This window comes from Burkholderia sp. AU6039 (genome assembly GCF_002223365.1).
Lineage (GTDB): Bacteria > Pseudomonadota > Gammaproteobacteria > Burkholderiales > Burkholderiaceae > Burkholderia.
Genome location: NZ_NKFK01000004.1, coordinates 673,347 through 898,812, shown reverse-complemented (window position 1 = coordinate 898,812; position 225,466 = coordinate 673,347). Strand labels below are relative to the sequence as shown.

The 225,466-nt window shown below is 68.2% G+C and carries 212 protein-coding genes and 1 pseudogene (2 of these 213 only partly in view); 113 read left to right on the top strand and 100 right to left on the bottom strand.

Features of this window, described 5'->3' with window-relative positions; all coding sequences use genetic code 11:
- The 3 genes in view from CFB39_RS16895 to CFB39_RS16885 are tightly spaced (each overlapping or abutting the next) and all read left to right on the top strand, a layout consistent with a single transcriptional unit that may run on beyond the window.
- A protein-coding gene (locus CFB39_RS16895) for an ABC transporter ATP-binding protein (protein WP_089426533.1) crosses the window boundary here: on the top strand, window positions 1-452 show its 3' portion. Its footprint begins 547 nt before the window's first position; 452 of the gene's 999 nt are visible here — the last part of the coding sequence; its start codon lies off the left edge, out of view; it ends in the stop codon at window positions 450-452.
- Window positions 449-1,465, top strand: coding sequence for a peptide ABC transporter ATP-binding protein (locus CFB39_RS16890; RefSeq protein ID WP_039354810.1), 1,017 nt, complete (start codon window positions 449-451; stop codon window positions 1,463-1,465). The genes CFB39_RS16895 and CFB39_RS16890 overlap by 4 nt, the downstream gene beginning before the upstream one ends.
- Window positions 1,458-2,603, top strand: a complete 1,146-nt coding sequence (locus CFB39_RS16885; RefSeq protein WP_089473705.1) for a TraB/GumN family protein — start codon at window positions 1,458-1,460, stop codon at window positions 2,601-2,603. Before CFB39_RS16890 ends, CFB39_RS16885 begins: the two co-directional genes overlap by 8 nt.
- A 560-nt stretch (window positions 2,604-3,163) precedes the next feature.
- Here CFB39_RS16885 and pxpA read toward each other — a convergent pair.
- The 3 genes from pxpA to pxpB all read right to left on the bottom strand — a co-directional run bounded on the left by pxpA (window position 3,164) and on the right by pxpB (window position 5,722).
- Window positions 3,164-3,928, bottom strand: a complete 765-nt coding sequence (gene pxpA / locus CFB39_RS16880) for a 5-oxoprolinase subunit PxpA (protein WP_089473704.1) — start codon at window positions 3,926-3,928, stop codon at window positions 3,164-3,166.
- A gap of 73 nt (window positions 3,929-4,001) precedes the next feature.
- Window positions 4,002-5,069: a biotin-dependent carboxyltransferase family protein gene (locus CFB39_RS16875; RefSeq protein ID WP_089473703.1), complete on the bottom strand. Its 1,068-nt coding sequence runs from the start codon at window positions 5,067-5,069 to the stop codon at window positions 4,002-4,004.
- Window positions 5,066-5,722: a 5-oxoprolinase subunit PxpB gene (gene pxpB, locus CFB39_RS16870; RefSeq protein ID WP_089426529.1), complete on the bottom strand. Its 657-nt coding sequence runs from the start codon at window positions 5,720-5,722 to the stop codon at window positions 5,066-5,068. Before pxpB ends, CFB39_RS16875 begins: the two co-directional genes overlap by 4 nt.
- A 148-nt stretch (window positions 5,723-5,870) precedes the next feature.
- Here pxpB and CFB39_RS16865 point away from each other — a divergent pair, with 148 nt between their 5' ends.
- Window positions 5,871-6,383, top strand: coding sequence for a winged helix DNA-binding protein (locus CFB39_RS16865; protein ID WP_027788908.1), 513 nt, complete (start codon window positions 5,871-5,873; stop codon window positions 6,381-6,383).
- A gap of 74 nt (window positions 6,384-6,457) precedes the next feature.
- Here the strand turns inward: CFB39_RS16865 and CFB39_RS16860 are convergent, their stop codons facing one another.
- Window positions 6,458-7,066 carry a 5-formyltetrahydrofolate cyclo-ligase gene (locus tag CFB39_RS16860; protein WP_089426528.1) on the bottom strand — a complete coding sequence of 203 codons (609 nt, stop codon included), beginning with the start codon at window positions 7,064-7,066 and terminating at the stop codon, window positions 6,458-6,460.
- Window positions 7,067-7,074: 8 nt separating this feature from the next.
- On the opposite strand from CFB39_RS16860, the gene CFB39_RS16855 reads away from it, so the two are divergent.
- From CFB39_RS16855 to CFB39_RS16840, 4 genes are read left to right on the top strand one after another with little or no spacing between them, the layout of a single operon-like run.
- Window positions 7,075-9,027 carry a lytic transglycosylase domain-containing protein gene (locus CFB39_RS16855; RefSeq protein WP_089473702.1) on the top strand — a complete coding sequence of 651 codons (1,953 nt, stop codon included), beginning with the start codon at window positions 7,075-7,077 and terminating at the stop codon, window positions 9,025-9,027.
- 57 nt (window positions 9,028-9,084) lie between these two features.
- Window positions 9,085-10,044: a complex I NDUFA9 subunit family protein gene (locus tag CFB39_RS16850; RefSeq protein WP_089473701.1), complete on the top strand. Its 960-nt coding sequence runs from the start codon at window positions 9,085-9,087 to the stop codon at window positions 10,042-10,044.
- Window positions 10,045-10,091: 47 nt separating this feature from the next.
- Window positions 10,092-10,739 carry a glutathione S-transferase family protein gene (locus tag CFB39_RS16845; RefSeq protein WP_089441217.1) on the top strand — a complete coding sequence of 216 codons (648 nt, stop codon included), beginning with the start codon at window positions 10,092-10,094 and terminating at the stop codon, window positions 10,737-10,739.
- Window positions 10,736-11,977, top strand: a complete 1,242-nt coding sequence (locus CFB39_RS16840) for a multifunctional CCA addition/repair protein (protein WP_089473700.1) — start codon at window positions 10,736-10,738, stop codon at window positions 11,975-11,977. The genes CFB39_RS16845 and CFB39_RS16840 overlap by 4 nt, the downstream gene beginning before the upstream one ends.
- 73 nt (window positions 11,978-12,050) lie before the next feature.
- Here the strand turns inward: CFB39_RS16840 and CFB39_RS16835 are convergent, their stop codons facing one another.
- Entirely contained in the window at window positions 12,051-12,836 is a 786-nt protein-coding gene (locus tag CFB39_RS16835; protein ID WP_089473699.1) for a helix-turn-helix domain-containing protein, read from the bottom strand.
- Between the two features lie 435 nt (window positions 12,837-13,271).
- On the opposite strand from CFB39_RS16835, the gene CFB39_RS16830 reads away from it, so the two are divergent.
- Complete coding sequence (locus CFB39_RS16830; protein ID WP_089473698.1) at window positions 13,272-15,122, top strand: M24 family metallopeptidase; 1,851 nt, start codon at window positions 13,272-13,274, stop codon at window positions 15,120-15,122.
- 19 nt (window positions 15,123-15,141) lie between these two features.
- Here the strand turns inward: CFB39_RS16830 and CFB39_RS16825 are convergent, their stop codons facing one another.
- From CFB39_RS16825 to flgA, 4 genes are all read right to left on the bottom strand, one after another.
- Entirely contained in the window at window positions 15,142-16,497 is a 1,356-nt protein-coding gene (locus tag CFB39_RS16825; protein WP_089473697.1) for an SGNH/GDSL hydrolase family protein, read from the bottom strand.
- 166 nt (window positions 16,498-16,663) lie between these two features.
- Complete coding sequence (locus tag CFB39_RS16820; RefSeq protein ID WP_089431819.1) at window positions 16,664-17,104, bottom strand: flagella synthesis protein FlgN; 441 nt, start codon at window positions 17,102-17,104, stop codon at window positions 16,664-16,666.
- Window positions 17,105-17,173: 69 nt separating this feature from the next.
- Window positions 17,174-17,503 carry a flagellar biosynthesis anti-sigma factor FlgM gene (gene flgM / locus CFB39_RS16815; protein WP_089426519.1) on the bottom strand — a complete coding sequence of 110 codons (330 nt, stop codon included), beginning with the start codon at window positions 17,501-17,503 and terminating at the stop codon, window positions 17,174-17,176.
- A gap of 118 nt (window positions 17,504-17,621) precedes the next feature.
- The gene (gene flgA, locus CFB39_RS16810; RefSeq protein WP_089473696.1) at window positions 17,622-18,908 is read right to left on the bottom strand and encodes a flagellar basal body P-ring formation chaperone FlgA; all 1,287 of its coding nucleotides are present in this window, start codon (window positions 18,906-18,908) and stop codon (window positions 17,622-17,624) included.
- A 204-nt stretch (window positions 18,909-19,112) separates the two neighbouring features.
- Between flgA and CFB39_RS16805 the strand changes: the two genes are divergently transcribed.
- The 12 genes from CFB39_RS16805 to flgL all read left to right on the top strand — a co-directional run bounded on the left by CFB39_RS16805 (window position 19,113) and on the right by flgL (window position 31,051).
- The gene (locus CFB39_RS16805; protein ID WP_089473695.1) at window positions 19,113-19,601 is read left to right on the top strand and encodes a flagellar basal body rod protein FlgB; all 489 of its coding nucleotides are present in this window, start codon (window positions 19,113-19,115) and stop codon (window positions 19,599-19,601) included.
- A gap of 40 nt (window positions 19,602-19,641) precedes the next feature.
- Window positions 19,642-20,067, top strand: a complete 426-nt coding sequence (gene flgC / locus CFB39_RS16800; protein ID WP_011353470.1) for a flagellar basal body rod protein FlgC — start codon at window positions 19,642-19,644, stop codon at window positions 20,065-20,067.
- A gap of 53 nt (window positions 20,068-20,120) precedes the next feature.
- A complete protein-coding gene (locus CFB39_RS16795) occupies window positions 20,121-20,873 on the top strand; it encodes a flagellar hook assembly protein FlgD (RefSeq protein WP_089473694.1) in 753 nt (250 codons plus the stop codon).
- Window positions 20,874-20,906: 33 nt separating this feature from the next.
- Window positions 20,907-22,148 carry a flagellar hook protein FlgE gene (flgE, locus tag CFB39_RS16790; protein WP_089473693.1) on the top strand — a complete coding sequence of 414 codons (1,242 nt, stop codon included), beginning with the start codon at window positions 20,907-20,909 and terminating at the stop codon, window positions 22,146-22,148.
- A 19-nt stretch (window positions 22,149-22,167) separates the two neighbouring features.
- Window positions 22,168-22,926 carry a flagellar basal-body rod protein FlgF gene (gene flgF, locus CFB39_RS16785; protein ID WP_089426515.1) on the top strand — a complete coding sequence of 253 codons (759 nt, stop codon included), beginning with the start codon at window positions 22,168-22,170 and terminating at the stop codon, window positions 22,924-22,926.
- A gap of 34 nt (window positions 22,927-22,960) precedes the next feature.
- Window positions 22,961-23,749 carry a flagellar basal-body rod protein FlgG gene (flgG, locus tag CFB39_RS16780; RefSeq protein WP_069249069.1) on the top strand — a complete coding sequence of 263 codons (789 nt, stop codon included), beginning with the start codon at window positions 22,961-22,963 and terminating at the stop codon, window positions 23,747-23,749.
- Between the two features lie 20 nt (window positions 23,750-23,769).
- Window positions 23,770-24,462: a flagellar basal body L-ring protein FlgH gene (gene flgH / locus CFB39_RS16775; protein ID WP_011353465.1), complete on the top strand. Its 693-nt coding sequence runs from the start codon at window positions 23,770-23,772 to the stop codon at window positions 24,460-24,462.
- 5 nt (window positions 24,463-24,467) lie between these two features.
- The gene (locus CFB39_RS16770; RefSeq protein WP_089441342.1) at window positions 24,468-25,646 is read left to right on the top strand and encodes a flagellar basal body P-ring protein FlgI; all 1,179 of its coding nucleotides are present in this window, start codon (window positions 24,468-24,470) and stop codon (window positions 25,644-25,646) included.
- Window positions 25,647-26,630 (top strand): flagellar assembly peptidoglycan hydrolase FlgJ, encoded by a 984-nt coding sequence (flgJ, locus tag CFB39_RS16765; protein ID WP_089473692.1) that lies wholly within the window; start codon window positions 25,647-25,649, stop codon window positions 26,628-26,630.
- Window positions 26,631-26,851: 221 nt separating this feature from the next.
- Window positions 26,852-27,607 carry a flagellar brake protein gene (locus CFB39_RS16760; protein WP_089431814.1) on the top strand — a complete coding sequence of 252 codons (756 nt, stop codon included), beginning with the start codon at window positions 26,852-26,854 and terminating at the stop codon, window positions 27,605-27,607.
- Window positions 27,608-27,804: 197 nt separating this feature from the next.
- Window positions 27,805-29,787, top strand: a complete 1,983-nt coding sequence (gene flgK, locus CFB39_RS16755; RefSeq protein WP_089473691.1) for a flagellar hook-associated protein FlgK — start codon at window positions 27,805-27,807, stop codon at window positions 29,785-29,787.
- A gap of 22 nt (window positions 29,788-29,809) precedes the next feature.
- Window positions 29,810-31,051, top strand: coding sequence for a flagellar hook-associated protein FlgL (flgL, locus tag CFB39_RS16750; protein WP_089473690.1), 1,242 nt, complete (start codon window positions 29,810-29,812; stop codon window positions 31,049-31,051).
- Between the two features lie 94 nt (window positions 31,052-31,145).
- Here flgL and CFB39_RS16745 read toward each other — a convergent pair whose 3' ends face one another.
- Together CFB39_RS16745 and CFB39_RS16740 are read right to left on the bottom strand one after the other, a co-directional pair.
- Window positions 31,146-32,315 carry an MFS transporter gene (locus CFB39_RS16745; RefSeq protein WP_089473689.1) on the bottom strand — a complete coding sequence of 390 codons (1,170 nt, stop codon included), beginning with the start codon at window positions 32,313-32,315 and terminating at the stop codon, window positions 31,146-31,148.
- The gene (locus tag CFB39_RS16740; protein WP_089473688.1) at window positions 32,312-33,538 is read right to left on the bottom strand and encodes an ATP-grasp domain-containing protein; all 1,227 of its coding nucleotides are present in this window, start codon (window positions 33,536-33,538) and stop codon (window positions 32,312-32,314) included. The genes CFB39_RS16745 and CFB39_RS16740 overlap by 4 nt, the downstream gene beginning before the upstream one ends.
- Before the next feature lie 407 nt (window positions 33,539-33,945).
- Between CFB39_RS16740 and CFB39_RS16730 the strand changes: the two genes are divergently transcribed.
- Window positions 33,946-35,253: a solute carrier family 23 protein gene (locus CFB39_RS16730; protein WP_089457064.1), complete on the top strand. Its 1,308-nt coding sequence runs from the start codon at window positions 33,946-33,948 to the stop codon at window positions 35,251-35,253.
- A 58-nt stretch (window positions 35,254-35,311) separates the two neighbouring features.
- Here CFB39_RS16730 and CFB39_RS16725 read toward each other — a convergent pair whose 3' ends face one another.
- A complete protein-coding gene (locus CFB39_RS16725) occupies window positions 35,312-36,196 on the bottom strand; it encodes a transcriptional regulator GcvA (RefSeq protein WP_069249062.1) in 885 nt (294 codons plus the stop codon).
- A gap of 96 nt (window positions 36,197-36,292) precedes the next feature.
- Between CFB39_RS16725 and CFB39_RS16720 the strand changes: the two genes are divergently transcribed.
- The 6 genes from CFB39_RS16720 to gor all read left to right on the top strand — a co-directional run bounded on the left by CFB39_RS16720 (window position 36,293) and on the right by gor (window position 41,892).
- On the top strand, window positions 36,293-36,931 hold the full coding sequence (locus CFB39_RS16720; protein ID WP_089473686.1) for a chromate transporter: 639 nt from the start codon (window positions 36,293-36,295) through the stop codon (window positions 36,929-36,931).
- Window positions 36,928-37,455: a chromate transporter gene (locus CFB39_RS16715; protein ID WP_089473685.1), complete on the top strand. Its 528-nt coding sequence runs from the start codon at window positions 36,928-36,930 to the stop codon at window positions 37,453-37,455. The genes CFB39_RS16720 and CFB39_RS16715 overlap by 4 nt, the downstream gene beginning before the upstream one ends.
- 57 nt (window positions 37,456-37,512) lie before the next feature.
- Entirely contained in the window at window positions 37,513-38,211 is a 699-nt protein-coding gene (locus CFB39_RS16710; protein WP_089473684.1) for a YoaK family protein, read from the top strand.
- A gap of 356 nt (window positions 38,212-38,567) precedes the next feature.
- Window positions 38,568-39,689, top strand: coding sequence for a porin (locus CFB39_RS16705; protein ID WP_034190325.1), 1,122 nt, complete (start codon window positions 38,568-38,570; stop codon window positions 39,687-39,689).
- A gap of 375 nt (window positions 39,690-40,064) precedes the next feature.
- Window positions 40,065-40,289 carry a hypothetical protein gene (locus CFB39_RS16700; protein ID WP_043185162.1) on the top strand — a complete coding sequence of 75 codons (225 nt, stop codon included), beginning with the start codon at window positions 40,065-40,067 and terminating at the stop codon, window positions 40,287-40,289.
- A 244-nt stretch (window positions 40,290-40,533) separates the two neighbouring features.
- A complete protein-coding gene (gene gor, locus CFB39_RS16695; protein WP_089473683.1) occupies window positions 40,534-41,892 on the top strand; it encodes a glutathione-disulfide reductase in 1,359 nt (452 codons plus the stop codon).
- A 75-nt stretch (window positions 41,893-41,967) separates the two neighbouring features.
- On the opposite strand, the gene CFB39_RS16690 is transcribed toward gor, so the two are convergent.
- The 11 genes from CFB39_RS16690 to CFB39_RS40830 form a co-directional block, all read right to left on the bottom strand.
- Window positions 41,968-43,269: an FAD-binding oxidoreductase gene (locus CFB39_RS16690; protein ID WP_089473682.1), complete on the bottom strand. Its 1,302-nt coding sequence runs from the start codon at window positions 43,267-43,269 to the stop codon at window positions 41,968-41,970.
- Between the two features lie 25 nt (window positions 43,270-43,294).
- Window positions 43,295-44,599, bottom strand: a complete 1,305-nt coding sequence (locus CFB39_RS16685) for an FAD-binding oxidoreductase (protein WP_089473681.1) — start codon at window positions 44,597-44,599, stop codon at window positions 43,295-43,297.
- Between the two features lie 111 nt (window positions 44,600-44,710).
- The gene (locus CFB39_RS16680; RefSeq protein WP_089473680.1) at window positions 44,711-46,306 is read right to left on the bottom strand and encodes a DUF3138 family protein; all 1,596 of its coding nucleotides are present in this window, start codon (window positions 46,304-46,306) and stop codon (window positions 44,711-44,713) included.
- A 117-nt stretch (window positions 46,307-46,423) separates the two neighbouring features.
- A complete protein-coding gene (locus CFB39_RS16675) occupies window positions 46,424-47,263 on the bottom strand; it encodes an ABC transporter permease subunit (protein ID WP_089473679.1) in 840 nt (279 codons plus the stop codon).
- Window positions 47,260-48,246 (bottom strand): ABC transporter permease subunit, encoded by a 987-nt coding sequence (locus CFB39_RS16670; protein ID WP_089473678.1) that lies wholly within the window; start codon window positions 48,244-48,246, stop codon window positions 47,260-47,262. The genes CFB39_RS16675 and CFB39_RS16670 overlap by 4 nt, the downstream gene beginning before the upstream one ends.
- Before the next feature lie 10 nt (window positions 48,247-48,256).
- Window positions 48,257-49,411 carry an ABC transporter ATP-binding protein gene (locus CFB39_RS16665; protein WP_039355329.1) on the bottom strand — a complete coding sequence of 385 codons (1,155 nt, stop codon included), beginning with the start codon at window positions 49,409-49,411 and terminating at the stop codon, window positions 48,257-48,259.
- A 188-nt stretch (window positions 49,412-49,599) separates the two neighbouring features.
- On the bottom strand, window positions 49,600-50,718 hold the full coding sequence (locus CFB39_RS16660; protein WP_089426497.1) for a polyamine ABC transporter substrate-binding protein: 1,119 nt from the start codon (window positions 50,716-50,718) through the stop codon (window positions 49,600-49,602).
- A 62-nt stretch (window positions 50,719-50,780) separates the two neighbouring features.
- Window positions 50,781-52,223 (bottom strand): aspartate aminotransferase family protein, encoded by a 1,443-nt coding sequence (locus CFB39_RS16655; protein WP_089457055.1) that lies wholly within the window; start codon window positions 52,221-52,223, stop codon window positions 50,781-50,783.
- 37 nt (window positions 52,224-52,260) lie between these two features.
- Window positions 52,261-53,598: a glutamine synthetase family protein gene (locus CFB39_RS16650; protein ID WP_089426495.1), complete on the bottom strand. Its 1,338-nt coding sequence runs from the start codon at window positions 53,596-53,598 to the stop codon at window positions 52,261-52,263.
- A 29-nt stretch (window positions 53,599-53,627) separates the two neighbouring features.
- Window positions 53,628-54,416, bottom strand: coding sequence for a gamma-glutamyl-gamma-aminobutyrate hydrolase family protein (locus tag CFB39_RS16645; RefSeq protein ID WP_089473677.1), 789 nt, complete (start codon window positions 54,414-54,416; stop codon window positions 53,628-53,630).
- 283 nt (window positions 54,417-54,699) lie between these two features.
- Window positions 54,700-54,885 (bottom strand): hypothetical protein, encoded by a 186-nt coding sequence (locus CFB39_RS40830; RefSeq protein ID WP_043184603.1) that lies wholly within the window; start codon window positions 54,883-54,885, stop codon window positions 54,700-54,702.
- A gap of 455 nt (window positions 54,886-55,340) precedes the next feature.
- Here CFB39_RS40830 and CFB39_RS16635 point away from each other — a divergent pair, with 455 nt between their 5' ends.
- The gene (locus tag CFB39_RS16635) at window positions 55,341-55,892 is read left to right on the top strand and encodes a cupin domain-containing protein (RefSeq protein WP_089426670.1); all 552 of its coding nucleotides are present in this window, start codon (window positions 55,341-55,343) and stop codon (window positions 55,890-55,892) included.
- A 96-nt stretch (window positions 55,893-55,988) separates the two neighbouring features.
- Window positions 55,989-57,479, top strand: coding sequence for an aldehyde dehydrogenase (locus tag CFB39_RS16630; RefSeq protein ID WP_089473676.1), 1,491 nt, complete (start codon window positions 55,989-55,991; stop codon window positions 57,477-57,479).
- A 64-nt stretch (window positions 57,480-57,543) separates the two neighbouring features.
- Here the strand turns inward: CFB39_RS16630 and CFB39_RS16625 are convergent, their stop codons facing one another.
- Window positions 57,544-57,744: a heavy-metal-associated domain-containing protein gene (locus CFB39_RS16625; protein ID WP_011353438.1), complete on the bottom strand. Its 201-nt coding sequence runs from the start codon at window positions 57,742-57,744 to the stop codon at window positions 57,544-57,546.
- A 349-nt stretch (window positions 57,745-58,093) separates the two neighbouring features.
- Between CFB39_RS16625 and CFB39_RS16620 the strand changes: the two genes are divergently transcribed.
- Both CFB39_RS16620 and CFB39_RS16615 read left to right on the top strand, forming a co-directional pair.
- Window positions 58,094-58,426: a cupredoxin domain-containing protein gene (locus CFB39_RS16620; protein ID WP_011353437.1), complete on the top strand. Its 333-nt coding sequence runs from the start codon at window positions 58,094-58,096 to the stop codon at window positions 58,424-58,426.
- Window positions 58,427-58,438: 12 nt separating this feature from the next.
- A complete protein-coding gene (locus tag CFB39_RS16615) occupies window positions 58,439-59,275 on the top strand; it encodes an FTR1 family protein (protein WP_089426492.1) in 837 nt (278 codons plus the stop codon).
- Window positions 59,276-59,350: 75 nt separating this feature from the next.
- Here CFB39_RS16615 and CFB39_RS16610 read toward each other — a convergent pair whose 3' ends face one another.
- The 9 genes from CFB39_RS16610 to CFB39_RS16570 all read right to left on the bottom strand — a co-directional run bounded on the left by CFB39_RS16610 (window position 59,351) and on the right by CFB39_RS16570 (window position 66,509).
- On the bottom strand, window positions 59,351-59,569 hold the full coding sequence (locus CFB39_RS16610; protein WP_021162109.1) for a hypothetical protein: 219 nt from the start codon (window positions 59,567-59,569) through the stop codon (window positions 59,351-59,353).
- A complete protein-coding gene (locus tag CFB39_RS16605; protein WP_089473675.1) occupies window positions 59,569-60,045 on the bottom strand; it encodes a hypothetical protein in 477 nt (158 codons plus the stop codon). The genes CFB39_RS16610 and CFB39_RS16605 overlap by 1 nt, the downstream gene beginning before the upstream one ends.
- A gap of 67 nt (window positions 60,046-60,112) precedes the next feature.
- On the bottom strand, window positions 60,113-60,433 hold the full coding sequence (locus CFB39_RS16600) for a DNA-binding transcriptional regulator (RefSeq protein ID WP_089473674.1): 321 nt from the start codon (window positions 60,431-60,433) through the stop codon (window positions 60,113-60,115).
- The gene (locus tag CFB39_RS16595; protein WP_089473673.1) at window positions 60,426-60,791 is read right to left on the bottom strand and encodes a type II toxin-antitoxin system RelE/ParE family toxin; all 366 of its coding nucleotides are present in this window, start codon (window positions 60,789-60,791) and stop codon (window positions 60,426-60,428) included. The genes CFB39_RS16600 and CFB39_RS16595 overlap by 8 nt, the downstream gene beginning before the upstream one ends.
- Window positions 60,792-60,920: 129 nt before the next feature.
- Window positions 60,921-62,738 carry a glutamine--fructose-6-phosphate transaminase (isomerizing) gene (gene glmS / locus CFB39_RS16590; protein ID WP_089473672.1) on the bottom strand — a complete coding sequence of 606 codons (1,818 nt, stop codon included), beginning with the start codon at window positions 62,736-62,738 and terminating at the stop codon, window positions 60,921-60,923.
- A gap of 55 nt (window positions 62,739-62,793) precedes the next feature.
- Window positions 62,794-64,155 (bottom strand): bifunctional UDP-N-acetylglucosamine diphosphorylase/glucosamine-1-phosphate N-acetyltransferase GlmU, encoded by a 1,362-nt coding sequence (gene glmU / locus CFB39_RS16585; protein ID WP_089473671.1) that lies wholly within the window; start codon window positions 64,153-64,155, stop codon window positions 62,794-62,796.
- A 134-nt stretch (window positions 64,156-64,289) separates the two neighbouring features.
- Window positions 64,290-65,285, bottom strand: a complete 996-nt coding sequence (ttcA, locus tag CFB39_RS16580) for a tRNA 2-thiocytidine(32) synthetase TtcA (RefSeq protein WP_089473670.1) — start codon at window positions 65,283-65,285, stop codon at window positions 64,290-64,292.
- Entirely contained in the window at window positions 65,282-65,686 is a 405-nt protein-coding gene (locus CFB39_RS16575) for a dihydroneopterin aldolase (RefSeq protein ID WP_039355357.1), read from the bottom strand. Before CFB39_RS16575 ends, ttcA begins: the two co-directional genes overlap by 4 nt.
- A 79-nt stretch (window positions 65,687-65,765) precedes the next feature.
- Window positions 65,766-66,509: an SDR family oxidoreductase gene (locus CFB39_RS16570; protein ID WP_089473669.1), complete on the bottom strand. Its 744-nt coding sequence runs from the start codon at window positions 66,507-66,509 to the stop codon at window positions 65,766-65,768.
- A gap of 13 nt (window positions 66,510-66,522) precedes the next feature.
- Between CFB39_RS16570 and CFB39_RS16565 the strand changes: the two genes are divergently transcribed.
- The gene (locus tag CFB39_RS16565) at window positions 66,523-67,716 is read left to right on the top strand and encodes a class I SAM-dependent methyltransferase (RefSeq protein ID WP_089473668.1); all 1,194 of its coding nucleotides are present in this window, start codon (window positions 66,523-66,525) and stop codon (window positions 67,714-67,716) included.
- Window positions 67,717-67,727: 11 nt separating this feature from the next.
- Entirely contained in the window at window positions 67,728-67,922 is a 195-nt protein-coding gene (locus tag CFB39_RS16560) for a DUF2905 domain-containing protein (protein WP_039355363.1), read from the top strand.
- Between the two features lie 22 nt (window positions 67,923-67,944).
- Here the strand turns inward: CFB39_RS16560 and CFB39_RS16555 are convergent, their stop codons facing one another.
- The 6 genes from CFB39_RS16555 to CFB39_RS16530 form a co-directional block, all read right to left on the bottom strand.
- A complete protein-coding gene (locus CFB39_RS16555) occupies window positions 67,945-68,166 on the bottom strand; it encodes a hypothetical protein (protein WP_069249042.1) in 222 nt (73 codons plus the stop codon).
- Window positions 68,167-68,267: 101 nt separating this feature from the next.
- Window positions 68,268-69,176, bottom strand: coding sequence for a carbohydrate kinase (locus CFB39_RS16550; protein WP_089473667.1), 909 nt, complete (start codon window positions 69,174-69,176; stop codon window positions 68,268-68,270).
- Entirely contained in the window at window positions 69,173-70,453 is a 1,281-nt protein-coding gene (locus CFB39_RS16545) for an AGE family epimerase/isomerase (RefSeq protein ID WP_089473666.1), read from the bottom strand. Before CFB39_RS16545 ends, CFB39_RS16550 begins: the two co-directional genes overlap by 4 nt.
- Window positions 70,450-71,472: a LacI family DNA-binding transcriptional regulator gene (locus CFB39_RS16540; RefSeq protein ID WP_089473665.1), complete on the bottom strand. Its 1,023-nt coding sequence runs from the start codon at window positions 71,470-71,472 to the stop codon at window positions 70,450-70,452. Before CFB39_RS16540 ends, CFB39_RS16545 begins: the two co-directional genes overlap by 4 nt.
- Before the next feature lie 352 nt (window positions 71,473-71,824).
- Window positions 71,825-73,663: a phosphodiesterase gene (locus CFB39_RS16535; protein WP_089473803.1), complete on the bottom strand. Its 1,839-nt coding sequence runs from the start codon at window positions 73,661-73,663 to the stop codon at window positions 71,825-71,827.
- A gap of 221 nt (window positions 73,664-73,884) precedes the next feature.
- Window positions 73,885-74,916 carry a bile acid:sodium symporter family protein gene (locus CFB39_RS16530; protein WP_089473664.1) on the bottom strand — a complete coding sequence of 344 codons (1,032 nt, stop codon included), beginning with the start codon at window positions 74,914-74,916 and terminating at the stop codon, window positions 73,885-73,887.
- Between the two features lie 346 nt (window positions 74,917-75,262).
- Here CFB39_RS16530 and CFB39_RS16525 point away from each other — a divergent pair, with 346 nt between their 5' ends.
- The 3 genes from CFB39_RS16525 (at window position 75,263) to CFB39_RS16515 (ending at window position 78,314) form a co-directional block, all read left to right on the top strand.
- A complete protein-coding gene (locus CFB39_RS16525) occupies window positions 75,263-75,748 on the top strand; it encodes a peptide-binding protein (RefSeq protein ID WP_089473663.1) in 486 nt (161 codons plus the stop codon).
- Between the two features lie 345 nt (window positions 75,749-76,093).
- Complete coding sequence (locus CFB39_RS16520) at window positions 76,094-77,170, top strand: porin (protein WP_089426481.1); 1,077 nt, start codon at window positions 76,094-76,096, stop codon at window positions 77,168-77,170.
- 181 nt (window positions 77,171-77,351) lie between these two features.
- Complete coding sequence (locus CFB39_RS16515) at window positions 77,352-78,314, top strand: LysR family transcriptional regulator (RefSeq protein WP_039346485.1); 963 nt, start codon at window positions 77,352-77,354, stop codon at window positions 78,312-78,314.
- A gap of 118 nt (window positions 78,315-78,432) precedes the next feature.
- Here CFB39_RS16515 and CFB39_RS16510 read toward each other — a convergent pair whose 3' ends face one another.
- Entirely contained in the window at window positions 78,433-79,392 is a 960-nt protein-coding gene (locus tag CFB39_RS16510; RefSeq protein WP_039346483.1) for a nitronate monooxygenase family protein, read from the bottom strand.
- Window positions 79,393-79,658: 266 nt separating this feature from the next.
- Between CFB39_RS16510 and CFB39_RS16505 the strand changes: the two genes are divergently transcribed.
- On the top strand, window positions 79,659-80,555 hold the full coding sequence (locus CFB39_RS16505) for an alpha/beta fold hydrolase (protein WP_089426478.1): 897 nt from the start codon (window positions 79,659-79,661) through the stop codon (window positions 80,553-80,555).
- A 56-nt stretch (window positions 80,556-80,611) separates the two neighbouring features.
- On the opposite strand, the gene CFB39_RS16500 is transcribed toward CFB39_RS16505, so the two are convergent.
- Complete coding sequence (locus CFB39_RS16500; protein ID WP_011353413.1) at window positions 80,612-81,103, bottom strand: Lrp/AsnC family transcriptional regulator; 492 nt, start codon at window positions 81,101-81,103, stop codon at window positions 80,612-80,614.
- A gap of 112 nt (window positions 81,104-81,215) precedes the next feature.
- Between CFB39_RS16500 and CFB39_RS16495 the strand changes: the two genes are divergently transcribed.
- Complete coding sequence (locus tag CFB39_RS16495; protein WP_089426477.1) at window positions 81,216-82,118, top strand: DMT family transporter; 903 nt, start codon at window positions 81,216-81,218, stop codon at window positions 82,116-82,118.
- A gap of 267 nt (window positions 82,119-82,385) precedes the next feature.
- Here the strand turns inward: CFB39_RS16495 and CFB39_RS16490 are convergent, their stop codons facing one another.
- The 4 genes from CFB39_RS16490 to CFB39_RS16475 are packed head-to-tail and all read right to left on the bottom strand — an operon-like array spanning window position 82,386 to window position 85,028.
- Window positions 82,386-82,598 (bottom strand): DUF1289 domain-containing protein, encoded by a 213-nt coding sequence (locus CFB39_RS16490; protein WP_089426476.1) that lies wholly within the window; start codon window positions 82,596-82,598, stop codon window positions 82,386-82,388.
- Entirely contained in the window at window positions 82,595-83,101 is a 507-nt protein-coding gene (locus tag CFB39_RS16485) for a YbaK/EbsC family protein (protein ID WP_089473662.1), read from the bottom strand. Before CFB39_RS16485 ends, CFB39_RS16490 begins: the two co-directional genes overlap by 4 nt.
- Window positions 83,102-83,127: 26 nt before the next feature.
- The gene (locus CFB39_RS16480) at window positions 83,128-84,060 is read right to left on the bottom strand and encodes a hydroxymethylglutaryl-CoA lyase (RefSeq protein ID WP_089473661.1); all 933 of its coding nucleotides are present in this window, start codon (window positions 84,058-84,060) and stop codon (window positions 83,128-83,130) included.
- 26 nt (window positions 84,061-84,086) lie between these two features.
- The gene (locus CFB39_RS16475; RefSeq protein ID WP_089473660.1) at window positions 84,087-85,028 is read right to left on the bottom strand and encodes a glyoxylate/hydroxypyruvate reductase A; all 942 of its coding nucleotides are present in this window, start codon (window positions 85,026-85,028) and stop codon (window positions 84,087-84,089) included.
- 365 nt (window positions 85,029-85,393) lie between these two features.
- On the opposite strand from CFB39_RS16475, the gene CFB39_RS16470 reads away from it, so the two are divergent.
- Window positions 85,394-86,017, top strand: coding sequence for an alpha/beta hydrolase (locus tag CFB39_RS16470; RefSeq protein ID WP_089473659.1), 624 nt, complete (start codon window positions 85,394-85,396; stop codon window positions 86,015-86,017).
- 255 nt (window positions 86,018-86,272) lie between these two features.
- Here CFB39_RS16470 and CFB39_RS16465 read toward each other — a convergent pair whose 3' ends face one another.
- The gene (locus tag CFB39_RS16465) at window positions 86,273-86,560 is read right to left on the bottom strand and encodes a hypothetical protein (RefSeq protein ID WP_089473658.1); all 288 of its coding nucleotides are present in this window, start codon (window positions 86,558-86,560) and stop codon (window positions 86,273-86,275) included.
- A gap of 552 nt (window positions 86,561-87,112) precedes the next feature.
- On the opposite strand from CFB39_RS16465, the gene CFB39_RS16455 reads away from it, so the two are divergent.
- From CFB39_RS16455 to CFB39_RS16445, 3 genes are read left to right on the top strand one after another with little or no spacing between them, the layout of a single operon-like run.
- Window positions 87,113-87,868, top strand: coding sequence for a (2Fe-2S)-binding protein (locus CFB39_RS16455; RefSeq protein WP_089473657.1), 756 nt, complete (start codon window positions 87,113-87,115; stop codon window positions 87,866-87,868).
- 18 nt (window positions 87,869-87,886) lie between these two features.
- Window positions 87,887-88,888 (top strand): xanthine dehydrogenase family protein subunit M, encoded by a 1,002-nt coding sequence (locus tag CFB39_RS16450; protein ID WP_089473656.1) that lies wholly within the window; start codon window positions 87,887-87,889, stop codon window positions 88,886-88,888.
- Window positions 88,885-91,110, top strand: a complete 2,226-nt coding sequence (locus tag CFB39_RS16445; RefSeq protein WP_089473655.1) for a xanthine dehydrogenase family protein molybdopterin-binding subunit — start codon at window positions 88,885-88,887, stop codon at window positions 91,108-91,110. Before CFB39_RS16450 ends, CFB39_RS16445 begins: the two co-directional genes overlap by 4 nt.
- 9 nt (window positions 91,111-91,119) lie before the next feature.
- Here the strand turns inward: CFB39_RS16445 and CFB39_RS16440 are convergent, their stop codons facing one another.
- On the bottom strand, window positions 91,120-92,040 hold the full coding sequence (locus CFB39_RS16440) for a LysR substrate-binding domain-containing protein (RefSeq protein WP_089473654.1): 921 nt from the start codon (window positions 92,038-92,040) through the stop codon (window positions 91,120-91,122).
- A gap of 112 nt (window positions 92,041-92,152) precedes the next feature.
- Between CFB39_RS16440 and CFB39_RS16435 the strand changes: the two genes are divergently transcribed.
- Window positions 92,153-92,791: a glutathione S-transferase family protein gene (locus tag CFB39_RS16435; protein ID WP_089473653.1), complete on the top strand. Its 639-nt coding sequence runs from the start codon at window positions 92,153-92,155 to the stop codon at window positions 92,789-92,791.
- A gap of 61 nt (window positions 92,792-92,852) precedes the next feature.
- Here CFB39_RS16435 and CFB39_RS16430 read toward each other — a convergent pair whose 3' ends face one another.
- Window positions 92,853-94,124 carry an MFS transporter gene (locus CFB39_RS16430; protein ID WP_089473652.1) on the bottom strand — a complete coding sequence of 424 codons (1,272 nt, stop codon included), beginning with the start codon at window positions 94,122-94,124 and terminating at the stop codon, window positions 92,853-92,855.
- 106 nt (window positions 94,125-94,230) lie between these two features.
- Here CFB39_RS16430 and CFB39_RS16425 point away from each other — a divergent pair, with 106 nt between their 5' ends.
- The 3 genes from CFB39_RS16425 to CFB39_RS16415 all read left to right on the top strand — a co-directional run bounded on the left by CFB39_RS16425 (window position 94,231) and on the right by CFB39_RS16415 (window position 95,988).
- The gene (locus CFB39_RS16425; protein ID WP_089473802.1) at window positions 94,231-95,283 is read left to right on the top strand and encodes a LysR substrate-binding domain-containing protein; all 1,053 of its coding nucleotides are present in this window, start codon (window positions 94,231-94,233) and stop codon (window positions 95,281-95,283) included.
- 115 nt (window positions 95,284-95,398) lie between these two features.
- Window positions 95,399-95,608 carry a hypothetical protein gene (locus CFB39_RS16420; RefSeq protein WP_089441160.1) on the top strand — a complete coding sequence of 70 codons (210 nt, stop codon included), beginning with the start codon at window positions 95,399-95,401 and terminating at the stop codon, window positions 95,606-95,608.
- Complete coding sequence (locus tag CFB39_RS16415; protein WP_089441159.1) at window positions 95,608-95,988, top strand: type II toxin-antitoxin system VapC family toxin; 381 nt, start codon at window positions 95,608-95,610, stop codon at window positions 95,986-95,988. Before CFB39_RS16420 ends, CFB39_RS16415 begins: the two co-directional genes overlap by 1 nt.
- Before the next feature lie 56 nt (window positions 95,989-96,044).
- On the opposite strand, the gene dapA is transcribed toward CFB39_RS16415, so the two are convergent.
- On the bottom strand, window positions 96,045-96,938 hold the full coding sequence (dapA, locus tag CFB39_RS16410; RefSeq protein ID WP_089473651.1) for a 4-hydroxy-tetrahydrodipicolinate synthase: 894 nt from the start codon (window positions 96,936-96,938) through the stop codon (window positions 96,045-96,047).
- A 453-nt stretch (window positions 96,939-97,391) separates the two neighbouring features.
- On the opposite strand from dapA, the gene CFB39_RS16400 reads away from it, so the two are divergent.
- Together CFB39_RS16400 and CFB39_RS16395 are read left to right on the top strand one after the other, a co-directional pair.
- Entirely contained in the window at window positions 97,392-98,411 is a 1,020-nt protein-coding gene (locus CFB39_RS16400) for a sulfate ABC transporter substrate-binding protein (protein WP_069249019.1), read from the top strand.
- Between the two features lie 187 nt (window positions 98,412-98,598).
- Window positions 98,599-99,561 (top strand): ion channel, encoded by a 963-nt coding sequence (locus tag CFB39_RS16395; protein WP_039346434.1) that lies wholly within the window; start codon window positions 98,599-98,601, stop codon window positions 99,559-99,561.
- A 52-nt stretch (window positions 99,562-99,613) separates the two neighbouring features.
- Here CFB39_RS16395 and CFB39_RS16390 read toward each other — a convergent pair whose 3' ends face one another.
- Window positions 99,614-100,228, bottom strand: a complete 615-nt coding sequence (locus tag CFB39_RS16390; protein ID WP_089473650.1) for a glutathione S-transferase family protein — start codon at window positions 100,226-100,228, stop codon at window positions 99,614-99,616.
- Window positions 100,229-100,599: 371 nt separating this feature from the next.
- On the opposite strand from CFB39_RS16390, the gene CFB39_RS16385 reads away from it, so the two are divergent.
- Complete coding sequence (locus tag CFB39_RS16385) at window positions 100,600-101,157, top strand: sugar O-acetyltransferase (protein ID WP_089473649.1); 558 nt, start codon at window positions 100,600-100,602, stop codon at window positions 101,155-101,157.
- Between the two features lie 2,101 nt (window positions 101,158-103,258).
- Entirely contained in the window at window positions 103,259-106,831 is a 3,573-nt protein-coding gene (locus tag CFB39_RS16380) for an indolepyruvate ferredoxin oxidoreductase family protein (protein WP_089473648.1), read from the top strand.
- Between the two features lie 92 nt (window positions 106,832-106,923).
- Here CFB39_RS16380 and CFB39_RS16375 read toward each other — a convergent pair whose 3' ends face one another.
- Window positions 106,924-108,591: a Na+/H+ antiporter gene (locus tag CFB39_RS16375; RefSeq protein WP_089473647.1), complete on the bottom strand. Its 1,668-nt coding sequence runs from the start codon at window positions 108,589-108,591 to the stop codon at window positions 106,924-106,926.
- 298 nt (window positions 108,592-108,889) lie between these two features.
- Here CFB39_RS16375 and CFB39_RS16370 point away from each other — a divergent pair, with 298 nt between their 5' ends.
- From CFB39_RS16370 to CFB39_RS16360, 3 genes are all read left to right on the top strand, one after another.
- Entirely contained in the window at window positions 108,890-110,176 is a 1,287-nt protein-coding gene (locus CFB39_RS16370) for an EAL domain-containing protein (protein ID WP_089426455.1), read from the top strand.
- 88 nt (window positions 110,177-110,264) lie between these two features.
- Window positions 110,265-110,990 carry a copper homeostasis protein CutC gene (locus tag CFB39_RS16365; protein ID WP_089426454.1) on the top strand — a complete coding sequence of 242 codons (726 nt, stop codon included), beginning with the start codon at window positions 110,265-110,267 and terminating at the stop codon, window positions 110,988-110,990.
- 86 nt (window positions 110,991-111,076) lie between these two features.
- A complete protein-coding gene (locus CFB39_RS16360) occupies window positions 111,077-111,337 on the top strand; it encodes a hypothetical protein (protein ID WP_089473646.1) in 261 nt (86 codons plus the stop codon).
- Here CFB39_RS16360 and CFB39_RS16355 read toward each other — a convergent pair.
- The 6 genes from CFB39_RS16355 to CFB39_RS16330 form a co-directional block, all read right to left on the bottom strand.
- On the bottom strand, window positions 111,283-112,638 hold the full coding sequence (locus tag CFB39_RS16355; RefSeq protein WP_089473645.1) for a cytosine permease: 1,356 nt from the start codon (window positions 112,636-112,638) through the stop codon (window positions 111,283-111,285). The genes CFB39_RS16360 and CFB39_RS16355 overlap by 55 nt on opposite strands.
- 222 nt (window positions 112,639-112,860) lie before the next feature.
- The gene (locus CFB39_RS16350) at window positions 112,861-113,856 is read right to left on the bottom strand and encodes a biotin-dependent carboxyltransferase family protein (RefSeq protein WP_089473644.1); all 996 of its coding nucleotides are present in this window, start codon (window positions 113,854-113,856) and stop codon (window positions 112,861-112,863) included.
- Window positions 113,846-114,721 carry an allophanate hydrolase subunit 1 gene (locus CFB39_RS16345; RefSeq protein WP_069249007.1) on the bottom strand — a complete coding sequence of 292 codons (876 nt, stop codon included), beginning with the start codon at window positions 114,719-114,721 and terminating at the stop codon, window positions 113,846-113,848. The genes CFB39_RS16350 and CFB39_RS16345 overlap by 11 nt, the downstream gene beginning before the upstream one ends.
- Window positions 114,718-116,181, bottom strand: coding sequence for an acetyl-CoA carboxylase biotin carboxylase subunit (locus CFB39_RS16340; protein WP_089473643.1), 1,464 nt, complete (start codon window positions 116,179-116,181; stop codon window positions 114,718-114,720). Before CFB39_RS16340 ends, CFB39_RS16345 begins: the two co-directional genes overlap by 4 nt.
- A gap of 4 nt (window positions 116,182-116,185) precedes the next feature.
- On the bottom strand, window positions 116,186-116,428 hold the full coding sequence (locus CFB39_RS16335; protein ID WP_089457021.1) for an acetyl-CoA carboxylase: 243 nt from the start codon (window positions 116,426-116,428) through the stop codon (window positions 116,186-116,188).
- Between the two features lie 16 nt (window positions 116,429-116,444).
- Window positions 116,445-117,227, bottom strand: a complete 783-nt coding sequence (locus CFB39_RS16330; RefSeq protein WP_089441145.1) for a 5-oxoprolinase subunit PxpA — start codon at window positions 117,225-117,227, stop codon at window positions 116,445-116,447.
- A gap of 259 nt (window positions 117,228-117,486) precedes the next feature.
- Here CFB39_RS16330 and CFB39_RS16325 point away from each other — a divergent pair, with 259 nt between their 5' ends.
- A complete protein-coding gene (locus CFB39_RS16325) occupies window positions 117,487-118,404 on the top strand; it encodes a LysR family transcriptional regulator (RefSeq protein ID WP_089473642.1) in 918 nt (305 codons plus the stop codon).
- Between the two features lie 78 nt (window positions 118,405-118,482).
- Here CFB39_RS16325 and bioB read toward each other — a convergent pair whose 3' ends face one another.
- From bioB to aceK, 11 genes are all read right to left on the bottom strand, one after another.
- On the bottom strand, window positions 118,483-119,505 hold the full coding sequence (bioB, locus tag CFB39_RS16320) for a biotin synthase BioB (protein WP_089461711.1): 1,023 nt from the start codon (window positions 119,503-119,505) through the stop codon (window positions 118,483-118,485).
- A 55-nt stretch (window positions 119,506-119,560) separates the two neighbouring features.
- The gene (bioD, locus tag CFB39_RS16315) at window positions 119,561-120,280 is read right to left on the bottom strand and encodes a dethiobiotin synthase (RefSeq protein ID WP_089426452.1); all 720 of its coding nucleotides are present in this window, start codon (window positions 120,278-120,280) and stop codon (window positions 119,561-119,563) included.
- On the bottom strand, window positions 120,277-121,647 hold the full coding sequence (gene bioF / locus CFB39_RS16310) for an 8-amino-7-oxononanoate synthase (protein ID WP_256991407.1): 1,371 nt from the start codon (window positions 121,645-121,647) through the stop codon (window positions 120,277-120,279). The genes bioD and bioF overlap by 4 nt, the downstream gene beginning before the upstream one ends.
- Window positions 121,644-122,990: an adenosylmethionine--8-amino-7-oxononanoate transaminase gene (bioA, locus tag CFB39_RS16305; RefSeq protein WP_179257684.1), complete on the bottom strand. Its 1,347-nt coding sequence runs from the start codon at window positions 122,988-122,990 to the stop codon at window positions 121,644-121,646. The genes bioF and bioA overlap by 4 nt, the downstream gene beginning before the upstream one ends.
- Window positions 122,991-123,388: 398 nt before the next feature.
- Window positions 123,389-124,738: a type II toxin-antitoxin system HipA family toxin gene (locus CFB39_RS16295; protein WP_089457019.1), complete on the bottom strand. Its 1,350-nt coding sequence runs from the start codon at window positions 124,736-124,738 to the stop codon at window positions 123,389-123,391.
- Window positions 124,738-125,127 (bottom strand): helix-turn-helix domain-containing protein, encoded by a 390-nt coding sequence (locus CFB39_RS16290; protein ID WP_241026014.1) that lies wholly within the window; start codon window positions 125,125-125,127, stop codon window positions 124,738-124,740. The genes CFB39_RS16295 and CFB39_RS16290 overlap by 1 nt, the downstream gene beginning before the upstream one ends.
- A 153-nt stretch (window positions 125,128-125,280) precedes the next feature.
- On the bottom strand, window positions 125,281-126,555 hold the full coding sequence (locus CFB39_RS16285; RefSeq protein ID WP_089473639.1) for a dienelactone hydrolase family protein: 1,275 nt from the start codon (window positions 126,553-126,555) through the stop codon (window positions 125,281-125,283).
- Window positions 126,556-126,661: 106 nt separating this feature from the next.
- On the bottom strand, window positions 126,662-127,099 hold the full coding sequence (locus tag CFB39_RS16280) for a YchJ family protein (protein ID WP_089473638.1): 438 nt from the start codon (window positions 127,097-127,099) through the stop codon (window positions 126,662-126,664).
- A 45-nt stretch (window positions 127,100-127,144) separates the two neighbouring features.
- A complete protein-coding gene (locus tag CFB39_RS16275; RefSeq protein ID WP_089426447.1) occupies window positions 127,145-127,822 on the bottom strand; it encodes an SDR family oxidoreductase in 678 nt (225 codons plus the stop codon).
- 112 nt (window positions 127,823-127,934) lie between these two features.
- Complete coding sequence (gene can, locus CFB39_RS16270) at window positions 127,935-128,702, bottom strand: carbonate dehydratase (RefSeq protein ID WP_039346539.1); 768 nt, start codon at window positions 128,700-128,702, stop codon at window positions 127,935-127,937.
- 55 nt (window positions 128,703-128,757) lie between these two features.
- Window positions 128,758-130,575, bottom strand: coding sequence for a bifunctional isocitrate dehydrogenase kinase/phosphatase (aceK, locus tag CFB39_RS16265; protein WP_089473637.1), 1,818 nt, complete (start codon window positions 130,573-130,575; stop codon window positions 128,758-128,760).
- 304 nt (window positions 130,576-130,879) lie between these two features.
- Between aceK and CFB39_RS16255 the strand changes: the two genes are divergently transcribed.
- Window positions 130,880-131,959 (top strand): MBL fold metallo-hydrolase, encoded by a 1,080-nt coding sequence (locus CFB39_RS16255; protein WP_089431774.1) that lies wholly within the window; start codon window positions 130,880-130,882, stop codon window positions 131,957-131,959.
- 16 nt (window positions 131,960-131,975) lie between these two features.
- Here the strand turns inward: CFB39_RS16255 and CFB39_RS16250 are convergent, their stop codons facing one another.
- The 6 genes from CFB39_RS16250 to argS all read right to left on the bottom strand — a co-directional run bounded on the left by CFB39_RS16250 (window position 131,976) and on the right by argS (window position 140,196).
- Entirely contained in the window at window positions 131,976-133,622 is a 1,647-nt protein-coding gene (locus CFB39_RS16250) for an ABC-F family ATP-binding cassette domain-containing protein (protein ID WP_089473636.1), read from the bottom strand.
- A 199-nt stretch (window positions 133,623-133,821) separates the two neighbouring features.
- Window positions 133,822-135,417 (bottom strand): ABC transporter substrate-binding protein, encoded by a 1,596-nt coding sequence (locus tag CFB39_RS16245; protein ID WP_089473635.1) that lies wholly within the window; start codon window positions 135,415-135,417, stop codon window positions 133,822-133,824.
- A gap of 498 nt (window positions 135,418-135,915) precedes the next feature.
- On the bottom strand, window positions 135,916-136,689 hold the full coding sequence (locus CFB39_RS16240; RefSeq protein ID WP_089473634.1) for an SDR family oxidoreductase: 774 nt from the start codon (window positions 136,687-136,689) through the stop codon (window positions 135,916-135,918).
- Window positions 136,690-136,708: 19 nt separating this feature from the next.
- Window positions 136,709-137,347: a thiol:disulfide interchange protein DsbA/DsbL gene (locus tag CFB39_RS16235; protein WP_089441130.1), complete on the bottom strand. Its 639-nt coding sequence runs from the start codon at window positions 137,345-137,347 to the stop codon at window positions 136,709-136,711.
- Window positions 137,348-137,416: 69 nt separating this feature from the next.
- The gene (locus tag CFB39_RS16230; RefSeq protein ID WP_089473633.1) at window positions 137,417-138,322 is read right to left on the bottom strand and encodes an SPOR domain-containing protein; all 906 of its coding nucleotides are present in this window, start codon (window positions 138,320-138,322) and stop codon (window positions 137,417-137,419) included.
- A gap of 92 nt (window positions 138,323-138,414) precedes the next feature.
- The gene (gene argS / locus CFB39_RS16225) at window positions 138,415-140,196 is read right to left on the bottom strand and encodes an arginine--tRNA ligase (protein ID WP_089473632.1); all 1,782 of its coding nucleotides are present in this window, start codon (window positions 140,194-140,196) and stop codon (window positions 138,415-138,417) included.
- Window positions 140,197-140,396: 200 nt separating this feature from the next.
- Here argS and CFB39_RS16220 point away from each other — a divergent pair, with 200 nt between their 5' ends.
- Complete coding sequence (locus CFB39_RS16220) at window positions 140,397-140,720, top strand: DUF1840 domain-containing protein (protein WP_089426439.1); 324 nt, start codon at window positions 140,397-140,399, stop codon at window positions 140,718-140,720.
- 301 nt (window positions 140,721-141,021) lie between these two features.
- Here CFB39_RS16220 and CFB39_RS16215 read toward each other — a convergent pair whose 3' ends face one another.
- From CFB39_RS16215 to CFB39_RS16185, 6 genes are all read right to left on the bottom strand, one after another.
- On the bottom strand, window positions 141,022-141,609 hold the full coding sequence (locus tag CFB39_RS16215; protein WP_089473631.1) for a hypothetical protein: 588 nt from the start codon (window positions 141,607-141,609) through the stop codon (window positions 141,022-141,024).
- 188 nt (window positions 141,610-141,797) lie between these two features.
- The gene (gene metH, locus CFB39_RS16210) at window positions 141,798-144,515 is read right to left on the bottom strand and encodes a methionine synthase (RefSeq protein WP_179257683.1); all 2,718 of its coding nucleotides are present in this window, start codon (window positions 144,513-144,515) and stop codon (window positions 141,798-141,800) included.
- Window positions 144,516-144,557: 42 nt separating this feature from the next.
- The gene (locus tag CFB39_RS16205; protein WP_089473798.1) at window positions 144,558-145,625 is read right to left on the bottom strand and encodes a homocysteine S-methyltransferase family protein; all 1,068 of its coding nucleotides are present in this window, start codon (window positions 145,623-145,625) and stop codon (window positions 144,558-144,560) included.
- Between the two features lie 201 nt (window positions 145,626-145,826).
- Window positions 145,827-146,084 carry a DUF3567 domain-containing protein gene (locus CFB39_RS16200; protein WP_006477667.1) on the bottom strand — a complete coding sequence of 86 codons (258 nt, stop codon included), beginning with the start codon at window positions 146,082-146,084 and terminating at the stop codon, window positions 145,827-145,829.
- Window positions 146,085-146,338: 254 nt separating this feature from the next.
- A complete protein-coding gene (locus CFB39_RS16190; protein ID WP_089473630.1) occupies window positions 146,339-147,619 on the bottom strand; it encodes a DUF3108 domain-containing protein in 1,281 nt (426 codons plus the stop codon).
- A gap of 126 nt (window positions 147,620-147,745) precedes the next feature.
- Entirely contained in the window at window positions 147,746-148,612 is an 867-nt protein-coding gene (locus CFB39_RS16185) for an IclR family transcriptional regulator (RefSeq protein WP_011353357.1), read from the bottom strand.
- Window positions 148,613-148,766: 154 nt separating this feature from the next.
- On the opposite strand from CFB39_RS16185, the gene CFB39_RS16180 reads away from it, so the two are divergent.
- From CFB39_RS16180 to rfaE2, 6 genes are all read left to right on the top strand, one after another.
- The gene (locus CFB39_RS16180; RefSeq protein WP_039346348.1) at window positions 148,767-149,759 is read left to right on the top strand and encodes a fumarylacetoacetate hydrolase family protein; all 993 of its coding nucleotides are present in this window, start codon (window positions 148,767-148,769) and stop codon (window positions 149,757-149,759) included.
- Between the two features lie 137 nt (window positions 149,760-149,896).
- Window positions 149,897-150,724, top strand: a complete 828-nt coding sequence (locus tag CFB39_RS16175) for an enoyl-CoA hydratase/isomerase family protein (protein ID WP_039346345.1) — start codon at window positions 149,897-149,899, stop codon at window positions 150,722-150,724.
- 88 nt (window positions 150,725-150,812) lie between these two features.
- Window positions 150,813-151,574 carry a PhaM family polyhydroxyalkanoate granule multifunctional regulatory protein gene (locus CFB39_RS16170; RefSeq protein ID WP_089461700.1) on the top strand — a complete coding sequence of 254 codons (762 nt, stop codon included), beginning with the start codon at window positions 150,813-150,815 and terminating at the stop codon, window positions 151,572-151,574.
- 24 nt (window positions 151,575-151,598) lie between these two features.
- Window positions 151,599-152,825, top strand: a complete 1,227-nt coding sequence (locus CFB39_RS16165; protein WP_089473629.1) for a patatin-like phospholipase family protein — start codon at window positions 151,599-151,601, stop codon at window positions 152,823-152,825.
- A 468-nt stretch (window positions 152,826-153,293) separates the two neighbouring features.
- Entirely contained in the window at window positions 153,294-154,172 is an 879-nt protein-coding gene (locus CFB39_RS16155; protein ID WP_011353352.1) for a diiron oxygenase, read from the top strand.
- Window positions 154,173-154,322: 150 nt separating this feature from the next.
- Window positions 154,323-154,808: a D-glycero-beta-D-manno-heptose 1-phosphate adenylyltransferase gene (rfaE2, locus tag CFB39_RS16150; RefSeq protein ID WP_089426432.1), complete on the top strand. Its 486-nt coding sequence runs from the start codon at window positions 154,323-154,325 to the stop codon at window positions 154,806-154,808.
- A 16-nt stretch (window positions 154,809-154,824) separates the two neighbouring features.
- On the opposite strand, the gene CFB39_RS16145 is transcribed toward rfaE2, so the two are convergent.
- From CFB39_RS16145 to CFB39_RS16120, 6 genes are all read right to left on the bottom strand, one after another.
- Window positions 154,825-155,067, bottom strand: a complete 243-nt coding sequence (locus CFB39_RS16145) for a hypothetical protein (protein ID WP_089426666.1) — start codon at window positions 155,065-155,067, stop codon at window positions 154,825-154,827.
- Between the two features lie 205 nt (window positions 155,068-155,272).
- Entirely contained in the window at window positions 155,273-156,073 is an 801-nt protein-coding gene (locus CFB39_RS16140; RefSeq protein WP_089473628.1) for a type III pantothenate kinase, read from the bottom strand.
- Window positions 156,070-156,990, bottom strand: a complete 921-nt coding sequence (locus CFB39_RS16135) for a biotin--[acetyl-CoA-carboxylase] ligase (protein ID WP_089473627.1) — start codon at window positions 156,988-156,990, stop codon at window positions 156,070-156,072. The genes CFB39_RS16140 and CFB39_RS16135 overlap by 4 nt, the downstream gene beginning before the upstream one ends.
- A 110-nt stretch (window positions 156,991-157,100) precedes the next feature.
- Complete coding sequence (locus tag CFB39_RS16130; protein WP_089473626.1) at window positions 157,101-157,646, bottom strand: hypothetical protein; 546 nt, start codon at window positions 157,644-157,646, stop codon at window positions 157,101-157,103.
- Window positions 157,647-157,859: 213 nt separating this feature from the next.
- Window positions 157,860-158,705 carry a tetratricopeptide repeat protein gene (locus CFB39_RS16125; protein ID WP_089473625.1) on the bottom strand — a complete coding sequence of 282 codons (846 nt, stop codon included), beginning with the start codon at window positions 158,703-158,705 and terminating at the stop codon, window positions 157,860-157,862.
- Window positions 158,706-158,713: 8 nt separating this feature from the next.
- Window positions 158,714-160,783: a bifunctional 2',3'-cyclic-nucleotide 2'-phosphodiesterase/3'-nucleotidase gene (locus tag CFB39_RS16120; RefSeq protein ID WP_089473624.1), complete on the bottom strand. Its 2,070-nt coding sequence runs from the start codon at window positions 160,781-160,783 to the stop codon at window positions 158,714-158,716.
- A gap of 305 nt (window positions 160,784-161,088) precedes the next feature.
- Between CFB39_RS16120 and CFB39_RS16115 the strand changes: the two genes are divergently transcribed.
- The 10 genes from CFB39_RS16115 to CFB39_RS16070 all read left to right on the top strand — a co-directional run bounded on the left by CFB39_RS16115 (window position 161,089) and on the right by CFB39_RS16070 (window position 170,109).
- Window positions 161,089-162,213: an ABC transporter permease gene (locus CFB39_RS16115; protein ID WP_089473623.1), complete on the top strand. Its 1,125-nt coding sequence runs from the start codon at window positions 161,089-161,091 to the stop codon at window positions 162,211-162,213.
- Window positions 162,210-163,124, top strand: a complete 915-nt coding sequence (locus CFB39_RS16110) for an ABC transporter ATP-binding protein (RefSeq protein ID WP_089426422.1) — start codon at window positions 162,210-162,212, stop codon at window positions 163,122-163,124. Before CFB39_RS16115 ends, CFB39_RS16110 begins: the two co-directional genes overlap by 4 nt.
- Window positions 163,125-163,142: 18 nt before the next feature.
- Window positions 163,143-164,072: an MlaD family protein gene (locus tag CFB39_RS16105; protein WP_089426421.1), complete on the top strand. Its 930-nt coding sequence runs from the start codon at window positions 163,143-163,145 to the stop codon at window positions 164,070-164,072.
- Between the two features lie 38 nt (window positions 164,073-164,110).
- Entirely contained in the window at window positions 164,111-164,734 is a 624-nt protein-coding gene (locus CFB39_RS16100; protein ID WP_089473622.1) for an ABC-type transport auxiliary lipoprotein family protein, read from the top strand.
- Between the two features lie 19 nt (window positions 164,735-164,753).
- Window positions 164,754-165,905 carry a VanZ family protein gene (locus tag CFB39_RS16095; RefSeq protein WP_089473621.1) on the top strand — a complete coding sequence of 384 codons (1,152 nt, stop codon included), beginning with the start codon at window positions 164,754-164,756 and terminating at the stop codon, window positions 165,903-165,905.
- A gap of 144 nt (window positions 165,906-166,049) precedes the next feature.
- Window positions 166,050-166,367, top strand: a complete 318-nt coding sequence (locus tag CFB39_RS16090) for a ferredoxin (protein ID WP_011694422.1) — start codon at window positions 166,050-166,052, stop codon at window positions 166,365-166,367.
- Between the two features lie 13 nt (window positions 166,368-166,380).
- Complete coding sequence (locus tag CFB39_RS16085; RefSeq protein WP_034198940.1) at window positions 166,381-167,025, top strand: alpha/beta hydrolase; 645 nt, start codon at window positions 166,381-166,383, stop codon at window positions 167,023-167,025.
- Between the two features lie 487 nt (window positions 167,026-167,512).
- Window positions 167,513-168,826 carry a D-alanyl-D-alanine carboxypeptidase family protein gene (locus tag CFB39_RS16080; protein ID WP_089426418.1) on the top strand — a complete coding sequence of 438 codons (1,314 nt, stop codon included), beginning with the start codon at window positions 167,513-167,515 and terminating at the stop codon, window positions 168,824-168,826.
- A 48-nt stretch (window positions 168,827-168,874) separates the two neighbouring features.
- On the top strand, window positions 168,875-169,801 hold the full coding sequence (locus CFB39_RS16075; protein WP_089473620.1) for a D-amino acid aminotransferase: 927 nt from the start codon (window positions 168,875-168,877) through the stop codon (window positions 169,799-169,801).
- Window positions 169,801-170,109, top strand: coding sequence for a YbeD family protein (locus tag CFB39_RS16070; RefSeq protein ID WP_011353335.1), 309 nt, complete (start codon window positions 169,801-169,803; stop codon window positions 170,107-170,109). The genes CFB39_RS16075 and CFB39_RS16070 overlap by 1 nt, the downstream gene beginning before the upstream one ends.
- On the opposite strand, the gene CFB39_RS16065 is transcribed toward CFB39_RS16070, so the two are convergent.
- On the bottom strand, window positions 170,093-171,079 hold the full coding sequence (locus tag CFB39_RS16065; protein WP_089441104.1) for a transcriptional regulator GcvA: 987 nt from the start codon (window positions 171,077-171,079) through the stop codon (window positions 170,093-170,095). The two genes, CFB39_RS16070 and CFB39_RS16065, sit on opposite strands and share 17 nt — an antisense overlap.
- A gap of 102 nt (window positions 171,080-171,181) precedes the next feature.
- Between CFB39_RS16065 and CFB39_RS16060 the strand changes: the two genes are divergently transcribed.
- The 7 genes from CFB39_RS16060 (at window position 171,182) to CFB39_RS16030 (ending at window position 177,228) form a co-directional block, all read left to right on the top strand.
- Entirely contained in the window at window positions 171,182-171,508 is a 327-nt protein-coding gene (locus tag CFB39_RS16060) for a DUF2917 domain-containing protein (RefSeq protein WP_089473797.1), read from the top strand.
- A gap of 84 nt (window positions 171,509-171,592) precedes the next feature.
- Window positions 171,593-172,351 (top strand): lipoyl(octanoyl) transferase LipB, encoded by a 759-nt coding sequence (gene lipB / locus CFB39_RS16055; RefSeq protein WP_039346281.1) that lies wholly within the window; start codon window positions 171,593-171,595, stop codon window positions 172,349-172,351.
- The gene (gene lipA, locus CFB39_RS16050; protein ID WP_039346279.1) at window positions 172,344-173,336 is read left to right on the top strand and encodes a lipoyl synthase; all 993 of its coding nucleotides are present in this window, start codon (window positions 172,344-172,346) and stop codon (window positions 173,334-173,336) included. The genes lipB and lipA overlap by 8 nt, the downstream gene beginning before the upstream one ends.
- A gap of 251 nt (window positions 173,337-173,587) precedes the next feature.
- Window positions 173,588-174,604 (top strand): taurine ABC transporter substrate-binding protein, encoded by a 1,017-nt coding sequence (gene tauA / locus CFB39_RS16045; RefSeq protein ID WP_089431728.1) that lies wholly within the window; start codon window positions 173,588-173,590, stop codon window positions 174,602-174,604.
- Window positions 174,605-174,630: 26 nt separating this feature from the next.
- Complete coding sequence (locus tag CFB39_RS16040) at window positions 174,631-175,428, top strand: taurine ABC transporter ATP-binding protein (RefSeq protein ID WP_089426414.1); 798 nt, start codon at window positions 174,631-174,633, stop codon at window positions 175,426-175,428.
- On the top strand, window positions 175,428-176,390 hold the full coding sequence (locus CFB39_RS16035; RefSeq protein ID WP_089473619.1) for an ABC transporter permease subunit: 963 nt from the start codon (window positions 175,428-175,430) through the stop codon (window positions 176,388-176,390). Before CFB39_RS16040 ends, CFB39_RS16035 begins: the two co-directional genes overlap by 1 nt.
- A 106-nt stretch (window positions 176,391-176,496) precedes the next feature.
- Window positions 176,497-177,228: a UPF0149 family protein gene (locus tag CFB39_RS16030; RefSeq protein WP_089473618.1), complete on the top strand. Its 732-nt coding sequence runs from the start codon at window positions 176,497-176,499 to the stop codon at window positions 177,226-177,228.
- Window positions 177,229-177,292: 64 nt separating this feature from the next.
- On the opposite strand, the pseudogene CFB39_RS16025 reads toward CFB39_RS16030, so the two are convergent.
- The 4 genes and pseudogenes from CFB39_RS16025 to CFB39_RS16010 form a co-directional block, all read right to left on the bottom strand.
- Window positions 177,293-177,615, bottom strand: a pseudogene (locus CFB39_RS16025) (gamma-glutamyltransferase); the annotation flags it as partial.
- A gap of 200 nt (window positions 177,616-177,815) precedes the next feature.
- The gene (locus tag CFB39_RS16020) at window positions 177,816-179,729 is read right to left on the bottom strand and encodes a YadA family autotransporter adhesin (RefSeq protein WP_256991406.1); all 1,914 of its coding nucleotides are present in this window, start codon (window positions 179,727-179,729) and stop codon (window positions 177,816-177,818) included.
- Window positions 179,730-179,995: 266 nt separating this feature from the next.
- Window positions 179,996-181,873 carry a gamma-glutamyltransferase gene (gene ggt / locus CFB39_RS16015; RefSeq protein WP_089473615.1) on the bottom strand — a complete coding sequence of 626 codons (1,878 nt, stop codon included), beginning with the start codon at window positions 181,871-181,873 and terminating at the stop codon, window positions 179,996-179,998.
- A gap of 71 nt (window positions 181,874-181,944) precedes the next feature.
- Window positions 181,945-182,907, bottom strand: a complete 963-nt coding sequence (locus CFB39_RS16010) for a LysR family transcriptional regulator (RefSeq protein WP_089473614.1) — start codon at window positions 182,905-182,907, stop codon at window positions 181,945-181,947.
- Window positions 182,908-183,123: 216 nt separating this feature from the next.
- On the opposite strand from CFB39_RS16010, the gene CFB39_RS16005 reads away from it, so the two are divergent.
- The 9 genes from CFB39_RS16005 to CFB39_RS15965 all read left to right on the top strand — a co-directional run bounded on the left by CFB39_RS16005 (window position 183,124) and on the right by CFB39_RS15965 (window position 196,188).
- The gene (locus CFB39_RS16005) at window positions 183,124-185,256 is read left to right on the top strand and encodes a 3-hydroxyacyl-CoA dehydrogenase NAD-binding domain-containing protein (protein ID WP_089473613.1); all 2,133 of its coding nucleotides are present in this window, start codon (window positions 183,124-183,126) and stop codon (window positions 185,254-185,256) included.
- 29 nt (window positions 185,257-185,285) lie between these two features.
- Window positions 185,286-186,494 (top strand): acyl-CoA dehydrogenase family protein, encoded by a 1,209-nt coding sequence (locus CFB39_RS16000; RefSeq protein ID WP_089473612.1) that lies wholly within the window; start codon window positions 185,286-185,288, stop codon window positions 186,492-186,494.
- Between the two features lie 14 nt (window positions 186,495-186,508).
- Window positions 186,509-187,645, top strand: a complete 1,137-nt coding sequence (locus CFB39_RS15995) for an acyl-CoA dehydrogenase family protein (protein WP_089473611.1) — start codon at window positions 186,509-186,511, stop codon at window positions 187,643-187,645.
- A gap of 30 nt (window positions 187,646-187,675) precedes the next feature.
- Window positions 187,676-188,881 carry a CaiB/BaiF CoA-transferase family protein gene (locus CFB39_RS15990; RefSeq protein ID WP_089473610.1) on the top strand — a complete coding sequence of 402 codons (1,206 nt, stop codon included), beginning with the start codon at window positions 187,676-187,678 and terminating at the stop codon, window positions 188,879-188,881.
- A 194-nt stretch (window positions 188,882-189,075) separates the two neighbouring features.
- Window positions 189,076-189,381 carry a DUF485 domain-containing protein gene (locus CFB39_RS15985; RefSeq protein ID WP_089431721.1) on the top strand — a complete coding sequence of 102 codons (306 nt, stop codon included), beginning with the start codon at window positions 189,076-189,078 and terminating at the stop codon, window positions 189,379-189,381.
- 11 nt (window positions 189,382-189,392) lie between these two features.
- Window positions 189,393-191,078 (top strand): cation acetate symporter, encoded by a 1,686-nt coding sequence (locus tag CFB39_RS15980; protein ID WP_089473609.1) that lies wholly within the window; start codon window positions 189,393-189,395, stop codon window positions 191,076-191,078.
- 358 nt (window positions 191,079-191,436) lie between these two features.
- Window positions 191,437-192,726: a dicarboxylate/amino acid:cation symporter gene (locus tag CFB39_RS15975; RefSeq protein WP_060321844.1), complete on the top strand. Its 1,290-nt coding sequence runs from the start codon at window positions 191,437-191,439 to the stop codon at window positions 192,724-192,726.
- 4 nt (window positions 192,727-192,730) lie between these two features.
- On the top strand, window positions 192,731-194,740 hold the full coding sequence (locus CFB39_RS15970) for an ATP-binding protein (protein ID WP_089431720.1): 2,010 nt from the start codon (window positions 192,731-192,733) through the stop codon (window positions 194,738-194,740).
- Window positions 194,741-194,832: 92 nt separating this feature from the next.
- Complete coding sequence (locus tag CFB39_RS15965; protein ID WP_089426405.1) at window positions 194,833-196,188, top strand: sigma-54 dependent transcriptional regulator; 1,356 nt, start codon at window positions 194,833-194,835, stop codon at window positions 196,186-196,188.
- Between the two features lie 97 nt (window positions 196,189-196,285).
- Here the strand turns inward: CFB39_RS15965 and CFB39_RS15960 are convergent, their stop codons facing one another.
- Window positions 196,286-196,822, bottom strand: coding sequence for a peroxiredoxin (locus CFB39_RS15960; RefSeq protein WP_089426404.1), 537 nt, complete (start codon window positions 196,820-196,822; stop codon window positions 196,286-196,288).
- Between the two features lie 160 nt (window positions 196,823-196,982).
- Between CFB39_RS15960 and CFB39_RS15955 the strand changes: the two genes are divergently transcribed.
- Window positions 196,983-197,555 carry a hypothetical protein gene (locus CFB39_RS15955; RefSeq protein ID WP_089473608.1) on the top strand — a complete coding sequence of 191 codons (573 nt, stop codon included), beginning with the start codon at window positions 196,983-196,985 and terminating at the stop codon, window positions 197,553-197,555.
- 333 nt (window positions 197,556-197,888) lie between these two features.
- On the opposite strand, the gene CFB39_RS15950 is transcribed toward CFB39_RS15955, so the two are convergent.
- Together CFB39_RS15950 and CFB39_RS15945 are read right to left on the bottom strand one after the other, a co-directional pair.
- Window positions 197,889-199,520 carry a YifB family Mg chelatase-like AAA ATPase gene (locus tag CFB39_RS15950; protein ID WP_089473607.1) on the bottom strand — a complete coding sequence of 544 codons (1,632 nt, stop codon included), beginning with the start codon at window positions 199,518-199,520 and terminating at the stop codon, window positions 197,889-197,891.
- A gap of 294 nt (window positions 199,521-199,814) precedes the next feature.
- Window positions 199,815-200,066, bottom strand: coding sequence for an accessory factor UbiK family protein (locus tag CFB39_RS15945; RefSeq protein ID WP_006489451.1), 252 nt, complete (start codon window positions 200,064-200,066; stop codon window positions 199,815-199,817).
- A gap of 355 nt (window positions 200,067-200,421) precedes the next feature.
- Between CFB39_RS15945 and CFB39_RS15940 the strand changes: the two genes are divergently transcribed.
- From CFB39_RS15940 to ptsP, 7 genes are all read left to right on the top strand, one after another.
- Window positions 200,422-200,760 (top strand): P-II family nitrogen regulator, encoded by a 339-nt coding sequence (locus CFB39_RS15940; protein WP_004198020.1) that lies wholly within the window; start codon window positions 200,422-200,424, stop codon window positions 200,758-200,760.
- A gap of 37 nt (window positions 200,761-200,797) precedes the next feature.
- Window positions 200,798-202,312, top strand: coding sequence for an ammonium transporter (locus tag CFB39_RS15935; protein WP_089473606.1), 1,515 nt, complete (start codon window positions 200,798-200,800; stop codon window positions 202,310-202,312).
- A 243-nt stretch (window positions 202,313-202,555) separates the two neighbouring features.
- Window positions 202,556-203,845, top strand: a complete 1,290-nt coding sequence (gene gshA / locus CFB39_RS15930) for a glutamate--cysteine ligase (protein WP_089473605.1) — start codon at window positions 202,556-202,558, stop codon at window positions 203,843-203,845.
- A 26-nt stretch (window positions 203,846-203,871) separates the two neighbouring features.
- Window positions 203,872-204,828: a glutathione synthase gene (gene gshB, locus CFB39_RS15925; RefSeq protein WP_089456980.1), complete on the top strand. Its 957-nt coding sequence runs from the start codon at window positions 203,872-203,874 to the stop codon at window positions 204,826-204,828.
- A 231-nt stretch (window positions 204,829-205,059) separates the two neighbouring features.
- A complete protein-coding gene (locus CFB39_RS15920; RefSeq protein WP_089426398.1) occupies window positions 205,060-205,530 on the top strand; it encodes a PTS sugar transporter subunit IIA in 471 nt (156 codons plus the stop codon).
- A 73-nt stretch (window positions 205,531-205,603) separates the two neighbouring features.
- Window positions 205,604-205,873 (top strand): HPr family phosphocarrier protein, encoded by a 270-nt coding sequence (locus CFB39_RS15915; protein ID WP_089441083.1) that lies wholly within the window; start codon window positions 205,604-205,606, stop codon window positions 205,871-205,873.
- Between the two features lie 225 nt (window positions 205,874-206,098).
- Complete coding sequence (ptsP, locus tag CFB39_RS15910; protein WP_043187426.1) at window positions 206,099-207,871, top strand: phosphoenolpyruvate--protein phosphotransferase; 1,773 nt, start codon at window positions 206,099-206,101, stop codon at window positions 207,869-207,871.
- A 74-nt stretch (window positions 207,872-207,945) separates the two neighbouring features.
- Here ptsP and CFB39_RS15905 read toward each other — a convergent pair whose 3' ends face one another.
- From CFB39_RS15905 to gpmA, 3 genes are all read right to left on the bottom strand, one after another.
- On the bottom strand, window positions 207,946-208,698 hold the full coding sequence (locus CFB39_RS15905; protein ID WP_089473604.1) for a molybdopterin-synthase adenylyltransferase MoeB: 753 nt from the start codon (window positions 208,696-208,698) through the stop codon (window positions 207,946-207,948).
- Window positions 208,699-208,801: 103 nt separating this feature from the next.
- Window positions 208,802-210,349 carry a S41 family peptidase gene (locus tag CFB39_RS15900; RefSeq protein WP_039346234.1) on the bottom strand — a complete coding sequence of 516 codons (1,548 nt, stop codon included), beginning with the start codon at window positions 210,347-210,349 and terminating at the stop codon, window positions 208,802-208,804.
- A 284-nt stretch (window positions 210,350-210,633) separates the two neighbouring features.
- A complete protein-coding gene (gene gpmA, locus CFB39_RS15895; RefSeq protein ID WP_027789056.1) occupies window positions 210,634-211,380 on the bottom strand; it encodes a 2,3-diphosphoglycerate-dependent phosphoglycerate mutase in 747 nt (248 codons plus the stop codon).
- Window positions 211,381-211,515: 135 nt separating this feature from the next.
- Between gpmA and CFB39_RS15890 the strand changes: the two genes are divergently transcribed.
- From CFB39_RS15890 to CFB39_RS15870, 5 genes are all read left to right on the top strand, one after another.
- Window positions 211,516-211,938: a rhodanese-like domain-containing protein gene (locus tag CFB39_RS15890; RefSeq protein ID WP_089426395.1), complete on the top strand. Its 423-nt coding sequence runs from the start codon at window positions 211,516-211,518 to the stop codon at window positions 211,936-211,938.
- Entirely contained in the window at window positions 211,935-212,195 is a 261-nt protein-coding gene (grxC, locus tag CFB39_RS15885; protein WP_089473603.1) for a glutaredoxin 3, read from the top strand. Before CFB39_RS15890 ends, grxC begins: the two co-directional genes overlap by 4 nt.
- Before the next feature lie 107 nt (window positions 212,196-212,302).
- Complete coding sequence (gene secB / locus CFB39_RS15880) at window positions 212,303-212,785, top strand: protein-export chaperone SecB (RefSeq protein ID WP_089426394.1); 483 nt, start codon at window positions 212,303-212,305, stop codon at window positions 212,783-212,785.
- A gap of 25 nt (window positions 212,786-212,810) precedes the next feature.
- Entirely contained in the window at window positions 212,811-213,809 is a 999-nt protein-coding gene (locus CFB39_RS15875; RefSeq protein ID WP_089473602.1) for an NAD(P)H-dependent glycerol-3-phosphate dehydrogenase, read from the top strand.
- Between the two features lie 95 nt (window positions 213,810-213,904).
- Entirely contained in the window at window positions 213,905-214,429 is a 525-nt protein-coding gene (locus CFB39_RS15870; protein ID WP_089426392.1) for an O-acetyl-ADP-ribose deacetylase, read from the top strand.
- Between the two features lie 34 nt (window positions 214,430-214,463).
- Here CFB39_RS15870 and trmL read toward each other — a convergent pair whose 3' ends face one another.
- Both trmL and CFB39_RS15860 read right to left on the bottom strand, forming a co-directional pair.
- A complete protein-coding gene (gene trmL / locus CFB39_RS15865) occupies window positions 214,464-214,934 on the bottom strand; it encodes a tRNA (uridine(34)/cytosine(34)/5-carboxymethylaminomethyluridine(34)-2'-O)-methyltransferase TrmL (RefSeq protein WP_089473601.1) in 471 nt (156 codons plus the stop codon).
- A gap of 103 nt (window positions 214,935-215,037) precedes the next feature.
- A complete protein-coding gene (locus CFB39_RS15860) occupies window positions 215,038-215,835 on the bottom strand; it encodes a ComF family protein (RefSeq protein ID WP_089473600.1) in 798 nt (265 codons plus the stop codon).
- A gap of 81 nt (window positions 215,836-215,916) precedes the next feature.
- On the opposite strand from CFB39_RS15860, the gene CFB39_RS15855 reads away from it, so the two are divergent.
- The 8 genes from CFB39_RS15855 to CFB39_RS15820 all read left to right on the top strand — a co-directional run bounded on the left by CFB39_RS15855 (window position 215,917) and on the right by CFB39_RS15820 (window position 222,980).
- Entirely contained in the window at window positions 215,917-216,882 is a 966-nt protein-coding gene (locus tag CFB39_RS15855; RefSeq protein WP_089426390.1) for a methyltransferase domain-containing protein, read from the top strand.
- A gap of 195 nt (window positions 216,883-217,077) precedes the next feature.
- Entirely contained in the window at window positions 217,078-217,602 is a 525-nt protein-coding gene (locus tag CFB39_RS15850; RefSeq protein ID WP_089473599.1) for a DUF2244 domain-containing protein, read from the top strand.
- A gap of 55 nt (window positions 217,603-217,657) precedes the next feature.
- Window positions 217,658-219,259 carry a cytochrome c oxidase subunit II gene (coxB, locus tag CFB39_RS15845; RefSeq protein ID WP_089473598.1) on the top strand — a complete coding sequence of 534 codons (1,602 nt, stop codon included), beginning with the start codon at window positions 217,658-217,660 and terminating at the stop codon, window positions 219,257-219,259.
- A gap of 43 nt (window positions 219,260-219,302) precedes the next feature.
- Window positions 219,303-220,910 carry a cytochrome c oxidase subunit I gene (gene ctaD / locus CFB39_RS15840; protein WP_069248929.1) on the top strand — a complete coding sequence of 536 codons (1,608 nt, stop codon included), beginning with the start codon at window positions 219,303-219,305 and terminating at the stop codon, window positions 220,908-220,910.
- A gap of 69 nt (window positions 220,911-220,979) precedes the next feature.
- Complete coding sequence (locus CFB39_RS40230) at window positions 220,980-221,120, top strand: cytochrome oxidase small assembly protein (RefSeq protein WP_017334314.1); 141 nt, start codon at window positions 220,980-220,982, stop codon at window positions 221,118-221,120.
- Window positions 221,121-221,155: 35 nt separating this feature from the next.
- Window positions 221,156-221,764: a cytochrome c oxidase assembly protein gene (locus CFB39_RS15830; protein ID WP_089426388.1), complete on the top strand. Its 609-nt coding sequence runs from the start codon at window positions 221,156-221,158 to the stop codon at window positions 221,762-221,764.
- Window positions 221,765-221,780: 16 nt separating this feature from the next.
- Window positions 221,781-221,981 (top strand): DUF2970 domain-containing protein, encoded by a 201-nt coding sequence (locus CFB39_RS15825; RefSeq protein ID WP_089426387.1) that lies wholly within the window; start codon window positions 221,781-221,783, stop codon window positions 221,979-221,981.
- Window positions 221,982-222,122: 141 nt separating this feature from the next.
- Window positions 222,123-222,980 carry a cytochrome c oxidase subunit 3 gene (locus CFB39_RS15820; protein WP_027789064.1) on the top strand — a complete coding sequence of 286 codons (858 nt, stop codon included), beginning with the start codon at window positions 222,123-222,125 and terminating at the stop codon, window positions 222,978-222,980.
- Between the two features lie 173 nt (window positions 222,981-223,153).
- Here CFB39_RS15820 and CFB39_RS15815 read toward each other — a convergent pair whose 3' ends face one another.
- A complete protein-coding gene (locus CFB39_RS15815; RefSeq protein WP_089426386.1) occupies window positions 223,154-223,363 on the bottom strand; it encodes a twin transmembrane helix small protein in 210 nt (69 codons plus the stop codon).
- Window positions 223,364-223,447: 84 nt separating this feature from the next.
- Between CFB39_RS15815 and CFB39_RS15810 the strand changes: the two genes are divergently transcribed.
- The 3 genes in view from CFB39_RS15810 to CFB39_RS15800 are tightly spaced (at most 60 nt apart) and all read left to right on the top strand, a layout consistent with a single transcriptional unit that may run on beyond the window.
- Entirely contained in the window at window positions 223,448-224,158 is a 711-nt protein-coding gene (locus CFB39_RS15810; protein ID WP_241026164.1) for an SURF1 family protein, read from the top strand.
- Between the two features lie 60 nt (window positions 224,159-224,218).
- Window positions 224,219-224,845, top strand: a complete 627-nt coding sequence (locus CFB39_RS15805) for a cytochrome C oxidase subunit I (RefSeq protein WP_089431714.1) — start codon at window positions 224,219-224,221, stop codon at window positions 224,843-224,845.
- 24 nt (window positions 224,846-224,869) lie between these two features.
- Window positions 224,870-225,466: the 5' portion of a heme A synthase gene (locus CFB39_RS15800; RefSeq protein ID WP_089473596.1), read on the top strand. 516 nt of this gene lie beyond the right edge of the window; the window shows 597 of its 1,113 coding nt (coding positions 1-597); the start codon lies at window positions 224,870-224,872; its stop codon lies off the right edge, out of view.

Below are 225,466 nucleotides of genomic sequence, written 5' to 3'. Positions count from 1 at the left end.
ACGTGACGATCCAGGCGCAGATCATGGACCTGCTCGTGAAGCTGCAGAAGGAGCGCGGGATGGCGCTCGTGCTGATCTCGCACGACCTGGCCGTGGTGTCGGAAGTCGCGCAGCGCGTGGCGGTGATGTACGCGGGCGAGGTGATCGAGACCAACCGCGTGCCCGACATCTTCCGTGCACCGCATCATCCGTACACCGAAGCGCTGCTCGCGGCGATTCCCGAGCACAATCAGGGGGCGCGTCGCCTTGCCGCATTGCCCGGCATGGTGCCGGGCCGCGATGATCGCCCGTCCGGGTGCCTGTTCGCGCCGCGCTGCAAGTACGTCGTCGACGACTGCCGCAAGGCGCGGCCGGCGCTCGACACGCTGGTGCCGGCCAACGATGCGATGCGCGCACGCTGCATCAAGCCGCTCAACGTTTCCAACCTCGACCTGACGGGAGGTGCACGATGAATGCAGTCAATCAAACGCCTCGCGTGTCGCACGACGAGGAAGCCGTGCTGGTGGCCGACGGCCTCGCGAAACACTATTCGGTGAAGCGCGGGATGTTCGGGCAGGGCACGGTGAAGGCACTGAACGGCGTGTCGTTCTCGCTGAAGCGCGGCAAGACGCTCGCCGTCGTCGGCGAATCGGGCTGCGGGAAGTCGACGCTCGCCCGCCAGCTGACGATGATCGAGACGCCCACCTCGGGCAGCCTGACGATCGACGGCAAGAACGTCGCCGGCGCCAGCCGCGAGACGGTGGCCGACCTGCGCCGCCGCGTGCAGATGGTGTTCCAGAACCCGTTCGCGTCGCTGAATCCGCGCAAGACCGTCGAGCAGACGCTTTCCGAGCCGCTCGAGATCAACGCGAACCTGACCGCCGCCGAACGCGCGCAGCGCATCGCGCAGATCATGCGCACGGTCGGCCTGCGGCCCGAGCACGCGAAGCGTTATCCGCACATGTTCTCGGGCGGCCAGCGCCAGCGGGTCGCGATCGCGCGCGCGATGATCCTCGATCCGCGCATCGTCGTGGCCGACGAGCCGGTGTCCGCGCTCGACGTGTCGATCCAGGCGCAGATCCTGAACCTGTTCATGGATCTGCAGGAGCAGTTCAAGACGAGCTACGTGTTCATCTCGCACAACCTGTCGGTGGTCGAGCACGTCGCGGACGACGTGATGGTGATGTACTTCGGCAGCGTCGCGGAGCTGGGCGACAAGGCGACGATCTACGCACGGCCGCGCCATCCGTACACGCGCGCGCTGATGTCGGCGACGCCGGCGATCTTCGAGGAAGACCGCCGCGTGCAGATCAAGCTGCAGGGCGAACTGCCGTCGCCGCTCAATCCGCCGTCGGGCTGCGCGTTCCATCAGCGCTGCCCGTATGCGGTCGAGCGCTGCCGGGTGGAGGAGCCGCAGCTGCGCGAGGTCGACGGCCGGCGCGTGGCCTGCCATCGGGCCGAGGAAGTCGGGGAGGAGAATGCCTGAGGTGTTGGCGGCGCGCGCGTCCGGCGTGCGCCGTGCGGGGGCAAGCAGCGCGCGCGTGATGCGCGCGTACCGCTACGCGCGGCGCTGGAGCGTGCGTACCGTCACGGGCGCGGCGCTGGCCGGCGCGTGCGTGGCGGCCAGCCTCGTGGTTCCCGCCGAATCCGCGCGCGCCGAAGGGCGCGCGCCGGCCACTTCACCGATCCATCCGTCGCAAGTCCCGCCGCCCGGCATGAGCCTGCCGGGCTTTCATGCGCCTGCCGTGTCGAACGGCACGGTTTCGAGCGGCTCCGTGCGCGTGCAGCCCGCCCGCATGCCGTTCTACGTTGCAACCAAGGGCAAGGTCACGCTCTACGTGCTCGGCACGCTGCACACCGGCGACCCGTCCGACTACCCGAGCGTGCAGCCGTTCCGGCCGCGCATCCTCGCGGCGCTCGCCGCGTCGCCCACCCTGGCGCTCGAACTGTCGCCCGACGACCTGCTCGAATCGCAGGACGACGTGTCGAAGTACGGCGTCTGCCGCTACCCGTGCCTGCAGCGCCTGCTGCCCGAGCCGCTGTGGCAGCGGCTCGCGGCGCGCCTGCGCGGCAACCCGGCGGCGCTCGTCGAAATCCGCAAGATGCGGCCGTGGCTCGCGGCGCTCGTCGTCGAGACCTACGATTCGCTGTCGGCCGGCCTGCAGACGGAATACGGCACCGAGGCGCAGCTGCAGAACGTGTTCCTGAAGAAAAAGGGCGGCCGCGTGATCGGGCTCGAGACGCTCGCCGAACAGATGCGCGCGTTCACCGGGCTGACGCTCGCCGAGCAGCGCGAGATGCTCGCGCAGGACATGGTGCAGACGCCCGCGCAGAACGCCGACGACATCAAGGCGCTGCATCGACTGTGGCGAATTGGCGACGCCGATGCGATCTCGGCATGGGCGGTCGCGAAGAGCGAACGGCTCGCGCGGTCGAAGGCGTTGTCGGACGCGATCGACAACAAGATCGTGTACGAGCGCAACCGGCGCTTTGTTGCACGGATGACGGCAATCGCCGCGCCGAACCGGCCGCTGTTCGTCGCGATCGGCGCGCTGCACCTGGGCGGCCCGCGCGGCGTGCTCGAATTGTTGCGTCAACAAGGTTACAGGGTCGACGCGAACTGATCGCCGTCACCGCGCCCGAACCGATCCTCCCCTGTTTGATCGACGTTGTGCGAGCGGCTCAAACGCCTGGTTGGGCACGCGATTCGATAAGGAAAACCCTCGAATCATCAGAAAATAGCGTTTCAAACGATTGACATCCCGATCTGCCAATATCTATTCTTCGATCCACAAGTTGAAAAAATGAAAAGAATAGAAAAAGTTCTACGGGGTAGCAGAAAATAAAGCGCGGGGTTAGCGCGTTGCCGGCACGTGGTGCACGTGCCGGCCGCGGAAGTGTCTGCATGTACGGCGGGGCCAATCATCGTCGGACAACAACAAGGCATGCAGGCCGACTTGCGGGATAAGCGACGTTCCGTCGTCCCACCGGGGAAAGGCAGTAATCGGGCGGCGGCGGACGTTTTTTAATCCGGAATGGTTTTCCGGTCACCGTCGCAAGACGGTTTCGGGGGGCGAATCGACAGACGGCGAAGCCGCAGCGATTGTGCCAACGGAAAAGCGCCACGAGGGCGCTTTTTTCTTTTGTGCGACCGATCGTGCGTCCGCCGGCGCGATCGGCCGGATCAGGCGCGTTCGTCCGCCTGCAGCATCCCGGGCGCGACCACGTCGACGCCCACCGCCTCGAGCGCGGCGCGAATCCGTTTCGCGAATACCAGCGCGTGCGGCCCGTCGCCGTGCAGGCAGACGGTCTGCGCATTGAGCATCACCCACTCGCCGCCGATCGCCCGCACCTGCCGGCTGCGCACCATGTCCAGCGTGCGCGCGATCATCGTGTCCTCGTCGTCGATCAGCGCGCCGGGCTGGTTGCGCGGCACGAGCGATCCGTCCGCGCGGTAGCCGCGATCGGCGAACACTTCCTCGACCGCGGCGAGCCCCGCGTGCCGCGTGGCCGCGACGAACACGCTGTTCGCGAGCCCGAACACCGCGAGCGACGGGTCGAAATCGCGGATCGCGGACACCACCGCATCGGCGATCAGCGGGTCGCGCGCGGCCTGGTTGTACAGCGCGCCGTGCGGTTTCACGTGCGCGATGCGCCCGCCCTCGGCCTGCGCGATCGCCGACAGCGCGCCGAGCTGGTACAGCACGCCCGCGTAGATGTCGCTGGCCGGCAGCTGCATTTCCTTGCGGCCGAAATTCTCCGGATCGTGAAAGCTCGGGTGCGCGCCGATCGCCACGCCTTTCTGCACGGCCCAGCGTACGCAGTCGCGCATCGCGTTCGCACCGCCCGCATGCCACCCGCATGCGATGTTCGCGGACGTCACGAGGTCGAGCAGCGCCTCGTCCGAACCGCATCCTTCGCCGAGATCGGCATTCAGATCGATTTGCATGATGTTCCTCGTCCACTGATTGCGTGGCCCGTTTTCTCTACTGCGACTGCCTTCGGTACCGCTACCGCCATTGTCACGCCGCGCGCGACTCGGCGCGGCGGCGCGCTTCCTCGCGCATGTCGATCGCCACGTCGATCTGCCGCAGATACGCACGTTCCGCGGCCAGCGCGGCGCGCGCGGCGTCGGGTGTCGTGCGCACGAAGCGGATCGGCAGGTTGAGCCGCGCCTGCGCGAGTTTCCACAGGTCCGCACGGATCACCGTGCCGATCTTCGGGTAGCCGCCGGTGGTCTGCGCGTCGTGCATCAGCACGATCGGCTGGCCGTTCGGCGGCACCTGGATCGTGCCGGGCAGCACCGCGTGCGACAGCAGCTCGGCCGGCCGTTCGCGCACGAGTTCGACACCGGCGAGCCGGTAGCCCATGCGGTTGCTGTTCGCCGTGACCAGCCATTCCTCATCCCAGAACGCCTGCTGCGAATCGGCGGCGAACGACGCGTAGTCGGGGCCCGGCAGCACGCGCACCGGCATCGCCCACGGCGCATGCGCGGGGCGGTGACGGCGCGGCGGCTCGTCGACGCGCACGAACCCGCACCACGCCGGCGCCTTGACGCCGAATTCGGGCGCATCGGCCGCGAGGCAACCCATCCCGGCCGGAAGCACGCCGACCGGGAGGCGATCGCCGTCGCGCAGCGCGCGGCCGCCGAGGCCGCCGAAGCGCGATGCGAGATCGGTGCTGCGCGAGCCGAGCATCGGCAGCACGTCGATGCCGCCGGCGATGCACAGGTAGCCGCGCATCCCGCGTTTCGCGGCGGGCAGCACGAGCGTCTGCCCGGCCTCGACCGGCAGGCTCCACCATGAATATACGCGCTGGCCGTCGAGCGTCGCACCGAACTCGGTGCCGGTGATCGCGATGCGGGTCGCGCGCGTGAAGCGGAAGGCGGCCGGGCCGATCGTGATCTCGACGCCCGCCGCATCGGGGCGGTTGCCGACCAGCCGGTTGCCGACTTCGAGCGCGAGGCCGTCGAGTGCACCGCCCTGCGCGACGCCGAGATGGCGCGCGCCGCGGCGCCCGAGATCCTGCACGGTGGACAGCGGGCCGGCCCGCACCACTTCGATGGTGCCCGGTACGGTGCTCTGGGTCATCGTGCGTCGACTCCGGCAATGGTGAAGCGTACGCGGTCGCCGGGCAGCAGCAGCGTCGGCTGCGGCCGCGCCGGATCGAACAGCACGTGCGATGTACGGCCGATCAGTTGCCAGCCGCCGGGCGACGTGGCCGGGTAGATGCCCGTCTGCGCGCCGCCGATGCCGACCGAGCCGGCCGGCACCTCGAGGCGCGGCGCCGCGCGGCGCGGCATGTGCAGCGCGGCGTCGAGCCCGCCGAGATACGCGAAGCCCGGCTGGAAGCCGACGAAGAACACGACGTAGGCGCCGGCCGCGTGGCGCGCGACGACTTCGTCGGCCGACAGGCCGGTATGCGCGGCGACGGCCGGCAGATCGGGGCCGGCGGCGCCGCCGTATTCGACCGGGATCTCGACCTCGCGGCCGTCCGCGTGCTCGACGTCGGCCGTCTCCCACGCGTCGCGCAGCGCGGGCGTGAGCGACTCGGCCGTCGTGGCGAGCGCGTCGAATACGATCGTCAGGTTGTTCATGCCGGGCACGACGTCGATCACGTCGGGCCACGCGCGCGCGGCCTCGGCAACGGCCCAGACGCGGCGCTGGCAATCGAGCGTGGCGGGCGGCGGCACCTCGCAGACGAGGGCGGCATCGCCGAGCGGATAAAAGCGGGGTTGCGTCATCGGACTGGCACGGTTCGGACGGCAATGTTAGCGCACATTGTCAATAAAATATCGACAACTTCCCAATAAGCGTTTTCGCCTAGCCCGTATGTCGGGGCTTCTGGCGTACACTCGGCACACCCTGTCATCCGGCTTGCTCCGCCTTTCCATGAAGCGTCCTGCGACCAAGATCGTGTCATCCGAACACCTCGTTTCCGATTCGAGCGCGGAGCTGTCGGAACTCGAATACGGCCTCATCATGGCAGGCAATGCTTTCAATCGGTGGATGGTGCGCTGCATGTCGGCGGCCGGCGCGAAGGACATGACGGCGGTCGAGGTGTCGCTGCTGCATCACGTCAGCCATCGCGAACGCAAGAAGAAGCTCGCCGACATCTGCTTCGTGCTCAATATCGAGGATACGCACGTCGCGACCTATGCGCTGAAAAAACTGATCGCCCGCGGCTATGTGAAGAGCGAGAAGAACGGCAAGGAAGTGTTCTTCTTCGCGACCGACGCGGGCCGCGACCTGTGCCTGAAGTACCGCGAGGTGCGCGAGCACTGCCTGATCGAGACGCTGAAGGACAGCGGGCTCACCAACGAGCAGATCGGCGACGCGGCGCAGTTGCTGCGCAACGCATCGGGCCTGTACGACACGGCCGCGCGCGCGGCGGCGTCGCTGTAAACGGTTGCGCCGCGGCTGGCGCGCGGCGGTGCGCTGACGGGCGTGCGACGACGGATGCGGCGCCGCACGCCGCGTCATCCGGCGGCCGGGTACAGCGCGCCGTCGGTCACGATCCAGTGCAGCGCGAGATCGTGCGCTTCGGCCGGCAGTGCATCGACGCGGCACGCTTCATACGCGATGCCGACCGTCACGGGCAGCTCGCTGCCCGGCCAGGCGGCAAGCGTGCGGTCGTAGTAGCCGCCGCCGTAGCCGAGCCGGTAGCGCTGCAGATCGAATCCCACACAGGGAATCAGCAACAGGTCGGGCACGACGACGATTCCCGACGCCGGTTCCGGAATCCGGTGATGACCTTCGCGCATCGGCGTGTGCGTGTCCCATGCATGGAACTCGAGCGGCGTGTGCCTCTCGTCGATCACGGGTAGCGCAGCCTGCCTGCCGGCACCGGCCGCGCACCACGCGAGCACGGCCTCGCGCGCGTCGAATTCCCCCGGCAGCGGCCAGTAGAACCCGACCGTGCGCGGCGCGAGCCGGTCGAGCAGCGTGCGCAGCCGCGCATCGAGCGCGGCATTCGCGGCGGGTTGCGACGCGGCGTCGCGACGCGCGCCGGACAGCGTTTTGCGTAGCGCAACCTTCGGGTTCGGCACAGGGTTGCGTGCTATGCTTTCGCTCACTTCGTGCTCCATTCAAAACGATGTCGAACAGCCTTTTCCGAGTATATCGCGCGGTCGCGCTCACACTTTCGGCCGCCGCGCTCGTCGCGGGGACGGCTGCGTGCGCCGCACCGAACGACGATACGGTCGCCGGGGACGACCAGACCTTCGTGCAGCTTCGTGAAGCCGCGCGTCGCAACGACGCCGCGAAAGCCGCGCAGCTCGCGTCGATGATCCCGAACTATCCGGTACCGTCCTACGTCGAGTATTTCCAGATCAAGCCGCAGTTGTTCGATTCGACGGGCCGCGCGCGCGTGGACGCGCCGGACGCGCCCGTGCAGTCGTTCCTGCAGCGCTACGACGGCCAGGCGATCGCCGACCGCCTGCGCAACGACTACCTGCTCGTGCTCGGCGCGCGCCACGACTGGCGCAACTTCGACGAGCAATACAAGCGCTTCGTGCTCGACGACGACACGCAGGTCAAGTGCTATGCGCTCGAATCGCGCGCGGCGCGCGGCGAGAACGTCGCCGAAGCGGCGCGTGCGCTGCTCGTCGAGCCGAAGAACTACGGCGACGCGTGCGTCGACCTGATCACCGCGCTCACGGTCAACCAGCAGTTCACGAGCGACGACGTGTGGCAGCAGGCGCGCCTCGCGTACGAGCAGAACTACACGACGCTCGGCGGCAAGATCGTCGACGCGCTCGGCCCGCGCCCGGTCGGCTTCGACCAGGCGACGAGCGCGCCGCCGCTGTACCTCGCGCGCGGCGTCGGCCCCGACGCGACGTCGCACCAGATCGCACTGATCGCGCTCAGCCGCATGGCGCGCAACGATCCGGACGCCGCCGCCGGGATGCTGACCACGATCGCGCCGTCGCTGACCAAGCAGGAGCAGGCGATCGCGTGGGGCGCGATCGGCTACCAGGGCGCGATCAAGCGCTCGCCGCTCGCGTCGGTCTGGTACGCGAAATCGACGAATGCGCCGCTGTCGAACCCGGGCTACGAATGGCGCACGCGCGCCGCGCTGCTCGCCGGCAACTGGCCGATGGTGCGCTGGTCGATCGAGCAGATGCCGCCGTCGCTGCGCGACGATCCGGCCTGGATCTACTGGCATGCGCGCGCGCTCAAGCAGAGCGGCGACACGCTGCAGGCGAACCAGGAATTCGAGCAGGTCGCGGGCCAGTTCAACTTCTACGGGCAACTCGCCGGCGAAGAGCTCGGCCAGCGCACGACGATCCCGCCGCGCACGAAGGTGAGCGACGCCGAGATCGACGCGATGAGCAAGATTCCGGGCTTCGCGCTTGCCCAGCGTTTCTACGCGCTGAACCTGCGCCTCGAAGGCAACCGCGAATGGAACTGGCCGCTGCGCGGGATGACCGATCGCCAGCTGCTGGCCGCGGCCGAATACGGCAAGCGCGTCGAGCTGCTCGACCGCACGGTCAACACGGCCGACCGCACGAAGGCCGAGCACGACTTCACGCTGCGCTACCCGTCGCCGTACCGCAACATCGTCGAGCGCTATGCGCAATCGACGGGCCTCGACACCGAATGGGCGTACGGGCTGATCCGCCAGGAATCGCGCTTCATCATCAGCGCGCGTTCGTCGGTGGGCGCGGGCGGCCTGATGCAGCTGATGCCGGCCACCGCGCAGATGGTCGCGAAGAAGCTCGGCATGGGCACGATCTCGCGCGCGCAGATGCACGACATCGATACCAACATCCAGCTCGGCACCTGGTATCTGGCGGACATCTACAACAACTTCGACAGCTCGCCGGTGCTCGCCACGGCCGGCTACAACGCGGGCCCGGGCCGGCCGCGCCAGTGGCGCCAGGTGTTGACGCAGCCGGTCGAAGGCGCGATCTTCGCAGAAACGATTCCGTTCAACGAGACGCGCGACTACGTGAAGAACGTGCTGTCGAACACCGTCTACTACGCGGCGCTCTTCGAGGGCAAACCGCAGTCGTTGAAGAAACGTCTAGGCATGATCTCGCCCTGATACGCAATCTTCACACTGCCGCGCGAGACGCGGCAGTGTTCTTTTGAGGCTCACGACATGGATCGCCAGACCGTCGCGCTGCTGGGCGGCACCGGCTTCATCGGCAGCCGGCTCGTCAATGCGCTGACCGAATCCGGCAAGCAGGTACGGATCGGCACGCGCCGGCGCGACCACGCGCGCCACCTGCAGATGCTGCCGGTCGAAATCGTCGAGCTCGACGCGCTCGACACGCGCACGCTCGCGCGCTTCGTCGCCGGTGCGCACGCGGCGATCAACCTGGTCGGCGTGCTGCACGGCGGCCGCGGCACGCCGTACGGGCCCGGCTTCGAGCGCGCGCACGTCACGCTGCCGGCCGCGCTCGCGACCGCCTGCACCGAGGTGGGCGTGCAGCGCGTGCTGCACATGAGCGCGCTCGGCGCCGATTCGCATGGCGCGAGCATGTACCAGCGCTCGAAGGGCGACGGCGAGGCCGCGCTGCATGCGATCGCGGCGACCGATTCGCTCGCGCTGACGATCTTCCGCCCGTCGGTCGTGTTCGGCCCCGGCGATGCGTTCCTCAACACGTTCGCGAACCTGCAGCGCTCGGTGCCCGTGCTACCGCTCGCGATGCCCGACGCGCGCTTCCAGCCGGTGTTCGTCGGCGATGTCGTGCGCGCGTTCGTCAACACGCTCGATCTCGCGGCCGCACACGGCAAGACCTACGAACTCGGCGGCCCGACCGTCTACACGCTCGAGCAGCTGGTGCGCTATTGCGGCACGCTGGTCGGCCGCCAGGCACGCATCGTGCGGCTGCCCGACGCGCTTGCGCGGCTGCAGGCGAACGTGTTCGAATGCCTGCCCGGCGAGCCCGTGCTCACGCGCGACAATCTCGCGACGATGTCGGTGCCGAACGTGCTGTCGGGGCCGCTCGCGCCGGAGCTCGGGATCTCGCCCGCGAGTCTCGAAAGCATCGCGCCCGCGTATCTCGGCCAGGCCGCGCAGCGCTCCCGGTTCGACTGGTTCCGCTCGCGCCGCTAGGCCGGCAACGTCATCCTTTCCACCTTCGCGTTTTCCGGAACACCGTCATGAAACTCGTCATTGGAGACAAGAACTACTCGTCGTGGTCGATGCGCCCGTGGCTGCTGCTCGCGCATTTCGGCATCCCGTTCGACGAGATCGCGATCGAGCTGCGCCACGATGACACGGCCGCGCGCATCCGCGAGTATTCGCCGTCCGGCAAGGTGCCGTGCCTGATCGACGACCACGGCGTCGCGATCTGGGATTCGCTCGCGATCGCCGAGACGCTCGCCGAACGCTATCCGCAGTTTCCGATGTGGCCGGCCGATCCGCTCGAGCGCGCGCATGCGCGCTGCGTCGCGGCCGAGATGCATTCGGGCTTCGCGGCGCTGCGCACGCAGATGGGCATGAACGTGCGCGCGTCGATGCCGGGGCGCGGCGCGACACCCGACGCGCTCGCCGATGTCGCGCGCATCGATGCGCTGTGGAGCGCGTGTCTCGAGGCGTCGGGCGGGCCGTTCCTGTTCGGCGAATTCGGCATTGCCGATGCGATGTACGCGCCCGTCGTGATGCGCTTCAACACGTACGCGCCGGGCCTGTCGCCGGAAGCGGCCGGCTATGCGGCGCGCGTGACGGCGCTGCCGGCCGTGCAGCGCTGGATCGATGCCGCGCGCCGCGAAACGAACGTGATCGCCGAATACGAGCCGCAGCCATGAACATCTACGCAGTAGGCGGCGCCATCCGCGACGAACTGCTCGGCGTGCCCGTGCAGGACCGCGACTACGTGGTGGTGGGCGCGACCCCCGAGCAGATGGCCGCGCAGGGGTTCCGGCCGGTCGGCAAGGATTTCCCGGTATTCCTGCATCCGCGCACGCAGGAGGAGTACGCGCTCGCGCGCACCGAGCGCAAGACGGCGGCCGGCTATCACGGCTTCCAGTTCCATTACGCGCCGGACGTGACGCTCGACGAGGACCTCGCGCGGCGCGACCTGACGATCAACGCGATGGCGCGCGAGGTGAGCCCGGAGGGAGAGCTCGTCGGGCCGGTGATCGATCCGTTCGACGGGCAGGCCGACCTGCGCGCGCGCGTGTTCCGGCATGTGAGCGACGCGTTCGTCGAGGATCCGGTGCGGATCCTGCGGATCGCGCGCTTCGCCGCGCGGTTCGCGGATTTCACGGTCGCGGACGAAACGCTCGCGCTGATGCGGCGGATGGTCGACGCGGGCGAGGTCGACGCGCTCGTGCCCGAGCGCGTGTGGCAGGAAATCGCGCGCGGGCTGATGGAAGCGAAGCCGTCGCGGATGTTCGCGGTGCTGCGCGAGTGCGGCGCGCTCGCGCGCATCCTGCCCGAGGTCGATGCGTTGTGGGGCGTGCCGCAGCGCGCCGACTACCACCCGGAAGTCGACACGGGCGTGCACGTGATGATGGTCGTCGACTATGCGGCGAAGCAGGGTTATTCGCTGCCGGTGCGCTTCGCGGCGCTCACGCACGATCTCGGCAAGGCGACGACACCGGCCGACGTGCTGCCGCGCCACGTCGGCCACGAGGGCCGCAGCGTCGACCTGCTCAAGCCGTTGTGCGAGCGGCTGCGTGTGCCGAACGAATGCCGCGATCTCGCGCTGGTCGTCGCGCGCGAGCACGGCAACCTGCATCGCGTGATGGAGATGGGCGCGGCCGCGCTGGTGCGGCTGTTCGAGCGCAGCGACGCGCTGCGCAAGCCGGCGCGTTTCGCCGAGATGCTGCAGGCATGCGAATCGGATGCGCGCGGGCGGCTCGGGCTCGACGCGCAGCCGTATCCGCAGGCCGAGCGGCTTCGCGTCGCGCTCGCGGCCGCGCGCAGCGTCGATGCCGGCGCAATCGCGCGCGGCATCGGCAACGATACGGAGAAGATCAAGGACGCCGTGCATCGCGCACGGATCGAGGCCGTCGCGCACGCGCTCGAGATCGGCGAATAGGGGCGGCGAATAGGGGCGGCGAATAGGGCCGGCGGGAAGGGCGCGCGCCTTGCGTCTGCCTCCCCGGCAACCGTTACGACTTCTTCTTACGCGCCGGCTTCGCGGCCGCCGGGCGTTTGCCGGCGGATACGCGCGGCTTGGCCGCGGCCTTCTTTTCCTTTCCCGCCGCGCCGGCGTCGCGCTCGCGTTCCGCCCGCCTGGGCGCCGGCCCACGGCGGCTCACGCGCGGCTCGCCCGGCGTCGCACGTGCGGCGCGCGCCGGTTTACCGACGTCCATCGTCGCCGACACGAACCCGGCGCCACGGTCGTCGAACAGCGGCAGCGTGCCGACCGCGATCACCTCGGCCGGCCCGTCGCCCACGTTGGCGACCCGATGCCGCTTGCGCGCGTCGAAGTGCAGCGAGTCGCCGGGCGACAGCGGGTAATCCTTCTTGCCGACCGTGTAGCAGATCCGGCCGGCCAGCACGTACACGAATTCGTCGCCGCCGTGCGCGACCCATTCCGAGCGGTAGCCTTCCATCATCTGCACCTTGAGCGCGTTGATCTGGCTGCCGTCGAACGTGGTGGAGAGGCGTTCGTACCACTGCGACCTGGCGTCGAGCGCGTACGGCTTGCGGCGGCCCTCGTACGAATCGGGCTGGGCCTGGCGCGGCTGGTCGATCAGCGCGCCGAGCGGCACGCCGAGTGCCTTCGCGACGTTGACGAGCGACGACAGCGAGATGCCCGTGAGGTGGCGCTCGACCTGGGACAGGAACCCGACCGACAGCTTCGCCTCGGTCGCGACTTCCAGCAGCGTCTTCTTCGCTTCCCGGCGCAGGCGGCGAATGCGCTGGCCGATACGCATGATGTCTGAATCCATGAATCTCTTTCGTGACAACGAGTCGGGAGGCGAGCGGACGGGCGGTGCAGTCGCCGGACGGTGATTTCCGCGCCTCGCACGAAGCACGGCCGTCGGGGCGGCGATGCCGGCGCATTGTACCGCGCCGTGTCGCCGGGCGAATTCATGTGGCGTTGTGCCGGGATGCGCAGGCGCCGCGCCGATTTTAGCCCTACGAAAATTTTAGCTTGACCTCAATTTCGGCGTGTTCTAGATTCTGTCGCGCGTATCAAAAAAAGTTAAGTGGGACGAAAATTTTTTCAAGGACTGCTGCCGGAACGGCACGGCGGTCCGGCGCCGTGCCGCGCCGGGCCGAACGTCCACCTGCAGCGGCGCCGTGCCGCATCAGGCCTGCCTCGGGCCTGCACCCCGCCGCGTCACCGCCGGCCGCCGACAACAATGCATAACGGGCTTCCGATGATCGATCGACTGAAATACAGCTTCTCCGGCCTTCCCCCGTACGACGCATCCGTCGTCGACACGCAGGCGGCCCTGTCGCGCCTGCTCGATGCGGCGCGGCTCGACGCGGTGCTGGTCACGTCGCAGGACGAATACGTGACCGAGTACCTGCCGCTCGCCAACAATCCGCGCTATGCGGTGTCGGGTTTCGACGGCTCGGCCGGCTGCGGGATCTTCCTGAGCGCGGCGACCGCGCAGGCGCTCGATCTGCCCCCGTTCGTGCTGTTCGTCGACGGCCGCTATCACCTGCAGGCCGAGCAGCAATGCGATCCGGCGCGCGTGCGCATCGAGAAGCTCGGGATGAACGTGACGATCTGGCAGGCGATGGCCGACTGGCTGGTCGCGCACGGCAGCCGGCTCGCGCGGGTCGGCTACGACGCGCGGCGGATCAGCGTCGCGCAGCGCGATCGCCTGTTCGAACGGACGCAGGCCGCGTCGCTCGACTGGACGAGCCTCGTCGACCGCGAGATCGATCGCGCGATCGACTTGCCGGGCTGGGTCGTCGAGCGGCCGATCTTCGAAGTGCCGGAATCGGCGACCGGCCTGAGCGTCGCGCAGAACCTCGACACGCTGAACCGCCGGCTCGCCGCGCATACCGGCGCGCCGGACGGCAAGACCGCGTTCTTCACCTGCGCGTCGGACGATCTCGCCTATCTGCTGAACAGCCGCGGCTATCACATCCCGAATGCGTCGTCGCACCTCGGCTTCCTGTTCGCGGTCGGCGGCCAGGTGGCGTTGTTCCTGCCGGAAGGCTGCGACCGCTGCGAGGTCACGCTCGCGTCGTATCCGGCGCTGCACGTGATCCGGCGCGATGTCGCGGCGCTCGAGCGCTTTCTCGCGCAGTTCGACGTCGAGCACGTGTGCTACGGCTTCGAGTCGGTGAACTGCGCGCTCGTCGACGCAGTGAAGCGGGTGTGGCCGCACGCGCGGCAGGCCGACTTCAACCCGGTCGAGGCGATGCGGGCCAGCAAGACGCCGGCGGTGCTCGACCAGTTCCGCGACGCGTTCGCGCGCAGCTCCGCGGCGATCGCCGAGACGATGCGCTGGGCGAAGGCCGGCGAGCCGGGCACCCGCCATACCGAATACGATCTGGCGCGCACGATCAACGACGCGTACGGCGCACGCTCGGCGGTGGCGCTGACGTTTCCGTCGATCGCGGCGAACGGCGCGAACAGCGCGTTCGCGCATTACACGGCGGCGAGCGCCGACGTCGAGCTGACGGAAGGCGAACTCGTGTTGCTCGACAGCGGCGCGTACTACGAAGCCGGCTTCGCGACGGACTGCACCCGCGTGGTGCTGCGCCGGACCCGGCCGGAAACGGTCGCGCAGCCGTGGCAGCGCGAGATCTACACGGTCGCGCTGAAGGCCTGCATCAAGGGGCTCGTCACGCGCTTTCCGAGCACCGCGAAGGGCGGCGATGTCGATGCGCTCGTGCGGCAGGTGTGCCGCGACCACGGCCACGATTTCGGCCACGGCACCGGGCACGGCGTCGGGATCCACGTGCACGAGGGCGGCGTGCGGTTCGCGCCGGGCGCGCAGTACGGGCTCGTGCCGAATGCGGTGATCTCGGTCGAGCCGGGCATCTATGTGCCGGGCAAGGGCGGCGTGCGGATCGAGAACATCGTGATCATCCACCGGGACGACGCGCAGCCGGACACCGTCACGTTCGAGAACATCGTGACGGTCGGCTACGACTGGGACCTGATCGATCTCGACCTGCTCGACGACGACGAGCGCGCGTACCTGCGCGACTACGAGCGGCTGTGCGTGGAGCGCGGCACGCAGGTCACCGCGTGTCCGCTGCTGTAGGCACGGCCGCCCGCGCCGGTCAGTTCAGCAGGCGTGCCCGCACGAACGGCGCGATCCGCTCGGCGAGCCACGCGTGCGTGCGCGTGGTCGGGTGCAGCGTGTCCCAGAACACGAAGCGCGCCGGGTCGCGGCAGTCCGCACGCGGCGTCTGCGCGCTCAGGTAGGTGAGCGACGACGGTTTCGGGATGTCGAGGCATGAACGCTTAGCATCGTCGAAGCCGTACTGGGCCGGGTGGCTCAGCAGGTCGTCGAACAACGCATACGCATCGAATACCTCGAGCCGCAGCGTCGCGCCGTAGCGGGCGCGCAGCGCGGCGGCCGCGTCCGCGAGGCGCTGGTTGTAGTCCTTCACCTGCGCGGCCACGCTCGCGGTGTCGGTGCGGGTCGCGAACACCGGCGCACGCGACACGTCCGGCAGCGTGACGAGCATGATCCGCGTCGCGCCGGCGGCGGCGAGCCGCTCGAGGCTGTCGCGCACCGCATTCGCCGCCTGCTCGGGCGAGCGCCCGTAGTTCACCAGGTCGTTGCCGCCCGCGAACACCGCGAACAGCGTGTTGGCGGGCCGGTAGTCCGGCGCGCGATCCATGTATTCGCGCCACGAGTCGATCTGCTGCATGAGGCCCGGCACGACGAGGTACTGGTCGGTCGCCGCGCCTCCGATTGCCCAGTTGTAGAACGGCAGCCGCAGCGTGTTGGCGAGATATTCGGCCCACACCGGGCCGTTGCTGAAGCGCCCCGCATTCCAGCTCGTGCCGTTCGGCAGCTTCCACTGGCTCGCGTTGAACATGTTCTGCGTGTCGGACAGGCTGTCGCCGAACACGATCAGCTTGTTGACGCGCGCGTCCTGCTGCGCGGTGTCGATGGTCCACACCGTGTAGTTGAACGACAGCGCGTTGTTCGCCGCGACCGCCTGCACGAGCTCGGTCCTGATGCCTTTCGCGGCCAGCGTCTTGCGGCACACGTCGGCGAGCGTGTCCTGCGGCGTCGTGCTGTAGAACATGTTCTTCCACTGCGTGATGCCGTCCGCCCACCAGTAGCCGGACACGCGATACCAGTCGCCGCCGGCCGGGTTGCGCGCCCATTCGTAGGTCGCGGCCGGCTTCAGCGGGTCCGCGTCGATCCGGTACCAGCAACGCAGGTACGTGTAGGTGTCGGAGCCGCGGCGGGACGCGCGCGGCGTGGCGCCTGGCGGGCTCGATGCGGACGGCGGCACGACGTCGGGGCCGGCAGGCGACAGCGACATGTCGCCCGTCGGCGTGGGCAGCGGCGCGGGGCCGGCGGCCTGCGCGGCGGGGAGCGTCAAGGCGGCGCCCAGCGTGGCGACAGCGGACACGGCGGCGACGCGGGATGAAAACGGAATGCGGAAATATGGCATGCGGCCCTCTTCTGATTGTTGTGACGGGACGGCGCGCGGCTGCGCGACCGTGTATCGGAAGGGACCGTGGGTGCCGGGCTCGGGCCCGGTCTGTCGAAACGTGACGTGCCGCGAACGGCGGGGAGAGTACGGTGGCGGCGCGGCCGCCGATCAGTCAGTCAGTGCTTCAGCGCGTGAGGGCCGACACGCGGCCGTCGGCGCCGTAGATGCCGGCCGGCGCGGGCGCCGAGCGCAGTACCGCGAGCGCGCGCTCGTTGTAGTCCATCCGGATCCGGATCAGCATCCCGTTGTTCGCATTGGCCTGGCGCGCGCGTTCGGCGGACTGCTGCAGCAACTGCCAGCGGCCGGCGAGGCGGGCATCGCGCTCGGCGGCCTGGTCCATCCCCTTCTTGCCGGCCGGAAAGCCGAGTGCGGAAAGCTGGGTGTCGCGCGTGCGTTCGAGCTGCGCGAGCCGGTCGATCAGTTCGCTTTTCTTCTCGACGATCCCGGGCAGCATCTCGAGCGGCTGCGCCATCGTCAGCGCCTTTTCCTCGTACGCAAGCAGGGACGCGAACGCTTCGACCGTCGCGTGTTCGTCGTTGACCGTGGCCAGCAGCTCTTCTCTCATCGCGTCATGCTCGTCACGCCGGCGCGGGGAGCGCCGGCAAACCGGGGGGCGGGCCTCGCGAGGCCCGCTTCAGTTGCCCGGGCGCTGCTGCTGCAGCAACTCTCGGGCGGTATTCAATACGCCGTCGGCGATCTTGTTCGCGTCGATCGTCAGCGTGCCGTTGTTCAGCGCGTCCTTGATCGACTGGACCAGGCCCGTGTCGATATCGCCGTTGCCGGACGCGGATACCGAGCGCAACTGGCCGGACAGACCCGACAGGTTCACGCTCCGGTCGCCGCCGGTCGACCCCGCATCGGCCGCCTGCGCGGACGAAGACGAGGCCGTGCCGGATTGCGCACGGGTCGCGCCGTTGCCGGTCGGCGCCAGGGGGCTCGGGTTCGGAGTGGAATCGATCTTCACGATGGGTTTCCTGTTCGGTTTGACCCAGATAACGGCCGGGTCGGCCCGAACTTTAGCATCGCGAGCCCGAAATGCCCCGAATAAACAATTCTTTACATTCTTGCCGTGAGATCCGTCCCTATAGCGGAATTTCCACGGTGCCGGCGTCCTTGACGATCGCCGTGACGATCTGGCCCGCCGCCATCCGCACCCGGACCGACTGGCCGGGCGCCGCATTCGCCAGCGCGCTGCCCTCGGCCGAAATCGTGAAACCGGGCCCGGCCGCGACGACCCGCACCGTCTGGCCGGCCGACACCGACGCCGCGCTCTTCAGCAGGTCCTGCCGCAACGGCAGCCCGGCCGAGATGCGCGCGAGCGCGGTCGCGCCGATCGCCTGCGCCGGATCGGTGATCACCGCGAGCGGCAGCACCGTCAGGTCGCCGTCGCGGGCGACCAGGTCGGCCGCGGAAAGCGGCTCGCCGGGCGCGATCTGGCGCGCGGCGACGTAGTAGGTGGCCTGCACGGTGACTTTCGCCTGCAGGTAGACGGTCCACGGCCGTTCGCCCGCGCAGCGCACGCCGACCGTCGTGCGGCCCCACAGGCGCGCGCCGGTCGGCATGAACGGCTCGAGCGTCGTGCACGCGGCGAGCCCGCGCGGAAACGCGGTCGTGACCGTCGTGGTGGTCTTGCCGGGCAGGCCCGCGACCTGCTGCTGCAGGAACGCGAGGGCCGTGCGGCGGATCGACTCGGGATCCTGCTGGCCGGGCGGTGTCGCGGGCTGGGCTGCATTGGCCGCGTTGGCGGCATTGACCACCGGGGCCGGGTTCGCGGAAACCGGGACGGCGCGCGGCGCCGGCGCGGCGGACGCGGCGCGAGCCGCCGCCAGGCGCGCGGTCATCGCCGGCTGCGGGGCCGGCCGTACGGGATTCGATGCGGGTTCGGCCGTGCCGGCGACGACCGTCGCGATCGCGTTCGGATCGGCGGCGCGCGGCGCGCCATATCCGGTTCCGGTATTCATGCGGGCGGCTGCGTAGACCGGGCGCGGCGCCGGGGCTGGCATAGGAGCCGGCGGCGGGACGGTCGTCACGACCATCGTGCCAGCCGGTTGCGCGGCGTAGCCGGCGCCGGACGCGACGGCGGCGGCACCTGCACCCGCGCCGCTCGCGGCACGACCCGTGTCCGGCGCCAGGCCCGAACCCGGCGCCGCATTCCCGTCGTTCGCCGCATTCCCGCCGAACTGCCCGCCGCTCGCCGCATTGGCGTGCGCGAGCGCGGTTTCGGCCGTCTCGCCGCGCCCCGGAATCACGATCATCGCGTCGTCCGCGTGCGCGGCCGGGGCGGCGATCCACAGCGCCGCGGCGAGCGCAAACGCACGCCGGCCGTGCGTGAGCCGCCCGTTCCTTCCGCGAAGTGCGCTGCCAGTCATCGCCGTATCCCCGATCCGTTGCTCCGCTTCGCATTCTAGGGAGCGGGGCGGTCGCGCAAACGATGAATAGAGGGGGCCTTTGCCGCGTTATTCGCCCGATTGCCGGTTGCGTCCGACGCCTACCATCGCTGTCATGGAAAAAAGCCTCTCGAGTCGCCATCCGGCGCGAGGGGCGTGCAGCGCTTCATACGGAGAGACGCACACATGCTGGACAAACTCGATGCGGAATTCGCGTTCGGCCGACAGGCGCTGGACGTGCGCGCCTACCGGCAGGAACTGCTGTCGTCGAACATCGCGAACTCCGACACGCCCGGCTACCAGGCCCGCGACGTCGATTTCGCGTCGACGCTCGCGCGCTCGCTGAAGCAGGCGGCCGGCGGCCTCGCGCCGAGCAACGCGGCGCAACTGCCGATGGCGCAGCCGGCCGGCGTGACGAACGGGATGTCGATGGTGTCGACGGCGGCGGGCCACATGGCCGGCACCGCGAAGCTGATCCCGACGGGCGGCCCGTCGGACGACTACGGCCGTGCGCAGTACCGGATGCCGCTGCAGCCGGCGCTCGACGGCAACACGGTCGATCTCGACGTCGAGCGCGTGCAGTTCGCGAACAACGCGCTGCACTACCAGACCGGGATGACCGTGATGACCCAGCAGATCAAGGCGATGATCGCCGCGATCACGTCGAACCAGTGATGGCGCGCACCGCCTCCGAATCCGAGCAAAAGGAGCTTCCATGCCTTCGTTGATGAACATCTTCGGCGTCGCCGGCTCGGCGCTGTCCGCGCAGTCGCAGCGCCTGAACGTCACCGCGTCGAACCTCGCGAACGCCGACAGCGCGACCGGCCCCGACGGCAAGCCGTACAAGGCCAAGCAGGTCGTGTTCGCGACCGACCCGATCGGCGGCGCGCGCACCGCGTCCGGCCAGGGCGTGGGCGGCGTGCGCGTGACGAAGGTGATGGACGACCCGTCGCCGATGAAGTCGACCTACGACCCGTCGAACCCGGCCGCCGATTCGAACGGCTACGTGCAGATGCCGAACGTCGATCCGGTGCAGGAGATGGTGAACATGATCTCGGCATCGCGCTCGTACCAGGCCAACGTCGAGACGCTGAACACCGCGAAGACACTGATGCTCAAGACGCTGACGATCGGCTCGTAAGCCGTGCCGACCGACCTTACCGACCCGACAGTTCCGACAGAAGGCCACCCAGGATGACTTCCTCCAGCACGACGATCGGCAGCAACGGCACCAACGTGTCGAACCTGCCGACCGACACGATGAACACCAACAAAGTGTCGTCGACCAACGGCACGTCGGCGAGCGACCTGCAGGCGACGTTCCTGAAGCTGCTCGTCACGCAGCTGCAGAACCAGGATCCGACCAGCCCGGTCGACAGCTCGCAGATGACGTCGCAGCTCGCGCAGATCAACACGGTGAGCGGCATCGCGCAGCTGAACACGTCGCTCACGTCGCTGTCCTCGCAGCTCACGGCCGGCCAGCAGACGCAGGCCGCGCTGCTGATCGGCACGAACGTGCTCGCGCCGGGCAACGCGGTCGCGGTGAAGAGCGGTGCGGCGTCGCCGTTCGGCGTGTCGCTCGCGAATTCGGTGTCGAACCTGACGATCACCGTGAAGAACGCGGCGGGCACCGTGGTGAACACGATCAACGCGGGCGCGCAGTCGGCCGGCACCGTGCCGTTCAACTGGACGCCGACCGACGCGGCGGGCAACGCCCTGCCGGACGGCAAGTACACCGTCAGCGCGTCGTACACCGACAGCAACGGCACGCCGCAGCCGGCCACGACGCTCGCGGCGTCGACCGTGCAGAGCGTGATCAAGCAGGCGGACGGCACGGCGGGGCTCGTGCTGTCGAACGGCACGACCGTGGGGCTGACCCAGGTTGCGTCGATTTTCCCGAACACCACCGCGTCGCCGCCATCCGGCAGCGGCACCACCTCCAACTGATACTGATCGAGCAATCTCGAAACGGAGACCGAAATGGGTTATCAACAGGGTCTGAGCGGCCTCGCGGGTGCATCGAACGCGCTCGACGTGATCGGCAACAACATCGCGAACGCGAACACGGTCGGCTTCAAGTCGAGCACCGCGCAGTTCGCCGACATGTACGCGAACTCGGTCGCGACGTCGACCAACACGCAGATCGGTATCGGCACGTCGCTGAACGCGGTGCAGCAGAACTTCGGCCAGGGCACGATCAACACGACGAGCTCTTCGCTCGACGTCGCGATCAACGGCAACGGCTTCTTCCAGATGTCGAACAACGGCGTGACGACCTACTCGCGCGACGGCACGTTCCAGCGCGACAAGAACGGCTTCATCGTCGACTCGCAGGGCCGTAACCTGATGGGCTACGCAGCCAACGGGGGCGGCGTGATCAACACCGCGCAGACCGTGCCGCTGCAGGCGCCGACGACCAACATCGCGCCGACCGCGACGACCAAGATCGCCGCGCAGTTCAACCTGAACTCGCAGGACACGGTGCCGGCCAAGACGCCGTTCAGCGCGACTGACAACACGACCTACAACTACTCGACGTCGATCCAGGTGTACGACTCGCTCGGCGGTTCGCAGGCGGTCAACATGTACTTCGTGAAGTCCGCGGCCGGCACGTGGGAAGCGTACGCGGGCGTGCAGGGCGGCGCCACGACGGATCTCGGCACGGTCACGTTCGACGCGTCGGGCGCGATCAAGAGCACGACGACGGGCACGCCGCCCACGCCGACCACGTCGGTCGGCCAGTTCCAGTTCACGGTGCCGAACACCGACGGCTCGGCGACGCCGCAGAGCCTCACGCTCGACCTGACCGGCACGACGCAGTACGGCGGCAAGAACGGCGTGAACAACCTCGCGCAGGACGGCTACGCGAGCGGCACGCTGACGACCTACACGATCGGCGCCGACGGCAAGCTGACCGGCAACTACTCGAACGGCCAGACTGCCGTGCTCGGCCAGATCGCGCTCGCGAACTTCAACAACCCGAACGGGCTGGTGAGCCTCGGCGGCAACCAGTACGCGGAAAGCTCCGCGTCGGGCGTGCCGCAGATCTCGGCGCCGGGCAGCACGAACCACGGCAAGCTGCAGGGCAGCGCGCTGGAAAACTCGAACGTCGACCTCACGTCGCAGCTCGTCAACCTGATCACCGCGCAGCGCAACTACCAGGCGAACGCGCAGACGATCAAGACGCAGCAGGCCGTCGACCAGACGATCATCAACCTGTAAGCGCGGATAACGGGCAGCCATGGACCGACTGATCTACACGGCGATGACGGGTGCGTCGCAGTCGCTCGACCAGCAGGCGGTGGTCGCGAACAACCTCGCGAACGCGTCGACGACGGGCTTTCGCGCGCAGCTCGCGACGTATCGCGCGGTGCCGATGAATTTCGGCGACGGCAGCACGAGCGACCCGACGACGACGCGCACCTACGTGCTCGCGTCGACGCCCGGCGCCGACTACACGCCCGGTCCGATCACGCGCACCGGCAACCCGCTCGACGTCGCCGTGCAGGGCGCGGGCTGGCTGGCGGTGCAGGCGGCCGACGGCAGCGAGGCGTACACGCGCGCCGGCAACCTGCACGTCGACGAGAACGGCCAGCTCGTCAACGCGAGCAACCTGCCGGTGGTCGGCAACGGCGGCCCGATCTCGGTGCCGCCGAACGCGGAAGTGACGATCGGCAAGGACGGCACGATTTCCGCGCTGATGCCGGGCGACCCGCCGACGGCGGTCGCGATCGTCGACCAGATGAAGCTCGTGAACCCCGACCCGGCCACGCTCACGCGCGGCAACGACGGGCTGTTCCGCACCGCCGACGGCAATCCGGCCGACGCCGACCCGAACGTGGTCGTCACGCCGAATTCGCTCGAAGGCAGCAACGTCAACCCGGTGACCGCGATGGTCGCGATGATCGACAACGCGCGCGCGTTCCAGCTTCAGTCGAAGCTGATCCAGACGGCCGACCAGAACGAGCAGACGGCGAACCAGCTGCTCAATTTCAGCTGAGCGCCAGCGCCAGCCTACGCAGGAGACCTGATAAATGAACCGTTCGCTCTACATCGCCGCCACCGGCATGAATGCGCAGCAAGCGCAGATGGACGTGATTTCGAACAACCTCGCGAACACCAGCACGAACGGCTTCAAGGCGTCGCGCGCGGTGTTCGAGGATCTGCTGTACCAGACCATTCGCCAGCCGGGCGCGAACTCGACGCAGCAGACGGAACTGCCGTCGGGCCTGCAGCTCGGCACCGGCGTGCAGCAGGTCGCGACCGAGCGCCGGTACACGCAGGGCGGCCTCACGCAGACCGGCAACGCGAAGGACGTCGCGATCAACGGCGCGGGCTTCTTCCAGGTGCTGATGCCGGACGGCACGAACGCCTACACGCGCGACGGCGCGTTCCAGACCAACGCGCAGGGCCAGCTCGTCACGTCGAGCGGCTACCAGGTCCTGCCGGCGATCACGATCCCGCAGAACGCGACGTCGCTGACGATCGGCAAGGACGGCGTCGTGACGGTCACGCAGGCGGGCTCGACCAATTCGGTGCAGATCGGCTCGCTGCAGGTCGCGACCTTCATCAATCCGGCCGGCCTCGAGGCGCGCGGCGAGAACCTGTTCTCCGAGACGACGTCGTCGGGCGCGCCGAACGTGTCGCAACCGGGCCTGAACGGCGCGGGCACGCTCAACCAGAACTATGTCGAAGCGTCGAACGTGAACGTTGTGCAGGAGCTCGTCAACATGATCCAGACGCAGCGTGCCTACGAGATCAACAGCAAGGCCGTGACGACGTCCGACCAGATGCTGCAGACCGTCACGCAGATGAAGAGCTAACCGGAACACCCGCCGTCGCCATGAAGCAGGTTCGCCTCCTCCCGTCAGCCACCGTCCGCGCCGCATGCGCGGTCGCGGTGGCGGCGTTCGCCGCCGGTTGCGCGCAGATTCCGCGCGATCCGATCATCCAGCAGCCGATGACGGCGCAGCCGCCGACGCCGATGTCGATGCAGGCGCCCGGCTCGATCTACAACCCCGGCTACGCGGGGCGGCCGCTTTTCGAGGATCAGCGTCCGCGCAACGTCGGCGACATCCTGACGATCATGATCGCGGAGAACATCAACGCGACCAAGTCGTCGGGCGCGAACACGAACCGGCAGGGCAACACCGACTTCAACGTGCCGACGGCCGGCTTCCTCGGCGGGCTGTTCGCGAAGGCGAACCTGTCGGCGACCGGCAACAACAAGTTCGCGGCGACCGGCGGCGCCAGCGCGGCGAACACGTTCAACGGCACGATCACGGTGACCGTCACCAACGTGCTGCCGAACGGCAACCTCGTGGTCAGCGGCGAGAAGCAGATGCTGATCAACCAGGGCAACGAATTCGTGCGCTTCTCGGGTGTCGTGAACCCGAACACGATCTCGGGCGCGAACTCCGTCTACTCGACGCAGGTCGCCGACGCGAAGATCGAATACTCGGCGAAGGGCTACATCAACGAAGCCGAGACGATGGGCTGGCTGCAGCGCTTCTTCCTCAACATCGCGCCGTGGTGATGACGATGCAGAAGACGCTTCTCGACCGCCTGTCTGCCCGCGTGCACGCCGCCGCGCGGCTCGCCGTCGCGCTCGTGGCGATGGCCTGCGCATTCGGTGCGGCGCCCGCGCACGCGGAACGCCTGAAGGATCTCGCGCAGATCCAGGGCGTGCGCGACAACCCGCTGATCGGCTATGGCCTCGTCGTCGGCCTCGACGGCACGGGCGACCAGACGATGCAGACGCCGTTCACGACGCAGACGCTTGCGAACATGCTCGCGAACCTCGGCATCTCGATCAACAACGGGTCGGCCAACGGCGGCGCGTCGCAGCTGAGCAACATGCAGCTGAAGAACGTCGCGGCCGTGATGGTGACCGCCACGCTGCCGCCGTTCGCGCGGCCGGGCGAGGCGCTCGACGTCACCGTGTCGTCGCTCGGCAACGCGAAGAGCCTGCGCGGCGGCACGCTGCTGCTGACGCCGCTGAAAGGCGCGGACGGCCAGGTCTACGCGCTCGCGCAGGGCAACATGGCGGTCGGCGGCGCCGGCGCCAGCGCGAACGGCAGCCGTGTGCAGGTGAACCAGCTCGCGGCCGGCCGGATCGTCGGCGGCGCGATCGTCGAGCGTTCGGTGCCGAACGCGATCGCGCAGATGAACGGCGTGCTGCAGCTGCAACTGAACGACATGGACTACGGCACCGCGCAGCGGATCGTGTCCGCGGTCAACTCGAGCTTCGGCCCGGGCACCGCGACGGCGCTCGACGGCCGCACGATCCAGCTCGCCGCGCCGGCCGATTCGGCGCAGCAGGTCGCGTTCATGGCGCGGCTGCAGAACCTCGACGTCAGCCCGGACAAGGCCGCGGCGAAGGTGATCCTGAACGCGCGCACCGGCTCGATCGTGATGAACCAGATGGTCACGCTGCAGAGCTGCGCGGTCGCGCACGGCAACCTGTCGGTCGTGGTCAACACGCAGCCGGTCGTGTCGCAGCCGGGGCCGTTCTCGAACGGGCAGACGGTGGTCGCGCAGCAGTCGCAGATCCAGCTGAAGCAGGACAACGGCGCGCTGAAAATGGTGACGGCCGGCGCGAATCTCGCCGACGTCGTGAAGGCGCTGAACACGCTCGGCGCGACGCCCGCGGACCTGATGTCGATCCTGCAGGCGATGAAGGCCGCCGGCGCGCTGCGCGCCGACCTGGAGATCATCTAAATGGCAGCCAGTCTCCCGAACGCGAACGACCTCACGCAGCGCTTTGCGCTCGACGTGCAGGGTTTCGACGCCCTGCGCGAGCAGGCGAAGCAGTCGCCGCGGGCCGGCGCGAAGGCGGTCGCCGGCCAGTTCGACGCGATGTTCACGCAGATGATGCTCAAGAGCATGCGCGACGCATCGCCCGACGGCGGGCTGTTCGATTCGCATACGTCGAAGATGTATACGTCGATGCTCGACCAGCAGCTCGCGCAGCAGATGTCGACGCGCGGAATCGGCGTGGCCGACGCGCTGATGAAGCAGCTGCTGCGCAATGCGGGGCAGGGCGCGGGCAGCGATTCGGCGGCCGACGTCGGCGCGGCCGGGCTGGGCGCGGCCGGCTTCGGCGCGTCCGGCAACGAAGGTGGCCTCGCCGCGATGAACGCGATGGCGAAGGCCTACGCGAACTCGGCCAACAACGGCGGGCTCGCCGGCACGCGCAGCTATTCGGCCGGCAGCGCGCTGACGCCGCCGCTGAAGGGCGCGAGCGGCGTGCAGGACGCCGACGCGTTCGTCGACCGGCTCGCGGGCCCCGCGCAGGCGGCCAGCGCGTCGACCGGCATCCCGGCGCGCTTCATCGTCGGCCAGGCCGCGCTCGAATCGGGCTGGGGCAAGCGCGAGATCCGCGCGACCGACGGCTCGACGAGCTACAACGTGTTCGGCATCAAGGCGACCAAGGGCTGGACCGGCCGCACGGTGTCGGCGCTGACCACGGAATACGTGAACGGCACGCCGCGCCGCGTGGTCGCGAAATTCCGCGCGTACGATTCGTACGAGCACGCGATGACCGATTACGCGAACCTGCTGAAGAACAACCCGCGCTACTCGGGCGTGCTGAGCGCGAGCCGCAGCGTCGAAGGCTTCGCGCACGGGATGCAGAAGGCCGGCTACGCGACCGACCCGAACTACGCGAAAAAGCTGATCTCGATCATGCAGCAGATCGGCTGACGGCCCCCCGTCGGCTCCCGCCTGTTGCACCCTCTGGACCGCGCCCGGCAGCCCGCCGCGCGCGGTTTCAACGTTTGCGCGAAAAAAATCCCCAATTCGATCTAAACTTTCGGTCAGCACTGCCGCTAAGTGTGAGAGACCTGCGACCGGGCCCCCGTTCTGGCCCGGTTTTATTGCGCACCGGTTGCCCGGGCGCCCATGACAAGAATGACCGGCTAGCCATGAATATCGAAACGTCGACGGACCCCAGCCTGGATGCAGGCCACTCCGGGCCCGACTATGCCCGCCGCAATCCGCTGGAAATCGGCGTGCAGCTGCGCAACCTCGTCAATCGCGGCGATTTCCTGACCGTCCAGTACCCGGGCGGCCAGCTCGTCACGCGCCTGCTCGAGGTGGATGTCGGCGCGCGGACGTTTACGTTCGACTGGGGTGCGCTGGCGGAGCAGAACGCCAGCATCCTCGGCGCGTCGCACTGCACGTTCGCGGCCGCGCCGGAGGGCGTGCGCGTCGAATTCTCCACGGGCACGCCGCGCGAGACGCGCTACGAGGGGCTGCCCGCGTTCGTCGCCGATTTCCCCGACGTGCTGATGTGCATCCAGCGCCGCGAGTATTTCCGCGTCGATGCGCCGATCGTCGATCCGTTCCTGTGCCGCGGCAAGCTGCCGGACGGCGAAAGCTTCCTGTTCGAGGTGCATAACCTGTCGCTCGGCGGCGTGGGGCTGCGCACGGCCGACGAGCGCGTCGAGGCGCTCGAGGTCGGCACGTTGCTGCCCGACGTCGAGCTCGAGCTGACCGGCCACGGCAAGCTGTCGCTCGACCTGCAGCTCGTGTCGCAGCGTTCGACGCAGATGCCGAACGGGTCGCGGCGCTACCAGCTCGGCTTCCGCTACATGTCGCTGCCGGGCAGCGCGGAGAACACGCTGCAGCGGCTGATCACGCAGCTCGAGATGAAGCGCCGCTCGCTCGCGCGGGCCTGACGCGCAAGCGGCGGCCGGCCCCGCCCGGGGCGGCCCGCACGGCGTTTGCGGCACCCTCGGCCGCACGCCCGAACCGGCGACGCGCACGTGCGCGTCGCGCGTGCATTTTTTCCTCAATTTTTTCGATCGGCGGCCGTTATACCGGGAGTCACGCAACCCGGCGGCCGCGACGCGCGGCCGGCTCATCAGGATCGCGCATGTCCAACACACTCATGAACCTCGGCATCAGCGGCCTGAATGCCGCGCTCTGGGGCCTCACGACGACCAGCAACAACATCAGCAACGCGGCGACGCCCGGCTATTCGGTCCAGCGGCCCGTGTATGCGGAAGCGAGCAGCCAATACTCGGGCAGCGGTTACATGCCGCAAGGCGTGAACACCGTCACCGTGCAGCGGCAGTACAGCCAGTACCTGAGCGACCAGCTGAACACCGCGCAGACGCAGGGCGGCGCGCTGTCGACGTGGTACACGCTCGTCGCGCAGCTGAACAACTACATCGGCAGCCCGACGGCGGGGGTCTCGACCGGGATCACGAACTACTTCACCGGGCTGCAGAACGTCGCGAACAACGCGTCCGACCCGTCGGTGCGGCAGACCGCGATCAGCAACGCGCAGACGCTGGCCAACCAGCTCAACGCGGCCGGCCAGCAGTACGACGCGCTGCGCCAGAGCGTGAACACGCAGCTCACCAGCACCGTGTCGCAGATCAACACGTACACCGCGCAGATCGCGCAGCTGAACCAGCAGATCGCGGCGGCGAGCAGCCAGGGGCAGCCGCCGAACCAGCTGCTGGACCAGCGCGACCTCGCGGTGTCGAACCTGTCGGGCCTGGCCGGTATCCAGGTCGTGCGCAACGACAGCGGTTACAGCGTGTTCATGTCGGGGGGCCAACCGCTCGTCGTCGCCGACAAGAGCTACCAGCTCGCGGCCGTCACGTCGCCGTCGGATCCGAGCGAACTGACCGTCGTGTCGCAGGGGATCGCCGGCGCGAAGCCGCAGGGGCCGAACCAGCCGTTGCCCGATTCGTCGCTGTCGGGCGGCACGCTCGGCGGCCTGCTCGCGTTCCGCAGCCAGACGCTCGACCCCGCACAGGCCCAGCTCGGCGCGATCGCGACCAGCTTCGCCGCGCAGGTCAACGCGCAGAACGCGCTCGGCATCGACCTGTCGGGCAACAAGGGCGGCAACCTGTTCACGACGCCGTCGCCGACCGTGTACGCGAACCAGGGCAATACCGGCAACGCGTCGCTGTCCGTGTCGTTCGCGAACGCGTCGCAGCCGACGACGAGCGACTACACGCTGTCCTTCGACGGCGCGAACTACACGCTGACCGACCGCGCGAGCGGCGCGGTGGTCGACCAGAAGGCGGGGCCGATGCCGGTTTCGCTCGGCGGGCTGAATTTCTCGGTCCCGTCGGGCTCGATGAGTGCCGGTGACAAGTTCACCGTGCTGCCGACGCGCGGCGCGCTGAACGGCTTCGGCCTCGCCACGACGAGCGCGTTGGCGATCGCGGCAGCCTCGCCGGCCGTCACGTCGGCGGCGAGCACCAACACCGGCACGGGCAAGATCACGCTGGGCGGCGTCACCGCGGGCTATCAAGTGCCGACGACCAAGCTGACCTATGACGCGACGGCGAAGACGCTGACGGGTTTCCCGGTCGGCACCACGGTGACGATCGGCACCACGCCGCCGACGTCGGTCACGATCAACAACCCGACGGACACCGTCCCGTACGACCCGGCGGCCGGCGCGACGATGACGATGTCGGGAACGGCCGCGGGCGCGCTCAACGGCGTGAGCGTCACGCTGTCCGGCGCACCGGCGACCGGCGACTCGTTCACGATCGGGCCGTATGCGGGCGGCACCAGCGACGGCTCCAACGCGCTCGCGCTGTCGAAGCTGGTCAACTCGAAGGCGTTCGGCAACGGCACGACGACGCTCACGGGCGCATATGCGAGCTACGTGAACGGCATCGGCAACACGACGACCCAGCTGAAATCGTCGAGCGCCGCGCAGACCGGGCTGATCGGCCAGATCACCCAGGCGCAGCAGTCGGTGTCGGGCGTGAGCACGAACGAGGAAGCGGCCAACCTGATGCAGTACCAGCAGTTCTACCAGGCGAACGCGAAGGTGATCCAGACGGCGGCGACGCTGTTCCAGACCGTGCTCGGCCTGTTCAATTGACCGGATTCGAGGGATAGAAGCGATGCGGATTTCCAGCGCCCAGTTCTTCCAGCTGAACGTTTCACAAATGAACGATCAGCAGGCCCAGCTTGCGCAGCTGTATCAGCAGATCTCGAGTGGCGTGAGCCTGCAGACGGCGGCGGACAATCCGGCCGGCGCGGCGCAGGCCGTGCAGCTGTCGATGACGTCGGCGACGCTGTCGCAGTACGCGACCAACCAGAACGCGGCGCTCGCGTCACTGCAGGCCGAGGACCAGACGCTGCAGAACGTGAGCACCGTGCTGACGAACACGCAGTCGCTGCTCGTGCGCGCCGGCGACGGTTCGATGTCCGACAGCGACCGCTCGGCGCTCGCCACGCAACTGCAGGGTTACCGCGACCAGTTGATGACGCTCGCGAACACCAACGACGGCGCGGGCAACTACCTGTTCGCCGGCACGAAGAATTCGGCGGCGCCGTTTTCGACGACGCCGAGCGGCAGCGTTACCTATGTCGGCGACACCGGCACGCGCCAGGTGCAGATCGCCGATTCGAGCACCGTGTCGCAGGGCGACACGGGCGCGGCCGTCTTCATGTCGGTGCCGGCGATCGGCAGCTCGCCGGTGCCGTCGGCCGGCGCGGGCAACACGGGCACCGGCACGATCGGCGCGGTCACGGTGACCAACCCGTCGATCGCGACGAACGGCCATCAGTTCTCGATCAAATTTGGCGGCACGGCCGCCGCGCCGACCTACACCGTGACCGACAACTCGGTCAGCCCGCCCACCACCACGCCGGCGCAGGCTTATTCGTCGGGCGCGGCGATCTCGCTCGGCGGCGGAATGACGGTGGCGGTGTCGGGCACGCCGGCCGCCGGCGACACGTTTGCCGTTGCGCCGGCGCCGCAGGCGAGCGGCGGCTCTGACGTGTTCTCGACGCTCGACGCGATGATCGCGGCGCTGAAGACGCCCGTGACGGGCAACGCGGTGGCGGGCGCGGCGCTGAAGAACGCGCTGATGACCGGCTCGACCAAGCTGGGCAACACGATGCGCAACGTCACGACGATCCAGGCATCGGTCGGTGGCCGCGAGCAGGAAGTCAAGGCGATGCAGGCCGTCAACCAGACCGCGTCGCTGCAGGTCACCAGCAACCTGTCCGACCTGACGAGCACCAACATGGTGACGACGATCAGCCAGTTCCTGCAGATGCAGAACGCGCTGACGGGCTCGCAGAAGGCGTACGCGCAGTTGCAGAACCTGTCGCTGTTCCAGTACATCAACCCCTGATGTCAGTCGCGCCGGCCGCGATGTGAGCGCCCGCTTGCGTCGCGGCCGGCTTCGGTCGCCGCCCGGTCGAGTGTTTGCCCGGGCGGCTGCAGTATCAGGTCGCGCGCTGGGACGTCGACAGCTCGCGACTTTCAGTGGCGTTGATTTCGGCCGCACGGACCTTGACCTTGCGCGTCGTCGTCAGGGTTGCGATCGCCAGCATCGCGGCCGCCACGATGCAGACGGCGCGCGGCTGCGGACACGCCCAAAGCAGCGCTTGCGCGCCGGCCTCCCCGAACGCGCCTGCGACCCAGATGAAGCCAAAGTAGCGGCTGTGCGCATGCGCGGGTGCGTGTTCGGAAACCAGGTGGTAGAGCACCGGGATCGACAGGAGTTCGCCGATGCTCAACACGACTATGCCCGCGCCGACCATCCAGCCGGCGGGTGCTGTTCCCACCAGCGCGACGCCGACGGTGGTCAGCGCGAGTCCGGCCGACACACTGGGCCAGGAGATACCGGTCCTTGCCGGGCGGCGCAGCGTCCACAGGTAAGCGAGCAGGACCGTGGCCGAATTCACGCCCAGCCAGACGTTGCCTTGCGTGCGTAACCCGAGATCGGCTGCAATCAGGGGCGCGCTGGAAAAGATCATCGTGTAGCACGCCCAGATCGCGCTGAACAGGATGAACACCCTCAGGAAGATCGGGTCGTGCAGCGGTGCGAACCAGGACGCGGATCGATGCGGTGCCGGTATCGCGCGCGATCCTGCCGAGGAAGCGAGTACGGTCACCAGTGCGACGCCAGCCGGAAGCAGGAGCCACGGGCATGCGTTGCCGAAGGCCGGCCACAGGAGAAGCGGGCCGGCCAGTGCCCCGACGTTGATCAACAAATAGTGCGTGGAAAAAGCGCGGCTGCCGGCCGGGCCTGATACCTGGCTCAGCATTGAATAAATGACCGGATTCAGGAGCCCGCCACCGATTCCGACCAGTCCGCCCGCGAAGAACAGCGCTTGCGACGAGGTGGCCTGACACAGTGCCGCCAGCCCGAGCGCCTGTAGCAGCGAGCCGAAGGCGAGCGTCGAGCGTTTCGAATACTGGTCCGCGAGGAATCCGCCCAGCAAAGGGAAGAGCCGGTAGCAGAAGATCTGGATCACGAAGAACAGCGCGAGCCCCGAATCATCCAGCCAGCCTGCCTGCCAGGCGGAAATGGGTTTGTTCGGCGCGATCGAGAAGAACAGGAGCTTGTCGAGCGCGTGAAAGGCGAGCAGCGTAAGCAGCGGTCGATTCATCGTGCGATCCTGACGACGACATCGCCCAGCACCGCCTGTACCCGGTCGGCCGCGATGTCGGCCGTGTCACCGGTCACGATAACGAATGCGATCCGGTCAGCGGAGCTTTCGGGTGGACGAATGCGGTCCCCCGGTTGCTTTTCCAGCCCGCAATGGACGACATAGTCGCGCCGAGTGGCGTCGTCCCAACCGTCGAGCGCTTCCAGCACGCCTTCGCACGGGGCAACGACGAACCCCACGGCGGCCGCCGCGTTTCGAGCGGGGGGCATTGTTTCGGAATCTGCCAGCAGCGCTCGCAGGTGGAGCTTGAACAGATCGATGCCGGTTGCGAGCGGGACCAGGTGCGTTGTGATGTGATCGCCACCGGGGCGCGGGTTGGTCTCGATAATGCGCGGGCCAGTCGAAGTCCAGCGCAACTCGATGTGAAATACGCCGGTATCCAGGCCGAGCGCCTGCGTCGCGGAGCGGGCCGCGTCGAGCAGTGCCTGACGTTGCCGCGCGGGGAGGCGCGCGGGGAATACGTGACCGATCTCGACAAACGACGGCGGTGACGTCACCCATTTCTCCGTTACGCCGGAAAACCGAACGGTTCCGTCGACTAGCGCCAGCTCGACGCTGAACTCGCGACCGTCCGCGAACGCCTCGAGCAGGTACTCGGTACGGCGTGCCAGGCCGAACATGCCGAAGTCCGTTTGCTGCAACTGGCGATACGCAGGTTCGAGCGCGGTCTCGTCTTGCAGCAGCGTGACCCCCTTGCTCGACGCGCTGCTGGTCGGCTTGATCACGAGCGGATAGCCGATTCGGGCTGCCGCGGCTCGCGCATCGTCCAGGGTCGCGACCAGTGCGTAGTCGAGCGACGGTGCCCCCGCCTGCCGATACGCGTGCCTTGCGAGATCCTTGTGGACGCCGCATTCGGCCGCGAGCGCGGGGACGCCGCGCAGTCCCAGCAAGGCGACCAGTTTCGCGGCTGTCACGGTGACGAACTGATTGCCGGCGACCACGGCCGCGATGGTCGGCAGCAGGTCCGCTTCGTCCAGCGCGTGCTTGACGGCTTGCGCGTCGTTTACCGGGCACACCAGCACACCACGCACCTGATCGCGATAGTTGTACTGATCAGGATGCGTCGCGTCGCTGGTTACCGCCCAGCATTCCAGGCCTAGCGCACGGGCCGCCTGAATGTAACCGAGGCCGAAGAAGCACGGCTCGATGATGAGAACCTTCATGGGTTTGCTCCTCTCGTGGCGCGCGCGCCCTTTGCCGTTCACGCACGCTCTGGATTACCGGCGGTCAGGCGTTCCTGTCTCTCCAGTTTTTATTGGCATTCGGATGCGTCCGCTCTCCGCTGTTCCGGAATAAGCAGACTGCACGCGCTGATGCAGGCTTTCTCGTGTTGAGCTACTGTTTTGAACTCGATGGATCCGTGCCGCCACGCTCGCAGCGGGGCAGTCCAGCTACTTTAGGGGGGGCGGCCCCGGCCGTGAATTGGACGAGTTCGAATCTGCAGGGCTGCCGTTCGGCTGCCGCGTGCGCGTCCGCCGCTTGCCAGCCCCATTTCCGCTCCGTAAACTCGCGCCAGATTCCAGACCGGCGCATCCTCCGCAGCCGGCGACCGACAGGAGCCCTTTTCCCCATGTCCGATTCCTACTTCCCGCGCTGGCGGGTGCAATCGACCGGCGCGGCCTCGCGCGTGGTCGGCCCCGACGAGCGCCTCGCGTGGCCGCAGATGGTCGCGATGGGCGTGCAGCACGTCGTCGCGATGTTCGGCTCCACCGTGCTCGCGCCGCTGCTGATGGGCTTCGACCCGAACCTGTGCATCTTCATGTCGGGCATCGGCACGCTGCTGTTCTTCGTGCTGGTCGGCGGCCGCGTGCCGAGCTACCTCGGCTCCAGCTTCGCGTTCATCGGCCTCGTGATCGCGGTGACCGGCTACGGCGGCAGCGGCCCGAACCCGAACATCCCGGTCGCGCTCGGCGGGATCGTCGCGTGCGGCGTCGTGTACGTCGCGCTCGGCCTGCTGGTGCAGGCGATCGGCACGCGCTGGATCGAGACGCTGATGCCGCCCGTCGTGACCGGCGCGGTGGTCGCGGTGATCGGGCTGAACCTCGCGCCGATCGCGGTCAAGGGCGTGTCCGGGTCGACCTTCGAATCGGTGATGGCGCTCGTGACCGTGCTGTGCGTCGGCGGCGTCGCGGTGTTCTCGCGCGGCATGGTGCAGCGCCTGCTGATCCTGGTCGGGCTGGTGATCGCCTACGCGATCTACGCGGTCGCGACCAACGGGATGGGACTCGGCAAGCCGATCGATTTCTCGATCGTCGGGCAGGCGGCCTGGTTCGGGGTGCCGAGCTTCCGCGCGCCGGTGTTCGATCCGCACGCGATGCTGATGCTCGCGCCGATCGCGGTGATCCTGGTCGCGGAAAACCTCGGCCACATCAAGGCCGTCAGCGCGATGACGGGTACCAGCCTCGATCGCTACGTGGGCCGCGCATTCATCGGCGACGGGCTCGCGACGATCGTGTCGGGCAGCGTCGGCGGCACGGGCGTGACGACCTACGCGGAGAACATCGGCGTGATGGCCGTCACGCGGATCTACTCGACGCTGGTGTTCGCGCTCGCCGCGGTGATCGCGATCGTGCTCGGCTTCTCGCCGAAGTTCGGCGCGGTGATCCAGACGATTCCGGGCCCGGTGCTCGGCGGCGTGTCGATCGTCGTGTTCGGGCTGATCGCGGTGACGGGCGCGCGGATCTGGGTCGTCAACAAGGTCGACTTCTCCGACAACCGCAACCTGATCGTCGCGGCCGTCACGCTGGTGCTCGGTGCCGGCGATTTCTCGCTGAAGATCGGCGGCTTCGGGCTCGGCGGGATCGGCACCGCGACGTTCGGCGCGATCATCCTGTACGCGATCCTGCGCAAGGAAAAGGAACCGGGCCCGGTGGTCTGAGCGTCCGGCGGGCGGTGCGCTGCCGCCCGCGCCATCTTTTGCGTCGACCGTCGAGGCGCTACGCGCCGACGTTCGACTGCGTCTGCAGCCACGCGCAGAACTGCGCGACGAGCGGATCGTCCGCCGGCGCGCGCGGCGCGATCCACCAGTAGCTGCGCGTCGCGATGCGCGGCCCCTCCAGCGGCATCACCAGCCGGCCGCTCGCGAGCTCGTCGTCGATCAGCGGCAACGGGCCGAGCGCGACGCCCAGGCCGTCGACGGCCGCCTGCAACGCCAGGTAGAAGTGGTCGAACGACTGCCGCTTGCGCCCCTTCATCGCCACGCCGGCCGCCGCGAACCAGTCGCGCCAGCCTTCCGGCCGCGTATCCGAATGCAGCAGCACGTGGCGCGCGAGATCGTCCGCACGCGCGATCGGCGCGCGCTTGAGCAGCGCGGGGCTACAGACGGGAATCACGCTTTCGTCGAGGAAGTGGCCGCTCGTGCAGTTCGGCCAGTGGCCGGGGCCGCGGCGGATCGCGACATCGAAGCCGTCGAGCGTGTCGAGGGGCGCATTCGACGTCGACAGCTTCAGCTCGACGTTCGGCACGTCGCGCTGGAACCGCGACAGGCGCGGCAGCAGCCATTTCATCGCGAAGGTCGGCAGCGCATTGATGCGCAGCACGCGTGCCGCGCCCGTGTTGCGCAGCTGCTCGGTCGCGAGCGCGATGCTGTCGAACGCCGCGCGCACGGTGTCGAGGTAGCGGCGGCCTTCGTCGGTGAGCTTCACGCGCTTGCCGTAGCGGTGGAACACCGGCTTGCCGAGCCAGGCCTCGAACCCGGCGATCTGCCGGCTGATGGCACCGTGAGTCACATGCAGCTCGTCGCCGGCGGCGCTGAAGCTTTCATGTCGTGCCGCTGCTTCAAAGGCCCGAAGCGCGGAAAAGGGCGGGAGATCGCGTGCCATGCTTGTGATTCTAGATCACAAGGGCGCGCCGATAAAATCGTTTTGCCGGCATGCCGAACGGCGGTAACCTCGGTTCACCGTTTGATAAGGAACCCCATGCAATCCGCTTCTCCGCCGGCCGCCCCGCCGCCGGCCGCCTCACCCCGCGGCGTCGGCCTCGCCGAGCTGTTCACCGGTTTCCTGTCGCTTGGCCTCATGTCGTTTGGCGGCGCGCTGCCGTTCGCGCGGCGCACCATCGTCGAAGAGCGCAAGTGGCTCTCCGCCGACGAATTCACCGATCTGCTCGGGCTGTGCCAGTTCCTGCCGGGCGGCAACGTGATCAACCTGTCGGTGGCCGTCGGCATGCGCTTTCGCGGCGTCGCCGGCGCGTTCGCCGGCATTCTCGGGCTGATCGCGGGCCCGACGCTCGTCGTCGTCGCGCTCGGCGTGCTGTACGCGAAGACGCAGAACGATCCGCGCGTGCAGCACCTGTTCGCGGGGCTCGCCGCGGCGGCGGCCGGGCTGCTCGTCGCGATGGCCGTGAAGGTCTTGAAGCCGTTGCGGCATGCGCGGGCGGCAGCCGGCATCGCGGTGCTCGCGTTCGTCGCGATCGCGGTGCTGCGCATTCCGCTGCTGACCACGATGCTCGTGCTGACGCCCGTCAGCGTGTGGTTCGCGTCGCGCCGCCGCGACGCGGGCACGCCGCAGCCGGCGCCGGCCGCGGCGCGCGACGCGCAGCGAGGAGAGCAGCCATGAACGACACGCTGATCGCCATCGCGACGATCTTCAGCCAGTTGTCGCTGCTCGCGTTCGGTGGCGGCAACACGATCCTGCCGGAGATGCAGCGGCAGGTCGTCGACGTCCATCACTGGATGAGCGCGCACGAGTTCACCGCGCTGTTCGCGCTGGCCCAGGCGGCGCCCGGGCCGAACATGATGATCGTGTCGCTGGTGGGCTGGCACGTGGCCGGCTGGAGCGGGCTCTTGGTCGCGTCGCTCGCGAAGTTCGGGCCGTCGTCGATCGTCACCGTGCTCGCGCTGCATGCGTGGGAGCGCTTTCGCGACCGGCCGTGGGGCCGCTACGTGCAGCAGGGGATGATGCCGGTCACCGCCGGGCTCGTCGCGGCCAGCGCGGTGCTGATCTCCGAGGCATCGAACCGCACCGCGATCCAGTGGGGCATCACGGCCGCGTGCGCGGTGCTCGCGTGGCGCACGCGCATCCATCCGTTGTGGCTGCTCGCGGGCGGCGCGCTGATCGGGCTCACGGGCATCGGGCAATGACCGGCGCACTTTGACCGCCCGTGCGCCATACTGGCGCGAATCTTCACGGGAGGCTCGATGGATCTCGACGGCGCCAGCCGCAATCTCACTGTCGCCGCGTTGCTGACGCTGTCCGGCGGCTACCTCGACGCGTACACGTATGTCGGCCACGGCCACGTGTTCGCGAACACGATGACCGGCAACGTCGCGCTGCTCGGCATCAACCTGTCGGCCGGCGAATGGGCCGCCGCGCTGCATCACGTGCCGCCGCTCGTCGGCTTCACGATCGCGGTGTTCGTCGCGCACCTGCTCGGGCTTGCCGCGCAGCGCGGCTGGATGAAGCACACGGCGTTCGCGAGCCTGCTCGTCGAGATCGTTTTTCTCGGCGTCGCCGCGAGCGGCCTCGTCGGCGCGTCGAGCGCCTGGCTGATTCCGGGCATCTCGTTCGTCGCGACGCTGCAGACGCTGTCGTTCACCCATCTCGAGGAGCTGTCGTACACGTCGGTGATGACCACCGGCAACCTGCGGCGCGCCGCGCAGAAGCTGTTCGTCGGGCTGATCCCGCGCTACGACGCGGGGGCGCTGCACGACTCGGCGCTGCTCGCGACGATCAGCTTCTGCTTCCTGGCCGGCGCGGTGGTCGGCGGCCTCGTCACGCGGCTCGTGCCGGAGGTCGCGCTGTGGGGCGCCGTGCTGCTGCTCGTCGGCGCGTTCGTGGAAATCGTGCGGCGCGCGTGGCGCCGGCACACGGCCGACGGCGGGCCGGCGGCGGCGTGACCGCGCCTCCCGCGGGCGCACCCCTGCGTGCGCCCCCTGCGTGCGCCCCCTGCGTGCGCCCCCTGCGTGCGCCCGTTCCGCGGCACCTGCCGCGCGATCCTGACAGACCTGACGCACCGTCAACCGCGCGAGCGGCCGCTGCCGTATGGGCCCCGATGCCCGCCCGATGTGCGTTGCCGCGCGCAGCGTTGTGCGCGGGCGACAGTTCCGCCGTTACCGCGCATTTCAATTTCTTTCAGCGATGGCAGTCGTCATATGATTCAGCCCACATCGCGCGCGCCAAGAACGTGAGCGATCGCCACCCGGCTGCGCACGCGGCCGGCCATGAATGGAGACACCTACAAAAAGGAAAGCTCATGAAGCAGACCACCCGACTCGCAGCCATCGCAGGGGGCGCCGCGCTCGCATTTGCCAGCCAGTACGCGGCCGCGCAAAGCTCGGTCACGCTCTGGGGCGTCGCCGACGCCAGCATCCGTTACCTGACCAACGCCAACGCCAAGAACGACGGCCTGCTGTCGATGACCAACGGCGCGATCACGAACAGCCGCTTCGGCATCTACGGCACGGAAGACCTCGGCGGCGGCCTGAAGGCCGTGTTCAACCTCGAGAGCGGCGTGAACCTGCAGAACGGCGCCTTCGCCGACAGCGGCCGCCTGTTCAACCGCGCAGCGTACGTCGGCCTGCAGAGCCCGTACGGCACGGTGACCCTCGGCCGCCAGAAGACGCCGCTGTTCGACCTGCTGTCGGATACCTACGATCCGCTGACGGTCGGCAACTACCTCGAAAACGCGTGGCTGCCGGTCGCACTCGGCGGCGGCCTGTATGCGGACAACCAGATCAAGTACACCGGCAAGTTCGACGGGCTGACCGCGAAGGCGATGTACTCGACCGGTACCAACTACGAATCGACCGGCGCGGGCGGGTTCTCGGGCCAGATCCCGGGTTCGCTCGGCAAGGGCAATGCGTGGGGCGTGTCGCTGTCGTACGTGATGGGCCCGCTCAGCATCGCGGCCGGCGCGCAGCAGAACAGCGACAACTCGGCGCGCAAGCAGACGATCTACCACGCGAACGTCGTGTATGCGTTCAGCAAGGCGAAGATCTACGCGGGCTACCTGCGCTCGAAGGACGACACGGGCTTCGTCGACAGCCTGCTCGCACAGCAGACGATTCCGGTCGCGAAGGGCACCGGCCGGATCGACGACGGTCCGTTCGCGGGCGTGAGCTGGCAGGTCAGCGCGCCGCTGACGCTGACGGGCGCGTTCTACTACGACCACATGCGCAACGCGATGACCACCAACGGCACGCTCGCGAGCGGCAACCGCTACGCGATCGTCGGCATCGCCGAGTACGCGCTCAGCAAGCGCACGGAAGTCTACGGCACCGTCGACTTCAACAAGACGAACGGCGCGGCGAACGTCGAGCTGCCGGGTCGCAGCAACCAGACCGGCATCGCGATCGGCCTGCGCAATATCTTCTGACGAACGTCGGAACGCATCGGCCGGCAGTCGTCCGGCCTGCATCGAAGGGGCGCCGCGAGGCGCCTCTTTTTTTTCGTCACGCGACCTTCATACGCGCGCACGACTATTCGGCGAATGCTTCATCACGAGACCCCCGCGCCGTAAGGGTTTCGTCGGCAATCCAGAACATACTTTTACAGTGCGCGCGAAGCCTTTCCGCTACGCTGCGTGCATCGCCCGTAGCGTGCCGCCTGGCGCGCGCGTGCGTCGTTCCGGTTGCGCTCGGCGAGTGCGGCCGGCCTGGTGCGTAACTTGTGTATCCGGTGATGACAATCGCGGTCCGCCGGTTTTTTTCGTGGGACGATGCGCTCACGATTTTCTTGAAAGGGGATGACGATGGGTATCCTGAACACCGTGGGTGAAATCGCTGGCGCAGTCGCTGCTGTCGAAGGCGCGGAAAAGCTGGATCCGGATGCGGGCCTGCTGACCAAGGCGGCCGCCGCCGTCGCAGGCTTCAAGGGTGCGGAAGCGATCGAAGGCATGCTCGAGAAGAAGGAAGAGCAGCCGCAGCAGGCAGACGACACGCAGGCGACGGACGGCAGCGACACGTCGCAGGCATGAGCATGGCGGCTGGTCCGGCCGTGGGCGCGCCCTTCGCGCGCCCGGGCGGACCGGTGCCGCGCAGCCGGCAGGTCGGGCATGCGGTCGATCGGTGACGCATGACACACCCGGCAGCTGGTTTGACCGGCGAGAGGCAACGTCTCTCGCCGTTTTTTATTGGGCGCGCGCCGGGCTGCATCGTGCGCCGCAAGATTGCCGGAATCTTGCTATCGTGCCGTCATCCGAACTGCGATGAGGGAATGCGATGGATTTCGACTACGACCTGTTCGTCATCGGCGCCGGCTCGGGCGGGGTGCGGCTCGCACGCATGTCCGCGTCATACGGCGCGCGCGTCGGCATAGCGGAAGAAGAGCAGATCGGCGGCACCTGCGTGCTGCGCGGCTGCATTCCGAAGAAGCTGCTCGTCTACGCATCGCACTACCCGCATGAAGTCGAGGATGCGAAGGGCTTCGGCTGGACCTTCGGCGCCGGCACGCTCGACTGGCCCGCGCTGATCGCCGCGAAGGATCGCGAGATCAACCGGCTCAGCGACATCTACATCAACCTGCTAAGGCAATCGGGCGTCGAGATGCACGCGGGGCGCGCGACGCTCGTCGATGCGCATACGGTCGCGATCGGCGAACGAAAGATCCGTGCGCGCCACATCGCGATCGCGACCGGCTCGCGCCCGTCGATGCCGGCGCGGCCCGGCATCGAGCATGCGATCACGTCGCGCGAGGCGCTGTCGCTTGCCGCGTGCCCCAAGCGCATCGCGGTGGTCGGCGGCGGCTATATCGCGGTCGAGTTCGCGGGCATCTTCAACGGCTTCGGCAGCGACGTCGACCTGTTCTATCGCGGCGAGAAGATCCTGCGCGGCTTCGACGACGACGTGCGCCAGTTCCTGACCGACGAGATGACGAAACAGGGTGTCACGATCCATGCACGCTCGGTGATCGAGTCGATCGAGCGCGCGGACGACGGCACGCTGAGCGTGCGCGTCGGCGCTGAGCGGCACGGGCCGTACGACCAGGTGCTGTATGCGACCGGCCGCGTGCCGAACGTCGACGGCCTCGGGCTCGAGCAGGCGGGCGTGATGCTCGACGCGCGTGGCGCGATTGCCGTCGATGCGTATTCGGCGACGTCGGTGCCGTCGATCCACGCGATCGGCGACGTCACGTCGCGGCCGCAGCTCACGCCGGTCGCGACGCGCGACGGCGGGTTGCTCGCCCGCACGCTGTTCGGCGGGTCGCGCGTCGCGGCCGATCACGAATGGGTGCCGTCGGCGGTGTTCAGCCAGCCCGAGGTCGCGACGGTCGGGCTCACCGAGTCGACCGCGCGCGACCTGTACGACGGCGACGTCGATATCTACCGCACGTCGTTCAAGGCGTTGCGTCACACGCTGTCGGGCCGCGACGAGCGCACGCTGATGAAGCTGGTCGTCGCGCGCGACAGCCAGCGCGTGGTCGGCGCGCACATGGTCGGCCGCGATGCGGGCGAGATCATCCAGGGCATCGCGATCGCGATTCGCGCGGGTGCGACCAAGGCGCAGTTCGACGACACGATCGGCATTCACCCGACCGCGGCCGAGGAATTCGTGACGATGCGGCAGAAGGTGGCGGATTAGCGGGGGCGCGTCGGCGCACGGCGACAACGGAACGGCTGCGCTTCGGCGCGGCCGTTTCTCGTTGATGTGATTCGGTCAATGCACGCCGAACGCGTCGAGCAGCCGGTACCAGCTCATCGCGAGCACCAGCGCCGGCGTGCGCAATGCCTCGCCGCCGGGGAAGTCGCGATGGCGGATCTTGTCGAACAGGTCGAAGCGGCTCGCCTGTCCGTTGATCGCCTCGGCGATCAGCTTGCCCGCGAGCGCGGTCGTGTTCACGCCGTGCCCCGAGAACCCCTGCGCGAAATACATCGTCGGCGCGATGCGGCCGAAGTGCGGCGCGCGGTTCATCGTGATGTCGACGAAGCCGCCCCACGCGTAATCGACCTTCACGTCCGCCAGCTGCGGGAACGTCTTCAGCATGTCCGCGCGCATCGCCGCCGCGAGATCGCGCGGCTCACGCGTCGAATAGCTGACCTTGCCGCCCCACACGAGCCGCGTGTCGGGCGCCGGCCGGAAATAGTCGAGCACGAAGCGGCTGTCGCAGATCGCCGCGCGCGCGGGCATCAGCGCGGCGGCGCGCGCGTCGCCGAGCGGCTCGGTCGCGATCACGTAGGTGCCGACCGGCATGATCTTCCTCGACAGCGCGGGTGCGAGCGTGCCGACGAAGGTATTGCACGCGAGCACGACGAAACGCGCGCGCACGTTGCCGCCGCTCGTCTCGACGACATGGCCGCCCGCGACGTCGCGCACGCGCGTCACGCAGCTGTCCTCGTGGATGCGCACGCCCGCGTCGGTCGCCGCGCGGGCGAGGCCGAGCGTGTAGTTGAGCGGATGCAGGTGGCCGCTGTCCGGGTCGTACAGGCCGCCGCAATAGCGCTCGGACTGCACGTAGTCGCCGAGTTCGTCGGCTTCGACGAAGTGGAAGCGGTCGTAGCCGAAGCGCTTCGCGGCTTCGTCGCGCCAGCGTTTCAGGCCGTCGGCGTCGCGCTCGGTGTTCGCGGCGGTCAGGTAGCCGGGCACCAGCGCGCAGTCGATGTCGTGCTGCGCGATGCGCGACTTCACGAGCGACAGCGTTTCGAGCCCCATGTCCCAGATGCGCTTCACGTCGCCTTCCGGCATGAACTGCCCGAACGTGTCGATGTCGCACGCGAACCCGCCGATCAGCTGGCCGCCGTTGCGGCCGCTCGCCGCCCATCCGACCCGCGACGCTTCGAGCACGGTCACCGAATGGCCGCGCTCGGCGAGGTTGAGCGCGGCGGACAGGCCCGTGAGGCCCGCGCCGATCACGCACACGTCGGCATCGATCGTGCCGGCGAGCGGCGCGTGGCGGGTCATATCGTTGGCGGTCGCCGCGTAGTAGGACGCGACGTGCGGCTGGTTGGCGAATGTCTGCATGGTCAGGATGACGGAGGAGTTTGGCTCAGAATAGCTCGCGCACGCGGTGGTACAGCATCCCGAGTTCGAGCGCGGGTTGCCGCCACGCGTCGCCGCCGGGGAAGCGCCGGTGACGCATGCGCGCGAACAGGTCGAACGCACGCGTGTCGCCCGCGATCGCGCCGGCGACCGCGCGTCCGGCGATGCCGGTGAGCGCGACGCCGTGGCCACTGAAGCCCTGGACGTAGAAGAAGTTCGGATCGAGTGCGCCAAAATCCGGCGCGCGGTTGCGTGTGACGTCGACGAAGCCGCCCCACGCATGGTCGACGCGCACGTCGCTGAGCTGCGGAAACACGCCGACCATGCGCTGCCGGATCGTTTCGGCGAGCGTGGCGGGCGACGCGCCGGCCGAATTCGCGCGACCGCCGAACAGCATCCGGTGGTCGGCCGACAGCCGGAAATAGTCGAGGAAGAAGTTGTTGTCGCATACGGCTTCGCGCTGCGCGATCAGCGCGTCGGCGCGCGCCTGGCCGAGCGGCTCGGTCGCGATGATATACGACGCGATCGGTGCGATGCGGGCGGCCGTCGCGGCCGGCAGCACGCCGCCGGGGCCCGCGTTGCAGCACGACACGACGAAGCGGCAGCGCACGTCGCCCGACGGCGCGCGCACGACGGGCCGCTCGCCGCGCACGACGTCGAGCGCGGGCGTATGCGCATACAGCGCGACGCCTTCGCGGCGCGCGGCATCGGCCAGGCCGAGGCAGTACTTGAGCGGATGCAGATGGCCCGACAGCGGATCGTAGACGCCCGCGAGATAGCGCGTCGATGCGATGCGCGCGCGGATCTCGCCGGTGTCGAGCCATGACAGCGACGGATGGCCCCAGCGCTGCGTTGCGGCGTCCATCCACGCGCGCAGGTCGTCGATGCGGCGCGGTTTCGTCGCGACCGTCAGGTAGCCGCGCGTGAAGTCGCAGTCGATTCCGTAGCGCGCGATCCGCTCGGCGATCAGCGCGACGCCATCGAGCGACAGCGACCACGCGGCGCGCGCGCCGTCGGCGCCGAGCTGCCGCTCGATCTCCTCGTCCTTCGCGAAGCCGGTGATCGCCTGGCCGCCGTTGCGGCCCGACGCGCCCCAGCCGGGCCGGTGCGCGTCGATCACCGCGACGGACAGCCCGCGTGCGCGGCAGTCGAGCGCCGTCGACAGGCCTGCAAAGCCGGCGCCGATCACGCAGACGTCGACGTCGATCGTCCCGTCGAGCGCCGGGTCGTCCACGGCGGGGCGCACGGCCGTCGCTTCGTAGTACGAGTCGCGCGCGAGCGCATCGGCGCGGCGGGTGAAAGACTGCGTCATGAATCCGGCTCCCTCATTGCAGCCGGCGGCGGTGCATCGCGCACCGTCGTCCGGCCGGTAAAAACGGCGCGGGACGCCGTGCGTGCGGCACGGCGTCCCGCGCGGGCTGCGTCAGAACGAATAGATGAACTGCGTCGCGAGCAGGTCGTTGGACTTGCCATACGATCCGTCGTTGCGCAGGAACACCTTGTTGTTCGCCCAGTCGTGGCGGTATTCGACCTTCACGGTGATCTGCTGGGTCGGATAGAACAGCAGGTCGAGCGCGACATCCTGGCGCACGGCCCCCTTGCACTCGAAGCCCAGGCCGCCGCCGGCCTTCGACTGCGCGAGGCAGTCCGCGTCGACGCCGAAGCCGTTGCTCGGGTCCATCCCGTTGCCGTTCAGCGCGATGCCGCCGCCGCCGCCGCCGTTCTTCGAGTTGGCGAGCAGGTCGTAGCGCAGCGTCACGCCCATGCGGCCGACCACCGGCGCGTTGAACTTGCGATGCGCGAGCAGAGACAGGCCGTACCACTGCGCGAGCCCGCCGTTGAATGCCGCATGCTGCTGACGGCCGTAGTCGACTTCCGCGTTGTACTGAATGTCGGCGAGCGTGTAGGTCGCGTCGAGTTCACCGAAGAAGAACGAACCGTACGCGCTCGGTGCTGCACCACCCGGGCCGTAGTTGACGCCGATTTGTTGGCCGGTAACCGGATCTGTCACAGCTGCCGACGACAGTGTCTGGCGACCGATATTGAACGAACCGCCGATGTCGAGCGCACTCGACCACGTGTAGTCCGCGCGTGCGGTGAAGGTCGGCACTTTGTTGCTGGTGGTGATCGGGTCGCCGAGCGCATTCACGCCTTTCTGCGTGACCGAACCATACGTGCGGTACTGCTCGTTGCCGAGGAAGAACTTCCACGCCCAGTTGCCCTTCGTGTAGTTCGCGCCGATCCCGACGTAGCTGCCCGGATCCGAGAAATCGTACAGCAGGTTGTGCGTGAGCGTGAGCATCTGGTTCGACTGCTGCACCTCGTAGCCGCCGAAGCTCGGGATCAAGCCGGCGACCAGCGTCGTTTCGGCGGTGATCGGCACGTTGATGACCGCGGTGTTCAGCAGGTTGTCGGTGATCGAGCCGCGCGAGTTCTGCAGCAGCGTGATGCCGTTGCCGCGGTTCGGCATCAGCGTGATTTCCGCCGACGGCGCCATCGGGCCGACGCCGAACGTCTTCTTGATGTCGAGGTAGAGATCGCCGAACGTGCTGTTGAAGTAGTTGTACGCGTTCTCGTGGTTCGCGAACAGGAACGACGACGTGCCGGCCGCGCGGTTGTAGATGTAGGTCGGATCGATGTAGCCCGTCACCGACAGGCCGGCGAGCGGGCCCGTGTTGGCCGCGTCCGTCAGCGAGTCGACCTTCAGCTGCTGGTTCGCGATCTGCTGCTTCATTTCGCCGACCTCGTCGTTGGTCAGCGTCGCCTGCGCCTTGCCGTAGTCCGGCGAGCCCGGGTCGATGGCCACGGCCGCCGGCGCGGCGCCAGCCCCTGCCTTCGTGCCGGCCTGCGCGGTCGCGGGGCCGCCCTTCGCCGACAGTTGCGCCTGCATCGCCTTCATCTGCTTCTGCAGCGCCGCGACCTGCGCCTGCAGCGCCTTGATCTCGGCGGATGTCGAGTCGGCCAGCGCGATGCCCGGTAACGCGCCGGCCACCAGCAGGCAGATCAGTTTCTTCTTCATTGCGGATTCTCCTTGTCGTGCGCCTGTCAAATCGGAATCGAATCGCGCGCCCCCCCTGGGGGCGGCGCGTGTTGCTTGTCTGCAGTGCTTGTTATCGTTGAAGCCGGAAGCGAGGCGTCACGCCACCGCGAACGCCGCCTTCATGTCGGCGATGCGGCGCCGCTCACGCGCGATCATCATCCGGTTCACGACGATCACGCCGATCGTCACCGCCGTGATGAACAGCGTCGCCAGCGCGTTCATCTCCGGGTTCAGCCCCAGCCGCACGCGCGAGAACACCACCAGCGGCAGCGTCGTCGAGCCCGGCCCGGACAGGAACGCCGACAGCACCAGGTCGTCGATCGACAGCGTGAACGACAGTAGCCACCCCGACAGCAGCGCCTGCGAGATCAACGGCAGCGTCACCACGAAGAACACCTTCAGCGGCGTCGCGCCGAGATCGAGCGCCGCCTCTTCCAGCGACTTGTTCATCTCCTTCACGCGCGACTGCACGATGATCGCCACGTACGACACGCACAGCATCACGTGGCCGATCCAGATCGTCACCATCCCGCGCCCCTTCGGCCAGCCGAACATCTGCTCCAGCGCAACGAACAGCAACAGCAGCGAGATGCCCTGGATCACTTCCGGGATCACCAGCGGCGCGTTGATCATCCCCGTGTACAGCGTGAAGCCCTTGAAGCGGCCGAAGCGCGCAAGCACGAAGCCCGCCCACGTGCCGATCACGACCGACGCGGTCGCCGTCAAGAGACCGATCTTCAGCGACAGCCACGCGGCGCTCAGCAGCTCGTCGTCGTCCAGCAGCGCCGAGTACCACTTCAGCGAGAAGCCCGACCACACCGTCACCAGCTTCGACTCGTTGAACGAGTACACGACCAGGCTGATGATCGGGATGTACAGGAACAGGAAACCGAAGGCGAGAACGCCCGTCGACAGCGGTTTGCTCGGCTTGATCATTTCGCGTCCTCCAGTTCCTTGACCTGGTAGTACTGGAACAGCGCCATCGGCACCAGCAACAGCAGCACCATCGCGACCGTCACCGCGGACGCCATCGGCCAGTCCATGTTGTTGAAGAATTCATCCCACATCACGCGGCCGATCATCAGCGTGTCGGCGCCGCCGAGCAGCTCCGGAATCACGTACTCGCCCACCGCCGGGATGAACACCAGCAGGCTGCCGGCGATGATCCCGTTCTTCGACAGCGGCAGCGTGATCCGCGTGAACGCGACCCACGGCTTGGCGCCGAGGTCGTACGCGGCTTCGAGCAGCGTGAGGTCCATCTTCACGAGGTGCGCGTACAGCGGCATCACCATGAACGGCAGGTACGAATAGACCATCCCGATGTAGACACCTGCATCGCTGTGATAGAGGCGCAGCGGCGTGTGGATGATGCCGAGCGCGATCAGCGTGTGGTTCAGGAGCCCGTCGTCCTTCAGGATGCCGATCCACGCGTACACGCGGATCAGGAACGACGTCCAGAACGGCAGCATCACGGCCATCATCAGCACGTTGCGGCGGTTCGGCTCCGAGCGCGCGATGTAGTACGCCATCGGGTAACCGATCAGCAGGCACAGCACCGTCGAGACAGCGGCCATCTTCAGCGAGCTGAGGTAGGTCGCGATGTACAGGTCGTCCTGCAGCAGGAACGCGTAGTGCGACAGCTGCAGCGCGAAGTGCACGACGCCGTCCTTGATCTCGACGAGCGACGTGTACGGCGGGATGCCCATCACCTGGTCGGCGAAGCTGATCTTCAGCACCAGCACGAACGGCAGCGCGAAGAACACGGCCAGCCACACGAACGGCACGCCGATCGCGACGCTGCGGCCCGACGGCAGGAAGCGCGCCAGCGCGGCAAGGCGGCCGCGGCGCTTGTACGCCTGGGGCGCGGCGGTCGTACCGGTCGACACCGGAGCGGAGGGCGTGGAAGCAGAGGTTCTCATCGTGGCGTCCTCACTGCGTCAGCACGACGCCGCTGGCCGGCGACCACGACACGAACACGTCGTCGTTCCACGCCGGTGCGTTGTCGTTCATCAGGTGCGAGCTCGACAGGTTCGACACGACCGTCTTGCCGCTCGGCAAGCGCACGTGGTACAGCGAGTAGCTGCCCATGTACGCGATGTCGGTCACGACGCCGCGCGCCCAGTTGTGTTTCGAGCCCGGTTTTTCGCGCGACACGTGAATGCGTTCCGGGCGCACCGAGATGCCGACCGGCATCCCGAGCGGGCCTGTGACGCCGTGGCTCACGTACATGCGCGCTTCGAGGTCGTCGCTCTCGACGAAGATGTGGTCGGGTTCGTCTTCGACCACGCGCCCTTCGAACAGGTTGGTCGAGCCGATGAACTCGGCCGAGAAGCGGCTGTTCGGAAACTCGTACACCTCGCCCGGCGCGCCGATCTGCACGATCTTGCCTTCGCTCATCACCGCGAGGCGGCTGGCCATCGTCATCGCCTCTTCCTGGTCGTGCGTGACCATCACGCAGGTCACGTCGACCTTCTCGATGATGTTCACGAGTTCGAGCTGGGTCTTCTGGCGGATCTTCTTGTCGAGCGCGGACATCGGCTCGTCGAGCAAGAGCAGCTTCGGGCGCTTGACCAGCGAGCGCGCGAGCGCGACGCGCTGCTGCTGCCCGCCGGAGAGCTGGTGCGGCTTGCGCTGCGCGTACTTGCTCATCTGCACGAGCGCGAGCGCATCGGCCACGCGTTCCTTGATCTCGTTCTTTGGCGTGCCTTCCTGCTTCAGGCCGAACGCGACGTTCGATTCGACCGTCATGTGCGGGAACAGCGCGTACGACTGGAACATCATGTTCACCGGGCGGCGGTACGGCGGCAGCGAAGCAAGGTCCTCGCCGTCGACGAAGATCTTGCCGGAGGTGGCCGTCTCGAGCCCGGCGAGCATGCGCAGCAACGTCGACTTGCCGCAGCCGGAGCTGCCGAGCAGCGCGAACAGCTCGTTCTTCGCGATCGTCAGGTTCACGTTGTCGACGGCGGTGCTGTCGCCGAATTTCTTCACGACGTTCTCGATGCGTACGAAGGCGTCGTTTTGCGTACGGGCCGCGGGGGCCGGTTGGGTCTGTCGTGCAGCAGCGGAAGAGGGTATCGATTGCATGGGATTCACCATTCGTTCTTCACGGATTGCAGGCGTGAGCGCCCCCACGCGAGGCGCAAAACGCGACTCACGGGCGACGGCTCGTGCCGGATGGAACAGTGCGCGCGGCGCGCGCGGGCGGACGGAGGTCCGCGGATCTCAGGCGGGCAGGCGTGAAGCGCCGCCTGCGCCGCCGGAATTCAGGTCGATCAGTGGCCGGTCTTCAATTGGGCCCACAGACGGTTCTCGAGGCGCAGGATGTCGGCCGGCATCGGCTTCATCAGCACCATCTTCTTCAGCACGTCTTCAGGCGGGTAGACGGTCGGGTCCTGTGCGACGGCCGGCGTGACGAACTGGTGCGCGGCTTTGTTCGCGGTCGGGTAGAACACCGTGTTGGTGATCGCCGCGTTGACCTTCGGATCGGACACGTAGTTGATCCACTTCAGTGCGGCTTCGGCGTGCGGTGCATCCTTCGGGATCACCATCACGTCGAACCACAGCAGGCCGCCTTCCTTCGGATTCGAGAACTTGATGTCGTACGAACGCTTCGCTTCGGCCGAGCGGCGATGCGCGATGCCGACGTCGCCCGACCAGCCGAGCACGACGCACACGTCGTTGTTCGCGAGGTCGTTGATATAGCCGGACGAGTTGAACTGGGTGATGTACGGGCGGACTTTCTTCAGGACTTCGAACGCAGCCTGGTAGTCGCCGGGATTCTTGCTGTTCGGATCCTTGCCCATGTATTGCAGCGTGGCGGCGAACACGTCGACGGCCTGGTCGAGGAACGACACGCCGCAGCTCTTCAGCTTTTCCATGTTGGCCGGGTCGAACACCAGCGCCCAGCTGTCGACCGGCGCCTTGTCGCCGAGGGCCTTCTTCACCGCCTGCGCGTTGTAGCCGATGCCGTCCGTGCCGTAGGCCCAGGGCACGCCGTACTGGTTGCCCGGGTCGGCATCCGAGATCATCTTCATCAAGAGCGGGTCGAGGTTCGCGAGGTTCGGCAGCTTCGACTTGTCGAGCTTCTGGTACACGCCGGCCTGGATCTGCTTGGCCATGTAGTTCGACGTCGGCACGACGATGTCGTAGCCCGAACTGCCGGCCAGCAGCTTCGCCTGAAGCGTGTCGTCGCTGTCGTAGTTGTCGTACTTGACGTGGATGCCCGTCTGCTTCTGGAAGTTCGGGATCGTGTCGGGTGCGATGTAGTCGGACCAGTTGTAGACGTTCAGCTCGTCGGCCGCGTGTGCCGTCGGGCTGGCGACCGACGTGAACGCGGCCGCGGCGGCAAGGGCGGCAACGGAACAGGCTTGGCGAAGAAAGCAGGCACGCATGGTGGAATTCCCCTGGTTATGGCGGCGTGCGGCGCCCGCCGCACGCCTGTAGGCAAAAACCGTTACGAAATACCCAGTTGCTGGGCGGTTGCATCGACTGCTTTTTTCGCCTTCGATACGAGTTCATCGATTTCCGGACGCGAGATCACGAGCGGCGGCGACAGCAGCATCCGGTCCCCGGTCGCGCGCATGATCAGGTTGCCGTTGAAGCAGAAGTCGCGGCAGATCGTGCCGACGTCGCCGCCGTTCGCGAAGCGGCGGCGTTCGGCCGGCGCTTCGGCGAGCTGCAGGCTCGCGACGAGGCCGTGGCCATGCACCTCGCCGACGATCGGGTGACGCGCGAAGGTTTCGCGCATCAGCGCCTGGAAGTACGGGCCCGTGTCGTTCTTCACGCGCTCGACGATCCCTTCGTCGCGCAGCAGCTTCAGGTTCGCGACCGCGACGGCCGCCGCCACCGGATGGCCCGAGTACGTGAGGCCGTGGTTGAATTCGCCGTTGTCGATGATCGGCCGCGCCACGCGTTCGTGAATGCCGACGGCACCCATCGGCACATAGCCCGACGTGAGGCCCTTGGCCATCGTGATGAGATCGGGCTCGAAACCGAAGTGTTGGTGTGCGAACCATTCGCCGGTGCGGCCGAAGCCGCCGATCACTTCGTCGGCCACCAGCAGGATGTCGTACTTGCGGCAGATCCGCTGGATTTCCGGCCAGTACGTCGACGGCGGGAAGATCACGCCGCCCGCGCCCTGGAACGGCTCGCCGATGAACGCGGCGACGTTCTCCGCGCCGAGTTCGAGGATCTTCGCTTCGAGCTGCTGCGCGCGCGCCAGGCCGAACGCTTCCGGCGTTTCGCCGGCCGCCGCTTCACCGAAGAAATACGGCTGGTCGATGTGCACGATGTGCTCGACCTTCGACGGCATCTGCTCGTGCATGTAGCCCATCCCGCCAAGCGTGCCGCCGGCGATCGTCGAGCCGTGATAGCCGTTCTTGCGCGAGATCACGTATTTCTTCTGCGGCTGGCCCTGCACGCGCCAGTACTGGTGCACGAGGCGCAGCACGGTGTCGTTGCCTTCCGAGCCGCTGTTGCAATAGAAGAAGTGGTTGAAGCCGGCCGGCGTGACTTCCGCGAGCATCGCGGAGAGTTCGATCACCGGCGGGTGCGTGGTCTTGAAGAACGTGTTGTAGAACGGCAGCTCCTGGATCTGGCGATACGCGGCGTCGGCGAGTTCCTTGCGGCCGTAGCCGACGTTCACGCACCAGAGGCCGGCCATCCCGTCGATCACCTTGTTGCCGTCCGAGTCCCACAGGTAGACGCCGTCGGCCTTCACGATCACGCGGCTGCCTGCACGGTTCAGCGCGCCCATGTCGGAGAACGGGTGGATGTGGTGCGCGGCGTCGAGCGCGCGGTATTCGGCGGTCGTGCGCGCCTGCGTCGCGCGCGGTGCGGCGGCCGTGGCGCTCGGTGCGGCCGGCTGGACCCAGGCAGATTCGTTGCGGTACGTCATGTTTCCTCCGTGATTCCGTATTCGGTCGAGTGCACGCTCAGACGTGCAGCAGCAGATGGCGGCGTTCCCACGAGCTGATCACGCGGAAGAACGCTTCGTATTCGGTTTCCTTCAGCGCGAAATACGCCTTCAGGAACTTGTGGCCGAGGATCTCGCCGAGCGGCTCGCAGGCGGCCATCAGCGTCAGCCCTTCCTCGAGGTTGCGCGGCAGCTGGTACGGCAGGTCGTAGCCGTCGCTGACGAGTGGCTCGGTCGGCTCCAGGCGCTGCGTCATGCCGAGATAGCCGGCCGCGAGCGTCGCGGCGAGCGCGAGATACGGGTTGCAGTCGACGCCCGGGATGCGGTTCTCGATGCGGCGTGCCGACGGGCCCGAGTGCGGAATGCGGAAGCCGACCGTGCGGTTGTCGTAGCCCCACTGCACGTTGATCGGCGCGGCCATGAAGCGCGACAGGCGGCGATACGAGTTGATGTACGGCGCGAAGATCGGCATCAGCGCCGGCGTGTACTTCTGCAGCCCCGCGAGGAAGTTGTAGAACATCGACGTCGCGCCGCCGGTTTCCGGTGACGTGAACAGGTTCTGGCCCGTTTCCTCGTCGACGATGCTCTGGTGCACGTGCATCGCCGAGCCCGGTTCGTCTTCCATCGGCTTGGCCATGAACGTCGCGTACATGTTGTGACGCAGCGCGGCCTCGCGCACCGTGCGCTTGAACAGGAACACCTGGTCGGCCAGCGACAGCGCGTCGCCGTGCATGAAGTTGATCTCCATCTGCGCGGCGCCGACTTCGTGGATCAGCGTGTCGATGTCGAGGTTCTGCGCTTCGCAGTACTCGTAGATGTCCTCGAACAGCGGGTCGAACTCGTTGACGGCCTCGATCGAATACGACTGGCGGCCCGTTTCGGGGCGGCCCGTACGGCCGACCGGCGGCCGCAGCGGCAGGTCGGGGTCCTTGTTCATGTCGACCAGGTAGAACTCGAGTTCCGGCGCGACGACGGGCTTCCAGCCCTTCGCCTTGTACAGGTCGAGCACGCGGCGCAGCACGTAGCGCGGCGAGATCTCGACCGGCGAGCCGTCGAAGTGCACGCAGTCGTGGATCACCTGCGCGGTCGGGTCGACGGCCCACGGAATCAGGCGGATCGTCGACGTGTCGGGCACGCACACCATGTCGGGGTCGGTCACGCCGGTCAGCGAGCCGTCTTCCGGATATTCGCCGGTGACGGTCTGCACCATCACGGCCTGCGGCAGGCGCATCGATTCGCCGGACGTGAACTTGTTGCGCGGCGTGATCTTGCCGCGCGCGATACCGGCCATGTCGGGAATGATCGCTTCGATCTCGGTGATCCGGTGCTGCTTCAGAAAGTCTTCGATGTCTTGCATGTCTGTTCTCGTTGGTTGGGTCGGCGCGCTCAGGCGAGCGCGGCGGCGGCCATGGCGCGCGTGCGGGCAGCGCGGCGGGCGCGGCAGGCATCGCCGAAGGCGCGGAAGATCGCGCTCGACAGCGGGTCCTGCGCATGGCGCCATTCCGGATGCCACTGCACGGCGAGGGCGAAAGCCGGTGCATCGACGACGCTCACGGCTTCGATCAGGCCGTCCGGCGCGACGGCCTCGACGGCGAGGCCGGAGCCGAGCTGCGCGATGCCCTGCTTGTGCAGCGAGTTCACGTGCACCTCGTCGCGGCCGCCGGCGAGCGCGTGCAGCGTGCCGCCGGGCGTCAGGCGCACGACGTGCGCGGGGCCGTACTGCGTCTCCATCGGCGCGTCGTCGTCCTCGCGGTGATCGGCGAGGCCCGGCACTTCGTGCACGCGCTGGTGCAGCGTGCCGCCGCAGACGACGTTCAGTTCCTGGAAGCCGCGGCAGACGGCCAGCACCGGCACGCCCGCGGCGATCGCCGCGCGCAGCAGCGGCAGCGTGGTCGCGTCGCGGGCCGGGTCGTGCTTCGTGCCCGGTGCGCTCGGTTCGCCGCCATACAGGTGCGGCTCGACGTTCGAGTAGCTGCCGGTAAACAGCAGGCCGTCGACCGTGTCGAGTACGTCGTCGACCGACTGGCGCGCGCCGAGCGCGGGCAGCACCATCGCGAACGCCTGCGCGCCGTCGACGATCGCGGCGACGTATTTGTCGCCGACCGTATGCGACGCATGCGCGCCGATTTGCGTGTGGTCGGCGGTGATGCCGACGAGAGGTTTCCTTCTATCCATGACGTCAATCAGTTATCCGGAGGGTTGTTGCGTCTTGCTTGCCGGATGTGGCGAAACGCCGGCGTGCAACAGCCCCGCAGCCTTGCGCGAGACGCAGGGCCGCTGGTGAATGGGCGCAACGGGATGGCGTGGCGATCCGCGCTGCGCGCGACGATCAGGCCGTCGTTCGTTTCATTGCGACACGCGACGCGGCAATGCATGCGCGAACGCGTTCCGTCACCGCACGGACGATGCGGATGGCGAATCAGCAGATGAAACGAACGACGTAAAGAAAGGAGAGGCGCTACGGCAGCAGCGACGCCACTTCGTCGGTATCGACGGCGACGAATGCGCGTGCGGAAACGGCGTTGTGACGCCGAACGGAACGACGGGACAGGATGGTGTAGATCGACAGGTGAAGCAGGCGAGGACTATGCCAGCCGCAACTGCCGTCGTCGGAAGCGGACGCCGCGCTGCGCAAACTTCGCACATCGCCTCGATCCCACCTCACCAGAGGGCCACGGACTCTCACGATTACACTCGACTGGGTTGTTGAAAGTATTGAACACCTGACCGTTTCGACGCGCGGGGCGTTTAAAATAATCAAGGCGCCGGTTACGCGTTATTTACATTGATGGGCATCAATTTTTGCGTTGCAATAACGTTTTTTGCTGCCGATGAATGCTTGATGACGCTAACCTGAGAGCCAGCATATACGAGCCAAAAACGGCGTCAAATGTTTTTTAACGGTGCTGTATCAGGGCTTTCCCGAGCAGTGCGAACAAAAGATTCGCAAAAGGAATAATCGACGGGGTGTTCATTATTTCGAACGCCTTTCAGGGTTTTCCCCGCTGATGTGCGGCATAAAGTGATTAGAATATTCAACGGCTGTCCACCGCGTCGTTTCACTTTGTCATCGCACTTATCGTGTCCGAAACCGAATCGATGTCCACCGAAGTCGCCGAGCGCCTGCGTTTCGTGCGCAACAAGCATGGCCTGTCGCAGCGCGAACTCGCGAAGCGGGCCGGCGTGACCAACGGCACGATCTCGCTGATCGAACAGGGCCGCGTGAGCCCGTCGGTCGGCTCGTTGAAGAAGCTGCTCGAATGCATCCCGATGAGTCTCGCGGAGTTCTTCACGTTCGAGCTCGTCGAATCGCGCTCGGTCGTGTCGCGTCGCGACGAAATGCCGAACCTCGGCAACGACACGCTCGCGTTTCATCTGGTCGGCGCGAGCATGAAGGATCGCAACATGTGCATCCTGCGCGAGATCTACCAGCCGCAGGCCGATACGGGGCCCGAGATGCTCGTGCACGCGGGGCACGAGGGCGGAGTCGTCGTGTCGGGCCGGCTCGAGCTGACCGTCGACGGCGCGACGTGGCTGCTGGACCCCGGAGACGGCTACTACTTCGAAAGCCGTTTGCCGCACCGTTTTCGCAATCCCAGCGCGGACCTGATCTGCGAGGTTGTCTCGGCCAATTCGCCGGCGACCTTCTGAACTCCCCCCGCGCGTCACTGCATTCGCTGCCGGCCGGCTGCGCGTCATGCGCAGCGGCGTGCCGCATCGCGAATGCCAAAAAACTGAGGCATCCTGATGAACAAGTTGACTTTGGCTGACTGGCAGGACAAGGCGGCGTCGCTCGAGATCGAAGGGGGCGCATTCATCGACGGCGCGTCGCGCGACGCGCACGGCGGCAAGACGTTCGACTGCGTGAGCCCGATCGACGGCCGCGTGCTCGCGAAGGTCGCCGATTGCGGCGAAGCCGACGTGAACGCGGCCGTCGCGGCCGCGCGCCGCGCGTTCGACGCGGGCGTGTGGGCCGGGCTGAACCCGCGTGCGCGCAAGGCCGTGCTGCTGCGCTGGGCCGCGCTGATGCGCGAGCATCTCGACGAGCTGTCACTGCTCGAGACCCTCGACGCCGGCAAGCCGATCGGCGACACGACGACGGTCGACGTGCCGGGCGCCGCGTACTGCGTCGAATGGTTTGCCGAAGCGATCGACAAGGTGGGCGGCGAGGTTGCGCCGGCCGATCATCATCTCGTCGGTCTCGTCACGCGTGAGCCGGTCGGCGTGGTGGCCGCCGTCGTGCCGTGGAACTTCCCGATCCTGATGGCCGCGTGGAAATTCGGTCCCGCGCTCGCGGCCGGCAACAGCGTCGTGCTGAAGCCGTCGGAGAAATCGCCGCTGACCGCGATCCGTGTCGCGCAACTCGCGGTTGAGGCCGGCATTCCCGCCGGCGTGTTCAACGTCGTGCCTGGCGCGGGCGAGCCGGGCAAGCTGCTCGCGCTGCATCGCGACGTCGACTGCATCGCGTTCACGGGCTCGACGGCGGTCGGCAAGCTGATCATGCAGTACGCCGCGCAGTCGAACCTGAAGCGCGCGTGGCTCGAACTCGGCGGCAAGTCGCCGAACATCGTGCTGCCCGATTGTCCCGATCTCGACCGCGCGGCGCAGGCGGCTGCCGGCGCGATCTTCTACAACATGGGCGAGATGTGCACGGCAGGCTCGCGCCTGCTCGTGCATCGCGACATCAAGGACGCGTTCATCGAGAAGCTCGTCGCGGCCGCACGCGCGTACGTGCCCGGCAATCCGCTCGATCCGTCGGTGTCGATGGGCGCGATCGTCGACGGCATCCAGCTCGAGCGCGTGCTCGGCTATATCGAGGCCGGTCGCAGCGAAGGCCGGCTCGTCACGGGTGGTGCGCGCGTGAAAGCGGAAACGGGCGGCTTCTACGTGGAGCCGACGGTGTTCGAGGTGAAGCCCGACGCGAAGATCGCGCGCGAGGAGATCTTCGGGCCCGTGCTGTCGGTGATCGTGTTCGACGATGTCGACGAAGCGGTGCGGATCGCGAACGACACCGAATACGGGCTGGCGGCGGCCGTGTGGACGTCGAACCTGACGACCGCGCACGACGTGTCGCGCCGGCTGCGTGCGGGCACCGTCTGGGTGAACTGCTACGACGAGGGCGGCGACATGAACTTCCCGTTCGGCGGCTACAAGCAGTCGGGCAACGGCCGCGACAAGTCGCTGCATGCGCTCGAGAAATACACCGAGCTGAAATCGACGCTGATCCGGCTGCGCTGACGCGCAATCGGGCGCGGGCGCAGCGCCGGTCGGCGGTGTGCCCGCGGTTCGCAGGGTGCGGACGTTATGCGGCGCGCAGCGCGGGGTGGAAGCCGGCGGCTTCGATGATCGACTGCACGCGCTCGGCGCCTTGCGCCGATTCGACCTTGACGATCTTCGCCGCGACGTCGATGTCGAGCTTCGCGGCGGGATCGGCGGCCGTTACCGCGCGCGTGATGGCGTTGGCGCAGCCGCCGCAGGTCATGTCCTGGACTTCGAATTCCATCGTGTTCTCCTGAGTTGACGATTGACAAGCATCGACAGCATGAAGCTTGCCACGGTGGGAAGGTCAAGCGTACCCGTGTTGCGGGAAATCCGTGTCGCGGCGTCGCTGCAGCGACAGACGGTTGTAAGCGTGAAGTCTGACGAATCGCGGTCGCGCCTTTGACGTCATTCGGAATTTATCCCGATTGACGGCGAAGCGTTCCGGGCGCGGCGGGGCGGATGCCTTGCCGGGCAACGCGCGACGGCGATCCATGAAGCGGGATCACCATGTCGCCAGTAAGGGTACGCGAGTTGAAAATGCGAATCGATCTTAGTATCGGTTCCCTTCGATATTTCAATTCGTTACGCTCATGAACCGTTTTGCTTTCGGCTTCGCGCTGGCCCTGCTGGGCGCATCGGCCACGTCCGCATTCGCGGCCGACGATGTCGTCAATCTGACCCTGAAGGACCACAAGTTTTCGCCCGATGGCGTGACGATCCCGGCCGGCAAGAAGGTGAAGTTCGTCGTGAAGAACCTCGACGCGACGCCTGCCGAATTCGAGAGCGACGACTTCAAGGCGGAGAAGGTCGTGCCAGCCGGCAAGTCGGTGGAGATCCTGGTCGGGCCGCTGAAGGCCGGCACGTACGAATTCCACGACGAGTATCACGAAGCGCAGTCGAAGACGCACCTCACCGTCAAGTAAGCCCATATCGCCATGTTGTCTACTGCCCTGATCGTCTTTCGTGAAGTGCTCGAGGCCGCGCTGGTGGTGTCGATCGTGATGGCCGCCACCAAGGGCGTGCCGCGGCGCGGCTGGTGGGTCGGCGGCGGGCTGGCGGGCGGCGTGATCGGCGCCGGCCTGATCGCCGCGTTCGCCGACGGGATCTCGCAGTGGGCGTCCGGCATGGGGCAGGAAGTCTTCAATGCGGGCGTGATGTTCGTCGCGACGCTGATGCTCGCGTGGCACAGCATCTGGATGAGCCGGCACGGCCGCGAGATGGCGATGCAGATGACCGCGGTCGGGCGCGCCGTCGCGGACGGCAGCAAGCCGCTGACGGGGCTGGCGATCGTGGTCGGCGTCGCGGTATTGCGCGAAGGCTCCGAGGCCGTGCTGTTCCTGTACGGCATCGCGGCGGGCGATCCGGGGCAGACGCCGCAGATGATCGTCGGCGGGCTGCTGGGTGTGCTGGGCGGCGCCGGGCTCGGCTACGGGATGTATGCGGGTCTGCTGCAGATTCCGCTGAAGCGCCTGTTCTCCGTCACCAACTGGCTGATCGTGCTGCTCGCGGCAGGGATGGCCAGCCAGTGCGTCGGCTTCCTGCTCTCGGCGGGCCTCGTGCCGTCGTGGGGCGATACGATCTGGGATACGTCGTGGCTGCTCAAGGATTCGAGCCTCGTCGGCAAGGCGCTGCATGCGCTGATCGGCTATACCGCGCGTCCGGCGGGGATCCAGATCGTCGCGTACCTCGCGACACTGGCCACGATCGTCGGGCTGGCACGGCTCGTCGGCCGGCCGCAGACGGCAATGCGGCCGCCACGGCCTGCAGCCTGAGTTGTTCGGGGTCGACGAGGAAAGGGGCGTCCATGACGCCCCTTTTTTCATGTGCGGAGTGCGGCCGGCGCTGGCTCAGCGGTGGCTGTCGATCCAGGCGCGGGCCCATTCGAGCCCTGCTTCGCGCGCGTCGTCCTCGGTGTCGAACACACCGAGCACGCCCGACGCCTCGACCAGCTTGTTGTTCTGCGTGATCGTGCCGCTCGCCGCGAAGCGCTCGGGTTGCAGGATCTCGTCCTGCTGCAGGATCGCGTGGCCCCAGATCTGGTAGCCGTGGTAGGTTTGCGCTTCCATTATCGAGTCACCTCCGCGGCGCGGCCGTGCGTGCCGACCTGCAGCACGTTGCCGTCCGGCGTGTATTGACGCGGGATGTTGGAGTAATTCAGTGCGTGCGGCGCATCGGGCGCAGCCGGCTGCATCACCGTCAGGCGTCCCGGTGCGGGCTGCGCAACGGGGCGTGGAGCGGCCGGCGTCCCGGCCGCGGGCGGGCGATGCGAATCGGCTTTCACCGCCTGCGCGACGCGGCGCTTGTGCGGTTTCGCCGCGGCTTTCGGGGTGGCGTTCGCGTGCTTCTCCGCGCTCTTGCCGGTGCGCGCGTCGGCGCCCGTGTGCGTGGCCGGCATACGGGCTTCTGGCGTACGGGCTTCCGGCGCATGGGCTGCCGGCTTCCGCGCCTCGGGCGGGTTCCAGACCTCGACGTAATGCTCGGCGGCCCAGCCCGTCGACGCGAACGTCAGCGCCAGCACACCGCATCCAATCAGTCTTACCATTGTCTCTCCGTCATATTCCTTGCGACCCGCGTTCAGCCGGCCGTGCATGCGCATTCGGGGCAGTGGCTCAGGAGAACACCTCGAGCCCGTGCTTCTCGACGATCTGCAGCATCCGGGCGGCGATGCCGCTCGGCCGCTTGTCGCCCTGTTCCCATTGGCGGATCGTCGAAGCCGTCGTGTTCAGGTAGAGCGCGAACACACTCTGGCTGACGTTGACGGATTTGCGGATGCGGGCGATTGCCTCGGGGTCGAACTGCGGCGCGGCTTCGATGCAGAGATCGTCGTATTCGCGCATCGTCTTCTTGTCGATCAGCTTGGCGCAATAGAGGCCCGACGCGGCGCTGTGAATCGCCTCCGTCGCATCGCTCTTGAATCGACTCTTAGCCATTGCAAATCTCCACAGGCTCTTTAAGTGCGATCAGCGTCGCGACCTCGGTGTCGCTGCGGCGCCCGATATCCGCGGCGAGCTTTCTGAAGGCGCGCAGTTCGCGTTCGTCGATGTCGTCCCGATCGCGTTTCGCGAACAGGAACACGAACACCCACGCTCGCCCGACCTTGCTCAGCACGATCCCGCGCTGCCGATTGCCGTCCAGGCGCTTTTTCCAGACGTTGCCGCCGAGCTCGGTGCCCTGGCCGCGTGCCAGTTCCTGCGCGACGCGGCAGAGTTCGGCATCGGCGATACCTGATTTTCTCGCTGCCTTGTGAAACCACTTCGTCTTGAAGACGCGTCGTACGGAAGCAGGCATGTCGGGTCGGTCGAGTTTGCACAGGATTATATACCACCAGGTGGTATATATTTCGACCTGGCCGAATGGCCTGCTTCACGACGGACCGCGCCCGGGACGGCCCGGCGGAGGCTATCCCGGCTTCCCGCCTTATTCCACCGTCACCGACTTCGCGAGGTTCCGCGGCTTGTCGACGTCGGTGCCGCGCGCGCACGCGGTGTGATACGCGAGCAATTGCAGCGGCACGACGTGCAGGATCGGCGACAGTTGCCCGTAGTGCTCCGGCATCCGGATCACGTGCAGGCCGTCGTCGTTGACGATCTGCGTGTCGGCATCGGCGAACACGTACAGCTCGCCGCCGCGCGCACGCACTTCCTGCATGTTCGACTTCAGCTTCTCGAGCAGCGTGTCGTTCGGCGCGACCGTGACGACCGGCATCGCTTCCGTGACGAGCGCGAGCGGCCCGTGCTTCAGTTCGCCGGCCGGATAGGCCTCGGCGTGGATGTACGAGATTTCCTTCAGCTTCAGCGCGCCTTCGAGCGCGATCGGGTAGTGCAGCCCACGGCCGAGGAACAGCGCGTTTTCCTTGCGCGCGAATTCCTCCGACCACGCGATGATCTGCGGCTCCAGCGCGAGCACGCTGTTCAGCGCGGCCGGCAGATGGCGCAGCTGCTTCAGGAATTCGGCTTCCTGCGCGGCATCGACGTGCCCGCGCAGCTTGCCGAGCGTGGCCGCCAGCACGAACAGCGCGACGAGCTGCGTCGTGAACGCCTTCGTCGACGCGACGCCGATCTCGGTGCCCGCGTGCGTCAGGAACTGCATTTCGGTGAGGCGCACCATCGCGCTCGTCGCGACGTTGCAGACCGCGAGCGTATGCGTATGGCCGAGCGACTGCGCGTGCTTGAGCGCGGCGAGCGTGTCGGCGGTCTCGCCCGACTGCGAGATCACCAGCACGAGCTGGCGCGGGTTCGGCACCGATTCGCGGTAGCGGTATTCGCTCGCGATCTCGACCTGGGTCGGGATCTTCGCGATCGATTCGAGCCAGTACTTCGCGGTCAGGCCCGAGTAGTAGCTCGTACCGCACGCGAGGATCAGCAGGCTGTCGATGTCCGCGAACGCGGCGGGCGCGGCGTCACCGAACAGCGTCGCGTCGAATGCGTCCGCCTGGGGCACGGTATCGCTGATCGCGCGCGGCTGCTCGAAGATTTCCTTCTGCATGAAGTGGCGATACGGCCCGAGTTCGACCGCGCCGCCGTAGGCGCTGACCACGCGGATCTCGCGCTGCACGGTGGCGCCGTTGCGGTCGACGATCTTCACGCCGTCGAGCGACAGCTCGCACACGTCGCCTTCCTCGAGGAACGTGAAGCGGTCGGTGCTGCCCGCGAGCGCGAGTGCGTCGGACGCGAGGAAGTTCTCGCCGTCGCCGTGGCCGACCACGAGCGGCGAACCCTGGCGCGCGCCGACGACGGTGTGCGGCTGGTCCTTGTGGATCACGGCGATCGCATACGCGCCGTGCAGCTGGCCGACCGCCTCGCGCACCGCGTCGAACAGGTTGCCGCGATACAGGCTGTGCACGAGGTGGGCGATCACTTCGGTGTCGGTCTGCGACACGAATTCGTAGCCCTTCGCGCGCAGCGCTTCGCGCAGCGATTCGAAGTTCTCGATGATGCCGTTGTGGACGAGTGCGAGCGCGTTCGACGAGAAGATCGGGTGCGCGTTGTGCGTGACGGGCGCGCCGTGCGTCGCCCAGCGCGTGTGCGCGACGCCGGTGGTGCCTTCGAGGTGCGATTCGCGCACCTGCGCGTCGAGATCGGCGACGCGTGCGACGCTGCGCGCGCGCTTCGGTGCGTCCGGCTCGAGCACGGCGACGCCGCACGAGTCGTAGCCACGGTATTCGAGGCGCCGCAATCCTTCGATCAGCACCGGAACGATATTACGCTGCGCAACTGCGCCGACAATGCCGCACATGAATGAGTGAGTCCTGTAAGTCGACGCGGACGCCGTCGGGGCGCCCGCAAAAGGTTCAGCTTTTCTTCTTGACCGGGCGGACGTAGCCGCTCTTCGCGGTCTGGGTCTTCTCGTTCAACGCGAGCAGGCCGTCGGCCACGTCCTTCCAGATCGTCGTGCCGGCGGCGATCGTCACGCCGCGGCCGACGCGCACGGGCGCGACGAGCTGCGTGTCGGAGCCGACGAACACGTCGTCCTCGATCACGGTGCGGAACTTGTTCGCGCCGTCGTAGTTGCAGGTGATCGTGCCCGCGCCGATGTTCACGCGCGCGCCGATGTCGGCGTCGCCGATGTACGTGAGGTGGTTCGCCTTCGAGCCGTGGCCGATCACCGCGTTCTTCACCTCGACGAAGTTGCCGACGTGCGCTTCGTCCGCGAGTTGCGCGCCGGGGCGCAGCCGCGCGTACGGGCCGATCACGGTGTGCGCGCCGAGCTCGGCGCCGTCGATGTGCGTGAACGCGTCGATGCGCGTGCCCGCGCCGACCGACGCGTTGCGGATCACGCAGTTCGCGCCGATCGTCACGTTGTCGGCGAGCGTCACGTTGCCTTCGAACACGCAGTTCACGTCGATCGACACGTCGCGCCCGCAGCGCAGCGTGCCGCGCACGTCGACGCGCGCCGGATCGGCGAGCGTGACGCCCGCGACGAGCAGTGCGTCGGCGATGTTGCGCTGGTGGATGCGTTCGAGCTCGGCGAGCTGCGCCTTGCTGTTCACGCCGAGCGTTTCCCATTCCTCGTCGGGCTGCGCGGTGACGACCTCGAAACCGGCCTCGATCGCCAGTTCGACGACGTCGGTCAGGTAGTACTCGCCCTGCGCGTTCTCGTTCTTCAGCGCGCCGAGCCACATCGACAGCTGGGCTGTGGGCGTGACGATGATGCCGGTGTTGATCTCGGCGATCTTCAGCTGTTCGGGCGATGCGTCCTTCTGTTCGACGATGCGCGTGACGAAGCCGGCCGCGTCGCGCACGATGCGGCCGTAGCCGGTCGGATCGTCGAGCGTGACCGTCAGAATCCCGTAGCGGCCTTCGCGCGCGGCGTCGACGAGGCGCTGCAAGGTCGACGCGCGCGTGAGCGGCACGTCGCCGTACAGCACGAGCGTCGGTTGCGCGGGATCGAGGAGCGGCAGCGCCTGGCGCACCGCGTGGCCGGTGCCGAGCTGCTCGGCCTGCACCGCGAACTGGACGTCGGGCGCGGCGACGGCGGCCTGGACCTGCTCGGCGCCGTGACCGACGACGACGACGAGCCGGGACGGCTGCAGCGTGCGCGCGGTGTCGATGACGTGGGAGAGGAGCGGCCTGCCGGCCAGGGGATGAAGCACTTTCGGCAGCGCGGAACGCATGCGCTTGCCGGTGCCTGCCGCCAAAATCACGATATTCATGGCGCCAGCTGTAAGAGGAGTTCGAAGCCGCCTATTTTAGCATGCGGCCCCCGGCGTCCCGGGCCTGTCGCGGCGGGGCGACAGTGCCGGAAAGAGGACTTGCGGCCCCGTTCCGACAAGGGTTCCGGCCCCGCTTACAGGTCGTCGAACTGGACGATCGAGATCGGTTGGGCGCCGCCCGGCGCCGCGCTGTCGTCGCCCGACGCGCACGGTTCCTCGTCGAACGCGATGTCGCCCTGCGGATCGGCCTCGCCCGTCGCGCGCAGCGACTGGAACGGGTACAGCGTCGTGTCCATCAGGTGCGACGGCACGACCTTCGCGAGCGCGTTGAACATGTTCTCGACGCGGCCCGGGAAGCGCTTGTCCCATTCGCGGATCAGCGCCTTCATTTCCGCGCGCTTCAGGTTCGGCTGGCTGCCGCACAGGTTGCACGGGATGATCGGGAATTCGCGCAGTTCCGCGTATTTCTCCAGATCGGTTTCCTTCACGTACGCGAGCGGGCGGATCACGATGTTCTTGCCGTCGTCCGACTGCAGCTTCGGCGGCATCCCCTTCAGCTTGCCGCCGTAGAACATGTTGAGCAGCAGCGTCTGCACGATGTCGTCGCGGTGGTGGCCGAGCGCGATCTTGGTCGCGCCGAGCTCGCCGGCCACGCGGTACAGGATCCCGCGGCGCAGCCGCGAGCACAGCGAGCAGGTCGTCTTGCCCTCGGGCACGAGCCGCTTGACGATGCTGTAGGTGTCCTGGTTCTCGATGTGGAACGGCACGCCGACCTGCTTCAGGTATTCCGGCAGCACGTGCTCGGGGAAGCCCGGCTGCTTCTGGTCGAGGTTCACCGCGACGATGTCGAAATCGATCGGCGCGCGCTCGCGCAGGCGCAGCAGCACGTCGAGCATCGCATAGCTGTCCTTGCCGCCCGACAGGCACACCATCACCTTGTCGCCTTGCTCGATCATGTTGAAGTCGCCGATCGCCTGGCCGACCTGGCGCACGATCCGCTTGAACAGCTTGTTGTTCTCGTACGCGTCCTTCTGTTCGCGGCGCGTCAGCGCCGGGCGGCCGGCCGGGACGGCGGGCGTGTCGAGTGTGGCGGCATCGGCCGCCGTGTCATTCATGTGGGGGGCGTTCATGTGCGCTCCTCGTCCTTGATGCGAAAGACTTCGACGCCGACGGCGTCGCAGTCCGGATAAGCGTCCGGTTTCTCGGTACAGACGCGTACCGCGCGCACGGCATCGTGCGCCAGCAGGCGCGCGGCGATCGCGTCGCACAGCGTTTCCTGCAGGTGGATGTGGCCGCGCGCCAGGCATTGCGTGACGCTCTGCTTCATCAGATCGTAGTCGACGATTTCATGCAGCCGGTCGTCGACCGGGGTGGACAGCGCGAGCGGCACGAACAGGTCGATATTGATGACGACGCGCTGCTCGCCGCGCTTCTCGTGTTCGAACGCACCGATGTTGATGTGCACTTCGTAGTCGCGCAGGTAGAGCCTGCGGCAGTCCGCGAGGCGGGGGTGCAGGAGAGCGGAAAACATGGTCGTCCCAGTCAAATTGGCGTGCGCGCACGCAAAGCGGCGCGGGCGGCGGCGCTCAGGCCGCGCGTTTCCGCGCAGTTCATTCATTCGGGCCGGCGGCGGGCGGCACGAGGTGCTCGCCGCCGTCGACGGTCAGCGTCGCGCCGGTGACGCCCGGCGCGCTCGCGAGATAGCAGGCGGCCGCCGCGATGTCGTCCGCGTGCGGCGCATGGCCGCGCACGAGCGCCGCGACCCGCACCTTCGGCGCGAGCGCCAGCGCCAGCGCCGACGTCGCGCGGTTCAGCGCGGCCTGCATCAGCGCGTGCGACATCTGCGCCGGCGCAGGGTGAAACAGGGCCTGATCCAGCACGTGGATCGCGCAGGCGCGCAGCGCCTCGTGCTCGCGCGCGGCGTCGGGCGTCGCATCGGCGAGCGCGCGGGCCAGCGCGAGCGGCGCCGTCACGTTGCGCGCGAGGGCGGCGGCGAGCGACGCGCCGTCCACCGTGTGCGCGTCGTCGGCGCCGGCGCTGGCGCTCACGAACACCGCACACGCGGGCCGGCCGAGCGCCGCGCCGCATGCGGCGACGAGTCCGGCGGCGTCGGCTTCCAGGGCCAGATCGGCGTCGAGCACGACCGCGCGGCGGCCGAGCGCCGCGACTTCGGCGACGAGTGCGTCGGCTGCCGCATGCGGCGCGCCGTGGCTGCGCTGCAGCGCGACGTCCCAGCCGCGCCGGGCGAATCCGGTGGCGAGCGCACGACCGATCGACGCGGCGTCGGCCGCGCTGCCCAGGGCACCCGTGACGAGCGCCACGCGCTGGGTCGACATATCGGCTGAAACGGTCATTTACAATGCCGGGATGAACCCGAAAGCTCACGAACCCGCTAGTTTACCTGCTCCCGGCCCTGACGCGCTTGCGCAGTCCGAAACCCTCGCCGCGCAACTGCGCGACGAGATCGCGGCGGCCGGCGGCTGGCTGCCGTTCGACCGCTTCATGGAGCGCGCGCTGTATGCGCCCGGCCTCGGTTATTACAGCGGCGGCGCGCGCAAGTTCGGGCGCCGCGCCGACGACGGCAGTGACTTCGTCACCGCGCCCGAGCTGTCGCCGCTGTTCGCGCAGACGCTCGCGCAGCCGGTCGCGGAAGCGCTTGCGGCGAGCGGCACGCGCAGCGTGATGGAATTCGGCGCCGGCACGGGCAAGCTCGCGGCCGGGCTGCTCGCGGCGCTCGACGCGCTGGGCGTCGAACTCGACGCCTACCTGATCGTCGACCTGTCCGGCGAGCTGCGCGAGCGGCAGCACGACACGATCACGGCCGCCGCGCCGGCGCTCGCCGCGAAGGTGCGCTGGCTCGATGCGCTGCCCGAGCGGTTCGACGGCGTCGTGGTCGGCAACGAGGTGCTCGATGCGATGCCGGTGCGGCTGTTCGCGAAGGCGGGCGGCGCATGGCAGGAGCGCGGCGTCGCGCTCGACGCGCGGCAGGCGTTCGTGTTCGAGGACCGTCCGGCCGCACCGGCCGGCTTGCCGCCGGTACTCGCGGGCCTCGACGATGCGGCGGATGGCTACGTGACCGAGACGCACGAGGCCGCGCTGGCGTTCACGCGCACCGTCTGCACGATGCTCGGGCGCGGCGCGGTGCTGCTGGTCGACTACGGCTTTCCCGCGCACGAGTACTACCACCCGCAGCGCGACCGCGGCACGCTGATGTGCCACTACCGTCACCATGCGCACGACGATCCGTTCCTGTACCCGGGGCTGCAGGACATCACCGCGCACGTCGAATTCACCGGCATCTACGACGCGGCCGTCGCGACCGGCGCCGATTTGCTCGGTTACACGTCGCAGGCGCGCTTCCTGCTGAACGCGGGCATCACCGATGCGCTATCCGCGATCGATCCGTCGGACATCCACGCGTTCCTGCCGGCCGCGAACGCGGTGCAGAAGCTGATTTCCGAAGCCGAGATGGGCGAGCTGTTCAAGGTGATCGCGTTCTCGCGCGGCATCGACGGCACGCTCGACGCGTTCGCGCGCGGCGACCGCTCGCACGCACTCTGACGGGAGCCGACATGCTGCGCTGGCTGATGACGTCGTTCGTCGCGGTGATGATCCTGACGCGCTGCTGGCCGTGGCTCGGCAAGCTCGGCATCGGGCGGATGCCGGGCGACGTCACGCTGACGCTTGGCGGGCGGCGCTACCCGTTCCCGTTCATGTCGACGCTGGTGCTGACGATGCTACTGTCGATGGTGGCGCGGCTGCTCTGAGCCGCGCCCGAATGGCGGCGCGCTACAGCTCGATTTCGCCGAGGATCCGGTGCGCGAGCGCCTTTGCCTCCTCGAACGCTTCCTCCTCGCTGGGGCTCGTCGAGTGGACGTCGTAGCGCGTGTTCTCGGTGTCGTCCCCGTCGTCCCGCGCGAGGATCACGTAACCCTGGAACTGCCCGTTGCCCGCATGCTGGGTATGCGCCTTGGCCGTGTAGATGCCCTTCGTGAACGTGTTGGTGTCCATGGTGCTCTCCCGCAAAAGGACACTTCATCGTAGCACTGCGGCGCAGCATGTACAGCGCGGCTTATCGGTGACCGAACGGAGTCCGGCCGCCATCCTGCCCGTCATCGTTCGATCAGTGCGACGACCTCGTCGAGCGTCGGCGCGTGCGCGCCCGTATGCCGGCAGGCCGCGGCGCCCGCCGCCAGCGCGAACACGAGGTGCTCGCGCCAGGTTCGCTGCGGCGCGGCCATCAGGCTGAACAGCATGCCGCCGATCGACGCGTCGCCCGCACCGACGGTGTCGGCGACCTCCACGCGCGGCGGGCTCGCTTCATGTACGTCGCCGTCCGCGTAGAGCGTCGCCGCCTGCGCGCCGCGCGTGACGAGCACGGCCGCGCGCGGGTTCAGCGCGCGCACCGCGGCAATCGCGTCGGGGCCGTCGCCGCCGAACAGGTGCCGCAGGTCCTCGTCGGACACCTTGATCAGGTCGGCGAGCGCGGCCATCTTCTCGAGCGTCGGCCGGAACGCGGCCGTCATCAGGTTCCGGACGTTCGGGTCGAAGCTGATCTTCACGCCGCGCGCGTGCAGGTCGGCCGCGAGCGCGGCCAGCGTGCTGGCGAGCGGTTCGCGCACGAGGCTGATGCAGCCGAAGTGCGCCCATTTCACGTGGTCGGTCCAGCCGGCCGGCAGTTGCGCCGGATCGAACGCGAGGTCGGCGCTCGCTTCGCCGATGAAGAAGTACGCGGGCGGGCGCGTCTCGTGGACGATCGCGAGCAGCGGCGGCCGTGCGACGCGCTGCAGGAAGCGCAGGTCGAGCCCGGCCGCTTCGCTCGTGCGCCACAGCACGTCGGAGAAGCAGTCTTCGCCGATCGAGCCCGCGAGCGCGCTCGGCACGCCGAGCCGCGCGACCGCGCGCGCGACGTTCCAGCCGGCGCCGCCCGGCACCGAGGCCCATTGCGCGTCACCCGCGCGCACCATGTCGGTCAGGATGTCGCCCGCCGACACGAAAGCCGGAAACGTGCCGCCGCTCATTGCGTCGGCTCGCTGCGTTGCGCGCGCGCGAGGGTCGCGAGCACGTCGTAGCATGCGCCCATCGTGTGATAGTCGGTCTTGCCGGCCGGGCTCTTCTCGTCGCTGTACTTGCGGTTGTCGCAGGTGAGGATGCGGTACCACGCGCCGTAGCGGTGATCGACGAAGTGGGCCCAGCTGTAGCGCCAGATCTCGTCGTACCAGTCCCAGAAGCGCTCGCTGCCGGTGCGCGCGCCGAGCATCGCGGCGGCCGCGAAGGTTTCCGCCTGCACCCAGAAATACTTGTTGTGGTCGCAGATCGTGAAGTCGGGGCCGAAGCCGTAATACAGGCCGCCGTGATCGGCGTCCCACGCGTGCGTGAGCGCCGCGTCGAACAGCTCGGCCGCGCGCGGCACGAGCCAGTCGAGCGGGCGGTGCCGCTCGAGGATCAGCAGCAGCTTCGCCCATTCGGTCTGGTGCCCGGGCTGGAAGCCCCACGGGCGGAAGATGTTCGAGCTGTCTTCCTTGTTGTAATCCCAGTCGACCGACCAGTCCGCATGGTAGTGCTCCCACACGAGCCCGCCCGACAGCGCGGCCTGCCGCTGCGTGATGTGGGACGCGAGCTTTTCCGCGCGATCGAGGTACGTGAGGTGGCCGGTCGCCTCGTACGCGGCGAGCAGCGCCTCCGTCATGTGCATGTTCGCGTTCTGGCCGCGGTACGACGACACGATCCAGTTCGGCGTCGCATCGTCCGCATAGAGGCCCGCGGCCGCATCCCAGAAACGGTGCTCGGCGAGCTCGAAGGTGGCCGCGATCAGCGGGCGGGCCTCGTCGATGCCGGCCATCGTCGCGTGCGCGGCCGCGAGCAGCACGAACGCGAGCCCGTAGCAGTGGCGCGTGCCGTCGAGCGTCGCGCGCTTCGCGCCGTCGCGCCAGTCGAGTTCCCAGTCGTAGCCCTGCAGCTCGTCGTCCCAGTGCGCGTCGCGCAGGAAGCGCAGCCCGTGGCGCGCGTATTCCAGGTGGCGCGGATCGCCGAAATGCCGGTACGCCATCGCGTAGTTGAAGACGAACCGGCAACTGCTGACGAGGTGGCGCGACGTGCGGTTGTAGATGCTGCCGTCGTCGCGGAAGTAGTGGTAGAAGCCGCCCGTCGGGTCGAACGCGTTCGTCGCGTAGAAGCGCAGCGTGTCCTCGATGTGCGACAGCAGGAACGACGGATCGCGGAAACTCGCGACGAACGGCGCAGCTTGCGTGTGGGTGGCCGGCGCGGCCGTGCAGGGTTGGACCGGGGGCATGTTCATGATGATTCGGTGACCGTGGCGGTATCGAGTGCCGGGGAGCCGGCGGGCTGGCTGCTGGCCCGCACGATCAGCTCGACGGGCAGGGAAATCTCGGTGCGCTCGGGCGCTTCAGCGAGCAGCAGCTCGACGCCGCGGCGGCCGAGCGCCTCCTTGTCGACCGCGAGCGTCGTGAGCGGCGGGCTCGCGTGCGCGGCGGCCGGGATGTTGTCGAAGCCGACGATCGCGATGTCGTCGGGAATGCGCAGCCCGCGCGCGATGCAGACGCGCTGCGCGGCGAGCGCGGCCGCGTCGTTGTACGCGAACACGGCTTCCGGGCGCGGGCCCGGCGCGTCGAGCAGCTGCTCCATCGCGCGTGCTGCGCCGGTGTCGGGATCGAGCCCCGCATCGATCGTCACTTCGTACGCGGGATCGAACAGCCGCCCGGCCTCGAAGAACGCGCGCCGGTAGCCGATCGCGCGCTGCGCGATGCTGTAGTGCGCGGGCGAGCCGCCGATGAACGCGATCCGCGTGCGGCCGGTGGCGAGCAGGTGGCGCATCGCGAGCGCCGCGCCCGTCGCGTTGTCGATGTTCACCGAGCGCAGTCCGGGCGCCCACAGGTCGATCAGCACGAGCGGTCGGCCGGTCGCGGCGAGCGCCTCGATCGTCTCGGGCTCGATGAAGCCGGCCACCGCGATCGCGTCGGGCGCGTGCGGGCGCATCTGGCGCAGCACGTCGTCGTTCGGCCCGACCGTGAGCAGCGTCGGCACGATGCCGCGCTCGCGGCACGCGTCCTCGACGCCATGCAGCACGTGCGAGAAGAACGGGCTGGCCGGAAAGCGGTTGTGCTGGCGATGCAGCAGGAAGGTGAGCCGGCGGATGCGCGGCCGCAGTTGCGCGGGATCGTAGCCGAGCCGCTGCGCGATCTCGACGATGCGCGCACGCGTGGCTTCGGAAAGGCCCGGCTGGTTTTTCAGCGCGCGGGAGACGGTGCCGATCGAGACCTCTGCCGCCCGCGCCACATCGCGAATGGTCGTACCCATCGTTCGGGGTCCGGTTTGTTTAGGGTGAAAGCGATTGTATAGTAAAACGTATTGCGGAATTCGGGCCGGATAGCCGGGGAATACCCGCAAATTCCCGGGTTTTAAGCGCTAATCTGCGAAAACACCGTTACTAAAAATACTAAACAAAACGCGAAAAAGGCAAGGTGAACGTGCGGGTGCATGGCGAGCGGCAAGCGGGCTGGCTTCACGCATTCGCGCGAGTCGTGCGAGGTTGCCTCCGCGGGTCGCCGGAGAGGCTCGGCGCAACTAACGGTCTGGTTGCCTGGCGGGTGAACGTGCGCCATCGCCGCATCGGGCGCCGCCGTGTCTGCAGGCGGCGATCGCCCGCCGTTCAGCGGATTGCCACGGCCGGCGGTTCGCCGCGATGGCGCAGCGCGGTGCGGCCCGCATCGAGGTCGACGACCGCGAGCCCATCCGGCTGCTGTTTCGCGCGCCGCTTCGCGAGCGCGGCGACCGACGCGATCTCGTCGCTGCCGTAGCGTTTCGCGCCGTGCGCGCCGGCCGCCACGCCGACCGCGCCGATCGCCATCGTCACGAAGCCGAAGAACGCCGGGTTGCCGTGGCGGTCCTCGCCGTGCAGCCCGCCCGCCTGCCGGTCGGCCTGTGTGTAGAAGAGCTGCGCGCCTTCGTTGAAGCGGGCGATCGCGTCGGCGGCGCGTTCGCGCCAGTCGGCGCGCTGGAACAGCACGAGGAAATCGTCGCCGCCGACGTGCCCGAGAAAGTCGCGCTGCGGGTCGCACACGCCGGCCAGCACCGTCGCCGCGAACTTCAGCACCTCGTCGCCCTGCCAGTAGCCGTACTGGTCGTTGAACGGCTTGAACTGGTTCAGGTCGACGTAGCACGCATGAAAGCCGGCGTCGCGCTGGAGCAGGCGGTCGATGTGCGCGCTGATCGGGATGTTGCCGGGCAGGAACGTCAGCGGATTCGCGTAGCGCGCGGCCTCGATGCGCATCTCGGTCACCGCGCGCACCAGGCTCTCGCCGGTGCCGAGCCCGACGTAGCGGCCGTGTTCGGTGATCACGAAGCCGTCCGCGAGATAGCGCTGGTCGTGGCTCGCGAGCAGCATCGCGAGCTGCTCGAAGGTCGTCGCGTTGTCGATCATCAGCGGCGCGTCGTTTGCGAACTGCAGGCACGGCTTCTTCCCGAACACCTCGCGGTGATACGGCAGCGCGAAGCGGTCGATGAAGCCGCGGCGATTCACGAGCGCGACGGGCCGCCCGCGTTCGACGAGCGCGACCGCATGCAGGTCGGGCATCCGGTTGAACAGGTCGAGCACGTCGTTGCTGGTCGCGTCGCGCGGCAGCGCCGGCGCCGGCACCAGCATCTTCCCGGCGATCGTGCCGGCCGGCCGCACCGAGCGCGTCGCGCCGGGAAACACCGCGATGTGCGGCGCGCGGATCGCATCGCGCGCGGCCGGCGCGACGACCCGCGACGGCTGCGCGTTCGGCCGGCCGAGCAGGAAGCCCTGCACGCAGCAGATGCCCATGTCGCGCACGACGATCAGGTCGCTTTCGTTCTCGATGCCTTCCGCGATCAGTTTCGCGCCGCTCGCCTGCGCGAAGTGCTGCATTGCCTTCACGGCTTCGAACTTGAGCGGGTCGCGGGCGATGTCGTGGATGAAGAAGCGGTCGATCTTCACGACATCCGGATGCAGGCGCAGCCACAGGTTCATGCTCGCGTTCGCGGTGCCGTAGTCGTCGAGCGCGAACTGGATGCCGGCGTCGCGCAGCGAGGCGACCGCCGGGCCGATCTGGGCGACATCGGGAATCGCATTCTGCTCGGTCAGCTCGATCACGATGCGCTCGGCGCCGATCCGCGCGCGGACGAGCAGCTGGCGTGCACGCTCGCGTTCGCTGGCGAGCTTCAGGATCGTCCCGGCGCTGAAGTTGAGGAACAGCTTGCCGTCGCAGCCGAGTGCCGCGAATGCGTCGAGGCAGGTGCGCGCGGCGGCCTGTTCGAGCGCGATCGTCTCGCCTTCGCGCGCGGCCTGCGCGAACAGCGCGGCGGGCGGTTCGAGGTCGGTGCCGCGCGGGCCGCGTATCAGGCCCTCGTAGCCGACGACCGTCCCCGACCCGAGATCGACGATCGGCTGGAAGACGGCGGCGAGCGCGCGATCCGCGATCAGGCGCGTGATGCTGGCGGCAGCGGAATCGGAGTGGGGCGCGGGCATGGGCGAGAGCAGCCGAATCGACGGGACGCCCGACTTAACGGCATCGCCCGCGGAGAATTGAATGAAGATTTCGTGACGCGATGGGCGCTGGTGGTGCATCGCGCTTGGGGCGCACCGGGGTGCATTGGGAAGAGGGGTGCGGCGGTGAGGCGGGAAGGCGGGAGGGCGGGAGGGCGGGAGGGCGAAACCGCCGGGACGGCACCCCCCCGCCGCCCTGCTCGTCAGCGCTTGCCCGCGCTGAGCGCCCCGGGCGCCGATGCCGCGTCGCCCTCGTCGTGCTCGCCGCTCATGTCGCGCGCGCCCCAGCGCTGCGCAAGCGCCGCACACGCCATCAGCTGGATCTGGTGGAACAGCATCAACGGCAGCACGATCGCGCCGACCGCGTTCGCCGAGAAGATCACCTTCGCCATCGGCACGCCGGCCGCGAGGCTCTTCTTCGACCCGCAGAAGATGATCGTGATCTGGTCGGCGCGGTTGAAGCCGAGCCGCTTGCTGACGAACGCGGTCAGCAGCAGCGCGATCGCGAGCAGCACGAGGTTGACGACGAGCAGGCCGCCGAGCGCGCGCGGCGGGATCTGGTGCCACAGGCCTTCGTTGACGGCCTCGCTGAAGGCGACGTAGACGACGAGCAGGATCGAGCCCTGGTCGACGAAGCGCAGCACGCCGCGGTTGCGGTCGATCCAGCCGCCGATCACGGGCCGCAGCAACTGGCCGGCGATGAACGGTACGAGCAGCTGCATCACGATGCTGCCGACGGTGCTCCACGGCGACGCGGCGGCCGCCGACTGCGACGTGATCATCAGCCCGACGAGCGCCGGCGTGACGAAAATCCCGAGCAGGCTCGACGCGGATGCCGCGCACACGGCGGCCGGCACGTTGCCCTTCGCGATCGACGTGAACGCGATCGACGACTGGACCGTCGACGGCAGCGTGCACAGGAACAGCACGCCCGCGTACAGCGTCGGCGTGACGAGCGGCTGCAGCACGGGTTTCAGCGCGAGGCCGAGCAGCGGGAACAGCGCGAACGTGCTGAGCAGCACGACCGCGTGCAGCCGCCAGTGGGTCGCACCCGCGATGACGGCTTCGCGTGACAGCTTCGCGCCGTGCAGGAAGAACAGCAGGCCGACGGCGATGTTGGTCGCCCAGTTGAACGCATGGGCGGCCGGGCCACGGCACGGCAGGAAGCTCGCGAGCACGACGGTGCCGACGAGCGCGAGCGTGAAGTTGTCGGGAAGAAAACGGGGACGGGCCATCGGGAACTCGATTCGGAAACGACAAAGGCGCGCGTCGCGCGCGCGGATGGCGTCATTGTCCCGGTCGGCGATTCACTACACAAATGCATTGTGGGAATCGATTGATGAACCAATCTCATGCAGCAGCGCCCACGGCGCCGGCCCGGCCGGGCGCAAAACGGCAGAAGAATGTTCTGTCGCGGTCGCGCCCGGAAGTGAAAAAACCTAGCAGTAACATGGTGTTACACCGATGCCGGCGACATAACACTTTTTGGCTCGACACGCTTTCGGCCCGCTCATAAATTACTGCTGAAAGCCTTGGGTCGGCCGAAAGGAGCCGGCGGCGGGCGTGGACAGGCACTGAACGATGACGGAACGGGTGAAACGGAAGATCGGACGATGGGTGGCAGGCGTGCTCGGCGCGCTGCTGTTGCCGCTCGCGCTCGCGCAACCGCCCCACGGCGGCGGTCATGCGTTCGGCGGCCACGGCTTCGGTGGCGGCGACATGCGCGCGTACGGTCAGCCGGCTGGTGGTGGGCCCGTCTGGCGCCGCGCGGCGCCTCTCGCCGGTGCACGCGCCGGCGGCGTGAACGGCTACGGCTCCCGCTGGGGGCTGCGGCCGACGCCGTCGTATGGCCATTACGCCGCGCAAAGCCCGTATCGTCCGATCAGCGCCGACGTGCGCCAGGTGCCGCGCCCGCCGGGCGGTGGCAACGTGCCGCTGCGTGCCGGTTCGATCCGCGCCGACGTCGCGCGCTACAACGAGGAGCGCGGCGGACGTCCGATGCCGCCGCCTCGCTCGCAGGAAGAGCCTGCGCACTCGCCGTCTTTCTCCCCGTTCTACCGAAACTGAGCGCCCGCGCGCTCGTCCCTCCGCCGGCTGATGCGAATTCGCCACAGTCGCGCACAGATTTCCGCTGATTTTCCCGTCGCATTGCGCTATCTTTCGCGCCCGGCTCGCGTGTGCCCCGCTGCCGTCCCGCCGCGCGACCGCGTTCGTGCGGGGCCGCCGGCAGGTGCCCGGCCATGTATCCATTCCGCGAAGTTAATGCCGCCGCTATACCCGCAATAAGTGTGCGCAATTTTGACCGGACGAATGATCCGTAAAGATGGCTGCGCCCCATACGACGCAAGCACTCGGCTCCAAAAAACAACGCTCGCGCCACTTATCGACCATTCGACAAAATCTGGAGATCCAATGAAAGCATTCGCTCGCCGTGCGTCGCGCACGTCCGTCAAGCTGATCGCCGCGGCCGCCTGCGTGGCGGCTACCGCTCCCGTCCATGCACAGTCGAGCGTGTCGCTCTACGGGCAGGTCGACGAATGGGTCGGCGCAACCAAGTTCCCGGGCGGCAACCGCGCGTGGAACGTGAGCGGCGGCGGGATGTCGACGTCGTACTGGGGCCTGCACGGCGCCGAGGATCTCGGTAACGGCTACAAGGCGATCTTCACGCTGGAAAGCTTCTTCCGCGCCCAGAACGGCCAGTTCGGCCGCTTCCAGGGCGACACGTTCTTCGCACGCAACGCCTACGTCGGCATCGATTCGCCGTACGGCACGGTGACGGCCGGCCGCCTGACGACGCACCTGTTCCTGTCGACGATCCTGTTCAACCCGTTCTACGACTCGTACACCTTCTCGCCGATGGTGTATCACGTGTTCCTCGGCCTCGGCACGTTCCCGACCTACCCGAGCGACCAGGGTGCCGTCGGCGATTCGGGCTGGAACAACGCGCTGTCGTACACGTCGCCTTCGTTCGGTGGCCTGAATTTCGGCGCGATGTACGCACTCGGCAACCAGGCCGGCGACAACGGCTCGAAGAAGTGGAGCGCGCAGTTCAACTATGCGAACGGCCCGTTCGCGGCGACCGCGGTCTACCAGTACGTGAACTTCAACAACGGCCCGCGTGACCTGAGCGCGCTGGTGGCCGGCATGAAGAGCCAGGGCATCGCGCAAGTCGGCGCGACCTACGACCTCAAGTACGTGAAGCTGTTCGGCCAGTACATGTATACGAAGAATGACCAGGTCGCGGGCAGCTGGCACGTGAACACCGCGCAGGGCGGCGTGTCGGTGCCGCTCGGCGTGGGCAACGCGATGGCGTCGTACGCGTACTCGCGCGATTCGGGCGGCCTCGACCAGACGCGCCAGACCTGGGCCGTCGGCTACGACTATCCGCTGTCCAAGCGCACGGACGTCTACGCCGCGTACATGAACGACCACATCAGCGGCCTGTCGACCGGCAACACGTTCGGCGCCGGCATCCGCGCGAAGTTCTGACGCGCACGCGCGAGCGGTGTGCCGGACGCGGGTGAAAAGCGCGTCCGGACTGCATGTTTTCCCGCCAAAAACGGCGCTGCGACCCCGCGGCGCCGTTTTGCCTTTCTTGACCTTTCTGTTTCCCCGCCTTTGTTACCCTATCTCGTAATTGGACCATTCCCCGTCATTACGAGCTAGTTCGATGGATACCCTCGTCAGCATGAATGTGTTTCGCTACGTCGTCGAAGTGGGCAGCTTCGTCGGCGCGGCCGAGCGCATGCAGATGTCGGCTGCGATGGCGAGCAAGCACGTGATGCATCTCGAGCAGCAGCTCGGTGCGCGGCTGCTGCATCGCACGACACGACGCGTCGCCCCTACCGAGGCGGGACGCGAATACTATGAGCGCCTCGTGCAGGCGCTGTCCGAACTCGACGAAGCCGGGCAGGCCGTCGGCGCCGCGAGCGTGGTGCCGCAAGGCCGGCTGCGCGTCACGTCGCTATCGGCGTTCGGGCTGCGGCACGTGATGCAGGCCGTCACCGACTATGCGGGCCGGTTCCCGGACGTGACCGTCGACATGACGCTGTCCGATCGCGTGGTCGACCTGATCGAGGAAGGCTACGACGTCGCGGTGCGCGCGGCGCCGAACGGATTGAAATCGTCGTCGCTGGTCGCGCGGCAGATCGCGACCGCGCACATCCTGCTGGTCGCGTCGCCCGAGTATCTCGAGAAGCACGGCACGCCCGCGACGATCGGCGATCTCGCGCACCACAACTACCTGCGGCGCGACTCGAATTCGACGATGCTCGACTCGCTGGTGATCGACGCGGCCGCCGCGTCGCGCGTGAACCTCAACGGCAACCTGATCGTGAACCATCTCGAAGGGCTGCGTGCGGCCGTGCTCGCGGGCGCGGGCATCGCGCTGCTCGGCACCGAGGTGGTCGGCGACGACATCGAGTCCGGCCGGCTCGTGCCGGTGCTGCTCGATGCGGTGCCGCCGCACGAGGCGCCGATCTATGCGGTCTACGCGAGCCGTCGTCACGTGTCCGCGAAGGTGCGTTCGTTCGTCGACTTCCTGGCGGCGCGTTTCGAAGGGCAGTCGCTGTGCCCGTCGATCGAATCGCGCCTGCGCGTGCTGCCGATCACGCGGATGAAGCGCGCGGTCTGAGCCGCCGTGTGTCCCGCTACAGCGGGGCAATGAAAAAGCGCGAACCGCTGCGGTTCGCGCTTTTTGTTTTGTCCGACGGCATGCGCGCCGGCGGCGGCCGCGAGGGCCGCCGCATTCGTCAGCGCGGAATGCCGAGTCGCGCCTTCGCGTCGTCGTATTCGCGCTTCAGGCGCTCGACGAGCGCACCCACGCTCGGCAGGTCGTCCATCAGGCCGACGCCCTGGCCGGCGCCCCAGATGTCCTTCCACGCCTTCGTCTTGTCGCTGCCGAAATTCATCTTGGTCTTGTCGGATTCCGGCAGCGCCTCCGGATCGAGGCCGGCCTTCTCGATGCTCTCGCGAATGTAGTTGCCGTGCACGCCGGTGAAGAGGTTCGTGTAGATGATGTCCGACGATTTCGCGTTCACGATCGCGTGCTTGTAGTCGTCGATCGCGTGCGCTTCCTGCGTCGCGATGAAGCGCGTGCCCATGTACGCGAAGTCCGCGCCCATCGCCTGCGCCGCGAGGATCGAGCCGCCGTTCGCGATCGCGCCGGACAGCACGATCGGGCCGTCGAAGATCTTGCGGACTTCGCCGACGAGCGCGAACGGCGACGTCGTGCCCGCATGGCCGCCTGCGCCGGCCGCGACGAGGATCAGCCCGTCGACGCCGGCTTCGAGCGCCTTCTGCGCGTGGCGCAGGTTGATCACGTCGTGCAGCACGATGCCGCCGTAGCTGTGCACCGCGTCGACGATCTCGCGCGCCGGTGCGCGCAGGCTCGTGATGAAGATCGGCACCTTGTGCTCGACGCACACGCGCACGTCGTGCTCGAGCCGCGCATTCGACTGGTGGACGATCTGGTTGACCGCGATCGGGCCGATCACCGCGCCGGGATTCTTTGCCTGGTGATCGGCGAGCTCGGACTGGATTTGCGTGAGCCACTCGTCGAGCAGTTCGGCCGGACGGGCGTTGAGCGCGGGGAACGAACCGACGATGCCCGCCTTGCATTGCGCGAGCACGAGTTCGGGGTAGCTGACGATGAACATCGGCGATGCGATGACGGGCAGCGTCAGGTTCTGCAGGACGGTGGGCAATGCCATGTGATGTCTCCAGTCTCCAGGGGCGCCCGCGCGGTCGCGCCGGCGCCATGCTTTGCGGTCGAACGGTGATTCGAGTGTAGCTGCGAAACGATGTCGTCCTTATTAATACGAACGATCGTGCGATTCTACGCGAGCTTAACAAAATGCGCGGTGTGCCGGCAATCGAGTGAGTGTTCTCTTTCTACGGATTCTGGCTGTTGCCCCGCTGTGCTGAGGCGCAAGCGCTCCTAAAATAGCCGCCATAACAAACCAACGAGAAATAAACCATGTCGTTTGAGGCGTTTGCACCGTTTCGCGTGACGGTGCAGGACACCGACATCTTCGGTGTCAAAGGAGGCGCGGGTCCGCCGCTCCTGTTGCTGCACGGACATCCGCAAACCCACATGATCTGGCATCGCGTTGCGGCGACGCTCGCGAATCATTTCACGGTGATCGCCACCGACCTGCGCGGCTACGGCGCGTCGGGCAAGCCGCCGAGCGACGCGCAGCACGTGCCGTATTCGAAACGGGCGATGGCGGCCGACCAGGTCGCCGTGATGCGGCATTTCGGCTTCGAGCACTTCCATGTATGCGCGCACGATCGCGGCGCGCGGGTCGCGCACCGGCTCGCGCTCGATCATCCGGACGCCGTCGAGCGGATGATGCTGCTCGACATCGCACCGACGCTCGCGATGTACGAGAAAACCGATCGCGCGTTCGCGACCGCGTATTTCCACTGGTTCTTCCTGATCCAGCCGGAGCCGCTGCCCGAGACGCTGGTCGGCGCGCATACCGATGCGTACATCGAGCGCGTGATGGGCAACCGGTCCGCCGGACTGGCGCCGTTCGCGCCCGAGGCGCTCGCCGCGTACCGCGCCGCGCTCGCGCAGCCGGGCGCCGTGCATGCGATGTGCGAGGACTACCGCGCGTCCGCGACGATCGATCTCGAGCACGACCGTGCGGATCTTGAGCGCGGCAACAAGGTCGCGTGCCCGCTGCGCGTGCTGTGGGGGGAGAACGGGATCGTCGGCCGCTGCTTCGATCCGCTCGACGAATGGCGCCGTGTCGCGCGCGACGTCAGCGGCCGCGCGCTCGAGTGCGGGCACTACATTCCGGAAGAGGCGCCGGTCGCGCTGATCGACGAACTGCTGGCGTTCTTCGAGGCGCGCGACGCGGCTGCCTGACGGCATGCATGGGCTCGTGTGAGCACGCGGGCGGTGCGCACCGCGTACCGGCTCGTTCAGCGGTGCGCGCCGTCGTCCTCGACGAGCGGTGGCAGCCGGCGCGGCACTGGTGTCGACTTCACGATCGCGGTGCTCGTCTCGGCGCGCTCCGTCACTTTCGACAGGATGTCGTCGAGATGCGCGATCGTGCGCAGGTAAAGCCGGCAGATGAAGCAGTCGTCGCCGGTCACCTTGTCGCACTCCACGAATTCGGGAATCCGCCGCAGCATCTCTTCGACGAGATGCAGCTGGCCGGGCAGCGGCTTCACGCGGACGATCGCCTGCAGCGTGTAGCCGAGCGCGCGCGGGTCGAGTTCGACGGTGAACGCGGCGATCACGCCTTGCGCCTCGAGCCGCCGCACGCGGTCGGCGGTCGCGGGCGCCGACAGCCCGATCTGCCGGGCGAGTTCGCTGGTGGCGATGCGCGCGTCGTCGGCCAGCGCCGCGAGAATCGCGCGGTCGGTCGCGTCGAGCGACGCGACGGCGGGCGGGGAAAGGCGTTTCGGCATGATCGCTTTGCTTTCGAAGGTAAATCGGACGATTCACTTCAGTTTAGCCGTGGTTGCCGCGAAAGCAAGTTTCTAGAATCGAAGTCATCCACTCTTCTGAACGGAGTTCACGATGGCTTCGAATGAAATTCGCCGCGGCGCCGCCGAGATGGTCGTCGCGATGATGATGTCCGGCACGATCGGCTGGCTCGTGATGTCGTCGCAGCAACCGCTGACCAACGTCGTGTTCTTCCGCTGCCTGTTCGGCGCCGCGACGCTCGCGATCGTCTGCGCGGCGTTCGGGTTCCTGCGCCGTGCACTGTTCTCGCCGCGGATGCTCGCGCTGGCGACCCTCGGCAGCGTCGCGATCGTCGCGAACTGGCTGCTGCTGTTCGCCGCCTATTCGCGCGCGTCGATCTCGATGGCGACCGCCGTCTACAACACGCAGCCGTTCATGCTCGTCGCGCTCGGCGCGATCGTGTTCCGCGAGCGGATCACCGCGTCCACCGTCGCGTGGCTCGCGCTCGCCTTCGTCGGGCTCGTCGCCGTGGTGCGCGTCGAGCCGGCCGTGCTCGCGGTGCCGGGCGAATATCTGGAAGGTGTCGCGCTGTCGCTCGGTGCGGCGTTCCTGTATGCGATCTCGTCGATCGTCACGAAGCACCTGAAGGGCACGCCGCCGCACCTGCTCGCGCTGCTGCAGGCCGGCCTCGGGGTCCTGCTGCTCGCGCCGTTCGCGCACTTCGGCACGTTGCCGGCGACCGCCGGGCAGTGGCTCGACCTCGTCGTGCTGGGCGTCGTGAACACCGGTCTGATGTATGTGCTGCTGTACGGCGCGATCCAGAAGCTGCCGACCGCGATGACCGGCGCGCTGTCGTTCGTCTATCCGGTCGTCGCGATCGTCGTCGATCATGTCGCGTTCGGGCAGACACTCGCGTGGACGCAGGTGGTCGGCGCGCTGCTGATCCTGCTCGCGGCGGCCGGCGTGAATCTCGGCTGGCGCATCGTGCCGGCCCGTCGTGCGGCCGTCGGCCACTGAAACGGTCGTGCGATTCGGCGAGCCGTTGCGGGGCAGCGCAGCCGCTAGTCGAATGCTTGTTTCAGGCGCGCGTATTGCGGGCAGCGGGTGCGTACATGGCGAGCAAAAGTCGTGCGCGCACACGCGTGGAAGACGCTGTAAGAAGTTGTAGGGAAACACCCGATGCGATGCGGTCGCGTCGCTCGTATGATGCGGGCTGTGACGTTGATCACGTTCACAGGATTCCGATCTCGATGCCGTTCGCCTGTCAGGTTGAACGGCTTTTTTTTATGCGCCGCTTCTCGCCAGCAGACGCCGACGCGCATCGAGCCGCGCGAGCAACGCGCGCCGCGCGTCGTCGTCCGACGCACGCCATCCCTTGATCTCGCCGCGCGTGCGCAGGCAGCCCGCGCACCAGTCGGTGCGCGGATCGATCCGGCATACGTCGGTGCACGGCGACGCGACCGTGCCGACCGGCACCGTCACCGGCACGTCGCTCATGCGGGCTCCCGCAACGCGATGTCCGCGACCGGCGCGCCCGTCAGCGACACGAGTTCGTTCGGCGACAGGTTGAACACCGCGTGCGGATGGCCGGCGGCCGCCCACAGGCTGTCGAGCTCGAGCAGGTCGGCGTCGATCAGCGTGACGGGTTCGACGAGATGACCGATCGGGCACACGCCGCCGATCGCATAGCCGGTGTTGTCGCGCACGAACTTCGCGTCCGCGCGGCCGACCGCGCCGACTTGCGCGGCGACCTTCTTCTCGTCGACACGATTCACGCCGCTCGCGACCACGAGCACCGGCGCGCCGTCCGACTGGCGGCGAAACAGGATCGACTTCGCGATCTGCGCGACCGAGCAGCCGAGCCCGGCCGCGGCCTCGGCCGAGGTCTTGCCGGTTTCGGCGAGCATCACGATGCCTTTCGCATGGCCGCGCTCGCGCAGCAGCAGTGCGACGCGTCGCGCGGAGTCGGGGAGGGAATCGAATGAAGCAGGTGTCGTCATGTTGAGGAATCCATCGAATACCGGGGTCATACGCAGCTCGCGGCGTCGGCCGCGCTCTGCGCCTTGGCGAGCAGGGCGCGACCGGCGCGCGACACGTTCGCGCGGCCGATCGCGTTCGAGATGAAGTCGCCGGCGGCGACGACCTGCGCGAGGTCGATGCCGGTGTCGATGCCGAGGCCCTGCATCAGGTACAGCACGTCCTCGGTCGCGACGTTGCCGGTCGCGCCCTTCGCGTACGGGCAGCCGCCGAGGCCCGCGACCGACGCGTGGAAGATCTCGATCCCTTCGAACAGCGCCGCGTAGATGTTCGCGAGCGCCTGGCCGTAGGTGTCGTGGAAGTGGCCCGACAGGCGTTCGCGCGGGAACACGCGCGTGACGGCCGCGAGCACTTCGCGCGTGCGCTTCGGCGTGCCGACGCCGATCGTGTCGGCGATGTCGATCTCGTCGCAGCCGAGCGCAGCGAAGCGCTCGACGACGTCGACGACCGATGCGACCGGCACTTCGCCCTGGTACGGGCAGCCGAGCGTGCACGACACGCTGCCGCGCAGCCGCAGGCCCGCATCCTTCGCCGCCTTCGCGACCGGCTCGAAGCGCGCGATGCTCTCGGCGATGCTGCAGTTGATGTTCCGCTGCGAGAACGCCTCGCTCGCCGCGCCGAAGATCACGACTTCGTCCGCGCGCGCCGCGACCGCATTCTCGAAGCCCTTCAGGTTCGGCGTGAGCACCGAGTACACGGTGCCCGCGCGGCGCTCGATGCCGGCCATCACGTCGGCGCCGTCGGCCATCTGCGGCACCCATTTCGGCGACACGAACGACGCGGCCTCGACGTTGCGGAAGCCGGCGTGTGACAGCCGGTCGACGAGCGCGATCTTCACGTCGGTCGGCACGAAGGTCTTCTCGTTCTGCAGCCCGTCGCGCGGGCCGACTTCGACGATCTTGACGGCGGTGGGGAACGTCATGGTTGTCTCCTGGTGTGCTTGTAGGTTCAGTAGCCGCGTGCGTAGTCGACGATGCCGCCGACGCGCTCGCCGCGCTCCAGTGCACGGATCTTGCCGGCGATCTGGGCGATGGCTTCGTCGCGCAGCGTCTCGGCCGAGCTGTGCGGCGTGATCGTGATGCGCGGCGCGTGCCAGAACGGATGGTCTTCCGGCAGCGGCTCGCGGTGGAACACGTCGAGCGTCGCGGCGGCGATCTGGCCGCTCGCGAGCGCGTCGAGCAGGTCGGCTTCGACGAGATGCGCGCCGCGCGCGACGTTGACGACATACGCGCCGGGCGCGAGCCGTGCGAACGTGCGTGACGCCAGGATGCCGTCGGTGTCGGGCGTGCTCGGCAGCAGGTTGACGAGCACCTTCGCGCCGTCGATGCACGCATCGAATGCGCCGTCGCCGGCGAAGGTCGTCACGCCGTCGAGCTGCTTCGCGCTGCGGCTGTAGCCGCGCACGGGCAGGCCGAGCGCGGCGAGCGCGCGTGCGACCTGCGCGCCGAGCACGCCGAGGCCGAGCACGGCGACGGTGAAGCTGGCGCGCGCATGCGGTTCGAGCGGTTGCCAGCGGCGCTCGCGCTGCAGCACTTCGTATTCGTCGAAGCGGCGCAGGTAGCGCAGCACCGCGTGCGTCACGTATTCGACCATCTGCTGCGCCATGCCCGAATCTTCCAGCCGCACGAGCGGCACGTGGCGCGGCAGCGTGCCCGGATGCGCGTGCTCGAGCGCGAGCAGCGCATCGACGCCGGCGCCGAGGTTGAAGATTGCGCGCAGGCCGTCGCGCGGGGCGAAGAATTCGCGCGGCGCGCGCCAGACGAGCGCGTAGTCGGCGGCGGCCGTGTCGCCCGGCTGCCACGCGCGCAGTTCGGCTTCCGGCAGCGCATGCGCGATCTGGTCGCGCCACGCGGCTGCTTCCTGGTGCGGGGAATGGAACAGGATCTTCATTGGATGACGGCGCGCGCGCCGGCGAGGCGCGTCACGGGAACGGCGAGCGGGGCCGGGCGCAGCGCGCCGGCGGGCGTAGCGGACATCGGGCGTCTCCTGACGACCGGGCGCCCGGCGCGTCGGCGCCCGGCCCCGGTTCCGTGTGAAGCTGACGGGAAGCCCACATTCTACGGTTTCGCGGCGCATCGCGCGCCGGTGCGCGGGGCGAGCGGACGCCCCCGATGGCCGGCCCGCGGATGGCCGCCCCCCGGATGGCCGGCCCCCGGATGGCCGGCCCCCGCAAAAGCAAAGCACAAAATATTGGTTCGGCCGCTGCGGACGCCGCGCCACAATCGAATCCCGTCTTCAAGCAAGCGAGGGCAATCATGCGCGCATGCAGCAAATCGGCGTGGCCGCCGCGGCTCGTCACCGTTCCGGGCCTGCACGGCAGCGAAGGCGCTCACTGGCAGACCTGGCTCGAACGGCAGTTCCCGCGTTCGCTGCGCGTCGAACAGGACGACTGGGACGCTCCCGATCTCGCGCGCTGGGCGCAATCGGTGCGCGCGTTGCTCGACCGCGAACGCGGCCCGTTCGTGCTCGCCGCACACAGCTTCGGCTGCCTCGCGGCCGCGCATGCGCTCGCGCAGTGGCCGCATACGGGCGACGTCGCGGGCGTGCTGCTCGTCGCGCCCGCCAGTCCGAAGAAATTCACGTTTGCCGGGCCGTTCGACGCGCGCCGGCTCCCCGTGCCGTCGATCGTGATCGGCAGCGAAACCGATCCGTGGATGCCGCTCGGCGACGCGCGCACGCTCGCGCAGCATCTGGGCAGCGCGTTCGTGAACCTCGGCGACGCGGGGCACATCAACACCGCGGCCGGCTTCGGGCCGTGGCCGCGCGCGAAGTACTTCATCGACACGCTCGTCCATTGCGCGGCACCGCTGCGCTTTCGCGACGCGGACGACGGCTTCGAAACCGCGCTCGTCGACCGCGCGCTCGCGCACGCGGTCTGACGGGCGGGCGGCGCGGCGCATGCCGCGCGGCGGCTGTCGCGGCATCGCGTGCCGTTGCGCGTGCGGCGCGCGCACGGGCCTGACGCCGGCCGGGGCCGAATCGCTCGGCCGGCCGGGCTCGGCGTGGCCCGCGAGGTGGCGCGACGCCATGCCGTTTGCGCCACCGCCGACCGTGACGTCATGTCAGCGAAGCCTCCCAACGAATGCCCGCCGCTCTCCCCGAGCGGGTCCGACTCATTTCACGTGGTGACGGGATCAGCCCGGTGACGACGCGGCCGCGCTGGAGGCGGCTGCATTCGCGGCGGGCTTCGCATCGTCGTCGTCATCGGGCGGGTAGTGCACGACGGGCGGCGCGAGCGGCGCGGCATCGGACGCGGCGGCATTCGCGCTCGCGTCACTGTTGAACGCGCCGGCGGCGCCGCTCGATGCGCCGCCGGCCTGCTGCGCGGCGTCGGTCGCGTTGGCGTCGTGCGGCGCGTCGTCGCTGCAGGCGGCGACGAAAACGGCGGCACACAGAACGACGGCGACGAAAACGCGACGCATGACTTCTCTCCTGGCAGGCTGATCGGGAAACGTTTTCGAGTATGCCGCCGCGATGCGACGTTTCGGTGAATCGTTTGCGATGCGAGTGTGATCGCGACATGTTTTCGTCAGGCCAACGGAACGCCTTCGCGGCGATCCGCCGGCACGCGTGGCGGAATTTTCCAGCAGAGACGGATGCTGCGCGCATTTACACGGCGCGCAACGACGTGATCCGGCCACGGCGACGCGAGCGCCATGCGCGCCGTGGCACCTGCGCCCGGCAACTTGCGACCGATGTGTGTCCGGATGCGCCGGAAAACCGGGCGTTATTGCCGCTTCGTCAGCGAACGGCCAGCCGCGCGCCAGCGTGGTGTCATGAAGGCAGGGTCAGCGGCAACGTGTTCCGTCTGCCGCCCGGGCCGCGCCTCGCACGGGTGACTGACGCGGCACATCGGCGTTGCCCCGCCGTTTCGCGGCACCGGAATTGCTCGTTGCCGATGGGCGTGCCGACCGCGCCGCCATCCGGGTGCGGCGGCACATCTGCGTCCATCAACCATTGAGCGAGCAGAAGTCATGTCCAGCGATCGATCCGATTCTCCGTCTGCCGAACCGGCGCGCGATGCCGCCCCGTCGCCGCTCGGGCCCGGCCATTCAGCGGCGCCGCGGTTGCCGCACGACACGCCGTCCAGTGCCGCGCGGCGCCGCTTCCTGCAATCCGCGGCCGCTGCCGCGACCGTCAGCGCCGCATCGCACGTTCATCCGCCGCCGTCGTACGCGGCATCCACGCCGGCCGCGCCCCGCCGCGATACGGTGCCGGCGCAGCCCGTGCGTCTCGACATCAACGGGCGCGCGTACACACTGCAGCTCGAACCGCGCGTCACGCTGCTCGACGCACTGCGCGAATACGCCGGGCTCACGGGCACGAAGAAGGGCTGCGATCGCGGGCAGTGCGGCGCGTGCACGGTGCTCGTCGACGGGCGGCGCATCAACGCATGCCTGACGCTCGCGGTGATGCACGAAGGCGCGCGGATCACGACCGTCGAAGGGCTGGCGCGCGGCGGCGTGCTGAGCCCGGTGCAGCGCGCATTCGTCGAATGCGATGCGTTCCAGTGCGGCTACTGCACGTCCGGCCAGCTCTGCTCGGCGACCGCGCTGCTCGACGAGTTCGCGGCGGGGGCCGGGAGCGCCGCCACCGACGACGTGCGGCGCCGTCCCCCGCAGCTGTCGGACGACGAGATCCGCGAGCGCATGAGCGGCAACCTGTGCCGCTGCGGCGCGTACCCGAACATCGTCGCCGCCGTGCGCGCCGCGCACGCGGCGCGCGGCTAGCCGACGGAGGGCACCGCAATGGAAGCGATCTCCTACGAACGCGCGACCGACGTCGCCGGCGCCGTGCGCGCGGCGCAGCGGTCCGGCGCCGCCTTCATCGGCGGCGGCACGAACCTGCTGGACCTGATGAAGGGCGGCGTCGCGCGGCCCGTCACGCTCATCGACATCACGCACATCGCGGGCCTCGATACGATCGAGGCGCTGCCCGGCGGCGGCGTGCGCATCGGCGCGCTCGTGCGCAACAGCGATGCGGCCGATCATCCGCGCCTGCGCGCCGACTATCCGCTGCTATCGCAGGCGCTGCTCGCCGGCGCGTCCGCGCAGTTGCGCAACATGGCGACCGTCGGCGGCAACCTGATGCAGCGCACGCGCTGCCCGTATTTCTACGATCCCGCGTTCGCGCAATGCAACAAGCGCGAGCCGGGCAGCGGCTGCGCGGCGATCGGCGGCCACAACCGGATGCACGCGATCCTCGGCGCCAGCCCCCAGTGCGTGGCGGTGAACCCGTCGGACATGAGCGTCGCGCTCGCCGCGCTCGACGCCGTCGTGCAGGTGAGCGGCCCGCACGGCGCGCGGCAGATTCCGATCGCATCGTTTCACCGCTTGCCGGCAGATCGTCCCGACCTCGACACGACGCTCGAGCCGGGCGAGCTGATCACCGCGGTGGACTTGCCGCCGCCGCGCTTCGCCGACCATGCGCACTATCTGAAAGTGCGCGATCGCGCGAGCTATGCGTTCGCGCTGGTGTCGGTCGCGGCCGCGCTGCGGATGGACGGCCCGCGCGTCGCCGACGCGCGAATCGCGCTCGGCGGCGTCGCGCACAAGCCGTTGCGTGCGATGGAGGCGGAAGCGCATCTCGTGGGCCGCACACCGACCGACGCGACGCTGCGCGAGGCGGCCGCGCTGGCGTTGCGCGACGCGCGGCCGCTCGACGGCAATGGCTTCAAGGTCGCGCTCGCGCAGCGGGCGATCGTCCGTGCGGTCGAAACGGCAGCCGCCATGCCGGGAGGTGCCGCATGAACACGATGACGGGACAACCGCTGGACCGTGTCGACGGCGTGCTCAAGGTGACGGGCGGCGCACACTACGCGGCCGAATTCTCCGATGCGCGGCTCGCGCACGCGGTGCTCGTGACGAGCACGATCGCATCCGGGCGCATCGAGTCGATCGATGCGGCGCGCGCCCGCGCGATGCCGGGCGTGCTGATCGTGATCACGCACGAGAACGCGATGCGGCTGCCCAACGGCGGACGGCCGCCGCTGTCGCCGCCCGCCGGGCGCCGACTCACGTTGCTGCAGGACGACACGGTGCGCTACAGCAACGAACCCGTCGCGGTCGTCGTCGCCGAAACGCTCGAGCAGGCGACCGACGCCGCGCATGCCGTGCAGGTGCGCTATCGCGCGAGCGATGCCGTGGCGGATTTCGCGCAGGCGAAGCGCGGCGCGCGCGTGCCGCCGAAGCAGCAGGGCCGCCCGATGGATACGCAGCGCGGCGACGTCGATGCGGGCCTGCGCGAAGGCGCGGTGCGCATCGACGCGACCTATACGACGCCGATGCAGCATCACAACCCGATCGAGCCGCACGCGACGATGGCGCGCTGGGACGGCCCGACGCTCACGCTGCACGATGCGACACAGGGCGTGTCGGGCGCGAGCACGGCGGTGGCCGCGGTCTTCGGCATCGCGCCGGCCCACGTGCGCGTGATTTCACCGTTCCTCGGCGGCGGCTTCGGCTGCAAGGGTTCGTCGTGGTCGCACGTGTCGTTGTGCGCGATGGCCGCGAAGCAGGTCGGGCGCCCGGTTCGTCTCGCGCTGACGCGGCCGCAGATGTTCGGCCCGGTCGGCGGGCGGCCGTTCACCGAACAGCGCATCGTGCTGGCCGCGCGCCAGGACGGCACGTTGACGGCGATGCGCCACGACACGATCGCCACCACGTCGACGTTCGAGGACTGGATGGAGATGTGCGGGATGCCGTCGCGGATCATGTACGCGGTGCCGAACCACGCGACCACGCACCGGATCGTGGCGCTGAACGTCGGCACGCCGACGTTCATGCGCGCGCCTGGCGAGGCGTCGGGCTCGTTCGCGCTCGAATCGGCGATGGACGAGCTCGCGTGGCAACTCGGCATGGACCCGGTCGCGCTGCGGCTCGCGAATTACGCGGCGGTCGATCCGCAGGACGGCAAGCCGTGGTCGAGCAACAAGCTGCGCGAATGCTACGAGGTCGGCGCGCGGCGCTTCGGCTGGTCGCGCCGCACCGGCGCGCCGCGCACGATGCGCGACGGCGACACGCTGATCGGCCTCGGGATGGCGGCCGCCACGTATCCGGCGAACCGCAGCGAAGCGTCGGCGCGGGCGCGCATCCTGCCGGACGGCACGGCCGAAGTCGCGTCGGGCACGCAGGACATCGGCACCGGAACCTACACGGTGATGACGCAGGTCGCGGCCGATGCGCTCGGTTTCTCGCCGCAGAACGTACGCTTCACGCTCGGCGATTCCAGCCTGCCGCGTGCGCCGGTATCGGGCGGCTCGCAGTCGGCGGCGAGCGTGGCGCCTGCCGTGCGCGAGGCCGCGCTGCAGGCGCGCGCGAAGCTGGTCATGCTGGCGGTCGCCGCCCCCGGATCGCCGCTGCACGGCGTCGCGGCCGACGACGTGACGGTCGACAACGGCTGGGTCGTGCATCGCGACGACCCTTCGCGGCGCGATCCGGCCGCGGCGGTGATCGCGCGCGCGGGCGGTCAGCCGATCGACGTGCAGGCGACGACGAAGCCGGGCGACGAGAAGTCGCGCTATGCGTCTCATTCGTTCGGCGCGGTGTTTGCCGAAGTGCACGTCGATGCCGAACTCGGCACGATTCGCGTACCGCGCATCGTCGGCGTCTACAGCGTCGGCAGCCTGCTCAACGCGAAAACGGCACGCAGCCAGTTGATCGGCGGGATGGTGTGGGGGCTCGGCACCGCGCTCGAGGAAGGCTCGCATCTCGACGTGCGGCACGGCCGCTTCACGAACGCGAATCTCGCTGAATATCACGTGCCCGTGAACGCGGACATCGGCGAGCTGGATGTGAGTTTCGTCGACGAGCGCGACACGCATTTCAATCCGCTCGGCATTCGCGGCATCGGCGAGATCGGCATCACCGGCGTGCCGGCCGCGATCGCCAATGCGGTCTATCACGCGACCGGTGTGCGGGTGCGCGATCTGCCGATCACGCTCGACAAGGTGGCGATGCCGATGCGGGCGTGAGCGCCGGCGTCAGCGCCGCGGCGTCCTGCGCCGCACCTCGCTGCGCAGCCAGTCGAGCCACGTGCGGATCGCCGCTTCGTGCGGATGGCCGGGGCGCCACACGACGTAGTGCGCATACACGTCGGTCACGCGCACCGTCGACACGCGCACGAGCGTGCCGTTCGCGAGTTCGGGCTCGATCAGCGAGCGGCGCGCGAGTGCGACGCCACGCCCCTTCAGCGTCGCGTCGATCAGCGCATTCGGATCGGTGAAGCGCGGCGCGCGCGCGGATTCGGTGAGGTCGAGCCGCGCGGCCTGGAGCCACGGTTCCCACGGTTGCGCGGGATGGCGCAGCAGCGTCGCGCGCACGAGATCGGCCGGCGCGCGCGGTGCGATGCCGTCGCGATTGCGGTACGCGGGGCTCGCGACCGGAAAGATCGTCTCGTTCATCAGCTTCTCGGCGACGACGCCCGGCCACGTGCCGGGCCCGTAGCGCAGCGCGACGTCGATGCGGTCGCGCTTGCGCAGCGGCGCGAGCGCCACGTCCGGGTGCAGCGCGATCGCGATGTGCGGATGCGCGGCCGCGAAGCGCGGCAGGCGCGGCGCGAGCCAGCGCTCGGCGACGCTCGGCAGCACGCTGACGTTCAGCGTGACGTCGCAGGTGCGCGGGCGACTGCGCACGGCGAGCGCCGGCTCGAACGCGCGCTCGAGCACGCTGAGGCCCTGGCGTACCTGCAGTGCGAGCGCGTGCGCGGCGTGCGTCGGCGTCGCGCCGTTGCGCTCGCGCGTGAAGAGCGGATAGCCGAGCTGCGCCTCGAGTGCGCGGATGTGCTGGCTGACAGCGCCTTGCGTGAGCGCCAGTTCATCGGCCGCACGCGTGAAGCTTTGCAGCCGCACGGCGGTCTCGAACGCGCGCAGCGTCTGCAGCGGAGGAAGGTGGATGCGTCGCATGCGGGTATTAGTAACACTAATGTCCGAGCACGACAATTCATCGTTTGCGGCGGGCAGGCACGCGTTCCTACACTCGGTTCCGTCTTCCACAGCCTCGTCGGGCCCCACCACCATGAACGCCTATCGTCTCTATCTTTCGCCGGGCGCCTGCTCGCTTGCCGCCCACATCGCACTGGAGGAAACCGGCGCGCCGTTCGACGTCGAGATCGTCTCCGTGCAGAAGCAGCAGAACCTCGAGGCGCGCTATCTCGCGATCAACGCGAAGGCGCGCGTGCCGGTGCTCGCGATTCCGGGCGAGCCGCACGTGCTGACCGAAACGCCGGCGATCCTCACGTATCTCGCGCGTCGTTATCCCGAGGCGCAGTTGCTGCCGTTCGGCGATCCGCTGCGCGAGGCACGATGCCACGAATGGCTCGCCTGGCTGGTCGGCTGGGTGCATGGCGTAGGCTATGGCGCGCTGTGGCGGCCGGGCCGCTTCATCGGCGATCCGGCCCTGCATGGCGAGGTCAGCGTGCACGGGCGGCGCACGATCGAAGCCGCGAACGAGGCGATCGAAGCCGGGCTCGCCGACGGCCGCACGTGGGCCGAGCCGGGCGCGCATTCGATCGTCGATCCGTTCCTGTTCGTGCTGTATCGCTGGGGCGTCGCGATCGGGCTCGACATGACGCGGCATGCGGCCTGGACTGCCCACGCGCAGCGCGAGGCCGAGCGGCCGGCGTCGCGGCGTGCGCTGGCGCGCGAGGCGGCCTGACGGATTGGATTGCGCGGGCGTCGTGGCGTGCGCGGCGACGCCCGCATGAGACGTGCGGCTGCTATTTCGCGGCGAACAGCGGATAGGTCGCGCCGGCGACCAGCGCGGCCGCGAGCCACACGACACTCCACGAACTGACCGCGAGCAGCGGTGGAATCGCGAGTGGCGTCGCGAACAGCCCGAGGTAGACGATGGTATTGGCCATCCCGAGTGCGGTGCCCGCCTGATTCGCGCCCGCGAGCGTCGCGAGCTCCGTGTACGCGACGCCGTGCCACGCGGACACGCAGATGCCGGCGAAGACGAGAATCGCGACGATCGCGGCGAGCGGCACGTGCGCATGGCCGGCCGTCGCGGCTGCGAGCAGCGCGAACGAGCCGGCCGCGACGAATACCGATCCGCGCAGATACGCGCGCCGGTTGCCGTGCCGGTCGGTATGACGGCCGCTCCACACGCGCATCACCATCGCGCCCAACTGCAGCGTGACCATCGCCGCACTGATGCCGGCGAGGCCGAGCCGGCCGAAATCGTGCAGGAACACCGTCGCGAACGTGAGCACCGCGAACTGCGGCGCGCACAGCAGGCCGATGCCGAGCACGATGCGCCACATGGGGCCGCTCGCGAGCGGGTTGCGCCCCTGCCGCGCGGACGGCTGCCGCTCGACGGGGCGATGCGTGGCCGGGTGCGTCACGGCCGGCTCGGCCGGCGGCTCGTGCAGCCAGCGCCAGGTGAGCGCGGCCGATCCCGCGCACAGCAGCATCAGCGCGCCGAATACCGCGGCGAAGCCGATATGCGACGCGAGCGATGGCAGCAGCGCCGCGCCGACGCCGCCGCCGAGCGGCACGGCCGTCTGGCGGATGCTCATCGCGAGCCCGCGTTCGCGCTCGCCGAACCAGCGCATCACCGCGCGCCCGCTCGACCCGTTCACGCTGCCGCCGAGCAGGCCGACGCAGCACATCGCCGCGACGACGCGCATCAGCGGCGGCACGCCGTGCGCGCTCGGGACGATCGTGCACACCATCAGCGCGAACATCGCGGCCGTCGCGACGAGCCCGGCGAGCAGCACGCGGCGGTCGCCGAAGCGGTCGGCGGCCATTCCCCACGGCAGCTCGGACAGCGCGACGCCGAAGCCGAGCGCGCCGAGCACGAGGCCGAGCGCGCCGTTGTCGAGGTGATAGGCCGTGCGCATCCACACGGCCGTGGTCGGAATGCCGGCCGCCGCGGCCGAAAAGCTCATGTTCGCGGCGACGCCGGCCGCCAGCACGCGCCAGCGATGAGCCGCGCCGCGCACGTCGCGGGCGGGCGAGGAGGGGGAAGCGATGCACGAGGTATCCATGACGGCAGGCCCGGGTGGAAATTGACATCCACAGTCTGGCGACCTACATTCATCCTGAAAATCGGAAAGTTTTTGATGAATCGTTCGATAAAACGGGATGGTTGAGATGTCCGGACACGACATTCCACACGACGACGGCGAGTCGCTCGCGCTGGCCGATGCCACGCTGGCCCGGCCCAACTTCGACGTGGCGGCGCTGCGCAGCCTCGTCGCCGGGGTGGATCTCGGCAGTTTTGCGAAGGCGGCCGACCGCGTCGCGCGCTCGTCGTCGGCGGTGAGCGCGCAGATCCGCAAGCTCGAGGAGCAGGCCGGCACGCCGCTGTTCGTGAAGGCCGGGCGCGGGCTGGCGCTGACCGATGCCGGCGACGCGATGCTGCGCTATGCGCGGCGGATGATCGAGCTGAACGACGAGGCGGCCGCGGCCGTGCGCGGCATGAATCTCGACGGCTGGGTGCGCGTCGGGCTGCAGGAGGATTTCGGCGAGGCGATTCTGCCCGACGTGCTCGGGCGGTTCGCGCGTGCGCATCCGAAGGTGCGGATCGAGGCGCGCGTGGCACGCAATGCCGACTTGCTCGACCGGCTCGACGCGAACCAGCTCGATCTCGCGCTGGTGTGGGGAGACCCGGCGTCGGCGGCGCTGGTGGCGCGCGCGGGGATCGACAGCGAAGCGATCGCGCAGGTGCCGATGCAGTGGGTCGGGGCGGCGGGCTCGGCCGCGGGCGGCTTCGGCATGCCGGGCGGTGGTGCGCAGGAGGACGGCGGCGCGGACGAAACGGGCGACCGTGCGGTGCGAGAGTCCGGCGAGCCGCTGCCGCTCGTCGTGTTCGACCGGCCGTGCCGGTTCTTCGGTGCGGCGACCGGTGCGCTCGACCGCGCGGGCGTGCCGTGGCGCGTTGCGTTCACGACCCCCAGTCTCGCCGGGCTATGGGCCGCGGCGGCGGCAGGCCTCGGGCTGACGGTGCGCTCGCAGTACGGGCTGCCCGCGTCGGTGCGCGTGCTCGATGCGGCTTCGTGCGGGCTGCCGGCCCTGCCGAGTTTGCCGCTGATCTTGCTGCGGCGCACGTCGTCGGCGACGCCGACCGTCGATCGGCTCGCGCGGATCGTGAAGCAGGCGGTGCAGGATGCGACGGAGGGGACGGGGGTGGCGCTGGCGGCGTGACGAAACCTTCGATTGCCGTGGCAGGGTGTTGTTCGGCACGCCCTCTGCCGATCGGTCGAATGGATCGATCAGGTGAACCTGACTACAGTGATGATCACTTGAAACGGAGGTCATCATGCGAAACGCAAATACGCCCGGCGCCAGTGCGGTCGATCCGGCCCAAAGGGCAGATGCCACGGTCCGCGGTGACGGGGCGTCAACTGATCGACTCGTGCCCGGCAATCCGCCTGTTCGGTTCGGTGTCCTGCAAGGGCAGGCGTGGATCGCGGACGATTTCGATGCCCCGCTGCCTGATTACCTGCTGGATGCCTTCGAAGGGCGCTGATGCGGCTGTTGCTCGATACGCACATCTTTTTGTGGATCGTGACCAATGACCCCAGGCTGAGCGCAAGGGCGCGCCGACTGATCTCGGCCGCCGACGTACGTTTCGTCAGCAGCGCGAGTATCTGGGAGGCCGCCATCAAGGCCGGCCTGGGGAAGCTCGACATCGACGTCGGCAAGCTGATCCGAGCGATCGGCGCGAGCGGGATTCGCGAGCTACCCGTTCGGGCCGTGCATGGGGCCGCGGTCCGGGATCTGCCGCACCACCATCGTGATCCATTCGATCGCTTGCTGGTCGCGCAGGCCCGTCACGAGCCGCTTCAGCTCGTGACAGCCGATGCCTATCTCGCGCGGTACGACCTGTCTCTCGTTCTGACAGTTTGAAGCAATCTGTCGGGGCGAAATCCATCGGTCGCCTGCACGTCATGTGGCGTCGCGGTTCATGCTGCCGCGACGTCCGGCTCGATTTCGTCCAGTTCCGCACAAATGGCCGCCAACCGCTCCTTCAACCCTTCACTCGCCGGCACGAACGGCAGCCGCAACCCGTCCTCGCACCAGCCTTGCGCGGCCAGCACGGCCTTCACCGGCGCCGGGTTCGGCTCCGCGAACAGCGCCGCGACGAGCGGCTGCAGCGCGACCGACAGGCGCCGCGCATCGGCGAGCCGGCCGTCGCGCAGCAGCGTGTGGATGCGCACATGCCATTCGGGCAGCACGTGCGCGCTGCTCGCGATCGCGCCGTGCGCACCGGTGCACATCGCCGCGAAGTTCTGGTTGTCGTCGCCGGACAGGATCGCGAGCGGCGTGTCGTGCACGAGCCGGCTCATCCGGTCGAGCGAGCCGCCGCATTCCTTGATGCCGGCGACGCGCGGGTCGCGCGCGAGCGCCTGCAGCGTGTCCAGTTCGACGTTCACGCCGGTGCGGTACGGGATGTTGTAGACGAGCACCGGCAGGTCGGCCGCGTCGACGATCGCTTCGACGTGGCGTCGGATGCCGTCCTGCGTCGGCCGCACGTAGACGGGCGGCGTGACGAGCAGCCCGTCGGGTTGCAGCGCCGCGAGTTCGCGCGCACGGGCCGCCGCGAAATGCGTCGCGCTCGCGGTCAGCCCGACGACGATCGGCAGCCCCGGCGCCGCGTCGCGCAGCGTCGCGAACACCGCGTCCTGTTCGCGCGCGTCGAGCAGCACGCCTTCACCGGTCGTCGCGCCCGCGACGAAGCCCGCGAGGCCCGCGGCCGCATAGTGGCGCGCGAGTCGCGCGAGCGCGGCATGGTCGACTTCGCCGTGATGGAACGGCGTGATGATCGGCAGCCAGATACCTTCGAAACGTGTGTTCATACAGAGCCTCAGGGTGGAAACGGAGTGGGAAGGAACCGTTCCGCCGGCGAAGAGCCGGAGCGAGGCGTGCGAGCAAGGAGAAAGAAACGACCTGCGGGCATCCCGTCCGGCATTCGCCTGACGGGACGCGACGTCCCCGTCAGTCGAGGAGTCGTTTTTTCAGTTTCAGCCCGGCCGCGCGCGCACCTGCCGCGACGGCGGCGAGGATCGGAAGCGAGCGCAGGGCAGCGGACATGGAGAAACCGGGAAGATGGGCTGAGCGGCGATCTTAACATCGGATCCGATCCGCGCGCGAGGGCACGCCATCGTTTAGCAGGATTCGAGATTTGCTTTCCACGACTGATTGGAAAGGGCGCCGCGCCCGGCCGCTAGAATGCCCGCTTACGTTTCGATGACAGCGCGTACGCGTGCCGTCAAGCACATTCACCACCACTGGAAACGGGGCATATCACGATGGCAAGCATGAAGGGGATCGGCCGCTGGCTGCACACGGGCGCGGCGGCGGCGCTGGTCGTGGCGGCAACGGCCGCGCACGCGGATACGTCGATCCTGAACGTGTCGTACGACGTGACGCGCGAACTGTACAAGGACATCAACGCGGGTTTTGCCGCTGCCTACAAGCAGAAGACCGGCGAGACGGTCGCGATCAAGCAGTCGCACGGCGCGTCGAGCGCGCAGGCGCTGTCGGTGCTGCAAGGGCTGCAGGCCGACGTCGTGACGATGAACCAGCCGAACGACATCGACCTGCTCGCCGAGCGCGGCCAGCTGCTGCCGAAGGATTGGCGCGCGCGTTTCCCGGACAACAGCTCGCCGTACTCGACCACGATGGTGTTCCTGGTGCGCAAGGGCAACCCGAAGGCGATCAAGGACTGGAGCGATCTCGCGAAGCCGGGTGTCCAGGTGATCATCGCGAACCCGAAGACGTCGGGCAACGGCCGCTATGCGTATCTTGCCGCGTGGGGCTTCCAGAAGCAGAAGGGCGCGACCGACCAGCAGGCGATCGACTTCGAGAAGGCGATCTTCCGCAACGTGCCGGTGCTCGACTCCGGCGGCCGCGGCGCGACGACCACGTTCACGCAGCGCGGCATCGGCGACGTGCTGGTCACGTTCGAGAACGAAGTCGCGCTGATGGACACCGGCGCATCGGGCGCGCAGTTCGACGCGGTGTATCCGTCGGCGAGCATTCTCGCGGAGCCGCCCGTCGCCGTCGTCGACAAGGTCGTCGACAAGAAGGGCACGCGCAAGGTCGCGCAGGCGTATCTCGACTACCTGTACACGCCGGAAGCGCAGGAAATCATCGCGCAACACCATCTGCGCCCGCGCGACGCGAACGTGCTGAAGAAGCATGCGGCCGAATTCAAGTCGCTGAAGACGTTCAGCGTCGAGCAGGTCTTCGGCAGCTGGGCGAACGCGCAGAAGACGCACTTCGCGGACGGCGGCACGTTCGACCAGGTGATCGTCGACCGCAAGTGAGCGTCGACCGCAGGTGAGCGCCGCGCGCTCGCCCACACGCCGACGACGCAGCCGGCCGCTTCCGCGGCCGGCTTTTTTTGCGCCGCGCGGCCGGTAGCGCGACGGATTTCCATTCCGAACCGGCACGCATACCCGGCCGCCGCCGCGCGTGCTACGCTCATCGCCTCCCAGCTTTCGGCACCGCGCGATGAACGTCGATTCGTCCTCCCCAGCCTCCCGCGGCCGTGGCCGCAAGCTCTGGTCGGGCACTCGCCCGGTGATCGCGTACGGGATGCCGCCGCTCGGCTGGCGCGACCTCTATCACCGCGCGCTGACGGTGAGCTGGCCCGTATTCTTCCTGTCGCTCGCCGTGCTGTTCCTGCTGCTCAACGGCGCTTTTGCGACGCTCTACCTGCTTGGCCATGCGCCGATCGCGAACCAGTCGCCGGCCGGCTTCGGCGGCGCGTTCTTCTTCAGTGTCGAGACACTCGCGACCGTCGGCTACGGCGACATGCATCCGCAGACCGTCTATGCGCACCTCGTCGCGACGTTCGAGATCTTCGTCGGGATGTCGGGCATTGCGATGGCTACCGGGCTCGTGTTTGCGCGGTTTTCGCGGCCGCAGGCGAAGATCCTGTTCGCACGCTACGCGATCGTCCGGCCGTTGAACGGCAGGATGACGCTGATGGTGCGCGCCGCGAATGCGCGCCAGAACGTGATTGCCGAGGCGCAGGCGAAACTGCGGCTGATGCGCGTCGAGGGCACGCACGAGGGCTACACGCTGCGCAAGATCCACGACCTGGCGCTCGTGCGCAGCGAGCATCCGATCTTCCTGCTCGGCTGGAACCTGATGCACGTGATCGACGAATCGAGCGCGTTGTTCGGCGAGACGCCCGAATCGCTCGCCGCGCGCGACGCGTCGTTGCTGATCACGATCGAAGGCTCGGACGAGACCACCGCGCAGGTGATGCAGGCGCGTCATTCCTGGGAGCATGACGAGATCCGCTGGCGTCACCGCTATGTCGACCTGATGCACGACGAAGACGGCATCACGCACATCGACTACACGCATTTTCATGAGGTGGTGCCGGTCGACGCCGATACCGACGAGCGCGGCTCGCCGGGGGCGGTGGTCAATGCCGGTGCCGCGACGTCGGGCCCGGCCGCGTAGCGGCGCTCGCGGGCGGGCCGGTCGTGCCGCTCCCGCGCGACGTGTCTACGCGTCACGCATGCAGCAGCCGCGCCGCTTCGCGCTGTTCGATCGCGACCGCGCGGCGGAATGCGTCGCGGTCCTCGGCGCGCGCGAGGTAGTCGCCGAGCACGCCTTCGTGCGGCAGCAGATGCGCGTCGAAGGCGATCTTCAGCGTGCTGGCGAGCAGCAGGTCGGCCGCGGTGAAGCGGTCGCCGACGAGCCATGGACGATGAGCGAGCGCTTGCGCGAGTGCGCGCTGCACGCGGGTGATGTTGCCCCAGCCGAACGCGACCGGATTGCCCGACGCGCCGGTGAATTTTTCGGCCATCGCCGGTTCGAGGCAGGTCGGCGTGAAGAACATCCATTGGAGGAAACGGCCGCGCAGCGGATCGTCGGGCGCGACGCCGAGCCTGGCGCCCGGGCAGCGGTCGGCAAGATAGAGCAGCACGGCGCCCGATTCGGCGAACGGCACGCTGCCGTCGTCGAGCGCGGGCAGTTTGGCCATCGGGTTGACCTGCACGAACGCGTCGCTGCCCTGTTCGTGCGAACGCAGGTCGATCGGCACGAGTTCATACACCACGCCGAGTTCTTCGAGCATCCACAAGGCCCGGAATGCCCGGGTCTTCGGCCAGTAGTAGAGCTTCATCGTGCCTCCGCGTTGGGGTGCAGCTATCGGTCCGGTGGATGCTCCAGCGTACCCGAGCAGCGGCGGTTCGGACAGGGGCGTCTGGCGAGGGGCGCCCGGCCGCGGGCGGCTGTCCGCGTGTGATGACCGATGCATTGTGTGTCGAGCGTGAATCGAGCAGAAGGGCGGGAAAAGCCTTATGGTACAAGGATGTATGTTTATAACTAGTTATATTTAAACTAGTTATAAATTGGGCGGAAATTGCGGTGTAGGCCGGCATTCCGCACACGGCATCGCGGAGCCAGCAACGTCCGTGCACACGCCAACACGGGCATCGTTCCGCGAGCGCGGATGCATCACGAAACAGGGAAATCATGGGAGACAACTCACGCATGGCAAACGACGATCGCACCACGATCATTCCGAGAAGAACGCCGGAATCGGCGGCGATGGTGGCCGAGGTCAAGCGGGCGATGTCGATCGCCGCGCGGATCAATCGCCTGACGTTCGACGATGCCGCCGAGGTTCGCACATTATTCGGAGAACTGATCGGTACGCAGGTGGACGACGGCTTCATGTTGATCCCGCCGTTCCATACGACGGGCGGCACCGGCATGAAGCTCGGGCGCAACGTGTTCGTCAACCAGAACTGCACGTTCTACGATCTCGGCGGGCTCGAGATCGGCGACGACGTGATGATCGGGCCGAACGTCAGCCTCATCACGTCCGGCCATCCCGTCGAACCTTCGCGGCGGCGCGACTTCGTCGTCGCGAAGCCGATCGTGATCGAACGGAACGTCTGGATCGGCGCCGGCGCGACGATCATCGGCGGTGTGACGGTGGGCGAAAACTCGGTGGTCGCGGCCGGGGCCGTCGTCACGCGGGATGTTCCGCCGAATGTGCTGGTCGGCGGCAATCCGGCGGCGGTCATCCGGTCGATTGCCGAGTAATCCGGCTTGAGGGCGCGTGCCTGGTCGAGGCAGCCGGGATGGGCGGATGTGGATAACCCACCCCCCGAGGCGACTCGAAACACTGTGCATTTGAATGGTGAGGGTGCCGCCGAGGCAGTCTGGATGGGGCTTTCCGGCCAATGCCCGATAGCGGCCGGCGGATGCGCGGGCCGTTCCGGTCGATGGTTGGAAGAAAGTCGCGCCGCGCGATCGGTTGTGGATATCCTCACGCCGAAACGACTCGGCGCCCTGTGCATTTCACAGGTGAGGGTCACCGGATGATACGGAATGCATGAAGCGGGTTGTGGACAACTCGCCCGCGAAACGACGCGAAATGCTGTGGAATTCAACGGTGAGGGGCGGCGTCCGATCGGGCGATGCGCCTTTTCTGGCGCGGTTTTCCGATCTTTGCATGGTTCGAGGCGTCGCGCATTCTAGCCGAACGCGCGCATGCGTGGCGGAACCGCGTGCGTGCCGCGACGTGAAGATCCGGTTCCGGCTGTCACCCGAAAGGCCGTGCATTTTAACGGCGAGTGCGGGTGCGTGGTCTGCAACGTGCAGATTTCGCTGCGCATCGCGGCGTTCGCAAGCGACTCGAAACGCTGCGCAATGCAGCGGCGAGCGCGAACACGCGATCGTTGGTCGGCGGTCGGCGCGGCAAGACGCGATCGTTTGGCCAGCGGCTCCGTCCGACGTGGCGTGCATGTCCGGTTCGGACGCGAGCGTGCGAGCGGGGCCAACGCGAGCCCCCGTGTGGATATCCGATCACCGAAACGACTCGCGACACTGTGCATTTCAACGGTGAGTGTCAGTACCCGATCGGCCGGCGAGCCTTGTCCCGCAAGGATTGCTGGCCGGTCGCACCTTTCGCCGCGTGCATCCGTCATCGCATCGGCGGATGCGCATGCATGTGGATATCCTGCGTCGCGGACCACTCGAAGCGCTGTGGTTTTCAACGGTGAGGGTGCCCGCGTGGCTGGTCGGCAATGCCGGATCGGGCGGGGATAACCACTGTTGCAGACACTCGAAGCCCTGTGTATTTCAACGGTGAGCGCGAGCCCGTGATTGTGCCGCATGCGCGTTGCGGCGTACATGTCTGGCCGATAAGCCCGCTCTCGACCCAATGCATTTCCCTGGTGAGCGGGAGCCCGCGATTGTGCGCCATTCGGGTTCCAGCGTGCTCGTCCGGCCGATAAACCCGCTCGCGACCCAAAGCATCTCCACGAAGCGTGCGAGCCCGCGATTGCCCGGCATGCGTGTACCAGTGCGCCCGTCCGGCGGATAATCCGGCTCGCGACCCAGTGCGTTTCCACGGAGAGTGCAGGCTCGCGATTGCGCAGCATGCGTGTTCCAGCGTGCCTTTCCGGCTGATAAACCCACTCGCGACCCAACGTACTTCCACCATGAGCGCGAGTCTGCAATTGCCCGGCATGCATGTTTCTGCACGCCTTTCCAGCCGACAAACCCGCTCACGACCCTGAGCATTCGAACGTTGAAGGCGGGCCGCCGATCGACGTAATACGCCCTCGCCGATGTGGATATCCCCAGCCGAAACCCACTCGCCGCGCTGTGAATTTCGACGGTGAGCGTCGAAGCAAGAGCCCAACGCATGCCGACACAGATGTGGACATCCCGGCCTCCACGCCACTCGAAAAACTGTGCAATCGAACGGTGAGCGCGCGAGCCCCGGTCGGCTGAGGGGCGCGGCGTTGTGGACATCCCGCGTTGCCGACCAATCGCAACCCTGTGCATTTCAATGGTGAGGGTCACCGCCACGAGGCGCTGAAACCCTTGCCACACGGGGCACGAGCGCCACCCGCGCCCTGCCCGGGGCCACCGCCGGACCGCCACGCGTTTCCCCGACAAACGATCCGCCCGCCCCGACGCGTCGCCCATCCCGCCCGACCGCCGTGCGCGAAAACTCTCTCAAATCCCGCCAAAAAGCTGCGCAGTTTTTCTCACAGAGGGCCCGCCCGAGCAAGATGAGAAAAAACATTCTCGGCTCCGCGCGAAAAAATAGAGCCATTCGCTGCCGCCAGTCCCGCGTCGCCTGACGCCCTGCCGAGCAGCCCAGAACAGCACAATCCGGAGACATCCCCCCATGACTGCCCGCCTGCCCGTCGACGGCACGCCTGCCCTGTCCGACTACCGCCTGACCGACAACCTGACCGCGACGCGCGGCCGGATCTTCCTGACCGGCACGCAGGCGCTGGTTCGCTTGCTGCTGATGCAGCGCATGGTCGATGCCGAACAGGGGCTCAACACGGCCGGCTTCGTCAGCGGCTATCGCGGCTCGCCGCTCGGCATGGTCGACCAGCAGCTGTGGAAGGCGAAGAAGCTGCTCGACGCCGGCGGCGTGCGCTTCCTGCCCGCGATCAACGAGGAACTCGGCGGCACGGCCGTGCTCGGCACGCAGCGGGTCGAGGCCGATCCCGAGCGCACGGTCGAGGGCGTCTATGCGATGTGGTACGGCAAGGGGCCGGGCGTCGATCGCGCCGGCGACGCGCTGAAGCACGGCAACGCGTACGGCTCGTCGCCGCATGGCGGCGTGCTCGTCGTGGCGGGCGACGACCACGGCTGCGTGTCGTCGTCGATGCCGCACCAGAGCGACTTCGCGATGATCGCGTGGCACATGCCGGTCGTGAACCCGGCGAACATCGCCGACATGCTCGAATTCGGCCTGTACGGCTGGGCGCTGTCGCGCTACTCGGGCGCATGGGTCGGTTTCAAGGCGATCTCGGAAACGGTCGAATCGGGCTCGACCGTCGACCTCGACGCGTTGCAGACGCAGTGGCCCGCGCCGGAAGGCTTCACGCCGCCGGCGGGCGGCCTGCACAACCGCTGGCCCGACCTGCCGAGCCTCACGATCGAGGCGCGCCTTGCCGCGAAGCTCGATGCGGTGCGCCATTTCGCGCGCACCAACAGCATCGACAAGTGGATCGCGCCGAGCGCGCAGGCGAACGTCGGCATCGTGACCTGCGGCAAGGCGCACCTCGACCTGATGGAAGCGCTGCGCCGCCTCGACCTGACGGTGGCGGACCTCGACGCGGCCGGGGTGCGGATCTACAAGGTCGGCCTGTCGTATCCGCTCGAGATGACGCGCGTCGAAACCTTCGTCGACGGGCTCGCCGAAGTGCTCGTGATCGAGGAGAAGGGGCCCGTCATCGAGCAGCAGATCAAGGACTACCTGTACAACCGCACGGAAGGTGCGCGCCCGCGCGTGCTCGGCAAGCACGACGCCGCCGGCGCCTGCCTGCTGTCCGAGCTCGGCGAGCTGCGCCCGTCGCGCATCCTGCCGGTGTTCGCCGACTGGCTCGCGCGCCACAAGCCGGCGCTCGACCGTCGTGAGCGCGTGGTCGATCTCGTCGCGCCGCAGATCCTGTCGAACGAGGCGGACGCGGTGAAGCGCACGCCGTATTTCTGCTCGGGTTGCCCGCACAACACGTCGACGAAGGTGCCGGAAGGCTCGATCGCGCAGGCCGGCATCGGCTGCCACTTCATGGCGTCGTGGATGGAGCGCGACACGACGGGCCTGATCCAGATGGGCGGCGAGGGCGTCGACTGGGCCGCGCACGCGATGTTTACCAACACGAAGCACGTGTTCCAGAACCTCGGCGACGGCACCTACTTCCACTCGGGCATCCTCGCGATCCGCCAGGCCGTGGCCGCGAAAGCGAACATCACGTACAAGATCCTCTACAACGACGCGGTCGCGATGACGGGCGGCCAGCCGGTCGACGGCAGCATCTCGGTGCCGCAGATCGCGCGGCAGGTCGAGGCGGAAGGCGTGTCGCGCTTCGTGGTCGTGTCCGACGAGCCGCAGAAGTACGACGGTCATCACGGCCAGTTCCCGACGGGCACGACGTTCCATCACCGCAGCGAACTCGACACCGTGCAGCGCGAGCTGCGCGAGACGCCGGGCGTCACCGTGCTGATCTACGACCAGACCTGCGCGGCCGAGAAGCGCCGCCGCCGCAAGAAGGGCGAATTCCCCGACCCGGACAAGCGCCTGTTCATCAACGACGCGGTGTGCGAAGGCTGCGGCGATTGCGGCGTGCAGTCGAACTGCCTGTCGGTCGAGCCGCTCGAAACACCGCTCGGCCGCAAGCGCCGCATCGACCAGTCGTCGTGCAACAAGGACTACTCGTGCGTGAACGGCTTCTGCCCGAGCTTCGTGACGGTCGAAGGCGCGGCGCTGAAGAAGGCCGCCGGTGCCGCATTCGACGAAGCCGCGCTCGCCGCGAGGGTCGATGCGCTGCCGGTGCCGGCGACGCATCTCGACGCGGCGCCGTTCGACATGCTCGTGACGGGCGTCGGCGGCACGGGTGTGGTGACGGTCGGCGCGCTGATCAGCATGGCCGCGCACCTCGAAGGCAAGAGCGCGTCGGTGCTCGACTTCATGGGCTTCGCGCAGAAGGGCGGCTCGGTGCTGTCCTTTGTGCGGATCGCGTCGAGCGACCGGTGGCTGAACCAGGTGCGCATCGACACGCAGCAGGCGGACGTGCTGCTCGCGTGCGACATGGTCGTCGGTGCGAGCGCCGAGGCGCTGCAGACGGTGCGTCACGAGCGTTCGCGGATCGTCGTCAATACGCACCGGATTCCGAACGCGTCGTTCGTGCAGAACCCCGATGCGAACCTGCATGCGGATGCGCTGCTCGAGAAGATGCGCCACGCGGCCGGCGACGGCTACCTGTCAAGCTGCGACGCGCAGGCGCTCGCCGCGAAGTTCCTCGGCGACTCGATCGGCGCGAACATCCTGATGCTCGGCTATGCGTGGCAGCTCGGCCTCGTGCCGGTGTCGCTCGCGGCGCTGATGCGCGCGATCGAGCTGAACAACGTCGCGGTGCCGATGAACAAGCTCGCGTTCTCGATCGGCCGGATGGCGGCCGGCGACGCGGCGGGCCTCGATGCGTTGTGGAACGCGCGTCACACGGTGGCCGCGCAGGCCGCGCCGGAGACGCTCGCCGAGCTGATCGCCGATCGCGAAGCGCGTCTCGATGCTTACGGCGGCGCACGCTATGTCGAGCGCTACCGTGCGCTCGTGAGTGCGGCGCGTGCGAAGGGCGACGACGCGCTGACGCGCGCGGTCGCGACGACGTTCTACCGGCTGCTCGCGGTGAAGGACGAATACGAGGTCGCGCGGCTGTACACGGACGACGCATTCCGCACGGCGCTCGAAGCGCAGTTCGAAGGCGTGCCGGGGCAGGCCTACCGCGTGAAGTTCAACCTGGCGCCGCCGACGGTCGCGAAGGCCGGCCGCGACGGCAGCGCGCCGAAGAAGCGGGTGTTCGGCCAGTGGATGTGGCCGGTGTTCGGCATGCTGGCGCGCGTGCGCAGCCTGCGCGGCACGTGGCTCGATCCGTTCGGCCGCACCGTCGAGCGCAAGATGGAGCGTGCGCTCGCCGACGACTACGAGACGACGCTCGCACGCGCGCTCGCCGCGATGACGGCCGGCAATGCCGCGCCGGTCACGCAATTGGCAGACCTGCATGCACGTGTGCGCGGCTTCGGTCACGTGAAGGTGCGCAATCTCGCCGGCGTGAAGCGCGCGGAGCGCGAGCTCGCCTTGCAGCTCGGCATCGAAGCGGCGACGAGCGCGGCCGTGCAGCACGCGCTCGACGAGATGAAGGGCGCGGGGATGCTGAAGGGGATTCCGGTCGTCGTCGCGAAGTAACGCGAACGCGGGCGGATGTGAAAACGGCGACGCGTGTGCGTCGCCGTTTTTTATTGGGCCGCGGTGGCTGCGTACAGGCAGCGGCCGGCCCTTTAGAGAATGCCTTTCTTGCGCGTCGACAGCGCGGTTTCCGACAGGTCGATCTCGCGGAGCAGCTTCGTCAGCGTCTCGTCGGAAATCTTGCTCTCGCTGCGCAGCCGGTACAGCGCGGAGCGTTCCGCGCGCACGGCCGCGATCCGCATCTGCAGTTCCATCGTTTCGGCCTGCTTCGCTTCCGCGCGCGGCGTGGGGCCGTCTTCGGCGAGCGTCGCGAGGCGGCGGCGGTACTGGTCCATCACGCGTGCGGAGATGTCCGCGCAGCGTGCGGCGCCCGATTCGTCGAGATCGACCGAGATCGCGTCGTGCGACGAGTCGATCGCGCGGATCGCGGCCTGCGCGGCGGCCGCGCGCGCGGCGCGTTCCTCGTCGCCGAGCGGGCTGCGCGACGAACGCACGCCGCGCAGCAGCAGCGGCAGGCCGACCACCGCGACGACGAGCGAGCCGAGGATCACGGCCGACGCGACGAAGATCGCCGTGTCGCGGCCCGGCAGCGGCACGCCGTCGGACAGCGCGACCGGAATCGACAGCACGCCGGCGAGCGTGACCGCGCCGCGCACGCCGCCGACCGTCATCACCGCGATCGTGCGCACGCCGGCCATCGTGCTCGCGAGGCCGTGGCGCGCGGCGCGACGGCTCGCGAACCAGCGCAGCAGCCAGACCCACAGGAAGCGGATCGCATACAGCGCGAGCATCATCGCGCAGACGTTGAAGATCATCCGGCCGACGAGCGCGTCGCTCGTGTGGTGCGCGTCGACGAGCGTGCGGCCGATGATGTGCGGCAGCTGCAGCCCGAGCATGATGAACACCATGCCGTTGAACACGAACTCGATCATCGCCCACGTACTTTCGGCGCGCACGCGCGACGCGACGGTGCTTTTACGCGAGAAGCTCGTGTAGTTCATCATCATCCCGGCCGACACGGCCGCCAGCACGCCCGACAGGTCGAGGTGCTCGGCGAACAGGTAGGCCGCGAACGGCACGAGCAGCGTCATCACGATGCCGGGGGCCGGATCGCCTTCCTGCTCGGCGTTCAGGAAGCGCGTCGACAGCGCGCTGAACGCCCACGACACGAGCGCGCCCGTCGCGAGCCCGCCGGCCGCGACGATCACGAACGTCACCGACGCGTCGCGCAGCGAGAACATGCCCGTCAGCGCGGCCGCGATCGCGAATTTCAGTGCGACGAGGCCCGACGCGTCGTTCATCAGCGCTTCGCCTTCGAGGATGTGCATCAGTTGCGGCGGGATCCGGCCCTTTCCGGCGATGCCGGACAGCGCGACCGCGTCGGTCGGCGACAGCACGGCCGCGAGCGCGAACGCGATCGGCAGCGGCAACTCGGGTATCAGCCAGTGCGCGAAGTAGCCCACTGCGAGTACCGTCATGAACACGAGCCCGAATGCGAGCATCAGGATCGCGCGGCGCTGCAGGTACAGCTCGCGCTTCGGAATCCGCCAGCCGTCCGCGAACAGCAGCGGCGGAATGAACAGCAGCATGAAGATTTCGGGATCGAACGTGACGTGCAGGTTCAGCTTCGGCCACGCAAGCATTGCGCCGAACGCGATCTGCATCAGCGGCAACGGCAGTTGGAACGGCAGGAGGCGTGTGACGGCGCCGGACAGCGCGACGGTCAGCAGCAGGATCAGGACGGTGAAGACGATTTCCATCGATACGGCGAATACGGGGAATGAAACGATCGTACGGAGTGTAGCGTGCTGGCGTGACGGGTGCGTTCGAGCGGCCGGTGCGCGTGCACGAAAACGGTGCGTGCGACCTGCGCCGGGATGGTGCGGCAACCCGGCGCGAGCCGTGCGGCGCACGGGCTGTCGGCGCCTTGCACGGAGCTTGCTTGAGGTTCGGCAGCCGTCCGGCGTCGACCGGGCAACCGAGGGTCCAACCAATGACATTGCACGCGCCGCTCGCTTCGTCGGGCGCCGCGTTCGAAGGCAATACCAGGAGGAAGGCATGACGATCGTGCAACAGGAGCGTCCGGCCGCCGCGTCGCCGTACCGGTTCGAGCGGGAGGTGAGTTCCGGCTTCGAACGTCTGGCGACGCAGCACCGCGACATGACGCTCACGACCGTGTTCCAGCCGATTTTCAGCCTGTCGCACCAGCGTGCGGTGGGCTACGAGGCGCTGCTGCGCGCGCACGATGCGCTCGATCGCGCCGTGTCGCCGCTCGACGTGTTCGGCGAAGCCGCGCGCCGGGGCGAGCTGCTGCAGCTCGACCGGCTCGCGCAGGCGCTGCATCTCGAGAACTTCGCGCTGCTCGGCGCCGAGCGCGAGTGGCTGTTCCTCAACGTGCATCCGGGCGTACTCACCGACCCGTTCCAGGCGGCCGCGCTGCTCGCGAACCTGAAGCGGCTCGGCATGCCGCCGCGCCGCGTCGTGCTCGAAGTGCTCGAGCAGCGCGCGGAAGACGTCGAGCGGCTTGCCGAGGCCGTGCGCGAATTCCGCACGCACGGCTTCCTGATCGCGCTCGACGATTTCGGCGCGGGTCACTCGAACCTCGAACGGATCTGGCAGCTGAACCCGGACATCGTGAAGCTCGACCGGATCATGCTGTCGCACGCGGCGCACCGCACCGGGCTCACCGCGATCCTGCACGGGCTCGTGACGCTGCTGCACGAGGCCGGCAAGCTGGTGCTCGTCGAGGGCATCGAGACCGAGCACGAGGCGCAGATCGCGCTGTCGTGCGAGGCCGATTTCGTGCAGGGCTATTACTTCGGCCGGCCGGCGCCGGGGCTGCCGGACAGCGCGGCCGCGACGGGCTGCATCGGCGAGCTGACCGAACGCTTCCGGCAGCAGACCGACGCGCGTGAACGGCGCGATGCGCAGCGGCTCGCGCCGTACCTGCGCGCGTTCGAACGTGCGGCCGAGCGTCTCGCGGCCGGCGAGCCGCTCGACGAGGTGTGCTGGAACTTCCTCGCGCTCGACGCGGCCGCGCGCTGCTTCCTGCTCGACGCGCACGGCCGCCAGTCGGGCCGCAACGTCGTGCTGCGCGCCGACCGCGCGCTCGCCGAGGCGCGCTTCTCGCCGCTGGCGGACGCGCAGGGCGCGAACTGGCTGCGCCGGCCGTATTTCCGCTCGGCGATCGCCGAGCCGGGGCGCGTGCAGGTCACGCGGCCGTACCTGTCGATCAACGAGGCGCAGCCGTGCGTGACGCTGTCGGTGGCCGTGCGCATCGGCGACGCGCAGCGCGTGCTGTGCGGCGATATCGACTGGCGCGACGACGAAGCGGACGCCGGTTAGCGCCGCGCGCATCGCCGCCGGCACGCTGGCGTCCGTCACGCGGCTCGGCTAGGATGCGCGAATTGTCCTGACGATTCGCGGGCCGCCCATGAACCGAAACGCCGCCTCCTCCGTTCTCCTCGAAGTGATCGCCACGACCGTCGGCGATGCGAAGGCCGCCGCCCGCGCGGGCGCCGACCGCCTCGAACTCGTGACCGCGATCACCGAAGGCGGGCTGACGCCGAGCGTCGGCCTGATCGAAGCCGTCGTGGCCGCCGTGCCGATTCCCGTCAACGTGATCGTGCGACCGCACAGCCGGTCGTTCGTCTATGACGCCGACGATCTCCGCGTGATCGAACGCGACGTGCGTGCAGCCGTCGCGGCCGGGGCGAACGGCGTCGTGTTCGGCGCGCTCGACGCACGCGGCGACGTCGATCTCGGCGCGCTGGCGCGCATCGCGGCCGCGGCGGACGGCCGCGCACTGACCTTCCACCGCGCGTTCGACGTGTCGCGCGACCTCAACGCCGCATTCGACGCGCTGCTGCGCGTGCCGGCCGTCACGTCGGTGCTGACGTCGGGCGGCCATCCGTCGGTGCTCGACGCGGTCGCGACGATCACGCGGCTCGCGCGGCAGGCGGCCGGCTCGACCTGCACGGTGCTGGCCGGCTCGGGGCTCACGGTCGATGCGGTCGGCGATTTCGTCCGCGCGACCGGCGTGCGCGCGGTGCATTTCGGCTCGGGGGTGCGGCCGCGCGGCGAGGTGCTGGCGCCGGTCGATCAAGCACTCGTCGAGCGCGTGCGCGCGGCGATCGACGGCGCGGCGGCACACGTGTGATGCACATGGCGTACGGCAGCGGGCAGCGGCCGCTGCCGTACGCGCCGATACGACACACCGGTACGCCATCCGGAAGGGCGGGCCACATGACGGGCGTATCACCCGCCACGCAGGACGGCGCAGATGACAGCGCACGCGTCGATCCGGTGCACGCGCAGCCGCGCGCCGGTGACTATGCGGTCGACGGGCTCGACGGCGCGCGCTGGCTGGTCGGGAAGACCGTGATTCGCGACGCGCAGGGCAACGCGGGACAGACGCGTCAGGTGACGCGCGGCGGCGCGCGGGTGTCCCGTCACGTATTGCGCACGAACCAGGTCCGCTTGGCCGTGCCCAGCAGCGCGCGATAGACCACCCACGACACGACGAACGTCGCGGGCGCCGACAGTGATGCGGCGAACCCCGTCGCCTGGTTCAGCGCGAGCCCGACGAATGCGCCGGCGAACCAGGCGGTCAGCCCGCCCGGGTTGAAGGTCGGTACATGGGCGTCGCGGCATTCGACGTCGTCGCCGACCAGTTTCCCGTAGCGATCCGACAGGATGTGCGCGAGCGCGACGCCGACCCATGCGACGACGAAGATCCCCTGGTATGCGAGCGCCTGCAGGATCCGCGAGAAGATGTCCGCCATCATCAGCGCATAGACGACCGCGCCCACCACGAGCGCCCACACGAATTTCGGCGCGCGCAGGCCGGCCACCTTCAGGAAGAACGCCTGCATGTTGACGGTAGCGAGGTAGTAGTTCGCGGTGTTGATCCGCGATTGCGTGACCCACACGAACAGCAATCCCCATACGCCCATCAGCTTCAGCAGCGCGAGCACCACGGATACTTCGGAGAGCGTACCGAGCCCCGGAATCGTGCTGACGAGATAGATGCCGGCCGCGCCGTTGACGAGAAACGTGACGAGGTAGAACGGCATCCCGAAGTTGAAGCGGCCGTGATAACCCGCGTCTTCCTTGCGGCCGAAGCGCGCGTAGTCGAACGTGAACATCATCAGCACCCACACGCCCATGTAGTAGACGAAGCAGTGCCACCAGCCGCCGGCCGGCACGGCGCCCGTCGGCCCGAAATCGAGCCAGGCCGCGTGGTAGCCGTATTCGGCCGTCGCGAGCCCGACCGCCGCGAGCAGCCCGAGCAGGTAGAACGGCAGCAGCACGCCGTTGAACTTGTCGAGCCAGTGCTGCACGCTGCCGAACACGAGCGGCACGCTGTAGCAGACGACGATCAGCGCGGCCCATTTGTAATCGAGCCCGGGAAACTGGTGGTGCGCGGCGACCGCGATCACCGAACCCTCGAACACCGCGTAGTAGACCGCCGTCGCGAAGAAGATCAGCGTGGCGAGCGCCGCGCCCGCGCTGCCGAACAGCACGCGCGAGAACAGCGCGACCGAGAGCCCCGTGCGGATCGCGTAGCGGCTGATGATCGTGTTGACGAGGCCGTACGACACGACCGACAGCGCCATTCCGATCAGCGCGTTGCGCGCGCCATAGGTGAGCGCGAGCGTGGCGCCCACGACGATGTAGAACACCGCGCTGCACACGGCCCACCACGCCATCGTCAGCGAAAAGGGCGGCATGCGCGCGTGGTCGGGAACGGCGAGCGTCGACAGGTCGAGATCCTCGTCGGGGCGGGCCTGAGCCAGGTTGGCCATGATCGTGCTCCTTGATGAGCGGAAACTGCGAACGACGTCTCGGCCGCGGCACATGCGATCCGCAGGGTTGCCCCGACGTCGGGCGGGCAACCGGTTCGGCAGGAACGGAAACAGCGCGCAAGCGTCCCCGCCGCGCGGCGCACGGCCGCGCGGTCGGGACACGACAGCGGAACAGGAACGAGAGGGCGTCAGGCGCCCGGCACGCGCGCCGGGCGCCCGTGCTCAGTCCCGCAGCACGGCGCGCAGCAGCGCGAGGCGCCGCTGGTACTCGCGGCGCGCGGCGAGCGCGTCGGCCATCGTCACGCGCACGAAGCGCGCGCGGTGGTTGGGCTGCATCTGGCCGATCAGGTCCAGGTCGGCGCTGATGACCGTGCCGATCGTCGCGTAGCCGCCGCCCGACACCGCGTCGCGGTGCAGGATGATCGGCTCGAGCCCGGCCGGCACCTGGATCGAGCCGATCGGGTAGCACGCATCGACGATGTTCGACGGATCGGCGCCCGCGCCGAATGGCTGCTCGCGCGGCCGGAACTGCAGCGCGCGGCCGTTCTTGTAGCGGTAGCCGATGCGGTCGGCTTCGGGCGCGACCGTCCATTCGTCATCGAAGAAGGTGCGCGCCGATTCGTCGGTGAGCCGGTAGTGGTACAGGCCCGTCAGCACGCGCAGCTCGACCTGGCTGTCGAGCGGCCGGCTCACGGCCGCCGGCAGCTCGCGTCCTTCGCGGTGCGTGCCGACGGAGGCGCCGATCGGCAGCCGGTCGCCTTTCTGCAGGCGCCGGCCCGCGTGGCCGCCGATCGCGCCGAGCGTGTAGGTCGAGCGGCTGCCGAGCACGACCGGCACGTCGATGCCGCCCGCGACGGCGAGATACGCGCGCGCACCGGCCTTCACGTAATGGAACGACAGCACGCTGCCCGCGCGGATTCGCAGCGCGACGTTGCAGCGCTGCCCGATGCCGTCGATCTTCGGCGTCATCTCGGCGCCGGTGACGGCGATCAGCGCATCTGTATGGAACATCAGCTCGGGGCCGAGCAGCGTGCATTCGAGCACGGCGGCTTCCTCGGGGTTGCCGACCAGCAGGTTCGCCGCACGCGATGCGTACTGGTCGAGCGAGCCCGACGGCGGAATGCCGACGTGGTAGTAGCCTTGCCGGCCCATGTCCTGGACCGACGTCGCGAGGCCGGGTTTCACGACTTCGATCAGGTTGTGCGCGTCAGTTTGCATGCAGCACCTCGACGAGAGAGCGGTTATACGCATCGGGATCGCGCAGGAACGCGTCGAGCGAGAATTTCACCGGGCGCACGCGCAGCGAGAAGGTGCCGGCCTCGACGGCCGCCACTGCCGCGTCGTACGCGTCGCGATCGATCGGCTGGAATTTCACGATGTCGCCGGGCCGGAAGAACACCATGAACTCGCGCAGGTAGTCGAGCCGCTGCTCGGGGTCGAAGATCGGCGCCGGCGTCACGCCGAACATCTGGTAGCCGCCCGCGCCGCGCACCGAGTAGATGCAGCCGAAACAGCCGCCGTGGCCGACCGTCAGCTTCGGCGTGTCGGTGCGCGGCCGCAGGTACTTCGGCACTTCGAGCTGGCGTTCGCGCTCGACCATCTGGTACATGAACGGCAGGCCGGCGACGAAGCCGACCATCGACACGAACCACGGCGAGCCCGAGTGCGCAGCGATGAATGCGTCGACGTCGCGCTTGCCGTTGATGCGCGCCGCGTATTCGAGGTCGGTCGACGACGGGTCCTGGTGACGCTCGCGAAACCGCATCAGCGTCTCGTGCGTCCACGGGTCGTTGTAGAGCACCGGCACCTCGACGATGCGCGTGTCGAGTTCGAGCGGCGCGTCGCCGACCTCGGCCTCGATCGTCTTCAACAGCGCGACGAGCGCATCGGGCTCGATCACGTCCGGGTCGTAGCGCACCTGGTAGGACGCATTCGCCGGACAGATCTCGGTGATGCCCGGCACCGCGCGGCGCTGCAGTTCACGCGTGATCGCCGTGCCCTTGAAGAACGCGTCGAGCGACATCGATTCGCTGATTTCGACGAACACGAACTCGTCGCCGCCGAACGTATAACGGGTCGTCACATCGCCTCCCCGAGGCGCACGGCGTCTGCATTGTCGGCTGCGTGTTGCTGCGCGGCGGCGGTGGCGGCTTCGCGCCATCTCGGCATCCACGCCTCGAGGAAATTCGTGTGATAGCGCCCGGCGCGCACGTCGTCGTCCGCGAGCAGCGCGACGTGCAGCGGCGCGGTCGTCTTCAGGCCGCCGACGTGCAGCTCGCCGAGCGCGCGAGTCATGCGCCGCAGCGCGGCCGCGCGGCGCTCGTCGTGCACGATCAGCTTCGCGAGCAGCGAATCGTAGAACGGCGGCACGACGTAGCCCGGATAGAGCAGCGAATCGATGCGTACGCCGGGGCCGGTCGGCCACACCAGTTCGTCGATCCGGCCGGGGTTCGGGCGGAAATCCTGCAACGGATCTTCCGCGTTGATCCGGCATTCGAGCGCCGCGCCGCGCATCGTGATGTCGTGCTGCGCGAAGCGCAGCGGCTCGCCGTCGGCGATGCGCAGCGTCTCGCGCACGAGATCGATGCCGGTGATCGCCTCGGTCACCGGATGCTCGACCTGGATGCGCGTGTTCATCTCGATGAAGTAGAACTCGCCGCGCGCGTCGTCGAACAGGTATTCGAGCGTGCCCGCGCTGCGATAGCCGACTTCTTCCGCGAGGCGCGTGGCCGACGCGCACAGCGCGTCGCGCTGCGCGGGCGTGAGCGAAGGCGACGGCGCTTCCTCGAGGATTTTCTGGCGGCGCCGCTGCAGCGAGCATTCGCGCTCGAACAGATGGACGACGTGGCGGCCGTCGCCGAGCACCTGCACCTCGATGTGGCGCGCCCGCGCGATGAAGCGTTCGAGGTATACGCCGCCGTCGCCGAAGGCCGCCTGCGCCTCGCGCTGCGCGAGCGGCAGCTCGGCGTCGAGCTGCGCGGCGTCGTGCGCGACGCGGATGCCGCGCCCGCCGCCGCCGGCGGCCGCCTTGATCATGATCGGATAGCCGATGCGCGCGGCCACGTCCCGCGCCTCGTCGAGCGACTGCACGACACCGTCGCTGCCGGGCACGGTCGGCACGTTGGCGCGCCGCGCGGTTTCGCGGGCGCGGGCCTTGTCGCCCATCGTGGCGATCACCTGCGAGTCCGGGCCGACGAAGGTCAGGCCGGCCGCCTCGACCTGCGCGGCGAATGCGGCGTTTTCCGACAGGAAGCCGTAGCCGGGATGGATCGCGTCCGCGCCGCACCGCCGCGCGGCGTCGAGAATCGCGGCGGGATTCAGGTAGCTTTTCGCCGCATGCGACGAGCCGATGTGGATGGCTTCATCGGCCATGCGCGCGGCAAGGCTGTCGCGGTCCGCGTCGCTGACCACGGCGACCGCGCGCATGCCGAGCTCGCGCGCGGCGCGGATCACGCGCACCGCGATCTCGCCGCGGTTCGCGACCAGCACGGTCCGGATTCGCGACGGGCGGTAGAACGTGTCGGGGGAAGTTTCCGGTTTCATCGCGTCACCCCTCGATCCGCATCAGCACCTGGCCCGCGTCGACCGGCTCGCCGTCCTCGACGAGCAGCTCGACCACGCGCCCGGCCGCATCGGCTTCGATCTCGGTGAACTGCTTCATCACCTCGACGAGGCCGACCACCGCGCCGGCGGCAACCGTCGCGTCGACCGCGACGTAGTAGTCCGCATCGGGCGACGGACGCCGGTAGAAGGTGCCCGGCAGCGGGCTGACGATTTCGTGCAATGCCATCGTGGGTCTCCTTGAATCAGTGATGGGCGGCGAGCGGTTGCGGCCCGGCGGTCCGGATGCCTTCGCGGATCAGCGCGTGGCGCGTGTCGCGCACGAGGTCGAGCGCGCCCGGTGTGTCGCTGTGAATGCAGACCGAGTCGAAATCGATGTCGATGTCGTCGCCGTCGATCGTGCGCACCTTGCCGTCGATGCACGCGCGCAGCACCTTGTCGGCGACCTGGCGCGGATCGAGGCGGCCGACGCGGCGCGTGAACACGATCGAGCCGCTGCGGTCGTAGTCGCGATCCGCATAGAACTCGCGGATCACCGGCTGCCCGTATTCGACGGCGACGCGGTAGGTGACCGACGCCTCCATGCAGTACAGCCACAGGCCCGGGTCGACACGTTGCAGCGTTTCGATCAGCAGCCGCGAGAACGCCTCGTTGGCCGCCGCATGCATGTAGAGCGCGCCGTGCGGCTTCACGTGCTGCAGGCTGACGCCGTTCAGGCGCGCGAACTCGCGCAGCGCGCCGAGCTGGTACAGGATGTCGTTGACGAGCGCCTGCGGCGTTTCGGCGATCGTGCGGCGGCCGAAGCCGACGAGATCGCGAAAGCCCGGGTGCGCGCCGATGCCGACGCCGGCGTCGCGCGCGAGCTGCACCGTGCGCGCCATGATGTTCGGATCGCCGGCGTGAAAACCGGTGGCGATGTTCGCCGAGCTGATGAGCGGCATGATCTGCTCGTCGACGCCGTCGCCGATCGTCCACGGGCCGAAGCCCTCTCCCATGTCGGAGTTCAGGTCGACGCTGTGCTTCCTCATACGGTGTGCTCCTCCAGGTTCTCCGGTTCGCGTGCGTCGTGGCGCATGCCGAAACCGTGTTGAACGCAGGTTAGCCGCGCGGGTTGCGTCAAAAAAGTTCTATTTTTGTATGCAGCCGAATCGATTTTTTCGATACCCCGGAGAGCGGCCGCAGATGGCCGTCGCAGTAGGGATGGCAGGGTTTCCACGAGGCCGGGTTCACGGGCGCGGCACGGTTGTTATGATGTTTATCGCGTGCCCATCTGCTTTCCCATCGACCATGGCCCTGACCCTCAGACAGCTCAAGTATTTCGTCGCGACCGCCGAGCTCGGCCAGATCTCGCAGGCCGCGATCCAGCTCACGATTTCGCAGTCGGCCGTGACGAGCGCGATCAAGGAGCTGGAGGACAGCCTCGGCACGCAGCTCTTTCTGCGCACGCCGTCGGGCGTGACGCTCACCGACACGGGGCGGCGCTTCCTGAATCATGCGTACACGATCCTGTCGTCGGTCGACGAGGCGATGCGGATTCCGAACCTCGAAAGCACGCTGACCGGCACGCTCGCGATCGCCGCGAGCTACACGGTGCTCGGCTACTTCCTGCCGCATCACGTGCTGAGGCTGAACACGCTGTATCCGCGGCTGACGATCCACCTGCACGAGCTGAACCGCGAGTCGATCGAGGAAGGGTTGATCGCGGGCCGCTACGACATGGCCGTGCTGCTCACGTCGAACGTGTCGAATCCGGCGCTCGTGCTGGAGCCGGTGATCCACTCGGTGCGACGGCTGTGGGTCGGTGCGCATCACCCGCTGCTCAGGCACGAGAGCGTCACGTTCTCGGAAGTCGCGCGCGAGCCGTTCGTGATGCTGACGGTCGACGAGGCGGGGCAGACGGCGCTGCGCTACTGGAACGAGACGCCGTACCGGCCGAACGTGATCCTGCGCACGTCGTCGGTCGAGGCGGTGCGCAGCATGGTCGCGAACGGCAGCGGCGTCGCGATCCTGTCCGACATGGTGTATCGGCCGTGGTCGCTCGAAGGGCGGCGGATCGAGACGATCGTGCTGCGCGATCCGGTGCCGCCGATGAGCGTCGGTCTCGCCTGGCGCAAGGACATCGAGTTGAGCCCCGCGATGCACGCGGTGCGCGACTATTTCCGGCACACGTTCATGGAGCCGCGCGCGCTGGGGGGAGCAGGCTGAGGGGGCGACGCACGCGAAAAAAAGCCGGGACGTGTCCCGGCTTTTTCATGTGGCGAACCAACTCGCCGTGCGCGGCGCTTACGCGTTCGCCGTCATCGCGTCCGCATCGCTCGAACGGATCCCGAGGCGTTCGAACAGCGCGCGGTCCTTCTGCGACTGCGGGTTGCTCGTCGTCAGCAGCTGGTCGCCGTAGAACATCGAGTTCGCGCCGGCGAGGAAGCACAGCGCCTGCAGCCCGTCGTCGAGCTGCTCGCGGCCGGCCGACAGGCGCACCACGGCCTTCGGCATCGTGATCCGCGCCACCGCGATCGTGCGCACGAATTCGAACGGGTCGAGCGGCGCGGTGCCTTCGAGCGGCGTGCCTTCGATCGCGACGAGGTTGTTGATCGGCACCGAATCCGGATACGGATTCAGGTTCGCGAGCTGCGAGATCAGGCCCGCGCGTTCGCGGCGCGATTCGCCCATGCCGATGATGCCGCCGCAGCACACGTTGATGCCCGCGTCACGCACGCGGTCGAGCGTGTCGAGGCGATCCTGGTAGGTGCGCGTCGAGATCACCTGGCCGTAGAACTCCGGCGACGTGTCGAGGTTGTGGTTGTAGTAGTCGAGGCCCGCGCTCGCGAGTTCCTGCGCCTGCTCGTCTTCCAGCATGCCGAGCGTCATGCAGGTCTCGAGGCCGAGTTCCTTCACGCCGCGCACCATCTCGGTCAGCGCCGGCATGTGGCGCTCCTTCGGGTTGCGCCACGCGGCGCCCATGCAGAAGCGGCTCGCGCCGTTCGCCTTCGCCGCGCGCGCGGCGTCGAGCACCGCGCCGACGTCCATCAGCTTCTCGGCCTTCAGGCCCGTGTCGTGGTGCGACGACTGCGAGCAGTAGCCGCAATCTTCCTCGCAGCCGCCCGTCTTGATCGACAGCAGCGTCGACAGCTGCACCGCGTTCGCGTCGAAGTGCTCGCGGTGCACCTGCTGCGCGCGGAAGAGCAGGTCGTTGAACGGCAGCTCGAACAGCGCGACGACGTCGGCGACGCGCCAGCGCTGCGAGACCGGAGCGGCCACGGGAATCGCGTCGGGTTGCACGGTGGCGGCGGTCTGGGCTTGGGTCATATCGTTTTCCTGTCCTGGTCGGGGATGAGGGATCGGGGGGATCTGTTTCGGTTGGTCAATGCTGCGCGGTGCGCAGCGTCTCGACGAGCGTGGCGATGTCGAGCATCGCCGCGGCGGATTCGGGGGCGGCCGGGCTCAGGTGCGGAATGCGGCCGAGCAGCGGCGCGCCATGCTCGCGCGCGAGCCAGTCGCGCATCGTCGCGATGTTTTCGTCGGGGAACGACATCGCCGGGTCGACGTGGTTCGCGACCCAGCCGGCGAGTTTGAGGCCGCGCGCGGCGATCGCGTCGGCGGTGAGCAGCGCGTGGTTGATGCAGCCGAGCCGCACGCCGACCACGAGCACGACCGGCACGCCGAGCGCGACGGCGAGATCGGCCATGTCCTGCGTGTCGTTCATCGGCACGCGGAAGCCGCCGGCGCCTTCGACGACGACGATCTCCGCGCGCGTCAGCGCTTCGCGATGGCACGCGACGATCGTGTCGATGTCGAGCGTCACGCCTTCCTGCGCGGCGACGATATGCGGCGCGGCCGGTGCCTTCAGCAGGAACGGCGTGCGCAGCTCGGGGGGCAGCACGACGTTCGCGGCCGCGTCGAGCTGGTCGGCGTCCTCGTTGCGCCACACGCCGTCGCGTTCATACGCGCCGGCCGCGACGGGTTTCAGCGCGGCCGCGCGCAGGCCATGCCGCGCGAAGCCGTGCAGCATCGCGGCCGAGACGAAGGTCTTGCCGATTTCGGTGTCGGTGCCGGTAACGAACAGCGAGAGCGGGGCGGTCATGCCGCAGTCTCCCGCCGGGCCGCCCCAAGGGAGGCTGCAGCCCCCTCGGGGGGCAATGAACGAAGTGAGCGTGGGGGCTGTTCTGCCTCCTGCACGGCCTGCGCCTCGCTGGCTTCGATCAGCGCGGCTTCGAGCCGCGCGAGATCGTCGAACGAATGCGCGGCCGACAGCGACACGCGCAGCCGCGACGTGCCGACGGGCACCGTCGGCGGCCGGATCGCGGGCACCCACAGGCCGTGCGCGTCGAGCGCGCGCATCGCCGCGAGCGTCGCGTCGTTGCTGCCGATCACGAGCGGCTGCACGGCCGTGTGCGAATCGACCGGCTGCCAGCGCGTGTTGCGCAGCAGCGCGCGCGTGCGGTCGATCAGCGCGGCGAGATGCGCGCGTCGCGCGTCGCCTTCGTCGCCCGCGATCACCTTCAGGCTGGCCGATACCGCGTGCGCGACGGCCGGCGGCGCGGCCGTCGTGAAGATGTAGCTGCGCGCGCGCTGGATCATCCATTCGATCACGGTCTCGTGCGCGATCACGAACGCGCCCGCGACGCCGGCGGCCTTGCCGAGCGTGCCGACGTACACGAGATGCGGCGAGCGCAGCGCGGCGGCCGCGAGCGCGCCGCGGCCTTGCGGGCCGAGCACGCCGAAGCCGTGCGCATCGTCGACGACGAGCCACGCGCCGTGGCGTTCGGCCAGCGCGACGAGTTCGGCGAGCGGCGCGAGGTCGCCATCCATGCTGAACACCGTGTCGCTGACGATCAGTTTCGTTTCGGCATCCGATGCGTCGAGCAGTGCGGCGAGCGCGGCCGTGTCCGCATGCGGATAGACCTGCACGGCCGCGCGCGACAGCCGCATGCCGTCGATCAGCGACGCGTGGTTCAGCGCGTCCGAGAAGATCGTCGCGCCTTTGCCGGTGAGCGCCGTCATCGCGGCGAGGTTCGCCATGTAGCCGGTGCTGAAGTACAGCGCGCGCGGCGCGTCGGAGAAGCCGCCCGAGAAGGCCGCGAGTTCGTCCTCGAGCGTCGCGTGCGCACGCGAATGGCCGCCGAGCAGGTGCGAGCCGCCGCTGCCGGAGCCGTAGCGCTGCGCGCCTTCGGCGAACGCGGCGACGAGCGCCGGATGCGCGGCGAGGCCGAGATAGTCGTTGCTCGCGAAGCCGACGATCTCGCGACCGTCGACGGTCATGCGCGCATCGCACGCGGTGTCGGCGGTGCGGCGCACGCGGCGCAGCCCTTGCGCGTCGAGCGCGGCGAGGCCGCGTTGCAGGGTATCGAGCAGAGGGTTCGTCGCTGCCTCCCGCCGGGCCGCCCCAAGGGAGGCAGCCGCCCCCTCGGGGGGCAGTGAACGAAGTGAGCGTGGGGGCTGTTGTGTCATCCGGCGATCTCCGCGAGCGTTGCATCGAGCGTGTCGCGCGTGCTTTGCGCGAGCCACGCGATGTCGTCGTCGCTCATCACGTACGGCGGCATCAGGTACACGGTCGTGCCGATCGGGCGCAGCAGCAGCTCGCGTTCCAGCGCGCGCTCGAAGAAGCGGCGCGAGAAGCCGCGCGCCGCGTCGCCGTCGAGCGCGACGTCGAACGCGAACAGCGTGCCGCGCTCGCGCAGGTGCCGTACCTGCGGGTGCGCATCGAGCGGCGCGAGCGCCCCGCGCATCGTCGTCGACTTGCGGGCATTGGCCGCGAGCACGTCGTCGCGCTCGAACAGGTCGAGCGTCGCGACCGCCGCGCGGCACGCGAGCGGGTTGCCGGTGTACGAATGCGAGTGCAGGAAGCCGCGCGTCGTGTCGTCGTCGTAGAACGCGGCGAACACGTCGTCGCGCGTGAGCACGAGCGACAGCGGCAGGTAGCCGCCGCTGATGCCTTTCGACAGGCACAGGAAATCGGGCCACACGCCGGCCTGCTCGCACGCGAAGAAAGTGCCGGTGCGGCCGCAGCCGACCGCGATCTCGTCGGCGATCAGGTGCACGCCGAATTCGTCGCACAGCGTGCGCAGCCCGCGGACGTACGACGGATCGTGCATTGCCATGCCGGCCGCGCACTGCACGAGCGGCTCGACGATCAGCGCGGCGATCCGGTCGCCGCGCTCGACGAACAGGCGCCGCACGTCCGCGAGCGCGCGGCCCGCGACGTCGGCGGCCGTTTCGCCCGGCAGTGCGCCGCGTGCGTCGGGTGACGCGACGACGTGCGCATGGCGGATCAGCGGGTCATACGCGTCCTTGAACAGCGCGACGTCGGTCACGCCGAGCGCACCGATCGTCTCGCCGTGATAGCTGTTGGCGACGCAGACGAATTCCTGCTTGTTCGCGCGGCCGCGGTTGCGCCACGCGTGGAAGCTCATCTTCAGCGCGATCTCGACCGCCGACGCACCGTCCGACGCGAAGAACGCATGGCCGAGCGTGCGCGCTGTGAGCGCGTGCAGCCGCTCCGCGAGCTCGATGGCCGGCTCGTGCGTGCAGCCGGCGAGCATCGCGTGCTCGAGCGTGTCGAGCTGGTCCTTCAGTGCCGCATTGATGTCCGGGTTCGCATGGCCGAACAGGTTGACCCACCACGAGCTGATCGCATCGAAGTAGCGGCGGCCGTCACGGTCGTACAACCACAGGCCCGCGCCACGTGCGACGGGGATGAGCGGCAGGCGCTCGTGATGCTTCATCTGGGTGCAGGGATGCCAGACCGCGCGCAGGCTGCGCGCGACCCAGTCGTCGGTGGCTGGCGTACTCAAGGCGGCTCCGGGGATAAAACGGCCGCGCGGCATCGACGGGATGCCGCGCGGCGGGACACGAATCGCGCTGAGATTAGCGTGTTCCGCGACCCGTTGCACTACCGGTTACAAACACCGCAAAGCCTTGCTGGGCGGGAGTTCGGCGCAGATCGGAGCGGCTCGGGACGGTACGGTTCAGATGTCCCGAAATGACCGCAGATGACGACGTTCGAGTGAGGCCCCCCAACCGAAAAAAATCGTGAGCCGGGCGGGGCGTGACGGCGCAGAAATATGGGGAATGATGAAATGGGCGGTTTGTGGCGACACGGGGAGATCGAATGATCCAGCGTCGCGCGTTGCCCGATCGACGGGGACCATGCATGGCACGGCGCCGAGACGGACGCCGATGGAGGGTGAGATCAGGGCAACGCTTTACGCAACGTCGGGTGGGATACGTCATCGATGTGGCGGAACGCCGGCGCGATCTTGTCGATTTCCTTGCCGGGCACGCCGCGCTCCTCGAAACACGTCTTCCACTCGCGGGTCGGTTGCCAGACTTCCGCAATCGCGAGTCCGGCATCCGTTTTCGAAAGACCGAACGCATCCCGGGCGTCGAACGCGTTGTCCAGCGTCGCGAGCCGGCCTTGCGGCCCGATGCCAAGGTGCAGATAGCGCTCATGCGCGCTACTCGGCCGGGGCAGGACATCGTACAGCGGGCTGAGGCGCCAGCCGGGCAGGCGGGGGTCGTGGATGAATCCGTGGTTGCGCAGGTGGTCGTCGTCGTTGCTCACGAGGATGTTGAAGACCATCCGCTTGAACAGTTCCCGGTTGTCGGCGCGAATGGTATCGATGTGTCCATGCTGCCGGATCGCGTGCGCGACGTCCTGGTAACTTTTCGCCATCGATTCCATTTCGGCACAGCCGACCAGGGTCAACGCACTGGCGAAGGGGAGTCTTCGCTCGGTCGTTCCGGCGCGAGGGGGCAGGTATAACGCGTCGTCGCCGCGAAGAGTGTCGAATTCGGGGTGGGTCCAGTACCGATCGAATCGGCGGATCAACATGACCTGACGGGTTCCCACGTCGACGATGCGGGTGGGCGGCACCCGAATGCCGCACCGTGCCGCCAGACGAAGCGTGGCTTCTTCGATGACCGTCAGGTTCAACCGATCGCTGAGACTCGGGAATTTGGCCAGCCACAACACGCCGTCTTCATCTCGCACCGTCGCCTTCGGGCGAGCACCGCCGAGGCCGCTCCCTTGTACGAAGATGGCCTCGAGTTCGGCGGGCACGGTCTCGCCTTCCTCGATGCGCGCCGCCGAATCGACCAGGTATTCGAGGTTGAGCAGGCCATTGCCCGCCTGCGGGCCGGGGGGCGTGTCCAGGCTTTCCCGAACATCGAGTGCGCCGATCCGCTGACTGCCGGCGTGCAGGAGATAGGTGGACTCGGGCAGCGCGTTGGCTTTGGCCCTGAGCTTGGCTTCGATGACACGTCGCCCCCATGCATCGGGCGCGGCATCGCGAATACCGCCGAACTGCGTCAATCCGCCCGCCGGAAAGTTCATCTTGCCGCGTATCTCGTCCTTTCTTGCGAGGCTCAGGCTGACCGGGTCGACTTCGATGGCGTTGGGCCGGCCGAGATAGCGCAAGCCGTATGCGAAGCTCGACGCCTGCAGGCTCACGCCCTCTTCGGTCATTTCGAGCAGGCCGGCGGGTGCCCAGTCATCGTCGAGATAGGCAAACACCGCGAGTCTTTTGACGACGGCAGCCATCAGAAGTCCAGATCCTTGAGTTCGTTGTCGGTGAGCGAGCGCACACGCCGGCCGCGTTCGCGGGCCGCTTGAGCCTTGAGCGACGGGTCCGTTCCGGAGAGCAGTTCCAGCAGGGTCGTTCCTGGCGCAATCGCGTCGAGATACCGAAGCCACTGGCCGAGGGCGACGCCAGGATCGCCTTTCTCGATACGATAGGCGGTATTGCGCGAGAGCCCGGCGCGGGTGGCCGCCTCGTTTTGCTGAATGCGTCGCGAAACGCGCAGACGGGCGAGCGCTTCGCCAACGCGGGCGGCTTCCGCGAGAACGGTTGGGCTGGCGGCAGCGGCTTGATTGACCTTCATGTTCGTAAAATCGATCGTTATGTCGATAGGGATCGAAATAACGATCATGATAGATCATGACTACGCGAATTCAAGCTGGATGCTCGTAAAAACGAGCGTTCCACGGATTGCGCTCGATTTTACGAGCACGAGCGAGGCGTGAAGTGAGGCGCTGCAATGGCCTCGGTGTGATGGGCGAGGGGAGGAAATGACGCGCTTGGATCAGCGCGAAGCCAACGCCGGCGTGCCGGTGTCGCGTGCGTTGCCGTCGTCGTTGCCGGCCGTCTGCGTCGCGTCGTTCCACACGACTCGGTCGTTGACCGCATACAGCCGGCACGAACCTGCGCCCTGCTTCGAGCAGTTGTCGAGCGCGAGCGCCATCGGATCGTCGCCGCCTTCGGCCCACGACCACGCGCCTTCCGACGACACCGCGAACGCGCGGCTCGGATGCTGGTTCAGGAAACGGCGGTAGCCTTCTCGGCCGGCTTCGTCGACATACGGCACCGCGTTGACCGAGTCGATCGACGCATAGCCGCTCGCCTTCGGCTCGTGCGGGCTCGCGACCGCGTAGCGCACCGACGTCGGCAAATTCAGCTGCGCGAGGAACGCGTTGACGGCCGGCCACCACACGGGCACGCCGTCGCGATCGACGATCAGCCGGTGCGCGTCGTCCTTGTAGCGGCCGAAATCGATGAACTGGGCCTGCGTGCCGTGCGAAACGTACGCGTCGTGCATTTGCGCGACGAGCCCGGGTGTCCACACCGAGTCATTGTCGCCGTACAGCCACAGCGACCGCACGGCCGTGTGCGCACCGTACTGGTCGAACGCGTCGACGAGGTTTTTCTGCCAGCCGTCGCAGAGGTCCTGGCGCAGCCCGCCGGAGAAGTTGATGATGCCGCGCACGCCCGGTGCGGCTTCGGTGCCGTACGCGACCGATACGAGGCCGCCGTGCGACGTGCCGGCGACGACGATGCGCGACGCATCGACGTACGACTGGTGCGACATGTAGCGCACCGTCGCGTCGACGTCGGCTGCCTGCGCGAGGCCGTTCTTGCCGACGTTGCAGCCTTCCTGCTGGTACGTGCCGTCCGAGCCCGCGAAGCCCTGGCGGTTCGGCGCGATCACCGCATAGCCGCGGCGCACGAATTCGCGCGCGAACGCGAGCGGCCGGCTGCGCGGCTGCTGATGGAGATCGCCGGTGTTCTTGCCGTGGTTGAAGACGACGAGCGGGAACGGGCCGGGCCCGTTCGGCTTGAAGAGCGTGGCCTCGAGCGTGACGGCGCCCGATGCGTCGGCCGGAATGCGGAGGATCTGTTCGTTCAGGTCGGCGGCGACCTGCGGCAGGTTCGAATCGGCGTAGTCGAAGCGTTCGGCGTGGGCGAGCGACCCGCTGGCGCCGGCACCCGTCCCCGTATTGGCGTTCGGCAGCGTACCGGCCTGAGCGGCCGACAGCGCACACGCCGCCATCCATCCCACCAATCCCTTGCTGAACGCCATTCGTAAGCCCTGCCATGCAACATGACCAATTCGAGGTCATCGTAGCCGGACAAAATGGAGTTGTGCAATGCGGGAATTACCCGGCGTCTGACACAGCAACTATTTGTCAACGTTCACTGACTTCGCCGTCGACGTAGCGCCAGAAACCCTGTTCGTCGCGCTCGAAACGGCTCGTCTCGTGGAGCCGGTAAGCGCGTCCGCCCACCTTGTAGCGGGCCACGAACTCGACCTCCGCGTGGCGCTCGTCGAGCGGCGCATGGCGTTTGACCGCGAGGCCGAGCCAGCGCGGCGCGTCGGGCGCTTCGGGGTCGGTGTCGAGATCGGGCGGGCAGGTGCGTGCGGCCCAGGTCGCGCGCAGGTAGTCGGTCGCGCCGAGCACGTAGGCGCTGTACCGCGAGCGCATCAACTCGAGCGCGGTCGGCGCGGCTTCGCCGCCGTCGATGAAGCGGCCGCAGCAGGCCGCATAGCGGGGCGCCGGCGCTTTGCCGGCGGGAGCGGGGGACGCGCCGCCGCACGGGCACGCGTCAGGTCGGGTCAAAATCATGCGAAACAGGAATTAACGACGCAAAGTTGTCGGCTGCCTACCCGCTCACCAGCTCAGCTCGATACCGTCGTACTGGAAGAAACGGCCGTTTGCCTGCGACACGTCCGCGCCGGATTCGGCGATCACGCGGCGCATGCCGGCCACGCTGGTTTCCGGGTCGATCGCGGCCTGCGCGCCGCCCATGTCGGTGCGCACCCAGCCGGGATGGAGCGAAATGCACGCGGCGTGGCGCGTCTGCAGCGACGCGATGCGCAGCGCGTCGTTCAGTGCGGCCTTGCTCGCGCGGTACAGCCAGCCGGTCGTGCCGGTCGCCTCGGCGATGCTGCCCATCCGGCTCGACACGACGGCCAGCACGCCGCGCGCGTCCTCGACGAGCGGCAGCACGATCGGCAGCAACTGCATCGGCCCGCGCACGTTCGTATGCATCACCGCGTCGAAATCCTCGGCGGTGACGGTCTCGACCCCCTCGGTGCGCGGCCCGTACACCCCCGACACCAGCACGGCCGCATCGAGCCGCTCGCCGTCGAGCTTCCAGCCGAGCGCCGCGATCTGCTCGGGCTGCGTGATGTCGAGCGCATGGGCCTGCGCGCCGAGCGCGCGCAGCGCGTCGAGCGACGCGTCGTCGCGCGCGGTGGCGATCACGTTCCAGCCGTCGCGCCGGTATTGGCGGACGAATTCGCGGCCGAGGCCGCGCGATGCACCGACGATCAATGCGGTTTTCATGCCCGTCGCTCCTTTGCTTGGCGCCGCCGTGGCGGCAGTGCCGGGGTCAGATCCGTTCGATGGGTGGCGCAGCGGCACGCCAGCGTAGCGATCCGCTGCGCAGGCTAGCGCGTTACTTTGCGTCGTCGCACGGCTTCAGCGTGGCGGCGACCGCCTGCGCGACGCCTTCGAGCCGTGCGGCGTCCGCCGCGATCATGTCGTTGTCCGGTGCATGCTCGCCGCCGGCGACGAGCGCGGCCACGCAGCGCTTGTAGGTCTCGTCGAGCGCGTCGAAGCTCGACACGGCCATCCCGAGGTTGCGCATCCGGCCGTCATGCACGCCGTACACGAGCCCGTGCACGGTGAGCGACTGGCCGCGCGCCCACGCGTCGTTGACGATCGTCGTGCGGCACACGTTGACGACCTGCTCGATCGCGTTCAGCTCGATCAGGCGGCGATAGCGCGCTTCGCCCACCGGCCATGCGTCGAGCAGCGCCGTGTGGCGTTCGCGCACGTCCTGCACGTGATGCAGCCAGTTGTCGGCGAGGCCGACGCGGCGGTTGAGCAGGGCGGCGTTCACGCCCGAGCAGCCGTAGTGGCCGACCACCATGATGTGCTTCACGCGCAGGATGTCGACCGCGAACTGGATCACCGACAGGCAGTTCAGGTCGCTGTGCACGACCACGTTCGCGATATTGCGGTGGACGAACACTTCGCCCGGCGGCAGGCCGATGATCTCGTTCGCGGGCACGCGCGAATCCGAGCAGCCGATCCACAGATATTCCGGCGCCTGCTGGTGGGCGAGACGCGCGAAGAACTGCGGGTCGTCCTCGAGCTTGTGCTTGACCCAGGCGTCGTTGTTGTCGAACAGGTGTGAAAGCGGATTGTCTTGGGGGTTCATCGGTGTGGATTCCGTTGACGGAAATCGGGTCGCAATCGGTGCGGTCTAGCGGGCGTCAGGCGGCGCGCTGCGCGTCGCCGGCGCCCTCGTTCTGGTCAGTCGCGCCGAAGCGCGCGGGGTAGCGCACGCAAAAGCGCAGCGCGGTGTCGTACGGATAAAAGTCGGGCAATTCGCCCTGGATCAGCTTGTCCTTGCTGGCCTGCCACAGCGCGGGATCGAAAAAGTCCGCGTGATGCTTCATGAAGACGTCGCGCACGCGCGGGTCGCCGAGCAGGAACGGCCCGTAGGTCTCCGGAAAGATGTCGTGCGGGCCGACGGTATACCACGGTTCGCCGGACAGCTCGTCTTCCTCGTTGCGCGGCGCCGGCACGCGGCGCACGTTGCAGTCGGTCAGGTACTCGATCTCGTCGTAGTCGTAGAACACCACGCGGCCGTGGCGCGTGACGCCGAAGTTCTTGTACAGCATGTCGCCGGGGAAGATGTTCGCCTTCATCAGCTCCTTCACCGCGTTGCCGTACTCCTTCACGCCGTGCTCGACGTCGGCATCGGAGCCGTTCTGCAGGTACAGGTTGAGCGGCGTCATCCGGCGCTCGATGTACAGGTGCTCGATCACGAGATTGCCGTCCTCGTATTCGAGCAGCGACGGCACTTCCTTCTCCAGCTCGCGCACGAGCGCGTGGTCGAGCCGCGCGAGCGGCAGCGCGACGCTCGAGTACTCGAGCGTGTCGGCCATCCGCCCGAGGCGGTCGTGGCGCTTCACGAGCTGGTACTTCTCCATGATCTGCGCGCGCGTCGTTTCCTTCGGCGGCGGGAACTGATCCTTGATGATCTTGAACACGTACGGGAACGACGGCAGCGTGAACACGAGCATCACGAGGCCCTTGATCCCGGGCGCGATGATGAAGCGGTCGCTCGAATGCGACAGGTGGTGCAGCAGGTCGCGATAGAACAGGTTCTTGCCCTGCTTCTGCAGGCCGACCGACGTGTAGATCTCCGCCTTCGGCTTGCCGGGCATGATCGTGCACAGGAAGTCGACGTACGCTGACGGCACGCCCATGTCGACGAGGAAATACGAGTGCGAGAAGCCGAAGATGATCATCAGCTGGTCGCGGCGCAGCAGCACGGTGTCGAGCGACAGCACGCCCGGACGCACGTGGCGGATCGGCACCGCGAACGGCAGCACGCGGTCGGCGTTGATGATGCGGCCGACGATGTACGCGCTCTTGTTGCGGAAGAACAGCGACGACAGCACGTGGATCTGGAAATTCGGCGCTTCGTCGAAGTGGCCGAATTCGTCGTGGATCGCCTGCATCACGCACGCGATGTCGCGCGGAAGATCGTCGAACGCCGGCTCGAGCTGGAAGTTCGTGACGATCCGCTCGAGCGTGGTCGCGAGCCCGTCGGTGCCCGGATAGTACGCGCGGTAGGTCGGCTTCGCGGCCGGCTCGTCGTTCTCCAGATACTCGGTCGAGATCGCCGGGCGCACGAAGATGAAATCGTTGCTGAAGTACGAGCGGTGCAGGATCTTGCAGCACACCGAATTGAAGAAGGTCTCCGCGCACTCGGGCTGGCGGTGCGACGTGAGCAGGCCGATGTAGTGCAGCTTGATCTGCTGCCACACTTCGTCGTCGATGTTCTCCGCGTCGTATTCGTCTTCCAGCACCTCGACGCATTCCTTCACGCGATCGTCGTACGACGTGATCCGCTCGCGCGCGAGCCGCTGCAGCCCGTGCCAGTCGCCCTGCTCGTACAGCGTCTTCGCCTCGACGGCCGCGTCGCGGAAGATCCGGTAGTGGCGGTCGAAGTTCTCGAGCATCGTCTGCGCGACGTCGAAACCGATCTGCGAGGACAGCAGTTTGGGGAAGTGATTCATCGCGTGCAGGCTCGTTCGGGAGGGGCTGTAAGCACTCGCCATTTTAGCGCCCAAGCGGGCGGTTCAAGGGCTTTGCGGCAAGGCGCGGCCGGCCGGCAAGCGGCGGGTTGCCCGCCGTTGGGTGCCGTTCGGTGCATCTTCGCGTAAAGATACGGGTACGGAACCGATTCTGGCACGAACTTTTTTTGACGGGCAGCAAGCCGCCGGGCACGCGTTCCTCGGGACGGCGATAGAATCGGCGGAACGCCCGCCGCGGCCTGCCGCCGGCGCGCAATCGCACCGATAACGACGAGACGCCCCACCGATGAACGCACTGGAACACCAACTCGACTATCCCTTCGCCGACACGCTGCCCGCCGCGGGCGACACGTTCGAGGTCGCGCCCGGCGTGCGCTGGCTGCGCATGCCGCTGCCGTTCTCGCTCGATCACATCAACCTCTGGCTGCTGCGCGACGAGATCGACGGGCAGGCCGGCTGGACGATCGTCGATTGCGGGATCGCGTCGGATGCGATCCGCACGCACTGGGAGCAGATCTTCGACACGCATCTCGACGGCCTGCCCGTGCTGCGCGTGCTCGTCACGCACTGCCACCCCGATCACTTCGGCCTCGCGAACTGGCTGTGCGAAGGCGGCGACAAGGGCCGCTGGAACGTGCGGTTGTGGATGACGCTCGGCGAGTACATGTTCGGCTGCCTGATGGCGGCCGGCAACGGCTCGAACGCAGGCGGCGCGGCCGCCGCCGATCACTTCGCGCGCCATGGGCTCACCGATCCGGCCGCGCTCGACAAGCTGCGCAACCGCCGCAACTACTACTCGGATCTCGTGCCGGCCGTGCCGCCGCGCTACCGGCGCCTGCGCGAAGGCGACGCGGTGACGATCGGCGCGCGCACGTGGCGCGTCGTGACCGGCTTCGGCCATTCGCCTGAACATTGCGCGCTGCACAGCGAAGCGGACGGCGTGCTGATCTCCGGCGACATGGTGCTGCCGCGCATCTCGACGAACGTGTCCGTGTTCGACCTCGAACCGGAAGCGAATCCGCTCGCGCTGTACCTGCAGTCGCTCGGCCGCTACGAGACGATGGCGCCCGATACGCTGGTGCTGCCGTCGCACGGCAAGCCGTTCCGCGGCGTGCGCACGCGCATCACGCAACTGCGCGAACACCACGACGCGCGCCTGGCTGAAGTGCGCGTCGCCTGCGCGGAACAGCCGATGAGCGCGGCCGACATCGTGCCGATCATGTTCCGCCGCCGCGAACTCGACATCCACCAGATGACGTTCGCGCTCGGCGAGGCGCTCGCGCACCTGAACCTGCTGTGGCTCGCGGGTGAGCTCGTGCGCGAGCAGGGCGACGACGGTGTGCTGCGGTTCCGCACCGCCGGCTGACACAGTTTCGTTCTCCTCAAGCGACGGGTTCGTAGCGCCACCCGTCGCGATGCCATTGCATCGTGTGCGTCGGGTCGAGCGCCGCGAGAAACGCGGGGTCGTGCGACGCGACCACGATCGCGCCGGGGAAGCCTGCCAGCGCGGTTTCGATCGCCCGCACCGATTCGAGGTCGAGGTGATTGGTCGGCTCGTCGAGCAGCAGCAATTGCGCGGGCGTGCCGCGCCACAACGCGCACGCGAGCGCGGCTTTCAGCCGTTCGCCGCCGCTCAGCTGCCGCGCCGGCTGCGTTGCGCGTACCGCGTCGAGCTGCAACAGCGCGAGCCGACTGCGCAGGTCACCTTCGGCGAGCGGCGTATCGAGCAGCCCCAGTTGCTCGACGATCGAGCGATCGGGATCGAGCAGCGCGAGTCGCTGGTCGAGATACGCGGCGCTCACGTGTGTCGTGCACGCGCCTGAGCGCGGCGAAAGCTCGCCCGCGAGCATGCGTAGCAACGTCGATTTGCCGCAGCCGTTCGGGCCCGTCAATGCAATGCGCACCGGGCCGCTGGCCGACCATGTGATCGCGTCGGCATCGCCGGCGATGCGCCACGGCAGTCGTGCGCGTTCGAACCTGAACAGCTGACGGCGTGCGCTGACCTCGGTGCCCGGCAGCGACACAAGCACGGGCGCATCGGCTTCGACGCGAGCGGCCGCTTCCTGCACGCGTTCGTCGACCGTCGCCTTCGATTCGTTCTGGTGGCGCCGCACCGAGCCCATGATGCTGCGCGCCGCACCCTTGCGACTCTGTTTTGCTCCCGACGACAGGTTGGCCGTCTTCGCGTCGCGCAGCGACGCGGCCGCGTGACGCTGAATCGTGTCGTGTTCCTGTTCGAGCCTGCGCCTGACGCGTCCGCGTTCGGCACGCGCGTTGTCGAGCGCGGACTGCGCGGCATCCTGTTCCGCGTCGCGCTGCGCACGATAGAGCGCGTAGTTGCCGCCGTACGCGCGCACGCCTTGTGGCGTCAGTTCGACGATGCGCTGCACGTCGGCGAGCAGCGCACGGTCGTGGCTCACGATGACGAGGCCCCCGCGCCAGCCGTCGAGCGCCGCGCGCAGCCACGCGCGGCCCGACGCGTCGAGATGGTTGGTCGGTTCGTCGAGCACGAGCAGGCCCGCGTCGGAGAGCAGCGCGCCGATCAGCGCGACGCGCGCGAGCTGCCCGCCGCTCAGTGCCTGCGCGGGCGTGTCGGGTTGCACGTCGTGCAGGCCGGCTGCGTCGAGCGCGGTGCGCAGCCGCTCCGCGAGATCCCAGCGATCGCCGATCAGGTCGAAGTCGTGCGGTTCCGCGCGGCCGTCGGCGAGACGCGCGAGCGCGCCGAGCGGTGCATCGAGCGCGGCGATCTGCGCGACGGTTCGCGGGCCGGCCGATACGCCACCGTAGTCGTGCTGCTGCGCGACGTAGACGACTGGCGTGTGCCGCTCGATCGTCCCCGAACTCGGTGCGCAGCGGCCCGCGATCAATTGCGCGAGCTGGCTCTTGCCGATGCCGTTGCGGCCGACGATGCCGGTCGGCGTGCGATCGATGGAAAGGTCGAGCGAATCGAACAGCGTGAAGCCGTCGTCGAAGCGGAAGGAAACGTGATGAAGCGCGACGAGCGCGCCGGTGGGCGTGGCTGCAGCCATAAGCACCTCCAAAAATGCGTGAAGACCTTCGCGCGCGGCGTGCGTGGCACGGCGGCGAAAACATTTTGGGAAGGCTTAGTTGTTCACTTTGGCTGGCGTCCGGTATGAGGAATAGGCGCGCAGTGTAGCGCGCGCGGCGCGCGGGCCGCAAGCGACGGCCCGACGCACCGTCGCTTGCGCGCCACGCGGGAGGATCGCGTTACTGCACGGCGACGGTTGTGAAGTTCTGCCGTCCGAACGGACTCACGTGATAGCCGCTCACGTTCGTGCGCGTGAGCGCGGCCGCGGTCGGGTAGCCGAGCGGAATCCACAGCGCCTGGTCGTGGATGATCTTCTGCGCGGCTTCATACAGCTTCGCGCGCTTGGCCTGGTCGGCGGTCGACTTGCCGTCGGCGATCAGCTTGTCGAGCTGCGAGTCGCAGAAGCGCGCGAAGTTGATGCCCGACTTCACCGCATTGCAGCTGAACAGCGGCGACAGGTAGTTGTCCGGATCGCCGTTGTCGCCGGCCCAGCCCATGAACAGCATGTCATGCTGGCCGAGCTTCGCCTGCTTGATCAGCTCGCCCCATTCGATCACCTTGACCTCGGCCTTCACGCCGATCTTCGCGAGGTCGGCCTGCAGCAGCTCCGCACCGACCTTCGGATTCGGGTTCAGCACGCTGCCGGTCGGACGCGTCCAGATCGTCGTCGAGAAGCCGTTCGGGAAGCCGGCCTGCGCGAGCAGCTGCTTCGCCTTCGCCGGATCGTACGCATACGGCGCGACGTCCTTTGCGTAGCTCCACGTGTTCGGCGGATACGGATTGTTCGCGGCCGTCGCGGTGTTGTCGAACACGACCTTCAGGTAGGTCGCGCGGTCGAACGCGAGGTTCAGCGCTTCGCGCACCTTGTCGTTGTCGAGCGGCTTCTTCTGCGTGTTCAGCGCGACGAACGCGGTCATGAACGCAGGCGTCTGCACGACCTTCAGCGCGCTTTCGCCCTTCGCGGCGAGCACGTCCTGCGGCTTCGGCGACAGCGCGATCTGGCATTCGCCGGCCTTCACCTTCTGCAGCCGCACCGACGGATCGGGCGTGATCGCATAGATCAGCCGGTCGACCTTCGGCTTCGTGCCCCAGTAGGTTGGGTTCACGTCGTAGCGGATCAGCGCGTCCTTCGTGTAGCTCTTTAGCACGAACGGGCCGGTGCCGACCGGCTTCGCGTTCAGGTCCGCCTGCTTGCCGGCCTTCAGCAGCTGGTCCGCGTATTCGGCCGAGTAGATCGACGCGAAGCCCATCGTCAGGATCGGCACGAACGTCGCGTTCGGCTCGTTCAGCACGAACTTCACGGTGCTGTCGTCGATCTTCGTGACCGACTTCACGAGCTTCACGAGGCCCATCGACTGCGCGTGCGGGAAGCCGCTCGCGCCGGCCACCTTGTGCCACGGATTCGCGTCGTCGAGCATCCGCGAGAACGTGAACACGACGTCGTCCGCGTCGAGCGCGTGGGTCGGCTTGAAATACTCGGTGGTCTGGAACGCGACGTTCGGGCGCAGATGGAACGTGTACGTGAGGCCGTCGGCGCTCGCGTCCCATTTGTCGGCGAGCGCGGGCACGACTTTCTTCGCGGCTTCGTCGTACGACACGAGCGTGTTGAAGATCACGTCGGCCGACGCGTTGGTCGTGACGAGCGAGTTGTACTGCACGACGTCGAAGCCGTCCGGGCTCGATTCCGTACAGACGGTGAGCGGCTTGGCGGCGGCGAGGCCGGGGGCGGCGAGGGCGGCGGCGAGCGTGGCCGCGGCGAACAGCTTGACCTGCATAGGATCTCCCACGTGGCTTGTGTTTTTTGCTGGGTGACGGGATGCGGGCGCGGCCCGGAAGCGGACAGGGCCGGCGCGGCTGGCGAATAGCATACCGTCAAAGCGCGCGGCGCGTGAAAAAAGGCGCCTGAACGCGGCGAATTGGCCGAAAAACGGCTGCGTTCGCGACGGAACGGGTGTTGGGGCGGCAGTGGGGCGGAGGAGGCGGCGGGCGGCGGAACGCTGGCACCGGGGATGCAGGACAGCGGCGCGTCGGGGATGGCGCGGGCGCGGTGTGGGCGTGTCGCGGATCGAATCGTCGAAACGGCCAGGCGGCGGTGCGGAGAAGCGGAGAAGCGGAGAAGTGGAGAAGCGGAGAAGCGGAGAAGCGGAGAAGCGGAGAAGCGGAGAAGCGGAGAAGCGGAGAAGCGGAGAAGCGGAGAAGCGGAGAAGCGGAGAAGCGGAGAAGCGGAGAAGCGGCCCGCGCAGCTTCACGCGGGCCGAGCGCTCACCGGAGCGTCAGTGCGCGCCCGCCTTCGGCTTGCGCGGCGCCTTCTCGAAAAGGCGGTCGTACAGCCAGCGCGGCAACACATGCAGCACTTTCGCGACGACGCCCATCTGCCACGGAATCACGCGGAACGCGTGTTGCCGCGCGATCGCCTGGGCCGCACGCGCGGCGAAGCGGTCGGCGTCCATCAGGAACGGCATCCGGTACGGGTTGTGCGCGGTCATCGGCGTGCGGATGTAGCCGGGCGCGATCGTCACGACGCCGACGCCGGCCGGCCGCAACTCGACGCGCAGCGCTTCGAGATACTTGATCGCGGCCGATTTCGACGCGCTGTACGCGCCGGAGCCGGGCAGCCCGCGCACGCCGGCAACGCTCGCGACACCGACCAGCGTGCCGTGGCGCGTGGCCGTCATCGGGCCGACGAACGGCTCGAACGTCGCGACCATCCCGTAGTAATTGATGTCCATCACGTCGCGGAACGCCGCGAGATCGCCCTGGCCCGTGACGGCGCCCTGGCTGATGCCGGCGTTCGCGATCACGACGTCGGGGCAGCCGTGCGTCGCGATGAACGACGCGGCGGCCGTCGCGAGCGCATCGGCGTCGCGTACGTCGGCGGAATAGACGGAGATGGACAGCTTCGGGAAGCGCCGCGCGAACGCATCGAGGGCATCGGTGCGGCGCGCGACGAGTGCGAGCGTGGCGCCCTGGCGGGCGTATTCCTCGGCCATCGCGAGGCCGAGGCCGCTCGATGCGCCGGTGATGAAGACCTTCAGCGGAGTAGTCATGCCGGCGCGCGGGCGGGGATCAGAGCTTCTTGTCCTGAACCTGCTTCACGAGGAAGTCGAGCACCTGGGCGGTACCCGGGATGCTGTTCGTGTAAGCGGGGCCCGTCTTGTACTTGCCCTGGACGACGACCGTCGGCACGCCGTCGATCGCGTAGTCCTTCAGCAGCTTGGCCGACTGGTTCACTTCGCCCTGCACGCTGAACGAGTTGTACGCGTCCGTGAACTGCTTCTTGTCGACGCCCTGCGTGGCCAGGAAGTCGGCCTGCGCCTGCGGCGTCAGCAGGTAGTTCTTCTGCTTGTGGATCGCGTTGAAGATCGCCGGCGTGACCTTCTCGGAGATGCCGAGCGCGGACACCGCATAGAACAGCTTCGAGTGCGGGACGAAATCGTCACGGAATGCGACGGGGACGCGCTTGAAGTCGATGTTGTTGCCTTGTTTCTTCACCCAGGCTTCGATCGTCGGCTCGAATTCGTAGCAGTGCGGGCAGCCGTACCAGAAGAATTCGATCACCTCGACCTTGCCGGCCGGTGCGGACACCGGCTGCGGCGACTTCATCACCTCGAAGTCCTTGCCGGAGACCGGTGCGGCGGGCGAAGCCTGCGCGAGGCCGGCGGCCAGGCCCAGGGACAGAAGGAGCGTGCTAAGCAGTTTTTTCATGTTGTGAACGTCGAATCAGTTGCTCGGGTTACGAAACGTAACGGGTTCTGAGTGGGCTCGGCCGGTTGCTTACTGCTTTGTGAAGCGAATCACCGCCGTGTCGACACCTGCATCGGACAGGCGCTGGCGAGCCGAGTTCATATCCTCGAATTTCGAGAATGGGCCGACACGCACGCGGAAATACGTCACGCCGCTGACATCGCGCTTCGACACCTTCGACTCGAAGCCCTGGAAGCCGAGGCGCGCGCGCTGCTGCTCGGCGTCGCCTTCCGTCTTGTACGCGCCCACCTGCAGGAAGTAGCCGGTATTCGCGTCGTTCGCGGTCGGCGGCTTTGCCGTCGCGGCGCCCGCGGCCGACGAGGTCGGCTTCGGCGTGTTCGCGGCCAGTTGCTGTTGCTGCTGCTTTTGCGCGGCCGCTTGCTGCGCCTGCTTCTGCGCGGCGAAGCGGGCGAGGTCGTCCTCGCCGCCTTGCTGCTGTTGCTGCTGCGCCTGCTGCGTCTTCTTCGGCGGCGGCGTGGTGTCGGCCGGCTTCGGCGCGACGGCCACGCCGTTGCTCGACGACGTGTTGTTCGACGCGGTCGAATTGTTCGAGCTGCCGGTGTTGTTCGAGCCGCTCGACCCGTTGGCCTGCGGCGGCACTTCGACGATTTGCGGCTCGGGCAGCAGGCCGCCCTGGGTCTGGTTCGCGGCCTGGCCGGGCGCGGTGTTCGGCGGCGCGGGCTGCGCGGCCTGCGGCACCGGCTGGCCCGGCGTCTTGCCCTGCAGCGCGCGGTTCGGATCGAACTGCTGCGGCTGGCTCGCGCCGTTGTCGGCCGGCGGCGGCGCGACCTTCGATACGAACGGCGACGGGGAACGCGTGATGTAGAGCGCCACCACCACGGCGATCGCGAGGCCGACGATCAGGCCCAGCACGATTCCAAGAAATGTCCCTCCGGCTTGTTTCGATTGCTTCGAAGTTCGGCGTGGTTGTGCCATTGCTTGAGTCACCTGCAAAAAGAATCGTGAAAAGGCTGCGACGGGCGCTCCAGCCGCAGCCATTCGCTGCCCGGTTCGGGCCGCTTGCTGCCTTACATCTTGGCGGGCGCGGACACGCCGAGCACCGCCAGGCCGTTCTCGAGCACCTGCCGGGTTGCGGCGAGGAGTGCGGCGCGCGCATTGCGCGGCGCTTCGTCGTCGACCAGCACGCGCTCCGCATTGTAGAACGAGTGGAATTCGCCAGCGAGGTCGCGCAGGTAGAACGCAACGGCGTGCGGTGCCAGTTCGTTGGCCGCGTGCGTGAGCATGTCCGGGTACTCGGCCAGCTTCTGCATCAGCGACGCCGCTTGCGTGCTCGTCAGCTGCGACAGGTCGGCGCCCGGCAGCTGTGCGACGTCGACGTTGTAGCGCGACTTCAGCTCGTTGAGCACCGAGCAGATCCGCGCATGCGCGTACTGGACGTAATAGACCGGGTTTTCGTCGTTCTGTTTCAGCGCGAGGTCGATGTCGAACACGAACTCGGTATCGGCCTTGCGCGAGATCAGGAAGAACCGCACCGCGTCGCGGCCGCGCGTGATCGTCGCTTCGTCGATCAGGTCGGGCGCCGCTTCCTGGCCCGCCGCCGCGCCACCCGACCATTCGATCAGGTCGCGCACCGTCACGTAGCTGCCCGCGCGCTTCGAGATCTTCACTTCCTGGCCGTCGCGCATCACGGTGACCATCTTGTGCAGCACGTAGTCGGGGTAGCCCTTCGGGATCCCGATGTGCAGGCCCTGCAGGCCGGCGCGCACGCGCGCGATCGTGCCGTGGTGGTCCGAACCCTGGATGTTGATCACCTTCGTGAAGCCGCGCTCCCACTTCGTCACGTGGTACGCGACGTCCGGCACGAAGTACGTGTACGTGCCGTCCGACTTGCGCATCACGCGATCCTTGTCGTCGCCTTCGTCGGTCGTGCGCAGCCACAGCGCGCCGTCCTGCTCGTAGGTCATGCCGGCCTTGATCAGCGCGTCGACCGTCTTCTCGACACGGCCTTCGCTGTACAGCGACGACTCGAGGTAGTACTGGTCGAACTTCACGCCGAATGCCTGCAGATCCATGTCCTGCTCGCGACGCAGGTACGTGACCGCGAACTTGCGGATCGCGTCGAGGTCCTCGACGTCGCCCGTGCCCTTGACCGGTTCGCCGTCCGACGCGGCGACCGTTTCGCCGTTCAGGAAGTCGCGTGCGATGTCGGCGATGTATTCGCCGTTGTACGCGGCTTCCGGCCAGCCCGCGTCGCCCGGCTTCAGGCCGCGTGCGCGTGCCTGCGTCGAGATCGCGAGGTTGCCGATCTGCACGCCTGCGTCGTTGTAGTAGAACTCGCGGTGCACCGCGTAGCCCTGGCTCGCGATCACGTTCGCGAGCACGTCGCCGAGCGCGGCCTGGCGGCCGTGGCCGACGTGCAGCGGGCCGGTCGGGTTCGCCGACACGAATTCGAGCAGCACCTGCTTGCCTTTCTCGCGATCCGACGTGCCGAACGCGCGGCCCTGCTCGAACACGGCGGCGATCACCGCCTGCTTCGCGGCGGCCGACAGGCGCAGGTTGATGAAGCCGGGGCCGGCGATCTCGGCGGCTTCGACGAGGCCTTGCGCGCCCGGCTGGGCGGTGAGGGCGGCGACGATCTGCTCGGCGAGCTGGCGCGGGTTCGTGCCGAGCGGCTTCGCAAGCTGCATCGCGACGTTGCACGCGACATCGCCGTGCGCGGCGACCTTCGGGCGCTCCAGCGTGATGACGGGGGCGACGGACGCGGCGTCGGCGCCTTTCAGCGCGTGTGCGACCTGCTTGACGCTATCCGCGAGCAGGGCTTCGAGGGTCTGTTTGTGTGCTGGCAGCATGCTGGTAGAAGGCTTCGTTGGTGGCGGCCGGAAACGCCGGCCCGCCGGCGCGCTTTTTAAGCGCGCGTTTCAGGGATCGCAGAATTTTAACAGGTGCTAATATGCCGCTCAGGCGGCCCGCGTCCGCGAGGCCGGACGCCGGTCTGCCGGCGTTCCCCAACCGCGCCGCGCAGGCACAACAAGATGAAAAGGGAATTGTCATGATTACGTTCAAGAGCAAGGCGGCACAGGATCTCGACGTGCTGAAGGATTTCGCCGTGTATGTGCTGGGTCTCGTCGGCAAGCAGCTGGGCGAGCGCGGTGTGATTACGCACGACGAGCTGGACCACGCGATCGCCAAGCTGGAAGGCGCGGTAGCGCAGGCGAAGCAGGAACGCGCCGAGCACGCCGGCCATTTCCACGAGGACGAAGCCGACCACGCGCACCACGAAGTGCCGGCGAGCCTGGCCCAGCGCGTTGCGCCCTTCCTCACGATGCTGCGCGAAGCGAAAGCCGGCGAAGCCGACGTGCACTGGGGCTTCTGAGCCTGCTTGCCCGGCCGGTCTGAAAGGATCGAAAGGCAGAAAAAGCCCGCTTCCGAGCGGGCTTTTTATTTTGTCTGACGAAAATGCGCTGGGCGGTGGTGTGCTCGAAGCGCGTGGGGACGGCGGCTCGCCTTGACCGAAAGGTGAAATTCCTTATAATTCAACGCAAGACTATGTGAAAGCGGGTGCGAAAACATGGCGCCGCCCGAGCGATCGGGCCCCACCTGGAGTGGGTACTTCGTCGAAAGACGGAAAGAGAATCCCGCATACGACGGCTGCCGAAAGGCGGCCGTTGGTTTTTCTACGCCCGGATTTTGCGGCCCTCCAGGCTTGCGCGCAGCAACGTGCGCAACGCCACCTTCCTGGCTTCCCGCTGGCGCCTGTTCAAACCGCCATCCAGCATATAGGCCGACTGGACGCGCAGGATGAGCCGGCGTTTTCTGGCCCGGTCCCGCGAAACCTCGAAGAACACGGCATACATCCGCTGTACGCCATCCGACGAGGCTGTCTCCGCCGTCACGAAATTGGGTTGCCGTTCGTCGGCGACGACGATCCGGCGCGTCGCCAGCCCGACGATCACGTCGCGCAACAGGCGTCGCGACGCGTGGTACCGGTCCGCGCAGAGCACACGCGTCTCGCGACCATCGTCGTAGATCTCGTCGTCCGGAATGCTGTCGCGGGTGCGCGGGTCCCATTTGAAACTGCGGGTGAAGCAGTGACAGGAGAAGAGGACCAGAACCGTTACGTCGAAACCGGTTTCCAGGTCGCACGAGAACGTCAATGGACGCAAATGACTCAGGTCCCAGTTTTCGCCGCGATAGCGCGTCGGCGGGAACGGACTGGCTGCATCGATTGGCGTTTCGTTGATCCGGATCTCGAAGGTCGACATGGCAGGGCGAATTTCGGGCTAAACGGGAAGGGCTTTCCCTGCGCCTTTACCTGACGGCCAGAGCGTTTGCTGCCTGGGACGGGTAATATTGAGATTAGTTATCCTGATTGATTGGCGCGTTGTACAACGCGCCCCGTGGACGGGGCGCGTGATGGCGACGCGCGGCGGTAGCGCCGCGGTTCGATCGATCAGAGCTGCGGCGCGAGCGCGCGGCGCGCGTCGTCGAGCGACAGCGCCATGCGCTGCGCGTAGTCCTCGAGCTGATCCTGGCCGATTTTGCCGACCGAGAAATACGTGCTGTCCGGATGCGCGAGATAGAAGCCCGACACGCTCGCGGCCGGCAGCATCGCCAGCGAGTCGGTCACGCTCATGCCGATCTCGTCCGCCCGCAGCACGTCGAACATGTCGCGCTTCACGAGGTGGTCGGGGCAGGCCGGGTAGCCCGGTGCCGGGCGGATGCCCGCGTACTTTTCCGCGATCAGCGCATCGTTGTCGAGCGTCTCGCCGCTCGCGTAGCCCCACAGCTCGCGCCGCACGCGCGCGTGCATCGCTTCTGCGAAGGCTTCCGCGAAGCGGTCGGCGAGCGCCTTCAGCATGATCGCGCTGTAGTCGTCGTGGTCGGCTTCGAACTGCTTTTCCTTCGCGTCGACGCCGAGGCCGGCCGTCACCGCGAACATCCCGATGTAGTCGGCGACACCCGATTCCTTCGGCGCGATGAAGTCGGCGAGCGAGCGGTTCGGCCGCATCACGCCGTCGACCACCGGGCGCACGCTCTGCTGGCGCAGGTTGCGCCACGTGAGCAGCACTTCCGAGCGCGACTCGTCGCTATAGATCTCGATGTCGTCGTCGTTGACGGTATTCGCCGGCAGCAGCGAGATCACGCCGCTCGCGGTCAGCCAGCGGCCCTGGATCAGGCGCGCGAGCATCGATTTCGCGTCAGAGAAGACGCGCCGCGCCGATTCGCCGACGATCTCGTCGTTCAGGATCGCCGGGTACGGGCCCGCGAGATCCCAGGTCTGGAAGAACGGGCCCCAGTCGATGTACTGCGCGAGCTCGTTCAGGTCGTAGTTCTTGAACACGCGGCGGCCGATGAACTTCGGCTTCACCGGCTGGTAGCCCGCCCAGTCGACCTTGGTCTTGTTCGCGCGCGCCTCGGCGAGCGTGACCATCGGCTGTGCCTTGCGGTTCGCGTGCTGGTCGCGGATGCGTTCGTAGTCGGACTTCAGCTCGTCGAGGTACTTCGTCGCGCCTTCGTCGGACAGCAGGCTGGAGGCGACCGACACCGAGCGCGACGCGTCCGGCACGTACACCACCGGGCCTTCGTAGTGCGGCGCGATCTTCACGGCCGTGTGCACGCGCGAGGTCGTCGCGCCGCCGATCAGCAGCGGGATCTTCTTCACGCGGAAGTAGTCGTCGCGCTGCATTTCGGACGCGACGTACGCCATTTCCTCGAGGCTCGGCGTGATGAGGCCCGACAGCCCGATGATGTCCGCGCCCTCGACCTTCGCCTTCGCGAGGATCTCGTTGCACGGGACCATCACGCCCATGTTGACGACTTCGAAGTTGTTGCACTGGAGCACGACCGACACGATGTTCTTGCCGATGTCGTGCACGTCGCCCTTCACGGTCGCGATGACGATCTTGCCCTTCGCGCGCACGTCGCCGCCCGCTTCCGCGAGCAGGCGCTTTTCTTCCTCGATGAACGGGATCAGGTGCGCAACCGCCTGCTTCATCACGCGCGCCGACTTCACGACCTGCGGCAGGAACATCTTGCCCTGGCCGAACAGGTCGCCGACGATGTTCATCCCGTCCATCAGCGGCCCTTCGATCACGTTGATCGGGCGGCCGCCGGCCGCGGCGATCTTCGCGCGCACTTCTTCGGTATCCTCGACGATGAAGTTCGTGATGCCGTGCACCAGCGCATGCGAGAGCCGCTTCTCGACCGGCTGGTTGCGCCACTCGAGGTTCTCTTCCTTCTTCGCGCCGCCTGCCTTGAACTTGTCGGCGATCTCGAGCAGACGGTCGGTCGAATCGTCGCGGCGGTTCAGGATCACGTCCTCGACGCGCTCGCGCAGCTCCGGGTCGAGATCGGCGTACACGCCGAGCTGGCCCGCGTTGACGATGCCCATGTCCATCCCGGCCTGGATCGCGTGGTACAGGAACACGGTGTGGATCGCCTCGCGCACCGGGTCGTTGCCGCGGAACGAGAACGACACGTTCGACACGCCGCCGCTCACCTTTGCGTACGGCAGGTTCTGCTTGATCCAGCGGGTCGCTTCGATGAAGTCGACCGCGTAGTTGTTGTGCTCCTCGATGCCGGTCGCGACCGCGAAGATGTTCGGGTCGAAGATGATGTCTTCCGGCGGGAAGCCGACTTCGTTCACGAGGAAGTCGTACGAGCGCTTGCAGATCTCGGTCTTGCGCGCGAACGTATCGGCCTGGCCGGTTTCGTCGAACGCCATCACGACGGCCGCCGCGCCGTAGCGGCGGATCAGGTGCGCGTGGTGGCGGAACGCGTCCTCGCCTTCCTTCAGCGAGATCGAGTTCACGATCGCCTTGCCCTGCACGCACTTCAGGCCCGCCTCGATCACTTCCCACTTCGACGAGTCGATCATGATCGGCACGCGCGCGATGTCCGGCTCCGACGCGATCAGGTTCAGGAAGCGCACCATCGCCGCCTTCGAGTCGAGCATCGCCTCGTCCATGTTGATGTCGATCACCTGCGCGCCGTTCTCGACCTGCTGGCGCGCGACCGCGAGCGCCTCGTCGAACTGGCCGTTGAGGATCATGCGTGCGAACGCCTTCGAGCCGGTGACGTTGGTGCGCTCACCGACGTTGATGAAGAGCGTTCCGGGCGTGACGTTGAACGGCTCGAGGCCGGCAAGGCGCATCATGTGATCGGTCATGGCGGTGCGAATTCTGGTGATGAAGGACGGGGGGCGGTCGGGTCAGGCGTTGTCGCTGTACTGGTTCGGCCAGCGGCGCGGCTTCACGTCGGCGAGCGCCTTCGCGATCTCGGCGATGTGTTCGGGCGTCGTGCCGCAGCAGCCGCCCGCGAGGTTCACGAGCCCGGCTTGCGCGAATTCCTTCAGCAGGCCCGACGTGACGTCCGGCGTTTCGTCGAAGCCCGTCTCGGCCATCGGGTTCGGCAGGCCCGCGTTCGGGTAGCACGATACGTAGGTATCGCACAGCTTCGCGAGCTCGGCGATGTACGGGCGCATCAGCGCCGCGCCGAGCGCGCAGTTCAGGCCGAACGTGAGCGGCTTCGCATGACGCAGCGAATTCCAGAACGCCTCGACCGTCTGGCCCGACAGGATCCGGCCCGACGCATCGGTGACGGTGCCCGAGATCATGATCGGCAGGCGCTCGCCGGTGTCCTCGAACAGCTCGTCGAGCGCGAACAGCGCGGCCTTCGCGTTCAGCGTGTCGAAGATCGTCTCGACGAGGAACAGGTCGACGCCGCCGTCGAGCAGTGCCTTCGCCTGCTGGTAGTACGACGCGCGCAGTTCGTCGAACGTGACGTTGCGTGCGCCCGGATCGTTGACGTCCGGCGAGATGCTGGCCGTCTTCGGCGTCGGCCCGATCGCGCCCGCGACGAAGCGCGGTTTGTCGGGCGTCGCGTATTGCTCGGCCGCTTGGCGCGCGAGCTTCGCCGATTCGATGTTCATCTCGACGACGAGATCTTCCATCTCGTAGTCGGACTGCGCGACGGTCGTCGCGCCGAACGTGTTGGTCTCGACGATGTCCGCGCCGGCCGCGAAGTACTGGTCGTGGATCTCGCGGATGATCTGCGGCTGCGTGATCGACAGCAGCTCGTTGTTGCCCTTGATGTCGCGCGGGAAATCCTTGAAGCGCTCGCCGCGATACGCGGCTTCGTCGAGCTTGTAGCGCTGGATCATCGTGCCCATCGCGCCGTCGAGGATCAGGATGCGCGATTTGAGCAGCGCAGGCAGAGCGGCGCCGCGCGTATAGGACGCGTCGAGCGGGACGGAAGCGGCGAGAGGAGTCGCAGACATGGGCGAAAGACCGGCGAAGACGGGAAAACCGTCATTGTAGCCGGTGCGCATGGGCGCCGCCCGGCCTTGCGCCGCGCCGGCCGGGCCGCCAAATGAAAACCCCCGCCGGCGAACCGGGCGGGGGCAGGATCGGAGTGCTCGCGGCGCCGCGTCGATGCGCGGCGAATGGCCCGGCCGCACGAGGCGCCGGGCCGCGGGTCGTCAGTGCAGCACGACGGGCATCATCATCAGGCTGTCGAATTGTCCGAGGAATTCGTCGACTTCATCGAGCGACGGCTCATCCTCGATCAACTGCTTCACGTGCGCGCGGAATCGTTCGGCAAGTTCGCCGTCGATGAAGATTTCGCGCTGCGCGTTCTTGTCGACGATTTCATATCCGCCGGCATTCATCAGGTGGTGACCGGCCTGCGGCGCGAATTCGACGACGCAGTAGTTGGGGCTGTTGTAGATCATTTGCATGGCGGCACTCCTCTTCGCAGTGGCATCTGGCCTTGTTGTCCCCTAGGTGGGGCGAGCCTTGCCGGTTTCAAGGGGCTTGCGCTGCACACCCCGTTCCCGTCTGCATGGGGTGTATCGGTTAGAAGCCGATGTCTATGAAACGTTTCCCATTGTCTGCCGGTGGACTGAAATAGTTGTTAAAGAGTGTCATCGGCCATTTCACGGAAATCTGTAATCGGTCGAAATTGCCGAATCGCGTGCATGTGCGCGCGAGTTCACTGTGTGACAGGCGATGTGACAGGCGAGGGCGCGGGCGGCGCAGCCGGTTGTGCCGGCGGTTGCACGGTGGCCGGCGGCGCGGGTTGTGCCGGTTCCGCGGCGGGAGCGGTTGATGCGTCGGGCGTCGGCGCACCGGCGGGCGCATGCGTTGCGCCGCCTGCGGGTGCTTCGTCGGACGATACGCCCGGCGCCGCGAGCCGGCCATGCCACAACAGCTCGATCTGCGCGCCGTTCGGTTCGGTCTGCACGAGCCGCGCGGGCAGCCAGCCGAGCGACGGTGCGAGCCACATGTCGATGCGGCGCGTATCGCCGTCGCGCCGCGGCAGGCGCATGAAGTGCCGCGCGCCGATGATGCCGGCCTGCGTCTGCACCTGCTCGTCGCCGATCACGGTGATCGGCCAGGTCTCACCGCTGTTGTTGTCGATCACGAAGAACTGCTGCGTGACGCCCGGCTTGTACGCGGACGGATTGCCGCGCACGAGCCCCGACAGCTGCATCAGCATGCTGAAGCGGTCCTGCACGCCGTCGGGCAGCGGCGCGTTGTTCGGCGTGCGCGTGAACACGACCTGCCGACTCTCGCGGTTGAAGATCGCGATGTCCTCCGGCCGCTTGCCGCGCTTCTCGACGTAGCGCTCGGGCGCGACGCCGAACGCGTCGATGCGGCCTTCGCTGCGGTAGGTGAACGGGCCGACGAACGGCACGGGCATCGACACCGACAGGTCGTAGGTGTGCCCGTCGGTGCGCCAGTGGATCGTGCCGATCATGTTCTGCATGCCGTTGTAGAACGTGTCGTACTGCAGGTCACCGGACGGCGGCGCGTTGAACTTCACGCCGTTCGTCGCGGGGCCCGGAGTCGCGGTGCTGGCGGCGCTGGCAGCCGACGCGGCATGCTCGCCCGATGCGGCGGGCACACCACTCGCGGCGGACGCGGCGGCCGGCGGCTCGCCGTGCTCGGCCGTTTGCGTCGACGTGAGGACCGGCTCAGGCGCGGGTTTCGGTGCGGCGGCCTTCGGGGCCGCCGGCGCGGGCGCGGCCGGCGGCTCGACCGGCTTCGGCGCAGGCGGCGCGGGCTGGCGCTCGATCGGTTGCGGTTTCAGCAGCTCGATCTGAATGGGGACTTCGGCGGGCGCGGGCGGCGTGAACGCGTCGCGGTTGCGCATCAGCCAGAACGCGGCGAGCGCGTGCAGCACCAGCACGATGACGAGCGCAATGCCCACGCGCAGCCAGTGGCGGGGCAAGGCGTGACTCGGGCGGGTGTCGGCAGGCTGCATGGGCATCGGAACAGGATCGGGGCGTTCGCGTGAGCTCGGGCGCGCGGCGCGCGCCACAGGAATCGGACTGTCGAATGCGCCGCACGTTCGCGCTGCTTGACGGGCAGGTGCCGGGGGCGGTTACCGGATGCGTCAGGCGTCGCGCGCGTCGGGACTATAGCCGAGTTCGTAAGACAGTTTCTGCGCGCAGGCGCGCAGCGCGGTGTCGATCTCGCCGCCCCATGCAATGTCGAACGAGCCTTCCTGGCCGAGCGCGACGATCGCGAGCGCGAGTTCGCCGACCGCATCGAACACGGGCATGCAGAACGCGTGGATCGTCGGCAGCAGCATCCCCTCGACGCGCGCGGCCTCGTGCCGGCGCACGTCGGCGAGCACCGCGTCGACCTCGTCGAGCGTGCGCGGGCCGCCGTGGTGCGGCGAGCGGCGCGTATCGGCGAGTTCGCGCTCGAGCATCGCGGCGGTCTTGCTGCGCGGCAGGTACGCGGCGAACAGCAGCCCCGTCGCGGAGCCGAGCAGCGGCATCACGTCGCCGAGCTTCAGCGACGCCTTCGCCGGGTGGCTCGATTCCATCCAGTGCACGATCGTCGGCCCCTGGTTGCCCCACACGGCGATGCCGACCGTCTGGTCGAGCCGGTCGCGGAATTCGGTCAGCGCGATCCGCGCGAGCTTCACGCCGTCGACGCGTGCGAGTCGCGCGAGCCCCATCTGCAGCGCGAAGCCGCCGAGCTCGTAGCGGCCGGAGACGGGATCCTGCGACACCACGCCGAGCCGCGAGAAGCTGACCAGGTAACGGTGCGCCTTCGCAGGACTCATGCCCGCGCGCTGCGCGAGGTCGCGCAGCATCATCGCGCGCGGCTCGCTCGTCAGCACGTCGAGCAGGCGGAAGCCGACCTCGATCGACTGGATGCCGGAACGGACCTTCTCGCCGTGCTCGCCGGAAGCGGCGTCGTCGGTGTCGGAGTCGGCGAGATCGTCGTCGGGAAGCGGGCTGGCGGGCATGGGCGGCAGGGGCGCGAAAAGCGGCAGGAAGCGGGCTGAAAAACCGGGCCGAAAAATCGGGGCGAAAACGGCACGCACGATCGCAGCGCGCCGCAGGGATTCACCATCGTAAAATAGATTCCCTCCATCGTCACTACAACGCCAGAGTCCCCTTATGAAACTTGCTTCGCTGAAGGACGGCACGCGCGACGGCCAGCTGATCGTCGTGTCGCGCGACCTGCACACCGCGGCGATCGCCGACGCGATCGCGCCGACGCTGCAGCGCGTCCTCGACGACTGGGCGTTCTACGCGCCGCAGCTGCGCGACTTGTACGACGCACTGAACCACGGCCGCGCGCGCAATGCGTTCGCGTTCGATCCGGCCAACTGCATGGCGCCGCTGCCGCGCGCGTTCCAGTGGGCCGACGGCTCCGCGTACGTGAACCACGTCGAGCTCGTGCGCCGCGCGCGCGGCGCGGAGATGCCGCCCGAATTCTGGACCGATCCGCTGATGTACCAGGGCGGCAGCGACGATTTTCTCGGGGCCCGCGACGACGTCGTGTGCCCGTCCGAGGAATGGGGCATCGATTTCGAGGCGGAAGTCGCGGTGATCACCGGCGACGTGCGGATGAGCGCGACGCCCGACGAAGCGCTGAAGGCCGTGCGGCTCGTCACGCTTGTGAACGACGTGTCGCTGCGCAACCTGATTCCGGCCGAGCTCGCGAAGGGCTTCGGCTTCTTCCAGAGCAAGCCGGCCACCGCGTTCGCGCCGGTCGCCGTGACGCCCGACGAGCTCGGCGACGAATGGCGCGAAGGCCGCGTGCACCGGCCGATGATCGTCCACTGGAACGGCAAGAAGGTCGGCCAGCCCGATGCCGGCACCGACATGGTGTTCCACTTCGGCCAGCTGATCGCGCACGCGGCGAAGACGCGCAACCTGCGCGCCGGCTCGATCGTCGGCTCGGGCACGGTGTCGAACAAGGACGCGAAGCGCGGCTACTGCTGCATCGCCGAGAAGCGCTGCCTCGAGACGATCGAGCACGGCGCGCCGCAGACGGAATTCATGCGCTACGGCGACACCGTGCGCATCGAGATGTTCGACACGGCCGGCAAGTCGATCTTCGGCGCAATCGAGCAGTCGGTCGCGCCGCCCGACGGCGCGGCGTAAGTCACGCGGAGCACGCAGCGCTCCGCTTTCGCGAAACCCGGGCCCGGCCCGCGCGCCGGGTTTCGCCTGATGTTTGCCCGCGCGGGCTTGGCTACACTCGATTCAGGGGCGCGAGAGCCTCGAGCAAGGAGCAGCGCATGGCCGATCTCGCCGCGTACGGCGGTTACGAAGCACTGAAGGTGACGCGCCGCGACCATGGCGTGCTCGACATCGTGATGAGCGGCGAGGGCGCGAACCGCAGCGGCCTCGCGACCGCGAACGCACGCATGCATCGCGAGCTCGCCGACATCTGGCGCGACGTCGACCGCGATCCCGACACGCGCGTCGCGGTCATTCGCGGCGAAGGCAAGGGCTTCTCGGCGGGCGGCGACCTCGCGCTCGTCGAGGACATGGCGAACGACTTCGACGTGCGCGCCCGCGTGTGGCGCGAGGCGCGCGACCTCGTCTACAACGTGATCAACTGCAGCAAGCCGATCGTCTCGGCGATGCATGGCCCGGCCGTCGGCGCGGGGCTCGTCGCCGGGTTGCTCGCCGACATCTCGATCGCCGCGAAGGATGCGCGCATCATCGACGGCCACACGCGGCTCGGCGTCGCGGCCGGCGACCATGCGGCGATCGTGTGGCCGCTGCTGTGCGGGATGGCGAAGGCGAAGTACTACCTGATGCTGTGCGAGCCGGTGAGCGGCGAGGAGGCCGAGCGGATCGGACTGGTCTCGCTCGCGGTCGAGCCGGCCGACCTGCTGCCGAAGGCCTACGAAGTGGCCGAGCGGCTCGCGCACGGTTCGCAGTCGGCGATCCGCTGGACCAAGTACGCATTGAACAACTGGCTGCGCACGGCCGGGCCGACCTTCGATACGTCGCTGGCGCTCGAATTCATGGGTTTTTCGGGGCCCGACGTGCAGGAAGGCATTCGCTCGCTGCGCGAGCGGCGCCCGCCCGAGTTTCCCGGCGACGCGCCGTTCTGACACGCGCCGGCGCTATGATCGACCCAGGCGCGGCTCGCGCGACGCATGGCGGCCGCCTCGCTCTCACCCAGTCAACCAGGATGCCCGTATGACGACCGATGCCTCCGGCTCCAACCCTTTCGCCGGCTTTGCCGGCTTCAAGCCCGCCGACATGATGGACCGGATGTGGGACATGATGCGGATGTCGCCGTTCGGCGGGATGACGTCGTTCCCGGGCGCCACGCAAGGGCTGCCGCCGTCGCTGTCGAGCATGTCCGACATGATGGCGCCGCTCACGAGCGTCGAGGAGCTCGACAAGCGGATCACCGATCTGCGCGCGGTCGAGCAGTGGCTGAAGCTCAACCTCGGGATGCTGCAGTCCGCGATCCAGGCGCTTGAGGTGCAGCGCGCGACGCTCGCGACGCTGCGTGCGTTCGGCGCGTTCGCGCAGAGCTCGATGTCGGCGGCCGAGGAAGCGGCCGTCGCGGCCGCGCATGCGGCGAAGCACGCGTCGGCGACGTCGAGCGATGCACCGCCGGCACCGGAGGCCGACGCGTCGGCGGCAGCGGCCGGCGACGCCGCGCAGCAGGCGTTCGACCCGTCGGGCTGGTGGAACCTGCTGCAGTCGCAGTTCAACCAGCTCGCGAGCCTCGCGATGGCGCAGCCGGGCATGCAGCCCGCCGCGCCGGGCGATGCGCCGCCGGACGCGGCCGCTGCGCCGGAGCCGGCCGCGAAGCCGGCACCGGCCGCCGCCGCGCCGCGCAAGCCTGCCGCGAAGCGCGCGAAGTCGGCCGGTGCGGCCGGTTCGGCCGCGGCGCGCGCGGCCGCCGCATCGTCGCCCGAAACCCGTCCGCCGAAGCGTTCGACGTGACGCGGCGCAGGTAGCAGGTCGATCATGCGGCTCGCGCTCGTGCTGATGGGAGGCGGCGCACGCGCCGCCTATCAGGTCGGCGTGCTGAAAGCGCTGGCCGAGATCGCGCGCGAGGCCGATCCGTTGCGGCACACGCTGCCGTTCGCGGTGGTGTGCGGCTCGTCGGCCGGCGCGATCAACGCGACGTCGATCGCGAGCCATGCAGACGACTTTTCCCATGGCGTGCGGCGCCTGCTCGAATTCTGGGAGCCGTTGCGCGCCGACTACGTGTATCGCACCGACTGGCTCGGCATCGCGGCCGCCGGCGCACGCTGGCTGGCGACGATGACCTTCGGCTGGGCGGCCCGCCGCTCGCCGCGCGGGTTGCTCGACAATGCGCCGCTCGCGCATCTGTTGCAGCGCGAGCTGAGCTTCCACCGGATCGAGCAAATGCTCGAGGCGCGCCTGCTGCACGCGCTTTCGGTGACGGCGCTCAGCTATTCGAGCGGGCGGCACCTCACGTTCTACCAGGCCGCCCAGCCGATCCAGGCGTGGCGGCGCGCGCAGCGCACCGCGCGGCTCGTCGACCTGTCGGCGTCGCACCTGCTCGCGTCGTCGGCGATTCCGTTCGTGTTCCCGGCCGTGCCGCTCGTGCTCGACGGGCAGATCGAATACTTCGGCGACGGCTCGATCCGGCAGATCGCGCCGCTGTCGCCGGCGATCCACTTCGGCGCGGACCGGATCGTCGTGGTCGGCGCGGCCGACCCGCGGCCCGAGATTCCGGCCGCGAACGGCCACGGGTTGGTGCGCGGCTACCCGACGCTCGCGCAGATCGGCCAGCAGGTGCTCGCGAGCGTGTTCCTCGACTCGATCGGCTCGGACATCGAGCGCATCGAGCACATCAACCGGATGATCGAGCACCTGCCGCACCAGGTCGAGTTGGACAGCGGCTGGCGGCACGTCGACGTACTCGCGATCGCGCCGTCCGAGCGCATCGAGCTGATCGCCGCGAAGCACCTGAAGCAGATGCCGGCGACGATGCGCGGGCTGCTCGGCGCGATCGGCGGCAGCCAGCCGGCCGGCGCGTCGTTCGCGAGCTACCTGCTGTTCGAGGAGGCGTTCACGCGCGAACTGATCGAGCTCGGCTACCGCGACGGGCGTGCGCAGCGCGACACGCTGGCCGGCTGGATCGCGCGAGCGGACGGCGGCAGCGCGCCGGCCGCCGGCATGCCGCCGGAAGACGGCCTCGCGACCGGAGAAATACGGGTCTGATGCTTGCAGGAAAATGTAAGGTTGCGTTTTCGCGACGGTCGGCCGCGACCGATCGCCGCACCGCGATTGGCGGCGCACGACCGGGCAGGCGTCTCGGAACCGTCATGCACGCGTGATATCATGGCCGCCGCCGTATACACCATATCGAGCAGCCCGCCGATCCGGCATCCGCACGGGACCTTTCGGGGAACCCGCCTGGGGCAGGGGACGGGCGCGCCAACGAGCCGGCCAGCGCCGGCCCCCCACTCAGGCAAGCGTGCAGCCGGTTCCGTTCGCGGAGCGTGGCTGCGGCATGCCGCAACGGCGGCGGCGCGGCCGCCCGGCTGCCGGACGAGGAATCACCGTCCGGCTGGCCGGTTTCCCGCGTAAAATTAGAGTCTTGGCTGCAAAAGGCGCGCTCGGGCGCGCTTGCGCGGCAACAGTCACGTTTAGAGAAGTCGCATTGCGCAGAACAGGGGTGGGACCATCATGAACACGATGCTTTATCCGGAACTTTACCGATCGCTCGAAGCCGTCCGCTGGGACATGGAGAAGGACATTCCGTGGGACAAGTTCGACGCTTCGCTGCTCACCGACGAGCAGGCGAAGACGATCAAGATGAACGCGATCACCGAATGGTCGGCGCTGCCCGCGACGGAAATGTTCCTGCGCGACAACCAGCACGACAGCGACTTTTCCGCGTTCATGAGCGTGTGGTTCTTCGAAGAGCAGAAGCATTCGCTCGTGCTGATGGAATACCTGCGCCGCTTCAAGCCGGAAATGGTGCCGACCGAAGAGGAACTGCACGCGGTGCGCTTCCAGTTCGACCCGGCGCCGCCGCTCGAGACGCTGATGCTGCACTTCTGCGGCGAGATCCGCCTGAACCACTGGTACCGTTGCGCGGCCGACTGGCACACCGAGCCGGTCATCAAGCAGATCTACGAAACCATCTCGCGCGATGAAGCGCGCCACGGCGGCGCGTACCTGCGCTACATGAAGAAGGCGCTGAACAACTGCGGCGACGTCGCGCGTGCCGCATTCGCGAAGATCGGCGTGCTGATGGCGTCGGCGCGCCGCACCGAGAAGCCGCTGCACCCGACCAACCTGCACGTGAACCAGGCGCTGTTCCCGCGCGACACCGTGCAGTCGCGCCTGCCCGATCCGGAATGGCTCGAGCGCTGGCTCGACGAGCAGATCCGCTTCGACGGCGAGTGGGAAAAGAAGGTGGTCGAACGGATCCTGCACAACCTGTCGATCCTGTTCGAGCGCACGTTCGCGACCGCGCAGGAGCTGAACCGCTACCGCAAGGAAGTCACCGGCCGCCTGCAGGCCGAAAGCGGCCCGTCGTCGGCCGCGCAGCCGGCCTGAGGCCGGTTGGCGCCGCAGCCGGCGTGAATCGCGCCGGCCGCGTTGCGCGATGTCGTACCCGTTGCATGAAGCCCGCCCGGTCAGTCCGGCGGGCTTTTTATCTGGCGCCGCCGCCGCGTGCGCCGTGGCCCATTCCGTCCGACTCCGATCATGTCCGCCACCTTCGAACGCAAGCTGATCACCCGTGATGCCCTCGTCGCCCTGCGCGCGTCGCTGCCGTCGCCCGTCGTGTTCACCAACGGCGTGTTCGACATCCTGCACCGCGGCCACGTCACCTATCTTGCCGACGCGAAGGCGCTCGGCGCATGCCTGATCGTCGGCGTGAACAGCGACGCATCGGTACGCATGCTCGGCAAGGGCGACGACCGGCCGATCAATCGCCAGGAAGACCGCGCGGCGCTGCTCGCGGCGCTGGAAAGCGTCGACTGGGTCGTGACGTTCGAGGAAAAGACGCCGGTGTCGCTGATCGAGGCAGTCCGGCCGGACATCCTCGTGAAGGGCGGCGACTACGACATGGATGCGTTGCCGGAATCGGCGCTGGTGCGTGGCTGGGGCGGCCGGGCGCTGGCGATTCCGTTCGAGCACGATCGCTCGACCACTGCGTTGCTGAAGAAGGTGCGCGCGCAGCAGTCCTGAGCGCGGCCCGGCGCCGTCAGGGCGCGGACGCCGCGAGCGGCTCGGCCGTGACGGACGGCGGCGCGATCGGGCCGCCGATGACGGGCTGGTCGGTGGCCCGTGCGAGCGGCGTCACGCGCAGCGCATCGGGCCGCACCTGTCGCGCCAGCACGCCGGGTTCGCGCGGGCCGGCCGCCGGCAGCGGCCCGAACACGCCGCGCGCCACCACGAACGCGAGCATGTTGGCGAGAAAGAGAACAGCGATCAGCCAGCGCAGCATCGTCGACACTCCTCGTCGTCATTGACGTGGTTCACGTCATTCAATCGGGCCGGCCGCATCGCCGGCGATTTCATTCGTTCTCGTTCCTGCCGTTGACCGTGCACGCGGGCGCCAGCATGGCGCCGCCCGTGCTTCACCGTCATCGTGACGCGGGCCCGCACGGGCTCGCGTTGCCGTGCGCCGGCGCGATGCCGGCGCTTTTCCGTCACGCCTGCGTCGGCGTGGCGGTTGCCGCTTCCGCGGCGATCAGCGCGAGCCCGGACAGGATCAGCGCATCGTGCCGCGTATGCGGGAGCGTCAGCGCACGCGCGACGTCGTCCGCCGCGCCGCCGGCCAGCACGAGCCGCACGGGCGCCTGCCACGCATCCGCGAGATCGCGCCACGCGCGTTCGATCAGCCCGGCCTGCGCATACAGGCAGCCGGCCGACAGCGAGCGCGGCGTATCGACCTGGAACGGTTCGGCCGGTGCGCCGGCGAGCAGGCCGCTCGCGATGTCGGTGGTCAGCGTCGGCAACTGCGCGGTGTGCGTGCCGAGCGCGCGCATCATCAGCGCCCAGCCCGGTGCGATCAGCCCGCCCGTGAAGCGGCCGTCCGCGCGCAGCGCCTCGAGCGTCGTCGCGGTGCCGAACGTCGCCATCAGCAGGTGCTCGCCCGGAAACGCCGCGTGCGCGCCGATCAGTCCGGCCCAGCGGTCGCTGCCGAGCTGGTCGGGCGTCGTATAGCCGTTCGTCACGCCGCACTGCGTCTGACGCGCGCGTATCGTCGTGCGCGGCAGGCCCGGCCAGCGTGCGTCGAGCAGCGCGTCGAGCCGGGCGGCCACGTCGGCGCCCGCGACGTTCGAGATCCACGCGCCGCGCGGACGCGGCAGGGCCGACCAGTCGGGATCGGCGCCGCCGTCGCGGGTGTGGCCGAACGCGCCCGTCTCGACGAGCGTGCGCTGCGCATCGGCGAGTGCCCACTTGATCCGGCTGTTGCCGGCGTCGATCAGCAGGTGCGGCTCGTTCATTGCGCTTCGCGCAGCGATACGTCGCCGGCGGCGATCGCCTGCACGCCGTCCGGCGTTTCGAGCAGCAACTGGCCGGTCGCGTCGATGCCCGTCGCGATGCCGCGCACGCGTTCGACGCCCTGTTCGAGCAGCACGACTTCACGCCCCGCGTACGCGTGCAGCGCGTGCCAGCGCGGCAGGAACGGCGCGAGCCCTTCGGCGCCGAACTGCGCGAGCGCGGGCGTGAGTGCGTTCAGCGACGCGGCGAGCGTGTCGGTGAGGTTGGCCGATGCGCACGCGATCGACAGCGCGGCGGGCGGCAGCCCGCTCGCGAGCGTCGCTTCACGCGCGCGCAGCGCGTCGACCTGCGCGGCGACGGCTTCCGCGCCGCGCACGTTGATGCCGAAGCCGATCACGACGGCGGTGGCGTCGGCGCTGGTCCACGCGGTTTCGATCAGGATCCCGGCGAGCTTGCCGACGATGCGCGGCGTGCCGTCGTCGGTGGCGGTCAGCAGCAGGTCGTTCGGCCATTTGAGCGCGACGCGCGTATGGGCGTCGAGCGGCAGCGCGGCCAGCCCTTCGGCGAGCGCGACGCCGATCGCGATGCTGAGGCCGCCGAGTGCTTCGACGGGGCGCGGCACGATGCAGCCGACCGAGCACAGCAGTGCATTGCCGGGCTGCGCGAACCACGGGCGGCCCTGCCGGCCGCGGCCGGCCGTCTGCTCGAACGCGACGCGCACGAGTGGCGCGGGCAACGCGTTCGCGTTGCGCGGCAGCGCCTTGAGCCGGGTGGCGACGTCGGCGTTGGTCGAGCCGGTGGCGGCGACGATGTCGAGCGGCCACGCACGCGGCGCGGCGTCCAGGTGCGCCTCGAGCCGGTTGCGCGCGATGTGCGCGTCGCCGGAATCGGGCGTGTCGGAGGAGGTGGGGGCGTTCATGGCGCCTATTGTAGCGACAGGGGGCGATGGCGCGCGTCGGGCGACGCACGCGGCCGGGCAGGGCGGCGCGCGGCCGCCCGCATGCGAACGGCGCCGCAGCGCCGCCTGGCTCAATGCCTTTCCATCCGCTCCAGCGCCTTGATGTCCTCCTCGGACGTCATTTCGCAGGCCAGCAGCGTCTTGCCCTTCAGCGCCGGGCCCTGGCGGGCCGACACGAGGATCAGCGCACCACCCGGGCCGCGGACCGTCAGCCGGCGCGAATAGCCGACAGACGACGCGCCCAGCAGGTGGCCCTTCTCGAGGGTGAGCTGGTAGCGTTTCGCGAGCTGGTCGGCGACTTCGCCGTCCACGAGCACGCCGATTCCGGTACTGACGAACACGACCTGCTGCGTCGTGAAGCCGTCGCGGTGGATCGGCTCCGGCAGGCGATAGACAGCGGCGCCCAGCATCGATTCGTCCGGCTTCGGATCGGCCGCCTTGGCGATGTTGTAGATCGCGTCCATCAGATCCGACGTGAACGGCGGCTTGCAAAGCGCGGCGTTGAAGATGTCGGGCTGGGCGGGCGGCGCGGCGCGTGCGGTGAGCGGTGCGCCGGCAATGACGAGGGCGACGGCGCCGACGGCAGCGGCGCCAAGCCTGGAAAGGCGATGGGACATGGATGCAGTTCTCTCAGGTTTTATTGTGAGGCTGCATGTTAATGCAATGCCGCGTATCGAACGATCGACGTGGCGCAGCCGGGGGGGCGGCAATGCAACAGGCGCGTACGCCCGCGCCCCTCGATCGATTCCGTTGCAGGGTGATCGATGCGCGGGGCGTCGGGGCATGCGCGTCATGCAGCCGGTGGGATGCCGGTGCGTGCGGACGAACCGTTACGGCGCGACGACCGGGTGTTTCAGCGCATGCGCGGTCTCGATCCACTGCGCGTGGAACTCGTCCGCGTCGGGCTTGAGCCCGAGTTCGCCGTTGCGATAGGCCATCGCGAGCGTCTGCACGGCTTCCGGCAGCTCGTGCTCGGCGGCGCGGCGATACAGCGCCAGCGCGCGCGCCTCGTCGCGCGGCACGCCGCTGCCTTCGCGGTACGCGTTCGCGAGCATGAAGTCCGCGGCCGGGATGTCCGCGCGCGACGCGACGTCGAACCAGTGCGCGGCCTGCACGGGATCGGCGGCGACGCCGTAGCCGCTGCGATAGATCAGCCCGAGGTAATACGCGGCGGCCGGGTCGCCCTGCGCGGCCGCTTCGCCGAGCAGCGTGCGGGCACGTGCGTAGTCCTTCGGCATGCCGCTGCTGCCGAGCAGCAACGCCTTGCCGAGCGCGAGCTGCGCACGCCGGGCGGCCGGCGCGTCGGCCTTGCCGTCTGCCGCCGCGGCCGTTTCCAGCCAGCCGCGCCCCTCGTCGCGCAAGCCCGGTTCGCGCGCGTCGACGAGCGCGATGCCGAGCGCCGCCTGCGCGTCGCCCGAGCCGCGGCGCGCCAGCGTGCGCAACTGCGCGAGCGCATGCGGCTCGGTGGCCTGGGTGACCATCGCCTGCCACTCGTCGAGCTGCGCGGCGCTCGGCGCGGGGCTGGCGCCGCGCAGGCCGGCTGCCGCGACGACGGCCGCAACGGTCACGGCCGCCGTCGCGAGCAGCGCGGCCGGCGGGAGTTTCGCGCGCAGCAGGCGCCGCGCGGCGGCGGCGAGGCCGGTTTCGGCCGGCCGCATCGTCCGGATCGGTTGCATCGCGGGTCTCATTGCGTGAGGTCGATTTCGTAAGTGGCGAGGTTCTTGCCCGAGCCGTCGTCGGCCGCGACCTGCGTGATGCCGGTCAGGCCGGCGGCCGCCGCGTCGCCGAGGCGGTTCGGCGCGGACGCGAACTGCACGTGCGCGACCGAGCTCGCGAGCTTCGTGAAGCGCCAGCTGCGCTGCGCGCCGTCGGCCGCGCGCGTGATGGCGCCGCGCTTCTTGACGAACGCGATCAGCACGTCGCGGTTCGCGTCGGGCGACGCGAAGATCGTCTTGCTGCCGTCGAGGCCGGGGAAGTTGCCGCCGCCGCTCGCGCGGTAGTTGTTGGTCGCGACGATGAACTGCGCGTTCGGGTCGATCGCCGCACCCTTGTACGTCAGGTTCTTGATCCGGCTGCCGACCGGCTGCGTGACGTCGATTTCATACGCGAGATCGGCCGACGTGAACATGTCGAAGTTGTAGCCGGGGAACGTGCTGACGAGCGGCTGCACGGTCGCCTTGGTCGGGTCGATGCGGTTGAAGCGCTTCGCGGCCGTTTCGAGCCAGTTCTTCACGTCGGCGCCGCTCACCTTCACCGCGTACACGGTGTTCGGGTACAGGTACAGGTCGGCCGCGTTGTTGATCGCGAGTGCGCCCGGCGCGACGTCGGTGTAGTCGGTGCCGCCGCCGAAGCCGCTCTTGAACGGCGCGCTGACCGACAGCACCGGCAGCGACGCGTATTGCGGCAGGTTCGCCTGCACGTAGGTCTTCACGTAGTCGGCCTGCGCCTCGTTGACGATCTGGATCGCGCCCGGATCGCCGACATCGGCGAAGTACGAGTTCATCCGGTAGTCGGTCGAGCCGATCGGCGTCTTCACGTAGTCGATCGTCGCCTGGTGCTCGGCGGCGATCGCGGCGGACACGGACGGATCGGCCGCGACGTAGCTCTTGTCGGCGTTCTGGATCGGCCGTGCCTCGACGGTCGTCTGCGACTTGTCGACGCTCCACGTCTTGCCGTCGAACTTCAGGCCGAGCTTGATCACGCCGAGGTGCTTGCCCCAGTAGTTGGCCATCACGGTCGGCACGCCGTTGACGGTGCCCTTGACCTTGTCGACGCCCGGCAGGTTGAACTGCGACACGGTGCTGTTCGCGTCCGGGAACACCTGGTGCGAGTGGCCGATCAGCATCGCGTCGATGCCGGTCACCTTCGACAGCCACCAGCTGCCGTTCTCCATCGTCGGCGAATACGCGGAATTGTCGAGGCCGCCGTGCGAGATCGCGACGACGAGATCGGCGCCCTTCGCGCGCATCTCCGGAATGTACTTCTCGGCGGCTTCCTTCAGGCCGGTCGTGTAGACCTTGCCGTCGAGCCAGCGCTTGTCCCAGCTCATGATCGCGGGCGGCGTGAAGCCGATGATGCCGATCTTCACGGGCGCGCTGACCGTCTTGCCGTCCGGCGTCGTCGCGGTCACGGTGCGGGTCAGGATCGTGTACGGCGTGAACAGCGGCGCGTTGGTCTTCGCGCTGATCACGTTCGCGAGCACCTGCGGGAAGTTCGGGCCCGCGCACTTTTTCTGCTGGGCCGGCGCCGGCAGGCCGTCGACCTCGAACGTGTTGCCGGTCACCTGCGACAGGTACGGCAGTCCGTAGTTGAATTCGTGGTTGCCGATCCCGCCGCCGTCGAATTTCGCCGCGTTCATCACCTTGTAGATCGCGAGCGTCTGGTCGCAGCCGACCGGCTTCACGAGCGCCTGGTAGTCCGACAGCGCGGTGCCCTGGATCGTGTCGCCGTTGTCGAGCAGCAGCGTGTTCGGATACTGCGCGCGCGCTTGCGCGATCAGCGTCGACACGCGTTCGAAGCCGAGCGAGTTGTCGGCGGCGAGCTTGAAATAGTCATACGACAGCACGTTGGTGTGCAGGTCGGTCGTCTCGAGCAGGGCGAGCGTGGCCGTCGTGCCGACGGGCGCCTGGGCTGCCGGCGGCGTCGCGGGCGGCGAGGTGACGTCGTCGCCGCCACAGGCGGCGAGGATGAAGGCGAGGCTGGCGAGCGCGGCGATGGCCGGCACGCGACGGCGGGAAAGCAGGGGGAGACGCATCGGTTGTCCTGTTCGGTGTTCTGTTTTATGAAAGGCGAGAGTCGCAACGATTGGCGGCGCGGGGCGCCGACGGCCTGATGTGCGGCGCGTGAGAGTATCGAAAGGAATCGTGACGGAAGAATGAAAGGTGATGAAGCCGGCAACGGGCCGGGGGCGGCGGCTTCCACGCGGCTCCCGGGGCGGGCGCTCCGGTCAGGCGCCCCGGCCAGTCGCCCGCGGCCAGGCGCCCCACGGAAATCCTCACGTCGCGTCGTCGGGCGGTTCGCTACAATGGCCGCTGTCACCTTTTTGCAAACAACCTGCCCTTGGACTTCGAGACTCCTCCCGGCCTGTCGGTCGACGCCGGCGGCCAGGGCCAGACGGTGCGCCTGTACGGCCAGTGGACCGCGCTCGCGCTTGCACGCAATCGCGGCGCGGTGGCGCGCCGTATCGCGAGCATCGCGTCCGGGCGCGTGAGCGAATGGGATCTGTCCGGCATCGAGCGGCTCGACCACGTCGGCGGCCAGGCGCTGTGGCGCGTGTGGGGCCGCAAGCTGCCGGCCGGCGTCGCGCTGAGCGTGACCCAGCGCACGATCTTCGAGCGCATCGAGCGGCTCGACAGCGAGCGCGAGGCGCCCGAGCGCGTGGTGCGCTTCGGCCCGATCACGCGCTTCGGCTTCATGCTGTTCGCGTTCGGCGAACACCTGAAGGGCGGTATCGCGATGTTCGGCCTCGTGATCCTCGATGCACTGTCGGTGCTGCGCCGCCCGAAGACGATGCCGTGGAAGGAAACCTCGGCGAACATCTACAGCGCCGGCGCGCAGGCGCTGCCGATCACCGCGCTCGTCGCGTTCCTGATCGGCATCGTGCTCAGCTACCTTTCTGCACAGCAACTGCAGATGTTCGGCGCGAACCGTTACATCGTGAACATCCTCGGGCTGTCGGTGATCCGCGAGCTCGGCCCGGTGCTGTCGGCGATTCTCGTCGCCGGCCGCTCGGGCTCGGCGATCACCGCGCAGATCGGCGTGATGCGCGTGACCGAGGAGCTCGACGCGATGCGCGTGATGGGCATCCCGCACGGGTTGCGGCTGATCCTGCCGCGCGTGCTCGCGCTCGGCATCGCGATGCCGCTGCTCGTGATGTGGACCAACATCATCGCGCTGACGGGCGGCGCGCTCGCCGCGAAGCTCGTGCTCGGCATCGACGTCAACTATTTCGTGCGCTCGCTGCCGGGCGTCGTGCCGATCGCGAACCTGTACATCGGGGTGGGCAAGGGCGTCGTGTTCGGCATGCTGATCGCGCTGGTCGCCTGCCATTTCGGCTTCCGGATCAAGGCGAACTCGCAGAGCCTCGGCGAAGGCACGACCACGTCGGTCGTGACGTCGATCACGGTCGTGATCCTCGCCGACGCGGTGTTCGCGATCCTGTTCCAGAACGTGGGGCTCGGATGAACGCATCGAACGAAACGACCGCGCATGCCGCGGCCATCGGCGCCGGCTCGGTCGGCACCCGGCCGGCCGCGGCGGCCGACGGCGGCGACCTCGTGATCGAGGTGCGCAACCTGACCAAGCGCTACGGGCGCAACATCATTCACCAGAAGCTCGACTTCGACGTGCGGCGCGGCGAGATCGTGTCGATCGTCGGCGGCTCGGGCTCCGGCAAGACCACGCTCGTGCGGCAGATCCTCGGCCTCGAGCGGCCGACGTCGGGCACGATCAAGGTATTCGGCGAAGATACCGCGACGATCGACGACGCGAGCGCGCGGATGATGCGCACGCGCTCCGGGATGCTGTTCCAGCAGGGCGCGCTGTTCTCGTCGATGACGGTGTTCGACAACGTCGCGCAGCCGCTGCGCGAGCTCGGCCGCGTGCCGCCGGACCTGCTGCACGACATCGTGATGCTGAAGCTCGAGATGGTCGGGCTGCCGTGCAAGCACGCGTCGAAGATGCCGGCCGCGCTGTCGGGCGGGATGGTCAAGCGGGTGGGCATCGCGCGCGCGATCGCGCTCGAGCCCGAGCTGCTGTTCCTCGACGAGCCGACGGCCGGCCTCGATCCGCAGGCGTCGGACGAATTCGTCGAGCTGATCGCGACGCTGCACCGCACGCTCGGGCTGACCGTCGTGATGGTGACGCACGATCTCGACACGATGGTCGCGCTGTCCACGCGCGTCGCGGTGCTGGCCGACCGCAAGGTGCTGGTCGCCGCGCCGGTCGAGGAGGCCGCGAACGTCGACCATCCGTTCATCCACGAATATTTCCTGGGGCTGCGCGGGCGCCGCGCATTGCAGGCGCTGCCGCCCGAGCGGCGCGCGAAGCTGCCGAAGGCGGCCCTCGAACCGGCGCTGTCGAGCGTCGAGCTATAGGCACGAAGGAATCCGCGAATGGAAAACAAATCACATGCGTTCTGGGCCGGCCTGTTCACGATCGCGCTGACGCTCGCGATCGCGGGCACCGTGTTCTGGTTCAACGTCGACCGCACCGTGCGCGTGCCGTACGACCTGCTCGCGCGGACCAACGTGACGGGCCTGTTCCCGGACGCGGCCGTGCGCTTTCGCGGCCTCGACGTCGGCAAGGTGCAGTCGATCGGTTTCGATCGCACGCATCCGGGCCAGATCCGGATCCGCATTCTCGTCGACCATGACGCGCCGATCACGCAGTCGACCTACGGCAGCCTCGGCTTCCAGGGCGTGACGGGCATCGCGTTCGTGCAGCTCGAGGACACGGGCCGCGACCTGGCGCCGCTGCCGTCGTCGCCGAAGGCGATCGCGCAGATCCCGATGCGGCCGAGCCTGTTCGACCAGATCCAGGAGCGCGGCGACGTGCTGCTGCGGCAGCTCGAACTGGCCGCGAAGAGTGCGAATGCGCTGATGTCGCCCGAGATGCGCGAGCAGTTGCGCGCGACCGCCGAAAGCCTGCAGCACGCGGCCGACGGCGCCGCCACGCTGACGAAGCAGCTCGGCCCGGCGGTCACTGCGCTGCCGGAAACGATGCACGAGGTGAACCGCGCGATGGCGTCGGCGAACACGCTGCTGCAGCCGAACGGGCCGCTCGTGTCGAACCTGAACAAGGCCGGCACGGCCGCCGAGCAGATCAGCGTCGCGCTGAACGGTCTCAACACGCGCGTGCAGTACGACACGCTGCCGCGTTTCAACGCGCTCGCCGGCAGCGTCGGCGACGCATCGCGGCAATTGAAGGACGTGGCCGGTGAACTTGGCCGCAATCCGCGCAGTCTGTTGTTCGGTTCGCCCGGCGCGGCGCCGGGGCCCGGCGAGCCGGGCTTCGTCTGGCCGGGTGCGACGGCCGGGCAGTGACACCCATCGAAACCGGAAACATCATGCAGGAACACGCCATGCCACGAATCCTTGACCGCGCGCTGCGTCCCGCCGCGGCCGCGCTTGCCGTGCTGACGCTGTCGCTCGCGGCCGGCTGCGCCGGCAACAGCGCGGTGCTGTCGAATGTCCGCTATGACCTCGGGCCGGCCACGTCCGTCGTGACCGCAGGCCCGGGCCCCGCGCTGAAGGTGCTCGACGTCGCCGCGCCCGACGCGCTCGACTCCGACAAATTCGCCTACCGCCTCGCATACGTGGACGCGCAGCACGTGGCCGCCTATCGCGACAGCCGCTGGACCGCGCCGCCCGCGCAACTGCTCACGCAGCGGCTGCGCGGCGCGCTGTCGTCGCGCGGCACGGTGCTCGAAGGCTCCGACGGCGTGCGCGCGCCGACGCTCAAGGTCGACCTGAACGAATTCGAACAGGTGTTCGACGGCCAGTCGCAGAGCCACGGCGCCGTCACCGCGCGCGCGACGCTGATGCTGGACGGCAAGGTGCTCGGCCAGCGCACGTTCGTTGCACGCGCGCCGTCCAGCACGCCGGACGCGGCGGGCGGCGCCCGCGCGCTCGCGACGGCGAGCGACCAGCTCGTGTCGCAGATCGCCGCGTGGGTCGGCATGCAGGCGTACGCGGGCACGCCGTGACGCGTGCCGCGCAGCCGCGATGAGCGCGACCGGCACCCCGCGTGCATCGCCGCTCGCGCGGCAGGCCTTTGCCGCTTACGCGGCCCTCATCGTCTACGCATCGCTGTATCCGTTCGCAGGCTGGATGTCGCTCGGCATCGGGCCGTTCGACTACCTGTTCGCGCCGATGCAGCGCTACGTGACCGCATTCGACGTGGTCACGAACGTGCTCGGCTATATGCCGTTCGGCGTGCTTGCCGTGCTCGCGCTGCACCCGCGCTGGCGCGGCGTGGCCGCGACGCTGATCGCGGCCGGGCTCGGCATGCTGCTGTCGGGCGCGATGGAAGCGCTGCAAACCTACCTGCCGACGCGCGTCGCGTCGAATCTCGATCTCGCGGCCAACGCGCTCGGCGCGCTGCTGGGCGCCGCGCTCGTCGCGCCGGCCACCGGTGCGCTGCTCGATCGCGGCGCGCTGCGCCGGCTGCGTTTCGCGTGGTTCGAGGACGACGGCGCGACGCCGCTGCTGCTCGCCGGGCTGTGGCCGTTCGCGATCCTGTTTCCGTCGCCGTTCCTGTTCGGCATCGGCGACTGGCCGGCCGCGCTGTGGGAGCGCGCCGACGTGTCGATGCAGGACGCGCTGCTCGCGTGGCTGCCGGCCGCGTGGCGCGTGGGCGAATGGCCGGAGCGCGTCGACGGCTGGCTGTCCGACTCCGGTTGGGAGGCCGCGCTCGGCGGGTTGATGCTGTTCGCCGCGCTGACGATCGCGTCGCTCGCGATGCGGCCGCGCGCGCCGCGCATCCGGCTCCTGATCGCGCTCGTCGTCGCGACGCTCGTGCTGAAGGCGGCCGCGACCTTCATGCAGTCGGCCACCGGCCTCGTCGTTGTGTGGGCGACGCCCGGCGCGCGGCTCGGGATCGAGCTCGGCTTCGCGGCCGCGCTCGTCGCGCTGCACGTGCCGGCGACCTGGCGCGCGACGCTTGCGGCGCTCGCGCTGCTGGCCGGCGTGGCGCTCGTGAACCTGCTGCCGGTCAATCCGTTCTTCGACTTCACGCTGTCGGGCTGGCGGCAGGGTCGCTACGTGCACTTCAACAGCCTCGCACGCTGGCTCGCGTGGATCTGGCCCTACGCGGCGCTGATCTGGCTCGGCCAGCGCGTCGAGCATGCATGGCTGCCGGCCGTGCTGCGCCGCTGATGCGGGGGCATCGGCGCGGCCGCGGTGCTATCGCGGGCAGCGACACGTGCCGCTCGCTATAATCGTCCGCATCCTCCGCTGCCCCGCGCAGCGGCAACCGCTCCTCTTTCCGCACGGCCTCGCGCCGGGCCGCACGTCACCATCATGGATTCCTACTACCAGCACCACGTCTTCTTCTGCCTGAACCAGCGCGAACCGGGCGCCGAGCGCCCGAGCTGCGCGCAATGCGACGCGCAGACCATGCAGGAATACGCGAAAAAGCGCGTGAAGGAACTCGGCCTCGCGGGGCCCGGCAAGGTCCGCATCAACAAGGCCGGCTGCCTCGACCGCTGCGAGGAAGGGCCCGTGATGGTCGTGTACCCGGAAGGCACGTGGTACACGTACGTCGACCAGGCCGACATCGACGAGATCGTCGAATCGCACCTGCGCGACGGCAAGGTCGTCGACCGCCTGAAGATCTGAGCGGGCCGGCCGAATGAACGTTCATACGCAGAAGTCGCTGATCGCGGGCCCGGTCGGGCAGATCGAAATCGCCGTCGACCTCCCCGACGCCGTGCGCGAAAGCGGCGCCGCGCCGCGCGGCATCGCGCTCGTCGCGCATCCGCATCCGCTGTTCGGCGGCACGATGGACAACAAGGTCGCGCAAACCCTCGCGCGCACGCTCGTGCAGCTGAACTACGTCGTGTTCCGGTCGAACTTCCGCGGCGTCGGCGCGACCGAAGGCGTGCACGACAACGGCACCGGCGAAGCCGACGACCTGCTCGCGGTGCTCGCGCACATGCGCGCGCAGCCCGCGTATGCGGACCTGCCGCTCGTGCTTGCGGGCTTCTCGTTCGGCACCTTCGTGCTGTCGCACGTCGCGAAGCGGTTGCGCGACGCGGGCGAGACGATCGAACGGATGGTGTTCGTCGGCACGGCCGCGAGCCGCTGGCAGGTGGCCGACGTGCCCGAGAACACGCTCGTGATCCACGGCGAAACCGACGACACGGTGCCGATCGCTTCCGTGTACGACTGGGCGCGGCCGCAGGAACTGCCGGTCGTCGTGATCCCCGGCGCCGAGCATTTCCTGCATCGCAAGCTGCACGTGCTGAAGCGCATCATCGTCGACGCATGGCGCTAGCCAGTGCGCGGGTGCCGGCATGACGCCGGCAGCCTGCGTCGCTTCGTGCACATGACCTCCGGCCCTCGCCCGACGCGCGCTTTTCCCCACGCGACATCGCGCCGCACCGTGCGGCGCCACCTCACTTCCACCTCGCCTGCGCATGCCTTTCGCACACCTTCGCGTGCGATGACGGGCAGCTTGCCGTCACCCCGCGCCCGATGCGGATGCGCAACTGTCCGGCGCCAGGTTCGCGAAAACGCCCTGCGCGCCCACGTATAATGGCCGGATTCCGCGTCGCCCGCGGCCCGGCTGGGCCCATTGCGGCGCTCGTTTTGCCGCTGTCCGCCCGCTCGCGACGGCCGCGAACCGAACGCGTCCGCACGAGTCCAACCGGCGCGTTTCGCGTCGCCCGACGATCTCGGGCGAGTGCCCGAAACGCCCGCCGCCTTGCCGTTCAACCCTGCGCGTTTCGCACCGCACTTTCTGCCATCAGCCTGAATCGATCATGCGTCTGTCTCCCCAAGGCCTCAAGTCCCTCGCTTCCTCCATCGCCTTCGGCACCGCCGCGCGCAACGTCGCGCTCGGCGTGATGCTGCCCGTCGCGCTCGCCTCGACGATCGTCGTCGCCGAGGCGAAGCCGGCCGCCAAGGCCAAGGCCGCGCATGCGGCGCCGGCCGCCACCGAGCAGTTCACCGGCGCGCCCGCGACCTACATGCCGGGCGCGGTGCCGCCGCCGGGTGTGAATGCGCGCTCGTGGGTGCTCGTCGATGCGACCAGCAACACGGTGCTCGCATCGGGCAATGCCGATGAACGCGTCGAGCCTGCGTCGCTGACGAAGCTGATGACGGCGTACCTCGTGTTCGAGGCGCTCGACAAGAAGAAGATCTCGATGGAGCAGATCGTCACGCCGAGCGAAGCCGTGCGCCGCGTCGGCCGCGACGAGTCGCGCATGTTCATCGAGGCGAACAAGCCGGTGTCGGTGCACGACCTCGTGTACGGGATGATCATCCAGTCGGGCAACGACGCCGCGATCGCGCTGGCCGAACTCGTCGGCGGCAGCGAAGGGCAGTTCGTCACGCTGATGAACGACGAGGCGCAGCGCCTCGGCATGAAGGGCACGCACTTCGCCGACGTGAACGGCATGCCCGACCCGAACCACTACACGACGGCCGGCGACCTCGCGAAGCTGTCCGCGCACCTGATCCGCGATTTTCCGCAGTACTACAGCATCTTTTCGGAGAAGGAGTTCAAGTACAACAACATCCGCCAGGGCAACCGCAACCGCCTGCTGTGGCTCGACCCGACGGTCGACGGCCTGAAGACGGGCCATACGCAAGCGGCCGGCTACTGCCTGATCGCGTCGGCGAAGCGCGCGATCCCGGGCGTGGACGGCCAGCGCCGCCTGGTGTCGGTGATGATGGGCGAGCAGAAGGAAGGCGAGCGCACGCAGGACAGCATGAAGATGCTGAACTACGGCTACAGCGCGTTCGATTCGGTGCGCCTGTTCAAGGGCGGCCAGGCGATGTCGACGCCGCGCGTCTACAAGGGCAAGGACAACACCGTGCAGGTCGGCGTGAAGGCCGACCAGTGGGCGACCGTGCCGCGCGGCCTCGGCGACAAGATCAAGACGGAAGTCGACGTCAACGCGCCGCTGATCGCGCCGCTCGCGGAAGGCCAGCAGGTCGGCACCGTGAAGATCGTCGCCGACGGCAAGACGCTGTCGGAATTCCCGGTCGTCGCGCTGCAGGCCGTGCCGGAAGCGGGTATCTTCGGGCGTATCTGGGACTCGATCCTGCTGATGTTCAGCAAGAAGAAGTAAGCACGACGGGCCTTTGTTTTCGCGACTTCATCCCCATCTGTCAAAGCTATGAACCAAGCCGAATTCGAACCGATCGTCTACCTCAGCGTTTCGTCGCAGGAGGAAATGGTGCCGCTGTCGGAAGCCCGTGTACCGGTGCTCGACCGCGGGTTCATCTTCGGCGACGGCGTGTATGAAGTTGTCCCCGTTTATGCGCACGACGGCGCGCACGTGCCGTTCCGGATCGAGCAGCATCTGGCACGGCTCGAGCGCAGCCTGAAGAAGATCGGCATCGTGAGCCCGCACGACGACGCGGGCTGGCGGGGGTTGATCGAGCGCGTGGTCGCGGCGAATGCCGAAGGGCTCGGCGATGGCAACGCGCTCGTCTACCTGCAGGTGACGCGCGGCGTCGCGAAGCGCGGCCACGCGTTCCCGGCGAACGCGGTGCCGACGGTGTTCGTGATGACGAGCCCGCTGCGCCTGCCGTCCGCCGAAGAACGCGCGCGGGGCGTGCGTTGCGTGACGGCCGAGGATCGTCGCTGGCTGCATTGCGACATCAAGTCGATCTCGCTGCTCGGCAACGTGCTGATGGCGCAGCATGCGGCCGAACGCGATGCGTTCGAGACGCTGCAGCTGCGCGACGGCAACCTGACGGAAGGCTCGTCGTCGAACGTGTGGATCGTGAAGAACGGCGAGCTGCTCGCGCCGCCGCGCAGCAACAAGATCCTCGAGGGGATCCGCTACGCGCTGATCGAGGAACTGGCGGACGAATGCAAGATCCCGTTCGTCGCACGCGAGATCAGCGAAGTGGAGTTGCGCGCGGCCGACGAAATCATGATCACGTCGGCCACGAAGGAAGTGCTGCCTGTCACGTCGCTCGACGATCTGCCCGTGCAGGGCGGCAAGCCGGGCCCCGTATTCGCGGCGTTGTACGACGCGTACCAGCGCGCGAAAGCGCGCGAGTTTGAACAGTTTGACCTAACCCGGAGCAAATGATGAGCGAACCGACCAAAACCATCGAGGTGACCGGCGCGATCGATACCCGGAAGGAGTCGCTGCTGGAGTTCCCGTGCGATTTCCCGATCAAGATCATGGGCAAGGCGCACCCCGAGTTCAAGGACACGATCTTCAAGGTCGTCGCCGTTCACGACAACGAGATCGATGTCGAGAAGATCGAGGAGCGTGCGTCGAGCGGCGGTAATTACACGGGCCTCACGATCACCGTGCGGGCGACGAGCCAGGAACAGCTCGACAACATCTACCGTGCACTGACCGGCCATCCGATGGTCAAGGTCGTACTCTAAGCGCCTTCCATCCTCCTTCCTGCGCGCACTCGGCGGGGGTCTTCCCCGCCGCGCGCCGCGCGTCCAGTTCGTCGCACAGCCGCTTGTATTCGGCGACTTCCTGAAGCAGCCAGGTCCTGAACGCCTGCACGCGCGGCGTGTTCACGAGCGGCGGCGGACACACGAAAAAATAGTGCCACGGGCTCGGCCCGTCGATGTCGAACAGGCGCACGATGCGCCCGTCGAGCAGGTCATGCACCGCGAGCGAGCGGCGCACCAGCGCGATGCCCTGGCCGTCGATCGCGGCCAGCAGCAGGTTCGACGAATCCTGGTACAGAATCCCCCGTTTCGGCTCGGTCAGCGTCTTGAGCCCGGCCGCGTCGAACCACGGCCGCCACAGCTCGTCGTCCGAGCGCAGCAGGTTGTAGTGCACGAGATCCGCAGGCGTTTGCGGCAGCTTGCCGCCGTTCAGCGTCGGCGCACACGCCGGAAAGAACACCTCGTCGAACAGCGGCTCGACATGCAGCCCCGGATAGTTGCCTTGACCGAAGCGGATCGCGATGTCGACGTCGTCGCGTGCGAAATCGGTGAGCGAGTTGGTCGACTGCAGCTCGACGTCGATTTCCGGATGCCGCTCGATGAACGTGCCGATGCGCGGCGTGATGAAGCGCGCGGCGAACGACGAAAGCATCGACACCACAAGCCGCCGGTCGCGGTCGCTCGCGCGCACGTCGCGGGTCGCGTCGGCGATCACCATCAGCGCGGTGCGGATCTGCTGCGCGTAGCGCATGCCGGCGTCGGTCAGGCACAGCCGCTTGCCGTTGCGCGTGAACAGCTGCACGCCGAGTTCCTCCTCGAGTGCGCGGACCTGGTGGCTCACCGCGCCGTGCGTGACGAACAGCTCGTCGGCGGCGCGCGAGAAATTCTCGTGACGGGCGGCGGCTTCGAACGCGCGAATCGCGTTCAGCGCAGGTAGCTGGCGGAGGTCCATTTGCTAATTTTCCTCACATCGACGTGAAAATTGGTCGTTTTGTCTGACGCCTTGGAGTGACTACGATTGTAGCCATCGAAGCACTTTTTGGCGGAGTCGATCATGCAAGAAATTTCTTCAAGCATCACGTTCGAAATCCCCGCGGGCGAAACCGTGCCGATGAAGGTACAACGCAGCACGCGGTTGATCGTCCAGTGCGGGCCGGTGTGGGCGACGCGCAGCAACGACGTCAACGACTACTTCCTGGTCGACGGCGAAACGCTGAAGCTGCGCCGCGGCGAGCGGCTGTGGCTCAGCGCGGAAGGCCGGGAGGGCACGCGCGTGGCGTTCTCGGTATCGCGGCCGCCCCGGGAAGTCGCGCTCGGTGGGCTGGCACGGCTGCGCGAACGCCTGTCCGCGCTGCTCCATGACGGATGGCGCACCGTCTGACCATCATTTCCTCCGACGGATACCGGCGATCCGTCCCCCTCCCCAGGCCGGCGAGACCCACGGGTTTTCGGTAAACTACCGCCCATGTCCGTTTCGCCGGTTTCCATCGTGTCCACGCCTGTTGCCGTTTCCGCATCGCCCGCCGGGTCCCCGGATCAGCCGGCCCCGCCGGTCACCGTGCGGTGGCGGGGCGTCGAGACCTACGAGGCGAGCTTCGACGCGATGCGCGCGTTCACCGACACGCGCACCGCCGACACCGGCGACGAGATCTGGCTGGTCGAGCACCCGCCCGTCTACACGCTCGGCCAGGCCGGCGACCCGGCCCACCTGCTGGTGGCCGACAGCGGCGTGCCGCTCGTGAAGGTCGACCGCGGCGGGCAAATCACTTACCACGGCCCCGGCCAGATCGTCGCGTACCTGCTGCTGGACCTGCGCCGGCGCAAGCTGATGGTGCGCACGCTGGTGACGAAGATCGAGGAGGCCGTGATCGAAACCCTCGCGGCGTATAATCTCGCTTCGGTCCGCAAGGCGGGCGCGCCCGGGATCTACGTGGCGTCCGGCGTGCACGAAGGCGCGAAAATCGCGGCCCTCGGCCTGAAGATCCGCAACGGCTGCAGCTATCACGGGCTGAGCCTGAACGTGAAGATGGATCTGCGCCCGTTTCTTGCGATCAACCCGTGCGGCTATGCCGGACTGGAAACTGTCGACATGGCGAGCCTCGAGGTTGCCGCCGACTGGAACGACGTCGCCCACACGCTGGTGCGCCGTCTGATCGCCAACCTCGACGGCGCATCCGCGGCCGCCGACAAGCCGCAGGCACTGGAACAACATTCGAATGACTGACGTTACCGCTTCCCCCGCACCGGCCGATTCGGCCGCGACCCCTGCCTACGATCCGACCGCCAAGCAGAAGGCGCAGGCGAAGACGGCGCGCATCCCGATCAAGGTCATTCCGATCGAGAAGCTGAAGAAGCCCGAGTGGATCCGCGTGAAGGCGGCCACCGGCAGCTCGCGCTTCAACGAGATCAAGACGATCCTGCGCGAGCACAACCTGCATACGGTGTGCGAGGAAGCGAGCTGCCCGAACATCGGCGAATGCTTCGGCAAGGGCACCGCGACGTTCATGATCATGGGCGACAAGTGCACGCGCCGCTGCCCGTTCTGCGACGTCGGCCACGGCCGCCCCGATCCGCTGGATCCGGACGAGCCGAAGAACCTCGCGCGCACGATCGGCGCGCTGAAGCTCAAGTACGTGGTGATCACGAGCGTCGACCGCGACGACCTGCGCGACGGCGGCGCCGGCCACTTCGTCGAGTGCATCCGCGAAGTGCGCGAGCAGTCGCCGGAAACGCGCATCGAAATCCTGACGCCGGACTTCCGCGGCCGTCTCGACCGTGCGATCTCGATCCTGAACGCCGCGCCGCCGGACGTGATGAACCACAACCTCGAAACGGTGCCGCGCCTGTACAAGGAAGCGCGCCCGGGTTCGGACTACGCGCACTCGCTGAAGCTCCTGAAGGACTTCAAGGCGCTGCATCCGGACGTCGCGACGAAGTCGGGCCTGATGGTCGGCCTCGGCGAAACCGAAGAGGAAATCCTGCAGGTGATGCGCGACCTGCGCGCGCACGACGTCGACATGCTGACGATCGGCCAGTACCTGCAGCCGTCCGAGCACCACCTGCCGGTGCGGGCGTACGTGCATCCGGACACGTTCAAGATGTACGAGGAAGAGGCGTACAAGATGGGCTTCACGCACGCGGCCGTCGGTGCGATGGTGCGCTCGAGCTATCACGCCGATCTGCAGGCGCATGGGGCCGGGGTGGTCTGAGCGTCTTTGCTTCGTCGTCTTCCGGCGAACCCGACAAAGCCCGCAGCGATGCGGGCTTTTTCGTTGGCGCGGACGCCCGGCTTGCGTTCGCATGGCAATCGCCACCCGACCGGACACGCAATCCGGTCGAGCATGGAAAGCAAAGCTGAAACGGCATCGATAGCTTCGCAGGATAAGTTCGCTCCCGCCGCGCGCAAAGCTCCTATAGTCGGCTCTCCCGCAGCAATGCCCGCATTCCGAAGGAGAGCCGCATGTCCCGTTTCAGCTTCATCCGCCGCGCCGTCGTCGCGCTGACCGCCTTTGCCGCGCTCGGCGCGGCGCACGCCGAAACGCGCGAAGTCGTGATCGCGTACCAGGACATGGTGGTGCCGTGGCGCTATGCGCAGGCGAGCGGTGAAGTCGAAAAGGCGACCGGCTACAAGGTCACGTTCCGCAAGCTCGACAGCGGCGCCGACGTGATCCGCGCGCTCGCGTCGGGCTCCGTGCAGCTCGGCGAAGCCGGCTCGAGCCCGATCGCGGCCGGGCTGTCGCAGGGGCTCGACATCTCGCTGTTCTGGGTGCTCGACAACATCAACGACGCCGAGGCGCTCGTCGCGCGCAACGGGTCGGGCGTCACGAACGTCGCATCGCTGAAGGGCAAGAAGATCGGCGTGCCGTTCGTGTCGACGTCGCATTTCCACACGCTCGTCGCGCTGCAGGCCGCGGGCGTCAATCCGAACGACGTGAAGATCGTCAACCTGCGTCCGCCCGAAGTCGCGGCGGCGTGGGCACGCGGCGACATCGACGCGACCTACATCTGGGATCCGGTGCTCGCGAAGGTCAAGCAGTCGGGCACCGTGCTGACGACGTCCGGCCAGGTCGCGAAAGAAAGTGGCAAGGCGACCTTCGACGGCTTCGTCGTGAGCCGCAAGTTCGCGCGCGAGAACCCCGAGTTCGTCACGCGCTTCGTGAAGGTGCTCGCGGCGGCCGATGCCGACTACCGCGCGCATGCGGCGGCGTGGAAGGTCGGTTCGCCGCAGGTCGCGGCGGTCGCGAAGGTGTCGGGCGCGAACGCGCAGGACGTGCCGGCCAGCCTCGCGCTCTATGCGTTCCCGACCGCGGCCGAGCAGGCGTCGCCGACGTGGCTCGGCGGCGGTGCGCAATCGGGCGCGGCGAAGTCGCTCGCGGCGACCGCCACGTTCCTCAAATCGCAAGGCACGATCCAGACGGTGCTCGCCGACTATTCGGCCGGCGTCGATCCGCAGTTCGTGCAGAAGGCCGCGCGCTAAGCGGCGATCATCGCGGAGTCCTGAGCATGAGCACGCTGGAAGTCCGTCAGGTATCGGTTGCCTATCCGGGCGAGCGCGGCAGGCCGACGACGCAGGCGCTCGCGCGCGTCGACCTGCGCATCGATGCCGGTGAATTCGTCGTCGCGCTCGGCGCGTCCGGGTGCGGGAAGACGACACTGCTGAACTGCATGGCCGGCTTCGTCGCGCCGACCACCGGTGAGGTGTGCGTCGACGGCGTGCCGGTCACGGGCCCCGGCGCCGATCGCGGTGTCGTGTTCCAGAAGTACGCGCTGCTGCCGTGGCTCGACGTGCTCGACAACGTCGCGCTCGGGCTGCGCTTCGCGCGCGTGTCGAAGGCCGAACGCGCGGCGCGGGCGCGGGAGATGCTCGCGCTCGTCGGGCTCGATGGTCATGCGCATGCGCGCGTGTACGAGCTGTCGGGCGGGATGCAGCAGCGTGTCGGCATCGCGCGCGCACTCGCAAGCGACCCGCGCGTGCTGCTGATGGACGAGCCGATGGGCGCGCTCGACGCGATGACGCGCGGCACGATGCAGGCGCTCGTGCTCGACGTATGGGCGCGCACCGGCAAGACGGTGTTCTTCATTACGCACGATGTCGAGGAGGCGTTGTTCCTCGCGACGCGTCTCGTCGTGATGACGCCCGGCCCTGGCCGGATCGCGGAAACCTTCGAACTGCCGTTCGCGCGCCGCTACGTCGAATCGCGCGATGCGCGCGCGGTGAAGTCTTCACCGGATTTCATCGCGTGGCGCGAGCGGCTGATCGCGTACCTGCATCGCGACGAAGCGGCCGAGGCGGCCGCGTGATGCACGAACTCGCGCGACAGGGCGCGTCGGTCGGACGCGGTCGGATCAGCACTTTGCACAGGCAGGACAGCATGAGTACGCAGGATTCGTGGGCGGCCGACGGAACGGCCGCGGGTTTCGAGCAGGGCGATCGCACGCAGACTCGAGCGACGGAGCGTCGTGCGCCGTCGTCGCGCCGCTACCGGTTGCCGGGGGAGGGGAAGACGGCGGCCTTGAGCACGGCGACGGTCGCGGCGCTGGCCGTGCTGTGGTGGGTCGCCACGCATCGCCAGTGGCTGCCGCCTCTGTTCCTGCCCGCGCCGGAAGCCGTGTGGACGGCGTTCGTCGATGCCTGGCATGGTCGCATTCAGGGTGGGCTGCCGTTGTCCGAGCACCTGCTGTGGAGTGCGGCGCGCGTGTTTGGCGCGTTCCTGCTCGCGACCGCGATCGGCGTGCCGGCCGGCATCCTGATGGGCGTGAGCCGCGTCGCGCGCGGCGTGCTCGATCCGCTGCTGGAGTTCTACCGGCCGCTGCCGCCGCTCGCGTACTTGCCGCTCGTCGTTATCTGGTTCGGCATCGACGAAACGGCGAAGCTCGTCGTGATCTTCCTCGCGTGCTTCGCGCCGATCGCGATGGCCGCGCGCGCCGGCGTGCGTGCGGCGACGGTCGAGCAGATCAACGCCGCGTATTCGCTCGGCGGCAGCTTCGCGCAGATCGTGCGGCATGTGGTGCTGCCGGCCGCGTTGCCGGAGATTCTCACCGGGTTGCGGATCGCGATCGGCTTCGGCTGGACGACGCTCGTCGCGGCCGAGATGGTCGCCGCGACGGCCGGGCTCGGGCAGATGGTGCTCAACGCGTCGAGCTTCCTGCGCACCGACATCGTCGTGATGGGGATCCTGATCATCGGCGCGATCGCGTGGCTGTTCGATCTCGCGATGCGGTGGGTCGAACGGCGGATCGTGCCGTGGAAGGGGCGGGGGTAAGGTCAAATCATGCTGGCGCGCCCCCGAATTACGCGAGAGCGGGCGATGCGGTAAAGGGCGGAACCCGTGAGTTGTACGTTGAAGACAGACAACGTACAGTGCCTGCATGATGAAATCTCTCACTCAGACGGAAGTCGTCGAACTCGACCGGTTCCTGCTCTCGGATGTCACTTCGGACGAGACCTTGACGCTCGAAGGACTCGACGGGTACCTGACTGCGATTGCCACAGGCCCGGTGACGCTGCTGCCGAGCGAATGGCTGCCCGGTGTCTGGGGACCGACGCCGGACGATGCGCCGGCGTTCGATTCGATCGAGCAGGCTCAACGCGTTTTCGATTTGCTGATGCGGCATTACAACGGTGTCATCTGGAGCCTGGAGCGCAATCCGGACGCGTTTGCGCCCGTTTTCAGCACGGTCACCTACGCCGACGAGTCGCGTGAATATCGCGATGCCGAGGCGTGGGCAGCGGGCTTCATGCAGGGCGTTGCCCTTTCTGAGAAATACTGGCAGCCGCTCTTCGACGACCCGCACGGCCGGGACTGGATGCGACCGCTTCGTTTGCTCGGCGCCGATGAGCGCGCGTCCGACGAAGCGTCGTCCGACGAGGCGACGCTCATGCTCGACCCGAGCGGGCGGGAAATTCTGGCTGACCGGATTCCCGCGAGCATCGCCGCCATTTATCGTTACTGGCTGCCGTATCGCCAGGCCGTTCACGAGCGTCGTGTTGCCACGACAGTCCAGCGTTCCGAGCCGAAAATCGGCCGCAACGACCCGTGTCCGTGCGGGAGCGGCAAGAAGTTCAAGAAGTGTTGCGGTGGGGCGGCCGAGCTGCACTGAGCGTTTGCCGCACATCGACCGCGTGTGAAACAGGAGGGCGACGCTGCCGATCGCGAGCACGCCCTCATTCCTCCATCGCCACGCCTTCCCGCCGCGGATCCGCCCCGCCGAACCACACCGTCTGCCGCTGCACGTTCAGCCGCTGGATCGCCTGCAGCCCCGAGTTCATCTCGACGACCTGCACGTCGTGCCCGCGGCCCTTCAGCCCGTCGGCGAGTGCTTCCGACACGCGGCCGCGTTCGAGCTGCGTCGGCCCGTTCATCGACCTGAAGTTCGGCAGCGCGATCGCCTGCAGCATCGTCATCCCCAGTCGAGCACGCCGACCAGCGTCTTCGCGACGTGATTGATGATCGCGGGGCCGGCGGCCGAGCCGACGATCATCGTCACGATCGCGTGGCTGTTCGATCTCGCGATGCGGTGGGTCGAACGGCGGATCGTGCCGTGGAAGGGGCGGGGATAGGCAGCGAGTCGCACCGGGGCGTGACGGAGGTCGATTGCCCCGCGCTGCAAACGAAAGAGGGGCCGGGCTTCGCGTCGAGCGAAGCCCGGCCCCTGTCGCATGATGCCGGTGACTACGAGAGGACGACTTACCAGCGATACCCGGCGCCGGCGCCGACCGCGACCGTGCCGCGCGTATTGGTGGAACCGGATGCCTTGACCACCCAGCGCCCGTTGCGCGTGGCGGTGGACAGGCCGAACGCGACGGCCGACTGCCCGCTGTACGTGCCGCCGGCGATCGAGACCATGCTTTCGCCGGCCAGCGACGCCTGCGGCAGGTTCGCGATGGCGACGGCGGACGCGATGCCGCCGCTGGCGTCGCGACGATAGTGGTCGATGTCGTTACGCACGCTGCCGATCTGGTCGTGCAACTGCTGCACGTTCACGGCATCGGTCGGCGCGGTGCCGGCCTTGACGTTGGTGATCTGCCGCTCCTGGCCTGGTGCGCCGACGGAGACCGTGTCGTCGCGATCGGCGACGGAGTTGTTGCCGAGCGCGACCGAGTTGTTGCCCGATGCCGTCGAGTTGTTGCCGAGCGTGAGACTGTCGTCCCCGGATGCCTTCGAGTTCTGCCCGAGTGCAAGCGAGTTCGATCCCGTTGCGCCGGAGCCGTCGCCGAGCTGCGCGAAGTCGTTGCCGTGGTTGCCGCCGGGCGGTGGGCTCGTGGGTTTGTCGTTCTCGAAGTTCGTCAGGCGCGTATCGAGCAAGTCGATTTTCTGCTGCATCGTGAAGAGTTGCCCGCCGTTGACGGCTTCCAGGCTGCCCGCTGCGATCAGGCCGGGCGCGACGTTGGCAAGCAGCGTGCCGCCGACACCGCCGAGCGTCGCGCGGGCGAGTGTCAGATCGTCGTACACGAGCGCACCGAGCTGTTTGCCGTTCGGGTCGATCAGGCCGGTCGCCTTCAACTGCGCGATGGTCACGGCATCGGTGTCGTCGACACCGTTCGACAGTCCGGTCAGTACGCGCGTACCGTCCGTACCGGCGAGGCTCACCGACGCGCCGCCCTTGTTCGCGCCGATCGAGATCGCGAGGCTCGCGGGATCCTGGCGCACGAGGCCGGTGGCGCCGTTGTCGAGGCGCGTGCCGAGATCGTCGACGTCGATGCGGATGGATTTCACGTCGCCTTCGACGTTCGTTACGCGGCCGTCGAGCGTCGTGATCGATTGCGTGTTGGTCCTGGCGCGTTCGTCGAGATTCGTCAGCGCACTGCCGACGTCGTTGAACGACTGGCCGTCGATCTTGTAGTTCGGGCCGCGCACGCTCCCGTCCGCGTTGATCGCGGCATCGCCGCCGAGCGCCTCGACGACCGGCTTGAGCTGCGACAGGTTGACCGCGTCGGTGTCCTTCGTGCCGGCGCGGAGATTGACGAGCTGGCGCTCGTTGCCGGCCTGGCCGATCGAGACGGTCTTGGCGCGGTCGGCGACGCTGCCCTGGCCCAGCGCCACCGAATCGTGTGCGGTCACTTTCGTGTCCGCGCCGAGCGCGAGCGCGCGGTTCGCATTGACGCTCGACGATACGCCGAACGCGCTCGACCGGTCGCCGTGAACGCTGGCCCTTTCACCGATCGCAATCGTGGCTTGGCCATTGGCGCTGGCCTCCGCGCCGATCGCGATGGCCGAGTAATCGCCGCCGGTCTCGCCGTTTGCCTTCGCACCGGGCCCGATGGCAATCGAGCCGGCTCCCGAGGCAGTCGGCGTGCCGCCCGTACCACCATTGACGATGAGATTCTCCAGCACCAGATCGGCGGCCTGACCGTAGCCCGGTGCAAGCATGGCAATGGCGATGGCGAGTTTCGAGAGGCGGGTGGCGCAAGCGGCGCGGCGCAAGCGACCGGAAGAGCGGAGGGGGATGCTGGCCATTGTATGAGTCGCAGTCCTTATTAATTTGGGATATTGAGTCGCATGGTTGGCGCAGGCTGACGAGGCGCCGTCACGATACGGACATGTCTTCTTCCAGGCGGCTCGTTGGCTGCGCGATGGTGCCGTTGTGGGGGACCGCAACATGCCGTCGATGCCGACGACCGGCCTGGATCGGACTATGCCGATACGAGCAGCGGACTATACGGATTGACGCAAGGGCCGTCGATGAGACGAATACGAAATTGATGCGGATGGTGCGGGACACATGCGTGTGTCGAGCACGATGCGCAGGCTGGACCGAGCGGGCGGACAATGAGGGGGCCGCGCGCATCGGGCACGCCAACGCGTCGTCACGGCCGGGCGGCCGGACGACATCGCGTAGCGCGCCGCGCCGCCACGCTTGGGGACCCTCATTCCCCCAGCGCCACCCCTTCCCGCCGCGGATCCGCGCCGCCGAACCACACCGTCTGCCCCTGCACGTTCAGCCGCTGGATTCCCTGCAGCCCGGAGTTCATCTCGACGACCTGCACGTCGTGCCCGCGGCCCTTCAGCCCGTCGGCGAGTGCTTCCGACACGCGGCCGCGTTCAAGCTGCGTCGGCCCGTTCATCGACCCGACGTTCGGCAGCGCGATCGCCTGCTGCATCGTCATCCCCCAGTCGAGCACGCCCACCAGCGTCTTCGCGACGTGGTTGATGATCGCGGGGCCGCCGGCCGAGCCGACGATCATCGTCACCTGCTTCGTCTTCTTGTCGAACACCAGCTCCGGCGACATCGCCGAGCGCGGCCGCTTGCCGGCCTGCACGCGGTTCGCGACCGGCCGGCCGTTGTCGTTCGACACGAACGAGAAATCGGTGAGCTGGTTGTTCAGCATGAAGCCGCGCACCATCAGCCGCGAACCGAACGCGTCCTCGATGCTGGTCGTCATCGACAGCGCCTGGCCGTAGCGGTCGACGATCGCGATGTCGGACGTCGACGGCAGCTCGGGGCTGCGGTCGTCGGCCATCGCGAGCGTCGCGCCCTGCGGCGTGCCGGCTTGGGCCACGCCCATGCTGCTGTCGCCGATCAGGTGCGCGCGCTGCGCGAGATAGGTCTTGTCGGTGAGGCTCGCCCAGCTGCCACCGGGCAGCGGCACGAAATCGGGATCGGCGACGTAGCGCGCGCGGTCCGCATACGCGAGGCGCCCGGCTTCGCTGAACAGGTGCGCGGCGAACGGCGTCGGCTCGTAGCCGACGTCGTTGCGCACCGGCTTCTGCGCGCCGATCTGCTGCCAGTCGGGCATCGCTTCGAGGATGCCGAGCATCTGCGCGATCGCGAGGCCGCCCGACGACGGCGGCGGCATCCCGCACACGACCGAGCGCCGGTAGTCGGCGCACAGCGGCGCGCGCACCTTCGCCTTGTAGCGCGCGAGATCCTGCAGCGACAGCAGGCCCGGGTTGGTCGGGTGCTTGCGCACCTTCGTGACGATGTCGCGCGCGATCGCGCCGCTGTAGAACGCGTTCGCGCCGCGGTCGGCGACCTGGCGCAGCACGGTCGCGAGCGCGGGGTTCTTCAGCACCGTGCCGGCTGCCTTCGGCGTGCCGTCCGGGTTGTAGAAGTACGCGCGCGCAGCGGGGTCGTTCTTCAGGTACCTGTCGTTGGCGATCAGCATCGCGAGCCGCGGGCTGATCGTGAAGCCGTGCTCGGCGAGCCGGATCGCGGGCTGGAACAGCCGGCGCCACGGCAGCTTGCCGTGCGCGCGATGCGCGGCGTCGAGCATGCGCAGCACGCCCGGCGTGCCGACCGAGCGTCCGCCGACGACACCTTCGTAGAAGCTCATCGGCTGGCCGGTCGGCCCGTAGAACAGGCGGTCGGTCGCGGCGGCCGGCGCGGTTTCGCGGCCGTCGTAGGCCTGCGTTGCCTTGCCGTCGAAGTACAGCAGGAACGCGCCGCCGCCGATCCCCGACGATTGCGGCTCGACGAGCGCGAGCACCATCTGCGTGGCGATCGCCGCGTCGATCGCGGTGCCGCCCGCCTTCAGCATCTCGTAGCCGGCCTGCGTCGCGAGCGGGTTCGCGGCCACGATCATGAAGTGCTGCGAGGTCCAGCCCGGCTTGTCGGTCCAGCCGGACGACAGCTCGGGCGCGTGGAAGCCGGGCAGCGGCACGGCGGCGCCCGAGGCGGCGGCGACGGGCACCACCGCGCCCGACGGTGGCGTGGACGGGGACGTGCAGCCGGTGTTGAACGCGACGAGCGCGACGGCGGCAAGCAGCGTCCAGGAGCGCGAATGCGGACGAATCCGGTCGAACATTGAACCCTCGGCAGCAGTGAATTCGAAGGAGGCGACGGTGCCGGCGCAACGCGGCTGCCCGCCCCGGCGCGCTATTGTCGCCGCGTGCCCGGCGGCTTGTCACCCGACAGGAAACCCTGACGCAGCGCGCCGGGCCCGCCCCGGCCGGTCTTTCCGGCCTGTTCGAGGATGAACTCTATGAACGTCGACGTCGCGCGCGTGTGGTGCCGGTTCGGCATGTAGAGCATGTACATGTGCGTGCCGAAGATGCTGAGCCGGTACGCGTCGAGCGACGTGACGACCGTGCCGCGCCGGATGTCGTCCTGCACCACGTAGTCGGGCACGATGCCGACGCCGATCCCGCCGAGGATCGCCTGCCGCAGGAACAGGAAGTTCTCCGAAACCAGCGTGGGCTCGAGCAGCACCTCATGGCGCTCGTCGCCGAGATACGCGGCGATCCTGAGCTGCCGGCCCATCACCGTCGCGGTGACGACGGGGGCGGCCGACAACGCGCCGAGGCTCGCCGGCATCCCGTGCTCGGCCGCGAAGGCGGCCGACGCGCACGCGACGTAGCGCACCGCGCCCATGTCGCGCGCGACGAGGTTCTGCGGCGGCTCCGGCATCACGCGCACCGCGATGTCGATCTCGTCGCGCATCAGGTCTTCCACGCGGTTCTCGAACACGACGTCGAGCACGATGCCTGGATGCAGCCGCTTGAACGCGAGCAGCCAGTCGGACATCACCATCTGCCCGTAGCCGCTCGGCACCGACAGCCGCACGCGGCCCTGCAGGTCCTGGCCGAGCGTCGTCACCGATTCCTGCGCGGCGAGCAGTTCGTTGCGGATGCGCCGGCCGTGCTCGTACAGCTTCAGCCCGATCTCGGTCGGCTCGATGCGCCGCGTCGTGCGCCGCACGAGCTGCTGGCCGATCGACCGCTCGAGCTGGTTCAGCCGGTAGCTGACGTTCGCGCGGCTCATCTTGAGCCGCTGCGCGGCCTTGCTGAGATTGCCGGCGTCGAGGATCTCGACGAGCAGCGTCAGCGCGTTCAGGTCCATGCGTCGCGTCTCCTGATCCGTCCCGGTTAATGGTCGGAAGCATTCAGTGTCAAGTCGGACTTGACAGCTTGTAAAAGCGGGAGGGAATTGTCAATGAATCTAGATCAATCGAGAATCAGGTCATGCCCGGCGTACGGCCGGATCTTGTCCCGCTTCGTGCGGGACGGGGGCCGGTGCCCGGCGTCGACGCACCAGCCGCCGCGTCAAGGAGACACGATGAATTCACCCGCTTCCCCCGCCAGCCCGGCCGGCACCGTCACGCGCGAACGGCGCGACAAGGTGCTCGTCGTCACGATCGACCATCCGCCCGTCAACGCGCTGTCCGCCGAGGTGCGGCGCGGCCTCGCCGACGCGCTCGACGCCGCGCAGGCCGACGACGCGATCCGGGCGGTGCTGATCGTCGGCGCCGGCCGCAACTTCATCGCGGGCGCCGACATCCGCGAGTTCGGCAAGCCGATCGCGCCGCCGTCGCTGCCTGATGTATGCGAGCGGATCGAATCGGGCGCGAAGCCGGTCGTGGTCGCGCTGCACGGCGCGACGCTCGGCGGCGGCCTCGAAGTCGCGCTCGCCGCGCATTACCGGCTCGCGGTGCCGGGCACGAAGCTCGGGCTGCCCGAAGTCACGCTCGGCCTGCTGCCCGGCGCGGGCGGCACGCAGCGCGCGCCGCGCCTGATCGGTGCGAAGGCCGCGCTCGACCTGATGCTGACGGGCCGTCATGTGAGCGCGGACGAAGCGCTCGCGCTGGGCCTCGTCGACCGCGTCGCGCACAGCGACGACACGCTCGCCGAAGGCCTTGCTTACGCGCAGGAGCTCGTATCGCTCGGCGCGCCGGTGCGCCGCACGCGCGACGCGCGGGGGCTCGCCGACCGCGCGGCCGCGCAGGCCGCGATCGATGCGGCGCGTGCCGAGCTGCCGAAGAAATCGCGTGGCCTGTTCTCGCCCGCGAAGATCGTCGACGCCGTCGAGGCCGCGCTCACGCAGTCGTTCGACGCGGGGATGAAGCTCGAGCGCAGCCTGTTCCTGCAGTGCGTCGACAGCCCGCAGCGCGCGGGCCTCGTGCATGCATTCTTCGCGGAGCGTGAAGCGGCGAAGGCACCCGAGGCGCGGCGCGCGAGCGCGCGGTCGGTCGAGCGGATCGGCGTGGTCGGCGGCGGCACGATGGGCGCGGGCATCGCGGTCGCGGCGCTCGATGCCGGGCTGCCGGTGACGATGATCGAACGCGACGAAGCATCGCTCGCGCGCGGCCGCGCGCACGTCGAGAAGGTGTACGACGGCCTCGTCGCGAAGGGGCGGATGACGCCGGCCGCGCACGCGGCGCGGCTCGCGCGCTTCAAGGGCAGCACGTCGTACGACGCGCTCGCGCAGGCCGACGTCGTGATCGAGGCGGTGTTCGAGGACATGGCCGTGAAGCAGGCCGTGTTCGCCGAACTCGCGCGCGTGTGCAAGCCGGGCGCGGTGCTCGCGACCAACACGTCGTATCTCGACATCGACGCGCTGGCCGCCAGCATCGACCGGCCGGCCGACGTGATCGGCCTGCATTTCTTCTCGCCGGCCAACGTGATGAAGCTGCTCGAGATCGTCGTGCCGGCCCGCGTGAGCGCGGACGTCGTCGCGACCGCGTTCGCACTGGCCAAGCAGCTGAAGAAGACGCCGGTGCGCGCCGGCGTGTGCGACGGCTTCATCGGCAACCGGATCCTCGCGGTCTATCGCACGGCGGCCGACTATCTGATGGAAGACGGCGCGTCGCCGTACCAGATCGATCGCGCGGTGCGCGAATTCGGCTTCCCGATGGGGCCGTTCCAGGTCGTCGACCTCGCGGGCGGCGACATCGGCTGGGCGACCCGCAAGCGCCGCGCGGCGACGCGCGACCCGCGTGCACGCTACGTGGCGATTTCCGACCGGCTGTGCGAGCGCGGCTGGTTCGGCCAGAAGACGGCACGCGGCTACTACCTGTATCCGGACGGCGCGCGCGTCGGCACGCCGGACCCGGAAGTCGAGGCGATCGTCGCGGAAGAGCGCGCGAAGAAGGGCGTCACGCCGCGCACCTTCACCGACGACGAGATCCTGCGCCGCTACCTCGCCGCGATGATCAACGAAGGCGCGAACGTGGTGCACGAGAAGATCGCGCTGCGCCCGCTCGATGTCGATGCGGTGTTCCTGCACGGCTACGGCTTCCCGCGCTATCGCGGCGGCCCGATGCATTACGCGGACACGGTCGGCCTCGCGAACGTGCTCGCCGATATCCGCGCGTTCGCGAAGGAAGATCCGCTGTTCTGGAAGCCGTCGCCGCTGCTCGTCGATCTCGTCGCGCGCGGCGCGGATTTCGCGAGCCTGAACCGCATCGACTGAACGCCCACCGCATTCGCCACGGACCGAAGATGGACCTCAATTTCACTCCCGAAGAGGAAGCCTTCCGCACCGAAGTGCAGCGCTTCCTGCAAGCCGAACTGCCCGCGCGCATCGCGCGCAAGGTGAAGGGCGGCCTGCATCTCACGCGCGACGACATGCGCGAATGGCACGCGATCCTCAACGCGCGCGGCTGGCTCGCGAGCCACTGGCCGCGCGAATACGGCGGCCCCGGCTGGAGCGTCGCGCAGAAGTTCCTGTTCGACAACGAATGCGCGCTCGCGGGTGCGCCGCGCATCGTGCCGTTCGGCGTGAACATGCTCGGCCCCGTGCTGATCAAGTACGGCAACGACGCGCAGCAGCGCCACTGGCTGCCGCGCATCCTCGACGGCACCGACTGGTGGTGCCAGGGCTACTCGGAGCCGGGCGCCGGTTCCGATCTTGCAGCGGTGAAGACGCGCGCGGTGCGCGGCATCGACGCGCAGGGCGAGCATTACCTCGTGAACGGCCAGAAGACGTGGACCACGCTCGGCCACTACGCGAACATGATCTTCTGCCTCGTGCGCACCGCGACCGACGTGCGCAAGCAGGAAGGCATCAGCTTCCTGCTGATCGACATGAACACGCCGGGCGTCGAGGTGCGCCCGATCGTCACGCTCGACGGCGAGCACGAAGTGAACGAGGTGTTCTTCACCGACGTGCGCGTGCCGGCGGCCAACCTCGTCGGCGAGGAGAACCGCGGCTGGACCTACGCGAAATACCTGCTCACGTACGAGCGCACCAACATCGCGGGAATCGGCTTCTCGACGGCCGCGCTCGACCGGTTGCGCGCAGTCGCCGCGAAGGTCATGAAGAATGGCCGGCCGCTCGCGGACGATCCGTTCTTCGCGGCGCGCGTCGCGCGGGTCGAGATCGAACTCGAGAACATGCGCACGACCAACCTGCGCGTGCTGGCCGCGGTCGCGGGCGGCGGCGCGCCGGGCGCGGAAAGCTCGATGCTGAAGATCCGCGGCACGCAGATCCGCCAGGAGATCACCGCGCTGATGCGGCGCGCGATGGGGCCGTACGCGCAGCCGTTCATCGAGGAGGCGCTCGATGCCGATTACGACGGCGAGCCGGTCGGCCCGGACGACGCCGCGAGCGCCGCGCAGCAGTACTTCAACAACCGGAAGCTGTCGATCTTCGGCGGCTCGAACGAGATCCAGAAGAACATCATCGCGAAGATGATGCTCGGGCTGTAACGAGGGACGCGACGATGGATTTCCAGCACACAGAAGACCGCCGGATGCTGGCGGATACGTTGAACCGCTTCATCGCCGAACAGTACGCGTTCCCGGTGCGCGATCGCATCGCGCAGTCGGGCGAGGGTTTCGATCGCGCGATGTGGCGGCGCCTTGCCGACCTCGGCACGGTCGGCGCGCTGTTTTCCGAAGCCGACGGCGGGTTCGGCGGCGCGGGCTTCGACATCGCCGTGGTGTTCGAATGCCTCGGGCGCGGGCTCGTCGTCGAGCCGTTCCTCGGCGCGTTGCTCGCGGGGCGTGCGCTGTCGCTCGCCGGCGGCGCCGCGCATCGCGACCGGCTGGCCGCGCTGATCGACGGCAGCGCGAGCGCCGCGTTCGCGCACGACGAGCCCGGCTCGCACTACGAACTGACGACCGTGCGCACGCGCGCCGAATGCTCGGGCGACGGCTGGGTGCTGACGGGCGCGAAGGGCGTCGTCGACCAGGCTGCGCAAGCGGCGTTCTTCGTCGTCAGCGCGCGGGTGTCGGGTCACGACGACGATGCGGCCGGCATCGGCCTGTTCGTCGTGCCCGCCGATGCGCCGGGCGTATCGCTGCGCGACTACCGGAAGATCGACGGCGGCCGCGCGGCCGAGGTGCGCTTCGAGCACGTCGTGCTGCCGGCCGATGCCGCGCTCGGCGCGCACGACGGCGAAGCAGGCGCCGAGTTGCTCGAACGCGTGCTCGGCTACGGATTGCTCGCGCTGTCGGCGGAGGCGCTCGGCGCGATGGACGTCGCGAAGGAATACACGCTCGACTACCTGCGCACGCGCAAGCAGTTCGGCTTGCCGATCGGCAGCTTCCAGGCGCTGCAGCACCGGATGGCCGACCTGCTGCTCGAAGTCGAGCAGGCGCGCTCGGCCGTGATCAACGCGGCCGCGCAGCTCGATGCGCCGCGCGGGGTGCGCGAACGCGCGCTCGCGGCGGCGAAGGTCACGATCGGCCGGATCGGCACGCTCGTTGCCGAAGAGAGCATCCAGCTGCACGGCGGGATCGGGATGACGTGGGAGCTGCCGCTGTCGCACTACGCGAAGCGCCTCGTGATGATCGATCACCAGCTCGGCGACGAGGATCATCACCTCGCGCGCTACATCGCGCTGTCGAAACAGTAAAGACGAACGACGCGAACGGAGGAGACAACGATGACGAACGAATCGCGCGCATTGCCGCTGGCCGGCGTGAAGGTGCTCGATTTCTCGCGTGTGCTCGCGGGCCCGTGGTGCGCGATGGTGCTCGCCGATTTCGGCGCGGAAGTGATCAAGGTCGAGCATCCGGCGCGCGGCGACGACACGCGCGACTGGGGCTTGAGGATCGGCGACACCGAGACGACCTACTTCAACAGCGTGAACCGCAGCAAGCGCTCGATCTGTCTCGACCTGCAGACTGAAGACGGGAGGCGGCTCGCGCGCGAGCTGGCCGCGCAGGCCGACGTGGTGCTCCACAACTTCAAGTTCGGCGGCGCGGAAAAGCTCGGGCTCGGCTACGACGCGCTGGCCGAGCTGAATCCGCGCGTCGTGCACTGCGCGATTTCCGGCTACGACCGCTCGGGCGCCGAGGCCGCGCGGCCCGGCTACGACCTCGTCGTGCAGGGCGAGGCCGGGCTGATGGCGCTGAACGGCGAGGCCGGCCAGCCGCCGCTGAAGTTCGGCGTCGCGGCGGTCGACCTGTTCACCGGCATGTATTCGGCGCAGGCGATCCTCGCCGCGCTGTACGAACGACACGCAACGGGGCGCGGGCGGCGCATCGAAATGGCGCTGTTCGACTGCGGGCTGATGATCACCGCGTACTACGGGCTCGACGCGCTGCTGATGGGCGAGGACCCGCCGCGCTACGGCAACGCGCATCCGTCGATCGTGCCGTACGGCGTGTTCGACGCGGCCGACGGCCCGCTCGTGATCACGGTCGGCAACAACCCGCAGTTCGCGCGTTTCTGCGACGCGATCGAGCGGCCCGATCTCGCGGCCGACGAACGCTACAAGACCAACCTCGGCCGCTCGGAAAACCGCGCCGAGCTGCTTCCCGAGATTCGCGGCGAACTCGCACGCCGGTCGCGCGCGACGTTGCTCGCGGCGCTCGCCGACGCGGGCATTCCGTGCGGCGAAGTGCTCGGGCTGCACGAGGCGCTGAAGTCGGAACGCGCGACGCGCGCGGGGCTCGTCACGCGGCAGCCGCATCCGGTCGCGGGCGGCGTCGACGTGCTGGCGCCGCCGTACCGGTTCGATGGCGCGCGGTTGCCGGTGCGCGGCGCGCCGCCGGTGCTTGGTGCCGACACGGATGCGGTGCTCGGCGGCTGGCTCGGGATGTCGGCCGACGAGGTTGCGCGGCTGCGTGCGGATCGCATTGTGTAACGCGTTTCATGCGTTGCCGCCGTGGCGCGGGCGGAGCAGTCGACGCGCCAGCCATCCATAAGACATTCCTCGCGACGACGAGGAGGTTGCCCTGCGGGGACTGGAGTAGGCGCTAAAGCGCCAACTCCGGTCGACCGCGAAGCATGGGACCAGAGTAAGCGCTGAAGCGCCAACTCTGGTCGACAGGAGACACCATGGAGCTTTCCGTCATCGAATCGGTCACGGCGCGCCGTGACTACCAGCAGCTCGTGCGGGCGCGGCGCCGCTTCAGCTTCACGCTGACGGCGCTGATGATCGCCACGTACTACGGCTTCATCCTGCTCGTCGCGCTCGCGCCGCACGTGCTCGCCGCGCCGCTGTACCGCGGCGCGACGATGACGGTCGGGATCGCCACCGGCGTCGCGATCATCCTGGTCGCGATCAGCCTGACCGCGTGCTACGTGCTGCGCGCGAACCGTGCGTTCGACCGCCGCGTCGACGCGATCCTGCAGCGTTCGTGACGGAGGCCGACATGCGACGACTCTCGATGGCGCTCGGCGCGCCTGCCGTTCTCGCTTCCACCGCCGCGCACGCGGTATCCGTCGCGGGCCCGATGCCCGACAAGGTCGAACTGAACCCGGTCGCGATCGGGATGTTCTTCGCGTTCGTGTTCGCGACGCTCGCGCTCACGCGCTGGGCCGCACGCCGCACGCGCTCGACACGCGACTTCTACACGGCCGGCGGCGGCATCACCGGGCTGCAGAACGGGCTTGCGATCGCGGGCGACTACATGTCGGCCGCGTCGTTCCTCGGGCTGTCCGGGATGGTGTTCATGTTCGGCTTCGACGGGCTCATCTACTCGATCGGCTTCCTGGTCGGCTGGCCGTTCGTGATGTTCCTGATCGCCGAGCCGCTGCGCAACCTCGGCAAGTTCACGTTCGTCGACGTCGTCGCGTACCGCTTCGCGCAGCGGCCGATCCGGCTGCTGACGTCCGCGAATTCGCTGACCATCGTCGTGCTGTACCTCGTCGTGCAGATGGTCGGCGCGGGCAAGCTGATCCAGCTGCTGTTCGGGTTGTCGTACGGCATGGCCGAGCTGATCGTCGGCGTGCTGATGGTGGTCTACGTGTTCTTCGGCGGGATGACCGCGACCACCTGGGTGCAGGTGATCAAGGCCGTGCTGCTGCTGTGCGGCGCGACGCTGCTCGTCGTGCTTGCACTGGGCGAATTCGGCTTCAGCGTCGACGAGATGTTCCGCCGCGCGGTGGCCGTGCATCCGGGCGCGCTGTCGATCATGGGCCCCGGCAAGCTGATCCGCGATCCGGCCAACGCGCTGTCGCTCGGCATCGCGCTGATGTTCGGCACGGCCGGCTTCCCGCACATCCTGATGCGCTTCTTCACGGTGCCGAACGCGAAGGAGGCGCGCAAGTCGGTGCTCTATGCGACCGGCTTCATCGGCTATTTCTATTTGCTGACCTTCGTGATCGGCTTCTCGGCGATCGTGCTGCTCGCGCAGCATCCGGAGTTTTTCAAGCTCGGCGCGAACGGCACGTTCAACCTGACGCACGACCTGCTCGGCGGCTCGAACATGGTCGCGGTGAAGCTCGCGCAGGCGGTCGGCGGGAACTGGTTCTACGGGTTCATCGCGGCCGTCACGTTCGCGACGATCCTCGCGGTGGTCGCGGGCCTCACGCTCGCCGGCGCGACGACGATCTCGCACGACCTGTATGCGCAGATGTGGGCACGCGGCAAGCCCGACGAGCGCGTCGAGATGCGTATCTCGCGCGCGGCGACGATCGCGCTGTCGGCGGTCGCGATCGGGCTGTCGATCCTGTTCGAGCACGTGAACGTCGCGTTCATGGTCGGCCTCGTCGCGGCGGTGGCCGCGAGCGCCAATTTCCCGGTGCTCGCGATGTCGATTTTCTGGCGCGGGATGACGACGCGCGGCGCGGTGCTCGGCGGCGGCCTCGGCCTCGTGTCGGCGGTCACGCTCACGGTGCTGTCGAAGTCGGTGTGGGTCGACGTGCTGCACCACGCGCACGCACCGGTGTTCCTCGACAACCCGGCGCTCGTGTCGGTGCCGCTCGCGTTCATCGGGATCGTCGTCGGCTCGCTCGCGGATCGCGGCGAGCGCGCGCGGCGCGAGCGCGACGCGTTCGCGCAGCAGGAGTTCTACGCGCAGACGGGCGTGCTGGCCGGCCGCGCCGTGCAGCATTGATTCGTCAGATGAATGAGTGCATCCGTCCGGATCGCCGGACGGATATTTTCCGGAAATCCGGAAACCCGGATTTCCTTGCCTGCCGCATTATGAGAAATACAATGAATACAAAGGTTTGACGGGTTTCAGGAACCTGGCATTGACCTTGCAATATAAAGCGCACGGCCCTCCCCCGGCCGAACTACTACAGCAAGCAAGGAGACAATCGATGACCACTGCCTTCCTCCCCCTCCGGACGTCCTGAGGCATCGCTTGTTGCGGCACGGCAGCCGCGCGGGCGAGTGAATCTTCCCCTGTGACATTCGTCCGCGCGCGTGACGCCGTTTCCATCGGCTCATCTACTTCTGCAGGAACCATCGTGAAGAAGAAACCCTTCTACAAAGTGCTCTATGTGCAGGTGATCTTCGCCATCATCGTCGGCGTGATCCTCGGCCACTTCTATCCGTCGATCGCCACCGACATGAAGCCGCTCGGCGACGGCTTCATCAAGCTGATCAAGATGGTGATCGGCCCGATCATCTTCTGTACGGTCGTCACCGGCATCGCCGGCATGGAGGACATGAAGAAGGTCGGCCGCGTCGGCGGCAAGGCGCTGCTGTACTTCGAGATCGTGTCGACTTTCGCGCTGGTGCTCGGCCTGGCGGCCACGCACATCCTGCGTCCGGGCGTCGGCTTCAACATCGATCCGGCGACGCTCGACGGCAAGGCCGTCGCGTCGTACGCGGCGAAGGCGCACGGGCAGTCGACGGTCGACTTCCTGATGCACATCATCCCGAACACGATGGTCGATGCGTTCGCGCAGGGCGAGATCCTGCAGATCCTGCTGATCGCACTGCTGTTCGGCAGCGTGCTCGCGCATCTCGGCGAGCGCGGCAAGGTCGTCACCGACTTCATCGACGGGCTCACGCGCGTGCTGTTCGGCATCGTGCACATCGTCACGAAGCTGGCGCCGATCGGCGCGTTCGGCGCGATGGCGTTCACGATCGGCAAGTACGGCGTCGGCTCGCTGGTGCCGCTGCTCAAGCTGATCGGCACGTTCTACCTGACGTCGGTCGTGTTCGTGCTCGTCGTGCTCGGCACGATCGCGCGGGTCACGGGCTTCTCGATCATCCGCTTCGTGTCCTACATCAAGGAAGAGCTGCTGATCGTGCTCGGCACGAGCTCGTCGGAAGCCGCGTTGCCGCAGCTGATGGAAAAGCTCGAGAAGGCCGGCTGCTCGCGTTCGGTCGTCGGCCTCGTCGTGCCGACCGGCTATTCGTTCAACCTCGACGGCACCAACATCTACATGACGATGGCCGTGCTGTTCATCGCGCAGGCGACCAACATCGAACTGACGTGGATGCAGCAGCTCACGCTGCTCGCCGTCGCGATGCTGACGTCGAAGGGCGCGAGCGGCGTCACGGGCGCGGGCTTCATCACGCTCGCCGCGACGCTGGCCGTCGTGCCGACGATCCCGCTGTCGGGCATGGTGCTGATCCTCGGCATCGACCGCTTCATGAGCGAATGCCGTGCGCTGACCAACATCGTCGGCAACGGCGTCGCGACGGTCGTCGTGTCGGCCTGGGAGAAGGAGCTCGACCGCAACAAGCTGCGCCAGGCGCTGAAGGGCGGCGGCGAAGTGGCGCCGACCGAGACGGCCGGCGTCTGACGTCATGAAGGAGCAGGCGGCGGCACCGCCCGCCGGCGGTGCGAGCCGCGGCGGTCGAGGCGGAAGGGCGGAGGCCTATGACACAATAGGTGATCCGCATCGCCAGGAAGCCTCGACCGTGACGCGCCGTCTGCTCATTCTCGTCGTGCTTGCCGCCGCGCTCGCCGCGGCGTGCACGCTGACGTGGACGATCACCTGGCGGCGCGGCGTCGCCGAGCTGCAGCGCAACGCCGCGGTGCGCGTCGACCGCACCACCAACGCGCTCAAGAGCACGCTCGACCGCTACGAGTCGCTGCCCTATCTGCTCGGCAGCCACCCGTATGTGCAGGACCTGCTCGCCGAGCCGACGCGCGCCGACTACACCGGGCGCGTCAATCGCTATCTCGAAGACCTCAACGAACACGCGCACGCGACCGTCACCTACGTGATCGGCGCGGACGGCCTGTGCGTCGCCGCCAGCAACTGGCGCGCGCCCGACAGCTTCGTCGGGACCGAATACCGCTTCCGCCCGTATTTCCTCGATGCGATGAACGGCCAGGTCGGCCGCTTCTTCGGGATCGGCACGATCTCGCGCGATCCCGGCTACTACATCTCGCAGCCCGTGTGGCGCGACGGCAAGATCGCGGGCGTGGTCGTCGTGAAGCTCAACCTCGAATGGTTCCAGGGCGCCGATGCGTCGGAGCCGCTCGTCGTCGCGGACGATCACGGCGTCGTGTTCCTGTCGTCGGTGCCCGCATGGAAGTACCACACGCTGCGCCCGCTCACGGGCCCTGTCGCCGCGTCGATCTACGAGACGCGCCAGTACGCGCAGCAGCCCGTCACGCCGCTGCCGCTGCGCATCGAGCAGGTGCTCGGCCCCGATGCGGAAATCGTGCGCCTGGGCCCCGGCATGCGCGCGCCGCGGTTCCTCGCGAGCAAGCGCCGGATCGGCGAGCCCGACTGGCTGCTCGTCACGCTCGCGCCGATCGCGCCCGTCGACGCCGATGCGCGCAACGCGACGATCGTCACCGGTTTCGGCTTCGTGTCGGTCGCGCTGCTCGCGTTCTACTGGCGGATGCGCCGCGCGCGCGTGCGTGAAATGATCCGCGGCCGCGCGCTGCTGCAACAGGCGTACGCGGAGCTGAACCGGCGCGTCGAGGAGCGCACGGCCGACCTGTCGGAAGCGAACGAGCAGTTGCAGAAGGAAGTCGGCGACCGGATCCGTGCGGAGCAGGAGCTGCGCGCCGCGCACGACGAACTGATCCAGGCGAGCAAGCTCGCCGCGCTCGGCCAGATGGCGGCCGGCATCACGCACGAACTGAACCAGCCGCTCGCGGCGCTGCGCAGCTTCTCGGACAACACGCGCGTGTTGCTCGATCGCGGCGAGCAGGCGGCCGCGCGCGAGAACCTCGAGGCGATCGCCGCGCTCACCGAGCGGATGGGCAAGATCACGAACCAGCTGAAGCTGTTCGTCGGCCGCGCGAAGCCGCGCAACGAGCAGGCGCTCGTCGTGCGCGCGCTGCGCAGCGTGCTGTCGTTGCTCGACGAGCGGCTGCGCGGCGTCGCGCTCACGCTGACGCTGCAGGACGCGACCGTGTCGCCCGCGCAGGATGCGCCGCTCGACCTGGCGCGCGACTATCCCGAGCTCGTCGCCCGTTGCGAGGATCTGCGCCTCGAACAGGTGCTGATCAACCTGCTCGGCAACGCGCTTGACGCGGTGGCCGGCGTCGCGGCGCCGGCGATCGAGGTGACGATCGCGGTGTCGGCGGCCACGCTCGCCGTCGAGGTGCGCGACAACGGAAGCGGCATTGCCCCTGACTTGTTGCCGCGCCTGTTCGAGCCGTTCTTCACGACCAAGGAAATGGGGCGCGGGCTCGGCCTCGGCCTCGCGATCTCGTCGTCGATCGCGAGCGACGCGGGCGGGGCGCTGACCGCGCGCAACGCGCCGTCGGGCGGTGCGCTGTTCGTCTTGACGCTGCGGCGCGCCCGCACGCATCATCCGGACTCCGTGTCCGAGCCGGCGGGCTCGCGCTAGGCGCGCCACGCCGCCCGCCCGATCGGCGCACGATCGGTATCAACGACGCCGCGCGCGCTGTCGCCGCGGCCCGTCAGGAGCAAGTGAGTACGATGGCCAACCGGCTGCAAGTGATCTATATCGAAGACGATGCGCTCGTTCGCCGGGCCAGCGTGCAGAGCCTTCAGCTGGCGGGGTTCGACGTCGCCGGCTTCGAGTCGGCCGAGGCGGCCGAGAAGGCGATCGTCGCGGATAACGCCGGCGCGATCGTCAGCGACATCCGGCTGCCCGGCGCGAGCGGGCTCGACGTGCTCGCGCAGTGCCGCGAGCGCGTGCCCGACGTGCCCGTGATCCTCGTCACGGGGCACGGCGACATCTCGATGGCCGTGCAGGCGATGCGCGACGGCGCATACGACTTCATCGAAAAACCGTTCGCGGCCGAGCGCCTGATCGAGACGGTGCGGCGCGCGCTCGAGCGCCGCGAGCTCGTGCTCGAAAACCACGCGCTGCGGCGCGAGCTGGCCGGGCAGAACGTCGTCGCGCCGCGCATCATTGGCCGCAGCCCCGCGATCGAGCAGGTGCGCAAGCTGATCGCGAACGTCGCGCCCACCGATGCGTCGGTGCTGATCAACGGCGACACCGGCGCCGGCAAGGAGCTGATCGCGCGCAGCCTGCACGAGCTGTCGCCGCGCCGCGACAAGCCGTTCATCGCGGTGAATTGCGGCGCGCTGCCCGAGCCGATGTTCGAGTCGGAGATGTTCGGCTACGAGCCCGGTGCGTTCACCGGCGCCGCGAAGCGCCGCGTCGGCAAGCTTGAATATGCATCGGGCGGCACGCTGTTCCTCGACGAAATCGAAAGCATGCCGCTCGCGCTGCAGGTGAAGCTGCTGCGCGTGCTGCAGGACGGCGTGCTGGAGCGGCTCGGCTCGAACCAGCCGATCCGCGTGAACTGCCGCGTGGTGGCGGCCGCGAAGGGCGACATGAGCGAGCTCGTCGCGGCCGGCACGTTCCGGCGCGACCTGCTGTACCGCCTCAACGTCGTGACGATCGCGCTGCCGCCGCTGGCCGAGCGCCGCGAGGACATCGTGCCGCTGTTCGAGCACTTCATGCTCGATGCGGCCGTGCGTTACGCGCGGCCCGCGCCGGTGCTGACCGACCGGCAGCGCGCGAGCCTGATGCAGCGCGACTGGCCCGGCAACGTGCGCGAGCTGCGCAACGCGGCCGACCGCTTCGTGCTCGGCGTGGCCGACATGCCGCAGGAGACGGGCGCGAGCGGCGACGACGCCGACAGCGAGCAGACGCTGAAGGAGCGCATCGAGCAATTCGAGCGCGCGGTGATCGCCGAGGCGCTGAACCAGACGGGCGGCGCGGTCGCCGCGACGGCCGACCGGCTGCATGTCGGCAAGGCGACGCTGTACGAGAAGATGAAGCGCTACGGGCTGTCGGCGAAAGGCGAAACCGAGCGCTGAAAAGCAAACGGACCGCGGAACCGGCTTGCCCGGTCGTGCGGTCCGTCGTGCGGGGAAGGGCGCGGTGCGCGGCCCTTCGAGCCGGATCGGGCGGCGCTCAGGCTGCGTTGCCGTCGAGTGCCTTCTTGAGCAGCGCGTCGAGTTCCGCGAACTGCGGTGCGCCGACGTAGCGCTTCAGGATCTTGCCGTCCTTGTCGACGACGAAGGTCGTCGGCGTGAGCTGCACGTTGCCGAACTGCTTCGCGACGCTGCCGTCGTCGAGCGCGACCTTGAACGGCAGCTGGCGCGTCTGCGCGTAGTTCGCGACGTACATCGGCGGATCGTAGTTCATCGCGACCGCGACGAATTCCAGACCCTGACCCTTGAAGCGATTGTAGGTATCGACCATCTGCGGCATTTCCTGCATGCAGGTCGCGCAGCTCGTCGCCCAGAAGTTCACGAGATAGACCTTGCCTTTCAGGTCGCCTGCAGTCGAGACCTTCTGGCCCGACAGCAGCGTGAACGTGGCGTCCGGCACGCTGGACTTGCCGTTGAACGCGAAGAAGCCGGCGACGGCGATCGCCGCGACGACAGCGGCGGCGACGATGTAGCGGACGGGGCCGGCGCTGCGCCGGACGGGAGGCGTGGTGTTCATCTGGTGCTCTCGGAGTCGGTCGATGACGCGGATCAATGCAAAGGACATCGAAATTCGGCGCTCATTTTAGCGCGAATGCGGCTTGCGCACCGACGGCGGCCACGCATCCCGGATGTCACGTTCAGCGGATAATGCCCGTTTTGCCTGCCCGATCCACGCCATGCCGAAGGAAGTCACCGTTTCGTTGCGCCCCCTTTTTCGTCCGCTGCGACACTTCGCCGCGCTCGCGTGCATGAGCGCGGTGCTGGCCGCGTGCTCGCCGTCGTACGACTGGCGCACGCTGCACAACGATGCCGGCTACACGATCGACCTGCCGGCGAAGCCGACCGTCGAGGAGCAGCCGGTGGCGATCGGCGGCGCGTCGATGCCGATGCGGATGCAGGCCGCGCACGTCGACGGCGCGGTGTTCGCGGTCGGCACGCTGACGCTGCCGGACGACCGTGACGACACGCGCCGCGCGGCGCTCGAATTCCTGCGCGCCGGGCTGTCGCGCAACCTCGAAGGCGCGCCGCAGACGGCTTCCGTGCCCGTGCCGCTCGCGGCCGGCGGCGCGGTGAACGGGCTCGAGCTGCGCGTCGCGGGCGCGGCCGCCGGCGGCGATCGCGCGCACAAGACGATCGTGGCGCGACTCGTCGCGCGCGGCCGGCACGCGTACCAGGCCGTCGTGATCGCCGACGGCCCGCTCACGCAGGAGCAGCTCGACCAGTTTTTCGGGTCGTTCAAACTCGACTGACGGCGGCCGGAGAGGGCGCTCAGACACTCTGTGACAACTGAAAGTTCATTCGCAGCTTTCGACGCTAGTCGCCGGATTTTGCGAGGTTTTTTCGGCTATCCACAGCGCATGTGGATAACTTTGTTGAAAAGTTGCCCGGATTTCCCGCCAAGCCGCGCGGGACGGCCTTCCGGCCCGTTTGGCCGCTCGCTCGCGTTTTGATAAAAGTCAATCAAAACAACGAGATACGGATTCCGTGCTGCAAAGGTCTCGCCGAGCCCTGATCCGGGGCCGGATTCGCGGAATTGTGCATAAGTCAAGTCTTGACAGCCGGATTTTGTCCTCCGAGGGCGTTCAGAGCGCCGTCAGTGCGCGCCGGTAGCGGATCGCTTCGGCGATCTGCGCGGCCGTCGGCAGCGGGTCGCCGGCCAGGTCGGCGATCGTCCGCGCGACCTTCAGCACGCGGAAATACGCGCGCGCCGACCAGCCGAAGCGCTCGCCGGCCTCGCGCAGCAGCCGTTCGCCTTCGTCGGTCGGCCGGCACAGGTCGTCGGTCTCGCGGCCGCTCAGCATGTGGTTCGTCTTGCCCTGCCGGTCGAGCTGCAGCGCACGCGCCTGCGCGACCCGCGCGGCGACCGCCGCGCTCGGCTCGCCGGGCGCCGACGCGCGCGTCGCCAGTTCGGCCGGCGACAGCGCGGGCAGGTCGATCTGGATGTCGATGCGGTCGACGAGCGGCCCCGACAGCTTGCGCAGGTAGCGCGCGGCGACGTCCGGCGAGCAGCGGCAGCGCCCCGACGGATCACCGTGCCAGCCGCACGGGCAGGGATTCATCGCGGCGATCAGCTGGCATGCGGCCGGGAAGTCGGCTTGCTGCGCCGCGCGTGAAATCGTGATGCGGCCGGCCTCCAGCGGCTCGCGCAGCATCTCGAGCACGTGCCGGTCGAATTCCGGGAGTTCGTCGAGGAACAGCACGCCGAGGTGCGCGAGCGTGATCTCGCCCGGTTGCGGCGGGTTGCGGCCGCCGACCAGCGCGGCGGCGCTCGACGAGTGATGCGGTGCACGGAACGGCCGCCGGCGCCACTGCGCGGGCGAGAAGCCGAGGCGGCTCGCGGAGAGGAGCGCCGCCGACGTCAGCGCCTCGTCGTCGGTCAGCGGCGGCAGGAGGCCCGGCAGCCGGGCGGCCAGCATCGACTTGCCGGCCCCCGGCGGCCCGACCATCAGCATGTGATGGCCGCCCGCGGCCGCGACTTCCAGCGCGCGGCGGGCGCCGCGCTGGCCGACCACGTCGGCGAGATCGGGGGCGGCCGGCGTCGGCAGGCCGTCGAGGCACGGTGCCGCGACCGGGTCGAGCCGCCCGTCGGGCGCGCCGGTGAGGTGCGCGCACAGCGCGGGCAGGTCCGGCGCGCCGAACACGGTGACGCCCGGCACGAGCGCGGCCTCGGCGGCGCTGGCGAGTGGCAGGTACAGCTCGGGGGTGTTCGACGCGGCGGCGGAGCCCGGCTCCGGGCCGGCCCCTTGACCACCGTTGGCTGAACCGGAGAGCGTGCCGGAACCCGAGCCTAAAGCCGCGCCACTTTCGGCTGATTGCCCATCCCGCGCCACGCCGCACGCCATCGCGAACGCGCCGCGCATCGGCCGCAGCGCGCCGGTCAGCGACAGCTCACCCGCGAATTCGCGGCCGGCCAGCGCGTCGGCCGGGATCTGGCCGTTCGCGGCGAGGATGCCGAGCGCGATCGGCAGGTCGAACCGTCCCGACTCCTTCGGCAGGTCGGCCGGCGCGAGGTTGACGGTGATGCGGCGCACGGGGAATTCGAAGCCGCAGTTCTGCAGCGCGGCGCGCACCCGCTCGCGGCTTTCGCGGACTTCGAGATCGGGCAGGCCGACGATCGAGAACGACGGCAAGCCGTTGGCGAGATGGACTTCGACGGTGACGTCCGGCGCACGGCCGGAGGCGGGCGCGCGACTGCGCACCACGGCGAGCGACATGGCGAGGCTCCTGTAAGCAAGACGGACGACGGCCGTTCGAGGCCGCATGCCGCGGGAATCGGAGGAATCGGTGCGCGCTTGCCGGCGTGGCGCGGGGAAAGAACGAGGAACAGCGGAACGACGGACTGCGAAGAGCGATGAACAGCGAAGAGCGGGGTGCTGCGGAGAACGACGGGCGACGAAGAGCGATACGGTGACTTCAGTGCTTCAGTGCTTCAGTGCTTCAGTGCTTGAGGCGGCGGGCGCGGGCCGCACGAGGCGGCCCGCGCCCGGACCTTGCGGCCGGGCAGGGCGTCAGGCTTGCGGCGCGGCGAGCTTCTGCTCGAGTTCCGCGACGCGTTTCTCGAGTTCCTCGAGGCGCACGCGGGTGCGGGCGAGCACTTGCGCCTGCGTGTCGAATTCCTCGCGCGTGACGAGATCGAGTTTCGAGAAGCCTTGCGACAGCATGGCCTTCACGTTGCGCTCGACGTCCTTGGCCGGCGAGTTTTTCAGCAGATCGCTGACGCGCGACTGCAGATCGTTGAAAACGTCGCTGGGTTGCTTCATGTGATTCCCCTTCCTTGCACAAAAAATGTGCATCTTCAGTTGCGTACGTGCCCATGATGCACGCATGACCGGAAATGGTGCGCCCGGAGCGCGAATTCCGGGCATGGCGCCCGCATGGGTGAATGCCCCGGCGATCCGGGACGTGCGTGCACTCTAGCAACGATCCTTTCGCTGCGCCAGCAAACCGGGCCACGTTGGCCATTCGGCCGGGCTTCCGCACCTTACATCACGCGATGCGACCCCTTGGTGAAGCCCTTTGAAACGGTGCTCGAACCGACTTGGCATGCGAGTTGCTGAGAAGAGTCCGTTACAACATTCCAACCAATTCGACGGGACAACCCAGCGAGAGGACTTCATGAAACTCATTACCGCAATCATCAAGCCGTTCAAGCTCGATGAGACGCGCGAAGCGCTGTCGGCGCTTGGCGTCTCGGGCATCACGGTGACGGAGGTGAAAGGGTTCGGTCGGCAGAAGGGGCACACCGAGCTGTACCGCGGCGCCGAATACGTGGTCGATTTCCTGCCGAAGATGAAGATCGAGGCAGCCGTGTCCGACGATCTCGTCGACCAGGCGGTCGAGGCGATCGAGCGGGCCGCGCGCACCGGCAAGATCGGCGACGGCAAGATCTTCGTCACGTCGATCGAACAGGTGATCCGGATTCGCACCGGGGAGACGGGCGCTGACGCGCTGTAACAGAACAGACAAGACAAGCGACAAGAGGAAACCCAAGATGCGCAAACTTCTGATGTCCCTGCTGATGGCCGGCTCGCTGATCGCGGCCGGCGTCGGCCCCGCGCTCGCCGACGACGCGGCGTCCGCCGCGGCTGCGTCCGCGCCCGCCGCAACGGCTTCCGACGCGTCGGCTGCCGCCGCTCCGGCCGCTTCGGCGCCGGCTGCCACCGACGCATCCGCCCCGGCCGCTGCCGCCGCACCGGCCTCGGGCGCCACCGATGCGTCGGCTGCTGCCGCCGCTTCGGCACCGGCCGCTCCCGCCGCGCCGACCGCGCCGTTCTCGGTTGATTCGTCGAAGATCAGCGCGGGCGACACCGCGTGGATGCTGACCTCCACCGCGCTCGTGCTGTTCATGACGATCCCCGGCCTCGCGCTGTTCTACGCCGGCATGGTCCGCAAGAAGAACGTGCTCGCGACCGTGATGCAGAGCTTCGCGATCACCGCGGTGATCACGGTGCTGTGGACGGTGGTCGGCTACAGCCTCGCGTTCACGCCGGGCAACGGCTTCATCGGCGGGCTGTCGCGTGCGTTCCTGCACGGGATGACCTACGTCAAGGGCGACAAGGCGACGACGCTGACCGTCAGCCACCTCGCGACGACGATTCCGGAATCGGTCTACTTCGTCTACCAGATGACGTTCGCGATCATCACGCCGGCGCTGATCTGCGGCGCGTTCGCCGACCGGATGAAGTTCTCGGCGATGCTCGTGTTCATGACGCTCTGGTCGCTGATCGTCTATGTGCCGATCGCGCACATGGTGTGGGAGCCGACCGGCTGGCTGTCGGCCGACGGCGTGCTCGACTTCGCGGGCGGCACGGTGGTGCACATCAACGCCGGTATCGCGGGCCTCGTGTCGTGCCTGATGCTCGGCAAGCGGATCGGCTTCGGCCGTGAATCGATGGCGCCGCACAACCTCGTGCTGACGATGATCGGCGGCTCGATGCTGTGGGTCGGCTGGTTCGGCTTCAACGCCGGTTCCGCGGTGGCGGCCGACGGCCGTGCCGGCTTCGCGATGCTGACGACGCAAGTCGCGACGGCCTGCGCGGCGCTCGGCTGGATGTTCGCCGAGTGGCTGTCGCACGGCAAGCCGTCGGTGCTCGGCATCGTGTCGGGTGCGGTCGCGGGTCTCGTCGCGATCACGCCGGCGGCCGGCTTCGTCGGCGTGACGGGTGCCCTCGTGATCGGCATCGCGGCCGGCGTCGTGTGCTTCTGGTCGGCGACGTGGCTCAAGTCGAAGCTCGGCTACGACGATTCGCTCGACGCGTTCGGCGTGCACGGCATTGGCGGGATTCTCGGCGCGCTGCTGACGGGCGTGTTCGCGATCAAGGACATCGGCGGTGCCGACGGCAGCCTGCTGCTGCAGGCCAAGGGCGTGCTGATCACGCTGGTCTACAGCGGCGTGCTGAGCTTCGTGCTGCTGAAGCTGATCGACCTGACGATCGGTCTGCGCGTGTCGGAAGAGGAAGAGCGCGAAGGCCTCGACGTGGTCCTGCACGGCGAGCATGTCGAATAAGTCACAGGAATGACCGGCGGGCCGCCGCGACGACGGCGCCCGCTCCGAATGAGCGCAGCGACTTCGGCCCGCCCACCCGGCGGGCTTTTTTTCTCCTGTCACCCACTGCCGTAGCGCATAACCCTTTGCACTATCGGGTCAATAGCCGAAAACTTCCTCCAAACCCTTGCGAAGCCGGGAACAATCCCCAAATGGGCAGGGCAATTGCTCTACAATCTTCATTCTCCCGCTCGCGAGTGATTCATGGTTCCCCACCTCGTTACGGCGTTGAACGGTCCGCTGCTCGAACTCGAGCAGAAGATCCTCGACGCGACGCCTGCGATCGAACGCTGGTTCAGGCTCGAATGGCAGGAACACACCCCGCCGTTCTATTGTTCGGTGGACCTGCGCAATGCCGGCTTCAAGCTGGCGCCCGTCGACGCGAACCTGTTTCCCGGCGCATTCAACAATCTGCCGTCCGAAGTGCTGCCGCTCGCCGTGCAGGCGGCGATGGCCGCGATCGAGAAGATCTGCCCGGACGCGAAGAACCTGCTCGTGATTCCCGAGCTGCCGACCCGCAACGCGTTCTACCTCGAGAACGTCGCACGGCTCGCGACGATCATGCGCCAGGCCGGCCTGAACGTGCGCTTCGGTTCGCTCGACCCGAGCATCACCGACATGACGCCGATCACGCTGGCCGACGGCCAGAAGATCGTGCTCGAACCGCTCGAGCGTTCGCAGCGCCGCCTCGGCCTGAAGAATTTCGATCCGTGCTCGATCCTGCTGAACAACGACCTGTCGGCCGGCATCCCGGCGGTGCTGGAAAACCTGCACGAGCAGTACCTGCTGCCGCCGCTGCACGCGGGCTGGGCCGTGCGCCGCAAGTCGACGCACTTCTCGTGCTACGACGACGTCGCGAAGAAGTTCGCGAAGATGGTCGGCGTCGATCCGTGGATGGTGAATCCGTATTTCGCACACGTGGAAGGCGTCGACTGGCAGGCGCATGAAGGCGAGCAGGCGCTCGCCGACGCGATCGACGGCGTGCTGAAGAAGATCGCGCGCAAGTACCGCGAATACGGGATCAGCGAGAAGCCGTACGTTGTCGTGAAGGCCGACGCGGGCACGGCGGGGCGCGGCGTGATGACCGTGCACGACGCGGCCGAGATCGGCCGGATGTCGAAGGCCGAGCGTGCGCAGATGGCCGAGTCGAAGGCCGGCCTCGCGGTGCGCGACGTGATCGTGCAGGAAGGCGTGTATACGTTCGAGCGCGTCGGCGACGAAGTCGCGGAGTCCGTCGTGTACATGATCGACCGCTACGTGGTCGGCGGCTTCTACCGCACGCACGCCGGCCGCGAGCGCGACCAGAACCTGAACGCGCCCGGCATGCACTACGTGCCGCTCGGCTTCGAGCACACCGCGCTGCCGGATGCGGGCGCGAAGCCGGGTGCCGCGCCGCCGAACCGTTTCTACATGTACGGCGTCGTCGCGCGGCTGTCGCTGATCGCGTCGTCGATCGAACTGGAAAAGACCGACCCCGAAGCCATCCAGGTGTAACGGACCTTCGCCACGTACAGGACGTCATGGACATTCTCTTTATCGCCGATCCGCTCGAGCGCTTCAAGATCTACAAGGATTCGACCTACGCGATGATGGCCGAGGCGGCGCGGCGCGGGCATGCGGTGTACGCGTGCGAGCCGAACCAGCTCGCGTGGACGGGTTCGGCCGTCGAGGCCGACGTGCGTCGCATCACCTTCGTCGGCGACCCGGACGACCTGCATCGCGAGACATGGTACGAGGCCGGGCCGGTCGACGCGCGCCGCCTCGAATCGTTCGGCGCGGTGCTGATGCGCAAGGATCCGCCGTTCGACATGGAATACGTGACGTCGACCTGGCTGCTGGAGCTGGCCGAGCGCGCCGGCGCACGCGTGTTCAACAAGGCGCAGTCGATCCGCGATCATTCGGAGAAGCTCGCGATCGGCGAGTTTCCGCAGTTCGTCGCGCCGACGCTCGTCACGCGCGACGCGAAACGGCTGCGCGCATTCCACGCCGAGCACGGCGACGTGATCCTGAAGCCGCTCGACGGGATGGGCGGGATGGGCGTGTTCCGCGTGAAGCCGGACGGCATGAACCTCGGTTCGATCATCGAGATGCTGAGCCACGACGGCACGCGTTCGGTGATGGCGCAGAAATTCATCCCCGAGATCAAGGCCGGCGACAAGCGCATCCTGCTGATCGGCGGCGAGCCGGTGCCGTTTTCGCTCGCCCGGATTCCGCAGGGCAGCGAGGTGCGCGGCAATCTCGCGGCGGGCGGCCTCGGCGTTGCGCAGCCGCTGACCGCGCGCGATCGTGAGATCGCCGACACGCTCGGGCCGGTGCTCGCGGCACGCGGGTTGCTGCTGGTCGGCCTCGATGCGATCGGCGACTGGCTGACCGAGGTGAACGTCACGAGTCCGACGTGCTTCCGCGAGATCATGGAGCAGACGGGCTTCGACGTCGCCGCGATGTTCATCGACGCGCTGGAGCGTGCGGCCGCGTAGGCCGCTTTCCCGCGCAACCCCGGCGGCGGCCGCGCAGGTCCCCCGTCGCCGGAGCAGTTCGACCGGCCTGCTACAATGCCCGCTTGCCCGGTGCCGCGCTCGCGCACCATAGGCCCGGCGGTCGGGCCGAAACTGTTGCAAGGCTGAACATGGAACGTTTCCCTCACTCGCTACGCTCATTGCCCCGCCGCGGGGTGTCGGCCCGCCAGGGGCGGCCGGGAGCGATCTGACATGGCCGGGATCCTGATCATCGCGCACGCCCCGCTCGCCACCGCGCTGCGGGACTGCATCGCGCACATCTATGGCGGCGTGCCTGCCCGCATCGGCTGTATCGACGTGATGGCGGACAGCGATCCGACCCAGGTGATGGCGTTCGCGCACGCGGAGCTCGCGCGGCTCAAGGAAGAGAACGGCGTGGTCGTGCTGACCGACATGTACGGCGCGACGCCCGCGAACATCGCCGGCCAGCTGGCCAAGATCGACAACGTGCGGGTGCTCGCGGGCGTGAACCTGCCGATGCTCGTGCGGGCCGTCTGCTACCGCACCGTGCCGCTCGACAAGCTGGTCGACAAGGCGCTGTCCGGCGGCGCGAAGGGCGTTCACGAGGTGTCGTCCGGTACGCCGCCGCCGCCGACGGAAACCGGCTGCGGCCAGTGCGCGCCGATTCCGCCCGAACCGCAGCCGCGCACCGAATCGCACTGAGTTCCCGTTTTCCGTTTTAGACCGCACCGCCGGCGCGCGCCGCCGGCGGCCCCGACCGACCCGACCGAGAATCATGCTTCAACAAGAAACCACCATCGTCAACAAATTGGGGCTCCATGCGCGCGCATCGGCCAAGCTTACGCAACTGGCCGGCAACTTCCAGTCGGAAGTCTGGATGACGCGCAACGGGCGCAAGATCAATGCGAAGAGCATCATGGGCGTGATGATGCTGGCGGCCGGCATCGGCAGCACCGTGACGATCGAGACCGACGGGGCCGACGAGCAGGAAGCGATGGACGCGCTGCTGAAGCTGATCGCCGACAAGTTCGGCGAAGGCCAGTGATCCAGGGCCTCTTTCCATATGGAAACAGGCCCTCGGATCGTTGCCGTTTCCAGCCAGAATGCCGCGGATTCCGCGGCATTTTTTTCGTCGCAAGCATTGATGCGGAATGCGCAATGCTGCGGTGCATGCAGTCAGCGGGGAGTCGCGGAATTTATAATCGCTAACCGGGGTCATAAGCGCATCGCAGCAGTGTGCCGCGGCTTTACTTGTACAGAGGAGGTGCGCGTGTCCTTCACGCTGCATGGCATTCCCGTCTCACGTGGTATCGCGATCGGGCGAGCGTATCTGATCGCGCCGGCGGCGCTCGACGTCGCCCATTACCTGGTCGAGGCAAACCAGATCGATGCGGAGGTCGAGCGCTTCCGCACCGCGCTCGAGGTCGTGCATCACGAACTCGAAGCGCTGCGCGCCGACCTGACCGACGACACGCCGAGCGAAGTCGGCGCATTCATCGACGTCCACGCGATGATCCTGAGCGACGAGATGCTCGTGCAGGAAACCATCGACCTGATCCGCACGCGCCGCTACAACGTCGAGTGGGCGCTGACCGAGCAGCTCGAGCTGCTCACGCGCCACTTCGACGATATCGAGGACGAATACCTGCGCGAGCGCAAGGCCGACATCGAGCAGGTGGTCGAGCGCGTGCTGAAGGCGCTCGCCGGCGCGCCGTCCGCGTCGCAGGCGCTCGACCGCGCGGCCAAGAACGGCACGAACGAGATGATCGTCGTCGCGCACGACATCGCGCCGGCCGACATGATGCAGTTCAAGTCGCAGTCGTTCCAGGCATTCGTCACCGATCTCGGCGGGCGCACGTCGCACACGGCGATCGTCGCGCGCAGCCTCGGCATTCCGGCCGCGGTCGGCGTGCAGCATGCGAGCGCGCTGATTCGCCAGGACGACCTGATCATCGTCGACGGCGACCAGGGCATCGTGATCGTCGATCCCGCGCCGATCGTCCTCGAGGAGTATTCGTACCGGCAGTCCGAGAAGCTGCTGGAGCAACGCAAGCTGCAGCGTCTGAAGTTCTCGCCGACGCAAACGTTGTGCGGCACCAAGATCGAGCTGTACGCGAACATCGAGCTGCCCGACGACGCGAAGGCGGCCGTCGAGGCCGGCGCGGTCGGCGTCGGGCTGTTCCGTTCCGAGTTCCTGTTCATGCATCAGAAGGAGATGCCGGAAGAGGAGGAGCAGTTCGCCGCGTACAAGCGGGCCGTCGAGTGGATGAAGGGCATGCCGGTGACGATCCGCACGATCGACGTCGGCGCGGACAAGCCGCTCGAGGCGCTCGACGAAGGCTACGAGACGGCGCCGAACCCCGCGCTCGGCCTGCGCGCGATCCGCTGGAGCCTGTCCGAGCCGCAGATGTTCCTCACGCAGCTGCGCGCGATCCTGCGCGCGTCCGCGTTCGGCCAGGTGAAGATCCTGATCCCGATGCTCGCGCACGCGCAGGAGATCGACCAGACGCTCGACCTGATCCGCGAGGCGAAGCGCCAGCTCGACGACGCGGGGCTCGCGTACGACCCGAACGTGCGCATCGGCGCGATGATCGAGATTCCGGCCGCGGCGATCGCGCTGCCGCTGTTCCTGAAGCGGTTCGATTTCCTGTCGATCGGCACGAACGACCTGATCCAGTACACGCTCGCGATCGACCGTGCGGACAATGCGGTCGCGCACCTGTACGACCCGCTGCATCCGGCGGTGCTGCACCTGATCGCCTATACGTTGCGCGAAGCGAAGCGCGCGGGCGTGTCCGTGTCGGTGTGCGGGGAAATGGCGGGGGACCCGGCGCTCACGCGCCTGTTGCTCGGGATGGGGCTCACCGAGTTTTCGATGCACCCGAGCCAGTTGCTGGTCGTGAAGCAGGAGATCCTGCGTGCGCACCTGAAGGCGCTCGAAAAGCCGACGGCCGACGTGCTCGCCGCGTTCGAGCCGGAGGAAGTGCAGGCCGCGTTGCAGCGCCTGTCGGTTGCGGAGCCGCGCGCGGATGCGGCTGCGTAGTCGGCGTCCGCGTCGCCGCTAATCGTAGCGAAGTGTCACCACGCATGCGCCGCCCGGCGCATGCCCGTCGCGCGTCAGTGCCGGCCCCCGCACACGGGGCAGTCGGCCTGGCGCGCGATTTTCATTGTCGTCCATTCCATCCGCAGCGAATCGAGCATCATCAGTCGCCCGTTGAGCGTCTTGCCGATGTCGCCGATCACGCGCAGCGCTTCGGCGGCCTGCATCGCGCCGATGATCCCGACCGTCGGCGCGAACACGCCCATCGTCGCGCACGCGACTTCCTCGAACGGCTGGTCTTCCGGAAACACGCACGCATAGCAGGGCGCCGCCGGGTCGCGGAAATCGAACGTGCTGATCTGCCCGTCGAAGCGCAGCGCGGCGCCCGATACGAGCGGCACGCCATGCGCGACGCAGGCGCGGTTGATCGCATGCCGTGTCGCGAAGTTGTCGGTGCAGTCGAGCACGACGCTCGCATGCGGCACGTGCGCGTCGAGCCATGCATCGTCGACACGCTCCGCGACCGCGTGCACCTTCACCTCGGGGTTCAACTGCGCGAGCGCGTCGCGCCCCGATTCGACCTTGTGGCGGCCGACCGACGCCGTCACGTGCAGGATCTGCCGCTGCAGGTTCGTGAGGTCGACCGTATCGGCGTCGACGAGCGTGATCGTGCCGACGCCCGATGCCGCGAGGTACATCGCGGCGGGTGAGCCGAGCCCCCCTGCGCCGACGACGATCGCATGCGCATCGAGAAAGCGCTGCTGTGCCTCGATGCCGATTTCGTCGACGAGGATGTGACGGGAGTAGCGAAGGAGTTGATCGTCGTTCATGGGGAGTCGTGGCGAGGCGGCACAGGTGTCGTTATTTTAGGCGCGCATGAAAAACGGGCCATCGCGGTCTTCCCGCGATGGCCCGTCGGATGCCGGTCGGCGCTTACTTCGGCGCCGACGCGGGCTTCGGTGCGGAAGCCGGCTTCGCGCTGGCGCCCGATGCCTTCGAGGCCGTGGCGGCCTTGCCGGCCGGGCCCTTCGTGCTTTCGGCGAGCAGCGACTTCGATTCCTGGACCGGCTTGCCTTCGAGCTTGTTGAGCGCCTGCTGCATCATGAAGTCGTCGGCGCTGCCGAACTCGATCGGCTTGCGATCGCGATCCTTCTGGCGCTGCTCCGGCGTCTTCTTGTCGTTCTGCTCTTCAAGCACGCGCAGCTGATCCATCCGGCGCTGCTCGCGGTCTTCCTGTTCCTTCTTCTCGTTCGGATCCTGCGTGTTCGCGAGGTGGTTCGTGTAGTCGACCTCGCGCGTCACGAGCACGTCGTCCGGATCGCCGTCCGCGTACTGATCGACCGGCACGTCCGGCGTGATGCCCTTGTTCTGGATCGAACGGCCGCTCGGCGTGTAGTAGTACGCGGTGGTCAGGCGCAGCGCGGTGTCGGCCGTCATCGGGCGGACCGTCTGCACCGAACCCTTGCCGAACGTCGTCTTGCCCATGATCTGCGCGCGCTTCGAATCCTGCAGCGCACCGGCGACGATTTCCGACGCGGACGCCGAATAGGCGTTCGTCAGCACGATCATCGGCACGGTCTTGAAGACCGGCGGCAGGTTCTTCAGCGGATCGCCGTCGAAGGACGGCAGGCGGTAGTTGTCATACGTATCGCGGTAGACCTGCTTCGAATCGGCGATCTGGCCGTTGGTCGACACGACGACGGAGTCGGGCGGCAGGAACGCGCCGGCCACGCCGACCGCGCTCTGCAGCAGGCCGCCGCCGTTGTTGCGCAGGTCGAGGACGAGGCCCTTCAGGTTCGGCTGCTGGCGTGCGATATCTTGCAGCTTCTGCGCGAGATCGGGCGTCGTGCGCTCCTGGAAGCTCGTGATGCGGACATACGCATAGCCCGGATCGAGGATCTTCATCTTCACGCTCTGGACCTTGATGATCGCGCGCGTGACCGTGACCGGGAACGTGCGGTCGTCGCTCTTGCGGAAGATCGTCAGCGTGACCTTGGTGCCCGGCTCGCCGCGCATCTGCTTCACGGCCTTGTCGAGCGTCATGCCGCGCACCGGCTTGTCGTTGATGCGGGTGATCAGGTCACCCGGACGGATGCCGGCGCGGAACGCCGGGGTATCCTCGATCGGCGAAATCACCTTGACGAGGCCGTCTTCCTGCGAGATCTCGATGCCGAGACCCGCGAAGCGGCCCTTCGTCTGCTCCTGCAGCTCGTCATAGTCGGTCTTGTCGAGGAACGACGAGTGAGGGTCGAGGCTCGACACCATGCCCTTGATCGCGGCCGTCAGCAGCTTCTTGTCGTCGACCGGTTCGACGTACTCGCGCTTGATCTGTCCGAAGACTTCCGCGAACAGGCGGAGCTGGTCGAGGGGAAGCGGCGCCGTGGCGGTCTGCTCGGCCGATGCGGAAACCTGCAGCGTGGCGAACACGCCCGTGGCGAGGCCCGCGGCAATCAGGCCGATGTTCTTCAATTTCATTCGCATAGAGATCTGGTGCGGTCGGGAAGCGCGTGGCGGTAGCGGGGATGATGTAGCGGACAAGTATAACTGTTCGTCCGATAACTCAGTGGAACGGCGCGAAAAGCGTCGAAAAGGGCCCGGGGCCGGTCAGGCGGGCATCGCCGCGCGCACCGCGGGTTCGAAAGCGGATTCGACAGCGCCGGCGCCGCGAAGGTTCGCGCGGCGCGCAGGGCAAGGGGCTGGGCCGGGGCCGGGGCCGGGCGGGCCGCACCGGACGCGGCCCGCCCGGCTCACCCGGCCGACGGGCGTCAGCCCGCCTTGCCCTGCTTCGCGACGGCGGCCTGCGCCTGCGCGATCGCGTCCTGGTCGCCGAGGTAATAGTGCTTGATCGGCTTCAGGTTCTCGTCGAGTTCATACACGAGCGGCACGCCGTTCGGGATGTTCAGGCCGACGATGTCGCTGTCCGAGATGCCGTCGAGGTACTTGATCAGCGCGCGCAGCGAGTTGCCGTGCGCGGCGATCAGCACCTGCTTGCCGGCGCGCACCGCCGGGGCGATCGACTCGTTCCACAGCGGCAGCACGCGCGCGACCGTGTCCTTCAGGCACTCGGTGAGCGGCAGCTGCTCGCGCGGCACCTTCGCGTAGCGCGGGTCGTTGAACGGCGCGCGTTCGTCGGTCGGCTCGAGCGCGGGCGGCGGCGTGTCGTAGCTGCGGCGCCACACGAGCACCTGGTCGTCGCCGAACTTCGCGGCCGTTTCCGCCTTGTTCAGGCCCGACAGCGCGCCGTAGTGGCGCTCGTTCAGGCGCCACGAGTGGACGACCGGCAGGTACATGAGGTCCATCTTGTCCTGCACGTGCCACAGCGTGCGGATCGCGCGCTTGAGCACCGACGTATACGCGATGTCGAACGTGTAGCCGGCCTCCTTGAGCAATTCGCCGGCCTGGTAGGCCTCGTTGCGACCCTGTTCGGTCAGGTCGACGTCGACCCAGCCGGTGAAGCGGTTTTCCTTGTTCCACGTCGATTCGCCGTGGCGGATGAGAACGAGTTTGTACATGGATCTTGCGGTCGGTAGTGAAGGAAGCTGTGGCGCGTCGTGCAGGACCCGACCCGGGCCCGCCATCGCGCAAGACGGTTATTTTATAATGGCGGGATTGTCCTCATCCGATTTCTCTTTTTCCGGCGGAATTCCGTGACGTTCTTTACCAATTACACCAACCTGGCCCTTATCGCGATCCTGGTGGTATCCGGCGGCCTGCTGGCCTGGCCCGCGCTGCGCCGCGGCCGTGGCGGCCTGTCCGCCGCGGAGGCGACGCAGCTCATCAACCGTCGCAACGCGGTCGTGATCGACGTGCGCGCCGCGTCCGATTTCGCTGCCGGGCACCTGCCGTCGGCGCGCCAGGTCGCGGCGGGCGAGATCGGCACGAAAATCGCGCAGGTCGCGAAGAACAAGAGCACGCCGGTGCTGCTCGTCTGCCAGAACGGCCAGCAGTCGCAGAAGGCGGCGCGCGAGGTCGAGGCGGCGGGTTACGCCGAGGTGCACGTGCTCGAGGGCGGCGTGGCCGCCTGGCAGCAGGCCGGGATGCCGGTCGTCAAACAAGGAGTGGCGAAGTGAACAAGGTTTTGATGTACAGCACGCGGGTGTGTCCGTATTGCATCCAGGCCGAGCGCCTGCTGAAGCTGCGCGGTGTCGAGCAGATCGAGAAGGTGCTGATCGACCGCGATCCGGCCCGCCGCGACGAAATGATGACGCGCACGGGGCGCCGCACGGTGCCGCAGATCTATATCGGCGACACGCACGTCGGCGGTTACGACGATCTGTCGAAGCTCGACCGCGAAGGTGGGCTCGTCCCGCTTCTGCAAGCGGCCTGATTAGGGCAGAATGGCCGCCGGCCGCGCCGCGGCTTGGGCGCGCAGGATTCATCCGTGGCGGCCGGCGTGAAGCCGGGCCGCCCCGTCACCACTTTTAGGGAAACACCATGTCCGACGTCGAAAACCAACCGTTCTTCAACATCCAGCGCGTCTACCTGAAGGATATGTCGCTCGAGCAGCCGAATTCGCCGGCGATCTTCCTCGAGCAGGACATGCCGTCGGTTGAAGTCGAAGTCGACGTCAAGGCCGACCGCCTCGCGGAAAGCGTGTTCGAAGTCGTCGTGTCGGGCACCGTCACCGCGAAGGTGAAGGACAAGATCGCGTTCCTGATCGAAGCGAAGCAGGCCGGCATTTTCGACATCCGCAACATTCCGGACGAACAGCTCGACCCGCTCGTCGGCATCGCCTGCCCGACGATCCTGTTCCCGTACCTGCGTTCGAACATCGCCGACGCGATCACGCGTGCGGGCTTCCCGCCGATCCACCTGGCGGAAATCAACTTCCAGGCGCTGTACGAACAACGCCTCGCGCAGCTTCAGCAGCAGGCCGGTGCCGCAGCAGGCGCACCGAACGGCACGACGCTGAACTGACGTTTCACTCGGACCGGTGCTGGGTATGAAAGTAGCCGTTCTCGGCGCCGGTGCGTGGGGCACCGCGCTCGCGGGCCATCTGGCCGCGCGGCACGATACGCTTTTGTGGGCGCGCGACGCCGCGCTCATCGCCGGGCTGCAGGCCCGGCACGAAAATTCCCGCTATCTGGACGGCATCGCGCTGCCTGACGCGTTGCGCTACGACGCCGATCTCGGCGCCGCGCTCGCGCATGGCGCCGCGGACGACGCACTGTGCGTGATCGCCGCGCCGGTGGCCGGGTTGCGCACGCTGTGTCACGCGATGCGCGACGCAGGCTGCGTGCCCGCGCATGTCGTCTGGGTCTGCAAGGGCTTCGAGGCCGACACGCATCTGCTGCCGCATCAGGTGATCGCGGCCGAGCTGCCCGAGCAGTGCAGCAACGGCGTGCTGTCGGGGCCGAGCTTCGCTCGCGAGGTCGGGCAGTTGCTGCCCGTCGCGCTGACGGTGGCGAGCACGTCCGTCGAATGCCGCGAGCGCACGCTCGCCGCGTTCCATCACGGCGCGATGCGGATCTATACAGGTGACGACGTGGTCGGCGTCGAGGTCGGCGGCGCGGTGAAGAACGTGCTCGCGATCGCGACCGGCATCGCCGACGGTCTCGGCCTCGGGCTGAACGCGCGCGCCGCGCTGATTACGCGCGGCCTCGCCGAAATGTCGCGCCTCGGTGTCGCGCTCGGCGGCCGGGCGGAAACCTTCACGGGCCTCACGGGCCTCGGCGACCTGATCCTCACCGCCACGGGCGACCTGTCGCGCAACCGCACGGTCGGCCTGCAGCTGGCGGCCGGCCGCACGCTGAACGACATCCTCGGCGCGCTCGGCCACGTGGCCGAAGGCGTGCGCTGCGCGCAGGCCGTGCTGGCCATCGCACGCGCGCAGTCGATCGAAATGCCGATCACCGAAGCCGTGTGCGGCGTGCTGTTCGACGGCATCGCGCCGCGCGACGCCGTCAGCGGCCTGCTGCGGCGCGACGCGCGCGCCGAGTAATACGACCCGGCGCCTTTGGGTGCCGTGTTCGCTGCGGGCGCGCGGTGTCAAAGCGCGCTACGCTTGAACAGTCTCCGGCGTTCCGGGAGGTTGTCATGCTGCAGATCCATTCCACCACGCTCGATGCGCAGGTCGTCGACATCACGACGCTCGATGTCGACGCGATCGTCAACGCCGCGAACGGCTCGCTGCTCGGCGGGGGCGGCGTCGACGGCGCGATCCATCGCGCGGCCGGCCCCGGCCTGCTTGCCGAATGCCGCACGCTCGGCGGCTGCGAGACGGGCGACGCCAAGCTCACGCGCGGCCACGGGCTGCCGGCGCGCTACGTGATCCATGCGGTCGGGCCCGTGTGGCACGGCGGCGGGCGCGGCGAGGCCGACCTGCTCGCGTCGTGCTACCGGCGCGCGATCGAGCTGGCCGAGGAGGTCGCGGCGACGTCGATCGCGTTCCCGGCGATCAGTTGCGGCATCTATCGCTATCCGGCCGAGGAAGCCGTCGAGATCGCGGTGGGCACCGTTGCCGAAATGCTGCCGCAGGCGCCGAACCTCGCACGCGTGGTGTTCGCGTGTTTTTCTCCCGACATCTACGACCTGTATCGCGCGCGGCTCGCACGGACGTGACGCGTCCCGCGGGGCGGGCTGCGCCGTGCAGGCGTCATGCGCCGCCTTCGAAGCCGGCCTGGCGCCACGCCTCGAACACGACCACCGCGACCGTGTTCGACAGGTTCAGGCTGCGATTGTCCGGCCGCATCGGCAGGCGCACGCGCTGTTCGTTCGGGAAGCGCTCGATCAACTCGGCGGGCAGGCCGCGCGTTTCCGAGCCGAACACGAACCAGTCGCCGGGCAGGAACGCGTGATCGTGGAAGCGGCCCGAGCCGCGCGTCGTGAACGCGAACATCCGCGCGGGGTCGGGCGTTTCCGTCGCGACGAACGCGTCCCAGTCGCGGTGCACGCGCATCTGCGCATATTCGTGATAGTCGAGGCCCGCGCGGCGCATCCGCGCGTCGTCGAGCGGGAAGCCGAGCGGCTCGATCAGGTGCAGGCGCGCGCCCGTGTTGGCGCACAGGCGGATCACGTTGCCGGTGTTCGGCGGAATTTCGGGGGCGACGAGGACGACGTTGAACATGTTTCGGTCTGGCTGGGCCGGCCGGGGCGGCGCAACGCGCGCTCCCGGCCGGCCGGTTCGTGGCGGCCGCCGCCGTGCTCGGGCGGCTGGCCTCTCTATCTAATTAATCCCTGGCGGTGCGCAGCGCAACCAGATTCGTCACGTGCGTGGCGCCCGCCGCCTTCAGTGCATGCGCGGCGGCCGCGAGCGTCGCGCCGGACGTCATCACGTCGTCGACGAGCGCGACGTGGCGGCCCGCGACGCCACCCGCCACCGCGAATGCCGCCATCACGTTGTCGCGTCGTGCGTGCCGGTCGAGCCGCGACTGCGGCGCGGTGTCGGCGACGCGCGCGAGCAGCACCGCATCCGCGCGCACGCCGAGCCGCCGCGCGAGCGGACGCGCGATCGCCCACGCCTGGTTGTAGCCGCGCGCAACGAGCCGCCGGTGCGACAGCGGCACGGGCGCCACCAGGTCGAAGCCGCCGGCGCCGGGTGTATCGTCGATCAACCGGGCGAGCCGCGCCGCGAATTCGGTGCCGAGCGCGAGTTGCCGGTGAAACTTCAGGCCGCGCGCGAGCCCGTCGAGCGGTGCGCGGTAATCGGCCAGCGCGAGCGTCGCATCGAACGGCGGCGGCGCCGTGCGGCACGCGTCGCAACGGTATGCTGTAACGCGGCCGGCGCGAGCGCCACGTAGCAGGGGCGAACGCGATGGCCCGATGCCCAGCGGCAGCGCGCAGACGTCGCAGCGCAGCCGCGCTTCATTCCAGTACGCGGCGTCGCAAGCACCGCAAATCACGCCGTGTGACAAATTGCCGCACAGTGCGCAGCGATTCGGCAGCGCGGCCGCGGCGACGCGCGTTGCCAGCGCGCGAACCTGCGACAAAGCGACGCGCATCGTGCGCGGGGCGGAACGGCGGATCATTGCAACACTCCTGACACCCCGCCTCAATGAAGCCTGCGAGGCGAGCGAGTATACTTCGGGCTCTTCGCCAGTGTGCCCGACATGTCCCCAGCTTCGACTTCAACCGGCCGTCCGGCCAATGACGCAAGGCGCCTGCGGCGGATCTTCGATCGCCGTGCCGCCACGTTCGATGCGGTCGCGTTCCTGCCGCGCGAGATCGCGCAGCGCATGAACGAGCGCCTCGAATACATCAAGGTGAGCCCCGCAGCCGTGCTGGACGCGGGCTGCGGCCCGGGCGACGACCTGCCGGCGCTGCGCGCGCGCTTTCCCGAGGCGCCCGTGTTCGGCGTCGACCTGTCCGGCGCGATGCTCGCGCGAGCAGGGCAGCGCGAGGTCGAGCAGACGAGCTGGCGCCGCTGGCTGCCGGCCTCGCTCGGCCGCGCACTGGGCCCGCGCGGCCCGCGCGTCGCGCAGGCCGATTTCGCCGCGCTGCCGTTCCCCGGCGGCGCGTTCGACCTGATCTGGTCGAATCTCGCCCTCCACTGGCATTCGCGCCCGGACGCGGTGCTGCCCGAATGGCAGCGCGTGCTGCGCGTGAACGGGCTGCTGATGTTCAGCACGCTCGGCCCCGATACGCTGCGCGAACTGCGCGCGGCCTGCGCGGACGCCGAAGCGGCGCTGGGCATGGCGCCGCCCGCCGCGCGCGTGATCGATTTCGTCGACATGCACGACCTCGGCGACATGCTCGTCGAGAGCGGCTTCGAGATTCCCGTGATGGATCAGGAAGTGCTGACCGTCACCTACAAATCCCCCGACTCGCTGCTGGCCGACGTGCGCCGCTGGGGCGCCTATCCGTTCGACCGCGAGGCGCCGCAGCGTGCGACGCGGCGCTTTCGCGCGGCGCTCGGCGACGCGCTGGAGGCCCGCCGGCGCGAGGACGGCACGATTCCGCTGACGTTCGAAGTGATCTACGGCCACGCGTGGAAGGCCGTGCCGCGCACGACCGCCGAAGGGCACGGGATCGTGCGCATCGAGGACATCGGAAAGGGGCGTCCGAAGAATCGGTAAAGCGGTAAAGAGGGGTTTTGTTATGTCTGAAATTAGCGGCGCAAAGCGGGGTCGAATTGGCGCCTAAAATGGCCGGGAAGCTTGTCGCGCTTGGCTCGCGGGCCGATAGTCGCTTGCTTGTGGATGCCATTGAACCCGCCTATAATGCGTCAGCTTGTCGTCCCGGGGTCCCCGCAATACGGGCCGACGAGTCCGATGCAGGCATGCATCGCATGCCATTCGCGTGAGGCGGCGATGGAAGCAGCGAGGGTGTTGGCGGAGACGACGAACGGCGAGCCGGTCCTCGAAGACTGGCTGATGAAACGCAACTGTTCGGCGTCGCCGCGCCAGTTCGTGCTGTTTTATGCGTCGCTCGCGAGCTTCTCGCTGGTGATCGCGACATTGCTGATGTGGCGGGGGGCTTGGCTCGTCATGCCCTTCACCGGAATCGAGTTGCTGGCTGTGGGTGTCGCATTTGCGATCTATGCTCGCCATGCGGTCGATTACGAACGCATCAGGCTGTATCCGCACCGGCTCGTGATCGAGCGGATGGATGCGGAGCGGCTCACGCAGATCGAATTCAACCCGCGCTGGGTGCGGGTCGAGCCGGGTGCGACGCCACGCGATCCGATTCGGCTGGTATCGCGCGGGCAGACCGTCGTAATCGGTCAGCATCTCGCGCAGTACAAGCGGGCGCAGTTCGCCGACGAACTGCGCGTATCGCTCAGGCGCTGCGGCTGACGAGGCGCGGGCACCGGCGGATAGGGCCGGTCGCTTGCGACGGGGGAGGGTTTGAATGGAAATTTTGGGTAAGGATGCTATGAAAACAATCAAGCGAGCCCTCGCGGGCGTGCTGGCATGCAGCGGATTGCTCTTTGCCGGTGCCGCCCTGGCGGTCGGTGATAGCCCGGGCGGCCCCCGTGTCAACGAGATCAACTTTCAGCCGCCTGTCACGAAGATCGCCGAGGAGCTCTACGATCTCCACACGATGATGCTCATCCTGTGTACGGTGATCTTCGTCGGCGTGTTCGGCGTGATGTTCTATTCGATCTTCGCGCACCGCAAATCCAAGGGCCACAAGGCCGCCAATTTCCATGAAAGCACGACCGTCGAGATCATCTGGACGATCGTGCCGTTCGTCATCGTCGTGCTGATGGCGCTGCCGGCGACGAAGGCCGTCGTCGCGATGAAGGACACGACGAACGCCGATCTCACGATCAAGGTCACCGGCTACCAGTGGAAGTGGGGCTACGACTACGTGAAGGGCCCGGGCGAGGGCATCGGCTTCCTGTCGACGCTCAGCACCCCGCGTGACGAAGTGATGGGCAAGAAGCCGATCACCGACACCTATCTGCAGGAAGTCGACAACCCGCTCGTCGTGCCGGTCAACAAGAAGATCCGCATCATCACGACCGCGAACGACGTCGTCCACTCGTGGTACGTGCCCGCGTTCGGCGTGAAGCAGGATGCGATCCCCGGCTTCGTGCGCGACACGTGGTTCAAGGCCGACAAGGTCGGTACGTTCCGCGGTTTCTGTACCGAGCTGTGCGGCAAGGAACACGCGTACATGCCGGTCGTGGTCGAAGTCCTGTCGGATGACGACTACGCGAAGTGGGTCACCGCGCAGAAGGCCAAGCTGGCCAGCGCCGCAGTCGATCCGAACAAGGTCTACACGATGGCTGAACTCGTCGCGCACGGCGAGGAAGTCTACAAGGCGAACTGCGCGGCCTGCCACCAGGTGAACGGCAAGGGCCTCGGCGCGTTCCCGGCCATGGACGGCAGCCCGATCGTGAACGGCCCGATCGCCGCCCACGTCGAGCGCGTGCTGCACGGCAAGGGCGCGATGCCGTCGTGGGCGTCGCTGTCGGATCTCGACATCGCGTCGGTCGTCACGTACGAACGCAATTCGTGGGGCAACCACAAGAACGACCTGCTGCAGCCGAAGCAAGTGGCCGACGCGCGTAACGGCAAGCTGCCGGAAGACGCGGCGGGCGCAGCGGCAGCGGCAGCGGCACCGGCGGAAGCCGCTTCGGCACCGGCGCAGGCTGCGTCGGGCGCGGAGCAACCGGCGGCAGCGGCCTCGGCCGCACTGTCGACGATCTACTTCGAGACGGGCAAGAGCGTGCTGCCGGCCGACGCGAAGGCGGCGATCGCCGCCGCGGCCGACTATGCGAAGGCACATCCGGACGCGAAGCTCGCGCTGTCGGGCTTTACCGACAAGACGGGCTCGGCCGACGCGAACGCCGAACTGGCGAAGCATCGCGCACAAGCCGTGCGCGACGCGCTGAAGGCAGCAGGCGTGGCGGAAGACCACATTATTCTCAAAAAGCCGGAAACGATCACGGGCGGGGCTGACGCGAAGGAAGCCCGGCGTGTCGAGATCGGCCCGGCGGCTTGACGTGTCGCTGAGTTAGTCGACGTATTCGCATTAGGAGATTCTCATGTCTAGCATCGGGCACGACGTAGCCGCGGACCACGCGCACGACGACCACGCGCACGAAATGCCGCACGGCTGGCGCCGCTGGCTGTTCGCCACCAACCACAAGGACATCGGTACGCTGTACCTGTTGTTCTCGTTCATCATGTTCCTGTCGGGCGGCGTGATGGCGCTCGCCATCCGGGCCGAGCTGTTCGAACCGGGCCTGCAGATCATGCGTCCGGAGTTCTTCAACGAACTCACGACGATGCACGGCCTGATCATGGTGTTCGGCGCGATCATGCCGGCGTTCGTCGGCTTCGCGAACTGGATGATTCCGCTGCAGATCGGCGCGTCCGACATGGCGTTCGCGCGGATGAACAACTTCAGCTTCTGGCTGCTGCCGGTCGCGGCCGTGCTGCTGGTCGGTTCGTTCTTCGCGCCGGGCGGCGCGACGGCCGCCGGCTGGACGCTGTACGCGCCGCTGTCGACGCAGATGGGCCCGGGCATGGACTTCGCGATCTTCGCGGTCCACATCATGGGCGCATCGTCGATCATGGGCGGGATCAACATCGTCGTGACGATCCTGAACATGCGCGCACCGGGCATGACGCTGATGAAGATGCCGATGTTCGCGTGGACGTGGCTGATCACGGCGTACCTGCTGATCGCCGTGATGCCGGTTCTGGCAGGCGCGATCACGATGGTGCTGTTCGACCGCCACTTCGGCACGTCGTTCTTCAACGCGGCAGGCGGCGGCGACCCGGTGATGTACCAGCACATCTTCTGGTTCTTCGGCCACCCCGAGGTGTACATCATGATTCTGCCGGCGTTCGGGATCGTGTCGCAGGTGATCCCGGCGTTCGCACGCAAGACGCTGTTCGGCTATAGCTCGATGGTGTACGCGACGGCTTCGATCGCGATCCTGTCGTTCATGGTCTGGGCGCACCACATGTTCGCAACGGGCATGCCGGTGACCGGCCAGCTGTTCTTCATGTACGCGACGATGCTGATCGCGGTGCCGACGGGCGTGAAGGTGTTCAACTGGCTCGCGACGATGTGGCGCGGCTCGATGACGTTCGAAACCCCGATGCTGTTCGCGATCGGCTTCCTGTTCGTGTTCACGTTCGGCGGTCTCACGGGCCTGATGCTCGCGATGGCGCCGCTCGACATCCAGTATCACGGGACCTACTTCGTGGTGGCGCACTTCCACTACGTGCTGGTGGCCGGCTCCTTGTTCGCGCTGTTCTCGGGCTGGTACTACTGGGCGCCGAAGTGGACGGGCTGGATGTACAACGAGACGCGCGGCAAGATCCACTTCTGGGCGTCGATGATCTTCTTCAACCTGACGTTCTTCCCGATGCACTTCGTCGGTCTCGCAGGCATGCCGCGTCGCTACGCGGACTACCCGGCGCAGTTCACGGACTTCAACCAGGTGGCGACGATCGGCGCATTCGGCTTCGGCCTCGCGCAGGTGTACTTCCTGTTCGCCGTCGCGCTGCCGGCCTACCGTGGCGGTGGCGAGCTGGAAAAGGCGTCGGACAAGCCGTGGGATGGCGCGGAAGGCCTCGAGTGGACGGTGCCGAGCCCGGCTCCCTTCCATACGTTCGAGCAACCGCCGCACGTCGAGTAAGTTTCACCGTGCGTTCCGCCGCTGCCTGCCGCGCAGGCAGGCGCGGCGGGCGCCGAACCGAAGTATCAGATGAACCGGAATCCACAACAAAGACGAACGCCCGAGCAGATCCGCGCGGGCAACAAGCGGCTCGGCCTCACCCTGCTCGTCATCGCCGCCGTTTTTTTTGTGGGTGTCGTGATCAAGCAGTGGTGGCTGTCCACTCACTGATGCAGCAACAGACGCAGTAGCGAGGAAGTTGTCGTATGTCGAAGCCGGAAGAGGGCGCCGTCGATCGCGCGTTCAATCGTTCGATGCTGGTGAAGCTCTTCGTCGTGGCCGGGCTGATGTTCGGTTTCGGCTTCGCGCTGATCCCGATGTATCGGGCGATCTGCCAGATCACCGGCATCAACAACCTGGTGCAGCGCGATGTCAGCGAGCGCGAGGTGAAGAACTCGCAGGTCGACTATAGCCGCACGGTGTCGGTCGAGTTCGATGCGAACGCGCGCGGCCCGCTCGGTTTCAAGCCGGAGCACAACAGTCTCGACGTGCATCCGGGCGAGCTGATGACGATCGTGTACGACGTGACGAACGGGCAAGGTCGGCCGGTCGTTGCGCAGGCGATTCCGAGCTACGCGCCGAAGCAGGCGACGGAGTTCTTCAAGAAGATCGAGTGCTTTTGCTTTACGCAGCAGACGCTGGCCGCGAACGAGTCGCGCAAGATGCCGGTGGTGTTCGTGATCGATCCGAAACTGCCGAAGGACGTGAAGACGATCACGCTGTCGTACACGTTCTTCGAGCTGAATACGCCGGCCACGCCGGCGCCGGCGCCGGGCAAGACCGCGGCGCAGGGCGCGGCGAAGCCGGACGCGTGACGACGGAGGCGGGGCGATGACGGAGGGCAAGCGGGGCGGGTCGTTCGGCCAGGCGCTGAAAGCGGTGCTGTGGTCGTTTTTCGGGGTGCGCAAGCGGCGTGACCTGGAGGCCGACGCGACGCAGCTGAATCCGCTGCACGTGCTGATCGTCGCGTTGTTGGCAGCCGGTTTGTTCATCGGCGTGCTGATCCTGGTCGTGCGTGCCGTCGTGGGCTGAAGCCCGCGGCCACGAAAGAAGAATGCAGTGCGCGGCGCCACGGCGGCGCGTGCAGGAAGGAGCGGTGGTGGTCACGCCGCGCAAGAAATAAAGCCGGAGCGGTTTCCGGTACACAAATTGGACAGAAGTGGAGAATCAAGCATGAGCGGTCAAAACCAGACCCCGTACTATTTCGTGCCGCATCCGTCGCACCATCCGATCAGTGCGGCCATCGGCCTGCTGGTCATGCTCGGATCGGCGGCGCTGTGGATCAACGGTCACGACTGGGCGCCGTTTACGGCGCTGCTCGGCCTGCTGTGGTTGCTCTTCACGCTGTATCACTGGTTCGGCGACGCGATCGCCGAATCGGAAGGCGGGCATTACGGCAAGAACGTCGACAAGTCGTACCGCTGGAGCATGAGCTGGTTCATCTTCTCGGAAGTCATGTTCTTCGGCGCGTTCTTCGGCGCGCTGTTCTATGCACGTGAAATCGCGCTGCACCAGCTCGGCAGCCTCGACTACAAGCTGATCTGGCCGGATTTCTCCGCCGTGTGGCCGAACGAAGGCCCCGCCGCGCTCGCCGGTCACTTCAAGACGATGGGCCCGTGGCCGATCCCGACGCTGAACACCGCATTCCTGCTGTCGTCGGGCGTGACGCTGACGATTTCGCACCACGCGCTGCGTGACGATCATCGCAAGAAGGCGATCGCCTGGCTGGCCGCGACGCTCGTGTTCGGTATCTGCTTCCTGTTCCTGCAGGGCTTCGAGTACTACCACGCGTACAACGAACTGAACCTGACGCTGAACTCGGGCGTGTACGGTTCGACGTTCTTCCTGCTGACCGGCTTCCACGGCTTCCACGTGTTCCTCGGCGGCACGATGCTCGCGGTGGTGCTGGTGCGGATGATCCGCGGCCACTTCAAGCCCGATCACCACTTCGCATTCGAAGGCGCCGCGTGGTACTGGCACTTCGTCGACGTCGTCTGGCTCGGCCTGTACGTCGTCGTCTACTGGCTGTAAATGGAACAACGGCCCGCGCAGCAATGCGCGGGCCGTTTTCATTGGGTCGGCCGGGCAGCGTGACTGCAGGCCTCACCCCTCGGGCGCCGCCGCGACTCAGTCAGGCGGCGCTTTTGCTTGGTGCCGCGGCCGTGCGGCGAAATGTCACAGCGGCGGCGGCGGCGGCGAATCGATCAACGCCCGATCGGCAGGCCGGTCGAATGGATCCAGCCCATCGCGTTCGCGATCAGGATGAGCAGGAACAGCGACACCGACAGCCCGACGCGGGTGGCGAGCGACCAGACCATGCGTTTCGTGTGGCCGCGGTCGTGCATCATGAAGTAGAGCGCCGAGCCCATGCTGGCAATGATGAGGACGAAGGCGATGGGAACGAGTATGTGCATGACACGAACCGGACGACGGCAATTCGAAAGGAAGAGGATAATTATCGCACTTCGCTTGTCAGCAGGTGCCGGGCGGGCCGCATGATGAAGATCCGCTGGCTGCCCGCGCTGCTGATCCTCGTCGTCGTCGCGGTCACGATCCGTCTCGGTTTCTGGCAGCGCGACCGCGCGCACCAGAAGGAAGCGCTGCAGGCGAGCATCGCGCGCTACGAGCAGGCGGCGCCCGTCGACGTCGGCGCGCAGCCGATGCCGCTCGCGTCGATCGAGTTCCATCGCGTGCGTGCGACAGGCCGCTTCCTGCCCGAGCAGGCCGTGTTCCTCGACAATCGGCCGTATAACGACCAGCCGGGTTTTTACGTCGTGATGCCGTTTAAACTCACGGGCGGCGGCGTCGTGCTCGTGAATCGCGGCTGGCTGCCGCGCAATATCGCCGATCGTACGGCGATCGAGCCGTTCGCGACGCCCGCGGGCGACGTCGAGATCGTGGGCATCGCGCGCGCCGACGCGTCGCGGGCGTTCGAGCTCGGCGAAGGCGGGTCGGCGGCGCACCAGAAGATCCGGCAGAACCTGGACGTCGCCGCGTATGCGAAGGAAACGGGGCTGCCGCTGCAGCCGTTCGTGATCCAGCAGACGAGCGACGACGGCGACAAGCTCGTGCGCGACTGGCCGGCGGCGACGACCGGCGTCGAGCGCAATTACGGTTACATGTTTCAGTGGTGGGCGATGGCGGCGGCCGCGCTCGGCTTCGGCCTGTACGCCGCGCGGCGTGCGGCGAAGAAGTCGGCCGGCGCGTGAGCGCCATGCCAGGACGCGGCGCTCGCGCCGCGGGTTCGTTTCGAGAGGTCTGATTTGTCCATGCAATCTCCCCGTCAGGGTTCGGCCGCTGCGCCGATGTCGCCGGCGGCCCGCAAGCGCGGCCGCTGGATGCTCGTGCTGCTGGGTCTCGTGTGCGCCGCGCCGATGATCGCGTCGTACTTCACCTATTACGTGATCAAGCCGAAGGGCGGCTCGACCAACTACGGCACGCTGATCGAGCCGCAGCGCCCGATCCCCGCGGATCTGCAGGTGACCGACGAAACCGGCAAGACCGTGCCGCTGTCGTCGCTGCGCGGCGTGTGGCTGTTCGTGATGACCGACCGCAGCGCGTGCGACGAGGCCTGCGCGAAGAAGCTCTATTTCATGCGCCAGATCCGCGTCACGCAGGCGGGCGAGCGGCACCGGCTCACGATGGTGTGGCTGCGCAGCGATGCGGGCGCGATGCCGCAGAAGGTGCTGGACGCGTACCCCGACACGCGCCGGCTCGTCGCCGATCCGGCCGCGGTGGCCGCGTGGCTGCCGGCCGACGCCGGCACGAAGGACAGCGACCACCTCTACATGGTCGATCCGAACGGCAACCTGATGATGCGTTTCCCGAAGGATCCGAACCCCGGCAAGATCAAGGCGGACGTGACGAAGCTGCTGAAGTGGTCGAGCATCGGCTAACGCAACACGAGAGGCATTGAACCGATGGCGTATCTACTGCAACTCGGCCTGATCGGCTTCTGCATCGCGCTGCTGCCGCTGTCGTACGTGTGGGTGAAGGCCGACGACAACAAGTTTCGCAAGCTGGTGTGGATCACCACCTTCCTGACGCTCGACCTGGTGATGTTCGGCGGCTTCACGCGGCTGACCGATTCGGGGCTCGGCTGCCCGGACTGGCCCGGCTGCTACGGCACGTCGTCGCCGTTCATCGCGCATGCCGCGATCACGGCCGCGCACCAGGCGATGCCGACGGGCCCCGTCAGCATGTCGAAGGCGTGGATCGAGATGATCCACCGCTATTTCGCGATGGCGATCGGCGTGCTGATCATCGCGCAGGTCGTGATCGCGTGGTCCGCGCGGCTACGCCGCCGCCCGCTGCACGTGTCGCCGTGGTGGCCGACGAGCCTGCTGCTGCTGATCCTCGTGCAGGGCGCGTTCGGCGCATGGACGGTCACGATGAAGCTGCAGCCGGTGATCGTCACGATCCACCTGCTGCTCGGCCTCGCGCTGCTCGGCACGCTCGGCTGGCTCGCGGCGCGGCAAACGCCGCTGCCGGCGCATGACCCCGAAGCCGGCCGCTAT

Coding starts and splice junctions, on each gene's coding strand:
- CFB39_RS16890 (WP_039354810.1), top strand. CDS start 449: ATGAATGCAGTCAATCAAACGCCTCGCGTGTCGCACGACGAGGAAGCC.
- CFB39_RS16885 (WP_089473705.1), top strand. CDS start 1,458: ATGCCTGAGGTGTTGGCGGCGCGCGCGTCCGGCGTGCGCCGTGCGGGG.
- pxpA (WP_089473704.1), bottom strand. CDS start 3,928: ATGCAAATCGATCTGAATGCCGATCTCGGCGAAGGATGCGGTTCGGAC.
- CFB39_RS16875 (WP_089473703.1), bottom strand. CDS start 5,069: ATGACCCAGAGCACCGTACCGGGCACCATCGAAGTGGTGCGGGCCGGC.
- pxpB (WP_089426529.1), bottom strand. CDS start 5,722: ATGACGCAACCCCGCTTTTATCCGCTCGGCGATGCCGCCCTCGTCTGC.
- CFB39_RS16865 (WP_027788908.1), top strand. CDS start 5,871: ATGAAGCGTCCTGCGACCAAGATCGTGTCATCCGAACACCTCGTTTCC.
- CFB39_RS16860 (WP_089426528.1), bottom strand. CDS start 7,066: ATGGAGCACGAAGTGAGCGAAAGCATAGCACGCAACCCTGTGCCGAAC.
- CFB39_RS16855 (WP_089473702.1), top strand. CDS start 7,075: ATGTCGAACAGCCTTTTCCGAGTATATCGCGCGGTCGCGCTCACACTT.
- CFB39_RS16850 (WP_089473701.1), top strand. CDS start 9,085: ATGGATCGCCAGACCGTCGCGCTGCTGGGCGGCACCGGCTTCATCGGC.
- CFB39_RS16845 (WP_089441217.1), top strand. CDS start 10,092: ATGAAACTCGTCATTGGAGACAAGAACTACTCGTCGTGGTCGATGCGC.
- CFB39_RS16840 (WP_089473700.1), top strand. CDS start 10,736: ATGAACATCTACGCAGTAGGCGGCGCCATCCGCGACGAACTGCTCGGC.
- CFB39_RS16835 (WP_089473699.1), bottom strand. CDS start 12,836: ATGGATTCAGACATCATGCGTATCGGCCAGCGCATTCGCCGCCTGCGC.
- CFB39_RS16830 (WP_089473698.1), top strand. CDS start 13,272: ATGATCGATCGACTGAAATACAGCTTCTCCGGCCTTCCCCCGTACGAC.
- CFB39_RS16825 (WP_089473697.1), bottom strand. CDS start 16,497: ATGCCATATTTCCGCATTCCGTTTTCATCCCGCGTCGCCGCCGTGTCC.
- CFB39_RS16820 (WP_089431819.1), bottom strand. CDS start 17,104: ATGAGAGAAGAGCTGCTGGCCACGGTCAACGACGAACACGCGACGGTC.
- flgA (WP_089473696.1), bottom strand. CDS start 18,908: ATGACTGGCAGCGCACTTCGCGGAAGGAACGGGCGGCTCACGCACGGC.
- CFB39_RS16805 (WP_089473695.1), top strand. CDS start 19,113: ATGCTGGACAAACTCGATGCGGAATTCGCGTTCGGCCGACAGGCGCTG.
- flgC (WP_011353470.1), top strand. CDS start 19,642: ATGCCTTCGTTGATGAACATCTTCGGCGTCGCCGGCTCGGCGCTGTCC.
- CFB39_RS16795 (WP_089473694.1), top strand. CDS start 20,121: ATGACTTCCTCCAGCACGACGATCGGCAGCAACGGCACCAACGTGTCG.
- flgE (WP_089473693.1), top strand. CDS start 20,907: ATGGGTTATCAACAGGGTCTGAGCGGCCTCGCGGGTGCATCGAACGCG.
- flgF (WP_089426515.1), top strand. CDS start 22,168: ATGGACCGACTGATCTACACGGCGATGACGGGTGCGTCGCAGTCGCTC.
- flgG (WP_069249069.1), top strand. CDS start 22,961: ATGAACCGTTCGCTCTACATCGCCGCCACCGGCATGAATGCGCAGCAA.
- flgH (WP_011353465.1), top strand. CDS start 23,770: ATGAAGCAGGTTCGCCTCCTCCCGTCAGCCACCGTCCGCGCCGCATGC.
- CFB39_RS16770 (WP_089441342.1), top strand. CDS start 24,468: ATGCAGAAGACGCTTCTCGACCGCCTGTCTGCCCGCGTGCACGCCGCC.
- flgJ (WP_089473692.1), top strand. CDS start 25,647: ATGGCAGCCAGTCTCCCGAACGCGAACGACCTCACGCAGCGCTTTGCG.
- CFB39_RS16760 (WP_089431814.1), top strand. CDS start 26,852: ATGAATATCGAAACGTCGACGGACCCCAGCCTGGATGCAGGCCACTCC.
- flgK (WP_089473691.1), top strand. CDS start 27,805: ATGTCCAACACACTCATGAACCTCGGCATCAGCGGCCTGAATGCCGCG.
- flgL (WP_089473690.1), top strand. CDS start 29,810: ATGCGGATTTCCAGCGCCCAGTTCTTCCAGCTGAACGTTTCACAAATG.
- CFB39_RS16745 (WP_089473689.1), bottom strand. CDS start 32,315: ATGAATCGACCGCTGCTTACGCTGCTCGCCTTTCACGCGCTCGACAAG.
- CFB39_RS16740 (WP_089473688.1), bottom strand. CDS start 33,538: ATGAAGGTTCTCATCATCGAGCCGTGCTTCTTCGGCCTCGGTTACATT.
- CFB39_RS16730 (WP_089457064.1), top strand. CDS start 33,946: ATGTCCGATTCCTACTTCCCGCGCTGGCGGGTGCAATCGACCGGCGCG.
- CFB39_RS16725 (WP_069249062.1), bottom strand. CDS start 36,196: ATGGCACGCGATCTCCCGCCCTTTTCCGCGCTTCGGGCCTTTGAAGCA.
- CFB39_RS16720 (WP_089473686.1), top strand. CDS start 36,293: ATGCAATCCGCTTCTCCGCCGGCCGCCCCGCCGCCGGCCGCCTCACCC.
- CFB39_RS16715 (WP_089473685.1), top strand. CDS start 36,928: ATGAACGACACGCTGATCGCCATCGCGACGATCTTCAGCCAGTTGTCG.
- CFB39_RS16710 (WP_089473684.1), top strand. CDS start 37,513: ATGGATCTCGACGGCGCCAGCCGCAATCTCACTGTCGCCGCGTTGCTG.
- CFB39_RS16705 (WP_034190325.1), top strand. CDS start 38,568: ATGAAGCAGACCACCCGACTCGCAGCCATCGCAGGGGGCGCCGCGCTC.
- CFB39_RS16700 (WP_043185162.1), top strand. CDS start 40,065: ATGGGTATCCTGAACACCGTGGGTGAAATCGCTGGCGCAGTCGCTGCT.
- gor (WP_089473683.1), top strand. CDS start 40,534: ATGGATTTCGACTACGACCTGTTCGTCATCGGCGCCGGCTCGGGCGGG.
- CFB39_RS16690 (WP_089473682.1), bottom strand. CDS start 43,269: ATGCAGACATTCGCCAACCAGCCGCACGTCGCGTCCTACTACGCGGCG.
- CFB39_RS16685 (WP_089473681.1), bottom strand. CDS start 44,599: ATGACGCAGTCTTTCACCCGCCGCGCCGATGCGCTCGCGCGCGACTCG.
- CFB39_RS16680 (WP_089473680.1), bottom strand. CDS start 46,306: ATGAAGAAGAAACTGATCTGCCTGCTGGTGGCCGGCGCGTTACCGGGC.
- CFB39_RS16675 (WP_089473679.1), bottom strand. CDS start 47,263: ATGATCAAGCCGAGCAAACCGCTGTCGACGGGCGTTCTCGCCTTCGGT.
- CFB39_RS16670 (WP_089473678.1), bottom strand. CDS start 48,246: ATGAGAACCTCTGCTTCCACGCCCTCCGCTCCGGTGTCGACCGGTACG.
- CFB39_RS16665 (WP_039355329.1), bottom strand. CDS start 49,411: ATGCAATCGATACCCTCTTCCGCTGCTGCACGACAGACCCAACCGGCC.
- CFB39_RS16660 (WP_089426497.1), bottom strand. CDS start 50,718: ATGCGTGCCTGCTTTCTTCGCCAAGCCTGTTCCGTTGCCGCCCTTGCC.
- CFB39_RS16655 (WP_089457055.1), bottom strand. CDS start 52,223: ATGACGTACCGCAACGAATCTGCCTGGGTCCAGCCGGCCGCACCGAGC.
- CFB39_RS16650 (WP_089426495.1), bottom strand. CDS start 53,598: ATGCAAGACATCGAAGACTTTCTGAAGCAGCACCGGATCACCGAGATC.
- CFB39_RS16645 (WP_089473677.1), bottom strand. CDS start 54,416: ATGGATAGAAGGAAACCTCTCGTCGGCATCACCGCCGACCACACGCAA.
- CFB39_RS16635 (WP_089426670.1), top strand. CDS start 55,341: ATGTCCACCGAAGTCGCCGAGCGCCTGCGTTTCGTGCGCAACAAGCAT.
- CFB39_RS16630 (WP_089473676.1), top strand. CDS start 55,989: ATGAACAAGTTGACTTTGGCTGACTGGCAGGACAAGGCGGCGTCGCTC.
- CFB39_RS16625 (WP_011353438.1), bottom strand. CDS start 57,744: ATGGAATTCGAAGTCCAGGACATGACCTGCGGCGGCTGCGCCAACGCC.
- CFB39_RS16620 (WP_011353437.1), top strand. CDS start 58,094: ATGAACCGTTTTGCTTTCGGCTTCGCGCTGGCCCTGCTGGGCGCATCG.
- CFB39_RS16615 (WP_089426492.1), top strand. CDS start 58,439: ATGTTGTCTACTGCCCTGATCGTCTTTCGTGAAGTGCTCGAGGCCGCG.
- CFB39_RS16610 (WP_021162109.1), bottom strand. CDS start 59,569: ATGGAAGCGCAAACCTACCACGGCTACCAGATCTGGGGCCACGCGATC.
- CFB39_RS16605 (WP_089473675.1), bottom strand. CDS start 60,045: ATGGTAAGACTGATTGGATGCGGTGTGCTGGCGCTGACGTTCGCGTCG.
- CFB39_RS16600 (WP_089473674.1), bottom strand. CDS start 60,433: ATGGCTAAGAGTCGATTCAAGAGCGATGCGACGGAGGCGATTCACAGC.
- CFB39_RS16595 (WP_089473673.1), bottom strand. CDS start 60,791: ATGCCTGCTTCCGTACGACGCGTCTTCAAGACGAAGTGGTTTCACAAG.
- glmS (WP_089473672.1), bottom strand. CDS start 62,738: ATGTGCGGCATTGTCGGCGCAGTTGCGCAGCGTAATATCGTTCCGGTG.
- glmU (WP_089473671.1), bottom strand. CDS start 64,155: ATGAATATCGTGATTTTGGCGGCAGGCACCGGCAAGCGCATGCGTTCC.
- ttcA (WP_089473670.1), bottom strand. CDS start 65,285: ATGAACGCCCCCCACATGAATGACACGGCGGCCGATGCCGCCACACTC.
- CFB39_RS16575 (WP_039355357.1), bottom strand. CDS start 65,686: ATGTTTTCCGCTCTCCTGCACCCCCGCCTCGCGGACTGCCGCAGGCTC.
- CFB39_RS16570 (WP_089473669.1), bottom strand. CDS start 66,509: ATGACCGTTTCAGCCGATATGTCGACCCAGCGCGTGGCGCTCGTCACG.
- CFB39_RS16565 (WP_089473668.1), top strand. CDS start 66,523: ATGAACCCGAAAGCTCACGAACCCGCTAGTTTACCTGCTCCCGGCCCT.
- CFB39_RS16560 (WP_039355363.1), top strand. CDS start 67,728: ATGCTGCGCTGGCTGATGACGTCGTTCGTCGCGGTGATGATCCTGACG.
- CFB39_RS16555 (WP_069249042.1), bottom strand. CDS start 68,166: ATGGACACCAACACGTTCACGAAGGGCATCTACACGGCCAAGGCGCAT.
- CFB39_RS16550 (WP_089473667.1), bottom strand. CDS start 69,176: ATGAGCGGCGGCACGTTTCCGGCTTTCGTGTCGGCGGGCGACATCCTG.
- CFB39_RS16545 (WP_089473666.1), bottom strand. CDS start 70,453: ATGAACATGCCCCCGGTCCAACCCTGCACGGCCGCGCCGGCCACCCAC.
- CFB39_RS16540 (WP_089473665.1), bottom strand. CDS start 71,472: ATGGGTACGACCATTCGCGATGTGGCGCGGGCGGCAGAGGTCTCGATC.
- CFB39_RS16535 (WP_089473803.1), bottom strand. CDS start 73,663: ATGCCCGCGCCCCACTCCGATTCCGCTGCCGCCAGCATCACGCGCCTG.
- CFB39_RS16530 (WP_089473664.1), bottom strand. CDS start 74,916: ATGGCCCGTCCCCGTTTTCTTCCCGACAACTTCACGCTCGCGCTCGTC.
- CFB39_RS16525 (WP_089473663.1), top strand. CDS start 75,263: ATGACGGAACGGGTGAAACGGAAGATCGGACGATGGGTGGCAGGCGTG.
- CFB39_RS16520 (WP_089426481.1), top strand. CDS start 76,094: ATGAAAGCATTCGCTCGCCGTGCGTCGCGCACGTCCGTCAAGCTGATC.
- CFB39_RS16515 (WP_039346485.1), top strand. CDS start 77,352: ATGGATACCCTCGTCAGCATGAATGTGTTTCGCTACGTCGTCGAAGTG.
- CFB39_RS16510 (WP_039346483.1), bottom strand. CDS start 79,392: ATGGCATTGCCCACCGTCCTGCAGAACCTGACGCTGCCCGTCATCGCA.
- CFB39_RS16505 (WP_089426478.1), top strand. CDS start 79,659: ATGTCGTTTGAGGCGTTTGCACCGTTTCGCGTGACGGTGCAGGACACC.
- CFB39_RS16500 (WP_011353413.1), bottom strand. CDS start 81,103: ATGCCGAAACGCCTTTCCCCGCCCGCCGTCGCGTCGCTCGACGCGACC.
- CFB39_RS16495 (WP_089426477.1), top strand. CDS start 81,216: ATGGCTTCGAATGAAATTCGCCGCGGCGCCGCCGAGATGGTCGTCGCG.
- CFB39_RS16490 (WP_089426476.1), bottom strand. CDS start 82,598: ATGAGCGACGTGCCGGTGACGGTGCCGGTCGGCACGGTCGCGTCGCCG.
- CFB39_RS16485 (WP_089473662.1), bottom strand. CDS start 83,101: ATGACGACACCTGCTTCATTCGATTCCCTCCCCGACTCCGCGCGACGC.
- CFB39_RS16480 (WP_089473661.1), bottom strand. CDS start 84,060: ATGACGTTCCCCACCGCCGTCAAGATCGTCGAAGTCGGCCCGCGCGAC.
- CFB39_RS16475 (WP_089473660.1), bottom strand. CDS start 85,028: ATGAAGATCCTGTTCCATTCCCCGCACCAGGAAGCAGCCGCGTGGCGC.
- CFB39_RS16470 (WP_089473659.1), top strand. CDS start 85,394: ATGCGCGCATGCAGCAAATCGGCGTGGCCGCCGCGGCTCGTCACCGTT.
- CFB39_RS16465 (WP_089473658.1), bottom strand. CDS start 86,560: ATGCGTCGCGTTTTCGTCGCCGTCGTTCTGTGTGCCGCCGTTTTCGTC.
- CFB39_RS16455 (WP_089473657.1), top strand. CDS start 87,113: ATGTCCAGCGATCGATCCGATTCTCCGTCTGCCGAACCGGCGCGCGAT.
- CFB39_RS16450 (WP_089473656.1), top strand. CDS start 87,887: ATGGAAGCGATCTCCTACGAACGCGCGACCGACGTCGCCGGCGCCGTG.
- CFB39_RS16445 (WP_089473655.1), top strand. CDS start 88,885: ATGAACACGATGACGGGACAACCGCTGGACCGTGTCGACGGCGTGCTC.
- CFB39_RS16440 (WP_089473654.1), bottom strand. CDS start 92,040: ATGCGACGCATCCACCTTCCTCCGCTGCAGACGCTGCGCGCGTTCGAG.
- CFB39_RS16435 (WP_089473653.1), top strand. CDS start 92,153: ATGAACGCCTATCGTCTCTATCTTTCGCCGGGCGCCTGCTCGCTTGCC.
- CFB39_RS16430 (WP_089473652.1), bottom strand. CDS start 94,124: ATGGATACCTCGTGCATCGCTTCCCCCTCCTCGCCCGCCCGCGACGTG.
- CFB39_RS16425 (WP_089473802.1), top strand. CDS start 94,231: ATGTCCGGACACGACATTCCACACGACGACGGCGAGTCGCTCGCGCTG.
- CFB39_RS16420 (WP_089441160.1), top strand. CDS start 95,399: ATGCGAAACGCAAATACGCCCGGCGCCAGTGCGGTCGATCCGGCCCAA.
- CFB39_RS16415 (WP_089441159.1), top strand. CDS start 95,608: ATGCGGCTGTTGCTCGATACGCACATCTTTTTGTGGATCGTGACCAAT.
- dapA (WP_089473651.1), bottom strand. CDS start 96,938: ATGAACACACGTTTCGAAGGTATCTGGCTGCCGATCATCACGCCGTTC.
- CFB39_RS16400 (WP_069249019.1), top strand. CDS start 97,392: ATGGCAAGCATGAAGGGGATCGGCCGCTGGCTGCACACGGGCGCGGCG.
- CFB39_RS16395 (WP_039346434.1), top strand. CDS start 98,599: ATGAACGTCGATTCGTCCTCCCCAGCCTCCCGCGGCCGTGGCCGCAAG.
- CFB39_RS16390 (WP_089473650.1), bottom strand. CDS start 100,228: ATGAAGCTCTACTACTGGCCGAAGACCCGGGCATTCCGGGCCTTGTGG.
- CFB39_RS16385 (WP_089473649.1), top strand. CDS start 100,600: ATGGCAAACGACGATCGCACCACGATCATTCCGAGAAGAACGCCGGAA.
- CFB39_RS16380 (WP_089473648.1), top strand. CDS start 103,259: ATGACTGCCCGCCTGCCCGTCGACGGCACGCCTGCCCTGTCCGACTAC.
- CFB39_RS16375 (WP_089473647.1), bottom strand. CDS start 108,591: ATGGAAATCGTCTTCACCGTCCTGATCCTGCTGCTGACCGTCGCGCTG.
- CFB39_RS16370 (WP_089426455.1), top strand. CDS start 108,890: ATGACGATCGTGCAACAGGAGCGTCCGGCCGCCGCGTCGCCGTACCGG.
- CFB39_RS16365 (WP_089426454.1), top strand. CDS start 110,265: ATGAACCGAAACGCCGCCTCCTCCGTTCTCCTCGAAGTGATCGCCACG.
- CFB39_RS16360 (WP_089473646.1), top strand. CDS start 111,077: ATGACGGGCGTATCACCCGCCACGCAGGACGGCGCAGATGACAGCGCA.
- CFB39_RS16355 (WP_089473645.1), bottom strand. CDS start 112,638: ATGGCCAACCTGGCTCAGGCCCGCCCCGACGAGGATCTCGACCTGTCG.
- CFB39_RS16350 (WP_089473644.1), bottom strand. CDS start 113,856: ATGCAAACTGACGCGCACAACCTGATCGAAGTCGTGAAACCCGGCCTC.
- CFB39_RS16340 (WP_089473643.1), bottom strand. CDS start 116,181: ATGAAACCGGAAACTTCCCCCGACACGTTCTACCGCCCGTCGCGAATC.
- CFB39_RS16335 (WP_089457021.1), bottom strand. CDS start 116,428: ATGGCATTGCACGAAATCGTCAGCCCGCTGCCGGGCACCTTCTACCGG.
- CFB39_RS16330 (WP_089441145.1), bottom strand. CDS start 117,227: ATGAGGAAGCACAGCGTCGACCTGAACTCCGACATGGGAGAGGGCTTC.
- CFB39_RS16325 (WP_089473642.1), top strand. CDS start 117,487: ATGGCCCTGACCCTCAGACAGCTCAAGTATTTCGTCGCGACCGCCGAG.
- bioB (WP_089461711.1), bottom strand. CDS start 119,505: ATGACCCAAGCCCAGACCGCCGCCACCGTGCAACCCGACGCGATTCCC.
- bioD (WP_089426452.1), bottom strand. CDS start 120,280: ATGACCGCCCCGCTCTCGCTGTTCGTTACCGGCACCGACACCGAAATC.
- bioF (WP_256991407.1), bottom strand. CDS start 121,647: ATGACACAACAGCCCCCACGCTCACTTCGTTCACTGCCCCCCGAGGGG.
- CFB39_RS16295 (WP_089457019.1), bottom strand. CDS start 124,738: ATGGCTGCCGTCGTCAAAAGACTCGCGGTGTTTGCCTATCTCGACGAT.
- CFB39_RS16290 (WP_241026014.1), bottom strand. CDS start 125,127: ATGATCGTTATTTCGATCCCTATCGACATAACGATCGATTTTACGAAC.
- CFB39_RS16285 (WP_089473639.1), bottom strand. CDS start 126,555: ATGGCGTTCAGCAAGGGATTGGTGGGATGGATGGCGGCGTGTGCGCTG.
- CFB39_RS16280 (WP_089473638.1), bottom strand. CDS start 127,099: ATGATTTTGACCCGACCTGACGCGTGCCCGTGCGGCGGCGCGTCCCCC.
- CFB39_RS16275 (WP_089426447.1), bottom strand. CDS start 127,822: ATGAAAACCGCATTGATCGTCGGTGCATCGCGCGGCCTCGGCCGCGAA.
- can (WP_039346539.1), bottom strand. CDS start 128,702: ATGAACCCCCAAGACAATCCGCTTTCACACCTGTTCGACAACAACGAC.
- aceK (WP_089473637.1), bottom strand. CDS start 130,575: ATGAATCACTTCCCCAAACTGCTGTCCTCGCAGATCGGTTTCGACGTC.
- CFB39_RS16255 (WP_089431774.1), top strand. CDS start 130,880: ATGAACGCACTGGAACACCAACTCGACTATCCCTTCGCCGACACGCTG.
- CFB39_RS16250 (WP_089473636.1), bottom strand. CDS start 133,622: ATGGCTGCAGCCACGCCCACCGGCGCGCTCGTCGCGCTTCATCACGTT.
- CFB39_RS16245 (WP_089473635.1), bottom strand. CDS start 135,417: ATGCAGGTCAAGCTGTTCGCCGCGGCCACGCTCGCCGCCGCCCTCGCC.
- CFB39_RS16240 (WP_089473634.1), bottom strand. CDS start 136,689: ATGACTACTCCGCTGAAGGTCTTCATCACCGGCGCATCGAGCGGCCTC.
- CFB39_RS16235 (WP_089441130.1), bottom strand. CDS start 137,347: ATGAAAAAACTGCTTAGCACGCTCCTTCTGTCCCTGGGCCTGGCCGCC.
- CFB39_RS16230 (WP_089473633.1), bottom strand. CDS start 138,322: ATGGCACAACCACGCCGAACTTCGAAGCAATCGAAACAAGCCGGAGGG.
- argS (WP_089473632.1), bottom strand. CDS start 140,196: ATGCTGCCAGCACACAAACAGACCCTCGAAGCCCTGCTCGCGGATAGC.
- CFB39_RS16220 (WP_089426439.1), top strand. CDS start 140,397: ATGATTACGTTCAAGAGCAAGGCGGCACAGGATCTCGACGTGCTGAAG.
- CFB39_RS16215 (WP_089473631.1), bottom strand. CDS start 141,609: ATGTCGACCTTCGAGATCCGGATCAACGAAACGCCAATCGATGCAGCC.
- metH (WP_179257683.1), bottom strand. CDS start 144,515: ATGACCGATCACATGATGCGCCTTGCCGGCCTCGAGCCGTTCAACGTC.
- CFB39_RS16205 (WP_089473798.1), bottom strand. CDS start 145,625: ATGTCTGCGACTCCTCTCGCCGCTTCCGTCCCGCTCGACGCGTCCTAT.
- CFB39_RS16200 (WP_006477667.1), bottom strand. CDS start 146,084: ATGCAAATGATCTACAACAGCCCCAACTACTGCGTCGTCGAATTCGCG.
- CFB39_RS16190 (WP_089473630.1), bottom strand. CDS start 147,619: ATGCCCATGCAGCCTGCCGACACCCGCCCGAGTCACGCCTTGCCCCGC.
- CFB39_RS16185 (WP_011353357.1), bottom strand. CDS start 148,612: ATGCCCGCCAGCCCGCTTCCCGACGACGATCTCGCCGACTCCGACACC.
- CFB39_RS16180 (WP_039346348.1), top strand. CDS start 148,767: ATGAAACTTGCTTCGCTGAAGGACGGCACGCGCGACGGCCAGCTGATC.
- CFB39_RS16175 (WP_039346345.1), top strand. CDS start 149,897: ATGGCCGATCTCGCCGCGTACGGCGGTTACGAAGCACTGAAGGTGACG.
- CFB39_RS16170 (WP_089461700.1), top strand. CDS start 150,813: ATGACGACCGATGCCTCCGGCTCCAACCCTTTCGCCGGCTTTGCCGGC.
- CFB39_RS16165 (WP_089473629.1), top strand. CDS start 151,599: ATGCGGCTCGCGCTCGTGCTGATGGGAGGCGGCGCACGCGCCGCCTAT.
- CFB39_RS16155 (WP_011353352.1), top strand. CDS start 153,294: ATGAACACGATGCTTTATCCGGAACTTTACCGATCGCTCGAAGCCGTC.
- rfaE2 (WP_089426432.1), top strand. CDS start 154,323: ATGTCCGCCACCTTCGAACGCAAGCTGATCACCCGTGATGCCCTCGTC.
- CFB39_RS16145 (WP_089426666.1), bottom strand. CDS start 155,067: ATGCTGCGCTGGCTGATCGCTGTTCTCTTTCTCGCCAACATGCTCGCG.
- CFB39_RS16140 (WP_089473628.1), bottom strand. CDS start 156,073: ATGAACGAGCCGCACCTGCTGATCGACGCCGGCAACAGCCGGATCAAG.
- CFB39_RS16135 (WP_089473627.1), bottom strand. CDS start 156,990: ATGAACGCCCCCACCTCCTCCGACACGCCCGATTCCGGCGACGCGCAC.
- CFB39_RS16130 (WP_089473626.1), bottom strand. CDS start 157,646: ATGTCCCATCGCCTTTCCAGGCTTGGCGCCGCTGCCGTCGGCGCCGTC.
- CFB39_RS16125 (WP_089473625.1), bottom strand. CDS start 158,705: ATGCAACCGATCCGGACGATGCGGCCGGCCGAAACCGGCCTCGCCGCC.
- CFB39_RS16120 (WP_089473624.1), bottom strand. CDS start 160,783: ATGCGTCTCCCCCTGCTTTCCCGCCGTCGCGTGCCGGCCATCGCCGCG.
- CFB39_RS16110 (WP_089426422.1), top strand. CDS start 162,210: ATGAACGCATCGAACGAAACGACCGCGCATGCCGCGGCCATCGGCGCC.
- CFB39_RS16105 (WP_089426421.1), top strand. CDS start 163,143: ATGGAAAACAAATCACATGCGTTCTGGGCCGGCCTGTTCACGATCGCG.
- CFB39_RS16100 (WP_089473622.1), top strand. CDS start 164,111: ATGCCACGAATCCTTGACCGCGCGCTGCGTCCCGCCGCGGCCGCGCTT.
- CFB39_RS16095 (WP_089473621.1), top strand. CDS start 164,754: ATGAGCGCGACCGGCACCCCGCGTGCATCGCCGCTCGCGCGGCAGGCC.
- CFB39_RS16090 (WP_011694422.1), top strand. CDS start 166,050: ATGGATTCCTACTACCAGCACCACGTCTTCTTCTGCCTGAACCAGCGC.
- CFB39_RS16085 (WP_034198940.1), top strand. CDS start 166,381: ATGAACGTTCATACGCAGAAGTCGCTGATCGCGGGCCCGGTCGGGCAG.
- CFB39_RS16080 (WP_089426418.1), top strand. CDS start 167,513: ATGCGTCTGTCTCCCCAAGGCCTCAAGTCCCTCGCTTCCTCCATCGCC.
- CFB39_RS16075 (WP_089473620.1), top strand. CDS start 168,875: ATGAACCAAGCCGAATTCGAACCGATCGTCTACCTCAGCGTTTCGTCG.
- CFB39_RS16070 (WP_011353335.1), top strand. CDS start 169,801: ATGAGCGAACCGACCAAAACCATCGAGGTGACCGGCGCGATCGATACC.
- CFB39_RS16065 (WP_089441104.1), bottom strand. CDS start 171,079: ATGGACCTCCGCCAGCTACCTGCGCTGAACGCGATTCGCGCGTTCGAA.
- CFB39_RS16060 (WP_089473797.1), top strand. CDS start 171,182: ATGCAAGAAATTTCTTCAAGCATCACGTTCGAAATCCCCGCGGGCGAA.
- lipB (WP_039346281.1), top strand. CDS start 171,593: ATGTCCGTTTCGCCGGTTTCCATCGTGTCCACGCCTGTTGCCGTTTCC.
- lipA (WP_039346279.1), top strand. CDS start 172,344: ATGACTGACGTTACCGCTTCCCCCGCACCGGCCGATTCGGCCGCGACC.
- tauA (WP_089431728.1), top strand. CDS start 173,588: ATGTCCCGTTTCAGCTTCATCCGCCGCGCCGTCGTCGCGCTGACCGCC.
- CFB39_RS16040 (WP_089426414.1), top strand. CDS start 174,631: ATGAGCACGCTGGAAGTCCGTCAGGTATCGGTTGCCTATCCGGGCGAG.
- CFB39_RS16035 (WP_089473619.1), top strand. CDS start 175,428: ATGCACGAACTCGCGCGACAGGGCGCGTCGGTCGGACGCGGTCGGATC.
- CFB39_RS16030 (WP_089473618.1), top strand. CDS start 176,497: ATGATGAAATCTCTCACTCAGACGGAAGTCGTCGAACTCGACCGGTTC.
- CFB39_RS16020 (WP_256991406.1), bottom strand. CDS start 179,729: ATGTTGCGGTCCCCCACAACGGCACCATCGCGCAGCCAACGAGCCGCC.
- ggt (WP_089473615.1), bottom strand. CDS start 181,873: ATGTTCGACCGGATTCGTCCGCATTCGCGCTCCTGGACGCTGCTTGCC.
- CFB39_RS16010 (WP_089473614.1), bottom strand. CDS start 182,907: ATGGACCTGAACGCGCTGACGCTGCTCGTCGAGATCCTCGACGCCGGC.
- CFB39_RS16005 (WP_089473613.1), top strand. CDS start 183,124: ATGAATTCACCCGCTTCCCCCGCCAGCCCGGCCGGCACCGTCACGCGC.
- CFB39_RS16000 (WP_089473612.1), top strand. CDS start 185,286: ATGGACCTCAATTTCACTCCCGAAGAGGAAGCCTTCCGCACCGAAGTG.
- CFB39_RS15995 (WP_089473611.1), top strand. CDS start 186,509: ATGGATTTCCAGCACACAGAAGACCGCCGGATGCTGGCGGATACGTTG.
- CFB39_RS15990 (WP_089473610.1), top strand. CDS start 187,676: ATGACGAACGAATCGCGCGCATTGCCGCTGGCCGGCGTGAAGGTGCTC.
- CFB39_RS15985 (WP_089431721.1), top strand. CDS start 189,076: ATGGAGCTTTCCGTCATCGAATCGGTCACGGCGCGCCGTGACTACCAG.
- CFB39_RS15980 (WP_089473609.1), top strand. CDS start 189,393: ATGCGACGACTCTCGATGGCGCTCGGCGCGCCTGCCGTTCTCGCTTCC.
- CFB39_RS15970 (WP_089431720.1), top strand. CDS start 192,731: ATGAAGGAGCAGGCGGCGGCACCGCCCGCCGGCGGTGCGAGCCGCGGC.
- CFB39_RS15965 (WP_089426405.1), top strand. CDS start 194,833: ATGGCCAACCGGCTGCAAGTGATCTATATCGAAGACGATGCGCTCGTT.
- CFB39_RS15960 (WP_089426404.1), bottom strand. CDS start 196,822: ATGAACACCACGCCTCCCGTCCGGCGCAGCGCCGGCCCCGTCCGCTAC.
- CFB39_RS15955 (WP_089473608.1), top strand. CDS start 196,983: ATGCCGAAGGAAGTCACCGTTTCGTTGCGCCCCCTTTTTCGTCCGCTG.
- CFB39_RS15950 (WP_089473607.1), bottom strand. CDS start 199,520: ATGTCGCTCGCCGTGGTGCGCAGTCGCGCGCCCGCCTCCGGCCGTGCG.
- CFB39_RS15945 (WP_006489451.1), bottom strand. CDS start 200,066: ATGAAGCAACCCAGCGACGTTTTCAACGATCTGCAGTCGCGCGTCAGC.
- CFB39_RS15940 (WP_004198020.1), top strand. CDS start 200,422: ATGAAACTCATTACCGCAATCATCAAGCCGTTCAAGCTCGATGAGACG.
- CFB39_RS15935 (WP_089473606.1), top strand. CDS start 200,798: ATGCGCAAACTTCTGATGTCCCTGCTGATGGCCGGCTCGCTGATCGCG.
- gshA (WP_089473605.1), top strand. CDS start 202,556: ATGGTTCCCCACCTCGTTACGGCGTTGAACGGTCCGCTGCTCGAACTC.
- gshB (WP_089456980.1), top strand. CDS start 203,872: ATGGACATTCTCTTTATCGCCGATCCGCTCGAGCGCTTCAAGATCTAC.
- CFB39_RS15920 (WP_089426398.1), top strand. CDS start 205,060: ATGGCCGGGATCCTGATCATCGCGCACGCCCCGCTCGCCACCGCGCTG.
- CFB39_RS15915 (WP_089441083.1), top strand. CDS start 205,604: ATGCTTCAACAAGAAACCACCATCGTCAACAAATTGGGGCTCCATGCG.
- CFB39_RS15905 (WP_089473604.1), bottom strand. CDS start 208,698: ATGAACGACGATCAACTCCTTCGCTACTCCCGTCACATCCTCGTCGAC.
- CFB39_RS15900 (WP_039346234.1), bottom strand. CDS start 210,349: ATGCGAATGAAATTGAAGAACATCGGCCTGATTGCCGCGGGCCTCGCC.
- gpmA (WP_027789056.1), bottom strand. CDS start 211,380: ATGTACAAACTCGTTCTCATCCGCCACGGCGAATCGACGTGGAACAAG.
- secB (WP_089426394.1), top strand. CDS start 212,303: ATGTCCGACGTCGAAAACCAACCGTTCTTCAACATCCAGCGCGTCTAC.
- CFB39_RS15875 (WP_089473602.1), top strand. CDS start 212,811: ATGAAAGTAGCCGTTCTCGGCGCCGGTGCGTGGGGCACCGCGCTCGCG.
- CFB39_RS15870 (WP_089426392.1), top strand. CDS start 213,905: ATGCTGCAGATCCATTCCACCACGCTCGATGCGCAGGTCGTCGACATC.
- trmL (WP_089473601.1), bottom strand. CDS start 214,934: ATGTTCAACGTCGTCCTCGTCGCCCCCGAAATTCCGCCGAACACCGGC.
- CFB39_RS15860 (WP_089473600.1), bottom strand. CDS start 215,835: ATGATCCGCCGTTCCGCCCCGCGCACGATGCGCGTCGCTTTGTCGCAG.
- CFB39_RS15855 (WP_089426390.1), top strand. CDS start 215,917: ATGTCCCCAGCTTCGACTTCAACCGGCCGTCCGGCCAATGACGCAAGG.
- CFB39_RS15850 (WP_089473599.1), top strand. CDS start 217,078: ATGCAGGCATGCATCGCATGCCATTCGCGTGAGGCGGCGATGGAAGCA.
- coxB (WP_089473598.1), top strand. CDS start 217,658: ATGGAAATTTTGGGTAAGGATGCTATGAAAACAATCAAGCGAGCCCTC.
- ctaD (WP_069248929.1), top strand. CDS start 219,303: ATGTCTAGCATCGGGCACGACGTAGCCGCGGACCACGCGCACGACGAC.
- CFB39_RS40230 (WP_017334314.1), top strand. CDS start 220,980: ATGAACCGGAATCCACAACAAAGACGAACGCCCGAGCAGATCCGCGCG.
- CFB39_RS15830 (WP_089426388.1), top strand. CDS start 221,156: ATGTCGAAGCCGGAAGAGGGCGCCGTCGATCGCGCGTTCAATCGTTCG.
- CFB39_RS15825 (WP_089426387.1), top strand. CDS start 221,781: ATGACGGAGGGCAAGCGGGGCGGGTCGTTCGGCCAGGCGCTGAAAGCG.
- CFB39_RS15820 (WP_027789064.1), top strand. CDS start 222,123: ATGAGCGGTCAAAACCAGACCCCGTACTATTTCGTGCCGCATCCGTCG.
- CFB39_RS15815 (WP_089426386.1), bottom strand. CDS start 223,363: ATGCACATACTCGTTCCCATCGCCTTCGTCCTCATCATTGCCAGCATG.
- CFB39_RS15810 (WP_241026164.1), top strand. CDS start 223,448: ATGAAGATCCGCTGGCTGCCCGCGCTGCTGATCCTCGTCGTCGTCGCG.
- CFB39_RS15805 (WP_089431714.1), top strand. CDS start 224,219: ATGCAATCTCCCCGTCAGGGTTCGGCCGCTGCGCCGATGTCGCCGGCG.